This window comes from Nocardioides terrigena (assembly GCF_003047265.1).
GTDB classification, from domain to species: Bacteria; Actinomycetota; Actinomycetes; order Propionibacteriales; family Nocardioidaceae; genus Nocardioides; species Nocardioides terrigena.
Genome location: NZ_PZYY01000001.1, coordinates 623621 through 846486, shown reverse-complemented (window position 1 = coordinate 846486; position 222866 = coordinate 623621). Strand labels below are relative to the sequence as shown.

At 72.5% G+C, this 222866-nt stretch carries 212 protein-coding genes and 2 tRNA genes (1 of these 214 cut by a window edge); 105 read left to right on the top strand and 109 right to left on the bottom strand.

From position 1 onward, the window contains the following. Positions 1-114: 114 nt before the first annotated feature. Positions 115-1305: a DNA recombination protein RmuC gene (locus tag DAE25_RS03995; protein WP_107764871.1), complete on the top strand. Its 1191-nt coding sequence runs from the start codon at positions 115-117 to the stop codon at positions 1303-1305. A 10-nt stretch (positions 1306-1315) separates the two neighbouring features. On the opposite strand, the gene DAE25_RS03990 is transcribed toward DAE25_RS03995, so the two are convergent. After that, the gene (locus DAE25_RS03990) at positions 1316-1993 is read right to left on the bottom strand and encodes a hypothetical protein (protein WP_107764870.1); all 678 of its coding nucleotides are present in this window, start codon (positions 1991-1993) and stop codon (positions 1316-1318) included. Between the two features lie 75 nt (positions 1994-2068). On the opposite strand from DAE25_RS03990, the gene DAE25_RS23445 reads away from it, so the two are divergent. Genes DAE25_RS23445 through DAE25_RS03980 form a run of 3 tightly spaced genes read left to right on the top strand, consistent with a single transcriptional unit; the run spans position 2069 to position 4692 of the window. Then, positions 2069-2245 carry a hypothetical protein gene (locus DAE25_RS23445; RefSeq protein WP_199907404.1) on the top strand — a complete coding sequence of 59 codons (177 nt, stop codon included), beginning with the start codon at positions 2069-2071 and terminating at the stop codon, positions 2243-2245. A gap of 50 nt (positions 2246-2295) precedes the next feature. Continuing rightward, positions 2296-2724: a DUF6542 domain-containing protein gene (locus tag DAE25_RS03985; protein ID WP_107764869.1), complete on the top strand. Its 429-nt coding sequence runs from the start codon at positions 2296-2298 to the stop codon at positions 2722-2724. 36 nt (positions 2725-2760) lie between these two features. Then, positions 2761-4692 (top strand): penicillin-binding transpeptidase domain-containing protein, encoded by a 1932-nt coding sequence (locus DAE25_RS03980; RefSeq protein WP_107764969.1) that lies wholly within the window; start codon positions 2761-2763, stop codon positions 4690-4692. 40 nt (positions 4693-4732) lie between these two features. Here the strand turns inward: DAE25_RS03980 and DAE25_RS03975 are convergent, their stop codons facing one another. Both DAE25_RS03975 and DAE25_RS03970 read right to left on the bottom strand, forming a co-directional pair. Then, entirely contained in the window at positions 4733-5356 is a 624-nt protein-coding gene (locus tag DAE25_RS03975) for an L-threonylcarbamoyladenylate synthase (RefSeq protein ID WP_107764868.1), read from the bottom strand. 19 nt (positions 5357-5375) lie between these two features. Next, positions 5376-6377 (bottom strand): 4-hydroxy-3-methylbut-2-enyl diphosphate reductase, encoded by a 1002-nt coding sequence (locus DAE25_RS03970; RefSeq protein WP_107764867.1) that lies wholly within the window; start codon positions 6375-6377, stop codon positions 5376-5378. Between the two features lie 63 nt (positions 6378-6440). Between DAE25_RS03970 and xseA the strand changes: the two genes are divergently transcribed. Together xseA and DAE25_RS03960 are read left to right on the top strand one after the other, a co-directional pair. After that, entirely contained in the window at positions 6441-7757 is a 1317-nt protein-coding gene (gene xseA, locus DAE25_RS03965) for an exodeoxyribonuclease VII large subunit (protein WP_107764866.1), read from the top strand. Continuing rightward, positions 7750-7971, top strand: a complete 222-nt coding sequence (locus DAE25_RS03960) for an exodeoxyribonuclease VII small subunit (protein ID WP_107764865.1) — start codon at positions 7750-7752, stop codon at positions 7969-7971. Before xseA ends, DAE25_RS03960 begins: the two co-directional genes overlap by 8 nt. A gap of 6 nt (positions 7972-7977) precedes the next feature. Here the strand turns inward: DAE25_RS03960 and DAE25_RS03955 are convergent, their stop codons facing one another. After that, complete coding sequence (locus tag DAE25_RS03955; protein ID WP_159083560.1) at positions 7978-8613, bottom strand: DUF4245 domain-containing protein; 636 nt, start codon at positions 8611-8613, stop codon at positions 7978-7980. A gap of 86 nt (positions 8614-8699) precedes the next feature. On the opposite strand from DAE25_RS03955, the gene DAE25_RS03950 reads away from it, so the two are divergent. The 6 genes from DAE25_RS03950 to glpX are packed head-to-tail and all read left to right on the top strand — an operon-like array spanning position 8700 to position 13516. Next, positions 8700-9101 (top strand): TOBE domain-containing protein, encoded by a 402-nt coding sequence (locus tag DAE25_RS03950; protein ID WP_107764863.1) that lies wholly within the window; start codon positions 8700-8702, stop codon positions 9099-9101. Then, positions 9098-9883 carry a molybdate ABC transporter substrate-binding protein gene (gene modA / locus DAE25_RS03945; RefSeq protein ID WP_107764862.1) on the top strand — a complete coding sequence of 262 codons (786 nt, stop codon included), beginning with the start codon at positions 9098-9100 and terminating at the stop codon, positions 9881-9883. The genes DAE25_RS03950 and modA (DAE25_RS03945) overlap by 4 nt, the downstream gene beginning before the upstream one ends. A gap of 32 nt (positions 9884-9915) precedes the next feature. Further along, entirely contained in the window at positions 9916-10683 is a 768-nt protein-coding gene (gene modA, locus DAE25_RS03940; RefSeq protein ID WP_107764861.1) for a molybdate ABC transporter substrate-binding protein, read from the top strand. 53 nt (positions 10684-10736) lie between these two features. Then, positions 10737-11513, top strand: coding sequence for an ABC transporter permease (locus DAE25_RS03935; RefSeq protein WP_234410825.1), 777 nt, complete (start codon positions 10737-10739; stop codon positions 11511-11513). Further along, complete coding sequence (locus tag DAE25_RS03930; RefSeq protein ID WP_107764860.1) at positions 11510-12493, top strand: sulfate/molybdate ABC transporter ATP-binding protein; 984 nt, start codon at positions 11510-11512, stop codon at positions 12491-12493. The genes DAE25_RS03935 and DAE25_RS03930 overlap by 4 nt, the downstream gene beginning before the upstream one ends. Before the next feature lie 9 nt (positions 12494-12502). Continuing rightward, complete coding sequence (gene glpX / locus DAE25_RS03925) at positions 12503-13516, top strand: class II fructose-bisphosphatase (protein ID WP_107764859.1); 1014 nt, start codon at positions 12503-12505, stop codon at positions 13514-13516. Here the strand turns inward: glpX and DAE25_RS03920 are convergent. Beyond that, entirely contained in the window at positions 13481-14308 is an 828-nt protein-coding gene (locus DAE25_RS03920) for an alpha/beta fold hydrolase (protein WP_159083559.1), read from the bottom strand. The genes glpX and DAE25_RS03920 overlap by 36 nt on opposite strands. Positions 14309-14420: 112 nt before the next feature. Here DAE25_RS03920 and DAE25_RS03915 point away from each other — a divergent pair, with 112 nt between their 5' ends. The 5 genes from DAE25_RS03915 (at position 14421) to DAE25_RS03895 (ending at position 19828) form a co-directional block, all read left to right on the top strand. After that, positions 14421-15392 carry an alpha/beta fold hydrolase gene (locus DAE25_RS03915; protein WP_107764857.1) on the top strand — a complete coding sequence of 324 codons (972 nt, stop codon included), beginning with the start codon at positions 14421-14423 and terminating at the stop codon, positions 15390-15392. A 103-nt stretch (positions 15393-15495) separates the two neighbouring features. After that, complete coding sequence (locus DAE25_RS03910) at positions 15496-16785, top strand: extracellular solute-binding protein (RefSeq protein ID WP_107764856.1); 1290 nt, start codon at positions 15496-15498, stop codon at positions 16783-16785. Then, positions 16782-17729: a carbohydrate ABC transporter permease gene (locus DAE25_RS03905; protein WP_107764855.1), complete on the top strand. Its 948-nt coding sequence runs from the start codon at positions 16782-16784 to the stop codon at positions 17727-17729. The genes DAE25_RS03910 and DAE25_RS03905 overlap by 4 nt, the downstream gene beginning before the upstream one ends. Next, on the top strand, positions 17729-18562 hold the full coding sequence (locus DAE25_RS03900; protein ID WP_107764854.1) for a carbohydrate ABC transporter permease: 834 nt from the start codon (positions 17729-17731) through the stop codon (positions 18560-18562). Before DAE25_RS03905 ends, DAE25_RS03900 begins: the two co-directional genes overlap by 1 nt. A 6-nt stretch (positions 18563-18568) precedes the next feature. Next, entirely contained in the window at positions 18569-19828 is a 1260-nt protein-coding gene (locus tag DAE25_RS03895; RefSeq protein ID WP_107764853.1) for an ABC transporter ATP-binding protein, read from the top strand. Positions 19829-19897: 69 nt separating this feature from the next. Here the strand turns inward: DAE25_RS03895 and DAE25_RS03890 are convergent, their stop codons facing one another. After that, the gene (locus tag DAE25_RS03890) at positions 19898-20539 is read right to left on the bottom strand and encodes a DUF1707 SHOCT-like domain-containing protein (protein ID WP_107764852.1); all 642 of its coding nucleotides are present in this window, start codon (positions 20537-20539) and stop codon (positions 19898-19900) included. Between the two features lie 9 nt (positions 20540-20548). Next, complete coding sequence (locus DAE25_RS23025; RefSeq protein WP_159083558.1) at positions 20549-22249, bottom strand: CapA family protein; 1701 nt, start codon at positions 22247-22249, stop codon at positions 20549-20551. 182 nt (positions 22250-22431) lie between these two features. Here DAE25_RS23025 and DAE25_RS03870 point away from each other — a divergent pair, with 182 nt between their 5' ends. Further along, positions 22432-25347 carry an ATP-binding protein gene (locus tag DAE25_RS03870; RefSeq protein ID WP_159083557.1) on the top strand — a complete coding sequence of 972 codons (2916 nt, stop codon included), beginning with the start codon at positions 22432-22434 and terminating at the stop codon, positions 25345-25347. After that, the gene (locus DAE25_RS03865; RefSeq protein WP_107764849.1) at positions 25344-28250 is read left to right on the top strand and encodes an ATP-binding protein; all 2907 of its coding nucleotides are present in this window, start codon (positions 25344-25346) and stop codon (positions 28248-28250) included. The genes DAE25_RS03870 and DAE25_RS03865 overlap by 4 nt, the downstream gene beginning before the upstream one ends. Positions 28251-28274: 24 nt before the next feature. Here DAE25_RS03865 and DAE25_RS03860 read toward each other — a convergent pair whose 3' ends face one another. Next, on the bottom strand, positions 28275-28553 hold the full coding sequence (locus tag DAE25_RS03860) for a hypothetical protein (RefSeq protein WP_107764848.1): 279 nt from the start codon (positions 28551-28553) through the stop codon (positions 28275-28277). A 108-nt stretch (positions 28554-28661) separates the two neighbouring features. Continuing rightward, positions 28662-29747 carry an FAD-dependent oxidoreductase gene (locus DAE25_RS03855; protein WP_107764847.1) on the bottom strand — a complete coding sequence of 362 codons (1086 nt, stop codon included), beginning with the start codon at positions 29745-29747 and terminating at the stop codon, positions 28662-28664. A gap of 61 nt (positions 29748-29808) precedes the next feature. Here DAE25_RS03855 and DAE25_RS03850 point away from each other — a divergent pair, with 61 nt between their 5' ends. Both DAE25_RS03850 and DAE25_RS03845 read left to right on the top strand, forming a co-directional pair. Then, entirely contained in the window at positions 29809-31512 is a 1704-nt protein-coding gene (locus DAE25_RS03850; protein WP_107764846.1) for a fumarate hydratase, read from the top strand. 107 nt (positions 31513-31619) lie between these two features. Then, positions 31620-34550, top strand: coding sequence for an ATP-binding protein (locus DAE25_RS03845; protein ID WP_159083556.1), 2931 nt, complete (start codon positions 31620-31622; stop codon positions 34548-34550). A 6-nt stretch (positions 34551-34556) separates the two neighbouring features. On the opposite strand, the gene DAE25_RS03840 is transcribed toward DAE25_RS03845, so the two are convergent. Then, a complete protein-coding gene (locus DAE25_RS03840; protein WP_199907403.1) occupies positions 34557-37367 on the bottom strand; it encodes an FAD-dependent oxidoreductase in 2811 nt (936 codons plus the stop codon). A gap of 114 nt (positions 37368-37481) precedes the next feature. On the opposite strand from DAE25_RS03840, the gene DAE25_RS03835 reads away from it, so the two are divergent. The 5 genes from DAE25_RS03835 to DAE25_RS03815 all read left to right on the top strand — a co-directional run bounded on the left by DAE25_RS03835 (position 37482) and on the right by DAE25_RS03815 (position 41696). Continuing rightward, complete coding sequence (locus tag DAE25_RS03835; protein WP_199907402.1) at positions 37482-38189, top strand: spermidine synthase; 708 nt, start codon at positions 37482-37484, stop codon at positions 38187-38189. 41 nt (positions 38190-38230) lie between these two features. Next, the gene (locus DAE25_RS03830) at positions 38231-38740 is read left to right on the top strand and encodes a SigE family RNA polymerase sigma factor (protein WP_107764843.1); all 510 of its coding nucleotides are present in this window, start codon (positions 38231-38233) and stop codon (positions 38738-38740) included. Continuing rightward, on the top strand, positions 38737-39519 hold the full coding sequence (locus DAE25_RS03825; RefSeq protein ID WP_107764842.1) for a hypothetical protein: 783 nt from the start codon (positions 38737-38739) through the stop codon (positions 39517-39519). The genes DAE25_RS03830 and DAE25_RS03825 overlap by 4 nt, the downstream gene beginning before the upstream one ends. 93 nt (positions 39520-39612) lie before the next feature. Continuing rightward, entirely contained in the window at positions 39613-40995 is a 1383-nt protein-coding gene (locus DAE25_RS03820; protein WP_107764841.1) for a class II fumarate hydratase, read from the top strand. After that, positions 40992-41696 carry a class I SAM-dependent methyltransferase gene (locus DAE25_RS03815; RefSeq protein ID WP_159083555.1) on the top strand — a complete coding sequence of 235 codons (705 nt, stop codon included), beginning with the start codon at positions 40992-40994 and terminating at the stop codon, positions 41694-41696. Before DAE25_RS03820 ends, DAE25_RS03815 begins: the two co-directional genes overlap by 4 nt. Before the next feature lie 7 nt (positions 41697-41703). Here DAE25_RS03815 and DAE25_RS03810 read toward each other — a convergent pair whose 3' ends face one another. The 3 genes from DAE25_RS03810 to DAE25_RS03800 form a co-directional block, all read right to left on the bottom strand. After that, positions 41704-42396, bottom strand: coding sequence for an aggregation-promoting factor C-terminal-like domain-containing protein (locus DAE25_RS03810; protein ID WP_234410823.1), 693 nt, complete (start codon positions 42394-42396; stop codon positions 41704-41706). Between the two features lie 305 nt (positions 42397-42701). Beyond that, entirely contained in the window at positions 42702-44021 is a 1320-nt protein-coding gene (locus DAE25_RS03805; RefSeq protein WP_107764840.1) for a PhoH family protein, read from the bottom strand. 299 nt (positions 44022-44320) lie between these two features. Continuing rightward, positions 44321-45100 carry an isoprenyl transferase gene (locus DAE25_RS03800; protein ID WP_107764839.1) on the bottom strand — a complete coding sequence of 260 codons (780 nt, stop codon included), beginning with the start codon at positions 45098-45100 and terminating at the stop codon, positions 44321-44323. A gap of 34 nt (positions 45101-45134) precedes the next feature. On the opposite strand from DAE25_RS03800, the gene DAE25_RS03795 reads away from it, so the two are divergent. The 4 genes from DAE25_RS03795 (at position 45135) to DAE25_RS03780 (ending at position 47472) form a co-directional block, all read left to right on the top strand. Beyond that, a complete protein-coding gene (locus tag DAE25_RS03795; protein ID WP_159083554.1) occupies positions 45135-45689 on the top strand; it encodes a hypothetical protein in 555 nt (184 codons plus the stop codon). Further along, positions 45689-46174: a DUF421 domain-containing protein gene (locus DAE25_RS03790; RefSeq protein WP_107764837.1), complete on the top strand. Its 486-nt coding sequence runs from the start codon at positions 45689-45691 to the stop codon at positions 46172-46174. Before DAE25_RS03795 ends, DAE25_RS03790 begins: the two co-directional genes overlap by 1 nt. Before the next feature lie 70 nt (positions 46175-46244). Beyond that, positions 46245-46988: a PAQR family membrane homeostasis protein TrhA gene (trhA, locus tag DAE25_RS03785; RefSeq protein WP_056886418.1), complete on the top strand. Its 744-nt coding sequence runs from the start codon at positions 46245-46247 to the stop codon at positions 46986-46988. 106 nt (positions 46989-47094) lie between these two features. After that, complete coding sequence (locus DAE25_RS03780) at positions 47095-47472, top strand: hypothetical protein (RefSeq protein ID WP_107764836.1); 378 nt, start codon at positions 47095-47097, stop codon at positions 47470-47472. 26 nt (positions 47473-47498) lie between these two features. On the opposite strand, the gene DAE25_RS03775 is transcribed toward DAE25_RS03780, so the two are convergent. The 9 genes from DAE25_RS03775 to DAE25_RS03735 form a co-directional block, all read right to left on the bottom strand. Further along, positions 47499-48437, bottom strand: coding sequence for a DUF1353 domain-containing protein (locus tag DAE25_RS03775; RefSeq protein WP_107764835.1), 939 nt, complete (start codon positions 48435-48437; stop codon positions 47499-47501). Positions 48438-48582: 145 nt separating this feature from the next. After that, positions 48583-49842, bottom strand: coding sequence for an MFS transporter (locus tag DAE25_RS03770; RefSeq protein ID WP_107764834.1), 1260 nt, complete (start codon positions 49840-49842; stop codon positions 48583-48585). Between the two features lie 25 nt (positions 49843-49867). Next, positions 49868-50230 carry a thioredoxin gene (gene trxA / locus DAE25_RS03765; protein ID WP_107764833.1) on the bottom strand — a complete coding sequence of 121 codons (363 nt, stop codon included), beginning with the start codon at positions 50228-50230 and terminating at the stop codon, positions 49868-49870. A gap of 90 nt (positions 50231-50320) precedes the next feature. Continuing rightward, complete coding sequence (locus tag DAE25_RS03760) at positions 50321-51163, bottom strand: cytochrome c biogenesis CcdA family protein (RefSeq protein ID WP_107764832.1); 843 nt, start codon at positions 51161-51163, stop codon at positions 50321-50323. Beyond that, positions 51160-51834, bottom strand: a complete 675-nt coding sequence (locus tag DAE25_RS03755) for a DsbA family protein (protein ID WP_234410822.1) — start codon at positions 51832-51834, stop codon at positions 51160-51162. Before DAE25_RS03755 ends, DAE25_RS03760 begins: the two co-directional genes overlap by 4 nt. A gap of 37 nt (positions 51835-51871) precedes the next feature. Beyond that, positions 51872-52351 (bottom strand): hypothetical protein, encoded by a 480-nt coding sequence (locus DAE25_RS03750; RefSeq protein WP_199907401.1) that lies wholly within the window; start codon positions 52349-52351, stop codon positions 51872-51874. Continuing rightward, complete coding sequence (locus DAE25_RS03745) at positions 52348-52995, bottom strand: ArsR/SmtB family transcription factor (RefSeq protein WP_234410821.1); 648 nt, start codon at positions 52993-52995, stop codon at positions 52348-52350. Before DAE25_RS03745 ends, DAE25_RS03750 begins: the two co-directional genes overlap by 4 nt. A 94-nt stretch (positions 52996-53089) precedes the next feature. Beyond that, positions 53090-53353: a metal-sensitive transcriptional regulator gene (locus tag DAE25_RS03740; protein WP_056886412.1), complete on the bottom strand. Its 264-nt coding sequence runs from the start codon at positions 53351-53353 to the stop codon at positions 53090-53092. Then, complete coding sequence (locus DAE25_RS03735) at positions 53353-53751, bottom strand: DUF302 domain-containing protein (RefSeq protein ID WP_107764828.1); 399 nt, start codon at positions 53749-53751, stop codon at positions 53353-53355. Before DAE25_RS03735 ends, DAE25_RS03740 begins: the two co-directional genes overlap by 1 nt. Positions 53752-53884: 133 nt before the next feature. On the opposite strand from DAE25_RS03735, the gene DAE25_RS03730 reads away from it, so the two are divergent. From DAE25_RS03730 to DAE25_RS03700, 7 genes are all read left to right on the top strand, one after another. Next, positions 53885-54202, top strand: a complete 318-nt coding sequence (locus DAE25_RS03730) for a rhodanese-like domain-containing protein (RefSeq protein ID WP_107764827.1) — start codon at positions 53885-53887, stop codon at positions 54200-54202. After that, positions 54202-55581 carry an MBL fold metallo-hydrolase gene (locus DAE25_RS03725; protein WP_107764826.1) on the top strand — a complete coding sequence of 460 codons (1380 nt, stop codon included), beginning with the start codon at positions 54202-54204 and terminating at the stop codon, positions 55579-55581. The genes DAE25_RS03730 and DAE25_RS03725 overlap by 1 nt, the downstream gene beginning before the upstream one ends. Beyond that, on the top strand, positions 55578-56405 hold the full coding sequence (locus tag DAE25_RS03720) for a sulfite exporter TauE/SafE family protein (protein ID WP_107764825.1): 828 nt from the start codon (positions 55578-55580) through the stop codon (positions 56403-56405). Before DAE25_RS03725 ends, DAE25_RS03720 begins: the two co-directional genes overlap by 4 nt. A 70-nt stretch (positions 56406-56475) precedes the next feature. After that, on the top strand, positions 56476-58650 hold the full coding sequence (locus DAE25_RS03715; protein ID WP_107764824.1) for an MMPL family transporter: 2175 nt from the start codon (positions 56476-56478) through the stop codon (positions 58648-58650). Positions 58651-58726: 76 nt separating this feature from the next. Beyond that, entirely contained in the window at positions 58727-58909 is a 183-nt protein-coding gene (locus tag DAE25_RS03710; RefSeq protein ID WP_056886406.1) for a hypothetical protein, read from the top strand. A gap of 69 nt (positions 58910-58978) precedes the next feature. Further along, entirely contained in the window at positions 58979-59182 is a 204-nt protein-coding gene (locus DAE25_RS03705) for a YgaP family membrane protein (protein WP_056886405.1), read from the top strand. A 67-nt stretch (positions 59183-59249) separates the two neighbouring features. Continuing rightward, positions 59250-60365, top strand: coding sequence for an FUSC family protein (locus DAE25_RS03700; protein ID WP_159083553.1), 1116 nt, complete (start codon positions 59250-59252; stop codon positions 60363-60365). Positions 60366-60387: 22 nt separating this feature from the next. On the opposite strand, the gene DAE25_RS03695 is transcribed toward DAE25_RS03700, so the two are convergent. Genes DAE25_RS03695 through DAE25_RS03685 form a run of 3 tightly spaced genes read right to left on the bottom strand, consistent with a single transcriptional unit; the run spans position 60388 to position 63059 of the window. Continuing rightward, positions 60388-61164: an FAD:protein FMN transferase gene (locus DAE25_RS03695; protein WP_234410820.1), complete on the bottom strand. Its 777-nt coding sequence runs from the start codon at positions 61162-61164 to the stop codon at positions 60388-60390. Further along, positions 61161-61664, bottom strand: coding sequence for an FMN-binding protein (locus DAE25_RS03690; protein ID WP_107764822.1), 504 nt, complete (start codon positions 61662-61664; stop codon positions 61161-61163). The genes DAE25_RS03695 and DAE25_RS03690 overlap by 4 nt, the downstream gene beginning before the upstream one ends. Before the next feature lie 39 nt (positions 61665-61703). Then, positions 61704-63059 carry a ferredoxin reductase family protein gene (locus tag DAE25_RS03685; RefSeq protein ID WP_107764821.1) on the bottom strand — a complete coding sequence of 452 codons (1356 nt, stop codon included), beginning with the start codon at positions 63057-63059 and terminating at the stop codon, positions 61704-61706. Positions 63060-63163: 104 nt separating this feature from the next. Between DAE25_RS03685 and DAE25_RS03680 the strand changes: the two genes are divergently transcribed. Then, positions 63164-64156: a YihY/virulence factor BrkB family protein gene (locus DAE25_RS03680; protein ID WP_107764820.1), complete on the top strand. Its 993-nt coding sequence runs from the start codon at positions 63164-63166 to the stop codon at positions 64154-64156. Between the two features lie 4 nt (positions 64157-64160). On the opposite strand, the gene DAE25_RS03675 is transcribed toward DAE25_RS03680, so the two are convergent. Beyond that, positions 64161-64589: a rhodanese-like domain-containing protein gene (locus DAE25_RS03675; protein WP_107764819.1), complete on the bottom strand. Its 429-nt coding sequence runs from the start codon at positions 64587-64589 to the stop codon at positions 64161-64163. 49 nt (positions 64590-64638) lie between these two features. On the opposite strand from DAE25_RS03675, the gene DAE25_RS03670 reads away from it, so the two are divergent. Further along, complete coding sequence (locus DAE25_RS03670) at positions 64639-65256, top strand: class I SAM-dependent methyltransferase (protein ID WP_107764818.1); 618 nt, start codon at positions 64639-64641, stop codon at positions 65254-65256. Between the two features lie 52 nt (positions 65257-65308). Here the strand turns inward: DAE25_RS03670 and DAE25_RS03665 are convergent, their stop codons facing one another. The 3 genes from DAE25_RS03665 to mca all read right to left on the bottom strand — a co-directional run bounded on the left by DAE25_RS03665 (position 65309) and on the right by mca (position 68434). Then, positions 65309-67027 (bottom strand): lipase family protein, encoded by a 1719-nt coding sequence (locus tag DAE25_RS03665; protein WP_107764817.1) that lies wholly within the window; start codon positions 67025-67027, stop codon positions 65309-65311. A 228-nt stretch (positions 67028-67255) separates the two neighbouring features. Beyond that, positions 67256-67516 (bottom strand): hypothetical protein, encoded by a 261-nt coding sequence (locus DAE25_RS03660; protein WP_056886399.1) that lies wholly within the window; start codon positions 67514-67516, stop codon positions 67256-67258. 60 nt (positions 67517-67576) lie between these two features. Further along, positions 67577-68434, bottom strand: coding sequence for a mycothiol conjugate amidase Mca (gene mca, locus DAE25_RS03655; RefSeq protein WP_107764962.1), 858 nt, complete (start codon positions 68432-68434; stop codon positions 67577-67579). 152 nt (positions 68435-68586) lie between these two features. Between mca and DAE25_RS03650 the strand changes: the two genes are divergently transcribed. Further along, a complete protein-coding gene (locus DAE25_RS03650; RefSeq protein WP_107764816.1) occupies positions 68587-69015 on the top strand; it encodes a DUF4307 domain-containing protein in 429 nt (142 codons plus the stop codon). Between the two features lie 234 nt (positions 69016-69249). Continuing rightward, a complete protein-coding gene (greA, locus tag DAE25_RS03645; protein ID WP_056886397.1) occupies positions 69250-69747 on the top strand; it encodes a transcription elongation factor GreA in 498 nt (165 codons plus the stop codon). A 200-nt stretch (positions 69748-69947) separates the two neighbouring features. Here greA and ilvA read toward each other — a convergent pair whose 3' ends face one another. Genes ilvA through DAE25_RS03620 form a run of 5 tightly spaced genes read right to left on the bottom strand, consistent with a single transcriptional unit; the run spans position 69948 to position 75477 of the window. Continuing rightward, positions 69948-71168 carry a threonine ammonia-lyase gene (gene ilvA / locus DAE25_RS03640; protein ID WP_107764815.1) on the bottom strand — a complete coding sequence of 407 codons (1221 nt, stop codon included), beginning with the start codon at positions 71166-71168 and terminating at the stop codon, positions 69948-69950. Further along, positions 71165-72535 (bottom strand): AI-2E family transporter, encoded by a 1371-nt coding sequence (locus DAE25_RS03635; RefSeq protein WP_107764814.1) that lies wholly within the window; start codon positions 72533-72535, stop codon positions 71165-71167. Before DAE25_RS03635 ends, ilvA begins: the two co-directional genes overlap by 4 nt. 26 nt (positions 72536-72561) lie before the next feature. Beyond that, positions 72562-73971 carry a glutamate mutase L gene (locus DAE25_RS03630; protein ID WP_107764813.1) on the bottom strand — a complete coding sequence of 470 codons (1410 nt, stop codon included), beginning with the start codon at positions 73969-73971 and terminating at the stop codon, positions 72562-72564. Continuing rightward, entirely contained in the window at positions 73968-74288 is a 321-nt protein-coding gene (locus tag DAE25_RS03625) for a YidH family protein (protein ID WP_107764812.1), read from the bottom strand. The genes DAE25_RS03630 and DAE25_RS03625 overlap by 4 nt, the downstream gene beginning before the upstream one ends. Positions 74289-74301: 13 nt before the next feature. After that, positions 74302-75477: a cystathionine gamma-synthase gene (locus DAE25_RS03620; RefSeq protein WP_234410819.1), complete on the bottom strand. Its 1176-nt coding sequence runs from the start codon at positions 75475-75477 to the stop codon at positions 74302-74304. Between the two features lie 89 nt (positions 75478-75566). On the opposite strand from DAE25_RS03620, the gene DAE25_RS03615 reads away from it, so the two are divergent. Both DAE25_RS03615 and msrA read left to right on the top strand, forming a co-directional pair. Next, a complete protein-coding gene (locus DAE25_RS03615) occupies positions 75567-76646 on the top strand; it encodes a class I SAM-dependent methyltransferase (protein WP_107764810.1) in 1080 nt (359 codons plus the stop codon). 66 nt (positions 76647-76712) lie between these two features. Further along, positions 76713-77360, top strand: a complete 648-nt coding sequence (msrA, locus tag DAE25_RS03610) for a peptide-methionine (S)-S-oxide reductase MsrA (protein WP_107764809.1) — start codon at positions 76713-76715, stop codon at positions 77358-77360. Between the two features lie 22 nt (positions 77361-77382). Here msrA and DAE25_RS03605 read toward each other — a convergent pair whose 3' ends face one another. After that, positions 77383-78093 (bottom strand): class I SAM-dependent methyltransferase, encoded by a 711-nt coding sequence (locus DAE25_RS03605; protein WP_159083552.1) that lies wholly within the window; start codon positions 78091-78093, stop codon positions 77383-77385. Positions 78094-78320: 227 nt separating this feature from the next. On the opposite strand from DAE25_RS03605, the gene DAE25_RS03600 reads away from it, so the two are divergent. The 4 genes from DAE25_RS03600 to DAE25_RS03585 all read left to right on the top strand — a co-directional run bounded on the left by DAE25_RS03600 (position 78321) and on the right by DAE25_RS03585 (position 80094). Next, positions 78321-78743, top strand: coding sequence for an aromatic ring-opening dioxygenase LigA (locus DAE25_RS03600; protein WP_107764807.1), 423 nt, complete (start codon positions 78321-78323; stop codon positions 78741-78743). Positions 78744-78885: 142 nt separating this feature from the next. Next, positions 78886-79242 carry a YciI family protein gene (locus DAE25_RS03595; RefSeq protein ID WP_107764806.1) on the top strand — a complete coding sequence of 119 codons (357 nt, stop codon included), beginning with the start codon at positions 78886-78888 and terminating at the stop codon, positions 79240-79242. 70 nt (positions 79243-79312) lie between these two features. Beyond that, positions 79313-79657, top strand: coding sequence for an HIT domain-containing protein (locus DAE25_RS03590; RefSeq protein ID WP_107764805.1), 345 nt, complete (start codon positions 79313-79315; stop codon positions 79655-79657). Then, positions 79657-80094: a hypothetical protein gene (locus DAE25_RS03585; RefSeq protein WP_107764804.1), complete on the top strand. Its 438-nt coding sequence runs from the start codon at positions 79657-79659 to the stop codon at positions 80092-80094. Before DAE25_RS03590 ends, DAE25_RS03585 begins: the two co-directional genes overlap by 1 nt. Positions 80095-80113: 19 nt before the next feature. Here DAE25_RS03585 and DAE25_RS03580 read toward each other — a convergent pair whose 3' ends face one another. Further along, positions 80114-81358 (bottom strand): HNH endonuclease signature motif containing protein, encoded by a 1245-nt coding sequence (locus tag DAE25_RS03580; RefSeq protein ID WP_159083551.1) that lies wholly within the window; start codon positions 81356-81358, stop codon positions 80114-80116. A 332-nt stretch (positions 81359-81690) separates the two neighbouring features. On the opposite strand from DAE25_RS03580, the gene DAE25_RS03575 reads away from it, so the two are divergent. Continuing rightward, positions 81691-81906 carry a cold-shock protein gene (locus DAE25_RS03575; protein ID WP_107764961.1) on the top strand — a complete coding sequence of 72 codons (216 nt, stop codon included), beginning with the start codon at positions 81691-81693 and terminating at the stop codon, positions 81904-81906. A 60-nt stretch (positions 81907-81966) separates the two neighbouring features. Here DAE25_RS03575 and DAE25_RS03570 read toward each other — a convergent pair whose 3' ends face one another. Continuing rightward, complete coding sequence (locus tag DAE25_RS03570) at positions 81967-82605, bottom strand: response regulator transcription factor (RefSeq protein WP_199907400.1); 639 nt, start codon at positions 82603-82605, stop codon at positions 81967-81969. Next, a complete protein-coding gene (locus DAE25_RS03565; RefSeq protein ID WP_107764802.1) occupies positions 82602-84476 on the bottom strand; it encodes a sensor histidine kinase in 1875 nt (624 codons plus the stop codon). Before DAE25_RS03565 ends, DAE25_RS03570 begins: the two co-directional genes overlap by 4 nt. Before the next feature lie 174 nt (positions 84477-84650). Between DAE25_RS03565 and DAE25_RS03560 the strand changes: the two genes are divergently transcribed. After that, entirely contained in the window at positions 84651-85172 is a 522-nt protein-coding gene (locus DAE25_RS03560; RefSeq protein WP_159083550.1) for a hypothetical protein, read from the top strand. 56 nt (positions 85173-85228) lie between these two features. Here the strand turns inward: DAE25_RS03560 and DAE25_RS03555 are convergent, their stop codons facing one another. Further along, positions 85229-86164 (bottom strand): L-lactate dehydrogenase, encoded by a 936-nt coding sequence (locus DAE25_RS03555; protein WP_107764800.1) that lies wholly within the window; start codon positions 86162-86164, stop codon positions 85229-85231. Between the two features lie 119 nt (positions 86165-86283). On the opposite strand from DAE25_RS03555, the gene DAE25_RS03550 reads away from it, so the two are divergent. Then, positions 86284-87057, top strand: a complete 774-nt coding sequence (locus DAE25_RS03550; protein WP_234410818.1) for a CDP-alcohol phosphatidyltransferase family protein — start codon at positions 86284-86286, stop codon at positions 87055-87057. A gap of 24 nt (positions 87058-87081) precedes the next feature. On the opposite strand, the gene DAE25_RS03545 is transcribed toward DAE25_RS03550, so the two are convergent. Continuing rightward, positions 87082-87366: a DUF1905 domain-containing protein gene (locus DAE25_RS03545; protein WP_107764799.1), complete on the bottom strand. Its 285-nt coding sequence runs from the start codon at positions 87364-87366 to the stop codon at positions 87082-87084. A 54-nt stretch (positions 87367-87420) separates the two neighbouring features. On the opposite strand from DAE25_RS03545, the gene DAE25_RS03540 reads away from it, so the two are divergent. Beyond that, complete coding sequence (locus DAE25_RS03540; protein ID WP_107764798.1) at positions 87421-88152, top strand: class I SAM-dependent DNA methyltransferase; 732 nt, start codon at positions 87421-87423, stop codon at positions 88150-88152. On the opposite strand, the gene DAE25_RS03535 is transcribed toward DAE25_RS03540, so the two are convergent. Further along, positions 88134-89291, bottom strand: a complete 1158-nt coding sequence (locus tag DAE25_RS03535) for an MFS transporter (RefSeq protein ID WP_107764797.1) — start codon at positions 89289-89291, stop codon at positions 88134-88136. The two genes, DAE25_RS03540 and DAE25_RS03535, sit on opposite strands and share 19 nt — an antisense overlap. A 56-nt stretch (positions 89292-89347) precedes the next feature. Between DAE25_RS03535 and DAE25_RS03530 the strand changes: the two genes are divergently transcribed. Both DAE25_RS03530 and DAE25_RS03525 read left to right on the top strand, forming a co-directional pair. Then, positions 89348-90682 carry an ABC1 kinase family protein gene (locus DAE25_RS03530; protein ID WP_107764796.1) on the top strand — a complete coding sequence of 445 codons (1335 nt, stop codon included), beginning with the start codon at positions 89348-89350 and terminating at the stop codon, positions 90680-90682. A gap of 64 nt (positions 90683-90746) precedes the next feature. Then, entirely contained in the window at positions 90747-91151 is a 405-nt protein-coding gene (locus tag DAE25_RS03525; protein ID WP_107764795.1) for a nuclear transport factor 2 family protein, read from the top strand. Between the two features lie 6 nt (positions 91152-91157). Here DAE25_RS03525 and DAE25_RS03520 read toward each other — a convergent pair whose 3' ends face one another. The 3 genes from DAE25_RS03520 to DAE25_RS03510 are packed head-to-tail and all read right to left on the bottom strand — an operon-like array spanning position 91158 to position 95066. Next, entirely contained in the window at positions 91158-93164 is a 2007-nt protein-coding gene (locus DAE25_RS03520) for a vWA domain-containing protein (RefSeq protein ID WP_107764794.1), read from the bottom strand. Then, a complete protein-coding gene (locus DAE25_RS03515; RefSeq protein ID WP_107764793.1) occupies positions 93161-93673 on the bottom strand; it encodes a GNAT family N-acetyltransferase in 513 nt (170 codons plus the stop codon). Before DAE25_RS03515 ends, DAE25_RS03520 begins: the two co-directional genes overlap by 4 nt. After that, positions 93666-95066, bottom strand: a complete 1401-nt coding sequence (locus tag DAE25_RS03510; RefSeq protein WP_199907398.1) for a MoxR family ATPase — start codon at positions 95064-95066, stop codon at positions 93666-93668. Before DAE25_RS03510 ends, DAE25_RS03515 begins: the two co-directional genes overlap by 8 nt. Positions 95067-95231: 165 nt before the next feature. Between DAE25_RS03510 and DAE25_RS03505 the strand changes: the two genes are divergently transcribed. Together DAE25_RS03505 and DAE25_RS03500 are read left to right on the top strand one after the other, a co-directional pair. Next, a complete protein-coding gene (locus tag DAE25_RS03505) occupies positions 95232-95669 on the top strand; it encodes a pyridoxamine 5'-phosphate oxidase family protein (RefSeq protein ID WP_056886376.1) in 438 nt (145 codons plus the stop codon). A 73-nt stretch (positions 95670-95742) separates the two neighbouring features. Further along, on the top strand, positions 95743-97323 hold the full coding sequence (locus DAE25_RS03500) for a GAF domain-containing sensor histidine kinase (protein ID WP_107764791.1): 1581 nt from the start codon (positions 95743-95745) through the stop codon (positions 97321-97323). 103 nt (positions 97324-97426) lie between these two features. Here the strand turns inward: DAE25_RS03500 and DAE25_RS03495 are convergent, their stop codons facing one another. Both DAE25_RS03495 and DAE25_RS03490 read right to left on the bottom strand, forming a co-directional pair. Beyond that, positions 97427-98017: a hypothetical protein gene (locus tag DAE25_RS03495; RefSeq protein ID WP_082599971.1), complete on the bottom strand. Its 591-nt coding sequence runs from the start codon at positions 98015-98017 to the stop codon at positions 97427-97429. 128 nt (positions 98018-98145) lie between these two features. Continuing rightward, positions 98146-98802 carry a response regulator gene (locus tag DAE25_RS03490; RefSeq protein ID WP_107764789.1) on the bottom strand — a complete coding sequence of 219 codons (657 nt, stop codon included), beginning with the start codon at positions 98800-98802 and terminating at the stop codon, positions 98146-98148. Between the two features lie 153 nt (positions 98803-98955). Between DAE25_RS03490 and DAE25_RS03485 the strand changes: the two genes are divergently transcribed. Beyond that, positions 98956-99342, top strand: a complete 387-nt coding sequence (locus DAE25_RS03485; RefSeq protein WP_107764788.1) for a VOC family protein — start codon at positions 98956-98958, stop codon at positions 99340-99342. Positions 99343-99372: 30 nt separating this feature from the next. On the opposite strand, the gene DAE25_RS03480 is transcribed toward DAE25_RS03485, so the two are convergent. Then, positions 99373-99906, bottom strand: coding sequence for a DinB family protein (locus DAE25_RS03480; RefSeq protein ID WP_107764787.1), 534 nt, complete (start codon positions 99904-99906; stop codon positions 99373-99375). Between the two features lie 99 nt (positions 99907-100005). On the opposite strand from DAE25_RS03480, the gene DAE25_RS03475 reads away from it, so the two are divergent. Beyond that, a complete protein-coding gene (locus DAE25_RS03475) occupies positions 100006-100368 on the top strand; it encodes a YchJ family protein (RefSeq protein ID WP_107764786.1) in 363 nt (120 codons plus the stop codon). Between the two features lie 168 nt (positions 100369-100536). Here DAE25_RS03475 and DAE25_RS03470 read toward each other — a convergent pair whose 3' ends face one another. The 5 genes from DAE25_RS03470 to DAE25_RS03450 form a co-directional block, all read right to left on the bottom strand. Beyond that, the gene (locus tag DAE25_RS03470) at positions 100537-101259 is read right to left on the bottom strand and encodes a VOC family protein (RefSeq protein ID WP_107764785.1); all 723 of its coding nucleotides are present in this window, start codon (positions 101257-101259) and stop codon (positions 100537-100539) included. A gap of 38 nt (positions 101260-101297) precedes the next feature. Next, complete coding sequence (locus DAE25_RS03465) at positions 101298-101891, bottom strand: hypothetical protein (RefSeq protein WP_325050360.1); 594 nt, start codon at positions 101889-101891, stop codon at positions 101298-101300. An 82-nt stretch (positions 101892-101973) separates the two neighbouring features. Next, on the bottom strand, positions 101974-102585 hold the full coding sequence (locus tag DAE25_RS03460) for a YigZ family protein (RefSeq protein ID WP_107764784.1): 612 nt from the start codon (positions 102583-102585) through the stop codon (positions 101974-101976). Next, on the bottom strand, positions 102582-103628 hold the full coding sequence (locus DAE25_RS03455) for a YihY/virulence factor BrkB family protein (RefSeq protein WP_107764783.1): 1047 nt from the start codon (positions 103626-103628) through the stop codon (positions 102582-102584). The genes DAE25_RS03460 and DAE25_RS03455 overlap by 4 nt, the downstream gene beginning before the upstream one ends. 35 nt (positions 103629-103663) lie before the next feature. After that, a complete protein-coding gene (locus DAE25_RS03450; RefSeq protein WP_325050359.1) occupies positions 103664-104440 on the bottom strand; it encodes a sulfite exporter TauE/SafE family protein in 777 nt (258 codons plus the stop codon). A gap of 23 nt (positions 104441-104463) precedes the next feature. Between DAE25_RS03450 and DAE25_RS03445 the strand changes: the two genes are divergently transcribed. Further along, complete coding sequence (locus tag DAE25_RS03445) at positions 104464-105324, top strand: cobalamin-binding protein (protein ID WP_107764782.1); 861 nt, start codon at positions 104464-104466, stop codon at positions 105322-105324. Here DAE25_RS03445 and DAE25_RS03440 read toward each other — a convergent pair. Next, the gene (locus DAE25_RS03440) at positions 105311-105760 is read right to left on the bottom strand and encodes a hypothetical protein (RefSeq protein WP_107764781.1); all 450 of its coding nucleotides are present in this window, start codon (positions 105758-105760) and stop codon (positions 105311-105313) included. The two genes, DAE25_RS03445 and DAE25_RS03440, sit on opposite strands and share 14 nt — an antisense overlap. 5 nt (positions 105761-105765) lie before the next feature. Continuing rightward, positions 105766-107169 carry a cystathionine beta-synthase gene (locus DAE25_RS03435; protein ID WP_107764780.1) on the bottom strand — a complete coding sequence of 468 codons (1404 nt, stop codon included), beginning with the start codon at positions 107167-107169 and terminating at the stop codon, positions 105766-105768. Between the two features lie 40 nt (positions 107170-107209). Here DAE25_RS03435 and DAE25_RS03430 point away from each other — a divergent pair, with 40 nt between their 5' ends. Next, positions 107210-108325, top strand: a complete 1116-nt coding sequence (locus DAE25_RS03430) for an SGNH/GDSL hydrolase family protein (RefSeq protein WP_107764779.1) — start codon at positions 107210-107212, stop codon at positions 108323-108325. A 19-nt stretch (positions 108326-108344) separates the two neighbouring features. Here the strand turns inward: DAE25_RS03430 and DAE25_RS03425 are convergent, their stop codons facing one another. The 12 genes from DAE25_RS03425 to mfd all read right to left on the bottom strand — a co-directional run bounded on the left by DAE25_RS03425 (position 108345) and on the right by mfd (position 119772). Further along, the gene (locus DAE25_RS03425) at positions 108345-109247 is read right to left on the bottom strand and encodes a Bax inhibitor-1/YccA family protein (RefSeq protein ID WP_107764778.1); all 903 of its coding nucleotides are present in this window, start codon (positions 109245-109247) and stop codon (positions 108345-108347) included. A 173-nt stretch (positions 109248-109420) separates the two neighbouring features. Further along, a tRNA-Leu gene (locus DAE25_RS03420) sits at positions 109421-109497 on the bottom strand. Position 109498: 1 nt separating this feature from the next. Further along, entirely contained in the window at positions 109499-110038 is a 540-nt protein-coding gene (locus DAE25_RS03415; RefSeq protein ID WP_107764777.1) for a peptide deformylase, read from the bottom strand. Between the two features lie 14 nt (positions 110039-110052). Further along, complete coding sequence (locus DAE25_RS03410; protein ID WP_107764776.1) at positions 110053-110571, bottom strand: glycine cleavage system protein R; 519 nt, start codon at positions 110569-110571, stop codon at positions 110053-110055. Continuing rightward, complete coding sequence (locus DAE25_RS03405; protein ID WP_107764775.1) at positions 110568-111422, bottom strand: uracil-DNA glycosylase; 855 nt, start codon at positions 111420-111422, stop codon at positions 110568-110570. The genes DAE25_RS03410 and DAE25_RS03405 overlap by 4 nt, the downstream gene beginning before the upstream one ends. 12 nt (positions 111423-111434) lie before the next feature. Continuing rightward, positions 111435-112355, bottom strand: a complete 921-nt coding sequence (locus DAE25_RS03400; protein ID WP_107764774.1) for a Ppx/GppA phosphatase family protein — start codon at positions 112353-112355, stop codon at positions 111435-111437. After that, the gene (locus DAE25_RS03395) at positions 112348-112872 is read right to left on the bottom strand and encodes a DUF501 domain-containing protein (RefSeq protein WP_107764773.1); all 525 of its coding nucleotides are present in this window, start codon (positions 112870-112872) and stop codon (positions 112348-112350) included. Before DAE25_RS03395 ends, DAE25_RS03400 begins: the two co-directional genes overlap by 8 nt. After that, on the bottom strand, positions 112869-113462 hold the full coding sequence (locus DAE25_RS03390) for an FtsB family cell division protein (RefSeq protein WP_107764772.1): 594 nt from the start codon (positions 113460-113462) through the stop codon (positions 112869-112871). Before DAE25_RS03390 ends, DAE25_RS03395 begins: the two co-directional genes overlap by 4 nt. 19 nt (positions 113463-113481) lie before the next feature. Next, on the bottom strand, positions 113482-114759 hold the full coding sequence (eno, locus tag DAE25_RS03385) for a phosphopyruvate hydratase (RefSeq protein ID WP_107764771.1): 1278 nt from the start codon (positions 114757-114759) through the stop codon (positions 113482-113484). Between the two features lie 90 nt (positions 114760-114849). After that, positions 114850-115503, bottom strand: coding sequence for a MazG family protein (locus DAE25_RS03380; RefSeq protein WP_234410817.1), 654 nt, complete (start codon positions 115501-115503; stop codon positions 114850-114852). Between the two features lie 4 nt (positions 115504-115507). Then, positions 115508-116200 carry a hypothetical protein gene (locus tag DAE25_RS03375; protein WP_107764770.1) on the bottom strand — a complete coding sequence of 231 codons (693 nt, stop codon included), beginning with the start codon at positions 116198-116200 and terminating at the stop codon, positions 115508-115510. Then, on the bottom strand, positions 116197-119772 hold the full coding sequence (mfd, locus tag DAE25_RS03370) for a transcription-repair coupling factor (RefSeq protein WP_107764769.1): 3576 nt from the start codon (positions 119770-119772) through the stop codon (positions 116197-116199). The genes DAE25_RS03375 and mfd overlap by 4 nt, the downstream gene beginning before the upstream one ends. A 230-nt stretch (positions 119773-120002) precedes the next feature. Here mfd and DAE25_RS03365 point away from each other — a divergent pair, with 230 nt between their 5' ends. Next, on the top strand, positions 120003-120659 hold the full coding sequence (locus DAE25_RS03365) for a hypothetical protein (protein WP_107764768.1): 657 nt from the start codon (positions 120003-120005) through the stop codon (positions 120657-120659). An 82-nt stretch (positions 120660-120741) separates the two neighbouring features. Here the strand turns inward: DAE25_RS03365 and DAE25_RS03360 are convergent, their stop codons facing one another. Genes DAE25_RS03360 through DAE25_RS03350 form a run of 3 tightly spaced genes read right to left on the bottom strand, consistent with a single transcriptional unit; the run spans position 120742 to position 122766 of the window. After that, positions 120742-121152 carry a VOC family protein gene (locus tag DAE25_RS03360; RefSeq protein ID WP_107764767.1) on the bottom strand — a complete coding sequence of 137 codons (411 nt, stop codon included), beginning with the start codon at positions 121150-121152 and terminating at the stop codon, positions 120742-120744. Between the two features lie 51 nt (positions 121153-121203). Continuing rightward, a complete protein-coding gene (locus DAE25_RS03355) occupies positions 121204-121992 on the bottom strand; it encodes a 3'(2'),5'-bisphosphate nucleotidase CysQ (RefSeq protein WP_107764766.1) in 789 nt (262 codons plus the stop codon). 51 nt (positions 121993-122043) lie between these two features. After that, complete coding sequence (locus DAE25_RS03350; RefSeq protein WP_159083549.1) at positions 122044-122766, bottom strand: helix-turn-helix transcriptional regulator; 723 nt, start codon at positions 122764-122766, stop codon at positions 122044-122046. 389 nt (positions 122767-123155) lie between these two features. Here DAE25_RS03350 and DAE25_RS03345 point away from each other — a divergent pair, with 389 nt between their 5' ends. The 3 genes from DAE25_RS03345 (at position 123156) to DAE25_RS03335 (ending at position 126830) form a co-directional block, all read left to right on the top strand. Beyond that, positions 123156-124580, top strand: a complete 1425-nt coding sequence (locus DAE25_RS03345; protein WP_159083548.1) for a sensor histidine kinase — start codon at positions 123156-123158, stop codon at positions 124578-124580. A gap of 1 nt (position 124581) precedes the next feature. Beyond that, entirely contained in the window at positions 124582-125274 is a 693-nt protein-coding gene (locus DAE25_RS03340) for a LuxR C-terminal-related transcriptional regulator (RefSeq protein WP_107764763.1), read from the top strand. Positions 125275-125381: 107 nt separating this feature from the next. After that, a complete protein-coding gene (locus DAE25_RS03335) occupies positions 125382-126830 on the top strand; it encodes an exopolysaccharide biosynthesis polyprenyl glycosylphosphotransferase (RefSeq protein WP_107764762.1) in 1449 nt (482 codons plus the stop codon). Positions 126831-127101: 271 nt separating this feature from the next. On the opposite strand, the gene DAE25_RS03330 is transcribed toward DAE25_RS03335, so the two are convergent. From DAE25_RS03330 to DAE25_RS03310, 5 genes are all read right to left on the bottom strand, one after another. Then, positions 127102-127935 carry a sulfotransferase family protein gene (locus DAE25_RS03330; protein ID WP_107764761.1) on the bottom strand — a complete coding sequence of 278 codons (834 nt, stop codon included), beginning with the start codon at positions 127933-127935 and terminating at the stop codon, positions 127102-127104. Further along, positions 127932-128891, bottom strand: coding sequence for a glycosyltransferase family 2 protein (locus DAE25_RS03325; protein ID WP_159083547.1), 960 nt, complete (start codon positions 128889-128891; stop codon positions 127932-127934). Before DAE25_RS03325 ends, DAE25_RS03330 begins: the two co-directional genes overlap by 4 nt. Next, complete coding sequence (locus tag DAE25_RS03320; protein WP_159083546.1) at positions 128888-129871, bottom strand: sulfotransferase; 984 nt, start codon at positions 129869-129871, stop codon at positions 128888-128890. The genes DAE25_RS03325 and DAE25_RS03320 overlap by 4 nt, the downstream gene beginning before the upstream one ends. A gap of 143 nt (positions 129872-130014) precedes the next feature. Further along, positions 130015-130560, bottom strand: coding sequence for a glycosyltransferase (locus DAE25_RS03315; RefSeq protein WP_107764758.1), 546 nt, complete (start codon positions 130558-130560; stop codon positions 130015-130017). Beyond that, positions 130557-131012, bottom strand: a complete 456-nt coding sequence (locus tag DAE25_RS03310; RefSeq protein ID WP_107764757.1) for a glycosyltransferase family protein — start codon at positions 131010-131012, stop codon at positions 130557-130559. The genes DAE25_RS03315 and DAE25_RS03310 overlap by 4 nt, the downstream gene beginning before the upstream one ends. A 242-nt stretch (positions 131013-131254) precedes the next feature. Here DAE25_RS03310 and DAE25_RS03305 point away from each other — a divergent pair, with 242 nt between their 5' ends. After that, positions 131255-132256 carry a hypothetical protein gene (locus DAE25_RS03305; protein WP_107764756.1) on the top strand — a complete coding sequence of 334 codons (1002 nt, stop codon included), beginning with the start codon at positions 131255-131257 and terminating at the stop codon, positions 132254-132256. Positions 132257-132266: 10 nt separating this feature from the next. Here the strand turns inward: DAE25_RS03305 and DAE25_RS03300 are convergent, their stop codons facing one another. Next, positions 132267-133088 (bottom strand): LamG-like jellyroll fold domain-containing protein, encoded by an 822-nt coding sequence (locus DAE25_RS03300; protein WP_159083545.1) that lies wholly within the window; start codon positions 133086-133088, stop codon positions 132267-132269. A 165-nt stretch (positions 133089-133253) separates the two neighbouring features. On the opposite strand from DAE25_RS03300, the gene DAE25_RS03295 reads away from it, so the two are divergent. From DAE25_RS03295 to DAE25_RS03265, 7 genes are read left to right on the top strand one after another with little or no spacing between them, the layout of a single operon-like run. Beyond that, complete coding sequence (locus DAE25_RS03295; RefSeq protein WP_107764754.1) at positions 133254-134180, top strand: sulfotransferase; 927 nt, start codon at positions 133254-133256, stop codon at positions 134178-134180. Further along, the gene (locus DAE25_RS03290; RefSeq protein ID WP_107764753.1) at positions 134180-135541 is read left to right on the top strand and encodes a hypothetical protein; all 1362 of its coding nucleotides are present in this window, start codon (positions 134180-134182) and stop codon (positions 135539-135541) included. The genes DAE25_RS03295 and DAE25_RS03290 overlap by 1 nt, the downstream gene beginning before the upstream one ends. After that, complete coding sequence (locus tag DAE25_RS03285) at positions 135538-136779, top strand: hypothetical protein (RefSeq protein ID WP_107764752.1); 1242 nt, start codon at positions 135538-135540, stop codon at positions 136777-136779. The genes DAE25_RS03290 and DAE25_RS03285 overlap by 4 nt, the downstream gene beginning before the upstream one ends. Next, positions 136776-137645, top strand: a complete 870-nt coding sequence (locus DAE25_RS03280; protein ID WP_107764751.1) for a sulfotransferase family protein — start codon at positions 136776-136778, stop codon at positions 137643-137645. Before DAE25_RS03285 ends, DAE25_RS03280 begins: the two co-directional genes overlap by 4 nt. Beyond that, positions 137642-138496 carry a hypothetical protein gene (locus DAE25_RS03275; protein WP_159083544.1) on the top strand — a complete coding sequence of 285 codons (855 nt, stop codon included), beginning with the start codon at positions 137642-137644 and terminating at the stop codon, positions 138494-138496. The genes DAE25_RS03280 and DAE25_RS03275 overlap by 4 nt, the downstream gene beginning before the upstream one ends. Beyond that, positions 138486-140054, top strand: a complete 1569-nt coding sequence (locus tag DAE25_RS03270) for a hypothetical protein (protein ID WP_159083543.1) — start codon at positions 138486-138488, stop codon at positions 140052-140054. The genes DAE25_RS03275 and DAE25_RS03270 overlap by 11 nt, the downstream gene beginning before the upstream one ends. After that, on the top strand, positions 140051-141619 hold the full coding sequence (locus tag DAE25_RS03265; protein WP_159083542.1) for an MATE family efflux transporter: 1569 nt from the start codon (positions 140051-140053) through the stop codon (positions 141617-141619). The genes DAE25_RS03270 and DAE25_RS03265 overlap by 4 nt, the downstream gene beginning before the upstream one ends. Before the next feature lie 40 nt (positions 141620-141659). On the opposite strand, the gene DAE25_RS03260 is transcribed toward DAE25_RS03265, so the two are convergent. Beyond that, positions 141660-142826 (bottom strand): hypothetical protein, encoded by a 1167-nt coding sequence (locus tag DAE25_RS03260; protein ID WP_159083541.1) that lies wholly within the window; start codon positions 142824-142826, stop codon positions 141660-141662. Between the two features lie 379 nt (positions 142827-143205). On the opposite strand from DAE25_RS03260, the gene DAE25_RS03255 reads away from it, so the two are divergent. The 3 genes from DAE25_RS03255 to DAE25_RS03245 all read left to right on the top strand — a co-directional run bounded on the left by DAE25_RS03255 (position 143206) and on the right by DAE25_RS03245 (position 145868). After that, a complete protein-coding gene (locus DAE25_RS03255) occupies positions 143206-144069 on the top strand; it encodes a sulfotransferase (RefSeq protein WP_159083540.1) in 864 nt (287 codons plus the stop codon). 160 nt (positions 144070-144229) lie between these two features. Further along, positions 144230-144982, top strand: a complete 753-nt coding sequence (locus DAE25_RS03250) for a LamG-like jellyroll fold domain-containing protein (protein WP_107764745.1) — start codon at positions 144230-144232, stop codon at positions 144980-144982. A 181-nt stretch (positions 144983-145163) separates the two neighbouring features. Further along, positions 145164-145868: a laminin G domain-containing protein gene (locus tag DAE25_RS03245; RefSeq protein WP_159083539.1), complete on the top strand. Its 705-nt coding sequence runs from the start codon at positions 145164-145166 to the stop codon at positions 145866-145868. 31 nt (positions 145869-145899) lie between these two features. On the opposite strand, the gene DAE25_RS03240 is transcribed toward DAE25_RS03245, so the two are convergent. Beyond that, the gene (locus DAE25_RS03240) at positions 145900-147216 is read right to left on the bottom strand and encodes an FG-GAP repeat domain-containing protein (protein WP_159083538.1); all 1317 of its coding nucleotides are present in this window, start codon (positions 147214-147216) and stop codon (positions 145900-145902) included. Between the two features lie 259 nt (positions 147217-147475). Next, positions 147476-152983, bottom strand: a complete 5508-nt coding sequence (locus tag DAE25_RS03235) for a beta strand repeat-containing protein (RefSeq protein ID WP_107764742.1) — start codon at positions 152981-152983, stop codon at positions 147476-147478. Between the two features lie 304 nt (positions 152984-153287). Here DAE25_RS03235 and DAE25_RS03230 point away from each other — a divergent pair, with 304 nt between their 5' ends. The 3 genes from DAE25_RS03230 (at position 153288) to DAE25_RS03220 (ending at position 160514) form a co-directional block, all read left to right on the top strand. After that, positions 153288-154364, top strand: coding sequence for a sulfite exporter TauE/SafE family protein (locus DAE25_RS03230; protein ID WP_107764955.1), 1077 nt, complete (start codon positions 153288-153290; stop codon positions 154362-154364). A 60-nt stretch (positions 154365-154424) separates the two neighbouring features. Then, complete coding sequence (locus DAE25_RS03225) at positions 154425-159239, top strand: PKD domain-containing protein (RefSeq protein WP_107764741.1); 4815 nt, start codon at positions 154425-154427, stop codon at positions 159237-159239. A 96-nt stretch (positions 159240-159335) separates the two neighbouring features. Then, positions 159336-160514: an RCC1 domain-containing protein gene (locus DAE25_RS03220; RefSeq protein WP_159083537.1), complete on the top strand. Its 1179-nt coding sequence runs from the start codon at positions 159336-159338 to the stop codon at positions 160512-160514. A 12-nt stretch (positions 160515-160526) separates the two neighbouring features. On the opposite strand, the gene pth is transcribed toward DAE25_RS03220, so the two are convergent. From pth to glmU, 7 genes are all read right to left on the bottom strand, one after another. Further along, complete coding sequence (gene pth / locus DAE25_RS03215; protein WP_107764739.1) at positions 160527-161117, bottom strand: aminoacyl-tRNA hydrolase; 591 nt, start codon at positions 161115-161117, stop codon at positions 160527-160529. A 134-nt stretch (positions 161118-161251) separates the two neighbouring features. Further along, positions 161252-161935 carry a 50S ribosomal protein L25/general stress protein Ctc gene (locus tag DAE25_RS03210; protein ID WP_107764738.1) on the bottom strand — a complete coding sequence of 228 codons (684 nt, stop codon included), beginning with the start codon at positions 161933-161935 and terminating at the stop codon, positions 161252-161254. 178 nt (positions 161936-162113) lie between these two features. Then, complete coding sequence (locus tag DAE25_RS03205) at positions 162114-162899, bottom strand: ABC transporter permease (RefSeq protein WP_107764737.1); 786 nt, start codon at positions 162897-162899, stop codon at positions 162114-162116. A gap of 10 nt (positions 162900-162909) precedes the next feature. Continuing rightward, the gene (locus DAE25_RS03200) at positions 162910-163680 is read right to left on the bottom strand and encodes an ABC transporter permease (protein WP_107764736.1); all 771 of its coding nucleotides are present in this window, start codon (positions 163678-163680) and stop codon (positions 162910-162912) included. Continuing rightward, positions 163677-164666, bottom strand: coding sequence for an ABC transporter ATP-binding protein (locus DAE25_RS03195; RefSeq protein ID WP_234410816.1), 990 nt, complete (start codon positions 164664-164666; stop codon positions 163677-163679). Before DAE25_RS03195 ends, DAE25_RS03200 begins: the two co-directional genes overlap by 4 nt. Before the next feature lie 288 nt (positions 164667-164954). Then, entirely contained in the window at positions 164955-165935 is a 981-nt protein-coding gene (locus DAE25_RS03190; protein ID WP_056886588.1) for a ribose-phosphate diphosphokinase, read from the bottom strand. A 37-nt stretch (positions 165936-165972) separates the two neighbouring features. Then, entirely contained in the window at positions 165973-167466 is a 1494-nt protein-coding gene (glmU, locus tag DAE25_RS03185; protein WP_107764735.1) for a bifunctional UDP-N-acetylglucosamine diphosphorylase/glucosamine-1-phosphate N-acetyltransferase GlmU, read from the bottom strand. Positions 167467-167661: 195 nt separating this feature from the next. Between glmU and DAE25_RS23020 the strand changes: the two genes are divergently transcribed. After that, positions 167662-168492 carry a hypothetical protein gene (locus tag DAE25_RS23020; protein WP_159083536.1) on the top strand — a complete coding sequence of 277 codons (831 nt, stop codon included), beginning with the start codon at positions 167662-167664 and terminating at the stop codon, positions 168490-168492. 75 nt (positions 168493-168567) lie between these two features. Here DAE25_RS23020 and DAE25_RS03170 read toward each other — a convergent pair. Further along, positions 168568-168646: transfer RNA gene (locus tag DAE25_RS03170), tRNA-Gln, on the bottom strand. Positions 168647-168899: 253 nt separating this feature from the next. Between DAE25_RS03170 and DAE25_RS03165 the strand changes: the two genes are divergently transcribed. Genes DAE25_RS03165 through DAE25_RS03135 form a run of 7 tightly spaced genes read left to right on the top strand, consistent with a single transcriptional unit; the run spans position 168900 to position 176819 of the window. Then, positions 168900-169868, top strand: a complete 969-nt coding sequence (locus tag DAE25_RS03165; RefSeq protein WP_107764732.1) for an ABC transporter ATP-binding protein — start codon at positions 168900-168902, stop codon at positions 169866-169868. Beyond that, entirely contained in the window at positions 169861-170736 is an 876-nt protein-coding gene (locus DAE25_RS03160) for an ABC transporter permease (protein WP_159083535.1), read from the top strand. Before DAE25_RS03165 ends, DAE25_RS03160 begins: the two co-directional genes overlap by 8 nt. Beyond that, positions 170733-171659, top strand: coding sequence for an ABC transporter ATP-binding protein (locus DAE25_RS03155; RefSeq protein ID WP_107764730.1), 927 nt, complete (start codon positions 170733-170735; stop codon positions 171657-171659). The genes DAE25_RS03160 and DAE25_RS03155 overlap by 4 nt, the downstream gene beginning before the upstream one ends. Positions 171660-171666: 7 nt before the next feature. Then, a complete protein-coding gene (locus DAE25_RS03150) occupies positions 171667-172365 on the top strand; it encodes an ABC transporter permease (RefSeq protein WP_107764729.1) in 699 nt (232 codons plus the stop codon). Positions 172366-172374: 9 nt separating this feature from the next. Continuing rightward, positions 172375-173475 carry an ATP-dependent DNA ligase gene (locus tag DAE25_RS03145; RefSeq protein WP_107764728.1) on the top strand — a complete coding sequence of 367 codons (1101 nt, stop codon included), beginning with the start codon at positions 172375-172377 and terminating at the stop codon, positions 173473-173475. Then, the gene (locus DAE25_RS03140; RefSeq protein WP_234410815.1) at positions 173468-174076 is read left to right on the top strand and encodes a hypothetical protein; all 609 of its coding nucleotides are present in this window, start codon (positions 173468-173470) and stop codon (positions 174074-174076) included. Before DAE25_RS03145 ends, DAE25_RS03140 begins: the two co-directional genes overlap by 8 nt. A 25-nt stretch (positions 174077-174101) precedes the next feature. Continuing rightward, positions 174102-176819, top strand: a complete 2718-nt coding sequence (locus DAE25_RS03135) for a stealth conserved region 3 domain-containing protein (RefSeq protein ID WP_107764727.1) — start codon at positions 174102-174104, stop codon at positions 176817-176819. Positions 176820-176834: 15 nt separating this feature from the next. Here the strand turns inward: DAE25_RS03135 and DAE25_RS03130 are convergent, their stop codons facing one another. The 3 genes from DAE25_RS03130 to DAE25_RS03120 are packed head-to-tail and all read right to left on the bottom strand — an operon-like array spanning position 176835 to position 179489. Further along, positions 176835-177866, bottom strand: coding sequence for a sulfotransferase family protein (locus tag DAE25_RS03130; protein ID WP_107764726.1), 1032 nt, complete (start codon positions 177864-177866; stop codon positions 176835-176837). Between the two features lie 10 nt (positions 177867-177876). Further along, positions 177877-178407, bottom strand: coding sequence for a mycothiol transferase (locus tag DAE25_RS03125; RefSeq protein WP_234410814.1), 531 nt, complete (start codon positions 178405-178407; stop codon positions 177877-177879). Further along, a complete protein-coding gene (locus tag DAE25_RS03120; protein WP_107764725.1) occupies positions 178404-179489 on the bottom strand; it encodes a DNA polymerase domain-containing protein in 1086 nt (361 codons plus the stop codon). Before DAE25_RS03120 ends, DAE25_RS03125 begins: the two co-directional genes overlap by 4 nt. Positions 179490-179532: 43 nt before the next feature. Between DAE25_RS03120 and DAE25_RS03115 the strand changes: the two genes are divergently transcribed. Beyond that, positions 179533-180621 carry an ArsB/NhaD family transporter gene (locus DAE25_RS03115; RefSeq protein WP_199907397.1) on the top strand — a complete coding sequence of 363 codons (1089 nt, stop codon included), beginning with the start codon at positions 179533-179535 and terminating at the stop codon, positions 180619-180621. 40 nt (positions 180622-180661) lie between these two features. Here the strand turns inward: DAE25_RS03115 and DAE25_RS03110 are convergent, their stop codons facing one another. The 3 genes from DAE25_RS03110 to DAE25_RS03100 form a co-directional block, all read right to left on the bottom strand. Next, positions 180662-180973: a hypothetical protein gene (locus tag DAE25_RS03110; protein ID WP_159083534.1), complete on the bottom strand. Its 312-nt coding sequence runs from the start codon at positions 180971-180973 to the stop codon at positions 180662-180664. Further along, complete coding sequence (locus DAE25_RS03105; RefSeq protein WP_107764723.1) at positions 180970-182193, bottom strand: fatty acid desaturase family protein; 1224 nt, start codon at positions 182191-182193, stop codon at positions 180970-180972. The genes DAE25_RS03110 and DAE25_RS03105 overlap by 4 nt, the downstream gene beginning before the upstream one ends. Before the next feature lie 79 nt (positions 182194-182272). Then, positions 182273-183346, bottom strand: a complete 1074-nt coding sequence (locus tag DAE25_RS03100) for a ferredoxin reductase (RefSeq protein WP_107764722.1) — start codon at positions 183344-183346, stop codon at positions 182273-182275. 76 nt (positions 183347-183422) lie between these two features. On the opposite strand from DAE25_RS03100, the gene msrB reads away from it, so the two are divergent. After that, on the top strand, positions 183423-183827 hold the full coding sequence (gene msrB, locus DAE25_RS03095) for a peptide-methionine (R)-S-oxide reductase MsrB (protein WP_056886624.1): 405 nt from the start codon (positions 183423-183425) through the stop codon (positions 183825-183827). Positions 183828-183845: 18 nt separating this feature from the next. On the opposite strand, the gene DAE25_RS03085 is transcribed toward msrB, so the two are convergent. Then, positions 183846-184667 (bottom strand): patatin-like phospholipase family protein, encoded by an 822-nt coding sequence (locus tag DAE25_RS03085; protein WP_159083533.1) that lies wholly within the window; start codon positions 184665-184667, stop codon positions 183846-183848. A 427-nt stretch (positions 184668-185094) separates the two neighbouring features. Here DAE25_RS03085 and DAE25_RS03080 point away from each other — a divergent pair, with 427 nt between their 5' ends. Beyond that, positions 185095-185499, top strand: a complete 405-nt coding sequence (locus DAE25_RS03080) for a GNAT family N-acetyltransferase (RefSeq protein ID WP_107764721.1) — start codon at positions 185095-185097, stop codon at positions 185497-185499. Between the two features lie 4 nt (positions 185500-185503). On the opposite strand, the gene DAE25_RS03075 is transcribed toward DAE25_RS03080, so the two are convergent. Genes DAE25_RS03075 through hemG form a run of 3 tightly spaced genes read right to left on the bottom strand, consistent with a single transcriptional unit; the run spans position 185504 to position 188502 of the window. Further along, entirely contained in the window at positions 185504-186424 is a 921-nt protein-coding gene (locus DAE25_RS03075; protein ID WP_107764720.1) for a hypothetical protein, read from the bottom strand. Between the two features lie 37 nt (positions 186425-186461). Further along, positions 186462-187163 (bottom strand): hydrogen peroxide-dependent heme synthase, encoded by a 702-nt coding sequence (gene hemQ / locus DAE25_RS03070; RefSeq protein WP_107764719.1) that lies wholly within the window; start codon positions 187161-187163, stop codon positions 186462-186464. Between the two features lie 4 nt (positions 187164-187167). Continuing rightward, complete coding sequence (hemG, locus tag DAE25_RS03065; RefSeq protein ID WP_107764718.1) at positions 187168-188502, bottom strand: protoporphyrinogen oxidase; 1335 nt, start codon at positions 188500-188502, stop codon at positions 187168-187170. 96 nt (positions 188503-188598) lie between these two features. Here hemG and DAE25_RS03060 point away from each other — a divergent pair, with 96 nt between their 5' ends. Together DAE25_RS03060 and DAE25_RS03055 are read left to right on the top strand one after the other, a co-directional pair. Next, on the top strand, positions 188599-189606 hold the full coding sequence (locus tag DAE25_RS03060) for a DUF4349 domain-containing protein (protein ID WP_107764717.1): 1008 nt from the start codon (positions 188599-188601) through the stop codon (positions 189604-189606). A gap of 109 nt (positions 189607-189715) precedes the next feature. Next, entirely contained in the window at positions 189716-190783 is a 1068-nt protein-coding gene (locus tag DAE25_RS03055; protein ID WP_107764716.1) for an NYN domain-containing protein, read from the top strand. A gap of 12 nt (positions 190784-190795) precedes the next feature. Here the strand turns inward: DAE25_RS03055 and hemE are convergent, their stop codons facing one another. Further along, on the bottom strand, positions 190796-191833 hold the full coding sequence (gene hemE, locus DAE25_RS03050) for a uroporphyrinogen decarboxylase (RefSeq protein WP_107764715.1): 1038 nt from the start codon (positions 191831-191833) through the stop codon (positions 190796-190798). A 64-nt stretch (positions 191834-191897) separates the two neighbouring features. On the opposite strand from hemE, the gene DAE25_RS03045 reads away from it, so the two are divergent. Both DAE25_RS03045 and DAE25_RS03040 read left to right on the top strand, forming a co-directional pair. Next, on the top strand, positions 191898-192515 hold the full coding sequence (locus tag DAE25_RS03045; protein ID WP_056886612.1) for a DUF3000 domain-containing protein: 618 nt from the start codon (positions 191898-191900) through the stop codon (positions 192513-192515). A gap of 2 nt (positions 192516-192517) precedes the next feature. Further along, positions 192518-193909 (top strand): ribonuclease D, encoded by a 1392-nt coding sequence (locus tag DAE25_RS03040; protein ID WP_107764714.1) that lies wholly within the window; start codon positions 192518-192520, stop codon positions 193907-193909. A gap of 330 nt (positions 193910-194239) precedes the next feature. Here the strand turns inward: DAE25_RS03040 and DAE25_RS03035 are convergent, their stop codons facing one another. The 4 genes from DAE25_RS03035 to hrpA all read right to left on the bottom strand — a co-directional run bounded on the left by DAE25_RS03035 (position 194240) and on the right by hrpA (position 200889). Continuing rightward, positions 194240-195619: an ABC transporter substrate-binding protein gene (locus DAE25_RS03035; RefSeq protein ID WP_107764713.1), complete on the bottom strand. Its 1380-nt coding sequence runs from the start codon at positions 195617-195619 to the stop codon at positions 194240-194242. Positions 195620-195733: 114 nt separating this feature from the next. Next, positions 195734-196222, bottom strand: a complete 489-nt coding sequence (locus DAE25_RS03030; RefSeq protein WP_107764712.1) for a type II toxin-antitoxin system PemK/MazF family toxin — start codon at positions 196220-196222, stop codon at positions 195734-195736. A 149-nt stretch (positions 196223-196371) separates the two neighbouring features. Continuing rightward, complete coding sequence (locus DAE25_RS03025) at positions 196372-196971, bottom strand: hypothetical protein (protein WP_107764950.1); 600 nt, start codon at positions 196969-196971, stop codon at positions 196372-196374. Between the two features lie 36 nt (positions 196972-197007). Continuing rightward, the gene (gene hrpA / locus DAE25_RS03020; RefSeq protein ID WP_199907395.1) at positions 197008-200889 is read right to left on the bottom strand and encodes an ATP-dependent RNA helicase HrpA; all 3882 of its coding nucleotides are present in this window, start codon (positions 200887-200889) and stop codon (positions 197008-197010) included. 46 nt (positions 200890-200935) lie between these two features. On the opposite strand from hrpA, the gene DAE25_RS03015 reads away from it, so the two are divergent. The 3 genes from DAE25_RS03015 (at position 200936) to DAE25_RS03005 (ending at position 203822) form a co-directional block, all read left to right on the top strand. Then, a complete protein-coding gene (locus DAE25_RS03015; protein ID WP_107764710.1) occupies positions 200936-201520 on the top strand; it encodes a hypothetical protein in 585 nt (194 codons plus the stop codon). Between the two features lie 122 nt (positions 201521-201642). Continuing rightward, positions 201643-202401 carry a response regulator transcription factor gene (locus DAE25_RS03010; protein ID WP_107764948.1) on the top strand — a complete coding sequence of 253 codons (759 nt, stop codon included), beginning with the start codon at positions 201643-201645 and terminating at the stop codon, positions 202399-202401. Beyond that, positions 202398-203822, top strand: a complete 1425-nt coding sequence (locus DAE25_RS03005) for a sensor histidine kinase (RefSeq protein ID WP_234410813.1) — start codon at positions 202398-202400, stop codon at positions 203820-203822. The genes DAE25_RS03010 and DAE25_RS03005 overlap by 4 nt, the downstream gene beginning before the upstream one ends. A gap of 163 nt (positions 203823-203985) precedes the next feature. Here DAE25_RS03005 and DAE25_RS23015 read toward each other — a convergent pair whose 3' ends face one another. Further along, a complete protein-coding gene (locus DAE25_RS23015; protein ID WP_159083532.1) occupies positions 203986-204231 on the bottom strand; it encodes a hypothetical protein in 246 nt (81 codons plus the stop codon). A 101-nt stretch (positions 204232-204332) separates the two neighbouring features. Beyond that, the gene (locus DAE25_RS03000; RefSeq protein ID WP_107764709.1) at positions 204333-204938 is read right to left on the bottom strand and encodes a TetR/AcrR family transcriptional regulator; all 606 of its coding nucleotides are present in this window, start codon (positions 204936-204938) and stop codon (positions 204333-204335) included. 49 nt (positions 204939-204987) lie between these two features. On the opposite strand from DAE25_RS03000, the gene DAE25_RS02995 reads away from it, so the two are divergent. The 3 genes from DAE25_RS02995 to DAE25_RS02985 are packed head-to-tail and all read left to right on the top strand — an operon-like array spanning position 204988 to position 207930. Further along, the gene (locus DAE25_RS02995; RefSeq protein WP_107764708.1) at positions 204988-206484 is read left to right on the top strand and encodes a flavin-containing monooxygenase; all 1497 of its coding nucleotides are present in this window, start codon (positions 204988-204990) and stop codon (positions 206482-206484) included. After that, positions 206481-207341, top strand: coding sequence for an SDR family NAD(P)-dependent oxidoreductase (locus DAE25_RS02990; protein WP_107764707.1), 861 nt, complete (start codon positions 206481-206483; stop codon positions 207339-207341). Before DAE25_RS02995 ends, DAE25_RS02990 begins: the two co-directional genes overlap by 4 nt. 10 nt (positions 207342-207351) lie before the next feature. After that, entirely contained in the window at positions 207352-207930 is a 579-nt protein-coding gene (locus tag DAE25_RS02985) for a DUF402 domain-containing protein (RefSeq protein ID WP_107764706.1), read from the top strand. Positions 207931-207951: 21 nt separating this feature from the next. Here DAE25_RS02985 and DAE25_RS02980 read toward each other — a convergent pair whose 3' ends face one another. Beyond that, positions 207952-209472 (bottom strand): threonine/serine exporter family protein, encoded by a 1521-nt coding sequence (locus tag DAE25_RS02980; RefSeq protein WP_234410812.1) that lies wholly within the window; start codon positions 209470-209472, stop codon positions 207952-207954. A gap of 67 nt (positions 209473-209539) precedes the next feature. Between DAE25_RS02980 and DAE25_RS02975 the strand changes: the two genes are divergently transcribed. Continuing rightward, positions 209540-210673 carry a glutamate--cysteine ligase gene (locus tag DAE25_RS02975; RefSeq protein ID WP_107764705.1) on the top strand — a complete coding sequence of 378 codons (1134 nt, stop codon included), beginning with the start codon at positions 209540-209542 and terminating at the stop codon, positions 210671-210673. Between the two features lie 248 nt (positions 210674-210921). Here the strand turns inward: DAE25_RS02975 and DAE25_RS02970 are convergent, their stop codons facing one another. Beyond that, complete coding sequence (locus DAE25_RS02970) at positions 210922-212031, bottom strand: FUSC family protein (RefSeq protein ID WP_234410811.1); 1110 nt, start codon at positions 212029-212031, stop codon at positions 210922-210924. A 126-nt stretch (positions 212032-212157) separates the two neighbouring features. Between DAE25_RS02970 and DAE25_RS02965 the strand changes: the two genes are divergently transcribed. After that, complete coding sequence (locus DAE25_RS02965; RefSeq protein ID WP_107764704.1) at positions 212158-213567, top strand: WS/DGAT/MGAT family O-acyltransferase; 1410 nt, start codon at positions 212158-212160, stop codon at positions 213565-213567. Here the strand turns inward: DAE25_RS02965 and DAE25_RS02960 are convergent. Further along, positions 213533-214726 (bottom strand): site-specific DNA-methyltransferase, encoded by a 1194-nt coding sequence (locus DAE25_RS02960; protein WP_107764703.1) that lies wholly within the window; start codon positions 214724-214726, stop codon positions 213533-213535. The two genes, DAE25_RS02965 and DAE25_RS02960, sit on opposite strands and share 35 nt — an antisense overlap. A 67-nt stretch (positions 214727-214793) precedes the next feature. Between DAE25_RS02960 and DAE25_RS02955 the strand changes: the two genes are divergently transcribed. Both DAE25_RS02955 and DAE25_RS02950 read left to right on the top strand, forming a co-directional pair. After that, positions 214794-216377: an alpha/beta hydrolase family protein gene (locus DAE25_RS02955; RefSeq protein ID WP_107764702.1), complete on the top strand. Its 1584-nt coding sequence runs from the start codon at positions 214794-214796 to the stop codon at positions 216375-216377. Between the two features lie 19 nt (positions 216378-216396). After that, entirely contained in the window at positions 216397-217794 is a 1398-nt protein-coding gene (locus tag DAE25_RS02950; protein WP_107764701.1) for a phosphodiester glycosidase family protein, read from the top strand. Positions 217795-217884: 90 nt separating this feature from the next. Here DAE25_RS02950 and DAE25_RS02945 read toward each other — a convergent pair whose 3' ends face one another. Further along, on the bottom strand, positions 217885-218457 hold the full coding sequence (locus DAE25_RS02945; RefSeq protein ID WP_107764700.1) for a hypothetical protein: 573 nt from the start codon (positions 218455-218457) through the stop codon (positions 217885-217887). 145 nt (positions 218458-218602) lie between these two features. Between DAE25_RS02945 and DAE25_RS02940 the strand changes: the two genes are divergently transcribed. After that, positions 218603-219172 (top strand): mismatch-specific DNA-glycosylase, encoded by a 570-nt coding sequence (locus DAE25_RS02940; protein ID WP_107764699.1) that lies wholly within the window; start codon positions 218603-218605, stop codon positions 219170-219172. 15 nt (positions 219173-219187) lie between these two features. Here the strand turns inward: DAE25_RS02940 and DAE25_RS23750 are convergent, their stop codons facing one another. Next, positions 219188-219685, bottom strand: coding sequence for a hypothetical protein (locus DAE25_RS23750; RefSeq protein WP_234410810.1), 498 nt, complete (start codon positions 219683-219685; stop codon positions 219188-219190). A 248-nt stretch (positions 219686-219933) separates the two neighbouring features. On the opposite strand from DAE25_RS23750, the gene DAE25_RS23745 reads away from it, so the two are divergent. Both DAE25_RS23745 and DAE25_RS02930 read left to right on the top strand, forming a co-directional pair. Beyond that, complete coding sequence (locus DAE25_RS23745) at positions 219934-220962, top strand: GTP pyrophosphokinase (RefSeq protein ID WP_325050358.1); 1029 nt, start codon at positions 219934-219936, stop codon at positions 220960-220962. Between the two features lie 24 nt (positions 220963-220986). Next, the gene (locus DAE25_RS02930; protein WP_107764697.1) at positions 220987-222075 is read left to right on the top strand and encodes a calcium:proton antiporter; all 1089 of its coding nucleotides are present in this window, start codon (positions 220987-220989) and stop codon (positions 222073-222075) included. Positions 222076-222232: 157 nt separating this feature from the next. Here the strand turns inward: DAE25_RS02930 and DAE25_RS02925 are convergent, their stop codons facing one another. Then, a protein-coding gene (locus DAE25_RS02925) for a sugar phosphate isomerase/epimerase family protein (RefSeq protein WP_107764696.1) crosses the window boundary here: on the bottom strand, positions 222233-222866 show its 3' portion. It continues 365 nt past the right edge of the window; 634 of the gene's 999 nt are visible here — the last part of the coding sequence; the start codon falls outside the window, past its right edge; it ends in the stop codon at positions 222233-222235.

Sequence of the window (222866 nt, the reverse complement as noted above, 5' to 3'; positions counted from 1 at the left end):
CTGCGGGCGGCCCATTCAACGGTCAGGGATCACACCGTGTCCCGGTCGGTGGTTCGGACCGCCCGCTGACCTGCTGCCAACCTAAATGTCGGTGGCGTGGTCCATGCTCGCCCCATGGACCTCCTGACCACCTCCCTGACGCTGCTCGTGGGCCTCGTGCTCGGCGGCGTGATCGGCCTGCTCTGGGCGCGGTCGCGACCGCAGGACACCGGCCTCGTCGAGGCCCTGGCCGAGCGCGACCGCCGCGAGTCGACCGACCAGGCGCTCGTCCGTGAGGGCCTCATGCGGCTCCACGACCAGCTGCGAGACATCGACCAGTCCCGCGCATCGTGGCAGGGCCAGTTCAGCCAGCAGGTCGCCGACATGCGGCTCACCACCGAGTCCCTGCGCCGCGAGACCTCCTCACTCTCCACCGCACTGCGCAAGCCCCAGGTGCGGGGCCGCTGGGGCGAGATGCACCTGCGCCGGGCGGTGGAGCTCGCCGGGCTCGTGGACCGCTGCGACTTCACCGAGCAGGTGCAGCTCGCCGACGGGGTGCTGCGTCCCGACCTCGTGGTGCACCTGGCGGGCGGCAAGTCGGTCGTGGTCGACGCCAAGGTCCCCCTCGACGCCTTCCTCGACGCGAGCGCCTGCGACGACGACGAGGAGCGGGAGGCACACCTGCGCCGGCACGTGCGGCAGCTGCGCACCCACGTCGACCTGCTGGGCGCCAAGGCCTACTGGCGGTCGCTGGGCGAGACCCCCGAGTTCGTGGTGATGTTCGTCCCGGCCGAGGCCTTCCTCGCCGCCGCGCTCGAGACGCAGGGCGACCTCCTGGAGTACGCCGCCACCCGCCAGGTAGTGCTGGCGACCCCCACGACCCTGATCGCGCTGCTGCGCACCGTCGCCCACGGTTGGTCGCACGAGACGCTGGCCAGCCAGGCGGCGGAGGTGCAGCGACTCGGCCGCGAGCTGCACGAGCGGTTGGGCACCCTCGGCGGGCACCTCGACAAGGTCGGCCGGTCGCTCGGTGCAGCGGTCGCGTCCTACAACAGCGCCGTCGGCTCGCTGGAGGGACGCGTGCTCGTCACGGCCCGTCGCTTCGGTGAGATGGGCGTGACCAACGACGACCTCCCCGCGCCACGCCAGGTGGAGGACGGACCGCGGTCGCTGTCGGCCCCGGAGCTCGAGGTGCGGGACTTCGAGGCCCTGGGAGACGTCGCGCGCCCACGGGGTGTCGAGACCCTCTTCGACGGATCGTTCGGACCCGTCGAGGTGGGTGACGCGACCGACGACGGGCGCGAGGACCGCGCGCGGGGCGCCTGAGCCGGCTGCCTCAGCGCCAGCGGTGCCGGCTGCTCGGCGTCGGGTGGTCGTCGGCCACGTCGCCGACCTTCACCTCGACGCCGTACGACCACGGCTCGAGCAGCGGCAGGAAGCTCCCGCTCCAGAACGTGCCGGGGTCGAACCACTGGGCCCGCCGGTCGTCGGAGACGATCCCCATCTCCTGCATGGTCAGCGCGACCACCTCCGCGCAGAAGGCCGCCTCCGGGCGCACCTTCTCGCCGCGCTTGCGACGCGCGACGTAGGCGTCGCGACCCCGCAGCCAGCGCTTCGCAAGCTGGGTCGTCCGGGGGAAGGACACCCCGTCGAGGCGGGCGATGGCACGCAGCAGCGCGTCCTCCTCGGCGGCGCCGACCTCGGGGCTGATCTGCCGCAACCACGCCTGCTGGCCGTACTTCTCCTGCCACTGGCCGACGGCCGCCCGCAGGTCGTGGAGCTGGACGCCGCGGTGGTGGCCACCGGACCAGACGTCCGGGAGCGACTTGCCCAGCTCGGCGTGCCACATGAGGGGCGGCAGGTCGTCGATGACCACGGCCATGCCGACGTGGTTGACCGGCGCATTGGTGAGGGTCTGGATGGCCCGGTCGGCGGCCGTCCGCCCGCGGAAGAGCCACAGGTCCCCGGTCCGGGTCAGGTCGGCCGCCGCGTCGAGGGTGAGGTGCTCGGGCATGGGCGACAGTCTGGACCACGGCGCGGGCCCGGCGTCGGACCTCCACGAGGTGCGCCGGATCGCTAACCTGCTCCCATGGCACACGCGTGGTGGAAGTGGCTGGGGCTGGCCGGCGTCGTGGGGGTCGCCGTCAGCGGAGCGGCAGTGGCCCGGCAGGAGCGCGAGCGTCGCGCCTACACACCGGACGAGGTGCGCGACCGGCTGCACGCGCGTCATGCGGCTGCCGAACCGCCCGCCGAGGACGGGGCGTAGTCCCGGCGCGGCTACCCCGCGGGGCGACACGCCCGGCCTACGGTGGCCGCGTGAGCCAGACGAGGGCCCAGCCGGGCTCGTGGTGGACCGAGGGTGTCGAGCCGGGCCGGCAGGCCGTGGTGCTCGGCGTGGCCGTCGCGCTCACCGTCGTGGTCATCAACCTGCTGCTGGTGGGTGAGCTGAGCCTGTTCTTCGACCTGTGCTTCGTGGTGATCTGCCTCGGTCTGGCCGTGGTCGTGCAACCTCGCGACTTCTTCGCCGTCGGCGTACTGCCCCCACTGATCATGGTCGCGATCTTCACCCTGCTCGGCTCGGTCGCTCCGGCCACCGTGGCCGACGCCGGTGACGGTGTACCCCAGGCGGTGCTCTCCGGCCTGGCCCACCACAGCACCGCGCTCGTCGCCGGTTACGTCCTGTGCCTCGGCACCCTGGCCCTGCGTCGACGCACCCTCGCCCGCGACGCGCGGGTCGAGGACTGACCGGCCCGACGCCGCACCTTTGGCACGATCATGACCATGCGCCGACCACACCTGCGTCGACCGACCACGGCCCCCACGGCACGACGACCCACCACACCACGGGCCACCGCTCGACGACCCGAGCGCGGCGCCTTGCTAGCGGTCGCGTTGCTCCTCCTGCCGCTCGCCGCGTGCCAGGGGGGCGAGCCCGCCGACGGGACCTTCGACGCGCTCGCCACCGGACTCGCGGCCCGGGACCTGGGCGGCGTACCCCTCGACGACCCGACCGCGACCGATCAGCTCGCCGCCATCTGGGCCGTCGTTCCGGAGGACCAGGCCGTCACAGTGGACGCCGGCGAGGTGACCACCGAGGACGACACGGCGTCAGCGACCCTCACCTGGTCGTGGCAGCTCGACGGGGCGGAGTGGAGCTACGAGACGCCCGTCGAGGCGAGCTGGTTCGAGGACACCTGGCAGGTCTCCTGGACCCCCGCGCTGGTCGCCCCCGACCTCGCCGATGGCGAGGCACTCGTGATCGACAGCCTCACCCCTGAGCGCGGGCAGGTGCTCGGCGCCGGTGACGTCACGATCGTCGGCCCGCGCCCCGTCGTACGACTCGGGCTCGACAAGACGCAGGCCGAGCCCGGCGAGTGGACGGCGTCGGCACGCTCGATCGCCCGCGAGCTCGACCTCGGCGTCGCCGACTACGTCGCCCGGGTCGAGGCCGCCGGTGAGAAGGCCTTCGTGGAGGCACTCGTCCTGCGCGCGGAGGACGCGGCGACAACCCTGTCCCCCGCGTACGGCGACATCCCGGGCGCCGTCCGCCTCGACGACACGGTGCCGCTGGCGCCCACGCGCGAGTTCGCCGCGCCGATCCTCGGCACCGTCGGCGAGGCCACCCAGGAGGTCGTCGAGGGCTCGGACGGCGCGATCGTCCCCGGCGACGTTGTCGGCCTGTCCGGGCTCCAGGCCAGGTACGACGACCAGCTGCGCGGCACCCCCGGCGTCCGGGTCAGCGCCACCGGGGGCGAGGCCGACCGCACGCTCTTCGAGCAGGCGCCGACCGCGGGCCAGCCGCTGCGCCTCTCCCTCGACCCGGCTCTCCAGCAGAAGGCCGAGCAGGCCCTGGCCGGCACCGGGCCGGTGAGTGCCCTCGTCGCGATCCGTCCCTCCAGCGGCGACGTCCTCGCGGCGGCCAACGGGCCCGGCAACAACGGCCTCAACGCCGCGACCTTCGGGCAGTACGCCCCCGGATCGACCTTCAAGGTGGTGAGCTCGCTGGCACTCCTGCGGGCTGGGCTCACCCCCGAGTCACCGGTCGCGTGCGACGCGACCACCGTGGTCGACGGCAAGACCTTCAAGAACTACGACGACTACCCCGCCTCGGGCATCGGCCGGATCACCTTGCGGCAGGCCGTCGCCAACTCGTGCAACACCGCCTTCATCTCCGAGCGCGGGCGGCTCGAGGACGGCGACCTCGCCGAGGCGGCCGGGTCGCTGGGCCTCGGGATCGACCGCGACCTCGGCTTCCCGGCGTACTTCGGGCAGGTGCCCCCGCCCGAGAGCGAGACCGGCAAGGCCGCCGACCTGATCGGGCAGGGCACGGTGCTGGCCTCACCGATGGCCATGGCCGCCGTCGCCGCGTCCGTGCGCGCCGGCGCGACGGTCACCCCGCGCCTCGTGCTCGACCACGAGGTCCCGGCCGGCGCCGAACCGACTCCGCTCGCTCCCCGGGAGGCCGAGCAGCTCCGGGGGCTGATGCGGGCCGTGGTGACCGAGGGCTCGGGCAGCTTCCTGGCCGGACTGCCCGGCGAGGTCGGAGCCAAGACGGGCACCGCCGAGTACGGCACTCCGGACCCGTCGGGCTCGCTGCCGACGCACACCTGGATGATCGCGACGCAGGGCGACCTCGCCGTCGCGGTCTTCGTGGAGACCGGGGTCTCGGGTTCGCGGACGGCGGGGCCGCTGCTCGAGCAGTTCCTGCGCTGACGCCGCCCGCGCCGGTCGGGCGCCTAGTCCGACGCCCGGCTCAGACCTCGAAGCGGGTGGCGTCCCCGGCGCCGTGCCGGATGACCTCGGGCGCACCCTCGGACCAGTCGATCACGGTCGTGGGCTGCGCCGACGTCTCGCCGGCCTCGATCACGATGTCGACGACGTGGTCGAGGTCCTCCTTGATCTCCCAGCCCATGGTGCGCGCCTCCTCCTCGCCGGGGAGGATCAGCGTGCTGGTCAGGATCGGCTCGCCGAGCTCCTCGAGGATCGCGCAGACCAGCACGTGGTCGGGGATCCGGACGCCGACGGTGCGCTTCTTGGGGTGCATCAGCCGCTTGGGCACCTCGCCGGTGGCCGGCAGGATGAAGGTGTACGGGCCAGGCGTGGCCGCCTTGATCGCCCGGAACGCCGCGTTGTCGACGTGCACGAACTGACCGAGCTGGGCGAAGTCCTTGCACATCAGCGTGAAGTGGTGGCGCTCGTCGAGGTCGCGGATCCGCAGGATCCGGTCGCGTCCCTCCCGGTTGCCGAGCCTCGCACCGAGCGCGTAGCCGGAGTCGGTCGGATAGGCGATCAGCTGGTCGTCCCGCAGCGCCTCGACCACCTGAGTGACCAGGCGCGGCTGCGGGTTGTCGGGGTGGATGTCGAGGTAGCGCGCCACGTGCCCCAGCCCTTCCCCGTCAGCCCTGCGCCTGGGCCGCGCGCATGTCGCGGCGCAGCTCGGGCGGGAGGGCGAAGATGAGCGACTCCTCGGCCGTGTGGACGGCCCGGGCCGCGGGATAGCCACGCTCGGACAGGTACGCCAGCACACCGTCGACGAGCGCCTCGGGCACCGAGGCGCCGGAGGTCACCGAGACGGTGTCCACGCCCTCGAGCCAGGCCTCGTCGATCTCCGAGGCGTCGTCCACGCGGTAGGACGCCTTGGCACCGGCCTCGAGCGCGACCTCGACGAGCCGCACCGAGTTGGAGGAGTTGCCGGAGCCGACCACGATGAGCAGGTCCGCTTCCTGGGCGATCTCCTTGACCGCGAGCTGGCGGTTCTGGGTGGCGTAGCAGATGTCGTCGCTGGGCGGGTCGAGCAGCAGCGGGAACTTCTCCCGGATCGCGGCGACGGTCTCGAGGGTCTCGTCGACCGACAGCGTGGTCTGGGAGAGCCAGGCGACCTTGGCCGGGTCGCGCACCTCGATGTGGGCCACGTCCGCGGGCGACTGGACGAGCTGGATGTGCTCCGGCGCCTCGCCGGCCGTGCCCTCGACCTCCTCGTGGCCCTCGTGACCGATGAGGAGGATGTCGTAGTCGTCGCCGGCGAAGCGCTTGGCCTCGTGGTGGACCTTGGTCACCAGCGGGCACGTGGCGTCGATGGTCTTGAGCCCCCGCTCCTGCGCCTCGGCATGCACCGCCGGGGAGACGCCGTGGGCGGAGAACACCACGGTCCGACCCTCGGGGACCTCGGTGAGCTCCTCGACGAAGATCGCCCCGCGTGACTCCAGGTCGGCGACCACGTGCTTGTTGTGCACGATCTGCTTGCGGACGTAGACCGGGGCGCCGTACAGGTCCAGGGCCTTCTCCACGGTGATGACCGCGCGGTCGACGCCGGCGCAGTATCCGCGCGGCGCAGCCAGCAGGACGTTCTTGGCGGCCTCGGGGTCGAGGACCGGGGGCAGGCCGAGGTCGGTGCTCATGGCGCGAGTCTAGGAGCCGCGTGTGCAGGTCGCACTGTCGGCGCCGTCGCCTAGGGTCACTGCGTGGCCACCCTCCGCGACGCGACGCTCGAGTCACCGGCACCCGTGCGTGCCGTGGCCAACGCCGTCAGCCAGTGGATCGACCGCCTCGGGGCCGTCTGGGTGGAGGGACAGATCGCCCAGGTCAACCGCCGCCCGGGCGTCAACACGGTCTTCATGACCCTGCGCGATCCCATCGCCGACATCTCGGTGACGCTCACCTGCCAGCGCACCCTCTTCGACTCGCTCAACCCGCCGCTCGTCGAGGGCGCCGGCGTGGTCGTGCACGCGAGGCCGTCCTTCTACGCCAACCGCGGCAGCTTCTCGCTCTACGCGCGCGACATCCGGATGGTCGGCCTGGGCGAGCTGCTCGCCCGCATCGAGCGACGTCGCCAGCTGCTGGCCGCCGAGGGACTCTTCGCCCCCGAGCTCAAGCGGGACCTCCCCTTCCTGCCCGGCCGCGTCGGGCTGGTCACCGCCCCCGGCAGCGCCGCCGAGCGCGACGTCGTCGACAACGCCCGACGGCGGTGGGCGGCGGTCGACATCGTCACGGCGTACGCCGCGATGCAGGGCCCTCGGTCGGCGAGCGAGGTGATCGAGGCGCTGGAGCGTCTCGACGCCGACCCCAGCGTCGACGTGATCGTCATCGCCCGGGGCGGCGGCTCGGTCGAGGACCTGCTGCCGTTCTCCGACGAGGCCCTCCTGCGCGCGGTCCACCGCGCTCGCACCCCCGTCGTGTCGGCGATCGGCCACGAGCAGGACGCTCCCCTCCTCGACCTCGCCGCCGACGTGCGCGCCTCGACCCCCACCGACGCGGCCAAGCTGCTCGTCCCCGACATGGCCGAGGAGCTGGCCGGGGTCACCTGGGCCCGTGACCGCGTCCGCTCCGTCACGTCCCGGATCATCGACCGGGAGCAGGAGCGCCTCGACCAGCTCCGCTCGCGGCCCGTCATGGCCGACCCGCGCACGCTGCTCGGCGCCCGCGCCGACGAGGTCGACCAGCTCCTCGAGCGGGCCCGGCGCACCCTCGGGCACCGGCTCGACCGGGCGGCCGACGACATCGGGCACCAGCGCGCCCGGGCCCGGGCGCTCTCTCCGCTGGCCACCCTCCAGCGTGGGTACGCCGTGCTCCAGGACGCCGACGGCCACGTCGTCACCTCGGTCGCCGCGACCTCCGTCGGCGCGGCCGTGAGCATCCGCGTGGCGGACGGCCGGGTGCTGGCCACCACGACCGGGACCGAGCGCGACCCGCGCACCGCCGACAACAGCGCCGACACGAGCAGCGAGACCAGCGATGACGCGAGCACCGACACCAGCAGCGAAGGAACTCCCGATGACTGACTCCCCCGCCGAGCAGGACACCCCGACCTACGAGGCCGCCCGCGAGGAGCTCATCGAGGTCGTGCGCACGCTCGAGGCCGGCGGCACCACGCTCGAGGAGTCCCTGGCGCTGTGGGAGCGCGGCGAGCGGCTCGCCCAGGTGTGCCAGGCGTGGCTCGACGGTGCCCGCCAGCGCCTCGACGCGGTCATCGAGGGCAGCGACACGACCGCGTAGGCCGCGTCAGCGCTGCAGGAGCGCGATGACCTCTTCGAGGTCCTCGGCCGGGGCCGAGCCGTAGACGAGCACCGTCTCGTCACCGAGTTCCGCGGCGTACCCCGTGTCCCCGCCGTCGTCGCTCCACGTGGTCCAGGTGTCGGCCAGGTCGCTGGGCACGGTCACCTCGTCGCCCTCGACCGCGTCCTCGTCGAGCGCCACCACCACCATGTCGTCGGCCGACTCCTCCTCCTGCCGGATGCCCACGAAGCGGCCGTCGTCGGTCAGCATCCCCATGGTCCACTCGGGCGACTCGTCCCGGGTCAGGTCGACGCTGGTGGCGCGCCAGCCCGCGGGGAGCTCGCGCGGGTGGGCGAGGGCCAGCCCCGCGTCGGCGGCCGCGCCGACCGCGTCGAGGTAGTCGACCGGCGGGACCTCGGTCTCGACCTGGTCGCGCGTGAAGCCGCGCAGGGCCACGAAGCCGAGGATCACGAGCAGCGTGATGAGCATCGCCCCGATCATCCCGGCCATCGAGCGCTGGTGGCGCGACGGCGCACCCCCGGGCGGCGGGCCGCCCGCTGCGGAGTCACTGGCTCCGGGGGCACTGGGTCCGGGGGCGCTGGGTCCGGGGGCACTGGGTGGGTTGACGCCGGCTTCGCTCACCCCCCGATCCTCCCGCACGACCCCAGCGGCAGCGCATCCACCCGGTGGCGGTCGGCCCGCCGGGACCCATGGGAGACAATCCCCCCATGACGACCTACCGCCTCGCCGAGGCCGCCGAGGTGCTCGGCGTCAGCGACGACACCCTGCGCCGATGGGTCGACGCCGGCCGCCTGCCGGCCGTGCCCGGGGACGGTCGGACGCCGACCACGATCCGGGGCACCGACCTCGCCGCCCTGGCCGAGTCCCTGCTCGACGAGCCCGACCGTGAGCAGACCCGGGCCAGCTCCGTGAGCGCGCGCAACCGGCTCGGTGGCATCGTCACCCGGGTCAAGAAGGACCGGGTGATGGCGCAGGTGGAGATGGTCTGCGGTTCGCACCGGATGGTCTCGCTCATGAGCGCCGACGCCGCCGACGAGCTCGGCCTCGAGGCCGGCGTGCGCGCGGTCGCGTCCGTCAAGTCGACCAACGTCGTGGTGGAGGTCCCGTGAGGCGACCCTCCAGGGCCGTGCTCGTGGCCGGCCTGGCCGTCGCCCTCGTCGCCATCATCGTGACCGTCGTCGCCGTGGTGCGCTCGGTCTCCGGGCCGGAGAAGACGATCGAGGTGTACGCCGCCTCGTCGCTGCGGCACGCCTTCCCCGAGATCGCGGTCGCCTTCGAGGACGAGGAGGACGTCGCCGTGGACTTCACGTTCGGGTCCTCGAGCCCTTTGGTGGCCGAGCTCAGTGCGGGCGCAACCCCGGACGTCCTCGCCGTGGCAGACGGGGTCGCCCTCTCGTACGCGAGTCCGGTGCTGGTCGGCGAGCCATTGGTCTTCACACAGAACCGGTTGGTGCTCGTCGTGCCTGAGGGCAACCCCGCCGGCGTCCAGGGCGTCGAGGACCTCGACGGGGTCCGTGTCGCCATCTGTGACATCAATGCCCCCTGCGGTCGTCTCGCACAGGCAGCACTCCTGACGCGCGGACAGGAGGTTCAACCTGTGGTCGGCATCGACGCCGCGACCACACTGCAGCTGGTGCTCGACGGCTCGGCCGAGGCGGGGCTCGTGTACGCCACCGACGCACTGTCCGTCGAGGACGACGTCGACGTGGTCGAGCTGCCCGGCGCCGAGGACCGGGTCGGCTTCTACGGCATCTCCCTCCTCACCGGGGCCACCGCCCCCGAGGAGGGTCAGGCGTTCATCGACTTCGTGCTCAGCGAGGACGGGCAGGACATCCTGGAGGAGCACGGCTTCCTGAGTGCCGACAATCCGCACCTGCAGCCCGAGGACTGACGTCTCGCCCGCACATGCGGCACACTCGGCGCATGACGGTTCTCCGATCTGCGCCCCTGGTGGCAATCACCCTTGCCCTGGTCCTCGCCGCCTGTGGCGGTGAGGGCACGGCCAGGGGCGACGACGACCCGCAGCTCACCGTCCTCGCCGCGGCCTCGCTCACCGACGTCTTCACCGAGCTGGGCGAGGCCTTCGAGGCGGACCAGCAGGTCGAGGTGACCTTCAGCCTCGGCAGCAGCACCGACCTCGCGCAGCAGGCCGCCGACGGGGCCCCGGGGGACGTGCTGGCCACGGCCGACACCACCTCGATGGCGATCGCCGACGATGCCGGCGTCACCGGTGACGTGGTCGACTTCGCCGGCAACGTCCTGGTGATCGTGACCCGGCCCGGCAACCCGCAGGGCATCGAGTCGCTCGACGACCTCGAGGGCGTCACCTGGGTGCGCTGCGCCGACGAGGTTCCCTGCGGCCGTGTCGCGGTCGAGCTCCTCGACGCGGCGGGTGTGACCGCCGATCCCGTGAGCCTCGAGGACGACGTCCGCGCCACCCTCGACAAGGTCACCTCCGGCGAGGTCGACGCCGGCCTCGTCTACGCCACCGACGCGGTGGCAGCGGGTGACGAGGTCACGACGGTGGAGGTCCCCGAGGCCGCCGACGTGCCCACGACGTACGCCGTAACGTCCCTGGAGCAGAGCGTCGACGCCGAGCTGGCCCAGGCCTGGATCGACCTCCTGGTCTCCGACGACGGACGGCAGGCGCTCGAGGAGGCCGGGTTCACCGTCCCCGAGGAGTCGCAGTGAGGGGCCCGGGAAGGGGCTCAGGGCGGGGGGATCCGCTGGGACGCCCTCCGCTGGTGCTGGTGCTGCCCGCCGCGCTCGCGGTCCTCGTGCTCGTCGTGCCGCTCGTCGCGATGGTCGCGGAGACCGACTGGGCCACCCTGCCGTCCGAGCTGGCCTCCGAGCCCCTGCGCGACGCGCTGTGGCTCAGCATCGTCACGTCGACCGCCGCGATGCTCGTGTGCCTGGTGCTCGGCCTGCCCGTGGCGTGGATCCTCGCCCGCGTCACGTTCCGCGGCCGCGGCGTGCTCCGCGCCCTGGTCACAGTCCCGCTGGTGCTGCCACCGGTGGTGGCCGGCATCGCGCTGCGCAACGCCTTCGGTCGCACCGGTGTCGTGGGCGAGCCGCTCCTGGAGTTGACGGGCTTCGCCTTCCCCTTCACCACGTGGGGGGTCGTGCTGGCCCACGTCTTCGTGTCCCTGCCCTTCGTGGTGATCGCGATCGAGGGTGCCCTGCGCTCCGCCGATCCCGTGTACGACGCCGCTGCGGCCACCCTGGGCGCCACCCGGTGGACCGCCTTCCGGCGGGTGACCGTGCCGCTGGCGATGCCCGGCATCCTGGCCGGGATGGTGCTCGGCTGGTCCCGCTCGCTGGGCGAGTTCGGCGCCACGATCACCTTCAACGGCAACTACCCCGGCACCACCCAGACGATGCCGACGCTCATCTACGTCACCCGGCAGTCCGACCAGGACGCCGCCCAGGCGCTCAGCCTGGTCATGCTCGTGATGTCCATCGCCGTGCTGCTCCTGCTGCGCGACCGCTGGCTGGGCGAGCGATCGCTGGTGACGCCGTGAGCGCACCCACCGGTCTCGACGTCGACCTGGAGGTCCCGGGTCGGGTGCGAGCGGCCCTCACCGGTCGCCCCGGCCAGGTCATCGCCCTCATCGGCCCCAACGGAGCCGGCAAGAGCAGCCTGGTCCACGCCCTCGCCGGTCTCGCGCGCGCCGAGGGGCGCGCCGACCTCGACGGGGTCGACCTGCTGGCGCGGTCCGCGCGCGAGCGCGAGGTCGGGCTGGTGTTCCAGGACCGGGCACTCTTCCCCCACCTGAGCGCCCGCGACAACGTCGCCTTCGGCCCCCGGGCCCGCGGGGTGTCCCGCCGTGAGTCCCGCGAGCGCGCCGACCACTGGCTGGCGCGGATGGGACTGGCGGAGCTCGCCGACCGACGGCCCGGCCGGCTGTCCGGCGGCCAGGCGCAGCGCGTGGCCATCGCCCGGGCCCTGGCCACCGAGCCCCGGCTGCTGCTGCTGGACGAGCCGATGGCCGGGCTCGACGTCACCGTGGCGATGTCGCTGCGGGTGGAGCTGGCCCGCCACCTGCGCGACTACGACGGCGTGACGCTGCTGGTCACCCACGACGCCATCGACGCGCTCACGCTCGCCGACCACGTGGTCGTGCTCGACGAGGGCCGGGTCGCCCAGCAGGGCCGGCCCGAGGACGTGGCCGCGCACCCGCGCACCGCACACGTGGCCCGGCTCGTGGGGCTCAACGTGCTCCGGGAGGGCGACGAGTTCAGGTCGTTCCGTCCGCGCGACGTCACGGTCAGCCTGCGGCGGCCCGAGGGCTCGGCCCGCTTGGCGTGGTCGGGGCCGGTGTCCAGCGCACAGCAGCACGGCGACGCCGTACGCCTGCTCGTCGACACGACGCCGCCGCTCCTCGCGGACGTCACCCCCCAGGCGGCGACCGAGCTGGGGCTGGAGCCGGGCCGTGAGGTGTGGCTGTCGGTGAAGGCGACGGCCGTGAGCCGGTACGGCGACGTCGTCGCAGGCCGCTAGCATGCGCCCATGACCCCGAGCGAGACCGCCGTGCCGAAGCCCGACCGCAACCTCGCCCTCGAGCTGGTGCGGGTCACCGAGGCCGCCGCGATGGCGGCCGGCCGCTGGGTGGGACGCGGGGACAAGAACGACGCCGACGGTGTCGCCGTCAACGCGATGCGGGTGATGATCTCGACCATCGGCATGCGCGGGACCGTGGTGATCGGCGAGGGCGAGAAGGACAACGCCCCGATGCTCTACAACGGCGAGCAGGTCGGCGACGGCACCGGCCCCGAGTGCGACGTCGCGGTCGACCCGATCGACGGCACCACCCTGACGGCCAAGGGCATGAACAACGCGATCGCGGTGCTCGCGGTCGCGCCCCGCGGCACGATGTACGACCCCTCCGCCGTGTTCTACATGGAGAAGCTCGTCACCGGCCCCGAGGCCGCCGACGTGGTCGACATCCGCCTGCCCGTCGCCGAGAACATCAGCCGGGTGGCCAAGGCCAAGAACAGCTCCGTCCACGACGTCACTGTCGTGCTGCTCGACCGGCCCCGGCACGCCGGGCTCGTCGACGAGATCCGCCAGACCGGGGCCCGCATCAAGTTCATCGAGGACGGGGACGTCGCCGGCGCGATCATGGCCGCGCGTCCCGACACCGGCATCGACCTGCTGCTCGGCATCGGCGGCACCCCCGAGGGGATCATCGCGGCGTGCGCGATGAAGAGCCTCGGCGGCGTCATCCAGGGCCGGCTGTGGCCCCAGGACGACGACGAGCGGCAGAAGGCCCTCGACGCCGGCCACGACCTCGACCCCGACTTCGTGCTGAGCACCGACCAGCTGGTCACGGGCGACGACTGCTTCTTCGTCGCGACGGGCATCACCGACGGCGAGCTGATGCGCGGGGTCCGCTACCGGGCCGACGGCGCCACCACCGACTCGCTGGTGATGCGCTCGCGCAGCGGCACGATCCGTCGCATCACCTCCGAGCACCAGCTCGCGAAGCTACGCGATTTCTCCGCGATCGACTTCGACAACTGACGACCCGGGCCGCAGGCCCCGCACGACCTCCGCGAGGACGCGCGGGTCGATGGCCATGCCCACGTGCGACGCCCGCACCTCCACCGGCAGGGCCCCGGGGTCCAGGCAGGCGCGCCAGTCCACGATGCCGTCGCGCCGGCTGTAGATCGCGGTGAAGTCCACGCCCGCCGGCATCGGGGCGCGACCCTCGTCGAAGCTCCGCCGCGCGCACGCGCCGGCCACGCAGTCCTCGGACATCAGGCCCGGGACGCCCGCGCGGCTGAGCCGCACGAGCACGGCGACGCTGGCCGAGAGGCTCACGTGGTGGGCCCCGGGCGCCAGCACCGGGCTTCCCAGGGTGACCAGGCCGGACACGAGGTCGGGGCGCCGGGCTGCGACCCCGCGTGCGAGCATCCCGCCGAGGCTGTGCCCGACGATGCGCACCCGCGAGCCGCGCCGCTGGGCGATCGACTCGAGACGGGTCTCGAGCTGCGCGGCGGCGTCGAGGGTGCAGCCGACGTTGGCGTGGATCTGGGAGCGGTAGGCGCGGAAGCCCTGCTGCACCAGCGCGCGGCGCATCAGGACGAGGGTGCCGTCCCCGGCCATGAAGCCCGGCACCAGCAGCACCGGGTCGTCGACGCGCGGGACGGCGCGGGCCGAGTACGGCGGCGTACGACGACCCCGCTGGCCCACCGCGGCGAGCGCGTAGCGACCGGCCTCGCCGACGACCCGGCCCTCGCCGAGGACGGCCCGCACCAGGGGGCGGTCGAAGCCCTCCGGGCGCAGGAAGTCGGCGAGTGTGGTCGTGGTCACAATCAACAAACGTAGCGGTGGGGTCGCCCGAACCCGCGGATCTGGCACGCAATTCGCCCACCTGGGGGTGGACGGCCTCCCCTCGCGTCCCGCCCTCCTGTTGACTGGGGACATGTCCAGCGCACGCCCCTCCTCCCCGGGCCAGCCCTCCGGATCGTCCGACCAGCCCGCCGGCGAGGTCACCGTGTCCGACGAGCTCTTCGCGCCGGTGAGCCCGGGCATCGAGCTCTGCTACCAGACCTTCGGCTCCCCCGACGATGATCCGCTGCTGCTGGTGATGGGACTCGGGGGCCCGATGACGTGGTGGGACGCGGACCTGTGCCAGCGGCTCGCGCGGGCAGGCTTCTTCGTGATCCGCTACGACAACCGCGACACCGGCCGCTCGACGAAGGTCCGGGCCCGGGTGCGCCGCACCCAGCTCGTCCGCGCCTTCACCACCGGGCGGGCGCGGTCGCCGTACTCCCTCGACGACATGGCCCGCGACGGGCTCGCCCTCCTCGACCACCTGGGCATCGGGGCCGCGCACGTGGCCGGGGTGTCGATGGGCGGCATGATCGTCCAGACGATGGCCGTGCTCGCGCCGTCACGGGTGCTGTCGATGACGAGCATCATGTCCACGACCGGACGCCGCACGGTCGGCTGGCAGAGCCCGTCGCTGCTGCCGATGCTCGTCGCGCCCCGCAGGCCGGGTCGTGAGGCCTACGTCCAGTCGAGCGCCGCGATGTGGAAGGTGATCGGCTCCCCCGGCTTCCCCTCCGACGCCGAGACCCGGCGACGTCGCGCGGAGGAGACCTTCGACCGGGGCTTCTCGGCCAGCGGCGTGATGCGCCAGATGCTCGCCATCGTCACCCAGCCCAACCGCACCGTGCCGCTGCGTTCGCTGGGCATCCCCGCGATGGTCATCCACGGGCTCGCCGACAAGATGGTCCACGTCTCCGGTGGACGCGCGACCGCCTCGGCCGTCCCCGGCACCGAGCTGCTGCTGATCGACGGCATGGGCCACGACATGCCGGCCCAGCTCTTCGACACGTTCGTCGAGGCGATCCGGCGCACGGCCGATCGCGCGAGCGAGCAAAGCGACTGAATCCCCTACCACGTGGGGGATCCGCTCCCGACAGGTGTGGTCGCCTTGCCAAACGTCGCCACAAGGACTAGACGTGACCTACACCACAGACAGGGAGGAACGCATGAACCGGTCCTCACGACGCCGTACGAGGCGTCGGGCACCACGCAAGGCCGTGGCGGTCGCTGCTGCGATCGTCTGCACCGCATCCCTGGCCGCCTGCTCGGGCGACGACGACGGGACGCCGGAGCTCACCTGGTACATCAACCCCGACGCCGGCGGGCAGGACGCGGTCGCCGAGGCGTGCAGCACCGACGCCTACACGATCGCCACCGAGGTTCTGCCCCAGGACTCCAGCCAGCAACGGATCCAGCTGGCCCGTCGCCTCGCCGCCGGTGACCCGGCCATCGACCTGATGAGCGTGGACCCGCCCTTCACCGCCGAGTTCGCCAACGCCGGCTACCTGGCCGAGATCCCGCAGGACATGCAGGACGCGTTCCGTGAGCAGGCCTTCGAGAGCGCGGCCGCCGCGGCCACGTGGGAGGACCAGCTGGTCGTCGCGCCGTTCTGGTCCAACACGCAGGTGCTCTGGTACCGCAAGTCCTTCGTGGACCAGGCCGGCCTCGACATGGAGCAGCCGGTCACCTGGGACCAGATCATCGAGGCCGCCAGCGAGAACGGCGGCAAGATCGGGGTCCAGGCCAACAAGTACGAGGGCTACTCGGTGTGGGTCAACGCGCTGATCTCGGGGGCCGGAGGCGACATCGCCACCGAGACCGAGAGAGGAGTCGACGCCCAGATCGACATCGCCTCGGACGCCGGCCTGGAGGCCGCTCGGGTGATCGAGGAGCTGGCCGCGTCGGAGGCGGCGCCGCCCGACCTGTCGGTGTCCAACGAGGGCACCGCGGGTGCCACGTTCGGCAGCGACGAGGGTTCCTTCCTCGTCAACTGGACCTACATCTGGGGCAACTACGGCGACGACCGGCTCGGGGACGACATCGGTTTCACCCGCTACCCCCAGACCGTCGAGGGTGAGGAGTCGCGGCCGCCGTACGGCGGGATCGGGATCGGCGTGAGCTCGACGTCGGACAACGAGGAGGAGGCCATCGAGGCGCTCGAGTGCCTCACCAGCCCGGAGAACCAGGCCATCAACGCGGAGCTGACCGGCAACATGCCGTCCAGCGCGGCCGGCTACGACGACCAGAAGGTGAAGGACCTCTTCCCGCCCGAGCTCATCGCGCTCTTCCAGGAGTCCCTGGAGGCGGCCGCACCCCGCACGGTGTCGCCCTACTGGAGCGACATGTCGAGCGGCATCCAGAGCACCTGGCACCCACCGTCGGCGGTCGACCAGGAGACCCCGGAGCAGTCCAGGATCTTCATCGAGGAAATCCTGAAGGGAGAGTCGCTGCTATGAGCACCGCCGTCGCACCAGACTCCAAGAAGGCCACCGGGCGCGCCACCAAGGCTCCGACCAGCGATCGCTCGGTCGCCGAGAACCGGCTCGGCCTGAGGCTCGTCGCACCCGCGGTCATCATGATGCTCCTGGTGACCGCGTGGCCGATGATGCAGGCCCTGTACCTGTCACTCTTCCGCTACCGGCTCACCACGCCCGACGACCGGGAGTTCGTGGGGATCAGCAACTACACGACGGTCCTGACCGACCAGCTGTTCTGGCGCGACACGTGGAACACCGTGCTCATCATGGTGGTCACGGTGGCGGTCGAGCTGGTCATCGGCTTCGCCTTCGCCATGGTGATGCACAAGATCGTGTTCGCCCGTGGTGCGATCCGCACCTCGATCCTCATCCCCTACGGCATCATCACCGTGGTCTCGGCGTACGCCTGGCAGTTCGCGTTCTCGCTCAACAACGGCTTCGTCAACGGCTGGCTGCCGTTCGTCGCGGACGACTTCAACTGGTTCGGCTCCCACTGGCCGGCCATGTTCGCGATCATGGTCTCCGAGATCTGGAAGACGACGCCGTTCATGGCGCTGCTGCTGCTCGCCGGGCTCTCGCAGGTCTCCGAGGACATGCTGGAGGCCGCCCAGGTCGACGGTGCCACGTGGTGGCAACGGCTGTGGAAGGTGATCCTGCCCAACATGCGGGCGGCGATCATGGTCGCGGTGCTCTTCCGGGCCCTCGACGCCTACCGCATCTTCGACAACATCTACGTGATGACCCGAGGCGCCCAGGACACCGAGTCGATCTCCTTCCTGACGTATCGACAGGTGATCGAGCAGATGCAGCTCGGCATGGGCTCGGCCCTCTCGGTGCTGCTGTTCATCTCGGTGCTGCTCCTGGCATTCGGCATCGTCAAGCTCTTCAAGGTTGATCTGGCACAGGCGAGGGGTGAGGGCTGATGAACGAGACCCGGAACAAGATCGGCACCTGGGTGGGCTTCCTGTTCATCCTCGTCTGGTGCCTCCTGCCGGTCGTGTGGATCATCTCGATGTCCCTCAAGGGCCCGACCGAGACCGGGGCGGGGAGCCCGCAGTTCCTGCCCAAGGACCCGACGTTCGAGAACTACGGCGACATCCTGGACAACCCGGACTTCCGGGACTCGCTGATCAACTCGTTCGGCATCTCGATGATCGCCACCGTCCTGTCGGTGATCCTCGCGACGCTGGCGGCGTACGCCATCGCCCGCCTCGAGTTCAAGGGCAAGCGGGTCGTGCTCTCCCTCGCGCTCGCGATCGCGATGTTCCCGGTGGTGGCACTGGTGGGTCCGTTGTTCGACCTGTGGCGCACGATCGGCATCTTCGACACGTGGATCGGCCTGATCATCCCCTACATGTCGTTCACGCTGCCGCTGGCGATCTGGACCCTGTCGGCGTTCTTCCGCGAGATCCCGTGGGAGATGGAGCAGGCCGCCCAGGTGGACGGCGCCACCTCGTGGCAGGCGTTCCGCAAGGTGATCGTCCCGCTCGCGGCACCCGGTGTCTTCACCGCCGCGATCCTGACGTTCTTCTTCGCGTGGAACGAGTTCGTCCTGGCGATCTCGCTCACGTCGACCACCCAGTCCCGCACGGTCCCGGCGCAGCTGTCGTTCTTCGTGGGGCCCGACCCGTTCAACCCGCCGTACGGGCAACTGGCCACCGCCTCGGTGCTGGTCACGATCCCGATCATCATCATCGTCCTGCTGTTCCAGCGAAAGATCGTCGCCGGGCTCACTTCCGGCGCAGTGAAGGGTTGATCTCACATGGCTGCCATTGACATCAAGAACATCGTCAAGAAGTACGGCGACGGCTTCCCCGCCGTCAACGACATCAGCATCGACGTCCAGGACGGGGAGTTCATGATCCTCGTCGGCCCGTCGGGCTGCGGGAAGTCGACCCTGCTGCGGATGATCGTGGGCCTGGAGGACATCACCTCGGGCGACATGATGATCGGCGACAAGAGGGTCAACGACCTCGCTCCCCGCGACCGCAACCTGGCGATGGTGTTCCAGAACTACGCGCTCTACCCGCACCTCACCGTCTACGAGAACATCGCGTTCCCGCTGCGGCTGGCCGGCGCCTCGAACGACGAGGTGGACAAGAAGGTCCGCGACGCGTCCAAGACGCTGGAGCTCGACGAGCACCTCGAGCGCAAGCCCGGCAACCTGTCGGGTGGTCAGCGGCAGCGCGTCGCGATGGGCCGCGCGATCGTGCGCGACGCGGACGCGTTCCTCTTCGACGAGCCGCTCTCCAACCTCGACGCCAAGCTGCGTGGCCAGATGCGCACCGAGATCGCCCGGCTGCAGAAGCGGCTGGGGATCACCACGGTCTACGTCACCCACGACCAGACCGAGGCGATGACGCTGGGCGACCGGGTCGCGGTGCTCAAGCGAGGCGTGCTCCAGCAGCTCGCCACCCCGCGCGAGCTCTACACCAACCCGGGCAACCTGTTCGTGGCCGGCTTCATCGGCTCGCCGCCGATGAACTTCGTGCCCGCGGAGGTCGACGGCACCTCGGTCAAGATGCCCTTCGGCACGGTCGAGCTCCCGCCGGAGAAGACCGCCAACGCCCAGGGCAAGGGGCTGCTCATCGCCGGCATCCGGCCCGAGCACTTCGAGGACGCGTCGGTCAAGGACGACGCCCCCGCCGGCTCGACCTTCCGGGCCAAGGTGGACGTGGTCGAGTGGCTCGGCAACGAGGCGTACGCCTACATCCCCTTCGAGGCGCCGCCGGAGGTCCAGAAGCAGCTCACCGAGCTGGAGAGGGAGCTCGACGGCGACCAGATGCGCACCCAGCTCGTCGTGTCCCTCGACGGGGCCAGCCGCATCGCCGAGGGCGACGAGGCCGAGATCTGGGTGGACGCGAGCAAGATCCACCTCTTCGACCCGACCACCGGCGAGAACCTCACCGTCGACGAGTCGCGAGCGGGCCGGATCCCGGAGCGCGAGGACCCGAAGGCGAAGGAGAAGGCCGAGAAGATGGCCGACCAGGGCGAGCAGGTCCACTCCGCCGAGGAGGCCTGACCCACCCGAGGACGTACGACGACGAGGCCCGCCCCGACACCCCCGGGGCGGGCCTCGTCGCGTGCAGGGTCAGTAGGTGCCCATGATCCTGCGTGGCGTGCCGGGCGGCGGCAGCCGCACCACCTGCACCGAGCCCATCAGGGCCAGGCCCCGGACCCGGATGGTCGGCGAGTCGGGGCCGAGGTCGGCCGCCACCTTGTCCTTGCCCTGCCCGTAGTCGCCCATGATCGGGGTGCCATCGACGACGGCGTGCATGTGGGCGGGGATGATGATCTTGACGTCGCCCATGATCGCGCTGGCGTTGATGACCGTCTCGCGAGCCGACAGCACCGCCTGCCGCAGGTCGAGGGTGATGCTGCCCATCAGCGAGAACGCCGCGTGGTGCGCAGGGACCTGCCACACGCCGCGGCGCTTGCACTCACCCATGATCGCCGTCGACGACGCGTGCCCGACCGCGGGGACGCCGCCCGCGCGGGGCACCGGCGCGCTCGGGGCAGGGTGCGCGGCGTGCAGGTCGGCGGTGATCGGGACCAGGTCGGCGTAGGTCTTCGCGGCGAAGGTCAGCTCGAGGCGTTCGTCGAGCTCGTCGAGGTCGAGGCGTCCCTCCCCCGCGGCCTCGCGCAGCACCTCCGCCACCCGGTGTCGGTCGGCGTCCGAGATGCGCATCCGGCTCGGGTCCCCCGGGACGTTCGTCCCCTCCAGCTCGCCCATGACGGCACCCTACCGAGCGTCGGAGGCGGCGAAGTGCTGGTAGTCCTTGGACGACAGCCAGTAGCCACCCCACTGCCAGCCGATGCGGGCGAAGGCAGCGACCACGGGGTCCGACGCGTGGATCACGCCCGCCGCGACGGGGGCGCTGCCGGCGCGGTCGACGCGGGCGAAGCCCCGCCCCGACGGTGGGTCGATGGACCCGGGCCGCACGTAGGGGTTCTGGATCGGGTTGATGTCGATCGCGGCCCCGTAGGCGTGGTCGGACCAGGTGGTCTGCCCGGCGACCCGGCGGCAGTTGAAGCCCGAGGTGTTGTTGGCCGCCATCGAGCGGTCGTCGTCGCCGCCGTAGTCGTCCACCAGGCGCATGCGCCTGATCGGGAAGCCGACGTCGTACAGGCGACCGAAGGCGAGCGTCACGTCGCGGGCGTACCGGCGGTGCACGACCATCTCCCCGGTGCGAGCGACGCCGTCGAAGTCGCGGTGGGTCATCCGGAGGTAGCGCAGGTCGCGCAACGGCACCGGGCAGCCGGGGCCGTGGCTGGTGCTCATCCGCTCGGCCAGGGTCGCGCCGATGCGGCGCACCGAGGAGGTGTACGCCGGGTCGTCGGCCTGGGCGCCCCCGCGCTCGGCCGCCAGGCCGGTGCAGCGCTGCAGGTCCGCCCACCGGTTGACCGCGGCGCCCCGGGCCGGCCCGGCCAGCGGTCGCGGCCGCCCGCCGGCGGCGATCCGGGCAGGTGTCCAGGAGTCGTCGACGACGCCGTCACGGTCCACGCTCAGGGACAGCACCCCGGTGTCCGGCTGCCGGTTGTGGTACCAGACGAAGTTGCCCAACCCGTACCCGACGTAGGTGTCACCCGACCACCCCGCGCCGCCCAGGACGTGGGAGTGGCTTCCCACCACGACGTCGGCCCCGGCCTCGGCGAGCTGGCGGCCGAGGAGGCGCTGCTTCTGCGTGGGGCAGGACTGCCGCTCGCGGCCCCAGTGCAGGTAGACGACCACGACGTCGTCGACCTCGGCGGACTGCCTGACCGCGTCGAGCAGAGCCGCCGGCCGGGCCCGGCGCGCGGCCGCCAGGCCCGCACTGTCGGGGCCGGCCGCCCACACGTCGCTGCTGCCCTCCCGGAACACCGAGTCGGCGGCGAGGAAGGCCAGGTCGATCCCGTCCCTCGTGACGCGGTGGGGCGTGAGCGCCGCGGCCTCGTTGCGGCCGATGCCGATCACCTCCACGTCCGCGTCCCGGGCCGCGGCCAGGGTGTCGGCGAGGCCCACCGCGCCGTAGTCGCCGACGTGGTTGTTGGCAACGCTGACCACGTCGACCCCGGCAGCGGCGAGGACGTCCAGCGCCCGGGGCGACGTACGGAAGTGGTAGCGGTTGTCCGGGTCCTCGAGCTCCTTGGGGTCGCGGTCGCCCCGCACCGTGACGGCGCTCTCGAGGTTGAGCATCGCGAGGTCCGCCTCGCGCAGGGTGGCGGCGATCGGCCCCAGGGCACCCCGGGGCCGGTCGAGCAGTCGGGTGAGGTGCGCCTCGAAGTGCACGTCCCCGGCGAAGGCCAGGGTGACCACCCCGGACGCCTCCTCGAGGACTGCCGCCTCCTGCGCCGTCGGCTCCGGTGGCGGTGCCGATGAAGGCTCGGGCGTCGCCGCCGTGCAGGAGGTCAGGGCAAGGCCCAGCACCAGCAGCACCGCGGTCCCCGCCGTCCGTCCACCCACGTCCGCTCCCCGTCCGTCTCCCGTGCCGCCGATTGTTGCTCAGGGGTGGGAACGGCTCGTCGTGCCGAGTTGTTCAACGCGCGGGATCCGGTGCTCGTCCCTGTGGACAGCACGGTGGACAGCACGGGGGCCGCGGTGGAGTCTGGAGCCCGGGTCTCGGGTCCCCGGCGGACGGAGACGACGTGAGCGCACTTGCCCGGCCCGAGCTGGCGCCCGGACCCCACCGCGACCTCGTCGACGCCCTCCACGACCTCCACCACCGCGCCGGCTGGCCCTCCCTGCGCACCCTCGCCCGCGAGACCGGCGTCTCCCACACCACTGTCTCCCACGCCTTCTCCTCCCCCAGGATCGCGTCCTGGGGCACCCTCGAGCTCCTCGTCGAGGCCATGGACGGCGACACCGCCTCCTTCCACGACCTCTGGCTCGCCGCCACCACCCCCCACGACGACACCCGACCACCCACCCCCCGCATCGCCGGCCGAAGACCCGAGCTCACCGCCGTACGACGCCACCTCGACTCCGGCACCGGACTCCTCCTCGTCACCGGCGAAGCAGGCATCGGCAAGACCCGGCTCGTCAGCACCGCCGTCGAGTCGTCGGCCCCCGTCGTGCTGACCGGCCACTGCCTCCCGCTGTCCTCCGAGGTGCCGCTGCTGCCCGTGGTCGACGTGCTGCGCCAGGCCACCACGCACGGCGACGGAGGCTGGTGGCGCGACGCCATGGCCTCCGCCCCGGCGTACGTGCCCGAGGTCCTGGGTGCCCTCCTCCCCGAGCTGGATGCCACCCGCCCGCCGGACGACTCCGTCGGGCGGCACCTGCTCACCCCCGCCGTGGGCGCTGCCCTCACAGGGCTCGCGGCACGACGTCCGACGGCCGTCGTCCTGGAGGACCTGCACTGGGCCGACGCGGCGACCCTGGACCTGCTCACCCAGCTCCTGTCACGAGGCCCGGGCGTCCCGGTGGTCGGCACCTGGCGGACGCACGACCCGACGACGTCCCCCTCGGTCGCGCAGTGGTTCGGGCACGTACGGCGGGGCGCGGACGTCACCGTCCTCGACCTGCGCCCGCTGAGCGCGGACGAGACGGCCGAGCAGCTGCTGATGCTCGGCCTCGACCCGACGTCGCCCCGGGTCGCCGCGATCCACGCGCGCACCGCCGGCCAGCCGCTCTTCACCGAGCAGCTGGCGGCCCACCGCGACGACGGGACCGCCCTGCCCCGCTTCCTGACCGACCTCCTGGACCAGCGCTTCGCCGCCATCGCGGACGACGCGTGGCTCGTCGCCCGGGCACTGGGCACGGCGGACCGGTCGCTGCCCCCGGCGCACCTCGAGGTCGCCACCGGCCTCGACGGCGACCGGCTGGTGGGCGCCCTGCGTGAGCTGCGGCGACGACACCTGGTGCGCTCCGGCGTCGACCGCGCCCAGCTCCGGCACCCCCTCCTGGCCGAGGCCATCCGCCGCAGGCTCGTTCCGGGTGAGGCAGCAGGGGTCCACCGGGCCCTGGCCCTCGCCCTCGGGGCCGAGCCCGACGCCGCACCCGCCGAGGTGGCCAACCACTGGCAGGCAGCGGGCGACGGGCGCCAGGAGCTCACGTGGCGCATCCGGGCGGCCCGCGCGGCTCGGGAGCGCTTCTCGGTCCACGAGAGCGCCCGGCAGTGGGCCAGGGTCGTGGAGGCGTGGCCGCCCGGGACCTCGGAGGCAGGGGATCCGCCCCTGAGCCATGCCGAGGCACTGATCCGCGCCGTCGAGGCCTTGTCCATGGTCGACGTCGTGGCTGCCCACGACCTCTGCCCGCGCGCCCTCGAGGCGGTGCCCGGAGCCAGCCCGCTCGTCGCCGCGGAGATCCTCATCATCGTGGCCAACCTGCAGTTCGACGTCCGGGGTGTCAGTGACGAGAGCCTCGACATGGCGGCCCGCGCCGTGGAGATCCTGGAGCGCGCCGGTCCGAGCCTGGTGCTCGCGGACGCCCTGCTCCGCCGGGCCACGATGCTGTTCAACGCCGGACGGCTCGACGACGCCGCGCGGACCTCCGCCCGGGTGGTCGAGGTCTGCAGGCAGATCGACGAGCCCAGCTTCTTGATGCTCGCGCTCTCCCGACGCGGGTGGTACCACCTCGCGCTGGGCGACGTGGAGGCGTCGCGACGATGCTTCGAGGAGGCCCGCACCGTCGATCCGGAGCGCTGCGACCCCTACGACCTGGTCGAGCTGGCGACCAACCACACCGACCTGCTGCTGCAGACCGGCGCCGGCGCGGACGAGGTGGTGGCCGCGGCGGCGGAGGCGCTGCAGACCGCCGCCGAGTACGGCCTCGACACGTTCATCGTCGGCATGCTCATCGCGAACGTCGGCCAGGCGCTGCGCGAGGCCGGCCGGGTGGGCGAGGCGGCCAGGCTGGTCCTCCCGGCGTCGGAGGACGCGCCCGGGGCCGACCGGTGGCCGATCCACATCGAGCGGGTCAACGTGGAGTCCGCGCTCGGCAACGCGGACGCCGCGCTCGAGCGGGCGTCCCTGCTGAAGGAGCTCCGCGTCACCTCCGGCGCGCACCGCACGTACCTCTCCCGCTGCTACGCCGAGGCACACCTCTGGGCGGGTCAGCCGGGAGCGGCGCTGGCCGAGCTGCTGCCCACCCTGGAGCGTGCCGTCGCCCGCGAGGACTCGATGCTCTTCGCCCTGGCCCTGACGACCGCGGCGCGGGCCGGCGCCGACGAGGCCGCGGCCGGGCGCCGGCCCGTGGAGGCACCCGAGCGGCACGAGCTCGCCGCCCGGTTGCACCGACTGCACGGCGCCTGCTCGCGCGACCCGTTCGGTCCGCACCCGATGATCGGCCACGGCACCGCCGCACGCGCCCTGTGGTGTGCCGAGATCCGCAGGCTGGAGGGCCGGGAGTCCCTCGACCTGTGGACCGGTGCCGCCGCCGAGTGGGACCGGCTCGCCCGACCGCACGACGCGGCGTACTGCCGCTGGCGCGGCGCCCGGCTCGCCCTGAGGCAGGGGGACACCACCGCCGCTCGCGGGCTCCTCGAGCGTGCTGCCGTCGACGCCCGCGAGCACGTCCCCCTCCACCGCGCGATCGCGACCACCCGGGTGGGCCACCCATGAGCGCACTCCCCCGCCCCGAGCTGGCGCCCGGACCCCACCGCGACCTCGTCGACGCCCTCCACGACCTCCACCACCGCGCCGGCTGGCCCTCGCTACGCGCCCTCGCCCGCGAGACCGGCGTCTCCCACACCACCGTCTCCCACGCCCTCTCCTCCCCCAAGATCCCCACCTGGGGCACCCTCGAGCTCCTCGTCGAAGCCATGGACGGCGACACCACCACCTTCCACGACCTCTGGCTCACCGCCACCACCCCCACCGACCACGCCCGACCACCCACCCCCCGCATCGCCGGACGTAAACCCGAGCTCACCGCCGTACGACGCCACCTCGAGACCGGCACCGGACTCCTCCTCGTCACCGGCGAGGCCGGCATCGGCAAGACCACCCTCGTGAGAGCCGCAGCAGCCACCACCGACGCGTTCGTCGCCACCGGCCACTGCCTGCCGCTGTCGACCGAGGTGCCACTCATGCCGGTCATCGACGCGCTGGTCGCGATCCACGACGTCGACGACGGCCGCTGGTTCGACCGTGCCCTCGATGGCCTCCCGTCCTCCGTCCCACGGTCGCTGTCCCGGCTGGTGCCGCAGCTGACCGGTGAGATGCCGGACAAGGACGGGGAGTCCGGGGAGTTTGCCCGGCAGCACCTGTTCACCGCCCTGGAGATGGTGTTGGGGCGGCTCGCGGAGCAGCGTCGCCTGGCGCTCCTGCTCGAGGACCTGCACTGGGCCGACCCCACGACCCTCGATCTGCTCGACCGCCTCCTCCAGCACTCGCCCCCCGTCGCGGTCGTGGGGTCATGGCGGACCGAGGACGACTCGACTCCGCACTGGAGCAACGACTGGCACGCTCGGGTCGCGCGGCGTCCCGATGTCCACGTGCTCCCACTCGGCGCCCTCACCCGCGAGGAGACCGCGGACCAGCTCAGCCTTCTCGGTGCACCGGAGCTGCTCGACACCATCCATCCCCGCAGTCAGGGGCAGCCGCTGTTCACCGAGCAGCTCGCTGCGCACGTCGACGGCGAGGGCCGCCTGCCGGCTCTCCTCGCCGACCTGCTGGACCGTCGGCTCGAAGGACTCGACCAGCACGCCTGGGTCGTGCTCCGCACTCTCGGAGTCGCGGAGCGCCCACTCTCACCGGCGCAGCTCGCGGATGCCAGCGACCTGGCACCAGGGGACCTGGTGTCCCAGCTCCGTCGGCTCCGGAGCCGACGGCTCCTCGGTCCTTCGCTCGACGAGATGGTGAGGATCCGGCACCCGTTGCTGGCCGAGGCGACGCGGCGTCGGCTGGTGCCGGGCGAGCGGAATGTCATCCACCGGTCGCTGGCCGAGGCCCTGGGCAGGGACCCCGATGCCGCCGCCGCCGAAGTGGCGAACCACTGGCGGAGCGCCGGGGATCGTGAGCGCGAGCTGCCCTGGCGGGTGAAAGCGGCCCGGGACTCGGCGGCCGCTCTCGACTGGCGCCAGGAGGCGGACCACTGGCTCAGGGTCCTCGACCTGTGGCCGCCCCGGGCCGTGAGCGTGGGTGACCCGTCCGTCACGAGACCACTCGCCTACGTTGCGGCCATCGACGCCCTGAAGGAGTCACTCCAGTGGGGTCGCGCTGCCGCCATGAGCGACGCTGCCGAGGAGGTGCTGGGAGAGGTCGACGATGCAGCTCGCGTCGAGCTCCTGCTCCGGGCGGCCGACTTCCGAGGGGACCGCGACGGGATGGCGGTCGGGCTGGAGCTGGTCGACAGGGCGATCGAGATCTCCAGCCGACTCCCGGCCGACGCCACGTATCTCCACGTCCTCAACCGGAGACGGTGGCAGCTCAACTCGCTGGGCCGGTACGACGAGGCCGCCGCCGAGGCACGGGCCGCAGTCGGCGTGGCGGAGGCCCTCGACGAGCCCCATCTCCTGCGCCAGCAACTGATCGGTCTGGCCTGGCATGAGGGCCTGGAGGGCGACGTGTCCAACACCCTCGACCTCCTGGCCCGCGGCCGTGCGTTCCTCGCGGACGGCGACGATCCCCTCGGGGACATCAGGTCGGCCACGATCGCCACCGACGTCCTGCTGCTGCACGGCGGCGCACTCGACGACATCGAGGATGCGGCGCGCGCGGGCCTGGACGCCGCCCGTGACTGGGGCATCGACAACGAGAGCAGCATGGCGCTGCGTGCCAACCTGGCGCAGGCAAGGCTCCGCGCCGGCCAGGTCACCGCCGCCGGAGCCGTCGTCGGCGTCGCGGCGGAGGACCCACCGGACCCGGATCGGTGGATGACGCATTCGGTCCGTGCAGCCGTCGACGTCCGGTTGGGTCACGTGGACTCGGCCGCGCACCGCATCCACGTGCTCCTCAGCGACGTCCTGGTGCACGACGAGATCGACCTGGACATCCTCTGCATCGCCTCCGACGTCGACTTCTGGCGAGGATCGGGGCACGGGTGGTTGCGCCGTCTCCTGCGCGACCTCGACGCAACGGTGGACCGTGCACCGTCCCGCATCGTGTGCCCGGGCCTCGTCGCGGCCGCACGAGGCGTGGCCGACAGCGCGACGGCCGGCGGCGACCCGAGCAGTGCGGGGGTGCCCGTGGTGCAGTCCCTGCTGTCCCGTGCAGGCTTCGGACGGCGCGCCTCCGATGTCCCTGACCCGCACGTCGCTGCGCACATGACGACCGCGGCGGCCGAGCTGGCGAGGGCGTCCGGCGAGGACGCGGTGGAGGACTGGGTGAGGGCGGCCGCGCTGTGGGACCGGCTCACCCGCCCGCACGACGCGGCGTACTGCCGCTGGCGCGGAGCGCAGGCAGCGCTGCGCGACGGGCAGGCGACCGTCGCGCGACGACTCCTCGAGCGCGCGGCTGCCGACGCGCGCGAGCACGTCCCCCTACACCGGGCGATCAGCGCCACCGTCGCCGGCGGACACTGACCGTCCGGCCAGGGGACCCCCGCGTCACGGCATGAAGTCGCCGGTGAACGAGACGTTGCGCATCCGGTCGGGCAGCGGCTCGTCGTTGTCGTCCTGCATCTGCCACGTGGGCGTCGGGCAGGTCGGCTGGGGCCCGTCGTACCCCGTGTTCCAGTGCGACTGGATCATGAAGCAGGGCCGGTCCGTGGGGCCCTCCTCCGTGTCGGCGGCGCTGCTCGCGGTGGGCGCGAGAGCGGTGGTCATGGTGATGGTGGCCGCGGCCCCGATGACGGCGCAGCGGCGGCGGATCTGCCTGCTGTTCATGTCTTCTCCCCTGTGTGGACCCCCGCGGTTGCGGTGGTTGTCCATCCAGAGTTGAGCCGCTCGACCCCGGGTTGACGGGAGTTGACAGAAGTGGACAGCCGGGACGGCTCAGGCGCTGAGGTCGTCGTCCTCAGCCAGCACGCGCGCGACCGCGACCGCCGCGGCCCGACCGGCGCGGTTGGCGCCGATCGTGCTGGCCGACGGCCCGTAGCCGACGAGCTGCACCCGCGGGTCGCGGACGGCCGTCACCGCGCTCTGCACGGCCCCGCCCACGTCGAGCTGGATGCCACCCGCCGGCGTGCGGAGCCGGAGCGGGGCGAGGTGGCCGACGGCCGGACGGAAGCCGGTGGCCCAGAGGATCACGTCGACCCGCTCGAGCACCGCACCCGCGTCCCAGCGCACCCCGGTCGGCTCGATCCGGTCGAACATCGGCCGCCGTCGGTAGGCGCCGAGCCGCTCGGCCTCGCGCTCCTGGGGACGCAGGGCGAGTCCCGTCACGCCGACGACGCTCGTCGGCGGCAGCCCGCGGCGTACGCGATCGGCGACCAGCGTGACGGCGGCGAGGCCGGCCTCCGGGTCGAAGTCGTCGGTGCGCCACACCGGTGGGCGACGGGTCACCCACAGCGTGTCGGCCACGGGTGCCAGCTCGCCGAGGAACTGGACGGCGGAGGCACCGCCGCCGACCACGAGGACGCGGCGCCCGGCGAAGTGCTGCGGTCCGGGGTAGTCGACCGTGTGCAGCTGCTCGCCGGCGAACGTCTCGATGCCCGGGTAGTGGGGCACGAAGGGCTGCGTCCAGGTGCCGGTGGCGTTGACCAGGGTCCGAGTGCGCCAGGCCCGCTCGCCCGCCGTCACGGCCAGCAACCCACCCTCGCTGGACACCGAGTCGACGAGGACGGGCCGCACCACCGGCAGGTCGAAGCGCCGCTCGTAGTCCGAGAAGTACGCCGGTACGACGACGTTGGCGCGCCCGTCCGAGCGTCCCGGGGCGACCGCGTCGGGCAGGTCCGCGACGCCGTGCACGTCGGCCATGCGGAGCGAGTCCCAGCGGTGCTGCCACGCGCCTCCGGGACGCTCGTCGGCGTCGAGCACGACGTGGTCGATGCCGCGGCGCGCGAGGTGCCGGGACGCGGAGAGGCCGGCCTGGCCGGCGCCGATGACGAGCGAGTCGAGAATCTGGTCGTGGACGTGCACATCGGCCCAACGCCCGGGCAGCGTCCGCTATGCCCGACCCCGCGGCGTACCCTGAGCCCTCGTGAGCACTGCACCTGTTCAGAGCAGCGAGTTCCGTTACTCCGACCTCCTGCCGACCGGCCCGGACGAGACGCCGTACCGGCTGATCACCACCGAGGGCGTCTCCACCACCGAGGTGGACGGCCAGACCTTCCTGCGCGTGTCGCCGGAGGCGATCCAGCGGCTGACCGCCGAGGCGATGCACGACATCAGCCACTACCTGCGGCCCGCGCACCTCGCGCAGCTGCGCCGGATCATCGACGACCCGGAGGCGTCGGGCAACGACCGCTTCGTCGCGCTCGACCTGCTCAAGAACGTCAACATCTCCGCCGGCGGCGTGCTGCCGATGTGCCAGGACACCGGCACCGCGATCGTCATGGGCAAGAAGTCCGAGGGCGTGCTCACCGGCATCGACGACGGCGAGGCGATCAGCCGTGGCGTGTACGACGCGTACACCAAGCTCAACCTGCGCTACTCCCAGCTGGCGCCGCTGACGACGTTCGAGGAGAAGAACACCGGCACCAACCTCCCGGCGCAGATCGAGATCTACTCGACGCCGCAGACCTCCGGCAAGCCGGAGTACAAGTTCCTCTTCATGGCCAAGGGTGGCGGCTCGGCCAACAAGTCGTTCCTGTTCCAGGAGACCAAGGCGATCCTCAACCCCGAGCGCCTGCTGACCTACCTCGACGAGAAGATCCGCTCGCTCGGCACGGCCGCGTGCCCGCCCTACCACCTCGCCGTGGTCATCGGCGGCACGAGCGCGGAGTACGCCCTCAAGACCGCGAAGTACGCCTCGGCGCACTACCTCGACAACCTCCCGACCGAGGGCTCGATGAGCGCGCACGGCTTCCGCGACCTCGAGCTCGAGGAGGAGGTCTTCAAGCTGACCCAGTCCTTCGGGATCGGCGCGCAGTTCGGCGGGAAGTACTTCTGCCACGACGTCCGCGTCGTCCGGCTCCCCCGCCACGGAGCCTCGTGCCCGGTCGCCATCGCGGTCTCGTGCTCGGCCGACCGGCAGGCGCTGGGCAAGATCACCGCCGAGGGCGTGTTCCTCGAGCAGCTCGAGACCGACCCGGCGCACTACATGCCCGACGCCGGGGTCTCCGACGAGATCTCGTCGGGAGAGGTCGTGCAGATCGACCTGAACCTGCCGATGTCGGAGATCCTCGCCGAGCTCTCGCGCCACCCGGTCAAGACGCGGCTGTCGCTGACCGGGCCCCTCGTCGTCGCCCGCGACATCGCCCACGCCAAGATCAAGGAGCGCCTCGACGCCGGCGAGGAGATGCCGTCGTACCTGCGCGACCACCCGGTCTACTACGCCGGCCCCGCCAAGACCCCTGCCGGCATGGCGTCCGGGTCGTTCGGCCCCACGACGGCCGGTCGCATGGACTCGTACGTCGAGCAGTTCCAGGCCGCGGGCGGCTCGAAGGTGATGCTCGCCAAGGGCAACCGCTCGAAGGTCGTCACCGAGTCCTGCGACGCCCACGGCGGCTTCTACCTCGGCTCGATCGGCGGTCCGGCGGCCCGCCTCGCCCAGGACTGCATCACCTCGGTCTCGGTGCTGGAGTACGAGGAGCTGGGCATGGAGGCGGTCTGGAAGATCGAGGTCGAGGACTTCCCGGCGTTCATCGTGGTGGACGACAAGGGCAACGACTTCTTCACCGACCCCTCCGGTGCCGTCACCGTGCCCGTCTCCGGGATCCGGGTCCGCTCCGCCGAGAAGTGAGCCGAACTGGCACGGATGGGGCATGACACCGCCCTCCCGCGGCGCGATGCTGGAGTGACCACGTCGCTCGGGCGACACCACGACCAGCGGTCGACGAGGGAGTCGAGGTGGGAGGACTGCCGCGACCTGACCTCCCGCCGGGGCCCCAGCGGGAGCTGGTGGACGCCCTGCACGACCTCCACCTCCGCGCCGGCTGGCCCAGCCTGCGGACGCTGGCCCGGGAGGCCGGGTGCAGCCACACCACGGTCTCGCACGTCTTCTCCTCCGCCCGGCTGCCGGCGTGGGGCGTGCTCGAGCTGGTCGTCGAGGCACTGGGGGGTGACACGTCGGGGTTCCACGACCTCTGGCTCGCCGCCGGGCGGGACGAGGACGAGCCGGAGACCCGCGCGCGGCCGGCCATGGCCGGTCGGCGCGAGGAGCTCCTGGTCGTACGACGACACCTCGAGGCGGGCGACGGCCTGATGCTGCTCGTCGGCGAGGCAGGGATCGGGAAGACCCGCCTCGCCACGGTGGCGGCCGACAGCGCCGACGGTGTCGAGGTGCTCACGGGGCACTGCCTGCACCTGTCGGTCGACGTCCCCCTCCTGCCGACGGCGACGGTGCTGCGGGCCGCCCACCGGACCGGTGACGGGACGTGGCTGACGGAGGCGCTGGCCGCCTCGCCGGGATACGTCGAGGAGTCCCTCAAGCGGCTGCTGCCCGAGATGGAGCAGGACGGATCGTCGCCGGCACCCGAGGACGGCTGGTCCCGGCAACGGCTGATGTCGGCGATCCGAACCGTGCTCGAGGCCCTGAGCCGGGTCCGGAGGATGGCCGTCGTCCTGGAGGACCTGCACTGGGCCGACACCGCCACGCTGGCCGTGCTGGAGCACCTCGCCAACGCGGGCGCCGGGCCGCCGCTGCTCGGCACCTTCCGGCTCGACGAGCACACGACCCGGGCGGAGGCGACGGAGTGGTTCACCCGGATCCGGCGCGTCGCCGGGGTGACCACGCTGGAGCTGGAGCCGTTGACCCTTCCCGAGACGGCGCTCCAGGTCGAGCTGCTGGGCGTCTCCATGCCCCCCGGGGAGATCGACAGGCTGCACGCCCGCAGCCGCGGCCAGCCCCTCTTCACCGAGCAGCTGCTGGCCTTCTACGAGACCGGCGACCACTTGCCGGCACTGCTCCGCGACCTGCTGGACCAGCGCCTCGACGGGCTCCGACCCGGGTCCTGGCCGGTGGTCGTGGCGCTGGCGGTCGCGGGCCACCCGCTGAGCCTGGACGTCCTGCGTGCGGCGAGCGGGCTGGAGCAGGACCGGTTGCTCGACTGCCTGCACGAGCTGCGCGACCAGCACCTGCTCGCCGAGGCTGCCGAAGGACGGATCGAGCTGCAGCACCCGCTGCTGGCGGAGGCCATCCAGCGGCGACTCGTCCCCGGCGAGTCCGCGCCCTACCACCAGCGGCTCGCCGAGGCCCTCGAGGCCGCGCCCGCGTCGGTCCCGGCCTCCGCGGTGGCCGCACACTGGCAGGCCGCCGGGCGACCCGACCGCGAGGTCGTCTGCCGCGTCCGTGCCGCACGCGAGGCCGAGCTCCGCTTCGCGGCCCCCCAGGCGGCCACGCACTGGCTGCGGGCCATCCGGATCTGGCCGCCCGAGGCGCACCACGTCGGCGAGCCGCCGGTGGACCTCGTCGGGGCCTACTTCGCCGCGATGGACGCCTTCGAGCAGTCGTCGGAGCCCGAGCGGGCGTCCGCCCTCGCGCAGGAGGCCCTCTCCCTCGCGGCCGGGATGAACGACGAGCAGCTGGCCGGGCTCTACCGCCGGGCCGCGGACTACCTCGGCGAGGTGGACGAGGAGTCGGCACTCGTCCTCATCAACAAGGCCACGGCCTACCTGCACCACGTCCCCACGTCGATGAGCCACCTCGACACCCTGCGCCTGCGGGCCAGGACCCTCAGCGGGCTGGGTCGCCTGGCCGAGGGCCTGCGCGACGCGCGCCGGGTGGTCGAGATCAGCCGTGAGCTGGGTGACCCCGACGAGCTGCGCAGCTCGCTCATGCACGTCGCGTGGTACGAGGCGGTGACCGGCGACTCCGCGGACGCGGTCCAGCACGCCGTCGAGGCGGCGGCGCTCCCGACCCTGCGGGACGACCCGGTCCGCGAGGTCCAGTTCGGCATGCGCCACACCGACCTGCTCCTGATCACCGGGGGCAGCGCCGAGGCGATCGAGGCCGCCGGCGCAGCGGGTCTCGAGGCCGCCGACCGGTGGGGCATCGACACCCGTGAGTCGAGCTCGCTGCGCGCCAACGTCGCCGACGCGCTCCGCCGGTCCGGGCACACCCTCCGGGCGGCCGCCATCATCGACCCCCTGACCGAGGCCGACCTCGACCCCCACCGCTGGGCGCTGCACACCGAGCGGGCCACCCTGGACATGATGCGTGGACGCCGCGACGACGCGCTGCGCCGCTTCGAGGCCCTCGACGCCGTCGAGCTGCCGTCGCTGTGGAACCGCGCCGACGTCACGCAGTACGCCGCCCGCTCCGAGCTGTGGCTCGGCCGGCCGCAGGCCGCCTGGGACCGGCTCGTCGCGATGCTGGAGATGGCCGCCCGCTTCGACGCGATCTCCTCGCTCGGCATGCTGCTCGTGCTCGGGGCACGTGCAGCCGCGGACCTCGTCGAGACGACCCCGCCCGGGTCGGCGGCGCGACGCCGCCACGCCGACCGGCTGCGCGCCATCCGGTCGACCCCCGACCGCGACCCGCTGGCCGCGCCCACACCCGGGGCGGTCGCTGCCTCGTGGGCGGCCGAGACGGACCGGCTCGCCGGCGGGCACGACGTGCGCCCCTGGCTGGCCGCCGCGGCGGAGTGGGACGGCCTGGACCGCCCCCACGACGCGGCGTACGCACGATGGCGCGCCGCTCAGGCGAACATCGTGGCCGGACACGCCGGGCGCGCGCCGGCGCTGCTGCGCCGGGCCGCCCGGGACGCCCGGGAGCACGCCCCGCTCCTGGCCGCCATCCTGGCGACGCAGCCGGAAGGGACCGCCGATCCGTCCGGGTGACCCGCGTCAGACCGGGGCGACGACGAGGGAGCCCCGGCGATGGGCGTCGAGCGGCGAGGGGCGCCGGTCGAGGCGGGAGTCGAGGACCGCCAGGGCGGGCTCCGGCTGTCCCGAGCTGACGAGGGCGAAGAGGAGGGTCTCCTCAACGACCTCGCGCTGGGCGGCCGAGCCACCGACGCGCACGAGCGTGGGCAGGAGATCGGTGAGGATCTCCGCGGCCCGGGTCCACTGCTGCTGGCCGGCGGCGAGGAGCGCGTCGCAGAGTGCCGCGCCGGTCGCCCGGATCGCCGGGTCGGACGCCGACCGGCAGTGGTCGCGGAGCCGGGCCAGACGGGAGAGGTCGCCGGCGGCGGCCAGCGCGAGCGCCGAGTGCATCGCCACGAACGGTGTCTCGGGTCGGTCGATCAGGTCTGCCCCGGCCGCCTCGAGCACGCACTCCACCGGTGGCGGGGCGACCTCGTGGGGGAAGGCCTGCGAGCCCGCGGCGGCGTCCCAGTCGGCGGTGGTGATCCGCCAGCGCCAGAGCAGCGAGGCCGAGTCGATGAGCGAGCGGACCCCGGTGACCGCCGGCGGGGCGAGCTGGCTGTAGTAGCGCTGCCGGACCGCCTCGGTGTCGCCGATGGCCAGGTCGTGCAGCGCCGCGTGCCAGGAGAAGTGAGCCCGGTGCGAGGCCGAGCGACCGCACTCGGCCACCCAGTGGTCGAGCCACACCCGCCCGCCCTCGTGCTTGCCGGTCTCGTACATCACGTGCGTCTGCGCGTGCACCGCGTGGCCCGAGGAGGGCTCGCAGAACAGCGCGCTCTCCGCGAGCAGCCCGGCCTCGTCGAAGCGACCCTGGTCCTGCCGGGTGAAGGCGAGCAGCGAGATGTACCACCAGTGGTCGCCGTACGCCGGGGCGAGCCCGTCGACCAGGTCCCAGGCCTCCTGCTGGATGTCGGTGACCCCGGAGAACGCGATCGTCGGTACCGCCGCCGACACGGCCAGCACGTCGCGCGGGTGGTGGGCGATGTGGTTCATCAGCGCGGTCGCGCCCCCGTGGCGGGCGTCGTCGACCCGGCGGCCGATGACGTCCACCAGGCTGCGCTCGCGCTCGTCGCCCCGCTTCAGGACGGCACGACGGGCGGCCTGCAACGAGCCGGCCACGTCGGTCGACGCCCCGGCCTCGTGGCCGAGCATCGCCAGCGCGGCATGGGCCAGCGCGAAGTCGGGGTCGAGCGACGCCGCCTCGCGCAGCAGCTCCTCGCCGCCGGACTGGAGGCGCATCACCCGCTCCAGACCGGCGTTGTAGCGCGCCGCCGCCTCCGCCGTCGCCGACAGCGGCAGGCCGAGGGGGTCGCGAGGACGGGCGACGGGGTGGTGGCCGCTGACCAGCCGGCCGTCCTCGAGGCGGCGCGGCATCGGGGCGACTGCGTCGAGCACGTCGACCGCCAGGCCGAGCGCCTGGCTGCGGATCTCGGGGACCGCGGTCGACTCCCAGAGCTCCCCGCGCCGCAGCGCACCCAGTGTCCACACCGGTGCGTCCGCCCGACCGGTCGAGTCGAGAAGCCGTCCGTCGCGGGTCCGGAAGCCCATCCCGGCGGTGGCCGGCTGCGCCAGGGAGACGCCGCCGCGCACGGTGAGGAGGTCGTCGAGCACGGGGTTGCCGAGGCGTCGTACGTCGAGGGCGGGGCCGGTGCAGTTGACCACCCAGCCGACCTCGTGGGTCGAGTCGTCGGCGAGGGTCACCCGCAGCCCGCCACCGGTGAGCGGCGCCGCGTCGGCGACCGTGCCGGCGAGGTGGCGCAGCCGGTCGGCGGTCGCCAGCTCGCGGAGCACCGCAGCCGAGGTGGGCGGCATCCGGTGTCGGACCCGGTTCCAGTCGCCGGCGTCGGTGGCCAGGAACTCGGCACGATCCTCCTCGGACAGCCGCTGCCACAGCTCGCTGACCCGGAAGCGCAGCCCGTCCATCGCCGGTCGCCAGTCGCCGCCGGTGGCCCGCACCCGCTCCACGTGCTCGGCGACGCTGGCCCGCAGCCCGGCCAGCGTGGAGCCCCAGTCGTCGACGTCGGGGATCGCGGCCAGCTGGAGCTCGTCGGCGTGCCGCGCGGGCATCTCGCCGGTGCGCGACACGGCGAGCACGCGCCGGTCCTCACGGCCGCCGGGCCGGGTCAGGGAGAGGACGACGTCGACCATGGTGAGGCCGGCCCCGACGACCAGCACGTCACCGGCGCCGACGCGGTCGCGGCGTACGACGTCCAGCGCGCCGGGCGCCCACGGGTCCGGCACGAAGAACGGCGAGCCGGTGAGGCCCGGCGGCGCCCAGTCGTGACCCGCGGCCGGCAGGCCGGTGGCGACGACCACCGCATCGGCGGCCAGGTCGTGCCCGTCGTCCAGCAGCACGGTGGTCCCACCCGCGTGGCGTCGTACGCCGACGGCCCCGGCCCGGACGTGGCGCAGCGAGGCGGTGGCGGCCGCCAGGTCGAAGGCGTCGGTGAGCGTCTCGTCGAGGTAGCGGGCGTACTGACGACGTGGTGCGAAGGTCCCCGGCTCGACCCCGGTGGCGTGCTCCTGACGGGCCCGCCAGGCCACGAAGTGGCCGGGGTCCTGCGGCAGTGCGGTCATGCCCGCAGCCGGCACGTTGAGGAGGTGCGCGTCGTCGGTCGTGCCGAACGCGGTGCCCCGGCCGGGGCGGTCCGCGGGGTCCACGACCACCACGTCGACCCCGGTCCCGCGCTGGTGCGCGGTGCGCGCGAGGTGGAGCGCCACCAGCGCACCCGCGGCACCGCCGCCGATGACCACGACCTGGGGGCGACCCGACCCCGGAGAACCCAGCACCACGACATACCTCCTTAGACGATTGACTCACTCTACTTTCCACATCGCGGGATGGGCGAATGGACACGGCGAGGTCCCGCGACCGGATCGGCGGCCCGGGCAGGCAGGATGGTGCGCATGCCTGGAGACACCACCACCTCCGCCGAGATCGCCCGCGCCGAGTCCCCTCGCGGCGAGCTCGTGCTGCGCCGGCGCAGCAACCCCGGCGCTGCCGACGTCGTCGAGCTGCGCGTCAACGGGGTCTTCGTGATGGACACCCTCGAGACGAGCACCGAGATCGAGCTGGCGGGCGTGGCGCTCGACCTCGTCGACGACCCGCGCGACGTGGTGATCGGCGGGCTCGGCCTGGGCTTCACCCTCCAGCGCATCCTGGCCGACGTCCGCGTCGAGCGCGCCACGGTCGTCGAGATCGAGGAGTCGCTCGTCGGCTGGATGCGCGACGGCACGGTCCCGCACGGGCCGGCCCTGCTCGCCGACCAGCGGGTCAGGATCGTCAACGCCGACATCCTGATGGCGATCGCGGAGGCCCGCGACACCCACGACCTGCTGCTGCTCGACGTCGACAACGGCCCGGGCTACCTGGTCCACGACGGCAACGCGGACGTCTACGGCCGCGACTTCCTGGGCCGCTGCCGCGACGTCCTCCACGACCGGGGAGTCCTGGTGGTCTGGTCGGCGGCCCGCTCCCCCGAGCTCCTCGCCGCGCTGGAGGACGTCTTCGGTGCCGCCGAGGAGCGCGCGTACGACGTCCTGCTGCAGGACCGCCCCGAGCAGTACTTCCTCTACGTCGCCCGTCGCTCAACCCCGGAGGCCTCGCCCGCGTAGGGACGGGTGACGACGACGGGCAAGGGCACGAGGGGGACCGCATGGGTCGAGGAGACCGGGACCGCGAGTTCGAGGAGTTCGTGGCCGCCGCGTGGCCACGGCTGCGGCGGGCGGCCTACCTGCTCAGCCACGACTCCCACGAGGCGGAGGACCTGGTGCAGTCGGCGCTCGCCCGCTGCTACGCGGGCTGGGGGCGGATCCGCACCGAGTCGGCCTACTCCTACGTCCACCGGGCGCTGGTCAACGGCTACATCGACAGCACCCGGCGACGTACGCCGATCCCGGTCGACCACGCGGCACACGACGCCGACGACCGGGCGGCCGGACCCATCGACCGGGCCGACCAGCGCAGCGAGCTGACCGCCCTACTGGCGCCGTTGTCACCCCGCGAACGCTCCATCGTCGTGCTGCGCTACTACCTCGACACCTCCGAGCAGGAGGTCGCCCGCGAGCTGGGCGTCTCGGTCGGCACGGTGAAGAGCACGGCGTCCCGCGCCCTCGCCCGCCTGCGTTCGGCCCACGCCACGACGACCACCCAGGAGCACCGATGACCCGCACCGACGACGACCTCGCCCTGCTCGTGGCCCTCGAGCCGACCTCCACCCGCTCCCCCGACCTCGGTGCGATCCGGAGCGCCGGTCGGCGGCTGGAGCGCCGCCGCCGGGCCGTCCACGGCGTGGCCGCCCTGGCCGTCGTCGGAGCGCTGGGGGTGCCGGCGGCGCTCGTCGCCACCCACGGCGGTGCCGGCGTCACGCCCACGCCGGCCCCGGCTCCCGCGACCACCACGCCCTCGGTGACCGAGGACCGGACAGCGCCGGTCGACCAGCTCACCGACGCGGCCCCGGAGCTCATCGGGCGGGGCTGCGGCGTGCTCGGCTGCCCTCGCGACGCCGTCCCCGAGACCGGGGAGGTGGTGGGCGAGCCCTGGGCCGTCGCCGCCCTCGCCAACGGCACGGACGAGGTCTTCTACGCCGTGCGCCCGTCCCCCGGCTCCGAGGTCGTCGTCGCGACCGGCTTCGTCGTCGACGGCGACCTCCAGCGCCTGGCGCTCCCCCTGCGCCCGGGAGGGGAACCCCTCCAGCTCGTGGGCGGCGGGCGGCGTCAGGGGCCGGACGGCGCGTCGTACAGCATCGTGGGCCTCGCCGAGGACGCCACCGAGGTCTCGTGGCAGAGCCAGCCGGGCACCTGGTACGGCACCATCGAGAACCGCGACCTGGTCCCGGGGTGGACCGTCTTCCACGTCGCCGGGCAGTGGGACGCGTCCTGGCCCGCGGGTGGCGGGGCGCTGGTGTCACTGCGCATCGACGGCGAGGTCGTCCACGGCGGATGATCGACACCCTGCCGGGCGGTGCGCCCGGGCGGCGCCCCGGGTGGCCCCCCGGGGTGGGACGACCCACCCCGGCCCGGGGGTAGCGTCGGGGCCATGAGCCAGACACGCACCGAGCACGACTCCATGGGCGAGGTCGAGGTCCCGGCCGACGCCCTGTGGCGGGCCCAGACCCAGCGCGCGATCGACAACTTCCCGATCAGCGGGACCACCCTCGAGCGCCGCCACGTCCAGGCGCTCGCCCTCGTCAAGGGGGCGGCCGCGCGGGTCAACGGCGACCTCGGGGTCATCACCGCCGAGCAGGCGGGCGCGATCGCCGACGCCGCCGCCGCGGTGGCGACCGGGGAGCACGACGACCACTTCCCGCTCGACGTCTTCCAGACCGGGTCGGGCACCAGCTCCAACATGAACACCAACGAGGTGCTCGCCTCGCTCGCCGGGCGCGCCGGCGTCGAGGTCCACCCCAACGACCACGTCAACGCCTCGCAGAGCAGCAACGACACCTTCCCCACGTCGATCCACGTCGCGGCGACGCTGGCCGTGGTCGAGGACCTGCTCCCGGCGCTCGACGTGCTCGCCACCTCGTTCGAGGCCAAGGCCGACGAGTTCGCCAGGGTCGTGAAATCCGGCCGCACGCACCTGATGGACGCCACCCCGGTGATGCTCGGCCAGGAGATGGGCGGGTACGCCGCGACCGTGCGCTACGCCGCCGAGCGCCTCGAGGCGGTCCTCCCCCGCGTCCGAGAGCTCCCCCTCGGCGGCACCGCGGTGGGCACCGGCATCAACACCCCGCCCGGCTTCGCCGCCGCGGTCATCGACCGGCTCTCGGCCGACACCGGGCAGGACTTCACCGAGGCGCGCAACCACTTCGAGGCGCAGGGGACCCGCGACTCGCTCGTCGAGCTCAGCGGTGCGCTGCGCACCTACGCCGTCGGCCTCACCAAGATCTGCAACGACCTGCGGTGGATGTCGTCGGGCCCCACGACCGGCCTCGCCGAGATCCACCTCCCCGACCTGCAGCCCGGGTCGAGCATCATGCCCGGCAAGGTCAACCCGGTCCTGCCCGAGGCCACGCTGATGGTCTGCGCGCAGGTGGTCGGCAACGACGCGACCGTCGCCTGGGCCGGCGCCGCCGGCAGCTTCGAGCTCAACGTGATGATGCCCGTGATGGCGCGCAACCTCCTCGAGTCGATCCGCCTCCTGTCGACCTCCTCGACCGTCCTGGCGCAGCGCTGTGTCGACGGGATCACCGCCGACGTCGACCGGATGCGGGCGTACGCCGAGTCGTCGCCGTCCGTCGTCACGCCGCTCAACAAGCACGTCGGCTACGAGCAGGCGGCGAAGATCGCCAAGCAGGCGATGAAGGACGGCACCACCATCCGCGAGACTGTGCTCTCGATGGGGTACGTCGACCGCGGCGACCTCACCGAGCAGCAGCTCGACGACGCCCTCGACGTGGATCGGATGACCCGCCCGTGAACCAGCTCGACGACCCGGACCACGTCCGCACCCAGTACGCCACCGAGGACCACCTCGAGACCCGCCGGTCCGTGTGGCAGCCCACCGCCGACGGCCTCGACCCCGAGACCGAGGCGCTGCGCGCCATCGACCGCGCCCTGGTCGGCGACGCCCGCGTCCTCGAGGTGGGCTGCGGCACGGGCGTGATGGCCGAGCGGATCCACGGCCTCCCCGGGGTCACCCTGGTGGCGACCGACTTCTCGCCTCGGTTCGTCGACCTCACCGCGGCCCGTGGCGTCGACGCCCGGCAGGCCGACATCTGCTACCTGCCGTTCGAGGACGCCTCCTTCGACGTGGTCTACGCGGGCTGGATGCTCTACCACGTGCGCGACCTCGAGCGGGCGCTCAACGAGGTCCGCCGGGTGCTGCGCCCGGGCGGCACGTTCGTCTCCGTCACCAACGGCCAGGACCACCTCGCCGACCTGCACAAGGACGCCGGCGGCCGGGTGGCGGGCAGCCAGTTCAGCAGCGAGACCGGCGAGTCCGTGCTGCGGCGCCGCTTCGCCGACGTACGCCGCCACGACCTCGAGACGCGCGCGGTCTTCCCCGACCACGCCAGCGCCCAGGCCTACCTCGACTCGACCGGCGACGGCCTCGTGCTGCCGGAGTTCGAGGGTGGGCGCGAGTACGCCGGGGCGGTCACGGTCTTCGAGGCCCGCTGACGCCCGGTCAGTACCAGTTGTTGCCGGCCTTGAAGGACCAGGCGTTGCACGGCGTGCCGTAGGTGTCCTGGATGTAGCCGAGGCCCCAGCGGATCTGCGACTCGGCCGACGTCATGTAGTCCGACGGCAGGTCGTGCAGCTCGGTGAGCGCTTGCGGGATGCCGTAGGCCGAGGAGGTCGGGTTGTCGGCGGTGGTGCTCCAGCCGGACTCGCTCATGTAGAGGGAGTCGAGGCAGCTGAACTGCGAGGAGTCGAAGCCGAACTCCGGCAGCAGCGCCCGGGCGATGTCGCGCGGGTCGGCGCTCGAGAGGTCCTCGGTGCGGGTGACGGCCGGCCCCTCGGCCACCGACAACGCCGCGCGCTTGGTCGCGTCGGTCGCACCCCGGCGGTCCGAGCGGGACACGGGTACGACGGACTCGCGGCGCTCGAGGGCGCTCGGGTCGGAGTCCGCGGAGGCCACCGTGACGCCACCGACGGCCGCCGAGGCCAGGTCGGCCGCGGCGGTGCCGGCCGGGGAGCCGAGGACGCCGCCGGACACGCTGACGCCGGTCACGGCGGCCGCGACGCCGGTGAGCACCACGGAGGTGCGCACCATCCGGGCAGGCAGCGAACGGGTCGCCTTGTGCTTGCCGGGGGCGCGGTGTCGGGGGACGTACTTCTCGGGCTTCGACGCGGGTGTCAGGGGCACAGGGGAGCTCACGGGGTAGAGGTCAGGACGATGTCGCGCCCGTCAGGAATCAGGGGGGAACGGGCTGCGACAGGGTGTGAAGATCACGAAACGATCACGGGCCACCATGCAGGAGTGCGGAGGCCCATGCAAACCGAACGACGAAACTCGTGGCATTTTCCACCACATCCCCCGCCACAGGAGTCACGGGGGTCACACGAGCCACGCCGGCCACACCGGAAAGGCTGGCAGGTGAGGGATGCCACGGAGCACGACGACCCGGCTCGCGCCCGGGACGTGGGCGCCAGCCGGGTCGGCGTACCCGACCTCGACGGGGGTCAGAGGACGACGTTCTCCAGCATCTCGGTGACCAGCGCTGCGATGGGCGACCGCTCGGACCGGGTCAGGGTCACGTGCGCGAAGAGCGGGTGGCCCTTGAGCTTGTCGATCACCGCCACGATGCCGTCGTGGCGTCCGACGCGCAGGTTGTCGCGCTGCGCGACGTCGTGGGTCAGCACCACCTTGGAGTTGGCCCCGATCCGCGACAGCACCGTCAGGAGCACGTTGCGCTCCAGCGACTGGGCCTCGTCGACGATGACGAACGCGTCGTGGAGGGAGCGGCCGCGGATGTGCGTGAGCGGCAGCACCTCGAGCATCCCGCGGTCCATCACCTCGTCGATGACGTCGGGCGTGGTGAGGGCGCCGAGGGTGTCGAACACCGCCTGGCCCCAGGGCGACATCTTCTCCGACTCCGACCCCGGCAGGTAGCCGAGCTCCTGTCCGCCGACGGCGAAGAGCGGCCGGAAGACGACGACCTTCTTGTGCTGGCCGCGCTCGAGGGTGGCCTCCAGTCCGGCGCACAGCGCGAGGGCGGACTTGCCGGTGCCGGCCCGGCCGCCCAGCGAGACGATCCCGACCTCCGGGTCGAGGAGCATCTCGAGGGCGATGCGCTGCTCGGCGGAGCGACCGTGGATGCCGAAGGCCTCGCGGTCGCCGCGGACCAGGTGCACCTGCTTGTCGGGACCGACGCGACCCAGCGCGGTGCCCCGGTCGGAGAGGAGAACGAGGCCGTTGTGGCACGGCAGGTCGCGCGCCTCGGCGAGGTCGATGACCCCGTCGTCGTACAGCTCGTCGAGCTCGGTGGAGGTCACCTCGAGCTCGGCCATGCCGGTGTAGCCGGTGTCGGAGTCGCTGATCGCCTCCGCGCGGTACTCCTCGGCGTCGAGCCCGACCGCCGAGGCCTTGATGCGCAGCGGCAGGTCCTTGGAGACCAGCGTGACCTGGTGCCCCTCGTTGGCGAGGTTGCGGGCCACCGCGAGGATCCGGGTGTCGTTGTCGCCGAGGCGGAAGCCCGACGGCAGCGAGGCCGGGTCGGTGTGGTTGAGCTCGACACGCACGCTGCCGCCCTCGTCCCCGACCGGCACGGGCTCGTCGAGCCGGCCGTGCTGGATGCGCAGCTCGTCGAGGCTCCGCAACGCGGTGCGTGCGAAGAACCCGAGCTCCGGGTGGTGGCGCTTGCCCTCGAGCTCGGTGATGACGACCACCGGGAGGACCACCTCGTGCTCCGCGAAGCGGCGCAGGGCGCCGGGATCGGCCAGCAGGACGCTGGTGTCGAGGACATACGTGCGGTTCTGGCTGACCTGCTTGTTCGAGCTCACGGAGTGCCTACCCCTATCGGACCGGCGCGACGCACCACACCCGGTCCAGTTCAACTCATGGACCGGACGGCTCCTCGAAGTGGTGCGTGACTCCCACAGCTGCCTCCCGATTCAGCAGGCTTCCCCACCTGCCGATGAGGCCGAAAGTACGCCCGGCCAAGGCCGAATTCGGGCGACACGCCCGAACGCGGGATGAACGCTGTGTTACCGCGCCCAGGACCCGCCCTTCGAGGCTCGGAGCTCCGCTCCTCGCACCTCAGGAACCACCCTTCGAGGCTCGGAGCTCCGCTCCTCGCGCCTCAGGAACCGAAGCGGCGCTCGCGCTCGGCGTACGCGCGGATGGCCCGCAGGAAGTCGACGCGGCGGAAGTCGGGCCACAGCGCCTCGCAGAAGTAGAACTCCGAGTGCGCCGACTGCCACAGCAGGAAGCCGCCGAGGCGCTGCTCCCCCGACGTGCGGATCACGAGGTCGGGGTCGGGCTGGCCCTTGGTGTAGAGGTGGTCGGAGATGTGCTCGACGTCGATGACGTCGGCCAGCTCCTCCAGGGAGGTGCCGCGCGCGGCGTGTTCGTGGAGCAGGGAGCGCACGGCGTCCGCGATCTCGCGCCGCCCGCCGTAGCCGACCGCGATGTTGACCAGGATCCCGTCGACGTCGCGGGTGGCCTCCTCGGCGTCCTTGAGCTTCTGCGCGGTGCTGGCCGGGAGCAGGTCGAGGGCGCCCACCGGGTGGATGCGCCAGCGGCCGGTGGCCGCGAGCGACTCGACCGCCCCCTCGATGATCTGGAGGAGGCCGGCCATCTGCTCGGGCGGGCGGTTGGTGAGGTTGTCGCTGGAGAGCAGCCACAGCGTCACGACCTTGACGCCCACCTCCTCGCACCAGCCGAGCAGCGGGAAGATGTTGTCGGCGCCGGCCTGGTAGCCGCCCGCAGTGTCGAGGCCGACGGCCTTGGCCCAGCGCCGGTTGCCGTCGAGCATGAGGCCGACGTGCTGGGGGATGCGGTCAGCCGGGAGGAACTTCACGACCCGGTGCTCGTAGGCCGGGTAGAGCACCCGACGCACCGCGTCCTTCAACTTCGCCACGTGACCGATGGTAACCGGGCCCTAGGGTGTCGCCGTGCCTGATGCTTCCGACACCGACGTGTCCCTGGTCGGGATCGACGAGACCACCGCCGGCCTGCGCGACACCCCACCTCGCCGTCGGGGCCGCTGGTTCCGACGCGCAGGCGTGGCGCTGCTGGTGCTCGTCGTCTTGCTCTCCGCCTTCGACCTCCTCGGCCCGCGCCAGGGCGACGTCACCGCGCAGAACGGCGGTTACACCCTCGCGGTGGAGTATCCGCAGGTCACCCGGGCCGGGCAGCCCGCACCCCTGCACGTGACCGTGGACGCCAGCATGGGCTTCGGCGACACCGTGCAGGTGCGGTTCTGCGACGAGTTCTTCAACGACCTCGACTTCCAGAACTGGTATCCCAACCCCGCGGCCGAGACGACCGTGCCGCCCTGGATCATCTACGAGTTCGACCCGCCGCCGACCGGCACCACGATCGAGATCAGCCTCGACGCCCGCGTGTCGCCGGGGCAGTTCGGCGAGACCGACGACTGCCAGGTCAGCGTGCTCGTCGAGGACGAGGCGGTCATCTCGACCTCCTTCACGAGCTGGAGGATGCCCTGATGGACATCCTGATCAGGTCCCTCGCGATCTTCCTGTTCCTGTGGCTCATCGTCCGTGTCGGCGGCAAGCGCGAGGTCGCGCAGCTGTCCGCGTTCGACATGATCCTGCTCATCACCGTCGGCGACCTGGTGAGCCAGGGCATCCTCCAGGAGGACTACTCGGTGACCGCCGCGGTCATCGCCGTGGCCACCTTCGCGGTGGCGGGCATGGTCCTCAACTCGCTGGCCTTCCGCTATCCGGGCTTCCGTCCGTGGCTCGCCGGCCGTGCACGCATCGTCGTACGCGACGGGGAGCCGTTGCTCGAGACCCTGTCCGGGGAGCGGATGACGATCCAGGACGTCCACGAGGCCGCTCGCCAGCAGGGCATCCGCCGCCTCAGCGACATCGAGCTCTGCGTGCTCGAGACCGACGGCTCGTTCTCCTTCTTCACCCGGGGCGAGGAGGACCAGCGGGACGGCTCGCCGGACGACCACGAGATCGCCTGAGGAGGCCCCCTGGGGGTGACCTCGGTCCCGTGACCGTGACTCTCGAGGTGCCTACGGGTAGTTTCGTGACATGAACGACCTACTCCGCCACCGGCTCGACGGGCTCCACGAGCGCGTCGACGGCGCGACGGAGGCGATCCACGAGGCGCTCGCCGAGGCCAAGCCGCACCTGCGTGGCTGGCTCCACCTCGCCACCGCTCCCCTCGCGCTCGCTGCAGGCATCGTCCTGATCGCGCTCTCCCCCGACGCCACCACCCGGATCGGGTCGGCCGTCTTCGCGGCCTCCGCGCTGGTCCTCTTCACCGTCTCCGCGGTCTACCACCGCGGCACCTGGTCGCCGGGCACCCACTCGATGCTCAAGCGCTTCGACCACTCCAACATCTTCGTGCTCATCGCCGGCTCCTGCACGCCCTTCGCGCTGCTGCTGCTGGAGGGCCGCGACATGTGGACGATGCTCGGCGTGGTGTGGGGCGGTGCGCTGGCCGGCGTCCTGATGAAGGTCTTCTGGAAGGGCGCTCCCCGCGCCCTCTCCGCGCCGATCTACATCGCCCTCGGCTGGGCCCCTGTCTTCTTCTTCGGCGACTTCGTGAGCGGCGCCATGGACCGGTACGGCGCCAGCACCGGCACCGCCGTCATGGTGCTGGTGGCGGTCGGTGGCGCCCTCTACACGATCGGCGGGGTCGTCTACGGCACCAAGCGGCCCAACCCGTGGCCCCAGTGGTTCGGCTTCCACGAGGTGTTCCACACCTTCACGATCCTCGCGTTCGTCACGCACTACGTCGGCGTCTCGGTCGCCACCTACTCGCTGCGCTGACGCCCCCAGACGCAGTGTGCACGGGTGAGTCCGCTCACGTCCGGGAACACGACGCCCTCGCAGGGCGTCGTACGGGGGAAGACCCGTCCCCGACCCGGCTGATGTGATGACCGAACCCACCCAGAAGCACTCCCTCGACCTCTCCCTCCCCCAGGTGGTCGCCGGCGCCGTGGCGGCCGCCGCGGCGACCGTGCTCAGCTCCCGCCTCGGGCTGGTCGGGACCGTGCTCGGCGCGGTCTTCGCGAGCATCGTCTCGGCCGTGGTCACCGCGTCCGTCAGCGGCTGGTGGCACCGGGCGCACGAGGCCTCCCGCACCGCCCGTGACTGGGTGCCGCAGCGGGTCCGTGGACTCGTGGTGGGTGCAGGCGCGCTGGGGCTGCTGGTCGTGGCGTTCCACACCGGGGTCGAGCTGGTGACCCAGGACCTGCCGCGGGGCACCTTCGCCGCCCGCTGGCTCGCCGAGGTCGGCCTCACCGCGCGGTAGGTCCTGCCGACCACGCCCGCGCGCAGTCAGGAGACCGTGAGCGCGAAGACGACGACCGCCGCGAGGACGACCGCCACCGCGAGCGCGATGGCGAGCCGCGGCGCACGGGAGGCCAGTCGCTCGAGCAGCTGGTAGGCCGCCAGCACCGCGGCCAGCCCCAGCGTCACGTGCAGCAGCACCGCCAGCATCACCCCGGCGATCGCGCCGGCGATCCGGAAGCGGCCCCAGAGCAGGCCGAGCACCAGCGGGAGGACGATCGCGCCGGACACCCCGCCGAGGAGCTCGAGCCACCACGCCCCCTCCCCCATCCACGGCACCTCCCGCGCGAGCGGCCAGCTCCGGTCGACCAGGTCGGCGGTGGACCAGTAGCCGAGGAGGAGGATCGCCGCGATCGACGTCCCGGCGCCGACGCGGTGCGCCCACCGCACCGCGGGTGACCACCCCGACGAGCGGGGCAGCCCCCCGGGGACGAAGATCGTCGCGGCAGTCACCGCGGTCCACACGATCCACCGCCGGACGACGCCCGTGCCGGTGTCGGCCATGGCGTCGCGGAAGACGCGGTCCGCGTCCACCCGGTCGATGGTGTGACCCTCGGTCGAGTCGTAGGACGGCTCGCCGCCGCCCGCGACGAGGGCGTCGTGGACCAACGCGGCCGGCAGGTGCGCCCCGGTCTTGGGCACCAGCCAGGTGAAGAGCACCGGGGTCGAGGTCAGGTCGGTGCGGAAGTCGGTGGTGGCCGGCACCAGGATCTCGCCGAGGTGGCGGTCGTCGTAGGCGATGCGCCGCTCGAGGCTGAAGACCTCGAGACCGTCCTCGAGGTGGCGCTCGAGCACGATCCGCGGGTCGTGCGCGGGGTCGGGCGGCAGCCCGATCCGGTCACCGACCGGCAGCACCCCGCCGTCGTAGAAGCGGCGGGGCTGCGGGCGCACCTGCTCCCCCGTGGTGACGGGCCGGCTCTCGGACATGGGTCCACTCTGGCACCGACCACCGACGTAGACACGCGGACACAACTGCCCCGGCGGTCCGGCCGCACACGGGGCCGGGCGGTCACCCCCGGGGTTGTGTCCGCGTGTCTACGCGCCCGGCGGGCGTGGCGACGCTGCTCGCCGGTCAGGCCACGTGGGTCTCGTACATCCGCACCGCGACCAGACCACCGGAGAGGGCGGTGAGGACGGCGACCGTCCACACGGCCGCGTCGATCTCCCAGGCGTCGGCGACGAGGCCGGCGGTGAGGGCACCCACGGCGAAGCCGCCGTCGCGCCACAGGCGGTAGATGCCGACCGCCCGGCCGCGCCAGGCCGGGTGCGCCACGTCGCCGATGGCGGCGAGGAGCGTCGGGTAGACCATCGCCGTGCCGGCCCCGAGGAGGGCGGCCGCGACCGCCCAGGCGGCGAAGGACCCGCCGGCCGCCATCAGTCCGAGGGCGAGGGCCTGGACCCACATCCCGCCCGCGATCATCCACTTGCGACCGACCCGGTCCGACAGCGCGCCGGTCACCAGCTGGCCGATCCCCCACACCGCCGGGTAGAGGGCGGCGAGCACGCCGATGCGATCGACGGTGAGCCCGGCGGCGGCGAACATCACCGGGAAGAGCCCCCAGGCGAGTCCGTCGTTGAGGTTGTTGACCAGCCCGGCCTGGCTCGCGGAGGAGAGCGCCGGCTCGCGGAAGCTCGTCTGCACGAAGACCTGCCGGTCGGTCAGCTCGTCGTGCAGGTGGTCGTGCCGGCCGTCCCCGCGGGCCACGTGGGTCGCCGTCTCGAGGCGGACGTGCTCCCTGGTCTCGCGGACCGCCAGCGTCGACAACCCCAGGCCCAGGGCGGCGAAGGCGGCACCGAGGAGGAACGGCGCCGGCCGCAGGCCGTAGGCCTCGGCGAGGTAGCCGGTGGCCAGCGCGGTGACCGCGACCGCGCCGTAGCCGGCCGCCTCGTTGAGCCCCATCGCGAAGCCGCGCCGCTGCGGGCCGACGAGGTCGATCTTCATCACCACGGTCGTCGACCACGTGAGTCCCTGCGAGAGGCCGAGCAGCACGTTGGCCGCGACCACCCAGCCCCAGCTCGGGGCCCAGATGAGCAGCAGCGGGACGGGCACGGCGATGAGCCAGCCCGCCACCAGGACGGGCTTGCGCCCGTACCGGTCCCCCCAGGTGCCCGCCAGGTAGTTGGCGACCGCCTTGGAGAGGCCGAAGACGAGGATGAAGGTGAGCCCGGCGGTGTAACCGGTGAGCCCGAACTCCTCCGCGCCGAGCAGTGGTACGACGGTGCGTTCCTGCCCGAGCATGCCCCCGACCAGCGCGTTGACCACGACCAGCAGGGTGAACTGGGCGGCGTTCTGGCGCAGGCCGAGGGTGGGCGGCGCGTCCGTGGCCCTCACGGACGGGTGAGGTGGCGGGGCTCCATCAGGCGCTCTGCGGAGCGCCGTCGGCGGCCAGCTGGGCCATGTCCAGGCCCCGGATGCCCTCGATGAGCTGCTCGAGGGCGGCCGCAGGCAGCGCGCCCGGCTGGGAGAAGACGAGCTTGCCGTCCTTGAAGGCCATCAACGTCGGGATGGAGCTGATCTGGGCAGCAGCGGACAGGGCCTGCTCGGCCTCGGTGTCGACCTTGCCGAACACCAGGTCCGGGTGGGCCTCGGAGGCCGCCTCGAACACGGGCGCGAAGTTGCGGCACGGGCCGCACCACGATGCCCAGAAGTCGACGATGACCATGTCGTGCGAGGTGATGGTGGCCTCGAAGTTGTCGGCGCCGAGAGCGATGGTTGCCAAGGGGTCCTCCTTCGGTCGGCCGGGGTGGATGTCGGATGTGGCACCCGACCCCGGGGGTTTCTTCAAGACTAGATACCCCCGGGGGTATTTTCAAGCTGGCGTTCGCGGGGTGCGGCGGCGCCAGGCCACCACACCGGCGACGAGCGCCACGGCCAGGGGGAGGACCCAGGAAGGGAGGTACGCCGCCCACTCGGTGACGGCCTGTTGCGCGGCGTACTCGACATCGGTGAGGTCGCCCATTCCCAGCGAACCCGTCAGCCCTGCCGTGCCGTCGTAGCGGAGGAACACGACTCCGACAGCGATGAAGAGCAGGCCGGCCACCAGCGACGTGGTGTGCACGCGGAGGGCGCCGACTGCCAGCGTGCGACCACGCAACCAGCGGCGACTGCCGAGGTCGAAGCGGTCCCAGGCCGCCGCCAGGAGCAGTAGCGGGGCCGCCATGCCGAGGGCGTACACCGCCAGCAGCGCGCCGCCCTGCCACGGGGACTCCTGGGTGGCCGCCACGGTCAGGATCGCACCCAGGACCGGACCCGAGCAGAATCCGGCGAGTCCGTAGACGGCGCCGAGGAGCAGCGTGGAGAGCCATCCGTCGTCCCCGCGCGAGGCGACGAGGGACTGGAGCCGCCGGGCACCCGGCACCGCGAAACCTCGACCGAGCAGCTGCAGCACACCGAGGGCGATGATCGCCCACCCCGCGATCGCGATGAGCAGCGGACGGTGGCCGTAGAAGAGGGATGACGCCGCACTGGCTCCCGTGCCGAGCGGCACCAGGGTCACCAGCAGGCCGACGTAGAAGACGAAGGTACGCGCGACCAGCGCGCGGCCACTGGCGAAGGCATAGGCGAAGAACGAGGGCAGCAGCAGCGCGCTGCACGGTGACAGCAGCGCCAGGATCCCGGCCGCGAAGGCGGCCAGCACTCCCACCTCGCTCACGATCCCGCGTCCTCGGCCGCCTTCTCGATCGTCTGCTCGAAGACCTCGGTGGGCTGCGCGCCGATCACCGGGACTCCGTTGACCACGAACGCCGGCGTGCCGGTCACCCCGATGGCCTGGCCCTCCGCGAAGTCCTCCTCGACGGCCCTCTCGACGTCTGGGGAGGCGAGGTCCTCACGGAACCTGTCGACGTCGAGACCGATCTTCTCGGCGACCGAGACGAGGTGGCCCTCGTCCAGCCTGCCGCTGTTGGGGGGCAGCTGGTCGGCGTACATGGCCTCCTCGAACTCCCAGAACCGGTCCTGCGCGGCGGCGGCACGACCACCCTGCGCAGCCAGGGACGACTCCGGGCCGAGGTAGGGGAAGTCGCGCCACTCGATGCGCAGCGTCCCGTCCTCGACGTACTTCTCCACCAGTGCGGGCTCGGTGTCGCGGGCGAACTTGCCGCAGAACGGGCACTGGAACTCGGAGTAGGCGATCATCACGACCGGCGCGTCCACGTCACCGAGCGCCATCGGGTCGTCGGGGTCCCTGCGCACGAGCTGCTCCCATGTCTCGGGTGGCGCCGTCGACGTGGACGCGGGCGCCGAACCGGTGGCGGCGCCCTCCTTCGCGGCCTCCTCATCACCTCCCCGGACGAGGACCACGGCCAGCGCGACCGCGGCGATCACGGCGATGACGAGAGGGACAACGGGACTCTTGCGGCGATCAGGCACGGGCGAGGACTCCGGACTCGGTGGTGGGACAGGACAGCTCTCCGAGCAGCCGGCTGCGCAGCGCCCAGAGCAGGACCAGGACGGCAACGCCCTGGAGAACGGGCTGGAACGGCTCGAACCACGTGATCGCACCGGCGCTGCCGAGGGCAAGGAGGACGAGCTTGTTGCACACCGGACAGCCCACGGCGAAGTAGGTGAGCAGGCCACCGACCCACCCACCGCGGCGGCTCGAGGCGCGGTCGGGCTGGGACGGGGCTCGCACGTACGTCGCGGTGAGGAGTCCCCCGAGCAGCGAGGACACCAGCAGCGCCGGCCACGCCCACCACGTCGGTGGGATCTCGCGCCCGAACACCGGGGTGTCGACCAGGTCGGTCGGCACCGCCACGAGCAGGACGAAGACCGCGGTCGCGGCCAGCGCGACCAGCCAGCGGCGGGCGGGCCAGGCGACCAGGACGCCCATCACCGCCCTCACGCGACACCCTCCAGGACGGGGAGTCCGGCCGAGCGCCACTCGAGCATGCCGTCCTCGAGTCGCCGCGCCTCGACCCCCTCGCCACCGAGGAGGCGGACAGCGTCGTGCGCCATCACGCAGAAGCTGCCGCGACAGTAGGCGACGACCGACGGCGCCCCGCGCAGGCCACCCGCCTCGTCGGCGAGGGTCCCCAGCGGCACACTCCGGGCGCCGGGGATGTGCCCAGCGAGGAACTCCTCGCGAGGACGCACGTCCAGCAGCGTGATCGCGCCCGACCCCAGCAGCCCCTGGAGCTCGTCGCGGCCGACCAGCCCGACCTCGTCGGAGCCGGGGATGTTCAGGTAGGCGTCCAGGGCGCGACCGACGTCGGCGGAACGCTCCCGGGCCACGGCACGCATCGCGGCGTACAGCCGGGCCACGTCGTCGCCGGCCAGGCGGTAGTGGACCTTGGTCCCCTCACGCCGGGTGGCGACCAGGTTGGCCAGCTTGAGCACCTGCAGGTGCGCCGATGCGGTGCTGACGCCCATGTCGGCAGCGCGCGCCAGCGCTTCGACGGTGCGTTCACCCTGAGCGAGCAGCTCGACGAGCTCGAGTCGCTTGGCGCTGCCGAAGGCCTTGCCCACGACGGCCAGCTCGTCGAACACGCGGGACCTGCGATCGTCTCTGTCCACCATTCCTCCAAAGATCTTTGGAGGATCGTAGGACATGGGTGGCCGGACCCGGCCGACCACCCCTCCCTCAGGCGAGGGACAGGAAGAGCTTCTCCATCTTCTTGACGTCCACGCCGTCGATGCCGTCGCCGGCCGTCAGGCACTGCTGGAGTCCGCTGGCCACGATGGCGAAGCCGGCCCGGTCCAGCGCCTTGGACACGGCGGCGAGCTGGGTGACGACGTCCTCGCAGTCGCGCCCCTCCTCGAGCAGGCGCAGCACGCCGGCCAGCTGGCCCTGGGCCCGCTTGATGCGGTTGATGACGGGGGTCATCTCGGTGGGGTCGAGCTCCATCAGTCCTCCTGGGTGAGCGCGGCGAGTGCCGCGGTGATGCGCTGGCGGGCGTCCGTGGCAACGCGACCGAGGGCGGGCTGGTCGGACATCCCCATCATGACGGCCGGGTCGAAGGCCTCCACGACCGTGGTGCCCTCGTCTATCGACCGGACCACCACGTTGCAGGGCAGCACGGCGGCGATCGAGGGGTCGACCTGGATCGCTTCGTAGGCGAGGGGCGGGCGGCACGCGCCCAGGATCACCTGGGCCGGCAGCTCCACGTCGAGCTTGGCCTTCATGGTGGCCGCCAGGTCGATCTCCGTGAGGATGCCGAATCCCTGGTCGGCCAGCGCCTCCCTCGTCGCGGCGACCGCGTCGTCGTACGGCAGGGCCAGTGTCGTGCTCAGCGTGTAGTCCATCCGCCGATCATCTCCTCGATCCGTCGATTCCCCTAGGACGGTGGAATACCCCCGGGGGTGTTTTGCATTCATCGTACATACCCCCTAGGGTATTTCTCAACAGCCCGAGAACCGCACCGCAGAGAGGAACCGCATGTCCGACCAGACTCCCGAGATCTCGCTCGAGGCGTACGCCGCCGAGCGCGATTCCGGCGTGACCATCGACGTCCGCGAGCGGGCGGAGTACGCCCAGGCCCACGTGCCCGGTGCGGTCCTCCTGCCCATGGGCCAGCTGGCCTCCCGCCTCGACGAGATCGACCGGTCCGCCCGCGTCCACGTCATCTGCGCCTCGGGCAACCGCTCGAAGGCCATGACCGACCTCCTCGTCGCCTCCGGCTTCGACGCCGTGTCGGTGGCGGGCGGCACCCGCGGCTGGATCGAGTCCGGCCGCTCGGTGGGGGTGGGTCTGTGATGGCCGACCTCACCATCGTCCCGATCGAGACGCCCACGCTCGGCGACCGCAGCTACCTCGTGCACGACGGCGAGGTCGCGTTCGTGGTCGACCCGCAGCGCGACATCGACCGCGTCCTCGCCCTGCTCGACGAGCACGGCGTGCGCCTCACCCACGTCTTCGAGACCCACATCCACAACGACTACGTCACCGGCGGCTTCGCCCTCGCGGAGCGCACCGGTGCCCAGTACCTCGTCAACGGCGAGGACGACGTGTCCTTCATCCGCACCCCCCTGGCGGACGGACAGGTCGTCGAGGTGGGTGGACGTATGCGCGTCACCGCGCTGGCGACCCCCGGCCACACGTTCACCCACCTCTCCTACGCCCTGACGGACACCGGCGCAGGACTCGACCAGTCGGTCGGCGTCTTCTCCGGCGGCTCCCTGCTGTACGGCGCGACCGGTCGCCCGGACCTCCTCGGTCCCGACCACACCCACGACCTGGTCCGCCACCAGCACGCGTCCGCCCACCGGCTGGCCGAGCTGCTGCCCGACGACGCGGAGGTCTTCCCGACGCACGGCTTCGGCTCGTTCTGCTCGGCCACCCAGTCGGACGCGAGCTCCTCGACCATCGGCCGGGAGAAGCAGGCCAACCCCGTCCTGACCCAGGACGAGCAGACCTACGTCGACGAGCTGCTGGCCGGCCTCGGCCCGTGGCCGGCCTACTACGCCCACATGGCCCCGGCCAACGCCGCCGGGCCCTCCGAGCCCGACCTCTCCGCCCCGGCGGTCGCCGACGCGGCCGAGCTGCGGCGGCGCATCGAGGCCGGCGAGTGGGTGGTGGACCTGCGCAGCCGTACGGCGTTCGCCGCGGGCCACGCACCCGGCACGCTCAACTTCGGGCTGGACGGCGGCTTCGCGACGTACCTCGGCTGGCTGGTCGCCTGGGGCACCCCGATCACCCTCCTCGGCGAGACCGCCGAGGACGTGGCCGAGGCACAGCGCGAGCTGGTCCGGATCGGCATCGACCGACCGGCCGCCCACGCGACCGGCAAGCCCGAGGACTGGAGCGACCGCGAGCTGAGCTCGTTCGCCACGGCGACCTTCGCCGACCTCGCCCAGGTGCGGCACCACCGCGAGGTGGTCGTCCTGGACGTGCGCCGGGCGGACGAGCACGACGCCGCGCGCATCGACGGGGCGGTCAACATCCCGCTCCACGAGCTCTGGGACCGCCTCGCCGACGTGCCCGCGGGCGAGGTGTGGGTGCACTGCGCCGGGGGCTACCGCGCCTCCGTCGCGGCCTCGATGCTCGACGCGGCCGGCCGTTCGCTGGTCGCCATCGACGACTCCTTCGACAACGCCGAGCAGGTCGGGCTGCACCTGGTGGGGCCCGAGGCGTGACCCTGCTCCTCGCCGTCGTCGCCGGCGCGCTCATCGGGCTCAGCCTGGGCGCGCTCGGCGGGGGCGGCTCCATCCTGGCGGTCCCGGTGCTGGTCTACGCCCTCGAACAGAGCCCAGCCCAGGCCACCACCGGGTCGCTGGTGGTGGTCGGGGTGACGTCGCTCGTCGGGGCCGTCGCGGCGTACCGCGCGGGCAACGTCCTGCTCGCCCGCGGAGTGGCCTTCGGCCTCGTCGCGACCGGCGGCGCGATCGCCGGGGCACGGGCCTCGGCCGCCGTCCCCGAGGCGGTGCTGCTCGGCGCCTTCGCGGTGCTGATGCTCGCCGTCGGCACCCTCCTCGCCGTGCGCCAGTGGCGCGGCCGGCACGCCGACCCCGCCGACCGGACCGCCCGGCGACCGGTCCTCGACGACCCGATCATCACCTTCAGCCCGACCTTCGCCTGCCAGTGCCCGCGGGCCCTCAAGGTGCTCGTCACTGCGACGGCCGTCGGCCTGCTGACCGGCTTCCTGGGCGTGGGCGGCGGGTTCCTCGTCGTCCCGGCGCTGCTCGTGGCCCTCAGCCTGCCGATGGAGTACGCCGCCGGCACGTCGCTCGTCGTCATCACCCTGACCAGCGGCGTCGCGCTGCTGGCCCGCGCCGGCAGCGGCGTGGCCCCCGACTGGTGGCCGGTCGTCGCACTCACCGCGGCCGCGGCCGTGGCCGCCGTCGTCGGCGCCCGGATCGCCGACCGGGCGGACACCCGTCGCCTGTCGGCCGCCTTCACCGGGCTCGTCCTGGCCGTCGCGGCGTACACCGCCGTCCAGGCCCTGCCCGCCCTCGTCTGACCCCCGATCCAGCACGACCCCGTTCCCGCACGACCTGAACCCACGATCCTCGAGCAGAGAGAGCCTTCCCATGACGTCGACGGCCACCCGCCGCCACGCTGCCCTTCCCTCCCCCGACCCCGACGGCCTCGGCTACCGCCCCGGCCCCCTCGGCCGCCTCGGTGTGTGGGTCACCCACCACCGCCGGATCACCGCCGGCGTGTGGCTGCTGCTCATCGTCGGCCTCGGCGCCTTCGCGCCCAAGGTCGAGGCCAACCTGTCCGGCGCCGGCTGGCAGGCCGACGGCTCGGAGTCCGTCGCCGTGCGCGAGCTGGCCCAGGAGAGCTTCGGCGGCAACGCCAGCTCGGCCATCCAGGTCGTCGTGCACAGCGCCGACGGCCCGGTGACCGAGGGTCGCGGCCAGGACGTGCTGGCCGAGGCGACCGCCCTGCTCGAGGACGAGCCGCGCATCGCGGACGTCATCGCGCCGCAGCCGGGAGCCTCCCTCAGCCAGGACGGCGAGACCGCCGTGATCCTGGCCGGCGCGGGTGCCGACCCCAACGAGATGGTGCGCGTCGCCGACGACATCAAGGGCGAGCTCGAAGCCCTCTCCGGTGACGGCATCGAGGTCAACCCGACCGGCGCCTCCCTGCTCTGGTCGGACTTCAACGAGGCCAACCTCGACGCGATGCTCAAGTCCGAGATGATCTCCTGGCCGGTGACCATGGCGATCCTCGTGCTCGCCTTCGGCGCCCTCGTCGCCGCCGGCCTGCCCCTCATCCTGACCCTCGCCGGCCTCGTCGCCTCGGCCGGCTCCCTGGTGCTCATCAACGAGCTCGTGCCCGTCTCGATCTGGGCGATGAACTTCGCGATGATGTTCGCCCTCGCGCTCGGCATCGACTACGCGCTCTTCCTGGTGGTGCGCTTCCGGGCGGCCCGGATGGGCCACCACGAGACCCCGCGGCAGGCGATCGCGGAGACGATGGACACCGCCGGCAAGGCCGTCCTGCTGTCCGGCATCACCGTGCTCGTCTCGCTGTCGGCCGTGATGCTCGTGCCCTCGCCCGCCTTCCGGTCGATGGCCGGCGGCATCATGCTCGCGGTCACCTTCGTGCTGGCCGCCACGCTGACGCTGCTCCCGCTCGTGCTCTTCAAGCTCGACCACCGGATCAACAAGCTGGCCCTGAAGTGGGTCCACACCGGTGAGCACCGCTCGCCGCGGTTCGCGGCCTGGGGCGAGCGCCTCTGGAAGCGTCCGGTGGCCTTCGGCCTGGCCTCGCTCATCGTCCTGCTCGCCCTGGCCGCCCCGGTCCTCGGCCTCCGGACGGCCATGCCCTCCATCCAGGTGCTGCCCGAGGAGGCCAGCGCGCGCGTCGGCTACGACCAGGTCAAGGACGCCTTCGGTGACGGCGCTCCCGGCACCCTCCAGGTGGTCGCGAACCGCTCCGAGGCGGACGCCACGAGCGAGGCACTGGCCGCGGACCCCGGCATCGCCGGCGCCATGCCCGCCCAGCCCGCGGCCGACGACAGTGACCTGGTGCTCATCCAGGCCGTGCCGACCGTCGACCCCTCGGACCCCGAGCTCGGCGCGACCGTCGACCGGCTGCGCGACGACCTGCCGGAGTCGGCCCTGGTCGGCGGCGCCGCGGTGGAGAACCTCGACCTCAAGACCCAGCTCGATGAGTCCACCCCCCTCGTCATCGGCGTCGTCCTGGCCCTCGGCTTCCTGCTCCTGCTGGTCGCCCTCCAGGCCCCGCTGATCTCGCTGCTCGGGACCCTGGCCAGCCTGCTGTCCACGGCCGCGGCCTTCGGTGTCGCCCGTCTGGTCTTCCAGGAGGGGTACGGCGCGGACCTGCTCGGGTTCGAGTCCCAGGGCTTCCTCGACGCCTGGGCCCCGGTGTTCTTCTTCGCGATGATCTTCGCCATCGCGATGGACTACACGGTCTTCCTGCTGGCGTCGGCCAAGGAGCACTACGAGCGCTCGGGAGACCCCCGCGAGGCGATGGTGGGCTCGCTGGCCCACTCGGGCCGGGTGATCTTCGCCGCCGGCGCGGTGATGGTCGCGGTGTTCTTCACCTTCGCCCTGTCCGGCCCGCTGCCGCCCAAGGAGATGGGCATCGTGCTGGGCGTCGCCGTCCTGCTCGACGCCTTCCTCGTCCGGCTGGTGCTGCTGCCCGTCATGCTGCGCCTCACCGGCAAGGCCGCCTGGTGGAGCCCGCGCTGGCTCACCCGGGTGCTGCCGAAGATCACCTTCTCGCACGGCTGACCCCGCAGCACCGCACCTGCCACACCCCACCCGTCACACCCCGCACAGATCCCCCTCACAGGAATGGAGCACCACCATGTGCCGAGCAACCCGATGCAAGACCTGCGGCAAGACCACCTGGGCCGGTTGCGGCCAGCACGTCGGCCAGGTCAAGGCGGGCGTCCCCGCCAAGGACTGGTGCAACGGCCAGCACACGCCGGCCGAGAAGGCGGCCGCCGGGTCCGGCGGCGGCTTCCTCTCGAAGATCTTCGGCCGCTGACCCCCTGACCGGGTGGGGGGATGCCCTCCCCCGAGCGTCCCCCCACCCACCCCCCGATCGGAGACCCCCATGAACGTCGACCGCGCCGTCCTCTCCCTGGCCGGCACCGTCATCCTCGTGAGCGTGCTGCTGAGCGCCCTCGTCTCGACGTGGTGGCTGCTGCTCACCGCGTTCGTCGGCCTCAACCTGCTCCAGTCCAGCGTCACCGGCGTGTGCCCGGCCGCGACGATCTTCCGCCGGCTCGGCCTCTCGACCGGCTGCGCCTTCCGTTGACCCGTCCGTCACCCATCCGGATCGGACGAATCGGGAGATGCCCGATGCGATCCGTATGGTCGCTCGGATGAGCATGAACCTGAGGGAGAGGATCGACGCCCGGCTGGGCGACCCGATCTGGTGGAACGACGTCCTGCAGCTCCTCAAGACGGTCCTGGCCGCCGTCACCGCGTGGGTGCTGGCCGCCAGCGTGCTGGACCTGCCGCAGCCCTTCCTGGCCCCCTGGGCCGCCCTGCTGGTCGTGCACGCGACCGTCTACCGGACGTTCTCCAAGGGCACCCAGCAGGTCGCGGCCACGGTGGTCGCGGTCCTGCTGGCGACGGTCGTGGGCGAGCTGATGGGCCTGAGCACCTGGGCCGTGGCCGCGCTGCTCGTCGTGGCCCTCGTGCTCGGCGTGGTCCCGTGGCTGGGCGCCGAGGCCACCACCATCGCCGCCACCGGCCTCGTGGTGCTCACCACCGGGTTCGAGAGCGACGTGCTCCTCATCTCGCGGCTGCTCGACACGGCGATCGGGGTCGCGGTCGGGCTGTTGGTCAACGTGATCGTGTGGCCGCCGCTGCGGCGTCGTACGGCGGCCGAGGCGATGGACCGGATCGACGACAACATCGGCGTGCTGCTCGTCGACATGGCCGGCGGTCTCGGCGACGGCTGCCAGGACGAGGACGTCGACGCGTGGATCGACCGCAGCCGGGACCTCGACGGCGACCTCGACCAGGCGTGGTCGCTGGTGCGCCAGGCCCAGGAGAGCGCCCGGATGAACCCCCGCCGCTCCGCACGGCCGATGAAGGACCCGCAGCAGTGGCACGGCCTGCTCCGGCGCATGGAGCAGTCCGTCGCCGAGACCCGCAGCCTGGCCCGCACCCTGGGCAGCCAGTCGGCGCACAAGGAGACGTGGGGCGACGACTTCGCCCTCCCGTGGATCGACATGCTCGGCGACACGGGACGGGCCGCGAGTGCTGCCGACCCGGACGCGATGCGCGCGGTGCGCGAGCGGCTCGAGGCGTTCAGCGAGAGCATGCGTACGACCGAGCGATCGGCCGAGTGGCCGGTCTACGGCGCCCTGATCATCAACCTGCGCAACATCATCGACGCCATGGACGTGGTCGCCGAGGCCAACCCGATCGGTGGGCGACGGTTGCCGGTGCGTCTCCCGGGCGGGCCGGACGTGGCGTCTGCGTCCTGACGCCCGCGGCGTACGCGACGGGTCAGACCACGTCGACCCGGCCGTCGGCCCAGACGACCAGCCCACCCCGGTCCGGGCGCGCGCGCAGCCAGGACAGGGCACCCGGGCCGTGGGCGTACGCCGCAGTGGCGTCGATGTCGGCCGCCGTCAGGTCGGCGGCGACGACCGTGACGGACGCGACGTCGGTCGGCGGCCGGCCGCTGCGCGCGTCCACGACGTGCTGGCCGCGGTGCGCCGCGCCGGAGGTCGCCACGGCGCCCCGGCGGCAGGGGACGTGGGCCACCAGCGAGGCGGGGTCGTGCGGGTGCTCGATGCCGATCAGCCAGGGCTCCCCGCCGGGGTCGGCGGTCCAGCACGCGACGTCACCTCCCCCACCGAGGCAGGAGTCGGTCCCCGGGAGCTCCACGAGGTGCCGGGAGGCGCGGTGCACCGCCCACCCCTTGACCACCCCGTCCGTGTCGAGCAGCGTGCGCCCGTCCGGGCCGGGTCGCCAGACGTCGAAGGCCCCTTCCGAGGCCGTGCGCGCCTCCTCAGCGAGGGCGAGCACCTCGCGCACCTCGCGCGGCGCGTCGGCGAGGTCGGCACGCCCGGCGTTGTGGCGACTCACCCAGGAGTCGTCGCGGTAGCGGCTGAACACCGCGTCGACCTCGCGCAGGTCTGCCTGCACCTGCGCCCAGGCGGCGCGGGCCACGTCGTCACCGGCGTGCCGGCCGCGCAGGGCCACGCTGACGGGCAGCCCCATCACGTGGACGACGTCGCGCCACGTGGCCGCCCGGGACGTCGTACGGGCGGCGCTCACAGCCCCGCCCGGTCCAGGGCACTCTGCAGGGACTGCTGGTAGCCGACGCTCGTGTACGTCGCCCCGCTCACCATGTCGATGTCCGCACCCTGGGCCGTCATGGTGGCGTCGACGAGGATCGGCAGCGCGTAGTCGTTGATCCGGACGTCCTCGGGGTTGTCGTCGGGGTACTGCAGCACCGAGACGCCCGTGATCCGCGAGCCCGCGACACCCACCTCGACCTGGACCGGACCCCAGCGGGTCTGCACGGTGTCGCCGGTCACGGTGGTGCTGGCCGCGGTGCCGTCGGTGGAGCCGGACCCCGCGCTCCCGGAGGTCGTGCCGCTACCCGCCGCCGGTGCGGTGGACGGCCCGGAGGTGGCGGGATCGGCCAGGACACCGGTGCTGTAGACCGACGTCGTGCTGGTCACGGCCAGCGGGCCGGCGAAGGAGGTGTGGTAGCCGGCGAGCAGCATCAGCACGGCGACCGTGCTGGCGAACCACAGGGCGATCCGTCTCATCTCGTCACCAGTCCCATCTCGTCACACGTCCTCATCTCGTCACCAGCCGAAGGCTTCGACATGGATGTGGGTCTCGGGCACCCCGGCCCGGCGCAGGTCGGCCACGACCAGGTCCGCCCAGGGCGTCGGACCGCAGACGTAGACGTCGCGTCCGGCGATGTCGGGCACCCAGTGCCGCAGGGCGACCAGGTCGCTGTAGCGGCCGGCGTGGGCGTCGCCCAGCCACGAGTGGGGGCCGCGCCGACGACCGGGCAGGTGCAGGACACGCACGCCCCGCGCGGCCAGGCGCTCGAGGTCGGCGGTGAAGGCACCGGGCCCGCTCGAGCGGTGCAGCACCACGACGTCACCGGCCGGGGCGAGCTCCTCGGCCAGGGCCACCAGCGGCGCCGAGCCGACGCCCGCTCCGATCAGCGCGACCTTGTCGCCGTGCCTGCTGCGGGGGCTGAGCCGGCCGTAGGGACCCTCGACGAGCACCCGGGTGCCGCGGGACAGCGTGGCGGTCGAGCCACTGCCGTCACCGACCGACTGGACGGTGATCCGCAGCCGACGACCGTCGGGGGCGGCGGAGAGCGAGTAGGGGTTGGCCCGGGTCCAGCCGTCGCGTCCCAGGAAGCGCCAGCTCATCCATTGGCCGCCCTGCACCGGGAGCCGGTCCAGCCGGCGACCGGTCACGACGACCGACACCACCCCGGGCGCCTCCTCGACGACCTCCTCGACGCGCAGCCGGTGGCGCAGGTTGCGGCTCACCGGCAGCGCCACCCTCCAGACGAGCACGGCGCCCGTCGCCGCGCCCCACGCGGTCCACCAGAAGACCGCGCGCCCGGTCGAGGACACGAGCTCCTGCCCCGTCCAGAGCTGGTGGGGCAGCGCGAGGCCGGCCCCGAGGTAGGCGTAGAGGTGCATGAGGTGCCACGACTCGTAGCGCAGCCGTCGCCGGGCCGCCCGGACGCTGGTGACGACGACGAGCACGAGGGCCACGAAGCCGGCGTCCGCGAGGAGCATCGCCGGGTAGGTGCGGGTGAGGTCCCACAGCTCGGCGGGCCACCGCAGCAGCGACCCCGCGGCGTACCCCCAGGTGATGAGGACGACGTGCGCGAGCATCAGGTTGAACGACGTGAAGCCGACGGTCCGGTGGACGTGGGCGAGCCGGTCCTGGCCGAACGCCCGCTCGAGCACCGGCACCCGGGCCATCAGCAGGACCTGCGCGAGCAGGAGCACCGACGCGACCAGCCCGGTCCAGCGACCGAGCGACGTCAGGGCCGACGTCCAGCCGGCCAGGTCGCCGAGCCCGCCCCCGTCGATCCACCACCAGGTCACCAGGGCCAGCGAACCCCCGAGCACGGTCGCTGCCGCGCGGCGTACGGCCAGGTCGAGGGTGGCACGGCTCGGGGTCATGGGCTCAGGCTGGTGCGCGTTGCTGGCACCCCCATGGGGTGGACCTGTGAGGAGGCTGTGGGTCCGCCGCCGGCCCGCCCGGCGCCGATCCATAGGGTGCGTCCATGACGACCGCCCGCACCGTCCCCGTCACCACCGAGATGGACGGTGACGAGCTCGACGCGATGGATGCCTGGCACCTCGCCCGCCAGCACGGGCTGAGGAAGATCGCGGTCGAGTCCTTCGTCCGGTTCCGGTACGGCGACGGCTTCACCAACTCGCGCGCCCTCGCCCTCCAGGCCTGCCTCGCGGTCGTGCCGTTCCTGCTGGCCCTGACCGGGCTGGCCGCCGACCTCGACGAGGAGCGGCCCGCCCAGGTCGTGGCCCACGTGGTCGACTCGCTGTCGCCCGGGGCGGGCAGCAGCGACGCCCTGACCTCGGCGGTGGAGAAGTCCGACGAGTCCGAGCGCGCCGGCGAGGTGGCCCTCGTCTTCGGCCTCGGCTTCGCACTGGTCTCGATGACCACCGCGATGGCGCAGGTGGAGCGCGGCGCCAACCGCATCTACGGCATCCGCCGCGACCGCGCGGCGCGGGCCAAGTACGGCCGGGCGGCGGTGCTCACCGGGGTGCTCGCCGGCCCCGTCGGCATCGGCTTCCTGATGATCGTCGGCGGTGGCGCCTTCGGGGACGCGATGGCCGACAACTACGGCTGGTCGGAGACGACGCTGCAGTGGTGGAACGTGCTGCGCTGGCCGATCGGGCTCACCCTGCTGGTCTTCACCATCGCAGTGCTGCTCGACCACGCGCCGCGCCGGCGGCAGCCGGCACTGTCGTGGCTGGCGCTGGGGTCGGGCATCGCCGTCGTGCTCAGCGCGCTGGCCACCGTCGGGCTCGCGCTCTACGTGTCGCTGAGCGGCTCGTTCGGCAGCGTGTACGGCCCGCTCGCCGGCGTCTTCGCCCTGCTGCTGTGGGCCCTGCTGTCCTCGATCGCCTTCTTCTTCGGCACCGCGGTGTGCGCCCAGCTCGAGGCGTTGCGCGCCGGTCAGGTCGACCCGGCGCTCGCCGATCCCGGGCGCCCGCACGCGCGCACGGTCGGCGACCACCCCGACCTGGACTGACGGATCAGTCGTCGGTGACGACCGGACCCACGACGTCGGCCACGTCCTCGAGGCCACCCGCGTTGTGGACGTCGGTGAAGCCCAGCTCGGTCATCCGCGCCAGGGCCTCGCCGGCCCGGCGGCCGGAGGCGCAGTAGAGGACGTACGTCGCGTCGCGGTCCAGCGGCTCGACCGCGGCGTCGAAGTCGCCGGACTCCCACGGGATCGACTCCGCCCCCTCGACGTGGCCGGCGGCGTACTCGTCGGGGTTGCGCACGTCGACCAGGGTCGCGCCTGAGGCGACGAGGGCGCTGGCCTCGTCGGCGGTCATGACCTCGGCGCCGGCCGTCGACGACTCCGACGTCGTCGCCGCCTCCGGCTCGGGGTCGCTGTCGCTCGCGCAGCCCGTGAGGACGGCGAGCAGGGCCAGGGAGGTCAGGAGGGTGCGGATCACCTCGCCATCATGGCAAGCCGACCCACGACCACGGGGCTAGCGTGGCTCCATGGACGCAGCCGAGTGGGACGCCAGGTATGCCGACACCGAGCTCGTGTGGTCGCGGGGGCCCAACGCCTTCGTCGAGGCCGAGTGCTCCGACCTGCCGCCGGGTCGCGCCGTCGACCTGGCCTGCGGCGAGGGACGCAACGCGATCTGGCTCGCCTCGCGCGGCTGGGACGTGACCGCGGTCGACTTCTCTCAGGTCGCGCTGGACAAGGGTCGGCAGCTCGCGGGTGACCCCGGTGCCGGCGGTGCCGTGGACTGGGTGTGTGCCGACGCGACCTCGTGGCGGGGCGAGGGGTACGACCTCGCGGTCGTCGCCTACTTCCAGGTGCCGGCGACCGATCGGTGTGCGGCGGTGCGACACGTCGTGGAGTCGCTGCGACCCGGTGGCACGCTGGTGTGGGTCGGCCACGACAGCACCAACCTCGCGGAGGGCACCGGCGGACCCCAGGACCCGCGCGTGCTGATGACCGCCGAGGACCTGCTCGCCGACCTCGAGGGCATCGCGGTGGACGTCGAGCGCGCGGAGCGGGTCGCCCGGGTCGTCACCACCCCAGACGGACACGGCGCCGAGGCCGAGCGGACTGCGTGGGACTGCTTCCTCCGGCTCCGCCGGGCGTGACGCGCCGCCGGCCCTGACCGGCTGGTCCGCCGCGTCAGCGGGCGCCCAGACCTCAGCAGGTGGAGCGCGCCGGCTTGCCGTCGAGTCGGTCCTGCGTCCAGGCCACGAGGTCGTCGATGTACGGCGAGTCCGCCTCCACGAGCGGGACATGGTCCTTGCCCGGGTAGGTGCGATACTCCACCTGCCCACCGTCGGCGCAGCGCTCCTCGACGTACTCGGCCTGCGCAGTGGGCAGCACGAGCTGGTCGTCCTCCCCCTGCGCCACCAGCAACGGCACCTCGATCGGGCCGCGCGCGATGTTCTCGTCCAACCGCTCGCCGAAGGGCCCCTCGGTCAGCGGGCGGTCGAACACCGAGCGATCGAACAACAGCGACTCCACCACCGAGATCATGGTCCCCGGCTCCTCGAGGCAGCGCGCGGCGAGCTCCTCGACGGGGATGCGGGCGCTGGGCCGGACGTAGTCGGCGGCGTCGACGTCGTCGTAGGTCTCGGTGTAACCCTCGACGACGTAGGAAGCGAACAGGGCGCCCCCCGGGATCTCCTCGAGGTTGCCCACGAGCCCGGTGAGATTGCTGGCCGGCGCCGCGGCGGCGACACCGATGACGGACGCGTCGGGGGCGTACTCGGGGGCCAGGATGCCCGTCCACAGCGCCGCGTGACCGCCTTGGGAGTGGCCCCAGACCACGGTCTGGTCGGTGGAGAGGTCCACCCCGTCCAGCTCACGCGCGGCACGGACGGCATCGAGCACCGAGCGACCTTCGGGCTCACCGATGAGGTACGGGTGCGGCCCCTCCGTGCCCAGTCCGACGTAGTCGGTCGCCACCAGGGCCCAGCCGTTGGCGAGCACACGGTCCAGGGCGAAGAAGGCGCCCGACTCCAGGCCGGAGCCGACGATCGTGGGCGCACAACCCTCGGCAGCACCGGTGGTGCCGTGCGCCCACGCGATCACCGGCAGGGGCGCGTCCGGGGTCGTCTCCGGCACCACGACCAGTGCGCTGGCCACCGCGGCCCGCCCTTCGTCCCGAGTGGTCGTGTAGAGGGTCCGCCAGGCGCGCGCCCTCTCGGGCATCGTGCGCTCGAACGGCTCCGCCCGCAGGAGCCGGCCCGCCTCGGAGGGCGCCTCGGCCGGGGCCTCGTAGAAGGCGTCGGGCGTCGGCGCAGCGGCCGACAGGGTGGCGCTCACGCCGAGCAGCGCGAGTGCGACGAGGAGCCCGACACCTGAGGCCACCAGAGCGGCGCTGCGGCGGAGCCATCCCCGCGATCCCCCGCCCTCCTCCACGGTCGTCGGGGCCCGGCGGCTGACGAAGATCGCATCCCATGCCAAGGTCACGCCGAACCACACCACGCGCAGCCCGAAGACGATGGCCACGACGACCACGGTCACGTCCGGCCAGGACAGGGCCAGGACGCCGAGAAGGATCGCGCTCGCCCCACGCATGATCGCGGCAGCGCGCCCGTCCACCACTCCCCGGATGCCGGCCACGAGCGTGGTGACGCCCTCGACGACGAGGGTGGCACCGACGATGATCGCGACCGCCCGGACCGACATGTCGGGCCACGCCAGGATCGCCAGTGCGGCGGCCCACCAGGCTCCCGCGGTGAGCAAGGTGGATCGACGCCACGGACGAGACTCCCCCGCGAGCTCGCCCACGCCGAGGAGCACCAGGGCGGCCACGATGAGGAGGACCAGGACACCCAACGAGGCGAAGGGTCGCATCACCAGCGTCGCGCCCAGAGCTACCGCGAGGATGCCGACAACGATGCCGACCACACGAGGACCCACAGCTGACGACGACAACGGCGCCTCCTGCCAGACGACTGCCCACCACGGTAGCGCCCGGACAGGGCGGGCTTCCAGACCGTTCCGGTCCCGCACGCAGCCCGGCGAACCGTCCCCGGCTCAGCCGCCGACCTGCGCGCGCAGCACCCCCGCCGTGCGCGCCAGCGCGAGGAGGTCGTCGCGCGGACGGGTGGACGGGCGCTGCTGCCAGCCCGCTGATCAGCGGGTGGGCTCGTCCCGCTCGGCCGCGTCCATCTCGGCCCGGGCCCGCGCCTCGGCCTCCCGGTCGACCGGCTCGTCGCCGTAGAGGCCCAGGTCCTTGGCCGACTGCGCCTTGCGCAGCTGGCGGACCAGGCTCCAGCCGAGCCCGGCGACCGCCAGGGCCAGCAGCAGGAAGATGATCAGCGCCGTCCAACCGGCCTTGACGTCCTCCGGCTCGGGAGTCTTGTCGGTGAGCGTGATCAGCAGCAGGTCCAGCATGGCTCCAGTATCCGTCAGGCCCCCACACGCAGCGTCATCAGGGCCGCGATCAGACAGCGATCACGACTGCGGGTCGGGGGTGATGCCGGCGAAGAGGTCGTCCTCGGGGGTGGGCGAGTCGACGTGGCTGACCACCAGCTCGTAGTCCTCGGTGGGCCACGTCGACTGCTGGATCTCGCGCGGGATGGCGAACCAGAAGCCGTCCGGGTCGATCTGGGTGGCGTGGGCGAGCAGGGCCTGGTCGCGCACCCCGAAGTAGTCACCACAGGGCACCCGGGTGGTGATCCGGTTGTCCCAGTCGTGGTCGCGCTCCCAGTTCTCCAGACGCTCCGTGTAGGGCGACTCGAGGTCGTGGGCCAGCATCGCCTCGTGGAGGGCGTTGATCTTCGCCCAGCTCCAGCCGTGGTGGTAGTAGAGCTTGAGGGGCTGCCAGGGCTCCCCCGCGTCGGTGTAGCGCTCGGGATCGCCCGCGGCCTCGAAGGCCGCCACGCTCACCAGGTGGCACTGGATGTGGTCGGGGTGCGGGTAGCCACCGTTCTCGTCGTACGTCGTGACGACGTGCGGGCGGAAGGAGCGGATCAGCGCGACCAGCCGCTCGGCGGCCTCCTCGACCGGCACCAGCCCGAAGCAGCCCTCGGGCAGCGGGGGCTTGGGGTCGCCCTCGGGCCAGCCCGAGTCGACGAAGCCCAGCCAGTCCTGGCGCACGCCGAGGATGTCGCGGGCCCGCTCCATCTCCTGGCGCCGGATCTCGGTGATGTTCTCGAGGATGTCGGGCCGCTCCATCTTGGGGTTGAGGATCGACCCCCGCTCCCCTCCGGTGCACGTCGCGACGTGGACGTCGACACCCTCCGCGACGTACTTGGCCGTCGACGCTGCCCCCTTGCTCGACTCGTCGTCGGGGTGGGCGTGCACGTGCATCAGGCGCAGGCCGGCGCGCGGCCCGCGGCCGGCCGGGGACCCGCTCGCGTCCTCCGCCCTGGGGAGGACGGGGCTGCCGTCGAACGTGGACCGGGCGGTGCTGGTGGGGGTCTCCTGCGGCATGGTTGGAGCCTAGTTCCTAGGCTGGGGACGTGAACGCACCACCGCCGACCACCCCGCCGGCCCCGACGTCGACCACCGACCTGGCCGAGCGGTACGGCGCGCCCGCACCGTGGCGGCGTACGGCGCTCGTCGCGGGGGTCGCGGTCCTCGCCCTGGTCTTCGTCGGCTGGGTGGCCTGGGCGGCGTGGTTCCACGGCACCCCGGCGGTCGAGTCCGAGCTCACCGCCTACGACGTCGCGGGCGAGCACGCCGCCACCGCCGTGGTGGAGGTGGACCTCGGCGAGGGCGCCGACGCGAGCTGCCGGGTGCGCGCGCTGGCCGAGGACCACAGCACCGTCGGGGAGCTCGCGTTCACGCCCACCGACGGGCGCAACGAGGTCGAGGTCCGCACCGAGCGCCGGGCCACCAGCGTCGAGCTGGTCGGGTGCACGACCCCCGACCAGCAGCGCCCGCGCTGACCCGCGGCCCCCTCCCACACCCCCGCCCACACCCCCGCCCACACCCCTCGGGACGGCTGTGGACCTGCGCAGGCAGCCTTCAGTTGCTAATGTGGCAGACCTGCCCGACCGGCAGCGCCGGCCCGTCGTCGGCCGCGAGCGCACCGCACGTACGCAGACAAGCACCACCACCACCCACGCTGGGTGCGGATCGTCGCATCCACGCAGCTCTCCGATCCACGTAGGAGTACACCCATGACGCAGGACGCCGGCACCATCTGGCTCACGCAGGACGCCTTCGACAAGCTCCAGGCCGAGCTCGAGGACCTCAAGGGTCCCCGCCGCCAGGAGATCATCGAGAAGATCTCCGCCGCGCGCGACGAGGGCGACCTCAAGGAGAACAGCGGCTACCACGCCGCCAAGGACGAGCAGGGCAAGCAGGAGGCCCGCATCCGTCAGCTCGAGGACATGCTGCGTCGTGCCGAGGTCGGCGAGACGCCGGCCAACGACGGCATCGTCGAGCCCGGCATGGTCGTCACCGTCCGCCTCACCGACTTCGAGGAGGAGGAGAAGTTCCTCCTCGGTGCCCGCGAGAACCTCGCCGAGGGCGACAAGCTCGACGTCTACTCCCCGCAGTCGGCCATGGGTGCCGCGATCAACGGCAAGTCCAAGGGCGAGACCGTCACCTACGAGGCCCCCAACGGCAAGGCCGTGACAGTCGAGATCCTCGACGCGGAGCCCTACCACTCCTGATCCACCGCTACGCGCCTCCCCGCGAGGTCGTCGTACCCCAGCAGTGACCGCCACGAGGCCGGTCGGGCCCGGCCCGACCGGCCTCGTGCTTGCTCAGGCGGGCGCGCTGGCAGCCCGGAGCGCGTCGGGTGTGCGTGGAAGCACGGTCCCGGCGGCCGGGACGGTGCATCCACGCACAGTCGCGGACGCGGTGAGCCGGGTCAGGCGTAGACGCGGTAGCCACGCTCGCGCAGCCGGTTCATCACGGTCTGGGCGTGCTCGGACCCCCGGGTCTCGAGCTGGATCAGCACCTCGACCTCGGTGAGGGCCAGGGTCGGCGAGATCCGCTCGTGCGCGACCTCGAGCACGTTGGCACCGGCGTCGCCGACCTCGTGCAGCAGGCCGGCCAGGCCACCGGGCAGGTCGGGGATCACGACCCGGAGGTAGAGGTAGCGGCCCGCGGCGACGAGCCCGTGGCGGATCACCTTGCTCAGCAGCAGCGGGTCGATGTTGCCGCCCGACAGGACGGCCACGGCCGGCGTCTCGAAGGCGGTCGGGTCGTCCAGCACCGCGGCGACGGCCGCCGCCCCGGCCGGCTCCACGACCATCTTGGCCCGCTCGACCAGGGCCAGCAGCGCGCGCGAGAGGGACTCCTCGGAGACGGTGATGATGTCGTCGCAGTGCTCCTGGACCGCGGCGAACGTGATGTCGCCGGGCCGGCCGACCGCGATGCCGTCGGCCATCGTGGTCATCGACTGCAGCGGCACCGGGCTGCCGACCCGCAGCGACTCCGGGAACGCAGCGGCGCCCTCCGCCTGCACACCGACGACGCGTACGTCCGGTCGCGCGGCCTTGATGGCGATGGCCATGCCGGCCAGCAGTCCCCCGCCGCCGGTCGGCACCAGCACGGTGCGGACCTCGGGCTCCTGCTCGAGCACCTCGAGTCCGGCGGTGCCCTGCCCCGCCACGATGTCGCGGTGGTCGAAGGGGTGGATCAGCACGGCGCCTGTCTCCTCGGCGAACCGACGGGCCTCGACGAGCGCGTCCTCCAGGTAGCGACCGTGGAAGCGCACGTCCGCGCCGTACCCTCGGGTCGCCTTCTCCTTGGGGATCGGCGCGCCCTCGGGCATGAAGACGGTCGACCTGATCCCCAGCGTGCTCGCGGCGAGCGCGACGCCCTGGGCGTGGTTGCCCGCGCTGGCGGCGACGACACCGTGCTTGCGCTCCTCGGCCGAGAGCCGGGAGATGCGCACGTAGGCGCCGCGGATCTTGAAGGACCCGGTGCGCTGGAGGTTCTCGCACTTGAGGCTGACCGGTCCCCCGGCCAGCGCGGAGAGCCAGCGCGACTCCTCCATCGGGGTCCGCACCGCGATGTCGGCGAGCACCTCGCGCGCCTCCTCGATGTCGGCGAGCGTCACGGGTCCGGTGGGCTGGTCAGTCACTGCTGTGTTCCTCGTCGTCCTGATGGGTCGTCCTGCGCGTCACGGTCGAGGCCCTCCTCGACCTCCTGCTCCTCCTCGTCGGTGGTCACCGGCGACTCGTAGTCCTCCGGTTCCTGCTCGCGGGCCAGGTGGTTGACCACGGCGTTGCCGGCGGCGGCCAGGGGCACGGCGATGAGCGCGCCCGCGATGCCCGCCACGAGCACGCCGCAGCCGATGGCCACGATGACTCCGAGCGGGTGCAGGGAGACGAAGCGGCCCATGAGGAACGGCTGGAGGATGTGGCCCTCGATCTGCTGCACCAGGATCACCCCGCCGAGCATCAGCAGGGCCGTGATGGGTCCCTGGTCGACGAGCGCGACGAGGACCGCGACGGTGCCGGCGACGGTGGCGCCCACCATCGGGACGAACGCCCCGAGGAAGACCAGCACGCCGATCGCGAGCACGAAGGGCACGCCCAGGATGGCGGCGACGATGGTGATGCCGATGGCGTCGGCCATCGCCACGAGCACGGTGGCCCGCACGAACTGGGTGAGCGAGATCCACGCGACGCGCCCCGACCCGTCGACGTGCTCACGAGCGGCCCGCGGCGCCAGGTGCACCAGCCACGCCCAGATGCGGCCGCCGTCGGCGAGGAAGAAGTAGGTCGCGAAGAGGATGATGAAGAAGCCGGCCACCACGTGCCCGACGACGGTCCCGACCTCGGTGACCCGGGTGACGGCCCCGCCCTCCCCGGTCGACTCCGTGATCGCCCGCTGGGTCGACTCGATCCAGCCGTCGAGCTGGCTGTCGCTGAGGTTGAGCGGACCCGACAGGAGCCACTCGCGGACCTGGCCCAGCCCCTCGACCACCGAGGCGGCGAGGTCCTGCGCACCCCGGGCGACCTGTTGGCCCACGTAGGTCAGCAGCAGCCCCACGACCGCGATGCCCACGATCATCACCAGTCCCGTCGCCAGGGACCGGGGCACGCGGACCGCCTCCAGGCGGTCGACGGCCGGACCAACGAGCGCGGCGATCAGCAGCGCGATCGCCAGGGGCAGCGTGATCACGGCGAAGTAGGCGAGCACCCAGGCGGCACCGAGCGCCGCCGCGGCGATGATGATGAGGCGCCACGACCAGGCCGCGGCGAGGTCGAGCCCCCACGGGACCTGGGCGCGGCTGAAGTTGCTGGTCCCGGTGGTGATGGGGGCCGGCTCGGGGCGGCGCTCGGCCCGGAGCAGCGCCCACTGCTGCAGGAGCTGCGAGGTCAGCCGCTCGCGACGGGAGTCCTCGTCACCGTCGTAGACTCCCCCGCCGGGCGCGCCAACACCGGTGGCACTGCTGGTGGCACTGCCGCCCGGTCCTGCGCGGCCCACGTCCTCCGGGCTCACCGGTTCGTCTCCCTCACGGATGCAGGCTACTCACCGGCTCCGCTCGCCAGTCGCTGCACCAGCCGGTGCGCCGCGGCGGGGTGCTCGGCGACCAGCAGGCCGGCGGCGGCGAGCACGTAGTCGCGGTCCACGACGACCCGGGGTGCGCGCGGCAGCTGCCACCCGCCCTCGACGTGCTCGCCCGTGCTGGGCGCGAGCACGCGTCGTACGACGCCGTCGGCGCCGTGCCGCAGCACGCCGCCCGACCCGACCAGCAGGTCGACCTCGCGCAGGTCCTTGCCGGTGCGCTCCACCACCCGCCCCTCGGGGCTGACGACGACCTTGCTGCGACCGGCGTGCCGCTTGAGGGCGAGGTCGACCGCGGCCCGGGCGATGGCCTCGTCCACCTCGCGCTCGGTCTCCTCGTGACGCGGGTCGTCGGCGGGCAGGAAGCCGGGATCCGTACGACGCCGCGCGGCCGCCGCGGCCAGGTGGTCGAGGCCGGCCTCCTCGACCGTGCTGACCGCCGACCAGCGCATGCCGAGGTCGCCCTCGACGGTGCGGGTGACCGGGGTCAGGGCGACGACGTCGCGGGCGAGGCCGGCGTCCTCGGGGTCGAGCTCGACGACGCTGTGGACGTCGGTGGTGGCGCCGCCGATGTCGACGACGACGACGTCACCCGCCCCCGGTTGCTCGGGCCCGAGCCCGCGGGACAGCAGCTCGACGCCGGTGAGGACGACGTCGGGTGTGGCACCCCGCACCATCGCGGTGAAGTCGTCCCCCCGCGAGCTCAGGTGCTTGCCGCCGATGACGTGCGAGAGGAACATCTCCCGGATCGCGGCGCGGGCGCTGTCGGGGGCGAGGACCCCGATGCGGGGCACGACGTTGTCGGCCAGTACGACGGGCAGCCCGGCGAGCACGGCGGCCACCTCGGTCTGGGCCTCCGCGTTGCCGGCGACCACGACGGGTCCCCGCCAGCCACCGTCGACGATCCCGCGCGCGGCGGCCAGCAGCGGCTCGGCGTTGCCGCCGTCGGTGCCGCCGGTGAGCAGCACGACGTCGGGCTCGGCGAGGTCGCCGAGGTCGTCCTCGCGGCTGATCGCCCGGACGGCCACGACCTTGCCGCCGCTGGACAGGGCCACCCGACGACCGGCCTCGGCGGTGACGAGCTCTTCGTTGCCGACGACGGCGATCCTCAGTCCCCCGCCGGCGCTGGAGCACGCCAGCACCGCGGCGTCCGTGGCGCGGGCGTCCCGGCCGGCCAGCGACGCCAGGCACGCGTCGTACCCGTCGAGCACGTCACCGACGCCGTGGGCGTCCGGCAGCGTGGTCGGGTGGCTCGCGGCGGCCACGATCGCGCCCTGCTGGACGTCGACCAGCGCCGCCTTGGTGAACGTGGAGCCGAAGTCGACGCAGACGACGGTGCCTGCCGGGGCGGCTGCGCCGGGGCCGCTCATCCGACGAACACGCTGGCGGTGCCCGCCACGACAGCGAGGAGGACGCCCGCGGTCATCACGGCGAGGGTCAGGATGTGGGTCGGCAGCGGCTCATCACGACGGATGGCCCGGTCGGCCGCGCGGAAGTGCGAGAAGCCGGCGATGCCCGAGAGCGCCGCCGACGCGAGGAGGATCAGGGACAGCGTCGTGGTCGCCACCGACTCGTCGAAGAGGTGGAAGACCGCCACCCCGGCCGCGACCAGCCCGATGGCGGTCCGCACCCACGCGAGGAAGGTGCGCTCGTTGGCGAGGGTGAAGCGGATGTCGGGCTCGGCCATGGCAGTGCTCCCGTCAGCTCGCGCTGGTGCCCAGCGCACGGTCGAGGTCGGCCAGCAGGTCCTCGGCGGTCTCGATCCCGACGCTCAGGCGGACCAGGTCGTCGGGCACCTCGAGGTCCGTGCCGGCGACGCTCGCGTGGGTCATCCGGCCGGGGTGCTCGATAAGCGACTCGACGCCGCCGAGCGACTCCCCGAGGGTGAAGACCGCGGTGGACTCGCACACCCGCAGGGCCTGCTCGACGCCGCCGGTGACGCGGAAGGAGACCATCCCGCCGAAGCGCTTCATCTGCTTCGCGGCCACCGCGTGGCCGGGGTGGGACTCCAGGCCGGGGTAGATGACCTCGCTGACGGCTGCGTGCGAGGCGAGGAAGTCGACGACCTTCTCCGCGTTGTCGCAGTGTCGGTCCATCCGCACCCCGAGGGTCTTGAGCCCGCGGTGGGTCAGGAAGCAGTCGAAGGGACCCGCGACGGCGCCCATGGCGTTCTGGTGGAACGTGATCGCCTCGGCCAGCTCGTGGTCGCGGACGACGAGCGCGCCACCGACGACGTCGCTGTGCCCCCCGACGTACTTGGTCGTGGAGTGGACGACCACGTCGGCGCCGAGGGTGAGCGGCTGCTGGAGGTAGGGCGAGGCGAAGGTGTTGTCGACGACCAGCAGCGCGCCGGCGTCGTGGGCGACCGAGGCGAGGGCCTCGATGTCGCCGATGGTGAGCATCGGGTTGGTGGGCGTCTCGACCCAGACCAGCTTGGTGCGACCCGGCTGGACGGCGGCGCGGACGGCATCGACGTCGCTCACCGGGGCCGGGCTGTGGTCGAGGCCCCAGACCTTCTCGACCTTGTCGAAGAGGCGGAAGGTGCCGCCGTACGCGTCGTCGGGGATGACGGCGTGGTCGCCGGGACGGGTGAGGGCGCGGACCAGGGTGTCCTCGGCGGCCAGCCCGCTGGCGAAGGCGAAGCCGCGCTCCCCCATCTCGACGGCCGCCAGAGCACCCTCCAGCGCGGTGCGCGTGGGGTTGGCCGAGCGGCTGTACTCGTAGCCGCCGCGCAGGCCGCCGACACCGTCCTGCTTGTAGGTGCTGGTGGCGTAGATGGGCGGGATCACCGCTCCGGTCATCTCGTCCGGCTCGTAGCCCGCGTGGATCGCCCGCGTCTCGAATCCGGCCTTGCTCGCGTGTTCGTGGGAGGTCACGGGATCGAGGGTAGACCCGGCCTCCGTCGGCCCCGAACCTCGTCGGGCAAATGCCTTTCCACCCGTCCGCGGCAGCGGGACCATCGAGGATGACCACCTCCACCGACACCCCCACCGACAGCCCCGCCGAGGCCGCCGCCGAGCGCGTCTTCGGCGCGATCCTCGGCGCGGTCGACCTGCTCTCGATGTACCTCGGGGACCGGCTCGGCTACTACCGCAGCCTGGCCGACGAGGGCCCCGCGACCGCCACCGAGCTCGCCGGGCGCACCGGCACCGATCCCCGCTACACGCGCGAGTGGCTGGAGCAGCAGGCCGTCACGTCGCTCCTCACCGTCGAGCAGTCCCCCGATCCCGTCTTCGCCCTGCCGGACGGGATGCGCGAGGTGCTGACCGACGCGTCCAGCCTCGACTATCTCGCCCCCGTCGCGCGCCTCATAGCGTCCGTCGGGCCGGTCCTCCCGCACCTGCTCCGGGCCTATCGCGACGGCAGCGGGGTGAGCTGGGACGACCTCGGCGACGACGCGAGGATGGGACAGGCCGACGCCAACCGGCCCTGGTACGAGCACCGGCTCGCCGAGGCACTGGCGTCCGTCCCCGACCTCCACGAGCGGCTCTCCGTCCCCGGAGCGAGGGTCCTCGACGTGGGCTTCGGCGGCGGCTGGTCGACGATCGCGCTGGCCCGGGCCTACCCGTCGGCCACCTTCACCGGGGTCGACATCGACGAGCCGTCCGTCGCGATGGCACGCGCCAACGCGACCGCCGCCGGGGTGGCCGACCGGATCACGTTCACGCTCGGCGACGCGGGAGGCCTGGAGGGCGAGGGGTACGACGCGGCGTTCGCCTTCGAGTGCGTCCACGACATGCCCCGCCCGGTCGAGGTGCTCGCGGCCGTCCACCGCGCGCTGGCCCCGGGCGCACCGCTGGTGGTGATGGACGAGGCGGTCGCCGACGAGTTCGCGCCGGACGGCGACGAGCTGGAGCGGCTGATGTACGGCTTCAGCCTCTTCGTCTGCCTGCCCGACGGCCTCTCCTCGCCACCGAGCGTCGGCACCGGGACCGTGATGCGGCCCTCGACCCTCGCGGCGTACGGGCGCGATGCGGGCTTCTCCACGTGCGAGACGCTGCCGATCGAGGACTTCGGGTTCTGGCGGTTCTACCGCCTGGAGTGAGCCGCCCGGATCGGCCGCCCCGAGGCTCTCCCGTCCCGCCCTTGTCCGCCCGGGGAGAATGGGGCCATGTTCGGATTCGGCAAGCCCTCCACCCTCCCCTCCCCCGACGAGGCCCTCCCGGGGCGCGACTCCTCCCCGTGGACGCTCGGCGAGCACGTCGTCCTCAAGACCCCGGTCGTCACCGACGACGTTCCGGACGGCCACGAGGTCGCGATCTTCGGCCTCGGCTGCTTCTGGGGCGCCGAGGAGATCTACTGGCAGGTCCCCGGCGTCTGGTCGACGTCGGTCGGCTACGCAGGCGGCCACACCGCGCACCCGTCGTACGACGAGGTCTGCTCGGGCCGCACCGGCCACACCGAGGCCGTGCGCATCGTCTTCGACCCGTCCGTGGTGTCGTACGCCGACCTGGTCAAGCGGTTCTTCGAGATCCACGACCCGACGCAGGGCATGCGCCAGGGCAACGACGTGGGCACGCAGTACCGCTCGGCCCTCTACGTCACCACGCCGGCGCAGGAGGAGACCGCGCGTGAGCTGACGAAGGTGTACGGCGACGAGCTCGCCCGCCGCAGGCTCGGGTCGATCACCACCGAGATCCGGCCGGCGTCCGAGGCGGGCTACTACTACGCCGAGGACCAGCACCAGCAGTACCTCGCGAAGAACCCGTTCGGCTACCGCTGCCACGCCAACACCGGGGTCAGGTTCCCGGGCAGCTGACCGACCCCCACCGACCGGGCCGTCAGTTGCCCAGCACCGCCTTGAAGCTGAGGTGCCCCATCAGGTTGGGGCGCCCGAGTCGGTAGGCGCTGCGGCTCCACACCGTCGCAAGCCCCGTCAGCCTCTCGGGGAGGTAGGGCTCGTACGCGCGCGGAAGGTCCCACATCCGGAACTCCACCTCGGAGAACCCGGCGTGCTCGAGATGGCGACTGATGGAGCGGATGCTGTTGATCCGATACTCCGTGTGGACGTGGTACTCGCCGACCTCCTCGGGGTTGCGCACTCGTCGGAGCAGCCACTCGTCGAGACCGAGACGGGAGGTGGCCCAGGTCGCGAGCCCGAAGTAGTGCCACTGGTTGATCGTGAGGGCCATGAACACGCCTCCCGGCTTGAGCACCCGGGCCGCGGCTTCGGTGAACTCGACCGGATCGGCGACGTGCTCCATCACGAAGACCGCGAAGGCGACGTCGAAGCGATTCGCGTGCGCGAGGGAGAAGACCTCCAACGGCAGCTGAAAGCGCTCGTCCGCCTCGCTGTTGGCCTCCACCCGTGCGCTGGGGTCCACGACGACGAGGGACGCAGCGCGACGTCTGATGCGCGGGAAGTCACCTGAGGCGTTGCAGCCGCCGCCGACATTGAGGACCGCGGCACCACGTGGGGTCGAGTCGGCGACCCAGCCGGCGAAATGGCGAACGGGACCTTGCGGGGGCGCGACCACGGTGACCGTCGTCATCCTCCTCCGGCGCGCATGCGTTGACCTCGAAGTCACCACCTCAGCATTGTGCGCCGTCATGGCGGTTCGCGGCCATGGGAATGGTGGGCCACTGATGGCGTACGGGCTTTCACCCGCACCGGGGGAGGCGGGCCCTCCGCGGCCTCGACACCATCGTTGCCTCGGCTGCGTGCGCTCGGTGCACGTCAGCGCCGATCGAGCAGGGCCGGATGAAAGGCACACGGGGCATGCGCAAGGTAGCGGCAATCACGGCCATCGCGGTCGGCATCGTCATGAGCATCGCCGGGGTCATCGCCTGGGTGGTCATCTCCACCACCCTGGAGGACCAGAGGATCACCGTCTCCGACGACGCGAACTGCGCAGCAGGCGACGGCGTGAACGGGCCCATCTCGGCGTTCTGCCAGGCGGACATCATCGATCAGCACACCCAGGAGATCACGGGCGGGAAGACGTACGCCGAGCTGGAGCAGGACGACCCGGTGCGTGCGACCGCGATGGACTCCGCGTTCCTGCAGGCCTCGCTCTTCACCTCGGTCGTCGCCTTCGGCGTTGCGGCCATGGCGTTCGTGCTGGGCATCGTCCTGGCCCTGATCGGCCTGGCGTTGCGTGCACCGGCACCCGTCGCCTCCTCGACGACGACCTCGACGTGATGGCACGTCCGACCACGTCGCTCGCTGCGGTGCGAGCTCCTCAGTAGGGTCGGATTCTCCTGGCGGGGTGTCGATTCCGGTCGCGCTCGCCCGTCACACCGGTGGAGGGGGCCGCAGGGGCCGCCCGGGCGAAGGAGCGCGCATGACTCAGTACCTCATCTACTTCAACCAGCAGTGGGTCGGCGACCATACGCCGGAGTGGTTCCAGAGCCGCGTCCGGCCTTCCATGGCCGTCATCGCCGAGATGCAGGCCGCCGGCGTGCTGGTCTTCGCCGGCGGGCTCGAGGAGGGCGCGGAACCCTTCAACGCCGACGCGACCAGCGGCACGGTGGTCATCACCGATGGCCCCTACGTCGAGACCACCGAGTTCCTGGGCGGCCTCACCATCGTCGACGTCGAGGACGAGACGGCCGCCCGGATGTGGGCGGGCAAGATCGCGGAGGGCTGCGGCTGGCCCCAGGAGGTACGCCGGTTCGGAGCGGTGCCCGACATCTCGTAGCGGTCGCGCCGCCGACCGTCTCTGGACCCGGGATCGGACACCCGGCGGGCAGCCCGTGTCAGGATCGAGCATGGCCTCGGGCGACTACTCCGGTGACGACTTCTACTGCGACGTCGCACTGGCCGACCCCTCTTCGCTCGACGTCGTCCACGACGGGGTGGCCGTGCTCGCGTACCACCACACCCGGCCGTACTGGCCCGTGCACGTCGTCGTCGTGCCGAAGGTGCACGTGCCCTCGTCCACCGACCTGACGGGAGCGGACGAGGACGTGCTGCGCGAGCTGCTGGGGGTCGTGCAGCTGGTGGCGAGGCAGATGGAGCTCGAGCACGGGGAGGCCCGGGTGCTCACCAACCTGGGTCGCTACCAGGACTCCAAGCACCTGCACGTCCACGTCGCCAGTGGCGAGCACCACTGATGCCCTTCGTCGCGGTCGCCCGTACCGGCGCGATCGTCGTCGCACTCCTGCTGCAGATGAGTGCCTGCGGCGCTGACAGACCAGTACCGGAGTCCGCGGACTCCTCCGACGGACCGGTGATCACACCGGCCGAGCAGTGGGAGTCGTACCCGCTGGCCGAGGTGGGTGGCGACCTCGTCCTGCTCGAGGGATGCCTCCTGCTCGGCGACGAGCTGGTCTTCTGGCCGCACGGCACGACCTTCGACGAGGCAGCCGGCTCGGTGGTCTTCGCGGACGGCCCACCCGCGGTGGTGGGCGCTTCCTTCACGGGCGGAGGCGGGCACTACCCCGCGGCGACCGACTTCACGGCGTTGCTGGGTGCCGAGACCGGCGAAGCCATCTCGGCGTGCCAGCAGTCGACGGGTGTCTCAGGGGTGGTCTTCGCCTATCCGGCGTGATCCTGCGTCGACCGTCGACCTATCTGCGGCGATGGAACCGGAGGTCTCCGTTGGGGAGGCGGTCGTGGAGGTACCGGTCGTCGTGGGCCCGATGGTGGTGATGGGAGCAGAGGAGGATTCCGTCGGCGAGGTCGGTCTTGCCGCCCTTGAGCCACGGGATCAGATGGTGCGCCTCGCACCACGCCGCGGGGATGTCACACCCCTCCGCCCGGCAGTGCTGGTCTCGCAGGTCCATCGCCCGCCGCTGGCCCAACTTGTAGAGCCGTTGACCCCGGCCGAGGTCCAGGGGCTCGGACTTCCCGCCCAGGACCGCGGGGATGACGTGCGAGGTGCACATCAACCGTCGTGCTTCGGAGGCACTGATCCGGCCGCCGGTGTTGGTGGTCGCTACCCCGAGGCCGCTGATCATCGTGTCGTAGTCCATCGTCACGACCACGGACGTCGCGGTCCCGCCGTGGCGGGGGAGCTTGTTGGGGTCCAGGTGCTCGAGGAGGGCGCAGAACGCATGACCCAGGCGGGTCGGGTACGACACCTTCGTCCCGGCACCCGTGCCGGCCGTCCCGGCCGGCTTGCCGTCGTGCTTGCGGGGGTTGGTCCACGCGTGCAGGTAGGTCAGCAACCGGTCCGCGGTCGCGTCGGGGACCCGGATCCGGATCGTCGTCGACCCATCACCGTGAGAACGGGTCGTGAGGCTGGTGGTCTTGCGGGCCTTCCGTTCCTCACCCTCGAGCCGCTTGCGTTCCTGCTCCTCCCCCACCTCCGGGGCGACGATGTCGAGGATCCGACTCCCGAGCCGGCGGAGCTCCTTCGGCGCGAACGTCGCCGCGTACTCCACCAGCACCCGCTCCGCCTCCGCCCGGATGTCCGAAGGGGTGTCGTCGGGGAGGTCGTCCAACGCCCGGGCGATCACGTCGGCCTGCGCGGTCGACACCTCCCCCACCCGGTGTCCCTGGGCCAACACGTGCCACCGGTGCTCCAGCGCCCCGGCCAGCGTCATGTCGCGGCGGGCGGCACCCCGGTCGACGAGGAGCTCACGCTGGCACCACGCCGCAACGTCGCGATCACCCTTCTCCTCGGTCACCTCGTCCGCGACCGCCATCAACCGCAACCGGGTGGCAGCCACCCGGGACTCCAGACGCGCCAGCTGGACCAACGCCGACGCCTTGTCCGCCGGTGAGAGGTAGAGCAGCTCGACCGCGTCCGCCTTGTCCAGGGCCGCAGCGATCGCCTCGCCGCACTCCTGGACCAGGTGTCCGGTCGTCATCTCAGCCCCCCGCTGATCGGCTCCTGAGCGCCCCCACGAGCGGGGACCTTCTCCGTGGCACCATGCTACTCGAACATGTGTTCGAATCATGGCAGGAATCGGTCAAGAGTTCGTCAATCCACTACGCACCGGGCGACCACGTGCAGGCGCGCGCCGTCGTACTCCCAGCACTCCCATAGCGGGGAAACTCTGACCGCCCACAGCCGGAGGATGTTCCACGCTGTCACGACTCATGACGTGGACGTCGTGACCGCGGGTCCCCCCGATGACTGATGGGGGCGGCCGGCGTTCCGTCCCAGACGTGGCCCTCGCTGCAGGGCTACGCTCCCGGCATGGTTGCGGCGGTGGTGCGGCAGTGGGACAACGAGGAGGGGTGGGGCGTCCTCGATGCTCCGGAGACTCCCGGTGGCTGCTGGACGCACTTCAGCCACGTCGAGATGGAGGGATACCGCTCCCTCGCGCCGGGCCAACGGGTCGACCTCGTCTGGGAGTCACCCGGCCAGGACGGCTACGACTTCCGGGCCGTGCGCGTCCTGCCACGACCCTGAATCCGAGTGTGTGGCGTCGCGCGCTCGCGGCACGGTGCGGGACCCGCCAGACCTGGCCGGTCAGCCGAGCCCGGACGCCCTCGCGAGGTCGACGGCCTCCTCGCGGGTGGTGACACCCAGCTTGGTGAGCATGGCGGAGATCCTGTTGCGGATCGTCTTGGGTGCGAGGAACACCCGGTTCGCCACCTGGCTGGTGGTGAGGCCCTGGGCCAGGAGGTCGAGGATCTCGCGGTCGCGGGCGTCGAGCGAGGCAAGGGGCCCGGTGTCCGGGACCGCGGCGGTGGCGGCCACCACGGGCGCGCTGGCGCCGCGACCGAGCACGGTGGCCCCGGTGGCGACGGAGTGGATGGCCGCCAGGAGCTCGTGGGGGTCGGAGTCCTTGAGCAGGTAGCCGTCGAGCCCGGTGCCGAGGGACCGGACCACGGCACCCGGGTCGGCGCTCATGGTGAGCACCACGACCCGGGTGCCCGGCCAGCGACGCTTGGCCAGCGCTCCGAGGTCGATGCCGTCGCCGTCGGGGAGCTGGAGGTCGAGCACGCACACGTCCGGGTCCAGGTCGTCCGCGAGGGCGACCACCTCGGCCACCGTGCGGGCGGCGGCGCAGACCTCGAGGCCGGGGTCGGCGGCGACCATGGCAGTGAGGCCCGCGAGCACGACCGGATGGTCGTCGACGACCAGCACCCTCAGCGGGCCCGTCACCGGTGAGCTTCCGGGAGGGTGAGGGTGAGGAGGGTGCCGGCCGGCGGTGTCCGGGACACGTCGAGCGTGCCTCCGAGGTCCCGTGCGCGACTGCGCAGCGAGGTCAGTCCGACACCGGGTACGACGACGCCTCCTCGTCCGTCGTCGGCCACCGAGACGGTGAGCGTCCCTGCGTCGGCGTGCACGTGGTGCTCGATGCGCACGGTGACGTGGGAGGGGTCGGCGTGCCGGAGCGCATTGGTGACGGCCTCCGCGACGGTGCGGTAGACGGCGATCGTGGACTCAGGCCCGAGGTCCGCGGGGACCCCGCCGACCAGCTCGATGTCCGGTCCGGTGTCGGTCCGGAAGGAGTCGACGAGCCGCGTGATGGCCACCTCGGCCCCCTGGCCGGCGAGGGCGCTGGGGGTGAGCCCGGCGACGATGCGGCGCAGGTCGGAGCGGGCGGCCGCGAGGTCCTCGGCCAGGGCTGCCAGCGCGGGGGTGGGCGAGAGCTGCTGCGCAGCGCCGACGCGCATGCTCATCCCGGCGAGCATCGGACCCAGGTCGTCGTGCAGGTCCGCGAGGATGCGGTTGCGCTCGGCCTCCCGCTCGTAGGACAGGTCGCTGCGGGCGTGCTCGGCCTCGACAGCGAGGGCGACCGCCCGCGCGACGAGTGCCACCGTCGGGGCGAGCTGGGCGACCACGCGTTCCTGCCGGGCCTCGAGCCCGTCGTCGGTCGCCGCCCGCACGGACAGGACACCGACGGACTCCTCGCCCACCAGCAACGGGAAGTCCCGCCACGGAGTCCCCGCGACGGTGCCCCCGTTGTCACCCCCGGCGTCGCCCCCGTCGTCACGATCGTCGTCCGGGTCGGCGAGGGTGATGCGGGCATCCGTGGTGCCGCTGGTGGCGGTGACCATGGTGGCGGCCTTGGCGAGCAGCTGGCGGGGATCCCCGTCGCGGCGGAGGTCGGCGGTGATGGCGGCGACGTCGTCGGGCGCGAGGACGCCCGGTCCGTAGCGACGGGTCAGCGCCTCGCGGCGTACCCAGACGGCGGCGGGCGTGGCAAGGATGAGGGACATGGCTCCGGCGAACGCCGCCACCACGTCGGCGGCGAAGATGCGCTCGTGGACGGCGAACCACCGCACCCCCCACCACGCGGCCGCGCCGGTGGCCAGGACGCCGAGGACGAGTGCCGCGTCGAGGAGGGGCTCGTCGACCGGACGGGGCTGGTCGACGAAGCCGGAGACGGCCACCACGCACGCCACCGCCATCAGTCCGAGGGTGGCGGTGACGCCGTACGCCTGCGGGGTCCCCACCTGCCACACGACCGCGGCAGCGGCGAGCGTGGCCACCGGCGCGGCGACCAGCCAGACCTGCCACCGTCGCTCGGCCCGTCCGCCGGGGCGGGCCGCGGACACCGCGGCGGCCGCGACCAGCAGGACGGGCAGCAACCACGCCGGTCCCGACGCGATGTCGGTCGTGAGGCCGTCGAGGTCGCGGTCCACGTCGCCGTCAGCAGCGACGACCGTCCACGCGAGGACCCACGTGGGCGTGGTGGCCGCCACGACCGCCGCCCAGCCCACGGCGGGGGCTCGCCGGTCCAGGGCGACGACGCCGGCGATGCCGACGGGGAGCCACCCCAGCATCGGCAACGTGGCGTCGACCGCCACCCGGTCGTGCGGGAGCGCGAACAGCAGCGGGAGGACCCCGGCGGCGAGGACCAGTGCTCCCAGCAGGGCCTGCCCGGACAGTGGTGGCGGCTGCTGGTCCATGGGTTCGGGACCGTCCACGGCACGGGAGGCCGACGGGGAGCGGGACCCCTCGAAGGCGGTGCTGCCGTGGCTCCGGTGCGTGGATCCCGACGCAGCGACGGTGGAGTGCGTACCCATCGCCCCATCATCGACCGTGGGACGGACGGTGGACAGGGTGCTCGGCGACCGCGGGACAGGACGGGACGGGTGCGGGACGCCTCGGGACGCCGGAGTGCTGGTCACGGGCGACCGGACGTCGCAACCTTGAGGACATGCCCCCGGAGCGACCGGGGGAACGGCAGAGGAGTCAGCATGTCCCAACCCTCAGTGACCCAGGGGTCCCGGCAGGTCGATCCCGGCGGCAGGGCGCGGACGTGGGTGCCGTCGTACCGGACGTTGGTCGGCATCGCGTACGGCGTGTGCGTCGTCGGGATGAGCCTGAGCATCTTTGCGGAGATGCAGAGCGGGTACGTCGGTCGCGGCGAGCAGCCGCGGAGCCTGGAGGAGCAGCTGCTCGGCGTCGTCGGCTTCGGGACGGCCGGACTGCTGCTGTCGATCGGCTCGGTCAGGTTCTTCGGGACGTCGCCGCAGCGGGCGAAGACCGGTGCCGTGCTGCTCGGCATCCTGTCCGTGCCGGCGCTGGCGTTCTTCTGGTGCGGCATGCCGGCCCTGCTGGGGGCCGCAGCGGCACGTCTGGCCGGTCTGACGCGGGACGGCCAGCCGGTGTCGGGGGCGCCGCGCGTGTTCGGCATCGTGGGGCTGGTGTTCGCGCTGCTGAACCCCGTGGCGAACTTCCTGGCGGTCTCGATCTCCTGGATCACCAGCTCGCTCTGACGATCGGGTCGCAGCGGAGCACGACCCCGCTCGAGCTCGCAGCCCGCAGGCCGCGCCTACAGCCCCAGGCTGCGTGCCGCGGCCCGCACGGTCTCCGCGGAGGCGGCGAGCTGCTGCTCCTCCTCGGCGCTGAGCGGCGTCGCCAGCACGCTCTCGACGCCGGCCCGCCCGACGACTGACGGCATCGACAGGCAGACGTCCGAGAGCCCGTGGACCCCGTCGAGCCGGGAGGTCACCGGCAGGACTCGGTGCTCGTCGTTGAGGATCGCCTCCAGGATCCGCGAGACGGCGAGCCCGACGGCGAGGCTGGTCGCCCCCTTGCCCGCGATGATCTCGTACGCCGCGGTGACGACGCGCTCGTGGATCCTTGCTCGCCCCTCGGCGTCGAGCCGCGAGCCGTCCGACTCCCAGTCCTGGACCGGTACGCCGCCGATCGTGGCCGTGGACCAGAGCGGCACCTCGGAGTCGCCGTGCTCGCCGGCGATGTAGGCGTGCACGTTCTGCACCGCCACGCCCGTGTGCTCGGCGATCAGGAAGCGCAGGCGGGAGGAGTCCAGGACCGTGCCCGACCCGAAGACCCTGCTGGCAGGGAGGCCGGAGAGCTCCAGCGCGGCGTACGTCACGACGTCCACGGGGTTGGTGACGACCAGCAGCAGCGCGTCGGGCGCCAGGGCGACCAGCGCGGGCACGAGCTGGCGGCACATCTCGACGTTGGCGGCCGCGAGGTCGAGGCGGGTCTGGCCCGGCTTCTGCTTGGCGCCGGCGGTGATCACGACGACGTCGGCACCGGCGCACACCGCGAGGTCGTCGCTGCCGGTGATCCGGGCCATCGGCGTGAACTGCATGCCGTGGTTGAGGTCGAGCACCTCCGCCCGCACCTTGTCGGCGTTGAGGTCGAAGAGCGCCAGCTCGCGACACACCCCGCGGATCTGCGCCGCATAGGCGATGGCGGTGCCCACGGCACCCGCTCCGACGATCGCAACCTTGGACATGCGCCACTGTGGCACGCCGGGACGGGTTGCGCGACGGGCTCCCGCGCTCGATGACATGATCTCCCCACGATCCGGGACGCATCGGGTCCCCGCGCACAGCACGGTGAGCAGAGGAAACAGTGCCCCAGCAGCAGGTCCCGTCCGACACCGAGGCCGGTCCACGGACCTCGGGCGCCGCGACGTTCGCCGCGTGGATGGTCCACCTCTACACCGCAACGGGCGTCGCCGTGGCCTTCCTGACCGTGGTCGCGGTGATCGAGGGCGACACGGTCGAGGCGCTGTGGCTGGGCCTGGTGGCCATGGTGGTGGACGGCACCGACGGCATGCTGGCCCGCCACCTTCAGGTCAAGAAGCGGGTCCCGTGGTTCGACGGGGCCCTCCTGGACAACATCGTCGACTACCTCACCTACGCCTTCACCCCGATGGTCCTGCTCTGGAGCGCCGGCTACCTCGGCGAGGGCACGTCCGCGACGGTGCTGGCCGTGATCCCGCTGCTCGCGTCCGCCTACCAGTTCTGCCGGGTCGACGCGAAGACCGACGACCACCTCTTCCTCGGCTTCCCCAGCTACTGGAACATCGCCGCCTTCTACGTCGTCGTCCTCGACCTCCAGCCGGTCAGCGTCGCGGTCGTGCTGCTCGTCTGCGCGGTCCTGGTGTTCGTCCCGATCGGCTACGTCTACCCCTCGCGCACCGACCTGCTGCGCCGGACCACCCTCGTCCTGACCACCATCTGGCTCGCGAGCTACGCAGTGCTCCTGGTCCAGCTCCCGGACCCCGGCCCGGTCTGGCTGGCGATCTCGCTCGCCTACGTCGTCTACTACGTGGCCCTCAGCCTCTACCTGACGGCCCAGCGCTCGCGCGCGACCGCCCGACCCGTCCCTGACTCCACCTGACCCGCACCGGGCAGGGGCGCGCCCTCAGCGTCCGACGGACAGCCGGACGTCGACCACGTCCCCGAGCGCGACGCCCTCGGCGCGGCGTACGGCGTCCTTGAGCGGCAGGAACCACGTCCCCTCGCGGGGGAACATCGACGTCGTGAAGGACGTCTCCCCCAGCCACGCACTGACCGGCACGACGCCCCAGTAGGCCACCTCGGCCTTCACCTCGTCGACCATCTCGGCCTCGTCCGGCGGCAGCGGCACGAAGTGGTAGGGCGCCGGGCCGCGCCACTCGACGACCTCACCGGTGAACTCCAGCTCCATGCCCGCACCCTAAATGCGCTGGCGCACGAGACGACGCGCCCCGAGGGTGGACCCATGGACGGATTCGACCCGATGAACAGCTTCGGCCCCGAGGTCGCGGCGGAGTACGACGACCACCCGCGCGGCGACGAGGACGCGGCCGCCGACTTCCTCGCCGCCCTCGCCGGGGACGGGCGGGCGCTGGAGCTGGCGATCGGCACCGGGCGGATCGCCGTACCGCTCATGGACCGGGGCGTCGAGGTCGACGGCATCGAGCAGTCGCAGGCGATGACCGACCGGCTGCTGGCCAAGCGACCGGAGACCCGGGTCACGATCGGCGACATGGCGGGCGCCGACGCACCGCGCCGCGACTACCGCCTGGCCTTCCTCGTCTTCAACACCATCGGCAACCTGCTCACCCAGGACGACCAGGTGCGCTGCTTCGAGAACGCCGCCCGCCACCTGACCGACGACGGCGCATTCGTCGTGGAGAACCTCGTCCCCACCGCCCACCTCACCAGCCGCGGGCAGTTCGTCGACGCCGAGCGGGTGACCGCCGACGAGGTGGTGCTCGACGTCAACCGCTACGACCCGGTGACCCAGCTGCTGGAGGAGAACCACGTCAGCATCTCCGCCGGGGGCATCCGGATGGGGCCGATCGCGCAACGGCTGACCTTCCCGGGCGAGCTGGACCTGATGGCCCGGATCGCCGGGCTGCGGCTCTCCGAGCGGTGGGTCGGCTTCGGCCGGGAGCCGTTCACGGGTCGCAGCGAGCGGCACGTGAGCGTCTACACCCGCGCCTCCTGAGGCACCGCGGAGAGCAGCACGCACCCGGCCGCGACGAGGGCGACGGCACCCATCACGGGCCAGAGCAGCGCGGGAGCCACGGCATAGATCGCGGTCCCGATCGGCCCTGCCAGCATCATGCCGCTCGTCGACGCCCCGGCGTAGAGCCCCTGGTACTGCCCCACGAGGTGGTCGGGCGCGGCGTCGAGCACGTGGGCCGTCGCGGTCGTCTTGTAGAGGATCTCGCCGGCGGTCAGCACCACCATGGCGAGCATCACCGACACCACCGTCACCGGCAGCTGGAACAGGAACGTCCCCACCCCGACCAGCGCATAACCCGCCGCGATGACCGGGTACGCCGAGCGGCCGCGCAGGCGCTTTGTCACCGGCAGCTCGAGCACCAGGATGAGCCCCGAACCGACCGCGATCACCGCGGCGTACAGGCCCACCGGGGCCCCGGAGTCGCGCAGGTGCAGCGGCAGCGTCGTGTAGAGCTGGCGGTAGACGACGTCGACGAGGACCACGCCGACGAGCAGCACCACCAGCGACCGGTCACCGAGGACCACGCGCAGCATCCCCGGACCGGGAGTCGTGGGTGCCGCGGGCGGCTCCACCGGCAGCGCCCGGCTCAGCACCACCCGGATCAGCAGCACCGCCAGGCCGTCCAGGACGAAGAGCGCCTCCCAGCTCCACGTCACGACGAGGGCACCGAGCAGGGGGCCGATCACGAAGCCGGCGTTCGACGCGGCACGACCGAGCGCGACCGCCGTACGCCGGTCCCCGCGCGGCATCGCGAGCGCCGTGAGCGCACCGGTCGAGACCTGCCCGACTGCGCTGAGGTAGGCCGCGACGGGCAGCGCGAGGACCATCGCCCACACCGGCAGCCACGGCACCGACATCAGCACCACGGCGCCGACCGAGGACGCGACCAGCAGCACCCGCCGGTGCCCGTGGCGGTCTCCCCAGCGGCCGCCCGTGAAGTTCCCGACGAGCAATGCGACGCCGACGACGCCGGCGACCAGACCGGCCCGCGGAGCGCTCAGGTCACGCGGTCCGGTGAGGTAGAGGGTGAGGAAGAGGAACACGAACGCGGTCGCCGACCCGACGAAGCGGGAGGCCGCCAGCACCCACACCACCCGCGGCAGCTCCCGGAGATCCACGCGCCCACCCCATCACATGCGACCTCCGTCACCACCGATCGGCGACACTGGGGCCCATGACCGAGCTCCCGCGCAAGGCCTTCTCCCGCAGCGCCCGCCTCGCCGCCCTGCCGCTGGGCTACGCAGGGCGTACGGCGGTGGGCTTCGGGCGCCGGTTGGGCGGCGCGCAGGCCGACACGGTGCTCACCGACGTGCAGCAGCGCACGGCCGAGCAGCTGTTCAAGACGCTCGGCGAGCTCAAGGGCGGGGCGATGAAGTTCGGCCAGGCCCTGAGCGTCTTCGAGGCCGCCCTGCCCGACGAGCTGGTGGCGCCCTACCGGGAGAACCTCACCCGCCTCCAGGACGACGCGCCGCCGATGCCGACCCAGACGGTGCGCGACCAGCTCACCACCCACCTCGGGCCCGACTGGGCCGACGACCTGGTCTGGCTCGACGGCGGCCCGACCGCCGCGGCCAGCATCGGCCAGGTCCACAAGGGGCGGTGGAAGGACGGTCGCGATGTCGCCGTCAAGGTGCAGTACCCCGGCGCCGGCGAGGCGCTGATGGGAGACCTGCGCCAGATCGCCCGGGTCGCCCGCAGCATCGCCCCGGTCTTCCCCGGGATCGACATCAAGCCCCTGGTCGCCGAGCTCCAGGCCCGGGCGGCCGAGGAGCTCGACTACACGCTGGAGGCCGAGGCCCAGCGGTCCTTCGCCGCGGCCTTCCTCGACGATCCCGACTTCGTCATCCCCGACGTCGTCGCCGTGGGCGGCGAGGCCCTGGTGACGGAGTGGCTCGAGTCGCCGTACTCACTGGCACACGTCATCCGCGAGGGCACGCAGGAGGAGCGTGACCACTACGGCGAGCTGCTCGCCCGCTTCCTCTTCGTCGGTCCGGCGCGTGCCGGGATGCTCCACGCCGACCCGCACCCGGGCAACTTCCGACCGATCCCCGGACCCGACGGCGAACCCGGCCGGCTGGGCATCCTCGACTTCGGGGCGGTCGCCCGGCTCCCGCAGGGGCAGCTGCCGGAGGCGATGGGCCGGCTGATCCGGGTGGCCGTGGACGCCGACCCCGACTCCCTGGTCGCCGGGCTGCGCGAGGAGGGCTTCATCAAGGACAAGGTGCAGGTCGACCCGCAGCTGGTCCTGGACTACCTCTCCCCCTTCATCGAGCCCGCGCGGGTGGAGACGTTCCGCTTCAGCCGCGAGTGGATGCGCGCCCAGTTCGAGCGGATCAACAACCCCCGCGACCCGGCCTTCACGCTGGCGACCAAGCTCAACCTGCCGACGTCCTACCTCCTCATCCACCGCGCGTGGCTGGGCGGCCTCGGCCTGCTCAGCCAGCTCGAGGCCGAGGCACCGTTCCGGCAGATCCTGGTCGACCACCTGCCGGGCTTCGACACCGACTGAGACCGCTGCCCCCTCGACGGGCCGAGGCACGACGCGGTCCGGCGCGCCGTGCCACGATGCCCCCATGGACCCCGCCGCCGCCCTGGCCCGCTGGCACGCCGTCGTGGAGAGCCGTGACGCGGCTGGGCTGCCCGCCCTGATGGCCGAGGACGCGGTCTTCCGCAGCCCCGCGGTGCACACGCCGCAGCAGGGCCGCGACACCGTCGTCGGCTACCTGACGGCCGCGTTCACGGTGCTGGGCCCGCAGCTCGCCTACGACCGCGAGTGGCTGGGCGAGGACAGCGCCGTGCTGGAGTTCCGCACGGAGGTCGGCGGGCTCCAGGTGCACGGCATCGACATGATCACCTGGGACGCGCAGGGGCTGATCACCGACTTCACCGTCATGGTCCGTCCGGCGAAGGCCCTCCAGGTCGTCGTAGAAAACATGGGCGCCGAGCTGATGCGGATGCTCGAGGCGTCCGCCGACTGACCCGCGTCAGTCGCCGACCCAGAAGCCGCGACCGCCGCCCATCCAGTCGCCGAAGTGGTCGCGGTAGGACGAGCGCGAGCCGAGGTAGGACCCCACCACCGCCGCCCCGAGGTCGTCGAGCTCGGGGCTGACCATCTGCCCGTCCACCCGCCTGGCCATCGACTCGATGAAGCGCGCCAGCCCGGGGTCCTCCCCCAGCCGGAAGAACGTCGCCTGGGCGCCGAGGCGCTGCGCGTTGTCGAGCTCGCGGACCGCGTTGGCGATGGTCACCGGGTGCGGCGGGTAGTCGAAGAACACCTCGCCGTCGGCCTCGAGGTGCGCGGTGGGCTCACCGTCGGTCACGACGAGGAGCACCGGCTGGGCGCTGGGGTGCTTGCGGAAGTGACGGTTGGCCAGCAGCAGCCCGTGGTGCAGGTTGGTGCCCTTCTCCCACTGGGCGTCCAGCGCGGTCAGCTGCTCGATCTCCATCACCCGGGCGTGCCGACCGAAGGCGATCAGCTGGAGCGCGTCGCCGCGGAACCGCGAGCTGACCAGCTGGTGCAGGGCCAGGGCGGTGCGCTTCATCGGCACCCAGCGACCGTCCATGGCCATCGAGAACGACGTGTCCACCAGCAGCGCGACCGCAGCCTGGGTGCGCGCCTCGGTCTCCTGCACCTCGACGTCCTGGACCTGCAGGCGCACGGGCAGGGTCGGCCCGCCCTCGCCCGAGGACCGCACGATCGCGTTGGTGATGGACCGGGTCACGTCCCACGGCTCGGTGTCGCCGAACTCCCAGGCCCGCGTCGCACCGGACAGGTCCCCCGCCGCCCCGGCGTGCCGGGTCTCGCGCTGGCCCTGCCGCCCGCTCATCCGGGTGGCGACGTCGCGCAGCAGCGCCTTGCCGAGCTGGCGCATCGCCTTGGGCGAGAGCCGCAGCTCGCCGTCGGAACCGCGCTGGAGGTAACCGGTGTCGCGCAGCGCGCGCTCGAGCTCGCTCAGCGTCCGGGCGTCCACGGCCGCCTGGTCGCCGAGCTGGCGGGCCAGGGCGTCGAGGTCGACGTCGTCCATCCGCGCGCCGCCGTACGACTGTGAGAGCTGGTCGGCGAGCTGGTCGAGCTCGGCGAGGTCCTGGAGCGCGCCGGTGCCGTCGCCGAGGCCGAGGCCCTGCTCGCCCTCGAACCGCTCGGACCCGCCCCAGTCCTCACCGGGGCGCAGCGCCTGCAGGTTGGCGTCCATCCGGGCCAGCTGCTCGCCGAGCTCGGGCGAGCCGAAGGCCTGCTGCGAGAGCTCCATCAGCTCGGCCCGCTGCTCGGGCGTCATCGAGGCCATCATCCGCTGCGCCGCGGCCGCGCGCTGGGCCAGCGAGTCGAGCAGCTCGTCGATGTTGTCGGGCTGCTCGGGGAAGAAGTCGCCGTGCTTGTCCATGAAGTCACGGAAGTCCTGCTCGGTGCCCTCGCCCCTCGCGTGCTTCTCCAGCAGCTCGTTGAGGTCGCCGAGCATCTCGTTGACGGCGGCCCGGTCCTCGTCGGTGGCGCCCTCGAGCGCCTGCTTCATGCCGGCGAAGCGCTGGTCGAGCAGCTCACGGCCCAGGAGGTCCTTGATCTCCTCGTAGGCCTCGCGCGCCTCGCTGCTCTGCCAGTCGTACGACGACAGCTCGCTCACCGCGGCCGCCGTCGAGGAGGGCAGCTGGTCGAGCTGCATCTCGCGGAAGGTGCGGTCGTCGTCGTCCATCACCACGTCGCGGGCCAGCTGCCCGCGCTCGGCGAGCACCGCCTTGTCGAGCAGCTCGCGCACCTGCTGCATCGTGCCGTCGAGGTTGTTGCGGCGCAGGATGTCGCGCCGCCGCTCGGCGACCTGGCGGGCGAGGTCGTCGAGCCCACGCTGGTCCTGGCCGCCCCGGCGCAGGAACTCGCGCATCGCCCGCTCCGGCGAGTAGCCGGCCATCACGTCCTGGCCGATGTGGTCGAGCGCCTCGGCGAGGTCGACGGGGGCCGCCAGCGGGTCGCCGCCGTCGTACCGGCGGTAGCGGCTCATCGCAGCACCTTGCGCATCCACACGTCGTCGGGCCACGGGTCGCCCTCGACCCGCTCGACGACCTCGAAGCCGTGCGCCCGGTAGAAGCCGAAGGCCTGCTCGTTGCCGTCGACGACCTCCAGCCACAGCTCGTCCCCCTCGACGAGGGCCTCGACCTCGCACAGCAGCCGCCGACCGATGCCCAGGCCCTGGTGACCGGGGTGGACGTAGAGCTTCCACATCACCTCACGGTCCCCGGTGACGTGGGGGAAGTCCCGGTAGGAGGCACGGAGCCGGCCGATGTTGGCCATCGCCACCACCTGCCCGTCGAGCTCGGCGAGCACGTGGGCGTTGCGCGCGAGCGAGGCGGCGAAGACCTCCGGGGTCCACCACTCGTCGAGCATGCGCTGCGCGTACGCCGCGTCGATGGGGCCGTAGGTCGGTGGCACGACCGCCTCGCCGAGGGCCCGCAGCGCGGGGATGTCGGCGAGGTCCGCGGGACGGAGGGTGACGGAGACGGTCTCAGCCATAGACGGTCTCCCGGCCGCCGGTCTCCTTGCCCACCTTGCGGGCGAGGTAGAGCCCCTCGAGGGCGAGCTCGATCGCCGAGGCGCGCTCGCCGTCGTCGGTGGCGCCGAGCCGGTCGGTGACCTGGTCGTAGAGGTCGGACTCGCCGAGCACGGGCAGCCCGGCCAGGAAGTCCCGGGCGCTGACCTGCTCACCGGTGGTGACCATGGACCCGGCCTCGATCGCGTCGACGAGCAGCGCCAGGTCGATGCCGCGCAGGTGCTGGCGGACCGTCTCGGCGATCGCCGTGCGCAGCAGGTGGGTGAGGATCTCGCCCTCGCGCCCCTCCTCCCCCGACTCGAACTCGACCTTGCCGCCCAGCACGTCGACGGCCGTCTCGAGGTCGACGACCCGGGCCACCGGACGGTCCTCGCCCTGGACGGTCGCTCGGTGCAGGGCGGCGGCCGCGATGGTCTCGGCACCGGCGATGGCGAAGCGGGCGCTGACGCCCGAGCGCTGGTCGACGCTGCCGGAGTCGCGCAGGTTGCGGGTGAAGCGGGCCAGGATCTCCACGATGTGGTCGGGCACGTGGGCCTGGAGGACGGCCTCCTGCCGGATCACCCGGATCTCCGCGTCCAGCTCGGTCGGGTAGTGGGTGCGGATCTCGGCACCGAAGCGGTCCTTGAGCGGGGTGATGATGCGCCCGCGGTTGGTGTAGTCCTCCGGGTTGGCGCTGGCCACCACGAGGACGTCGAGCGGCAGCCGCAGGACGTAGCCACGGATCTGGATGTCGCGCTCCTCCATCACGTTGAGCATCGCCACCTGGATGCGCTCGGCGAGGTCGGGCAGCTCGTTGATGGCCACGATGCCGCGGTGGCTGCGCGGGATGAGCCCGAAGTGGATCGTCTCCGGGTCGCCCAGCGAGCGACCCTCGGCGACCTTCATCGGGTCGACGTCGCCGATCAGGTCGGCGACGGACGTGTCCGGGGTCGCCAGCTTCTCGGCGTACCGCTCGTCGCGGTGACGCCACGAGACCCGCAGGTCGTCGCCGTACGTCGCCGCGGCCTGCCGCGACTGGACCGTGATCGGCTCGTAGGGGTGCTCCCCGAGCTCGGAGCCGGAGATCACCGGCGACCACTCGTCGAGCAGCCCGACCAGGGTCCGCAGCAGGCGGGTCTTGCCCTGGCCACGCTCGCCGAGGAGCACGACGTCGTGGCCGGCGATGAGGGCCCGCTCGAGCTGCGGGATGACGGTGTCCTCGAAGCCGTGCAGGCCCGGCCACGGGTCGGTCCCGTCGCGCAGCCGGGCGAGCAGGTTGTCGCGGAGCTCGTGCCGCAGGGTCTTGAGCTCGTGCCCGGAGGCACGGAGCTCGCCGACGGTGGCCGGCAGCTGGGTGGACAGTGAAGTCTCGGTCACCCCCTCAACGCTAGTCCGGCGCACAAGGCCGGATCCGGGAGCAACGGTCCCACCGGTCGGGACCAACGGCCCTGCTGGGGAGGGACCTGACGACCGACCATGGAGACTAGGCCCTGCGCGGACGTCGCCGGCAGGGGCACGGAGACGACGACTCGGAGATGTGCCATGGGCGAGCTGATGGAGCTGAGCCGCAGCGAGTGCGAGACCCTGCTCCGACGGGGCGTGATCGGACGGGTCGCGATCGCCACCCCGACCGGGCCGCACGTCATGCCGCTGAACTACTCGGTCAGCGGCAGCTCCGTGGTCGTCTGCACCACGCCCTACAGCATGCTCGGCACCTACGGGCGCGACAGCATGCTGGCCTTCGAGATCGACCATTTCGAGCACCCGCGGCAGCGCGGCTGGAGCGTCGTCGTCCGCGGCCGCGCCGAGGCCGTCGAGGACCAGGACGAGCTGCGCACCCTCGTCCGCGTGCTGCCGCGACCGTGGGCCGCCGGACGGCGCTCGCTCTACCTCCGCATCCCCCTCACCGAGGTGACGGGGCGTCGTCTGGGCGACGGCTGGGACCTCGAGGAGACCCTGCCGGTGCGCCGGGTCCTCTGATGCAGGTCCCGACGACCGAGGCCTCCTCGCCCGACGGGATGACGCCACGCGCCGACCACGCCACACTGGCCGGATGACGACGCCCGCAGACCCCAGCGGACACCCCGCCCTGACCGGACCCGCCCAGGCACTGCTCGACGCGGTGACCGCGATCTCCAGCGACCTCGACCTCGCCAGCGTGCTCACCCGGATCGTGACGGCGGCGACCCAGCTGACCGACGCGCAGTACGGCGCGCTCGGCGTGCTCGGCTCCGACGGCCGGCTGGTCGAGTTCCTCACCACCGGGCTGGACGACGAGACCCGGGCGCTCATCGGCGACCTTCCGCAGGGCGACGGCATCCTCGGCGTCATCATCTCCGAGCCCGAGGGCCTGCGCCTGGTCGACCTGGCGGCCCACCCGAGGTCGGTCGGCTTCCCGCCCCACCACCCGCCGATGACGACGTTCCTCGGCATGCCGGTGCGCATCCGGGGCACCGTCTTCGGCAACCTCTACCTGACCGAGAAGCGCGGCGGCCGGCAGTTCACCGCGGAGGACGAGCAGCTGGTCGAGGCGCTCGCCCGCACCGCCGGCCTCGTCATCGACAACGCGCGCGCCTACGGCCTGAGCGAGCGGCGCCGGCGCTGGCTCGAGGCCACCGCCGAGATCGGGGCCGACCTCCAGCCCCCGGTCCAGCTGGAGAGCGCGCTGGGCAAGATCGTGCGCACGGCCCGCATCGTGTCGGGTGCCCGCGCGACGGTGCTGCTCGCCGCCGACTCGCCCGACGACGACACCGTGTCGGCCGATGCCGGGGACCACGCCCTCGTGCACGCGCTGACCGAGCAGGTCCGCAGCGGTCCGCCCCTCGACGTGACCGCTCCACCGCTGCTGCTCAAGGTCGGCTGCCTCGACGCGGTGGTGATCCCGGTCCGTGCCCACCTGGCGCCGGTGACCGCGCTGGCCGCCGTCTTCGACCGCACGTCCCCGCTCCACGAGGCCAACGAGCGGGAGATGCTGGCGACCTTCGCCGACCAGGCCGCGCTGGCCCTCGACCGGGGACAGGCCGTGACCGACCGCCAGGAGCTCGCCCTCCTCTCCGACCGGGAGCGCATCGCCCGCGACCTGCACGACGTGGTCATCCAACGGCTCTTCGCCACCGGGCTGCAGCTCCAGGGGGTCGCGTCCATGGCGTCGTCACCCGAGGTCGCGCGCCGGCTGGACGAGACGGTCTCCACGCTCGACGACACCATCAAGGCGATCCGGGGCACGATCTTCGAGCTCGAGAACAAGCAGCAGTCCTCGTTGCGGGCGGAGATCCGCAACCTGGTGCGCGAGTACGTCCCCGTGCTCGGCTACACCCCGGCGGTGCGCACCTCCGGTCCCATCGACACGGCGGTCCCCGCGGCCGTCGCCGACCAGCTGCTGCCGGTGCTCCGCGAGGCCATCTCCAACGTCGCCCGGCACGCCCTCGCGGAGCGGGCGGAGGTCGACGTCCAGGTGACCGCCCAGGAGCTGGTGCTGACGGTCTCCGACGACGGGTCCGGACTCCCCGACGCACCCCACGAGAGCGGCCTTCGCAACGCGCGACGCCGGGCCGCCGACCTGGGCGGCTCACTGGAGCTCTCGCCGGGGTCCCCCCGCGGTACGACGCTCGTCTGGCGCGTCCCGCTCGACTGAGGGTTTCGAGGCTCGCTGCGCTCGCACCTCAACCACCGAGGGGCCCGGACATGACAAGACCCGCCCGGTCTCCCGGGCGGGTCTGTAGGGGGGTCCTGTCAGGTCACTTCAGGACGGGGTACTTCTGCACCAGGCTGGTCTTGCGCCACTGGCGACCGAGGCCCCAGGTGGCACCCGCTGCGGCGAAGAAGAGCACGGCCATCGAGATGACACCGATGAGGTGGTCGTCGACGATCGGGTTGTTCTCCAGCGGCAGCACCGCGAGGTACATGAACGCGTACATCAGGGCACCGGCTGCCGTGCCGATCCGCATGCCCACCCCGAGGAGGAGGGTCACGCCGATGCCGAGGAGACCGAGCATGAAGAGCCAGTCGACCCAGGCCTGTCCGGCCATCGAGTTGAACATCTCCTTGAACGGGTTGTCCGCCGGCACGCCGAAGGAGAGGAACCCCTCGGTCGGGCTGCCGCCGTTGATCCAGGCCGCGTCGCCGAAGTAGTCGACGGCTCCGGTCTCGTCCTTGCCGGTGGCGAAGCCGAGGGCGAAGGTCTTGTCGAGGAACGCCCAGAGGAACGTGAAGCCGAAGGCGATCCGCAGCGCGGCGATCGCACGGTCCAGGCCGGTGGCCGTCTCCGCGGTCTCCGACGTGGTGACGCCCTCGGTGGTGAGGTGGTGGTGACGATGGATGACGGCCATGACGAGCCCCTTCACAGGTAGGTGGTGCCGGTTGTCCTTGCACCTCCACTCTCGCGCCGGGACCGGGGTCGGGGGCAGGGGACGAGGTCCCCACCGCGACGCCGAAGGTCCCCCCGGCCGGGGGCCCCCTAGGTCCCGGGACCCAGCAGCTTGGAGGCCAGGACCGCCGCCTGCGTACGCCGCTCGAGGCCGAGCTTGGCGAGGATGCTCGACACGTAGTTCTTGACCGTCTTCTCGGCGAGGAACATCCGCTCGCCGATCTGGCGGTTGGTGAGTCCCTCCGCGATCAGGCCGAGCAGCTTGAGCTCCTGCTCGGTGAGCTCCGCGAGCTCAGGGGCGGTCGCCGGACCGTTGCGCACCCGCTCCAGCACCCGGGCGGTCAGCGCCGGGTCGATGAGCGAGTTGCCGGCCGCGACCTGGCGCACCGCCGTGACGAGGTCGCTGCTGCGGATCTCCTTGAGGACGTAGCCGGAGGCGCCGGCCATGATCGCCGCGAAGAGCGCCTCGTCGTCGTCGTACGACGTGAGGATCAGGGCGCGGATCGTCGGGTCGACCGCACGCACCGCCCGGCACACCTCGATCCCCGAGCCGTCCGGGAGGCGGCCGTCGAGCACGGCGACGTCGGGACGCAGCGCCGGGATCCGGGCCGTGGCCTCGACCGCGGAGGCCGAGTCGCCCACCACCTCGATGTCGTCCTGGCGCTCGAGGAGGAACCGCAGTCCCTCGCGTACGACGTCGTGGTCGTCGAGCAGGTACACGCGGATCGGCTGGGTCACGGGGCCCATTCCAGCAGATCCGCGCGTCCGGCGTGCGGCGCTCGACGTACGCCGCGTGGCGCCACGACCCGCACAGGCCCCCGTGCGGCCGCACTGGCCCTGTTGGGTCATGGCGTCCCGCAGGGGCGGGGCGGACGATGGTGGGAACGAAGGAGGCGCAGCATGTCACTCGCCCACAGCGGGGTCGCGTTGATGCTCCCGGTCACCGACGTGGACCGCGCCACCCGGTTCTACCAGCAGTCGCTCGGGCTCGAGTTCACCGGAACCAACGACGAGGGCAGTGCGATGTTCGCCGTGGGGAGCGACGCTCAGCTCGTGCTCCTGCCCCGTCCCGAGAGCAAGCCGTCCGAGAGCACGGCGATGAGCTTCGAGGTCGACGACGTCACCGCGGAGATCCGCACCCTGGAGGGTCGCGGGGTCGTCTTCGAGGACTACGACCTGCCCGACCTGAAGACCGTGGACCACGTCTGCGAGTTCGGCGACGAGAAGGCCGCGTGGTTCAAGGACCCGGACGGCAACGTCCTGTGCCTGCACGAGGACCTGACCTGACACGGCCCTGACACGGCCCTGACGGGTGCCTCAGAGGTCGACCGCGCCGTCCACGGACTCGCGGATCAGGTCCGCGTGCCCGGCGTGCCGGGCGTACTCCTCGACCATGTGCACGAGGATCCAGCGCAGCGTCGCCACGGAGCCGTCGCTGCGAGCCCGCCTGCCCGGCTGGTCGAGACCACCGGCGGCCAGCGCCTCGTCGAGCGCCGCGTCGGACCTGGCCACCTCCGCGTCGTACATCGCCCGCAGCTCCTCGGGGCTGTCGTGCCGTGCCGAGCTCCAGTCCCAGTCCTCGTCGGCCTCCCAGTCGACGTCGGCCCAGAAGCCCACCGGTGGCCGGTCGTGCAGCGCGATGGTGAACCACCACTGCTCCACGAAGGCGAGGTGCTTGACCATCCCGCCCAGCGTCATCACGGCCGGGTGGCCGGGGATCGTCGCGGCCAGCTGCGCGGCGTCGAGTCCCGCAGTCTGGGTGCGGATCGTGTCCCGGTAGTAGTCGATCCAGCTCCGGAGCATGGTGACCTCGTCGGCGGCGAACGGCGGGTTGCGCGGATAGCTCGACATGGCGGGCACGCTAGCGGGGCGGAGCGGCCACGGCACCCGGGTTTCGGTCCGTCGGTATCGGTCCCGCGGTATCGGTCCCGCGGTCGTAGGGTCGACCGGGTGAACCTCACCCGTCCCTGCCCGTGCGGCTCGGGCGCGGCGTACGACGCGTGCTGCGGCCCGCTGCACCGCGGCACCGCCCTCGCCTCGACCCCCGAGCAGCTGATGCGGTCGCGCTACTCGGCGTACGCGCTCGGCGAGCTCGACCACGTCTTCCGCACCTGGCACCCGCGCACCCGCCCGGACGACGTGACGCCGGCGCCCGGGCTCACGTGGACCCGGCTCGAGGTGCTCGACGCGACCGGTGACGAGGTGGAGTTCCGCGCGCACCACCTCACGCCGGACGGCCCGGGGGTGCTGCACGAGCGCAGCGTCTTCGAGCTGCGCGGCGGGCGCTGGGTGTACGTCGCCGCCGTCGGCTGACAAGGCGGTGTTGCGCAGGTGCGCAGCTCTGGGGCGGCCTCGACAGGCCTTCCCTGCGCACCCGCGCAGGGAACCCGCCCAGGCCACCCGACATACCTGCGCACGTGCGCAGGTGACCGCGCCCGATCGGCGACGCCGAGGTGCAGCGTCAGCCCGCGGCGGCTCCCGTCACTGCGGCGACCGGTCGGTGAGGCAGTAGGAGAGCCCCGCCGGGTCGGCCATCACGGTCCACGCCTCGTGCTCGGCGACCAGCCGCGCGCCGAGCGAGGCGTGCCGGACGACCTCGCGGTCGCGCGAGCTGCACGCCACGTCGAGGTGGGCCCGCGCAGCGCCGGCCTCGTCGTCGAGACGCTGGAGCAGGATCCGCAGGGCCTGTCCGTCGGGCCGGGCGAGGCGCTCGAACTCACGGAACGACGAGCCCGTCCGCTGCCAGCCCAGCAGCTCCTGCCAGAAGCCGGTCTCCGCGTCGTACGACGATGCGGGCACGTCGAGGCAGACCTGGTCGACCAGGCTCCTGGACAGGTCCGGCCAGCGGGCGGGCGGCGCCGGCCGGGAGGCCGGGTGGGTGACGAGGCAGAAGGTCAGCCCGCCGGGCGACTCGAGGACGACGTACCCCTGGTCCACGACCTCGGTGGCGCCCAGCACCACCGCACGGTCGGCCTCGGCGCGCGGGTCGTCCACGTGCACGTCGAGGTGGATCCGGGCCTCCCCGGTCGCGAGCCGCTGCATGCGCAGGTGGTCGTCGGCGTCGTCGCCCGGGTCGAGGGTGAGGAACTCGTCGTCCGCGCCGCGGCGCGGGGACGTCGACCACCCGGTGACGGCGGACCAGAAGGACACCGTCTCCTCGAAGCGGTCCGCGGGCACGTCGATGAAGGCGCTCAACCAGAACACGTGCCGACCCTAGACACCCGGGGCCGGCACGTCACTGGTCACAGGGTGGGTCCCTGACCCCGCAGCTTGTCGACCTCGGACATCGCGTCGCGCAGCTGGCCGAGCCACTCGTCGGCGTGCTCGCCGACCAGGCGGACCGACCACGCCAGCGCGTCGGAGCGCGACCGGGCGACACCGGCGTCGACGAGGGTGTCGAGCACCTGCCGCTCCGGCTGGCGCAGCCGCGTCATGACCGGGGCGGCCACGTGGGTGAAGAGCGCCGTGGTGCCGCCGAGGCTGGCGCCCCACGAGACCTTGCGCTGGTAGCGGGACTCGGCCTCGAGCGCGATCTCGATCCGCTGCTCGCGGGTCTCGGACCGGAAGCGACCGATCCGTCCCTCGGCCTCGGCGGGCGAGAGGTCCCCCTCGGCGGCCAGCGTGCCGATGACCACGATCTCCTCGCGGTCCACGCTGACCTCCACGCCGTCGAACCAGCCGTCGGGCAGCCGCCCGGCGAACCAGTCCTGGGCGTCGTCGGCATCCGGCAGGTCCGCGACCTGCCAGCCCCCGCGGCGCCCGCGGCCTTCGCCGCGTCCGCGGCCCTCGCCGCGGCGTCCGCGGCCTCGTCCGGTGTTGTCATCGGTGGCGTTCATCCTGATCTCCTTGCTGTCATTACATGATTACATCGTAACAACATACGAGACCGCGAAACATTCCCGACCGCGGCAGGGGATCTCAGACCCAGCGCTCCCCGACGCGTTCGACCGTGCCCGTGCCGGAGGTCAGCGCCGCCACGTGTGCCTCCACCACCGTCGGGTCGGTCGACCCGAGCAGCAGCCGCACCGTGGCGGCGTACTCCACGTCCAGCACCTCCACGCCCCGTGTCCTCAGCTCGCTCTCGATCCGCCCCGCGTCGGTGTGGCCGACCACCAGGGCGAGCTCGGTGAGCAGGACCCGGCGCCGGGTACCCGCCTCCACGAGCGCGCCCCGGACCGCGTCGCCGTACGCCCGCACGAGGCCGCCGGCGCCGAGCAGGGTGCCGCCGAACCACCGGGTGACCACCGCCGCGACGTCCGAGACGCCGGCGCCGCGGAGCACCTCCAGCATCGGGGCCCCGGCCGTGCCGGCGGGCTCCCCGTCGTCGCTCGAGCGCTGCAGCTCCGAGCGCGGGCCGATGACGAACGCCGAGCAGTGGTGCCGGGCGTCCCAGTGCTGCGCGCGGAGCTCGGCGACCACGGCACGCGCCGCGTCCTCGTCGTCCACCCGGCGCAGGGTGCACAGGAAGCGGGAGCGCTTCACCTCGACCTCGGCGGTCGCGTCCCGCGCCAGGGTGAGGTACGACGTCACGGAGCGGGGTCCGCGAGCCGCTCCTGCTCGGGCACGGCCGCGGGCTCGGGCTCGGGGTCGGGCTCGGCCACGACGGCGGGCGCGGGCTCCTCCCACGACACCGACACCTTCTCGAAACCCTTGTGACGCTGCATCCGGGCGTACGAAGCGTAGGCGCGGCGGTCCGCCGGCGTGAGGTCGACCGCGTCCGTGAACGGGGTGAGCAGGGCCCGGGGGTAGAGCTCGCGGGCGATGACGACGTTGATCTCCATGGCCAGCACCGCCATCACCGCGCCGATGAAGAGGAAGCCGACGAGACCGAGCACGAGTCCGAAGGTCTTGGTCATCGCCGTCGTGCCGACCAGGACCTCGGAGACGTAGAGCGCGCCACCGAGCTGGAGCAGCTGGAACATGACCGCGAGGGAGAAGCCGCCGGGTGCGGCCCGGCGGAAGCTGTGCTGCCCGGTCGCGGCGAAGCGGAAGAGCACCGTCAGCCCGACGCCGACGACGAGCACCGTCACCAGCTGCAGCAGCCAGCGCTCCCCCTGCTCGAAGAACGTCGTCGTGGTGCTCGCGACCGTCGACAGGACCGAGACCCCGAGCAGCGCGAAGCCCGCGGTGAGGAGCAGGAGGAGGCTCTTGAGCCGGGAGTAGAAGGGATTCGGCCGGGAGTTGCGCGGCACGGACCAGGCCACGTGCATGGCGTTCTGCAGCGACTGGGCCAAGCCCAGCGCGCCGTACAGGGCGGCCAGGGTTCCGAAGGCCACGCCGGCCGCCGATCCGCGCAGGCCCTCGGGACGGCCGAGCTGGTCGCCGATGATCGGGAACTGAGCGAGGGCGGAGTCGAGGATCTCCTCCTGCCACTCCGGCTTGGCCCCGAGCACGAAGCCGAGGATCGAGGTGCCCAGCAGCATCAGGGGGAAGATCGCGACGAACGCGTAGTAGGTCAGCATCGCGGCCAGGTAGTTGCCCTGGTCGTCGAAGAACTTGTAGACGACCGCGAGCGGGAACCCGACCACCGGGTGCCTCCGCTGGAAGCCGTCGGCCTTGTCCACCACGCTCACGGCAGCACGCTACCGGGGCGGGTGCAGCATCCGGGTCACCAGACGCCGAGCAGGTCCCCTCCGAGTCGGACGACGAAGCCCGCGACCACGACGAGGAAGAAGATCCGCACGAACCTCGCACCCCGGGCGACGGCCACGCGGGCCCCGACGTACCCGCCCACGATGTTGGCCGCGGCCATGGCCAGGCCGAGCTTCCACATCACCGCCCCCATCGGGATGAAGACGACGAGCGCGGCCAGGTTGGTGGCCCAGTTGGCGAGCTTGGCCTTGGCCGACGCCTCGAGGAAGTTGTAGCCGAGCAGTCCCACGAGCGCGAAGACGAAGAACGACCCGGTGCCGGGCCCGATCGCCCCGTCGTAGAAGCCGATCGCGAGACCGGTGACGGCGACCGCCGAGACGTGGGTCCCGCCGCTGAAGCGCAGGTTGGTCAGCGTGCCCACCGACGGCTTGAACCAGACGTAGGCGCCGACGAGGACGAGGACCACCAGGATGATCGGGTCGAAGGCGCTGCGGGGCAGCATCGAGGCCACGAAGGCCCCGCCCAACGACCCGGCGAAGGCCGCCAGCATCAGGGGCAGGAAGGTCCGGGGGTCGGGCCGGACCCGGCGGTAGTACGTCGCCGCGCTGATCGAGGTGCCGCAGAAGGACGCGAGCTTGTTGGTCGCCGCGATCTGCACCACCGAGGCGCCGGGGAGGCCGATGAGCAGGGCCGGGAGCTGGATGAGGCCGCCGCCACCGACCACCGCGTCCACGAAGCCGGCGGCCAGGGCCGCGAGCATCAGGAGGAGCACGGTCTCGGTCGTCGGCTCCACACCGTCACCCTAGGCTGGAGCGCGTGCGCATCGTCTCCCTGCTCCCCTCGACCACCGAGATCCTCTTCGCGATCGGGGCGGGTGATGACGTCGTCGGAGTGACCTTCGAGTGCGACCACCCCGCCGAGGCCCGCGGGCGCACGATCGTGTCCACGAGCGCGATGCCGGAGGGGCTGACCCCGCGCGAGATCGACGACTTCGTGGCCGCCGCGATGGAGCGTGGCGACGACCTCTACCACCTCGACGAGGGCGCCCTCGCCGGCCTGGACGCCGAGCTGGTGGTCACCCAGGACCTGTGCGCGGTGTGCGCGGTCGACGTGTCCGTGGTCGACGACGCGCTGGCCCACCTCGGCTGCACCGCCGAGGTCCTGACGATCGACCCCCACACCCTCGCCGAGGTGCTGGAGTCGGTCCGGGTGCTCGGCCGGGCCACCGGCCGCGAGGTCGAGGCCGACGCCCTCGTGCAGGAGACGCACCGGCGTCTCGCGGACGTCGTACGACGCGTGGGCACCCGCCCGCGGCCCCGCGTCGTGCTGCTGGAGTGGACCGACCCACCGTTCGCGCCCGGCCACTGGATCCCCGAGATGGTCGACCTCGCCGGCGGGGACCCGGTGCTCGGCACCGCCGGCGAGAAGAGCGTGCGCATCACGTGGGAGGACGTCCACGCCGCGCGCCCCGACGTCGTCGTGGTGGCGCCGTGCGGCTACGACCGCGAGGGGTCGCAGGCGCTCGCCGACGAGCTGGTCGCGTCGGGCGTGCTCCCCGAGGGGGTGCCCGTGCACGCCGTCGACGCCAACGCCTCGTGGGCGCGCCCCGGCACCCGCCTCATAGACGGGATCGAGGAGCTCGCCGAGGAGCTCTCGTCGGTCGTCAGGACCGCGTGACCGGCTGCACCACGACGGTGTCGTAGCCCTCCGGCACCGGCTCGCCGTAGCCCGGGCAGAAGAGGTCGCCCTCCTGCTCGGGGGCCAGCTCCTCGGTGGAGTTGCACCGGACCGTGGCCAGCGCCTCACCCTCGGCGACGAAGACGAACTCGAAGAGCGCGGAGCGCGCCTCGTCGCCGTCGTTGACGACGCGGGCCCGCACCAGCGGGTGCGTCTGCTCCTCGAGCGCGACGGTCTCGGTGATCGTGTCGTACTCCCAGCCGGCGGGGACGGTGAAGCCGTTCCAGGAGAACTTCTCGCCCACCTCCACGTCGACGGGGGCCTCGGGGTCGACCGGCTCGTCCTCGCTGCAGGCGACGGCGGACAGCGCGAGCACCGGGGCGAGGAGCAGCGCGGCGGCGCGCGTGCGGGCGCGGCGGGTCACGTGGGAACGCATCCGCCTCAGCCCTTCGCCAGCTGGGCCAGCAGGTCCTGCCGGGTGATGACCCCGACGGGCTTGCCGTCCTCGTGGACGAGCGCCGCGTCGGCCTTCTCCAGCAGGTGCACGGCCTCGCGGGCCGGGGACGTGGAGCCGATCGACGGCAACGGCGCCGACATGTGGTCCTCGACCGGGTCGGTCAGCTTGGCCGTCCCGGCGAAGAGCGCGTCGAGCAGCGCCCGCTCGGAGACCGAGCCGGCCACCTCCGCCGCCACGATCGGCGGCTCGGCGCGGACCACGGGCATCTGCGAGACGCCGTACTCCTGGAGGATGTGGACCGCCTCGGCGATCGTCTCCGAGGGGTGCGTGTGCACCAGGTCGGGCAGCCGCCCGGACTTGCCGCGCAGCACCTCCCCCACCGTGCGCGAGTCGGAGTCACCCTCGGTGGCGAAGCCGTACTGGCCCAGCCACGCGTCGTTGAAGACCTTGGTGAGGTAGCCGCGGCCGGAGTCGGGCAGCAGGACGACGATCACCGCGTCGTCGCGGCCCTCGGCCGCGAGCTCGTGGGCGAGCTGGCGCGCGGCGTACGCCGCCATCCCGGACGAGCCGCCGACCAGCATGGCCTCCTCGCGGGCGAGGCGGCGGGTGAAGGCGAAGGAGTCGGCGTCGGAGACCTCGATGATGCGGTCGGCGATCGACCTGTCGTAGGTCTCCGGCCAGAAGTCCTCGCCCACGCCCTCGACGAGGTAGGGGCGCCCGCTGCCACCGGAGTAGACCGATCCGGCCGGGTCGGCACCGATCACCTGGATGTCGGGGTTCTGCTCCTTGAGGTAGCGACCGATGCCGCTGATCGTGCCGCCGGTGCCGACGCCCGCCACGAAGTGGGTGATCCTGCCGTCGGTCTGCTCCCAGATCTCCGGACCGGTGGTCTCGTAGTGGGAGCGCGGGTTGTGCGGGTTGGAGTACTGGTCGGGCTTCCAGGCGCCGGGCTGCGAGGCGAGGCGGTCGGAGACGTTGTAGTAGGAGTCCGGGTGCTCGGGCGCGACCGCCGTCGGGCAGACGACGACCTCGGCGCCGTACGCCTTGAGCACGTTGCGCTTGTCCTCGCTGACCTTGTCGGGGCACACGAAGATGCACTTGTAGCCCTTCTGCTGGGCCACCATCGCCAGCCCGACACCGGTGTTGCCGGAGGTCGGCTCCACGATCGTCCCGCCGGGCTGCAGGGCGCCGGAGGCCTCGGCGGCCTCGATCATGCGCGTCGCGATGCGGTCCTTCACGGACCCGCCGGGGTTGAGGTACTCCACCTTGGCGAGCAGCAGGGGTCCCGATCGGGGGCCGTCTGCGGGGGTGGGCAGGTCCAGGGAGCGGTCGAGCCGCACCAGCGGGGTGTCGCCGATGAGGTCGAGCAGGGAATTCGCGTACTTCACCCTGCCAATCTAGCCAGATACCGGCCCGTAACATGAAGTCGTGGGAACCGCAGCCGCCGCTCGCAAGCTCGCCTCCGCCGCCGCCTTCGGTGGCGGAGGCCTCTCGGTGCTGGGTGCCGGCCTGTACGGCGTGCTGGTCGCCGAGGCCAAGCTCGCCCGCCGGACGATCGGCATCATCACCGAGGAGCCGCCGCCCGACGCGACCGGCTGGTACGGCCGAGGCCGGCCCGGCCCGGCGATCCGGATCGCCCTGCTCGGTGACTCGAGTGCCGCCGGCTACGGCGTGGAGCGCGTCGAGGACACGCCCGGTGCCCACCTGGCCAGCGGGGTCGCGGCGCAGGCCCACCGGCGCGTGCACCTGCGCGAGCACGCGGTGGTCGGCGCCCAGTCCAGCCACCTGGCGAGCCAGGTCGACGCGGCGCTCGCGACCCACCCCGACGTCGCCGTCATCCTCATCGGTGCCAACGACGTGACCCACACCGTCACCCCGTCGCAGTCCGTGCGGCACCTCTCCGAGGGCGTACGCCGCCTCCGCGAGGCCGAGATCGCGGTCCTGGTCGGCACCTGCCCGGACCTCGGCACCATCAAGCCGATCGCACCCCCGCTCAAGCAGGTGGCCCGCTCGTGGTCGCGCCGGCTGGCCGCCGCGCAGACGATCGCCGTCGTGGAGGCCGGCGGGCGCACCGTCTCGATCGGGTCGGTGCTGGGCCCCGAGTTCGCCGCCGCACCGGCCCTGCTCTTCGGCCCCGACCAGTTCCACCCCAGCGCCGACGGCTACCGCCAGCTCGCGGCAGTGCTCATCCCCTCCACGCTGGCCGCGCTCGGGCTCGGCCCCGACGACGAGGCGCTGCCCGAGGCCTTCCGCGGGGAGGGCGTCATGCCCGTGGCCGCCGCGGCCGCCCGGGCAGTCGAGAACCCCGGCACCGAGCTCGACGGCACCGAGGTGTCCGGGTCGCAGCGCGGGCTGCGCGGCCGGTGGGTCGAGCTGCGCCGTCGTCGCCGCCGTCCCGGCGGGGAGACCGAGTCGCCGGAGACCTCGGAGGGCGAGGCCCCCCAGGAGGCTCCCCAGGACGCCCGGGCGGACGGCGTACCCGACCCCGGACAGCATGACGCCGGCCCCTCGTCCGAGGACGAGAGGCCGGCGGAGATGCGGTGACCCGGTCCGGGTCGATCGATCAGTCCTGCGAGAAGATCGCGAGGATCCGGAGCAGGTTGGTGTAGATCCAGACGAGGCTGACGGTCAGCGCGAACGCCGCACGCCACGACTCGCTCTCGGGGAGGCCGGCGGCCACGCCCTTCTCGACGAAGTCGAAGTCGAGGATCAGCATGAACACACCGAGCACCAGGCCGCCGACGGCGAAGAGCAGGCCCATGCCGCCGAAGCCGAAGAAGCCGATCTGGTTGCCGAAGAAGCCGAGCACCATCTCGAGCAGGCCGAGCGCCAGCATGCCGAACATGGCAGCGACGACGAACGTGCGGAACCGGGTGCCGACCTGGATGTTGAAGAACTTGTAGGTCGCCAGGGTGCCGGCGAAGGCGGCGAAGGTGCCGATCACGGCCTGCACCACGATGTCGTAGCTGACACCGGCCACCAGCGGGAGGAACTTGGAGAACGCGCCGAGGAAGACACCCTCGAGCGCGGCGAACGCGATCACCAGCGCGGGGCTGATGACCCGCTTGAACGAGTTGACCAGCGACAGCGCGAACGCGCCGAACGAGCCGACCATGAGCGCGAGGTAGAGCTTGTTGATCGCGTCGGGGTTTTCCGTCCCGGCCTCGGTGATCGAGTCACCGGTCCAGAACCAGGTCGCGGCCGCGGCGAGGACCACCACGAACAGCGTGACGGCGGTCTTCTGCACGACGCTGTCGACGGTCATCCGACCGCCGTCGACCTCGGGGGTCGTCGGCGTGCCGGTGCCCCACTGGGACGGGTCGGTCTGGCCGTAGCCGGACTGGGGCGCCTGGGCGTAGCCCTGCTGGGTCTGGCCGCCGCCGGCGTAGGTCTGGTTGCCGTAGGCGTTGGAGCCCGTGCCGTTGAACTGCTCGGACCGGGCGAAGATGGGGTTGTTGCTCTTCATGTGGTCTCTCCTTGGAGGCCGGTGTGGATGCACCCACCTTACTCAGGTGCACGTCATTCCAAACGCGCGAGCGCACCCCGGTGTTCCCACGGGTCACACGCACAACCCGGAAGATCCGACGGCCCACGGCCGTCGGATCTTCCAGGGTGTGTCGCGGGCGGCGTACGACGTGGTGGTGCCCCGACTGGGACTCGAACCCAGACTGCGCGGTTTTTAAGACCGCTTCCTCTGCCGATTGGGATACCGGGGCGCTACAGGTAGGTCTGGCGAGCGTAGATCGCGTGGGCTCCCGCCGCGCGGTCGAGGAACAACAGGCCGTCGCAGTGGTCGATCTCGTGCTGGAGGGCGCGGGCCTCGAAGGCGTTGGCCTCGAGCACGACCTCCTCCCCCGTCCCCGGGAGCTGGCCGCGGACGACCACCCGGCTCGGGCGCTTCACGTCGCCGGTGAGGTCGGGGACGCTCATGCAGCCCTCGCGGGCCTTCTCGTTGCGGCTCGACTCCACGACCTCGGCGTTGCAGAGCACGAAGGTGCCGTGGTGGTCGCGGGTCTTCGGGTGCGCGGAGACGTCGACGCAGAAGACCTTGACCCCCTCCCCCACCTGCGGGGCGGCGAGGCCGACGCATCCCGGCGAGACCCGCATGGTGGCGACGAGGTCGGCGGCGAGCTGCACGACCTCGGGCGCGGTCGGGTCGACCCGGCCGCCGTCGGTCGACAGCACCCGGGCCGGAGCGCGTACGACGTCGCGGACGCGCCCGACGACGTCGAGGTCGGCCTCGGACCAGGCCGCCACTCGTGGGTGGGTGGTCACAGCTCGTCGGACTCCGCGGGCCGCAGGGTCACGCCGACGCCGAGCTGGTCGGCCACCGACCGGAGTGCCACCGCGAGGGCGTCGGTGTCGACCGACGCCGGGAGGTCCAGCTCGGCGATGAGCAGGTAGAGCTCGCCGGCCAGGCGGGTGGTCAAGTCGGTGACGTTGCCGCCCACCTCGGCCACCTCGCCGATGACGGCCGACACGATGCCGGGCCGGTCACCGCCGTGCACGGTGAGCACCCACTGGGTGCCGACCAGTCCCTGGGGTTGCTGGTCGGGCAGCTCGCGGACCGTGACGGTCAGGCTGCCGTCGGCGGCCAGCGGAGCCAGCGCCTCCTCGACCTCGGTGGCGCTCGCACCGCCCGCGCACACCAGTGTCATGGCGAAGTGACCCCGCAGCAGCGTCATCGTCGAGTCCTCGAGGTTGAGGCCGAGCCCGGCGATCCGGTCGGTCGTCCCGGCGATGATCCCCGGACGGTCGTGGCCGAGGACGGTGATGGCGAGGAGGGTCACCGAGGCATTGTGTCAGCGCCCGCCGGCCCTGCCGCCAGCGCCTGCGCCCGGCGGAACACCCCGTCGAGCATGTCCGGCGCCAACCGGCCGGTGAAGGTGTTGTGCTGCGACGGGTGGTAGCTCCCGAGCAGGGTCACGCCGCCGATGCCCACCTCGGCGGCGTGCCCGAAGCGCGGCCGCGGCCGCGGCACGTCGAGGCCCAGCCCGGCCAGCCCGGTGAGCGCTCCCGCCCACCCGTAGGCGCCGAGGGCGACGACCACGCGGACGTACGGCGCGAGCAGCCGCAGCTCGGTGTGCAGCCAGGGGGCGCAGGTGTCGCGCTCCTCCGGCGTCGGCTTGTTGTCCGGGGGCGCGCACCGCACCGTGGCGACCATCCGGGTGTCGAGGAGGCGCTGCCCGTCACCCGCGTGCGTGCTGGTCGCCATGGTCGCGAGCCCGACCCGGTGCAGGCTGGCGAAGAGCCAGTCGCCGCTGGAGTCGCCCGTGAAGACCCGGCCGGTGCGGTTGCCGCCGTTGGCCGCGGGCGCGAGCCCGACGACCAGGATCCGGGCCCGGGGGTCACCCCACCCGGGGATGGGGCGGCCCCAGTAGGGCTGGTCGGCGAACGACGCCCGCTTGTCGCGGGCCACGTCCTCGCGCCAGCGCACCAGCCGCGGGCAGGCCGAGCAGACGCTGACGCGCGCCTCGAGCTCGGCGAGGTCGTCGGTCGCCGCGAGGCGTCGTACGCCGCCGGCGGAGCGCGCCGCCCGTGTGCCTGGAGCCGCGGGGTCCTCGGGCCAGCCGGTGCCCGGCGGCACCGGGGAGGGGAACGCCTGCCCGGTGAGCGGGTGCGGGAGGTCGACGGCACCCACGAGCGGCCTCGCTCAGGACCCGGTCGACGAGCCGATGGAGGCCGCGATGCCGTGCAGGATGTCCGCCTCGGAGACGCGGTAGGTCGGCACCGTGGCACGCGCCAGGATGCCGGTCCAGACGAGGGCCCCGGCCGCGACCACGTCGGCGCGCCCCGGGTGCATGTAGGGCAGCGCACGGCGCTCGGCGACGCTCATCGCCACCAGCCGGTCGCAGTAGTCGAGCGTGTCCGCGATGGAGAGCTCGGCGCCGTCGAAGGCGTCGCGGTCGTAGGCCGGCAGGTCCAGGACGCCGCACGCGATCGTCTTGATCGTCCCCGAGGTGCCGATGACCGTCCGGGCGAGCTCGACCTCGAGGCCGGACCCGTCGAGGTGGCGCACGACGTCGGCGACGCACTCGGTGACCTGCTCGACGGTCGGCGGGTCGGAGTGCAGGTGCCGCTCGTGCAGGCGCACCGACCCGATGTCCATCGACGTCGACTCCTGCGGTCCGTCCTCGCCCATTACCAGCTCGGTCGAGCCACCGCCGATGTCGACGACCAGCACCGGCTCGGGCGGCATCGGGGACAGCGCGCCGATCGCGCCGGCGTACACCAGGGCGGCCTCCTCGGGCCCGGACAGCACCTGCGGGGTGACGCCGAGGCGGGCGCGGACCCCCTCGACGAAGACGGCGGCGTTGCGGGCGTCGCGAGTGGCCGAGGTGGCGCAGAACCGGGTGCGCTCCGGCGGCACGCCGTGCTCGCGCAGCACCCCGGCGAACTCGTCGACGGCGGAGAAGGTACGGGCCAGCGCCTCGGCGGCCAGCTCGCCGGTGGTGTCGACGCCCTGGCCGAGCCGCACCACCCGGGAGTCGCGCAGCACGACGTCGGGCGGGGTGCCGATGAGCAGCTTGATGGAGTTGGTGCCGCAGTCGATCGCGCCGACGAGCTCAGTCATCCGAGCCGGGCCGCTCGACGCAGGGGCCGCCGGCCCACCACTCGCCCAGCAGGTCGAGGACCTCGTCGCCGAGCGGGTTGACCCCGCGGCCCTGGGCCAGGGACTGGCCGGCGAGGACGTGCAGGCACTTGACCCGGTCGGGCATCCCGCCGGCGCTGATCCCCTCGATCTCGGGGACCTCCTGCCCGGCACCTGCGCCGAGCTCGTCACGCACCGCGAGGTAGGCCTCGTGGGCGGCACGGTAGGCGGCCGCGAGCTCGGGGTCCTGGCCGAGGCGGTCCTGCATCTCCTTCATCAGGCCGGAGCCCTCGAGGGTGCCGATGCGCGAGGCCGCGCGCGGGCAGGTGAGGTAGTAGGTCGTGGGGAACGGCGTGCCGTTCGGCAGCCGCGGCAGCGTGGTCACGACATCCGGGTTGCCGCACGGGCACCGGTGCCCGATCTCGTGGATGGCGCGGGGCTCCCGGCCGAGCTGGGCCGCGACCGCGGCGACGTCGGCGGGGTCTGCTGGAGGGGTCACTGCTGTCCGGACTTGTCGAGCTTGACGCCGTCGATGACCGACGGGGTCTCGGGCTGGGGCGCGGGCGGGGTGCCCGCGAGCTCCACGGAGTCCCAGGCCGGCGACCACCAGGCGGTCGGCTCGATCCGGAGCACGTCGTCGGGGTCGTTGAGGGTGGCCTGCTGCTCGAGCGGCTGGCCGTTCTCGTCGAGCACCTGGAAGCCGGTCTCCCCGGGCATCAGGTAGCCGAAGCGGGCACGGGCCTGGGCCTTGACGTAGGCCGGGTCCTCCCAGCGCTGCTTCTCGCGCTCGAGGTCGTTGATGCTCGCCTCGCGCTCGGCGATCGCCGTCTTGAGGTCGGAGATGTGCGAGCGCTGCTGGATGTAGGCCCGCAGCGACGAGGCGTACGACACCGTCAGCACCGCCAGGACGAGCACCAGCACCGCGGCGCGCCCGGTGAGCCGGGGGCGACGCGACCTGGCGTCGGCGCCGGGGCGTGCCTCCGCCGGGGTGGTCGGTCGGGACACGGCGGACCGGCCGCGCTGCGTGCGCGAGCCGGGCCCCGTGGTCCCGCCGGGTCCACCCCGGGGAGTACGACGCTGTGGAGCCATGGGGAGCAGTCTGCCCCGATCAGCCCTTGAAACGGGGGAACGCGCCCGCGCCGGCGTAGCGAGCCGCGTCACCCAGCTCGTCCTCGATGCGCAGCAGCTGGTTGTACTTGGCCACCCGCTCGGAGCGGGCCGGCGCGCCGGTCTTGATCTGGCCGCAGTTGGTGGCGACGGCGAGGTCGGCGATGGTCGTGTCCTCGGTCTCGCCCGAGCGGTGGCTCATCATGCAGCGGAAGCCGTTGCGGTGCGCGAGGTCCACGGAGTCGAGGGTCTCGGTGAGGGAGCCGATCTGGTTGACCTTGACCAGCAGCGCGTTGGCGGACTGCTCCGCGATGCCGCGACCGAGGCGCTCCACGTTGGTGACGAACAGGTCGTCGCCGACGATCTGGGTCTTGTCGCCGAGCTGGGCGGTGAGCGTCTGCCATCCCGACCAGTCGTCCTCGTCCAGCGGGTCCTCGATGGAGACGATCGGGTAGGCCGCGACGAGCTCGGCGTAGTAGGCGATCATCTCGTCCGAGGACTTCTTCGCGCCCTCGAAGGCGTACTTCTTCTTGTCGTGGAACTCGCTGGCCGCGACGTCGAGGGCGAGCCCGAAGTCCTTGCCGAGCTTGAAGCCGGCGGACTTGATCGCCTCCGCGATCAGGTCGAGCGCGGCACGGTTGGAGGAGAGGTCGGGAGCGAAGCCGCCCTCGTCGCCGAGGCCGGTGGCGAGGCCCTTCTTCTTCAGCACGGCCTTGAGCGCGTGGTAGACCTCGGCGCCCTGCTGGAGCGCCTCGGCGAAGGTCGCGGCGCCGATCGGGGCGATCATGAACTCCTGGATGTCCACGTTGGAGTCCGCGTGGGACCCGCCGTTGAGGATGTTCATCATCGGCACCGGCAGCAGGTGCGCGTTGGGGCCGCCGACGTAGCGGAACAGCGGGAGGCCGGCCGACTCGGACGCCGCCCGGGCGGTCGCGAGCGAGGCGCCGAGGATGGCGTTGGCGCCGAGATTGGCCTTGTTGGGCGTCGCGTCGAGGTCGAGCATCACCTGGTCGACGAGGCGCTGGTCGTCGGCCTCGAGGCCCACGATCACCCCCGCGATGTCCTCGGTGACGCCCTTGACGGCCTTCTGCACGCCCTTGCCGAGGTAGCGCTTGCCGCCGTCTCGCAGCTCGACGGCCTCGAAGGCGCCGGTGGAGGCACCGCTGGGCACGGCGGCGCGACCGAACGCGCCGTCGTCGAGGAGGACCTCCACCTCGACGGTGGGGTTGCCTCGGGAGTCGAGGATCTCGCGGGCGCCGACAGCTGCGATGGATGCCACAGGTTGCTCCTGGGAAGTCGTGGGTGGGGTCACGTGCGACCTCAGCCTAGACCCGCCGCCACCCGTGCCGGCGGGGCCGTTCGGGGGCCGTCACTCCTCGGCGTCGGCGACCGTGCGGCGTACGGCGTGGCGCAGCGCCTGCTCGGGGTCGACGCCGGCGGCGCGCGACTCGGCGACCAGCGCCAGCAGCCGGTCGCCGACCTCGTCGGACGTCATGGGAGCCGGTCGCGCCGGCAACCGGTCCTCATGACGTCCCGCCCGCTCGAGGCGGTCCAGCACCTTGTCGGCCATCAGCAGCGCGGGCAGACCGGGCGGGAGCCCCTCGGTGACCGACGTCCGGTGGGACTTCTCCTGCGCCTTGCGGCGCTCCCACTCCACGTTGACCTCCTCGGCGGTGAGGGTCTCCCCGGTGGGCTCGCCGAAGACGTGGGGGTTGCGGCGGCGCAGCTTGGCCACGATGTCGGCGGCGACGTCGTCGATGGTCCACCCGCCGCGCTCCTCGGCGATCGCGGCGTGGAAGTAGACCTGGAGCAGCAGGTCTCCGAGCTCCTCGCGCAGGTGGTCCCAGTCGCCGGACAGCTCGCCCGCGTCGATCGCCTCGAGGGTCTCGTGCGCCTCCTCGAGGAGGTAGCGCGCCAGCGAGCCGTGCGTCTGCGCGGCCTTCCACGGGCACTCGGCCCGCAGCCTTCGCATCACCGCGACGAAGTCGACCAGGGACTCCCCCGACGCGGGCTCCGGTCCCACGGCGTCAGCCGCAGCGGTGGATCTCGGGCAGCGTGTTGGCGTAGGCGGCGTCCGGCTCGGTCGCCAGGCCCGCCAGTGCCGTCTCGCCGACCGCGACCGAGAGGTTGGTGTCGGACGGGGTGAGCGAGCCGTCGACCATCTCCACGCCGTAGCGCGGGTCGATGGTCACCCCGTTGGCGTCCGGCCACGAGGTGAAGATGTCGGTGCCCGCCTGGGTGATCTGGTCGACGGTCGGCTCCTCGAAGCCCTCCGCGACGAGCTGGGCACGGCCCACCTGCTCGAGGATGTCGGTGGCCAGCGCGTTGGCGGTCATCACCTCGACGTAGTCCTCACGGACCTCCTCGGGGAATGCCTCGGCGGCGCGACGACGGGAGGCGAGGTCGCGCTCGTACGTCGCGCCCGGCTCCACGCCGTACTCGTCGGCGATCTGCTCGGCCGTCGACGACAGCGTCATCAGCTGCACGACGCCCTGGCGGACGAAGCCCATCGGCACCACGGTGCCGTTGGCGCTGAACTCGTCGCCGAGCGCGGTGCACACGTGGCCCGAGGCGCGGTCGACGGTGCGGGTGGAGATCGTCTCGTCGCCGACCTCGATCGCCACGCCGGGCTGGGCGCTGCCGCAGCCGGTGAGGACCAGGCCGGAGAGGGCGGCGGCCCCCGCCGTCCGCAGGACGGTTGTCAGACGGGTCTTGCTCACGCGTCACTCCTCGACGACTGGTGCGGCTGCCCGGACTGCCTCGCCTCGGGCGGGTCGATGATGGTGTCGATCACACCACGGGCCCATTCAAGCAGGGCGATGCCCGTGATCGGCCTGCCCCCGACCACGGCGGTCTGCGGGCGCGGCACCAGGATCGTGCTCACCGGCGCCTTGACGATCGACCGGGGGTAGATCCGGTTGAGGCGTACGACGCGCGACTCGGGCAGGTCGACGGGTGCGAACCGCACGTTCTTGCCCGCGAGGGTGATCTCCGAGACCCCGGCCGCCCGGGCCCGGGCGCGGAACCGCGCGACGACCATCAGCGACTCCACGACGGCCGGCGGCTCGCCGTAGCGGTCGACGAGCTCCTCGCGCAGCCCGTCGACGTCCTCGTCGGAGCGCACCTCCGCGAGACGCTTGTAGATCTCGAGCCGCAGCCGCTCGGAGGGGATGTAGTCGTGGGGCAGGTGCGCGTCGACCGGGAGCTCGATGCGGACCTCGTTGACCTCGGGCTCGGCATCGCCCTTGAAGTCCTGCACGGCCTCCCCCACCAGGCGCACGTAGAGGTCGAAGCCGACGTCGGCGATGTGGCCGGACTGCTCGCCACCGAGCAGGTTGCCGGCGCCGCGGATCTCGAGGTCCTTCATGGCGATCGCCATGCCGCCGCCGAGGTCGGAGTGCTGGGCCAGCGTCGCGAGCCGCTCGTGGGCGGTCTCGGTGAGCGGCTTCTCCGCCGGGTAGAGGAAGTAGGCGTAGGCGCGCTCGCGGGATCGGCCGACCCGACCGCGCAGCTGGTGCAGCTGGGACAGGCCGAGGGTGTCGGAGCGCTCGATGATCATCGTGTTGGCGTTGGAGACGTCGAGGCCGGACTCCACGATCGTCGTGCAGACGAGCACGTCGAAGCGCTTCTCCCAGAAGTCGAGCATCACCCGCTCGAGCTGGTGCTCCCCCATCTGGCCGTGCGCCGTCGCCACCCGCGCCTCGGGGACGAGCTCGCGGATGTGCGCCGCGGCCTTCTCGATGGAGTTGACCCGGTTGTGGATGAAGAAGACCTGTCCCTCGCGCAGCAGCTCGCGGCGCACGGCGGCGACGACCTGGCGGTCCTCGTAGGCACCGACGTAGGTGAGCACCGGGTGGCGCTCCTCCGGCGGCGTGGTGATCGTGGACATCTCGCGGATGCCGGTGACCGCCATCTCGAGGGTGCGCGGGATCGGGGTCGCGCTCATGGAGAGCACGTCGACCGAGGTGCGCAGCCGCTTCATCTGCTCCTTGTGCTCGACACCGAAGCGCTGCTCCTCGTCGACGATGATCAGGCCGAGGTCCTTCATCCGGATGTCGGGGTTGAGCAGCCGGTGGGTGCCCACGACGACGTCGACCTCACCGGTGGCGAGCTGGTCGATGACCTCCTTGGCCTCCTTGTCGGTCTGGAAGCGCGAGAGCCCCTTGAGCACGACCGGGAAGCCGCTCATCCGCTCGGCGAAGGTGCTCAGGTGCTGGGTCACGAGCAGCGTCGTCGGCACCAGCACGGCCACCTGCTTGCCGTCCTGCACCGCCTTGAACGCCGCCCGCACCGCGATCTCGGTCTTGCCGTAGCCCACGTCGCCGCACACCAGCCGGTCCATCGGCACGGTGCGCTGCATGTCGGCCTTGACCTCGTCGACGGTGCTCAGCTGGTCGGGGGTCTCGTTGAAGGGGAAGGCGTCCTCGAGCTCGCGCTGCCACGGGGTGTCCGGGCCGAAGGCGTGGCCCTGGGTCGCCTGCCGCGCGGCGTACAGCTTGATCAGCTCGGCCGCGATCTCGCGGACCGCCTTGCGGGCACGGTTCTTGCGCTTGGTCCAGTCGCCGCCGCCGAGCCGGTCGAGGCTGGGCTGCTCCCCGCCGACGTAGCGGGTGACCTGGTCGAGGGTGTCGGCCGGCACGAAGAGCCGGTCCGGCGGAGCGCCCCGCTTGGACGCGCCGTACTCCAGGACGAGGTACTCGCGGGTCGCACCGGCCATCTCGCGCTGCATCATCTCGACGAAGCGGCCGACGCCGTGCTGCTCGTGGACGACGTAGTCGCCGGCCTTGAGCTCGAGCGGGTCGATCTGCTTCTTGCGGCGGGCCGGCATCTTGCGCATGTCGCGCGTGGAGGCCTTCTGCCCGCTCAGGTCCTCGCCGGTGACCAGGGCGACCCGCACGGACGGGTCGACGAGGCCCTGGGTGATGCAGCCGGTGGTGACGGTGACGACGCCGTCGCCGACCGCGTCCAGGCCCGCCGGGACGTCGTGCTCCCCGAGCACCTCGACCATCCGCTCCGCAGGGCCGTGGCCGGGGTGGACGACCGTGACGCGGTAGCCGTCGGCGAGCCAGCCGCGGATGTCGGCGACCGCCCGCTCGAGGTCGCCGCGGTAGGCCTCGGCCGGCTGGGCCTCCAGGGCCCGCGACCGGACGGCGCCGACCATGACGTCGAGGTCGACACCGGCGTCCTCGGGCGTCTCGATGCCGAAGGGGCTCACGCTCCACCAGGCCAGCCGGCGGTCGATGACGTGCTCGCGGACGTCGGCGACCTCGCGGTACGACGCGGTGGACAGGTCGATCGGCGACTGGCCGCCGCTCGCCGCGGCCGCCCAGCTCGCACCGAGGAACTCCTCGCTGGTCGCGACCAGGTCGTGGGCCCGGCTGCGGGCGCGCTCGGGGTCGAGCACCAGCACCGTGGTGTCGTCGGGCATCAGGTCGACCAGCAGCTCCATCTCGTCGACGAGCGCGGGCGCCAGCGACTCCATGCCCTCCACGGCGATGCCGGCCGAGATCTTGTCGGTCAGCTCGAGCAGCTGCGGGTGCGCCCGGCCCAGCTCGGCGGCGCGGCGGCGTACGTCCTCGGTGAGCAGCAGCTCGCGGCACGGCGGCGCCCACAGGCGCTCGACGGCGCCCATGGTGCGCTGGTCGGCGACCGCGAAGGCGCGGATCTCCTCGACGTCGTCACCCCAGAACTCCACCCGCAGCGGGTGCTCCTCGGTGGGCGGGAAGACGTCGACGATGCCGCCGCGGACGGCGAACTCGCCGCGCTTCTCGACCATGTCGACCCGCGTGTACGCCGCGTCGGCGAGACCGCGGACGACGTCCTCGAGGGCGGTGGTCTGGCCGGGGACGAGCTCGACGGGCTCCAGGTCCGCCAGCCCCTTGACCTGCGGCTGGAGGATCGACCGGATCGGCGCGACGACCACCGAGAGCGGCCCGTTGGTCGCGTCGGTGCCGGGGTGGCGCAGCCGCCGCAGCACGGCCAGCCGCCGGCCGACGGTGTCGCTGCGGGGGCTCAGCCGCTCGTGGGGCAGCGTCTCCCAGCTCGGGTAGTGGGCGACGCGCGCCGGGTCGACGAGGTCGACCAGCTCCTCGACGAGGTCCTCGGCCTCGCGCGCGGTCGCGGTGACGGCCAGCACGGTGCGACCCGCCTCCACCAGTCCTCGGATGACGAAGGGACGCACGGCGGCGGGGCCGGTCAGGTCGAGGGTGGCGACGTCGCGGGCGTCGGCCATCGCCTCGGCCAGCACGGGTCCGGCCAGCAGGTCGTCGGCCACACGGGTGAGCGTGGTCATCGGGTCCTCTCATCGGGTCGGCACGACCCGTGGGGGCACGCCGTAGGGCCCCCGTCCAGCGCTGGACGGGGGTGCTGTCGTCCAGTCTACGAAAGCACCGGGGGCCGGGCCGGTTCCGGTGGGTTTGGCCGCCCTCCAGCCGGGGTAGCGTCGCGCCAGCGGGCCACGGGGCCCGCTTCTGTCATCGCGGGCGTCCACGGGCGCCTCTCGAGAAGGGGATACGGGGAAACATGCGCTTCACTCGACTCATCGCCGGCCTGACCACGGCCGGCCTGCTCGGACTGGCACCGGTGGCGATCAGCTCGCCGGCCGACGCCGCCACCACCTACACCACCACCAGCTCGATCGCCGCCAGCGCGCCCGAGGTGACGTACGGCGACGACAGCCTTTCCATCAACGGCGCGGTCACCACGCCAGACGGTGGCAGCGTCTACACGGGCTCGGTGGCCCTTCAGGTCTACTCGGCGAAGAACCCCGTGTGGACGACAATCCAGACCGACGACAGCGCCGGTAGCTACTACTTCTTCGACATCAAGCCCGACTCCAACTCGCTGTACAAGGTCGTCTACAGCGGCATCACCGAGACCAACGGTGATGTGTACACCCCCAGCGAGTCCGCCCCGCTGGCGGTCGGCGTGAAGCGCAAGGCCGTCTTCAAGACCCCCGGCCTCTTCCTGGTCGGCAAGATCAAGCCCGACTTCAAGCGCAAGAAGGTCGTCCTCAAGCGCAAGAAGGGCAAGAAGTACGTCGCGTGGAAGAAGGTCCGCACCAACAAGAAGGGCGTCTTCCGCGTGAAGGCCCCCAACAAGCGCGGCTTCAAGTTCTCGGTGACCATCCCGGCCGACAAGAAGTACTCGGGCTTCACCGACTACTACCAGGTCTACTGAGTCCCGGCTCGACCACCGCACCATCCAGCACCAGCACTCGGCCCCGGAGCAGCGCTCCGGGGCCGAGTCGCGTCCTGGCAGCTCACTGCTCGACCGGAGCAGCCCCGTCGTCCTCGGCCTGCGAGCGGAGGATGCAGAACTCGTTGCCCTCGGGATCGGCCATCACGACCCAGCCGGTGCCCGGGCCCCACTGACCGCGGTGGTCGGCCACCTCGGTCGCCCCGAGCGCGCGCACCCGCTCGACCTCGTCGTCGCGCGAGCCCGAGCGGGGCCGCAGGTCGAGGTGGAGTCGGTTCTTGACCGCCTTGCGTTCCGGCACCTCGATGAAGAGGATCCGGTGCCCCGACCCGGGGTCGAGGATCATGCACTCCTCGTGGCCGGGCAGGTTGGGGTCGCCGTCGACGTCCACGTAGCCGAGCAGCAGCTTCCACCACTCGGAGAGCTCGTAGGCGTGGGTGCAGTCGACGGTGGTGTGCGAGACGAAGGAGGTCATGCCCCCACGGTCGCAGGGAGCACCGACGTCGCCAACCGGGTTGACGAGGGGTCAGTCCGTGCCGTGGGCGCGGACGAACGCGATGATCTCCTCGGCCAGCTCGGGGCGGCAGACGATCAGGTCGGGCAGCGAGGTGTCGGACTCGTTGTAGACCAGGGGCGAGCCGTCGACCCGCGAGCAGTGGAGGCCGGCGGCGCGGGCGACCGCGACCGGGGCGGCGTTGTCCCACTGGTACTGCCCGCCGGCGTGGACGTAGGCGTCGGCGAGGTCGCGCACCACGCTCATGACCTTGACCCCGGCCGAGCCCATGGGCACCAGCTCGGCGTCGATCTCCGCGGCCAGGGCCTCCACGAACGCCGGCGGGCGGGTGCGGCTGACCGCGATCCGCGGCCGGTCGGCCGTGCGGGCCGGCACCTGGCGCGGCGTACCGGTGTTGAACGTCTCGCCCAGCGCGGGCTGGGCCACGGCGCCGGCGACGAGGTCGCCGTCCTGCCAGAGCGCGACATGCACGGCCCAGTCGTCGCGGGGCGGCTCGGAGAACTCGCGGGTGCCGTCGAGCGGGTCGATGATCCAGACGCGGGAGGCCTCGAGACGGACCTTGTCGTCGGTCGCCTCCTCGCTCAGCACCGCGTCGTCGGGGCGGTGCTCGCCCAGCACCCGCGCCAGGACCTCCTGCGCGGCGGCGTCGCCGGCGTCCTTGAGGGCCTTGCCCTCGAGGCCGCGCTCGTCGGCCGCGGCACGCACCTCGAGGAGGACGGCACCGGCCTGTTCGGCCGCCCAGACGGCGAAGGCGTGGTCATCGAGCTGGCTCGGGTCGGTGCCCTGGAAGGTCTCAGTCACGCGGGAAGCCTATCGGTGCCGACCCGGTGCCCACGCGGTGCCGACCTGCAATCACGTCTTGCCGCCGGTGGCGACCGGAGCGACGCCCTCGATGTCGGGACGGCGCCGCAGGATGGCCGCCGCCGCGAGCTGCGAGCTGACGCCCAGCTTGTTGCGCCCCGCCTTGATGTGGCTGCGGACCGTCGTCAGTGCGACGCCCAGGCTGTCGGCGATCTCCGCCGCCGACTCACCGTGGGACACCCGCTCGAGGACGTCGAGCTCGCGCGGGGACAACCGGGACAACCGTCCGGCCATCTCCTCGAACTGACTGGTGATGTCCTCCCACTCCTGGACCATCGACGCGCGCCGCTGCGGGTCGACGACCTCGTCGCCGGCCAGGACGTGCTCGATCGTCTCGACGAGGTCGTCGAGCGAGATCTGGGCGGACAGGACCGCCTCGGCACCGCTGGACATCAGCGCGACCCAGACCATCCCGGTCGGGGCCGAGGTGAGCACGATGCAGCGAGCCGGGCAGGTCGCCACCCGCTCGCGGGCACGACGCAGGTCACCCGGCCCGTCGACGTCGTCGAGCAGGAGCACGAGGTCGTCGGGTCGGACCAGCGAGCGGGCCCACGGGACCCCCTCGTCGGGCAGCCGCAGGCACAGTGCCGGCAGGTCCCGCCCGTGCAGCGCGGCCTGCACGGTCTGCCCCAGCAGGGCGAGCCGGGCAGCCACGTGGATGGTGGGGCGACCGCGATGGGCGGTGCCCCGGGACGGGGGGTGGGTGTGCGACACGTGTCGTCCTCCCGGCATCGGTTGCGCCGGTGTGTCATGGCTGCACACCGGCGTGGTGTGCTTCACACTGTGGTGGTCCTGGAGCGGTCCGCCACCTCGTCATCATGGATCTGGCTCGAATTGGGGACGCCCTATCTGTCTAGCCCATACCACAATTGGGGTAGGGGTTAGAAAATTTTCCTGTACGTCAGCGCGTCGCAGCCCTAAGTTGTGTCTCGCAACACCATGCGAAGTTCGAACGTGATCCGGGGGCCGGGGGGCTGATCGATCGAGTCGGACATCGCATCCACGAACGCCCGCACAGTGGTGGCCTTGGGGGGTCCATCTGCGCGTCTCCCCGGTAAGCACTGATCTCGGGGGAAGGTTCGAATCAGGTGACGATGCCTTGGTTGAGCCGTCAGACGCTGGGCGGCCCGCTGTACATCGCGGCAGCAACAGCAGCAGCAACGGCGGCAGTAGTGGTGAGCATGACCCGGGACGACTGGGTCGTCCCGCCGACGCTTCTCGTGGGGACGGCGGCCACGGTCCTGGCCCTCGCGGCCTCGATCCTCTTCTACGTCACGTGGCGGGTCGCGCCGACGGTGACCCACGGGTGGTGGGCCTGCGCCGCACTCTTCGGGTGCACCCAGGCCCTCGCCGTGCCGAGGGCCGGGGTCGTCGACCCCGGCGAGCTCGCCTCGCGACCCGGCTGGCTGATCCTCGCCAACCTGGTCTCGGCGCTGTTGATCCTCGGGCTCGTGATCGCCGGGACCCGGGCCACCCGCGTCCCGGACCCGCTGGTCCTCGGACTCTCGCTGGGCGTCGCCATGGCGGTCGGGCGCATCGCCGTCACCGACCTGCCGGCACTCGACGGCCCACCGTGGGTGCTGGACGTGATGACCGCAGCGGTCACCTCCCTCCACGTGCTGGTGGTCGTCGTGCTGCTGCGCCACCCCGTGGCCCGCGGCTGGACGACACCACGCGTCCTCACGCTCTTCCTCCTGCTGGGCTCGGCCAACCTGGCGCAGGCGCCCGTCGTCCACGGCCCCTGGGTCGAGGGTGCGGTGGCGGTCGCCCAGCTGGTCGGCGCCTGCCTGTTCCTCAGCGTCTCCTTCGCACTGCTCCGTGACTTCCTCCTGCAGCAGGAGCTGGCGACCTCCGACCTCCACCACCGCCTCGAGGAGGCGGAGGCCGTGGGACGTGACGGCAAGGAGCGCCTGCACGAGATCCGCAGCACCGTGGCCGGCATCAGCAACGCCTCCCGCCTGCTCCACGAGGGCAAGGTGGCACCGGCGACCCGTCGACGGCTCGACGACAACATGCGCACGGAGATGTCACGTCTCGAGCGGCTGCTCGACAACCGGCAGCCCACGCTGCCCGAGCCGGTCGACCTCGACGCCACCATCGACCCGTTGCTCGAGCTGCACCGGGCCCGGGGCCGCCGCATCATCTGGCAGCCCACGGGCCTCACCGTCCGCGGCCGTCGTGACGACATCGCCGAGGTCATCAACATCCTCCTCGAGAACGCCGCCACGCACGCGGCCGACACCGAGAGTCGCATCGACGTCACCCGCGACGAGGACAACGTGGCGATCCGGGTCGCCGACAGCGGCCCCGGCATCCCGCCCGAGGTCCGCGACGGCATCTTCGAGTGGGGCGTCCGCGGCGACAGCTCGGCGGGACAGGGCATCGGCCTCAACGTGGGCCGTCGTCTGCTGTCCGAGCAGGGTGGGTCCCTGACCCTCGCCGATCCCCTCGAGCCCGGCGCCACCGTGCGCTCGCCCACCGGGGCGACGTTCGTCATCCGACTGCCCGCCGCACGGAAGGGTGACTGACATGGCCGACCCGACGGCCTCGGCCAAGTCCCGCAGCCGGGTCCTCATCATCGAGGACCACACCCTCTTCGCCGAGTCGCTCGAGGTGGCGCTGTCCCTCGAGGGGTACGACGTGCGGCGGCTGCCGTTGCCCGAGGAGGGGGGCTCGCTGGCGACCCTGCGGTCGACGGCCCTGCGCATCAACCCGCGCATCGTGCTCCTCGACCTCGACCTGGGCCGCTTCGGGGACGGGTCCGCGCTCATCGCTCCCCTCTCCCGCGCCGGCGCCAACGTGGTCGTGGTGACCTCGTCGACCGACCAGGCCCGCTGGGGCGGGTGCGTGCGCAGCGGCGCCCGCAAGGTGCTCTCCAAGAGCGGTCCCCTGCAGGAGACGCTGGCAACGGTCCGCCGGCTCCACCAGGGCCTCCCGGTGATGACCTCCGACGAGCTCGAGCGGCTCCTCGACGCGTGGCGCAACGAGCGCATGGCCACCGATGTCATGCGCCGTCGCCTCGAGCTGCTCACGCCACGCGAGAGGCAGGTCCTGGGGGCCCTGATCGAGGGGCACAACGTCCGTGACATCGCGCGCAAGAGCGTGGTGTCGGAGGCGACCGTGCGGACCCAGGTGAAGTCGATCCTGGGCAAGCTCGAGGTCTCCTCGCAGCTCGCGGCGGTCGGCCTCGCGCACCACGTCGGCTGGCACCACCCGCTCTGAATCCCCCATTCCAGCAGGGCTTTGCCGCATTTGCGGCATGCCACCCCGGCCGGGCTTCCATAGGCTCGAACCAACGCATCGTGCACGGTCGGGGAAGGGTTGGGCGGATGGCGGAAGTTTCTGTGCCCCCAGTGGGCGAGCTGGTCAGCGGGTTGCCGCTGCCACCCTCGCCACGGGTCGCCCACCACGACGCGGTCGTCCTCGCGGACGTCCCCCGAATCGCCTCCACCGCGCGGTGGTTGCGACCGGCCGTCGACATCGCGTCGGGACTGCTCGCCCTCGCCGTGGTCAGCCGGGTCGGTCCCACCGTCCAGCCCGCGGTCCTGGCCGCGGTGGCGCTCGCGTGGCCGCTGCTCCTCGCGGGCAACGGCTTCTACGTCAGGCGTCCGCTCGGTGATCCGTGGGGCACCCGCCTCGGACGCGTCCTGCGCGCCGGCGCCACCCTCGGGATCGCGTGCTGGCTGGCTGGTCTCGTTGCCGGGGCGGCGGTCGACCCCGAGGTCATGGTCCCGGTCGTGGCGACCCTCACGCTCGCCGCGCTGGTCAGTGGACTCGTCCCGCTGCCCGGTGAGACGACGACCCGGATCGTGCTCGCCGGACACCCCGAGGACGTCCGCTCGGCGATGACCGAGCTCGCCTCCTCGCGTCGCTACGTCGTCGCGGCCGCCTGCGTCTCGGCCAGTCCGGCGCAACCCCTGGGAGCCCTGCCGGTCCAGGTGGGGGTGGCCGCGGCCGCCGACGTCGCGGCGCGGTCGGGCAGCGATGCCCTCCTGGTCCTCCCCGGACCCGAGCTGACCCCCGCCACGCTGCGCCGGCTCGAGTGGGGAGCCCACAGCTCCGGGGTCCCGCTGTACGTCGGCACCGGGCTGCTCGACGTCTCCCCCACCCGCGTCTCGGTCGTCCAGGGCGCAGGACTCGACGTCATGCAGGTGCGCGCCGCCCCCGCCCGTGGGCCCCGTCGGCTCCTCAAGGGTGCCGTCGAGCGAGTGCTCGCCCTCCTCGCGCTGGTCGTCCTGTCCCCCGTCCTGCTGCTGGTCTGGGCGCTCGTCCGCGCCGAGACGACGGGCCCCGGACTCTTCCGCCAGACCCGCGTGGGACGCGGCGGCACCGAGTTCACCATGGTCAAGTTCCGCACGATGACGACGACCGCGACCGATGACCTGGCCGAGCTGACCGAGCTCAACCAGGTCGAGGGCGGTGTCCTCTTCAAGATCCGGAGCGACCCGCGGATCACCCGGCTCGGAGCGATCCTGCGTCGCTACTCGATCGACGAGCTCCCACAGCTGTGGAACGTCGTGACAGGCCAGATGTCCCTCGTGGGGCCACGTCCGGCCCTGCCCCAGGAGGTCGAGCGCTACGACTTCGACCCGCGACGTCGACTCGCCGTCAAGCCGGGCATCACCGGCCTGTGGCAGGTGTCCGGCCGATCCGACCTGAGCTGGGCGGAGTCGGTGCGGCTCGACCTGCGCTACGTCGACAACTGGTCGCTCGCCCTCGACGTGGCGATCCTTTGCCGGACCATCCGCGCCGTGATGGGCCACCGCGGGGCCTACTGACTTCCCTCACCCCCCGGACCGGAACCCCCGCTCGAGCCCAGCCGTCGCTCGCGTGGGGGTTTCGTCCGTGGGCACGACCCGGGCGCCGCGCCGGGCCGCGGCCCAGGGCTCGCTCCGACGCGGTCCCGCGCTCGCCACCGACACCTCAGGCACCGGCACCGGCACCGGCGTCAGCACCAGCACCCGGGCCCGCCGGTACGGCAACAGGCCCGCCGATCGCGTGGAGACGCGGTCGGCGGGCCTGCCGTGGTCGAGCGGGTCCTGCTGCCAGCTACCAGCCCCAGGCCTCGCCGAGCCGCAGCCCGAGCGTGCGCTCCAGCGAGGCGATCTCCGGTGCCAGGGCGTTGCGCACCGTGGTGACGTCGGCCGGGTCCGGCCGCACCGCGGCACGGTCGATGGGACGGTAGAGCGTCCGGTGGACGAGCGGCGAGCGCTTGACCGCTCCCACCAGCTTGGCGCCGTCGTGCTCGCGCACCCAGTCGGCGCTGCGACGAGCCAGCGATGCGAGGTGGACCGACCGGGCCTTCGCGGCCGGCAGGCGCGCCTCGAGGTCCTTGCTCGACAGCGGCATCCGCTCGATCTCCAGGAAGCCCGTTACGGAGTCGAGGAAGGCCTGCGGGTCGGCCGCCAGGTCGTCGAAGAGGGCGACGTGCACCATCTCGCGGGGCAGGTGCCGCAGGAAGCGGTCGAGGCCGGTCGCGTAGCGACCGTGCTCGAGGAGCTCGGGACGACTGCGCAGGGCCTCGCCGAACGTGTCCGGACCGATCCCGTGCTTGCGCATGTAGAGGTACGACGACCAGGCGCGCTCGACGGGGTCGCGCAGCGACACCATGATCCGTACCGGGCCGAGGGTCTCGTGGATGCGGTCCGCCGCATCGGGGTGGAACAGGTAGTCCTGGCAGACCTCGCCCACGACCGCCTCGTCGCGCGCGTCGCGGAACTGCGCGGCGTACCACGACAGGCCGCGGTCGTAGTAGCGGTCGAAGTAGTAGAGGTCCTTGGCCGGAGTCAGGTAGACGTCCGGGTGGCCGAGCAGGATCTCGTGCAGCCAGGACGAGCCGGCCTTGTCGGGTCCGACGTACAGGAAGTTGGGCAGCCGGCTCATGACAGTCCCCGTCCGAGGCGACGCGACATGGACAGCATGTGACGGGGCTCGATGCCCGGCCCGGCGACCGCGAGGGCGAGCCAGGCGTGCGGCGCCGCGGGGTAGCGGCACAGGGCACGACCGGCGATGCGCGCCCCCCGCCGCCGCTCACCGGCGGCGGCGCGGGCGTAGGCGATCTGGCCGAGCATCCGGGCGTGGCCGCGCCTGCGGTCCGCGAAGTCCGGGTGCTTCTCGAGGAGGTACTCCAGCGCGGTGGCGGTGTTGAGCCACTTGTCGCGGAACCAGGACGGGACGTCCTTGCGGATGTCGGCCAGGATCTCCTGGACCGCACCCACCCGGCCCGCCCGGCTCGCGCGCAGCAGCCAGTCGTAGTCCTCGCCGTGCCCGAAGGGCAGCTCCTCGTCGTACAGGCCGGCGACGTCGAAGGCGGAGCGGCGCATCATCAGCGTCGAGCTGTGGAGCTCCTTCACGCGGTTCTCGAGCAGCCGCTCGTGCGTGACGAGGGGTTCGCGGGCCGGCCACTCGACGTCGCCGCGCTCGCCCATCAGCAGCCGGATCCCTGAGCCCACGGCCAGCAGGCCAGGGTCGGCGAGGAGGCGCTCGACCTGGAGGCGCACCTTGGCGGGGTACCAGAGGTCGTCGTCGTCGCAGCTGGCGACGAAGTCGGCCTCCGACAGCAGGACCCCGGTGTTGCGGGCACCGCACAGGCCGCCGGTGCGGGTGTTGACCATAGGGACGATCCGACGTCCTGGCCGCGACAGGTCGGCCAGGCTCTGGTCGGCCTCCTCGCGGTCGTGGACGACGAAGACCTCGAGCGGGCCGGCGTAGTCCTGGGCCACGATGGCGGCCAGGGTCTCCAGCAGCAGGGCCGGACGGCCGCGGGTCGGGATCACGACGGTGACCAGCGCGGCGTGCTCCGCCCCCTGGTCGCCGCTCGTCGATGTCGGCTCGTTCACCGTGTGCTCCTTGCTTCGTGTGGATCGCTGGTGGTGGTCGCGGCGGTGGCGCGCGTGGTCGCGGAGTAGCCGTAGGCCGCCAGGAGGGGCAGCGTGAGGGCGGTGACGACGGCCCGGTCCCGCGTCGGCATCTGGGTGGTCCACCGGTCGTCGCGGCGGAGCTCGACGGAGCCGGAGCTGAACCTCCCGGGATTGCCCGACAGCCCGTGGCTCGGCCCGAGGACGGTCCGCCCCGCCTCGACGACCGGGAGGTCGGCGGCGGTGAGCGGGACACCGAGCGCCCCGGTCGCGGCGACCAGGGCGGCGGTCGGGTCGGCGACGAAGTCCTCGTAGCGCAACCGGGCGGACGGGACGCGACCCAGGGTCGCGATGGCCGTCATCTCCAGCTGGAGTGCGCTCCACTGCGCGGCCGAGCGGTGGGCCGCGATGCGCCACATCTCCTCGGTGCCGCCGGTGGCGTGCGGTCGCTCGACGTGGCGCTGCCACGACCAGGCCACGGCCCGGGGGTCACGCACCACGTTGAGCACGCGCAGGTCCACACCGGGCGCCCCGGCGAGGGCCATGCCCAGGGCCGGCCCCTTGGAGGCGTCGACGACGACGGAGGCGCCCGAGACCTCGGCGGCGGCCCGGTAGATGCGCGCGTAGTCGGCGCGCAGCTCGGCGAGGGGCCCCGACGGGCTCCGCCCGGCCAGGAGCCCCGGCAGGTGCCGCTGACGGGCGGCGGCGCGCTGTCCGCCGCTCAGCCGGGCGAGCACCTGGGGGGTCCACCCGCCGAAAGCGGTCTCCCCCACGGCCGTCCAGAAGGGGCAGGACGAGAACGCCTGCCCGCACCCGCACCGCTCGTCGGCGGGGGCGACCGAGCGAGCCAGGTCGACCAGCTCGCCGATGTTGACCCATCCCGTCGCAGCCCCCAGCATCCGCTCGACGAGCGTCGATCCGGAGCGGCCGAAGCCCCCCAGGTACACGGTGGTGACGCGCACGTTCTCTTCCTCTCGGCCCTGCACTGCCCCCCGGCGGCCGCGCTGTGCGCCCAGACTGGTGGTTGCCGGACGCCGGTTCGGTACCCCCCAGCGGAAGTCCCCCATTCGGGGTACGACCGCGCCAGCCGGTCCAGCGCGGTCCCTCAGCCGGCGGCGCGGAACAGGCGCCCGTGGCGCCACCGGTGCGTGTCCACCAGGCTGTCGAGCTCGGCCGCGGCACGTGCCCGGGCGATGTCCCGGTCCTCCGTGGCCGACCGCACGGACCGCAGCAGCGGCTCCGGCACGAGGCCGCTCTCCAGCTCTGCGTGGAAGGTCTCGGGCGAGGACACGAGGCGTACGACGCCCGATCCACCGGCGAGCGAGGCGAAGCGCTGCTGGTGCCCGTCGACGTGCTCGCCCAGGAGCGGGTCGCGCGGGATGCAGAGTGGCACGTGCCCCGCCTCGCGGGCGTCCATGATGGTGCCCGGCCCGCCGTGGCAGATGACCAGCGCGGCCTCCTCGAGGAGCGCGACGAGCCGGTCATGGGAGAGGAAGTCGTAGCCCTCGGCGACCCGCGGCGGGCGGGTGGACCCGTGCTGGATCACGAACCGTACGTCGCCGCGGCGCTCGGCCGCGGCGTCGACCCACTGCACCATCCGCTCGAACGGGTGGTGGTCGGTGCCGGTGAGGGCGATCACGAGGGACGTCACAGCAACGGCCCCACGAGGCGCGCGTCCGGGTAGAACTCCAGCTGGCTCTGCCACTGGACGATGCGACGCGTGGTGAAGGGGCCGCAGAGGCGCCCCGTCATCGTCGGGCTGTCGAACCGGTCGTAGACCTCGATGAAGACGGTGGGGATGTCGAGCGCCCAGGCCGCGACGAAGAAGGGGACGGCCACCCCGGCGCCGGCGCTGACGACGAGCGAGGGGCGCTCCTCGCGCAGCAACCGCATGGCGAGGACCGCGTTGCGGGCCAGGTTGGGCACGTTGCGGGTCGTAGGTGAGTGCGAGTGCACCACGCGCTCACCGTCCAGGCGGTCCACGACGTCGGGGGTGTCGGGACACACCCAGAGGCGGTCACGCCCCTCCCACCACGAGCGCAGTGCGAGCAGGTGCGCGAGGTGGCCACCCTGGGTGCTCACCAGGAGCACGGGGCCGGTCATCGTGCCGCTCGTCGAGCAGGGGCGCTGCCGCGCCCTCCGACCTGGCACACGTGAGTTGTCTTCATGGTCGTGTCATCTTGATGACGAGCGACCGCCGCGACGACGTACGATCCCGGATTCCTCGATTTTGGGGGCAGTGCCCGCGCCGCCGGTCTGCGCCCCCTCCGGGCCGCCGTCCCCAGTTTGGGGGACCTGCCCCGGATGCCCCGGTACGGCGGGACCGCGGCGCCTAGGTTCGACCCATGGTGATCGCCCGTCGCGACCTTCTGCGCCTGGGCGCGGCCGCTGCGACCTCCGTCGCCCTGTCGTCCTGCTCAGGCGCCCGACCGGACAGTGCGCCGGTCGCCACGCGGGCGCCTCGTCCCACCACGACGACATCGGTCGCGCCGGCGCCGGTGGCGACCGGGCCGGCCCACCTCCCGCCGGGCAACCTCTACTTCGGGGCCTCGCTCCCCTACAACCGCTCGCTCGACGCGTGGGAGCAGGACCTCGGTACGACCCTGGCGCTCAACCGCACCTACTTCCACCCCGAGCGCAACGACTCGGCCAACCTGGTGCGCCGTTGTCGCGACGACGTCTCGCGCGGTCGCCTGCCGCATGTCTCGACGAAGGCCCCCACCACCTGGCGGGGGGTCGCCGACGGCGAGGTCGACGACTGGCTGACCAGCATGCTCCGCCCCCTGGGCGAGGTGGGAGGCGGCGTCATCTTCACGCTGCACCACGAGCCCGAGAACGACGCCGGGGCGCCGGGCATGCTTCCCGTCGACTACGTGGCGATGCAGCGCCGAGCGATCGCGCTGGCCGCCGCTCTGGCGCCGGATGTCACCGTCGTACCCGTGCTCGGGCACTGGACCTTCGACCCGGTCCGCGACGACGCCGACCCGATGGCGTGGATCGTGCCCGAGGCGGCCGTGATGGGCCTGGACATCTACAACCCCTGGTCGCCCACCAACGGCAAGCCCTGGCGTAGCTTCGGGAGCAAGGCGGACGAAGCGCTGGCGTGGCTGGGCGACACGGCGATCGCCATCGGGGAGTACGGCTGCCGCGACGACCCGGACAACCCCGGCCTCGCGGCCGAGTGGCTGCGCGACGCGGCACAGTACGCCCAGGAGCACAACATCGTGTCGATGTCCTACTTCAACTCCCACATGAACGCCCCCGACGGCACCTGGGAGCTGCGGGGCAGCGCCGAGGACGCCTTCGCCGAGCTGCTGGCCTCCGACTGGGTGGCCCGCCTCGCCTGACTGTGACGTCTCACGCGGAGGGTGCGATCCTCAGGTAGACGTCGTCGATCCGACCGTGGAACTGGTCGTCCTGCTCGCCCAGCCCCGGGCTCCCGATCCTGATCGGCCACTCGCTGTCCACCGAGCCGGTCTCCCCGTCCTCCCGGTCGACCACGCCGTCGACCTCGATCTCGACACCGCTCCCGTCACGGCGGCACACCACCCGGTGCCACGCTGAGTCGGCGACCGACACCGCCGACCTCACGAGGACCTGGTCGTCACCCGACCGCACGACGCAGCTCGGCCGCCCCTCGAGGCTGTCGACCTGGAGCTTCCACAACCCGCCCTCGGTGTCGAACCGGCCCCGTTGCACGATGTTGGACCCGGTGGTGGTCTGGTCTGGCGCCACCCACACGGCGGCACCGAACTCGAAGTCGGCGGTCCCGGCGTCGAGTGCGGGATCGGGCGGGACCTCGAGCATGGCGCGCGGGCAACCGGTCGTCGGTTCGCACTTCTCGGGGAACGCCACGGCGTCACCGCGCCCGTCCGCACCCGCGACGACCTCGACGGTCCCGTCGTTGGCCGTCACGACCAGGGCCGCGAACCCTCCGCCGACGGCGTCCGGGAACTCCGTCTCGCCCCGGAAGGTGAGCCGCTGCTCCTCGAAGGAGAGCCACATCGTGGCGTCGGAGAGGTCGGAGGTCGGCGCGGTCGTCGGTGCCGGATCCGCACCCCCGCCACCGTCGTCGCCGGGGCCGCAGCCGCTCGTGGTACACGCCAGCAGCGCCACGACGGCCGCCACCGATGCCCTTCCCCGGATGCAGTGCCGGGTCCCCCGTCGTGCAGATGACACGTGCCCTCTTCTCGTTCGTACCCCCAAATTGGGGATGGATCCTGCAGTTGCCACCACGGTCCCCCCGCGCGATTAGCGTCTGGTCCGCAGCCCGTTCGACGGCGAACGGAATCGGGGTGCTCACTAGGTCCGGGGGAAGTCTTGAAGGTGCTCTACATCGTAGGCGTGGGCCGATCCGGCAGCACGCTGCTCGAGCGAATGCTCGGCGCCGTGGACGGATCCGTCAATGCCGGTGAGCTCAACGCGATCTTCTCGCGGGTCGCGACGCAGGACCAGCGGTGCGGATGCGGCGAGCCCTTTTCCCTGTGCCCCTTCTGGACCGAGGTCGGCGAGCACGCCTTCGGCGGGTGGTCCGACGTCACCCGGAGGATGGCCCACCTCCAGCCCCGGGTGGTCCGGCACCGTCACGTCCTCCGCATGCTCACGGGCGCGACGGCGTCCTTCCAGCGCGAGCTCGACGAGTACGTCGACGTCCACGAGCGGCTCTACCGGTCGGTCGCGGCCGTCTCCGGTGCCGAGGTCGTCGTCGACGCGAGCAAGTCGACGGCCCAGCTGTTCGCCCTGCGCCGCATCGAGGGGCTCGACCTGCGTGTCGTCAACCTGGTCCGCGACTCGCGCGGCGTGGCCAACTCCTGGGGCAAGACGGGGATCCGCAAGCCCCAGTCCACCGACGGCGACATGATGGGCACCTACTCCGCGCAGCGGGTCGCCGTGCTGTGGACCGCCCTGCAGCTGGAGTCCAGCCTCCTCGGTGCGGCCGCGCCGTATGCCGCCCGGGTGCGCTACGAGGACCTGGTGAGCCGACCCCGGCCCACCCTCGAGCAGGCACTGCGCAGCGTCGGCCTGCCGCCGGCGCCGGGCGACCTCGACCACGTGGGCGAGCGCAGCGTCACCCTCGGCCCGAGCCACGGCGTCGCCGGCAGCCGGACCCGCTTCACCGCCGGCCAGGTCGACCTGCGGGTCGACGATGCCTGGCGCAGCGCGCTGCCGACCGGCGCGCGGGCCGTCGTCACGGCCGTGACGCTGCCCCAGCTGCTGCGCTACGGCTACGTCGGCCCGGGGTCGCGGACGGCGCCCGCCAGGACCGCATGATGTCGTCGAGCGCCCTGGGGCTGTCCGTGCGCCCCGTCGCACCCGCCGCGCCCCGCTTCTTCAAGCCCGGATGGCCACTGGCCGTGCTCTACCTGGGCTTCCCGCTGTGGTGGGCGCTCGGCCTGGCCCAGCTCATCTTCTTCGCGATGGCGGCGGCCATGGCCGTGATCCTGCATCGGCAGCGCCCGCTGCGCGTGCCGCACGGCTTCGCGCTGTGGGTGCTGTTCCTGATGTGGATGCTGGCCGGCGCGTTCCTCGTGCGGGCGGAGGCACCCGGGACCATGCCGGGGGGTGGGCTGGGTCGTCTCGCCGGGTTCACGGTGAGAGCAGGCTGGTACCTCGCGATCACGATCGTGATGCTCTACGTGGCCAACACGGCGCGGGTCGTGTCGACCCAACGGATCGTTCGCCTCCTGGGCTGGATGTTCGTTGTCACTGCGGCGTTCGGCATGCTGGCGGTGCTGGCCCCGACGCTGGAGTTCCGTTCGGCGGTGGAGCTCCTGTTGCCCCGACGGATGACGTCGAGCAACTTCATCAGTGCCCTGGTGCACCCGTCGCTGGCCACGTCCAGCGACTTCCTCGGCTACGTCCAGCCTCGCCCCACGGCCCCGTTCCCCTATTCCAACGCCTGGGGCAACAACATCGCGCTCTACCTGCCCTTCTTCGTCCTGGGCTGGTTCGGCAGGGACGCCGGGTGGCGGCGCAAGGTGGGTCCACTGGTGCTGCTGGCGGCGATCGTCCCCATCACCTTCTCGCTCAATCGGGGGCTCTGGCTCTCGCTCGCCCTCGCGGCCGCCTACGCCGCCTTCCGCCTCGCGGTCAACGGCCGCGGGCGCGCACTGCAGATCCTGGTCGTCGCCCTCGTGATCGGCGGGATCGGCTTCGCCTCCTCCCCCCTCTACGACACGTTGGCACTTCGGGTGGAGACCCCGCACAGCAACGACCGGCGGGCCGGGACCGCCGAGACGGTCGTCTCGGTCACCGCCCAGGGATCTCCGGTCGTGGGCTACGGCACCACGCGCACGATGCAGGGGAGCTTCAGCTCGCTGGCCGGGGGCGGGACGGCGCAGTGTCGACAGTGTGCCCCGCCACCGTTGGGCACCCAGGGCTTCATGTGGCGCCTGGTCCTGACCACCGGCTTCATCGGCACCCTGCTGTGCCTGTCGTTCTTCGCGCTGCAGTTCCTGCGACGGGCCCGAGGACCGGCACCGCTGGACGTCACGACGTGCACGGTGCTCCTCGTGTCGGTGCTCTGCTTCTTCGTGTACGACTCCCTCGGCTCGGCGATGTTCACGTCGATGATCGCGATCGGACTGATGGCCCGCAGCGACCAGGCGGACGCCGAGGGGGTGGCCGCATGAGCTTCTCGTCGACGGACTCGTCCGCGTCGTACGCCGCGGAGGTCGCGCGACTGCTGTGGCCCGAGCCGTGGGAGGCGCCCCACGTGACGCGCACCCGGCACCGCGGCGACCAGCCGCACCGCGACGCCTACCTGTTCCCCAGCGAGCGCCGACCGCGACTGCTGGTCCCCGCCGACGTGCCCGGCTCGTCGAGCATGCTCCAGCGGCTCGGCAGCGGACGCGGCCGTGCCGCGCGCCCGCTGCGGGGACTCCTCGAACGCTCGGTCGGGACACGGGCCTTCGCCCTGGCCCGGTGGCCCATGCTGCGTGTCCCCGGGGACGACCTCGGCGCCGACTCGATCGAGACGCATCTCGCCGAGTGCTTCGGCACGCCGGTGCGGGTCGGCATCATGCTGGGCACCCGACGGGTCAACCAGAAGCCTGTCCTGCAGGTCTTCGACCTCACCGGACGACTCCTCGGCTACACGAAGGTCGGACACAACGAGCTGACGGCTGCCCTCGTACGCCGCGAGGCCGACGCGCTCACCACGGTCGGCGACCTCGGACCGACGTCCTTCCGGGTGCCACAGCTGCTGCACCACGGCCGGTGGAACGGTCTCGAGGTGCTGGCCATCTCACCGCTCGCGACCGACGCGCGCAACCCGGTGCTGCCGTCCTCGCGCCACGCCGCCATGCGAGAGCTCGCCGAGCTGACAGGTCTGTCGGGGATGTCCCTGGCCGCCAGCAGCTTCTGGGACCGGATGCGCGACGTGGCCGACGAGCTGGCCCGCGAGCCGCTGGGTCAGCGACTGTGGCCGGTCGTCGACGACATCGAGTTCCGCCACGGCGACGCGCTCGTCCGGATGGGCGGCTGGCACGGTGACTGGGGCCACTGGAACATGGGCATGGGCGAAGGGGTCCTGCAGGTGTGGGACTGGGAGCGCTACGACCCGACCGTGCCGATGGGCTTCGACGCCCTCCATTTCGCCGCACAGGTCATCCACCCGGGCGAGCGAGACGCGCGTCGTCGCGAGGATGCCTTCCTGCGGTCGGTCCCCGAGCTCCTTGAGCAGGCGGGGGTCGATCCTCGCGTGCACGCGCTCACGCTGCGGCTCTACCTGCTCGAGATCTCAGCGCGCTACGTGGAGGCGCTGAGGCACGGAGCCACCCCTGCACTGCAGCGACGTACCGCCTGGGCACTCGCACTGCTGGAGCGCACCACGAACGAACATCCCGCACCGTCGAGAGGACGATCATGAGCATCCGCACCGTCGCACCCCACCGTGTCAAGGCGCTGGGACGAGTTGTCTCCGTCCGGGTGGGCTCCGCCACCGCGGGCCACCGCCAGCTCCCTTCGTTCGTGCTCGTCGGGGCCCAGCGCGCGGGAACCACCTCGTTCTTCCGCGCACTCCAGTCCCACCCCCTCGTCCACTCCGCCAACTACCACAAGGGCGTCAACTACTTCGACGTCAACTACGACAAGGGCTTCGCGTGGTACCAGGGGCACTTCCCGACCACGTCTTACCTCCAGCGCCGCACGCACGCCAATGCCGGCGAGCCGATGACGTTCGAGGCCAGCGGCTACTACATGTTCCACCCGCGCGCGGCGGAGCGGATCGCGCGGGACCTCCCGGACGTCCGCATCCTGATGATGCTGCGCGACCCGGTCGAGCGGGCCTACTCCGCGTGGAAGCACGAGCACGCGCGCGGGTTCGAGACCGAGTCGTTCGAGCGTGCCCTCGAGCTCGAGGAGCAGCGACTCGACGGCGAGGTGGAGCGCATGTGTCTCGACGACAGCTACCAGAGCGCGCGCCACCGCCACCAGGCCTACCGGCTGCGCGGTGAGTACGCCGACCAGCTCCTGCGGATGCGCGACTTCATCCCGCACGACCGCATCCACGTGATCGAGAGCGAGTCGTTCTTCGAGCACCCGGAGGCGACGTACGGCGGCGTCCTCGAGTTCCTAGGACTTCCCCAGGTCATGCCAGACCGGTTCGACCGGTGGAACGGACGCCCCAGCTCGCCCATGCTGGACACCACCAGGGCCCAGCTGCACAAACACTTCGAGCCCCACGACCGCGCGCTCGCACGGCTCCTCGAACGGGAGCCCGCATGGCTGTCATGAGCCGACGGGCGGAGCTGCCGCTCTGGTCCGACCACACCGCATTCGTCCGTCGGCACCGGCTCCGGATCGGCGGTCTCACGGTGCTCGGCCTGCTGGTCGGTCTCGTGCTGTCGGTGACCCAGTCGAGCACCTGGACCTCGACCACGTCGCTGTCGCTCACGCCCGTCCCCAAGTACGTCCTGCCCACCGGTACGGGTCTGGTGCCTCCGGAGGTCACCATCGACACCGACGCCCAGCTGCTCGGCAGCCCGGAGGTGCTCGGTGCCGTCGCCGGCGTCCTCGGCGTCGACACGGACGAGGCCCGCGACAGCCTGTCCGTGACGGCCTCGCCCAACAGCCACGTGCTCCACGTGAGTGTGACGGCGACGTCGGCGCCCGTCGCCGCCGAAGCAGCTGATGCCGCCGCCGCCGCACTGGTCCGCGTCCGGCGCAACGCCCTCGGCTCGCTCCGTCCCGACCAGCTGCGTCTCCTGCGCCTGTGGGTCGCCGGACAGGAGGACGCACTGGCGCAGGAGCAGCGGCGCGGGCTCGTGATCCCTGCACTCGACGAGCAGTTCGCCTACCTCGTAGACCTCCGCGCCGGACTCCAGGAGCTCGAGGAGGCGAGGCTCGCACCGGCCGAGGTCGTCAGCCCGGCGGTCCTTGCTGCCAAGCCGGACTACTCCAACCGCGAGGTCCCGCTGGCATCGGGAGCGATGCTCGGCATGCTCGCCGGTTGCCTCCTCGGTGCCCTGCGCGACCGCAGGCGCCCACACCTGCATGTGTCCTCTGCAACAGGTCCTCACCCATTGTCCGCCGGCTACCTGCCGGATGTCCGCACTCGTCCAGAGGATGCCCACCATGTCGTCTGACATCACTCCGCCCGCACCCCGGCCTCTGCTCCTCCGGGCCGTCCGGCACCACGTGCTCGTGGTCGTCTGGTGCCTGGTCAACGGCCTTCTGATCGGCTGGCTGCTCGCCTCGTCCCAGCAGGTGACGTACGCGAGCACGGCGCACGTCCTGGTGAACCCCACCGTGGGCAACCCGTTCGCGCCGGCGCCGTCATCGGTGCGCCAGGACGAGGTGACGAGCCTCGAGACCGAGGCGCAGGTGGCGCGTTCGGCGGAGGTGTTGAGCGACGTCGCGGCCGACAACCCCCAGCTGACCCTGCGCGAGCTCCAGCGGGCCACGACCATCTCCCTGCCCCCCAACTCGCAGGTCCTCGAGATGACCTACACCGCATCCGACGCGGCTACGGCCCAGCAGCTGGCGGATGCATGGTCGGTCGCCTACCTGGCCAACCGTGACCGGCGCGCACTCGAGGTCAACGCCGAGAGGATGGCGCGGGTGGAGTCGCAGACCCAGGACGTGGTGGACGACCTCCGGGCTGCCACCGCGGCCGCGCAGCGTGGCGGCGAGGCCGAGCGACTCTTCCAGACGGAGCTGGCCAGCGCACTGCGCAACGAGCTCGTCAGCCTCCGGGCCCAGCGCTCCTACCTGGAGAACAGCGAGGCCCCGGCCGGTTCGGTCATCTCCCCGGCCTCGCCCGGCTCGAGCACGGCCGGCCTGACGCCGCTCGTGCTGATGCTCGGAGGCGCCTTCGCCGGGCTCGTGCTCGGGTGCCTGATCGCCGTCGCGCTCGAGCGGTTCGCCGGGGTGGTCCGGTCCGCCCCCGAGGTGGAGGAAGCCGGGCTGCCGGTCATCGCGGCCGTCCCGGCCCGCGGATGGGGAGACCGGTTGCGACGCACCCCGCCGACCGAGGGCGTCGACGCGACCATCCGGAGACTGCGGGCCAAGATCCTCGACCTCGACCCGAGCCCGGAGATCATCGCCGTGGCCCCACCGGGAGCCCGTGGGACCGACGCGGTCGCGGCGGAGACCGTGGCGCAGTCCTTCGCACAGGCCGGCCACCGCGTCGTCCTCGTCCGGGCCGACGGCCCCCCCACCAGCAGCGGCCTGGAGGTGGAGCAACGAGGTCTGGCCGAAGCGCTCCTCCACGAACGCCTCAACGTGCACGAGATGCTCCAGCCCAGCGTCGAGCCCTTGCTGTGCCTGCTGCCGTGGGGCCTCGGCACCGCAAGCACCGAGCTCTTCGTCGCCGACCGGCTACGCACGGTCCTGCGCCCCCTGGTCGAGGCCGGACACCTGGTGATCATCCAGGCGCCGAGCATCGACAGCGCCGAGGGTGAGGCCGTCGTCGGCGCCGCCGACCTGGGCCTCGTCGTCGTCACGGTCGGCCGCACACGCGCCCGCGACGTCGCCCAGCTGGCGAGCGACAGGACCTCGACGTCGACTGCCCTCGGCGCCCTGGTGGTCGGGGCCCGCAGCATGAAGATGCACGGGCGGGGCGTCGGCGACGCCTCCCGCGCAGCAGAGCAGGAGCCGGCCGCGTCGCTCGCGCGAGACCCAGCCGCCGAGGCGAAGCGATGACGGCCGTAGCTCCAGCGGCAGCGGTGACCCACGGGGGGCAGCTGGAGAAGCTCGCCCGCAGGGGGACGGCCAGCGTCCTGGGCGCGGCCTGCAGTGCGCTGTTCGGCATCCTTCTCGTGGTCGTCGTCACCAACGGCTTCTCCCCCACGGTCGCCGGCACGCTGTTCGCCGCGACGGCGGCCTTCCTCATCCTGGAGTCGATCGCGCTCCTGGGCACGGACACCGGGGTGGTCCGGTTGCTCCCGGCTCATCTCGCGTCCGGACGCTCGGCCGACGTGCGGCGCACGATGGCCGTAGCGGCAGCGCCTGTCGTGGCCTTCTCCCTTACTGCAGCCGCGGGGCTCTACGTCCTCGCGCCGACGGTGTCGCCGTACATGGTCGGCAACGAGGCCGCGAGCACGATGTCGGAGATGCTGCGCACCTTGGCGCTGGTCCTGCCCTTCGCGGCGCTCCACAGCCTGGCGCTGGCCGCGACGAGGGGCATGGGCACCATGAGGGCCACCGTGATGATCGAGAACATCGGTCGCCTCGGCCTCCAGTCCCTGGCCGTGCTCGCGGCCTACCTGGCCGGCGCGGGTGCTCCCGCGCTGGCCCTGGCGTGGTCCCTGCCGTACGTCGTGGGGCTGGCTTTCTCCCTGGTGTCCTTGCGAGACCTGGTGGCCCAACGGGCAACGACCGCCCAGGCGCCGAGGCCATGGGGCCAGCTCGCCCGGGAGTTCTGGTCCTACACCGCGCCGCGGGCCATCGCACGAGTCACCCAGACGGCACTGAAGCGTTCCGACATCGTGCTGGTGGCTGCGCTGGCGTCCCCGGCCGACGCGGCGCTGTACACCGCCGCGACACGGTTCATCGTCTTCGGGCAGCTGTTCGTCCAGTCGGTCCAACAGGCGTTGTCACCCCAGCTGAGCGCGCTGTTCACGCGCGGGGAGACCGGCGCCGCCAACTCGACGTTCCAGGCCGCCACCTTGTGGAGCATGATCGCCGCGTGGCCGCTCTACCTCGTCACCGCGACCTGGGCACCCATCCTGATGGCCGTCTTCGGCGACGGGTACGAGGTCGCCTCGGACGTCGTGCTGATCCTGTCCCTGACCATGCTCCTCGCCACTGCATGCGGACCGGTGGACTCCGTGCTGCTCATGGCGGGGCACAGCTGGCTGAGTCTCGTGAACAGCGTGGTGACCCTCGTGGTCAACGTGGGCCTGAACCTCGTGCTGATACCTCTCTACGGCATCCGCGGCGCAGCCATCTCCTGGTCGGTCGCGATCGCCGTGCGCAACCTGCTGCCGCTCATCCAGGTCCATCGGCACCTGGGCCTGTTCCCACTCACCCGACCGTCCCTGTACGTCGGCCTGGGCGCTGTTGGCTGCTTCGGGCTGGTGGGCCTCGTACCCGTCGCGCTCGACTGGTCGACACCGGCCCGGGTGGCCGTGCTCGCCCTCAGCACGATGGTCTACCTGGCCGCGATCTGGTCCTGGCGCGAGAGCCTCGGCCTCAATGCCTTCCGTTCGGCGCTCAGCAGGCGTCGCTCGGCCGGGCGCCGCATCAACCCGCCGTCCGGGGCCTGACGCGTGCGCCAGGTCCCGGGACGGAGGTGGAGGTCGCTGCTCAGCTGACGCTGGCGGCCCGCGGGTCGTTCACGGTGGCCCGGAAAGCAGCGAGCCGGTCGCCCGACAGCGTCCAGTCGCGCACGTCGTTGGCGTTCCACAGGCACCCGAACCAGACATTGGGGGTGCTGAGGAGTGCCTCACCGGCGGCGGTGATCGTCTCGGCCGAGAACCCGTTGTACTCGCCGACGCCCAGGGGCAGGTCGTAGCCACGCGCCTTCACGTACGCCGAGAGCGCGAGGATCCGCTCCGCGGGCTTCCGGGCGCCGGGAGCCGTCACGGTGCCCCCCTCGTACGTGTCGATGCCCACGTAGTCCCAGCTGCCCATGAGGTCGTCGGGGAGGAAGGTGTCGAACTCGGGGACCTGGTTGTCGAGCAGCCACCCGTTGAGGATCGGCCCCACCTTCAGCTCACCGCGCTGGAAGGCGGGCAGGACCTGCCGGCTCCCGGCGGCGAACTGCGCACCCGTCATGTCGCCACACGGCTCGTGCCAGAAGGTGACCGCCGTCGGGCGGCCGTACGACTCCAGCTTTGCGGCGGCCTGCTCGGCCACGCCGTTGTACGCCCCGGCGATGGCGCCCGCAAGATCGCCACCGACCTTGTACGAGACAACCGGCATCATCCCGGCGGCGTGGGCTTCCTCGATCGCCCGGATCTGGCTGTTGGGACCCGCGGCCAGGTCGGCGAAGATCCGGCGGGCACCCAGACCGGCTCCGACCTCGGCCACACGCTGGTCCCAGACGTCGGACGGCGCGCTCATCCCGATCAGCGGTCCGCCGCTGGGCACGGTCTTGTCGGGCGTCGTGCTGGTCACCTCGTACGGCACCTCGTCCCGGAAGACCTTGCCGTCGGCGCGGGTCGTGATGACCGTGACCGTGCCGGATCCGGTCGCGCTCGCCGTCGCCTTCCAAACCTTCGAGGTGCGGGTCTTGGAGTGCAGCTCCCAGCCGAGACCGTTGCTGTCCTTGACGCGGATGGAGCGAGCCTGCGTCAGCTCCTCCACGTAACGGAGGGTCAGCTGCTCGCCGGGCTGGACGACGCTGCGGTCGAGCCAGGCCCGGACCCTGGACGAGGCGTGGGCGGGAACGAGCAGTCCGCCCATGACGCCGGTGGTGCCGGCGGCACCGGCGGCGAGGCGGAGCATGGAGCGACGTGAAAGTGAATGCATCTGTTGACCCTTCGGGGGATGGTCACATGACAACGAGGGACGCCAGGTCCGTCGGAGCGCTCACCCGCTCACACCCGCGCAGGACAGCACGGGCTGGACCAGACCTGGTTCCTTGAACTCGAAGGACCGTACGGGACGGGTCACTCAGGAACACAAACTTGACCCCGCCGTTTCGGGGATTACCCCAATATTGAGGATGCCGTCGGCGACTTCACGTGTGTGCGTCCCTCACGGAGAACCGGGCGGTGACGCGTCCCCGAATTCGGGGAATCGGGCCCCCGTGTCACGAAATCGCAGGTCGCTGAGCGGGCGGCCCCACTACTGTCGGCGTGGGTGCCAGTCCATGACAGGGCTCGTCGGCACGGTGAGGAGACCGAAGGTGAAGCCCATCCTGGTGACCGGAGTGCCTCGTTCAGGCACCACGTGGGCAGCCCGGCTGCTCGCGAAGTCCCCCGGCACGGCGCTCGCCGGGCGGGAGCCGATGAATCCGCGCGGCCGTCAGTACGCCCTGGGGGGGACTCTCCACGGCTGGTCACGGGTCACCGAGTTCACGCCCCGACAGCGATTCCTCCTGCGGGCGGCCTACCACGGCTGGAATCCCATGGTCTACAGCCGTTTCGGCTCCCGCCAGTGGGCCGGCCCGCTTCCGAGCACCCGTCTGGTGGTCAAGGACCCGTACGCCCTGCTGTCGATGCCTGCCGTGGCGCGAGCGACGGGCGCGACACCTGTTTTGGTCTACCGCCACCCCGGGGCAATCCTGACCAGCTATCGACGCGTCGACTGGCGACCGCGACTGGACGAGCTGTCCCTGATCGCACAGGAGGCTCGGGTGAGGGGTGGCAACGTCGACCTTCCTGAAATCCCCGACTCCGGTGACGCCTCCTCGGCCGAGGAGATGGGTGCGTTCTGGTCGGTGCTGCACGAGCTCGCCCTGCGCGACGCCGCCGCCTGCGGAGCCCTGATCGTCTCGCACGCCGAGCTCGCCTCCGGAGGTGTCTCGGCAGCGCGGCGTCTCGCGGCGATCCTGGAGCTGACGTGGTCTGCCGCGATGGGCGAGGAGTTCGGCGACAAGTCAACAGCCGTAGTGGCGGACCCCGCAAAGCTGCACAACTTCGATCGCTCCCCTGCCAGCGTGGCCGACGAGTGGCGCTCCAAGCTCGCGGACGATGACGTGCGGGCCATCGAGCGGGTCGGCGGGGACACGCTGTCGAAGGTCGAAGAAGCCCGAACACGACTCCTCTGACCACATCATGCTGCTGGCGCGCGTCCCCAACTTGGGGGTGATGAGTGCGTCAGCCTCTTCACTGGTCCCCTCGGCGTGTGGAATTGGCCCGAAAGCGCGACGTCGGGTCGCGTGACCCGACGTCGGCCGCGGCGCGGGTGGACACAGGGAGTCGACACACATGAACCGATCTCGCGGGACGTCACGGCTTCGGGCCACCACCACGCTGGGCACGATGGTGCTGGCGTTGGCCGCCTCTACCTCGATCGTCACGACCGCGGACGCCGCGATGGCCGCGAAGGCCGTCGAGGTGGAGGCGAGCTGGGAGATGAACGAGCCCGCTGGGGCGACCACGATGGTCGACAGCGGGCCGAACGGCTTCGACACGCCTGTCAACCAGGCCGGGATCGACACGGGCTTCAGCTTCGACGGCGCCACTGCCTACAGCTGGCCACGGCGTCCCCCGAACCTCGCGCCCGCGAGTCCGGAGCGGGTGATCCAGATCCCTGACAATCCCAACCTCGACCCTATGAACGACACCTTCACGATCGAGATCCGCTACCGGACGCAGGAGAACTTCGGCAACATCGCGCAGAAGGGTCAGGCCACCTCGAGCGGAGGACAGTGGAAGATCCAGAACCCTCAGGGACGTCCGTCCTGCCTGTACAAGGGGTCGATCGCGCGCGGAGCCACCCGGGCCAAGGTGGCCCTCAACGACAACGCGTGGCACGTCCTTCGCTGCGTCAAGACCCCCACCGCGGTCGAGCTGTGGGTCGACGGCATCAGGGTCGGCAGGAAGGCTGGTGCCGTGGGCACCATCGACAACCGCATCCCGATGACCATCGGGGGCAAGATCAACTGCGACCAGATCCGGGTGACCTGCGACTACTTCTCGGGTCAGATCGACTACGTCCGGGTGCACCGGGGCAGCTGAGGGCGCACGATCCGGCAGGCGCACCCCGGCTGAGGACCCGTGTCGGGTCCTCAATGCTGGGTAACCGCGCCCGATGATCCGGAGGGCCTCGACTTCGCCTCCCGGATCCTGCGATCGTGGTCCCGTGCCGGGACGACGGTCCGGCGCTCGATGCTCACCCCTGGAGGCCCAGGTGATCGGTGTGCGAGGAGGACTCGCCGCAGCCGGCACGGTGATGCTGTGTCTTTCACACCCCGCGCCCGCACCCGCCGCGTCGACCACCGTGCTAGCCCTGGAGCTGAACGAGGGGCCGGGCGCCTCGACCGCCGTCGACTCGAGCGGGCTCGGCCACCACGGTGCGATCGGCTCGCACCTGATGATGGACGGGGCCGTCGCCTCCTTCGACCGCCACAGCCCCACCGAGGGCGTCGCCTACCGCAACGAGCACCTCATCGTCGTACCGGACGCCGCTGACGCATCGCTGGACCCCGGTCGAGGCAACTTCTCCGTCGAGGTCCGGTTCGCCTCCTCGGTGGGCGGATCCTCCGGTGAGACGCCCAACCTCCTGCAGAAGGGGTACTCGAACACGTCGGGTGGCCAGGTGAAGCTCCAGTTCAACCGCGGCCGCATCCGGTGCACGTTCGCGACGTCGCAGGGCACCGCAGCGGTGACGTCGCCGAGATCCGTCTCCGACGGAGAGTGGCATGTCGTGCGCTGCGCCAGGACGCCGACCTCGGTCACCCTCCACGTCGACGGCGCAGTGGCGGACAGGCGAACCGCCGCCACCGGCACCCTCAACAACAACAAGCCGTGGACGGTCGGCGGCAAGCAGCAGTGTGACGCCGTGCGTGTGGACTGCGACTACTTCTCGGGATCCGTCGACTACGTCCGTCTCACCAAGGGGTGAGCGGGGCCGTCCTCATGGCGGATGACGCCAGTCACGGTCCCGACCAGGCGATGAGCTGGACGGGTCCCGGGGTCTCTCCCTCGTCGTTGCCACCGTTGAGGACGACGAACTGGCTCCGTCCGTTGACGATCACCGGGATGACGTCATTGGCGTCGCCGCCGGCAGATGGCACCTCGTGGCGTTGCCAGGTTGTCGGAGCGGTGCTCACGAAGACGTAGTCCGCCGGGTTGCCCGTGTTGTTGGCAGACGCGACCAGCCCGTAGACGTCGAGCCGCCCGTCCCCGTTGACGTCACCCACGGCAGCACCCCACCCCACTCCACCCGAGGGGACCGTCCCGATGCGCACCGTGGTGCCGCTGATGCCCGTCGCCGTGCCTGTGCCGGCGCGGTAGGCGAACCCCGTATCGTCGGCGTAGACCAGGTCGAGGATCCCGTCACCCGTGAGATCGGCGAGGGATGCACGGTTGAAAAGGGGCAGCCGTACCGTGCCCGACCTGGCCACCTCCTGGAATCCCGTGCCGGTGTTGCGGTAGAGGAACGCGGCCTTCATCGCGTAGGTGGAGGTGAGCAGGTCCATCCGTCCGTCACGGTTGTAGTCCCAGGGCAGGGCGAGGCGGTTGCCGGTGTTGGCCTGGCTGACGTTCCACTCCCGGCCGAACCTGAAGCCCTGCCAGACGCCCTGGGCGTTGTCGCCTTGGTTGATGAAGACCTTGGACTGCTCGTTGTACGGAGCGAGGGCCTCGGTGTTGCAGCGGTCGGAGGCAACGTTGCGAGGCGCCTGAGCACCTAGGAAGAGGTCCTGCCACCCGTCGTTGTTGAGGTCGAGTGCAGCCACGTGCCGACCTCGTGTGCACGGCTCACCGACGCCGGAGGCGGTGGCAGCGTCCCTGAAGACACCCACCGAGGTCTGGAGGAACAGCTCGTTGTTGATGCTCTCGTCCTTGTACCGGTTGCTCGCGTAGCGGCCGGCCGCGCAGTACGCGTCCTGCAAGCCGTCCGGATCGTGGTCGAAATCGGCCCACGTACAGGAGTGCCGGTCGACGAGGCCACCCTGGGGGTTGGGCCTGGGCATGATGGTGGTCGCGGGGTTCCCGGTAGCGACACGGGTGAACGTCCCATTGCCGTTGTTGCGGCGCAGCTCCCCCGCGTTCCTCATGTGCAGGGACATCGAGAAGTCGGTGTCACCGTCGTTGTCGTAGTCGACGACAGACAGGTCCCACGAGGGCGTGGACGGCCAGTTGATGCCGGCCGCGACTGCGCGGTCGACGAGGTTGACCGACGGTGCGAGGGTCGCGAGGGGCCCGGCGGACGCTTGTTGGGTCGATACGGCACCCAGAAGAGCGCTCATGGCAACGAGACCGGCGCCGAGCGCCGTTGCACGTCCTGGCTTGACCGACATCTGCACTCCCGGCCCCCGCGCACCGATCGGCGACCGTCGCGGGCGATGTCGAGGTGAATCCATGGAAGCATGCGCACGCTCGCGGTGGCCATGGCCAAACTGGGGGAAACACCTCGAGTGGCCCCAGGCGCCTCGGCGACACGGACTGCGCGACACGAAGCGCCCGCCCCGATCGCTCGGGACGGGCGCCGCGTGTCGAGCGGGGCGGTCAGGTGATCGTCACCGTCCTGGTGACCGTGGTGGTCCTCCCCCAGTTGTCGGTCGCGACCAGCCTGATCACGTAGGTGCCGGCCGCCGCGTAGACGTGGCTCTGGGTGTTGGTGGACGTCGTCACCGTGTCCGGCGTCCCGTCGGCCCAGGTCCAGGTGTAGCTGCGGATGCCCCCGACCGCGTCCGTGGTCCCGGCGCTGCTCACCGCACATGTCCGACCCGTGCACACGGGCTGGTTGAAGGTCACCACCGGCCCGGCGTTGCCAGCCGGCTCGGCCGCGGTGCTCACCGAGGTGGTGACCGGAGCGCTCGCCCTGCCCCACTTGTCCAGCACCCGCAGCGTGACCACGTAGGTCCCGGGCGTCGGGAACACGTGCGACTGGCCCGCCGACGTGCCGGTCGTGTCCGGGGTGCCGTCACCCCAGCTCCAGACGTAGTTGCGGATGGCGTCGCCGCTTGCGGTGTCGGGGTCGCTGCTCCCCGTGGCGGTGAGCGTGCACGTGGTGTTGGTCGTCGTGCACGAGCCTGCGACGGTCCCGGCGGTCGGCGCGGTGTTGCCGGCCGGCTCCGTGATCGTCACCGTCCGGGTGGCCGTGCCCACCTTGCCCCACACGTCCGTGACGCTCAGCACGATGGTGTAGGTGCCCGTGCTGGTGTAGGTCTTGGTCGGGTTGGCCGTCGTGCTCGGCGTGCTGGCGTCACCCCAGTTCCAAGAGTACCTCAGCGCGTCGCCCTGGGCGTCCTGGGTGCCGGAGCTGTTGGTGGTGCACTGCGTGAACGACGTGCAGGCGACGGTGAAGGCGGCGGTCGGCGCCGTGTTGCCGGCCGGCTCGGACAGGCTCACGTTGCGGGTGGTCGAGGCGGTCCTGCCCCAGCCGTCCGTGGTGGTGAGCGTGATCGTGTAGTTGCCGGCCGCCGCGTAGACGTGGGCGGCGGGCGAGGCACCCGTGCTGACCGCCGTGCCGTCACCCCAGTTCCACGAGTAGGAGACGACATCGCCCGTGTTGGGGTCGGCGGTGCCCGCACTACTCACCGCACAGGTCAGGCCCTGGCAGCTCTGCGTGAAGGTCGGGACGGGGGCGGAGTTGCCCGTCGGCTCGGCGATCACGACGTTCACCGGGAGCGTGGTGTGGGTCAGCGTCCACTCGTCGCGGACCGTCAGGGTCACCGGGAACGTGCCCGGCGCGGTGAAGGTCCTGGTGGGCAGCGGGCCCGTGGCCGTCCCCTGGGTGCCGAAGTTCCACGAGTACGTCAGCGAGGCGGTGTTCTCGTCCGTGGACCCGCGACCGTCGAAGGTGCAGACGTTCTGGGTGCAGCTGTAGGTGAAGCTGGCCACCGGCGGGTTGTTGGCCGGCTGGCTCACCGTCACCCCCGTCGAGGCCCGCGGCTGGTCACCCACGGTGACCGGGTCGCTGTCACTGAGCTGGTCGTGGACGTCGACGGACTGCACGAGCACGGTGTAGGTGCCGGCCGGGATGACCGGTGTCGTGAACGAGTAGTTCGACCCCGCGCTGCCGGGACTGTTCAGGAACGCCGTGCGGAAGCTGGCCGTCGTGCTGGTGAAGGTGCCGGTCGAGCCCATGTACTGGCCCGCGGCGTTGACCACGCCGATGCGCACCGACGCGATCCCGGCGGAGGCGTCGGGGGCGTCCTCGGCGCGACCGGTGACCACGATCTTGCCGTCGGTGAACGCCGTGCCGCTCACCGGCTGTCCCAGGGTCTCGCTCAGGGTGGGGGGTCCGTCCCCCGGGTAGAAGCGGTAGTTGCCCTGGGCCGGGGTCGGGTCCTGCTGGCCGCGGGAGTCGAAGGTGATCGCGGTGAACCTCCAGTTGCCTCCCGACGGCAGGGTGATGGCAGGCAGGCTCCAGCTCGCGGCGGTGCCGGTCGCCGGAGTGAGCGTCGCGTTGCGGAACGCGATCGCCGCGGCCATGGTGCCGTTGGCCTGGAGGTAGCGTCCGGTGTCCCGGTCCTGCAGGGAGACCCGCACGCTCTCCAGCCCGACGTCGTCGGTGGCGGTGCCCGCCAGGTTGACGATCAGCGACTTGTCGGTCGGCGCCGTGAAGGCCATCGTCCCGTCAGGTGCCAGGTCGCCGGCGTACTGGGCGTTGACGGTGAGCGAGCCGCGGTTGGCCGACGACGTCGTGAGGTCCTCGTCGTCGGTGGCGCGCACGGTGAAGGTGTAGGTGCCGGGTGACATGTTGGCGGGAGTCGTCCAGGACCAGTTGTACGTCGACCCGGCGATGTCCACCGCCGACACCCGGCAGGCGCCAGCGCTGATGCCGAGCCCCCAGCTGCAGTCGTTGCCGAGGTTCTCACCGGTGGAGGAGTTCCGGAAGGTGACCTCGACGTTCTTGAGGCCCTCGTCGTCGGTCGCCGTGCCGGAGAAGGTCATCCGCCCGCCGGGCTCGACCGTGAGGGCCGGGACCGTGAACGGCGGGGTCATCGAGACCGGGGCCGCGATGGTCACCGTCGGGGAGACGGCCGTGGAGTCGACCGTCCAGTCGCGAGTGGCGCTGCGGAGGTCGGCCTGACCGATGGTGTCGGTCGCGGTGGCGCTGCCGCGCCACACGCCCTCGTGGGGAAGCGTGACCTCGTAGGACCACGTGGCCGCCGTCGCGCCGATGACGTCGGGGGTGCCACGGAAGGTGTTGAAGATGTCGTCCACCGTCCCGTCGGCCTGCAGGTAGCGGTTCTGCTCGTCGCGGAACCAGAAGCTCAGCGAGTTGACGCCCTTGTCGTCGTTGGCGGTGCCGGTCACCGTGAAGGTGGTCGAGGTCTGGATGCCGCTCGGGCCGGAGATCCCGGTGGTCGGCGTCTGGTCGTCCAGGCCGAACGACTCGATCTTCTTCGTCGCCTGGGTGGAGTCCCCGGTGCCGCCGACGGCAGCCGTGAATGCCTGCGCGGAGATCAGCAGGTTGCGGTTGGTCGTCACGACCCGGTTGCCGAGGGTCCACGACCGGGTCGTGGTGCCGGCGCCGAGGGTGGCGTTCACCGACGTCGCGGTGCTCGTCCACGTGTTGCCGGACGTGAGGAACTGGCCGCTGTCGCGGTCCTGGACCCGCACCTGCACCCGTCCGACGCTGCCGGTGGCGACGCGCGCCGTGCCGGTGACCTCGAACGGCGTGTTGGTGGCGACCACGCGACCCTCGATGGGTGTGGTGATGGTGGTGTCGGGCAGGGCGGGCGGGTTGGTCACGGAGTTGAAGTCGAAGAACCCGACCCGGCCGGTGCGTACGCCTCCCTTGAACATGCCGTCCCCACCGATGAACAGGCCCCGGGGCGTGGCCTCCATGGCCTTGTCGCCCTCGAACGAGTTGGACCCGCCGTTCGGGTTCCACTCGAGCGCCTTGCCCGTGGTGGTGCTGAGGGCAGCGATGTGGTCGCGCCGGACCACCTGGTCGCCGAGGCCGTAGCCGGCCAGGCCCTGGCCCGTGCCGTAGCCGACGTTGTCCAGGCCGGGCCACGGGTCGTCGGACGACGGCGACTCGATGAAGCCGAAGTGCCCACCGACGTACACCGCGACCTCGGTGATGGCCACCGAGTAGATGCTGTCGAAGTGTCGTGAGATCCAGGCCGGCTGCACGTCGGAGTCCTGGAGCGCCGCAGCGGTGAGCGGGTAGCGGATCGCGGTGTCGCTGATCGGCGGGGCGTCGCCGCCCGAGCCGCTCGTCACGACGAAGTAGGAGTCGTCGGGGGCGATGTCCGCACCGTAGATGCGGGTGACGCCACCGACGCGGGCGAGGTTCTCGTCCCACAGCTGGCTGCGCCAGGGCAGCAGCTCCTTGGTGGCGGTGTCGATGATGCCCATGCCGAGCCGGTCCTGGCCGTCGATCTGGCGACCGGTGTGCACCACGAGCAGCTTGGACTCGTCGTGGGTGAGCTTGAGCTGCGGGACGCCGAGCTGGCCGTTGACGCCGATCCCACCCGCGAGCTGGTTGTCGAAGGCCATGTCGACGACACCAGAGGCGGCGTTGACCGCGGCCAGGCCGGTGCGGAGCTGCCCGTTGATCCGGGTGTAGCGGCCACCGACATAGAGCGTGCTGTTGGTGGCGGCGAGCGACTGCACCTGGTTGTTGGTGCTGTTGGTGAAGCCGAAGGTGCTCAGCGGGGCCCCGGTGGTGAGGTTGAGGCTGGCGACCTTCTGCTTGGCGACGCCGTTGACGGTGTTGAAGGAGCCACCCACGAAGAGCTTGGTGCCGTCCGGCGTCACTTCGACGGCGGACACACCGCCGTTGAAGGTCGGGCGGAAGCTCGTGTCGATCAGACCGGTCTGGTAGTTGTAGCTCGCCAGGCCGGCCTGGTTGATGGTCGTCGTGGGACTGATGGTGTTGGCGAGCGACGTGAAGTTGCCGGCGATGAAGACGCGGTTGAGCGCCGGCACGACCTCGATGTCCCAGATCTCACCGTTGCTGATCCGCGGCGTGTTGGTGCGCGGGCGGTCCGGGACGAGGCGGTTGTGGTTGGGCTGGCCGCTGGACGGGACCGTCGTCACGGTCGGGTTCGCCGTGCGGGTCGCCGGCGCCGAGACCAGGCCCTGGTTGTCGGTCACCCGCAGCGTGATGGTCTTCGCACCGCCGGTGGCGTAAGTGTGCGTGGTGGACACGCCGGTGCCGGTGGTGCCGTCGCCGAAGTCCCAGGCGTAGGAGCTCACGGTGCCCGGAGCGGTGTCGGTCGATCCGGACGCATCGACGGTGCAGGTCGCCTGCGGGCAGCTCACGGTGAAGGAGGCCACCGGCGCGACGTTGGGCGCGACGGTCTGGTCGGCCTGCAGGACCACGGTCCACATGGTGGCCTTGGCCGTGGAGACGGCGCCGGTGGCGGTGCGGGCCGTGGTGGGGCCGACGCCCGACGGGGCGTTGGAGTCGGATGCCACGGAGGTGATCCGCCCGGCGCCGGTGCCGAGCGCGATGCTGCGCTGGGTCTGGCCGGCCGGGAGGGTCCATCCGGTGGTGAGCGAGGCGGACTTGTCGGCCCAGTAGGAGACGACGAGCGAGCCGGCGGTCCCGACCTGGGCGACGGGTGTCGTGTGCGTCGCCCGGTTGACCGTCTCGGCGGCGGACGCGAACGCGGACACCGGGTCGGCCGCGGTGCCGTCGTAGGCGAGGAGGGTGATCGTCGACTTCGTCGTCGCCGAGAACGTGACGGCCGCGTTGCGACCGGCGTCGTTGGCGACCGCGACCTTGCTGTAGAGGAAGGTCTGCGTGTCGGTGCTGGCCGTCACCTGACCCTCGAGCGCCCATCCAGCGGGCGGAACCGTCACCGTCGCCGCGGCGTTGTTCTTGGTGACGAAGAGCAGCATGCCGTCGGTCTCGCGGACGGCCGCCGGGATCGTCACCCGCGCGGTCGGCTGGTTGTACGTCGCCTCGGCCCCGGCGCGGAAGGTGATGACGTCCGCGGCGGACGCTGGACTCGCGGTCAGGCCGACCGCCGCGAGGACGGTGGCCACCATCGAGACCACCGCCGCGACTGCGACGTGACGCCGCGTGCCTGTGTGAAGAAGGTTCATCCTGCACTCCTAGTGAGGGCGCAGTCCCCTGCCGCACTGCCGCCTGCCCGGGAACGTAGGACCGGCGGCGGGGCGCGACTGGCCCATCCGGGCTCCTATCACCCAAATCGGGGAGAGTGGCCACGGTCACCCCCGGAAGCGGTCTGTTCCACCCGGTTCCGGGACCCCACGTCCCCAACTTGTGGGGGATTCCGGACCGCGACCGGGGCCCGGGCCGGGGCGCCGTATGTGATGCACCTTCATCGACTTCATCGACGCGACGTCGTGCCCGCACGCGGCGCGTCCGCAGACCGACAGGGTGATCATGGGCGACCTCGTGACGACCGCTTTCCTCTCCATCCTCGTGGCCGGCTTCCTCGTCGGCGTCGTGGTCGGCCTGACCGGCATGGGCGGTGGAGCGCTGATGACACCGGCCCTCATCTTCCTCGGCGTCGGGGACGCGGCCACCGTCGTCACCGCCGACCTGACGGCCGCGGCGGTATACAAGACCGGCGGCGCGATCGTGCACAAGCGCGAGGGCTCCCCCCACATGCGGCTCGCCACCTGGCTCGTGATCGGCTCGGTGCCGACGGCCCTGCTCGGGCCCTACCTCATCAACTGGCTGGCTCCCCCCGGCGGCCTCGACCGCACCCTCAAGCTGTGCATCGGCTTCGCACTGCTCTTCGCAGCGGCCACCTACGCCCTGCGGCTCTACATCAACCTGCGGCGGATGCGCACCGGCAGCCACTCCGACGACACGGACCCGGTCGTCCGCCCCCTCCCGACGCTGCTGATCGGCGCCCTCGGCGGCCTCCTCGTCGGCATCACCAGCGTCGGCTCCGGGTCGGTCATCATGATCGCGCTGCTGATGCTCTACCCCGGCCTCAGCGCGGTGAAGCTGGTCGGCACCGACCTCGTCCAGGCCGTGCCCCTCGTGATGGCCGCGGCGATCTCCAACATCGCGCTCCACGGGCTCGACTGGGCCATCCTCGTCCCGCTCGTCCTCGGGTCGGTGCCCGGGACGATCATCGGCAGCATGGTGGCGCCGCGCGTGCCGCAGTCGATCATCCGGCGCGGGATCGTCGTCGTGCTCACCATGTCGGGCGTGGCGCTGCTCGACAAGGCCGGCTGGGCGCCGCTGGGCGCGGGTGAGCACGAGACCCACCCGGGGCTGATCGCCCTCGTCGGGCTGGTCACCCTCCTGCTGCTGCCCGTGGTGTGGGGCGTCCTGCGCCACACCACCGGGCTGCCGATGTTCGGCGCACCCACCCTCGCGCAGGTCGAGGACCCGACGTACCGGCCGGGCGGGTTCCGCGCGCCGAAGCCGGAGCCGCCGACCTCACCCATTGTGGGCAAGTCCGCGGCGGCCGCCACCTCGACGTCCTCCTCGGCCGCAGATTGATCCGCGGACCCTCCTGCTGCGTGCGGGAGGGTCCGTCACTCGAACATCTGGAGACACATCGTGCGGTCACGACAGCTGCTCGCCCTGGTGGCGGGCCTCGCGCTCACCCTGTCCCTCTGCGCCCAGGCACCCGCGGCGCAGGCGGCCGCTCCTCTGGTGACCGCGGCGGCGGACGCCGCACCCGCCGCCGACCGGATGCCCGGGGACGTCCCCTCCAAGAAGACGCCCTGGGTGCTCGACGGTGGGGTCAACAAGATCGTCCAGGTCGGCGGCACGATGGTCGCGGGCGGACTTTTCACCCAGGTTGCGGACCCGATGAACGGCACGCCCCTCGCCCGGCAGAACCTCGTCGCCTTCGACGCGACCACGGGCGTGGTGAGCCGGACCTTCAACCCGACCGTCGACGGGGAGGTGCAGCAGCTGCTGCCGGGCCCCACGCCCGACACCGTCTACGTCGCCGGTGACTTCACCAAGATCAACAACAAGGGCCCCAACCACCTCCAGCTGCTCGACATCGACACCGGGCTGGCCGTCCCCTCGTTCAAGGCGCCCAGCACGTCGGGGAGCATCCAGACGATGGAGCTGCTGCCGAACAACCGGCTGTTCATCGGCGGCTTCTTCAAGAAGCTCGGCGGCGTCGACTCCGGGCAGTTCGCCACGCTCAACGCCACCACCGGCGCTCGTGACCCGTTCCTGAATCTCGTCGCCGCCGGCAACCACAACACCGGCACCGGCGCCAAGGCGCCGATCGGACCGCGCGAGGCGGCCCTGACGCCGGCCGGGGACCGCCTGGTCGTCGTGGGCAACTACCGCACCGTCGGCGGGGTCGCACGCGACCAGATCGTGATGATCGACCTCACCGGCCCGACCGCGACCGTGTTGCCCACCTGGTACACCACGCAGTACACGCCGATCTGCTCCCCCGGCGCGTTCGACAGCTACATGCGCGACGTCGAGATGTCGCCCGACGGGTCGTTCTTCGTCGTGGCCACCACCGGCGGCCCGCACAGCGGCACGCTGTGCGACACCGCCGCGCGCTTCGAGACCTACGCCACCGGCACCTCGCTGACCGCGACCTGGGTGGCCAACTCCGGCGGCGACACCCTCTGGGGCGTCGAGATCACCCGCGCGGCGGTCTACGTCGGCGGCCACAACCGCTGGATGAACAACCCCAGCGGGTCCGACCGCGCCGGCCAGGGAGCCGTGCCCCGGCCCGGCCTGTCGGCCCTCGACCCGCAGAGCGGTGTCCCCCTGAAGTGGAACCCCGGCCGCAACCCGCGCGGTGAGGCGGCGTACGAGATCTACGAGACCGACGCCGGCGTGTGGGTCGTGAGCGACACCGACTGGGTCGGCAACCGCCGCTACCAGCGCCCCCGCATCGCCTTCTTCCCGTACGCCGAGGGCTCCAACACCGCGTCGAAGTCGACCGGGTCGCTGCCCGGCAACGTCTACGTGGGCGCGCCGCTCGCGGCCACGGACGTGCTGTACCGCGTCAACGCCGGCGGCGCCGCGGTCGCCTCGGTGGACAACGGTCCCGACTGGGTCGCCGACAACGGCACGTCCAGCACCCTGCACAACACGGGCAGCGCCGTCGCCACGAGGAGCGCGCTCACCTCGACCAGCCTGACCGGCGTCCCGGCCTCCACCCCGCTGGGCATCTGGACGTCCGAGCGCTACGACCCCAGCGGCGGCACGGACATGCAGTGGACGTTCCCGGTCCCGGCCGGCACGACCACCCAGGTGCGCCTCTACTTCGCCAGCCGGTCAACGTCCACCCGGCGCTTCAACGTCCTCGTCGACGGAGTCACCAGGCTGTCCAGCTACGACCCCAACGCCGACCCGGGCGTCAACCGCGGCACGATGAAGTCCTTCGACGTCACCAGCGACGGCATCGTCAACATCGACTTCACCCGCGTCAGCGGCGACCCGCTGGTCAACGCCGTGGAGATCGTCGACACCGCGGTCGGTTCCAACGCCCGGTCCGCGAGCGTCGTCGCGTTCGACGGCTCGAGCGTCGGCTCGCAGGGCACCGTGAGCACCGGGACGTTCGACTGGACCGCCGTCCGCGGCGCGGTGATGATCGGCCGGACCCTGTTCTACGGCCAGACCGACGGCTACCTCTACCGCCGCTCGTTCGACGGCGTCGCGTTCGGGGAGCCGGTGCAGGTCAACCCCTACCTCGACCCGCTGTGGAGCACCGTCCTGACCGGCAGCGGCACCACCGGTCAGACCTACGCCGGGGTGCTGCCCACCTGGTACGGCCAGCTGGGCTCGGTCACCGGCATGTTCTACGCCGACGGGCGCATCTACTACACCCGCAGCGGCCAGACCTCGCTCTACTGGCGCTGGTTCTCCCCCGACAGCGGCGTCATCGGCGGTGTCGAGTACACCGCGGCCGGCGGCAACATCGCGTGGGCCAGCACCCGGGGCATGTTCCTCGACGGCTCCACGCTGTACGTCGTCAGCTCGACCACCGGGCAGCTGCTACGGATCGGGTTCACCGGCGGCGCCCCGACGGGCACCTCGACGGTCGCCGACGCGACGCGGGACTGGCGGGGGCGCGCGGTCTTCCTCGCCTCCGTGCTGCCCAACGTCGCACCGTCGGCGTCCTTCACCTCGGACTGCACCGGCACCTCGTGCACCTTCGACGGCGGGACGTCGACCGACAGCGACGGGGCCGTCCAGTCCTGGGAGTGGACGTTCAGCGACGGCGAGGAGGCCGGCGGCCCCACGCCGCAGAAGGACTTCGCGGAGTCCGGCGACTACGACGTGACACTCACCGTCACCGACGACGGCGGGCTCACCTCCTCGACCACCCAGCGGGTGTCGGTCGTCCGGCCCAACGTCGCCCCCACCGCGGGCTTCGACGTCGACTGCACCTTCCTCGCCTGCGAGTTCGACGCCACGGCGTCGACCGACGGCGACGGCAGCGTGTCCGACCACGCGTGGGACTTCGGCGACGGCACGACCGCCACCGGGAGCACGCCCAGCCACGAGTACGCCCAGCCGGGCACCTACACGACCACCCTGGTGGTCACCGACGACGACGGCGCCACGGACGAGACCACCGTGACGCGGGCGGTCGTCGCCGCGCCCACGGCGAGCACCGTGTCGTACGTCGGCGGGGCGGTCAACCAGGGCAACGTCAGCACGCCCAACGTCACGACCCCGTCCACCGTCTCGGCGGGAGACCGCCTCGTCATGGTGCTGTCGCTCAACGCCGCCAACCGCGTGCTGTCCTCGCCGACCGGGGTCACCGGGTGGACGCTGCTGGACACGACGACGTCGGGCACCATGCAGACGCGGGTCTGGACGAAGGTCGCCACCGCCGCCGACGCCAACCGTCGGGCGACGATCACCCTCGATGCAGCCGCCAAGTACACGCTGACCGTGGCCGCGTACTCAGGGGTGCGGAGCGGGTCGCTCGTCCACGCCGACCTCGCGGAGACCGTCAGCCGCACCGGCCACGCCACGCCGACGGTGGACGCCCCGGCCGGGTCGTGGGTGGTGTCCTACTGGGCCGACAAGACCAGCACGACCACCGGATTCACGCTCCCGTCGCAGGCCACCGGGCGGCACGCGCTCTGCAGCACCGGCACCGGCCGCATCTGCAGCTCGCTCGCCGACTCCGGCGCAGCGGTCCCCACCGGGCAGTACGGCGGGCTGGTCGCCACGGCCGACGGCGCCAGCGCGACCGCGACGACCTGGTCGATCGTGCTCCGCACCGTCGAGCCCAACCAGGCCCCGACGGCGTCCTTCACGGTGCAGTGCGACAGCACCGACTGCGACTTCGACGGCTCCGGGTCGAGTGACGCCGACGGCGCGGTCGCGTCGTACACCTGGGACTTCGGCGACGGCAGCACCGGCACCGGCGCGACCACCGGACACGACTTCGGGACGTCCGGGACCCGCGAGGTCACCCTGACCGTGACCGACGACGAGGGCACCCAGGGGTCGCTCGTCGTCCCCGTGGCGGTGTCGCGCACCAACGCCGCCCCGACGGCGGCCTTCACCGTGAGCTGCTCGTTCCTCGAGTGCACCTTCGACGCCGCCGGGTCCGGTGACGGCGACGGCACCGTCGCGTCGTACGCCTGGGACTTCGGCGACGGTGCGACCGACACGACGACCGGCTCCTCCGCCAGCCACGCCTACGCCACGGGCGGCGCCCGCACCGTGACCCTGACGGTGACCGACAACGACGGCGGCACCGGGACCACCGCCCGCACCGCCGACCCGGTCGGGGTGCGCCCCATCGCGCTGGTCGGCAGCAGTGCGAACCAGGGCAACGTGTCCACGCCCAACACCCTCGTCCCCACGGGCACGGCGGCGGGTGACCGGCTGCTGATGGTGCTGAGCCTCAACGACACCATGCGGGTCGTCGGCTCGACGACCGGCGTGACCGGGTGGACGCTGGTCGACACCGCGACCTCCGGGTCGATGCAGACCCTCGTCTGGTCCAAGGTCGCGGTGGCCGGCGACGCCGGTCGAGTGGTGCGGTTCGCGATGGACGCGCCCGCCAAGTACACCCTCACGGTGGCGGCCTACTCGGGCGACATGCTCGCGCCGGTGGTCGCCAAGGCGTCGGAGTCGGTGCTCCGCTCCGGACACACCACGCCGACCGTGGCGGCCGGGGCGGGTGACTGGGCGGTCTCCTACTGGGCCGACAAGTCGTCGGCGACGACGGGGTTCACGTTGCCGGCGGGAGTCACCGGACGCCAGGCCACCTGCAGCGCGAACGCCGGACGCGTCTGCAGCGTCCTCGCGGACTCCGGTGCCCCGGTGTCCGCCGGACCGTACGGCGGCCTCACCGCCACCGCCAACGCCTCGTCCTCCAACGCGACCATGTGGACGATCCTGCTGCGCCGCGCAGGCTGATGACCGTGCTCGACAACGTGAGGACCCCCGATTTCGATGGTGCGCACCGCCCGACCGGTGCCTAGCGTCGAGCCACACCCGAAGGAAGGCTGCGCCGTGACGCACCATGGACTGACACGCCGGGGAGTCGGCTACGCCGCGACCCTCGTGATGCTCGGGCTCGTCGCCCCCGGACCGGCCGGGGCTCGGGCGGCCGCCGCCGCGGCGATCGACCCCGGCGGGGTCCCGTGGACCTGGGGCGGCAACTCGTTCGGCCAGCTCGGCAACGGCACCACGACGGCCCGGCGTACGCCGGGCCCGGTGACGGGGCTCGCCGACGTGGTCGACCTGCACGGCGGCCGCGAGCACGTCGCGGCGCTGCGCGCCGACGGCACGGTCTGGGTCTGGGGCAGCAACCAGCAGGGCCAGCTCGGCTTCAACGACAGGACCAACCGTCCGAGGCCGACGCAGGTGCCGGGGCTGGCCGGCGTCACCGCCGTCGAGACGGGACACAACCACTCGCTGGCGCTCCTCGCCAACGGCACCGTGCGCACGTGGGGGCTCAACGCCGACGGACAGCTCGGGGACGGCTCGACCACGCTGCGGCGCACGCCCGTCACGGTGGTGGGGCTGACGAACGCCGTTGCCATCGCCGCCGGCCGCAACATGAGCTACGCCCTGCGCGCCGACGGGACCGTCGTCGCCTGGGGACGCAACGACGAGGGCCAGCTCGGCGACGCCACGGCCACGCGGCGTACGACGCCCGTCCGGGTGGGTGCCCTGACCGGCGTCACGGGCATCGCCGGCGGTCGCGACCACGGCCTCGCGCTGCGCGACGACGGCACGGTCTGGGCCTGGGGCTCCAACGACTACGGGCAGGTCGGCGACGGCACCAAGACAGACCGGAGGTCACCCGTCCAGGTCACCACCGGCGTCCAGCAGGTCATCGCCGGGGCCCACCACTCCTACGCCCTGCGCACCAACGGCACCGTCGCCTCCTGGGGACGCAACTACCGCGCCAACCTCGGCGACGGCACCACGACGACCAGGACGCGTCCGGTCGCCGTCCGCAACCTCACCTCGGTCGTCTCGATCGGGTCCGGCCGCGACACCGGCATGGCCGTGCTCGAGGACGGCCGGGTGATGGGCTGGGGCTCCAACGGTGCCGGTCAGGTCGGCGACGGCACGACGGTCAACCGCTCCTCCCCGGTGCTCGTCCCCGGCGTCTCGGGTGCGGCCCTCGCCGGTGGCGGTGGCCAGGAGTACGCCGTGGTGGTGGTCCGACCCGCCGGGTGAGCGCGCGGAAGGTCAGGAGTTGAAGCGCTGCTGGGTCTTCTCGAGCCCGTCGGTGACCAGCGACTCGACGGCGTCCGCGGCGTCCATCACCTGGAAGGGCAGGTCCTTGCGCTCCGCGGCGGAGTAGTTGGAGAGCACGAAGTCGGCGACGTCCTGGCGTCCCGGCGGACGGCCGATCCCGCAACGCACGCGGTAGAAGTCCCCGGTGCCCAGGCTCGAGCGCATCGAGCGCAACCCGTTGTGCCCGTTGTCGCCACCGCCCAGCTTGGTCCGCAGGGTGCCGAAGGCGATGTCGAGCTCGTCGTGGACGGCGACCACCCGGTCGACCGGGACCTTGTAGAACGTGGCGAGCGCCTTGACCGGCCCGCCGGTCTCGTTCATGTAGCACCGGGGCCGGGCCAGGACCACGCGGGGACCGGGGGCGCCGGGCGGCGTGAGCCGACCCTCGACCACGTCGGCGCGACCGCTCTTGTGGGCCCGGAAGGGCGAGCCCATCCGGTCGGCGAGCTCGTCGGTGACGAGGTAGCCGACGTTGTGGCGGTGGCCCGCGTAGGTCGGTCCCGGGTTGCCCAGGCCGACCACCAGCCACACGTCGTCACTCATGTGCTCATCCTCCCAGCCGCCCTCGGGCCGCCGTGAGCGGGACCACCTGACGCGCCACCGGCGGACGGCATCACCCGCAATGGCGAACGCCGCACCGGGGAACCCGGTGCGGCGCGGCCAGTGGATCGGTGAGGTCACTCGGCGGAGTCGGCCTCGACCGCAGCGTCCTCGGCCGCGGCCTCGGTCTGGGCCTCGGCGATCTCGGCGTCCGAGACGTCGTGCTCGATGCCCAGGTCGTCCTCGGCCTCGGCCAGCTCGGCCTCCAGCGCCTCCGCGGAGATCTGCTGGGTGACGTTGACGATGAGGAGCTCACCGTCGGCGAGCAGCGTGGTGCCCGACGGGAGGGTGATCTCGCTGGCGTGGATCTGGGTGCCGACGGGGGCGCCCTCGACCGAGACCTCGAAGAACTCGGGGATGTGGGTCGCCTCGGCCTCGACGGAGATGACCGAGTTCTCGGTGACGACCAGGGTGTCGGGGGCGGCGTCGCCGACGACGTGGATCGGGACGTCGACGGTGACCTTCTCGCCGCGGCGGACGGCCACGAAGTCGATGTGCTCGATGACCCGGCGGATCGGGTCGACCTGGACCTCCTTGGCCAGCGCGAGCTGGTTGGAGCCCTCGACGTCGAGCTCGAGCAGCGCGTTGGAGCCGCCGTGCTTGAGCGCCATCATCGTCTGGTGGCCCGGCAGGGTCACGTGGACGGGCTCGTTGCCGTGGCCGTAGATGACGGCGGGGATCTTGTCGTCGCGGCGGATGCGACGGGCGGCACCCTTGCCGAACTCGGTGCGGGTCTCTGCGGTGATCTTCTCGGCAGCCATGTTCTTCTCCTCAGTGCAACGGAACTCGTGGGGGACCCCGGGAGACGAAGAACGCCGCGCTCCCGACAGGAGACGCGGCGCGAGCCAGCATCTGCCCTGTCGATCACGGAGTCGAGCTCCCTCGCCGAGGCAACTTCCCAAGCCTACGGCCGGGGTGCGCCGCAGGTCGAATCGTGGCTCAGATCCGGTCCAGGGTGGCGCCGCTGCGGCTCAGCCGCTCGAGCACCCGGATCGAGGACAGCCCCACGACGACGTACGCGAGGCCGATCAGCAGCTCGGTGGCGACCAGTCCCCGGACCGCGCCCCAGGTCGCACCGTCGCCCAGCATCCGGGTGGCCTCGATGGCATGGGTCAGCGGCAGGCAGCGACCGACGGCGGCCATCCAGCCGGGCAGGTCGTCGAGGGCGACGTTGGTGCCGGTGAAGATCAGCAGCACCAGGAAGAGGACGTTGCCCAGCGTCGCGCCCTCGCGGTAGACGAGGTTGATCGCGCCCATCACCAGGCCCAGGCCGGTGGAGGACAGCGAGCCGACCGCGACCACCAGCGCGATCAGGGGCCAGGCGCTGGTGGGGATGTCGGTGTCGAGCAGGAGCGACCCCACCACCACGCCGAACATCGCGACGCCCCAGCCGTTGGCGATCACCGGCAGGGCGCGGCCGAGGAACAGCGGCACCCGGCGCGCGGGCGTGGCGATCACCAGCCCCAGCGTCTGCGAGAACCGCTCCCCCGCGATCGTCGACGCCATCGCGAACAGGCACGGGATCGCGGCGTAGTTGAGCGCGTTGCCGATGACGTAGAACTCGTCGTCCCCGACGCCGGCGCTGCGCCCGATGAAGGCGAAGAGCAGGATCTGGCAGATCGGCGAGACCAGCAGCGCGGGGACGAAGATCCACGGGTTCATCCAGCCGAACATCGCCCGGTAGCTCATCAGGCCGCCGATGAAGAAGATGCGCAGGCTCACCATGCGTGCCCCCTCACGTCAGGGCCAGCGTCGCGTCGCGGCGGGCGGAGTCGATGAGGCGTACGCCGAGATACGCGGCCAGGGCGGCGTACCCCAGGCCGACGAGCCCGCAGATCGCGAGGTCGAGCCACGGGCTCTCCCCGGCGGCCGAGGCGCGCATGCCCTCCACGGCCCAGGTCGGGGCCAGGATCCACGACAACGGCAGCACCGCGGCGGGCAGCAGGTCGAGGGGGACGACGAAGCCGCACAGCAGCCACCCCGGGTACTCGAGCGCGGCCCCCAGCGCCCACGACGTGCGGTAGCGGACGGCGGTGACAGACAGCAGGAAGCCGAAGAGCGCGATGGTGACGGTGGCCATCAGGATGCTGAGGACGAAGAGCGGCCAGTTCTCGACCTGGAGCCGGACGTCGAAGAGCCACCAGTTCCACAGGATCGTGGCGACCACGCTGTAGAGGCCGATGGTGGCCATCGCGAACGTGATCGGCAGCAGCACCAGCGAGAAGCGGGTCGGTGCGGCGACCACGAGCTCGAGGGTGCCGGCCCAGCGCTCGCGCTGGACCAGGGTGCTGGCGCTCACGGTCTGGGACGTCCAGATGCCCATCGCCGCGGCCCCGATGGCGGCGTACAAGATCGCCTCCGGGTCGCCGCCGACCTCGTAGACGAGCATCGCGGCGGTGGCGAACATCAGTGGGAAGACCACCGCGAGGAATCCCTCGAAGGGCGAGAACAGCAGGATCTTGAGCTGCAGCCAGTAGCAGACGGCCAGCTGGCGGAGCCGGATCATGCGCCCGTCCGGGTGACCAGCTCGACGTAGGCGTCCTCGAGCGTCGGGTCGCGGTGGCTGACCCGACCGACGCGGGTCTCGTCCAGCCCGCCCAGCACCGGCTGGGTGACCTCGGCCCCGGGCTCGGAGGCCACGACGAGCACCTGGAGCTGGCCGCGCTCCTCGACGACGACGGAGCGGACCCCGGGCACGACCCGCAGCCGGTCGAGGACGTGGTCGTGGACGCCGTACGTCTCGACCTCGAGGACCCGGCCGGCGCTCACCAGCTCCTTGAGCTCGTCGGGCGTGCCCTCGGCGACGATCTCCCCGGAGCGGATCACCGCGATCCGGTCGCAGAGCTCGTCGGCCTCGAACATGTAGTGGGTGGTGAGCAGCACCGTCTTGCCCTGGTCGCGCAGCCCGGCAATCGTCGCGCGCAGCTCGCGGGCGCCGACGGGGTCGATGCCGATGGACGGCTCGTCGAGGAAGAACACGTCCGGGTCGTGCAGCAGCCCGCGCGCGATGTGCAGCCGCTGGCGCATGCCGCGGGAGTAGCCCTCGACCTTCTCGCCCTCGCGGCCGGTCAGCCCGACGAGCTCGAGGAGCGAGCCGATGCGGGCCCGCTGCTCGCGTGGCGGGACGCCGTACAGCTCGGAGAAGTAGCGCAGGTTGTCCAGCCCGGTGAGGCGCTCGTAGAGGCCGCGGTCGCCGCCGAAGACGTAGCCGATGCGGCTGCGCACCTCGCGCACGTCGGTCACGACGTCGCGACCGAGCACCGACGCGCTGCCCGAGGTCGGGATCAGGAGCGTGATCAGCATCTTGATCGTGGTGGTCTTGCCCGCCCCGTTGGGGCCCAGCAGTCCGAAGAGCTCCCCCGGCGCGATCTCGAAGCTGACCCCCTTGACCGCCTCGACCTCGCTGCGGGTCTGGCGCCAGATGCCGGAGCGGCTGCGGAAGGTGCGGCGCAGGTCGCGCGCCTGGACGGCAGGGGTGTCGGTCAGGGGCACCCGCGCGACGGTACGCCCGGGGTCGCGCGACGGCACGCCATTTGTACGGCGCGTTCGCCCTCGGCGTACTGGCTGCCCGGGCCGTCGGCCCGAGCGCGGCCCCTGTGGTCCACCCGGTGGACCTGTGGGGCCGCCATCACGGTCCACGCTCTCCACGTCCGGGCCAGCGCCGTCCGGGGCGTGCCCCCCACCGCGGATTTCGACACGCCCGTCGCGACCTCGCGGGCTCGGTCGCGGGGCTGCTCGATCTCCCGCCTGACGGACCCCTGCTCGTTCCTCGCAGGGCTCCTACGCGTGACCGTCGAACATGGAGGTAACGGAGCCGTCCTCGAAGACCTCCTTGATCGCCCGCGAGATGAGCGGTGCGATCGAGAGGGTGGTCAGCTTGTCGAACTGCTTGTCGGCGGCGACCGGGAGCGTGTTGGTGACCACGATCTCGGCGGCGGAGCAGTTCTTGAGGCGGTCGACGGCGGGGTCGGAGAGGATCGCGTGGGTGGCGGCGATGATGACGCCCGCGGCGCCCTCCTCGATGCACGCCTCGGCGGCCTTCACGATGGTGCCGCCGGTGTCGATCATGTCGTCGGTCAGGACGCAGATGCGGCCCTTGACGTCACCCACGACGCGGTTGGCGACGACCTCGTTGGCCACGTCGGTGCGACGGGTCTTGTGGATGAAGGCCAGCGGGGCACCGCCGAGGCGGGCCGACCAGCGCTCGGCGACCTTGATCCGGCCGGCGTCGGGCGAGACGACGGCGAGCGGCTGGTCGCCGTACTTGTCGCGGACGTAGTCGGCCAGGATCGGCAGCGCCATCAGGTGGTCGACGGGGCCGTCGAAGAAGCCCTGGATCTGGTCGGCGTGCAGGTCGACGGTGATGAGCCGATCGGCGCCCGCGGTCTTGAAGAGGTCGGCGATCAGGCGGGCCGAGATCGGCTCGCGGCCGCGGTGCTTCTTGTCCTGGCGGCCGTAGCCGTAGAACGGCATGACCACGGTGATCCGCTTGGCCGACGCCCGCTTGAGCGCGTCGACCATGAGCAGGTGCTCCATGATCCACTCGTTGATCGGCGAGGTGTGGCTCTGGATGACGAACGCGTCGCACCCGCGCACCGACTCCTCGTAGCGGACGTAGATCTCGCCGTTGGCGAACTCGTACGCCGACTGCGGCACCAGCGCCGTGTCGAGCGTCGTGGCCACCTCGGCGGCCAGCGTGGGGTGGGCCCGGCCGCTGAAGACCATCAGGTTCTTCTCGGTCGTCTTCTTGAGTCCGGTCACCGGCTGCGACTCCTCATTCGGGGGTGGAGTGTCGACGTCAGGATTGTGACTCACTCCGGCCGTCTGGCCCAACCCCGGGGTCCACCTGCTGTTCACCTGTGACGGACGCCTCCCCGGCCGACGCCGCGGCCTGCGCCTGGGCGGTCCCGGGACGACGTGATGCGACCCACCCCTCGATGTTGCGCTGGGGGCCGCTGCTGACCGCCAGCGCGCCCGGCGGGACGTCGCGGCGTACGACGGTGCCGCCCGCGGTGCCCGCTCCGTCACCGATCGTGACGGGGGCGACGAAGGTGTTGTTGGAGCCGGTCCTCGCCTGCCGCCCGACGACCGTGCGGTGCTTGGCGACGCCGTCGTAGTTGGCGAAGATCGTGCCGGCGCCGATGTTGGTGCCGTCACCGATCTCGGCGTCCCCGACGTAGGAGAGGTGCGGCACCTTGGCGCCGTCGCCGATCCGGGAGTTCTTGGTCTCGACGAAGGTGCCGATCTTGCCCCCGATCCCGAGCTGGGTGCCGGGGCGCAGGTAGGCGAAGGGTCCGACCGTCGCCCGGTCGCCGACGACGGCGAGCTCGCCGTGCGTGCGTACGACGCGGGCCCCCGCGCCGATCTCGCAGTTCTTGAGCGTGGTGTCCGGGCCGATCACGGCGTCCTCGGCCACCACGGTGGCGCCGAGCAGCTGGGTGCCGGGCAGGATCGTGACGTCCTGGGCGAGCTGGACGTCGGCCTCGATCCACGTGGTGGCCGGGTCCATGACGGTGACGCCGTCCTTCATCCACTGGGTGACGATGCGGCGGTTGAGCTCGCGGCCGAGCTCGGCGAGCTGGGCGCGGTCGTTGGCGCCCTCGGTCTGCATGACGTCGTCGATGGTGTGCGCGCCGACGGTCAGGCCGGCCTCGCGGGCGATCTGGACGGTGTCGGTGAGGTAGTACTCGCCCTTGTGGTTGTCGTTGGTGATCCGGCCCAGCGCGTCTAGGAGGAACTCGGCGTCGAAGGCGAGGATGCCGGAGTTGATCTCGGCGATCTCGCGCTGCTCGGGGCTGGCGTCCTTCTCCTCGACGATGGCCTCGACGTCGCCCTCGTCGTTGCGGATGATCCGGCCGTAGCCGAACGGGTCGGCGACGATCCCCGACAGGATGCTCACCGCCCGCTGGGCCGCCTCGTGCTCGTGCGCGAAGGCCTGCAGGCTCTCCCCGCGCAGCAGCGGGGTGTCCCCGGCCGCGACGATCACCGTCCCGCTCGTGGGACCGTCCTCGCCCAGGGCCTCCATGGCCATCCGGACCGCGTGGCCGGTGCCGTCCTGGGTCTCCTGCACCGCGAGCACGGCGTCGGGCACCAGCTCGTGGATGTGCGGCCCGACCTGCTCGCGCTGGTGGCCGACGACCGCGACGATGCGCTCCGGCTCGACGGCCTGCACCGCCCGCAGGACGTGCCCGATCATGCTGCGTCCGCCGATGGGGTGCAGGACCTTCATCGTCTTGGACTTCATGCGGGTGCCGCCGCCGGCAGCGAGGACGATCACGGTGAGGTTGTCCATGCCCGCAGTCTGCCAGCGACGCCTCTCCGTGGTTCCGCGCGGGCGGTCCCACGGTCGCGCGCACAGAGAAGGCAGTTCGTCGCGCCTCGCCCGCTCGCAGGCGTGACCCGGGCGGCGCGACCGGCGAACTGCCTGCGTCGTGCTCGTCCGGCAGATCTCCGGACACGCGCCCCGGGCCGCGGGCAGGATGGGGCGATGGACGACGCGGCGTACGTGGGCGAGCTGGTGGCGATCCTGACCAACCCGTCTCCCACGGGGATCGACCCGGACGACCCCTACGGGCAGGCCGACGACGGCATCGACCGGTACGACGGCTTCGGGCGCGACGTGCGCGTCACCTCCGCCCGGCTCGTGCCCGGGGAGCACGCGCACATGCTGGAGGTCTCCTTCGTCCTGGACCTGCCCGAAGACCCCGAGCTGGACGGCGTACCGACCGAGGGTTCGTTCCTCCTCCCCGTCGACGCCGAGTGGCGCAGGCTGAGCGGGTACGACGACCCCGCGGCGTACGCGCCGGTGGTGGCGCACCGCGTCGAGAGCGCCGCCCACACGCTGGTCGCACAGCACCGGTCCGGGGCGCGCCCGCGGTCGATCGAGGACCTGCCCGACGCAGCAGAGCGATGGCAGGTGCTGCTCGACGGCCTGGCCGGTGAGGGCGCGGTTCGCGAGGTGGCGCCCGGTCGGCTCGAGCTCGCTCTCGACTGGGGCGACGGAGAGCAGTGGACCGTCACCGTCCTGGTGTCGCCCCACGAGTGGGACCGGGTGCTGCTCCGCCACCACCTCGAGCTCGCGCCGCAGGACTACTTCACCGACCTGCTCGGGCCGCTGGACCCGGAACACCAGCCCTTCATCGTGTTCTGGGAGGACGACCTGGTGGCCTCGTCGCGGGCGGAGCTCCCTCCGGTGGACCCGCCCGTCGAGACCCCCTTCGTGCCCGGGGGTGCGTGGTTCGCGTACGGCCCGGACGGGTCGCGGCACTCGATGGACGAGTTCCCGCCCGACCCGCCCGGCTCACCGCCCGGGCGGTGAGCAGGCCACAATTCCCGCGCCGTCGAGGTGGCTGGCTCACCGCTCGCCGGGGAGGCAGGAGCGGGGGGGACCGAGCTCCCCGGGTAGGAGTCGAACCTACGTCGCTAGTCCTGATTCAAAGTCAGGCGGGCCCTGCCGGCAGACCAACCGGGGATAGGCGACAAAGCCTAGAGCCCGGCGGGCCGCGGGCCGCACAGGCCCACCGCCACGTTCGCGGACCGGCACGAGTGTGCGTTGGAAGCACCACCCGCGGGCCCGGACGGTGCTTCCACGCACACTCGCCGCGCCGACGGGCCGCGCATGGCACAGAGTCCGGGGTCCACCCGGGACGACCTTCACAGAACCCGCACACGCCTCAGGGGCATTCCTGATGCGCGGTGTCGGCGGACCCCGCTAGCGTCGGGGGCATGACGGGGGACAGTGGGCAGGTCATCGAGACCACCGGGCTCACCAAGCACTACGGGCAGGTCCATGCCCTGACCGACCTCGACATCGAGGTCGGCGACGGGGTGACCGGCCTCGTCGGTGCCAACGGGGCCGGCAAGTCCACGCTGATCAAGATCCTGCTGGGCCTCCTCGAGCCGACCTCCGGCGGCGCCCGGGTGCTGGGCCACGACATCGCCACCGAGGGCCAGGAGATCCGCCGGCTGGTGGGCTACATGCCCGAGCACGACTGCCTGCCGCCCGACGTGAGCGCGAGCGAGTTCGTCGTGCACATGGCCCGCATGTCCGGTCTCGGGGCGTCCGCGGCGCGGGAGCGGTCGGCCGACGTGCTGCGCCACGTCGGCCTCGACGAGGAGCGCTACCGGCCGATGGGGGGCTACTCCACCGGCATGAAGCAGCGCGCCAAGCTCGCCCAGGCCCTCGTCCACGACCCGCGGTTGGTGTTCCTCGACGAGCCGACCAACGGCCTCGACCCCGCCGCGCGCACCGACATGCTCGGGCTCGTCCGCCGCATCGGCAGCGACTTCGGCATCGCCGTCCTGGTCACGTCCCACCTGCTCGGCGAGCTCGAGCAGGTCAGCGACCACGTCGTCGTGCTCGACGCCGGCCACCTCCTCCGCTCGAGTGCGACCGGCGACTTCCTGGAGCAGACGGGCAGCCTGCTGGTCGAGGTGGTGGGCGGCACCACCGAGCGCGACCGCTTCGGCGAGGCGCTCGCCGCGGCCGGGCTCACCTGCCGCCCCCGCGGCACGGCCATCGCCGTCGAGCCGGCACCCGCCGGGGTCTCGGTCCACGACCTGGTCCGCGACACCGCCGCCGACCTGGGGCTGGGGCTGATGCGCCTGCAGCCCGACCGGCGTCACCTCGAGGACGTGTTCCACGACGACGTCCCGCTCGGCGACCCGATCCCGGGAGGTGGTCCGCGTGGCTGACCGCGCCGGAGTCATCCACGACCTGGGCTATCGCCACTACGACGGCCCCCGCGACGGTGTCGCGACCATCGCCCGCACCCTCTTCGTCACCGGCCTGCGCCACGCCTTCGGCCTCGGCCGGTCGGGCAAGTCCAAGATCCTGCCCTTCCTGCTTCTGGGGCTCTCCACGCTGCCGGCCGCCATCGTCGTCGGCGTCGTCACCCTCGTCGGCCTCTCGGACCTGCCGCTCACCTACGCCGGCTACACCAACCAGACCCAGCTGCTGGTCAGCCTCTTCGCCGCCGCCCAGGCGCCGGTCTTGTTCTCCCGCGACCTGCGTTACCGCTCGATCGTGCTCTACCTCGCGCGGCCACTCCCGGCGTACGTCGTCGCACTCACCCGCTGGGCGTCGCTCACGACCGCGCTGCTGGTCTTCACCGTGCTGCCCGTGCTCGTCCTGTACGCCGGGGGCCTCCTCGCCGGGCTCGACGTCAGCGACCAGACCACCGACCTCCTCAAGGCCGTCGCGCTGCTGCTGCTGGTGTCGTCGATGCTGGCCGGGATCACCGGCTTCATCTCGTCGGTGTCGCTGCGGCGCGGCTTCGCGGTGGTCGGCTCGATCGTGGCGCTCGTCGTCGTGCCGGGCGTGGTCACCGCGGTCCAGGCCATCGCGTCCGAGGAGGGCGCCGAGCAGGTGGGCGTCGCCGCCGGGCTGGCGTCCCCCTGGTCCCTCACCAACGGCCTCGCCTCCGCCTGGGACGCGGGTGTCGAGGTCTTCACGCCGCCCGAGGGCGGGTGGGTCGTGGCCTACCTGGCCGTCGCGGTGCTGATCGCGGGGGTCGGGCTCGCTGCCATCGTCGCCCGCTTCCTCAAGGTGGGGTCCCAGTGAGCGGCCCGGAGAGCACGCTGGTGCTCGAGTCGGTCTCGCGCTGGTTCGGCAACGTCGTCGCCGTCAACGACGTCTCGCTCACCATCGGCCCCGGCGTGACCGGGCTGCTCGGCCCCAACGGCGCCGGCAAGACGACCCTGATGGCGATGATGACCGGCTTCCTGGCCCCGTCGGCCGGCACCGTCACCCTCGACGGCGAGCCCGTGTGGCGACACACCGAGGCCTACCGCCGGATCGGCCTGGTCCCCGAGCGCGAGCTGAGCTTCGGCTACCTCACCGGGCGCCAGTTCGTGCGGGCCAACGCCGACCTGCACCGGCTGCCCGACGCGTCCGCCGCCACCGAGCGGATCCTCGGGGTCGTCGACATGGTCGAGCCCGCCGGTCGCCGCATGGACACCTACTCCAAGGGCATGCGGCAGCGGATCAAGATCGCCGCCGCACTGGTCCACGACCCGGCGGTGCTGATGCTCGACGAGCCCTTCAACGGGGTCGACCCACGCCAGCGGATGCACCTCATGGACCTGCTCCGACGCCTCGGAGACGAGGGCCGCACGGTGCTCTTCAGCTCGCACATCCTCGAGGAGGTCGAGCGCCTCGCCCGCCACATCGAGGTGGTCGTCTCCGGGCGGCACGCCGCCTCCGGCGACTTCGGGGCGATCCGGCGGCTGATGACCGATCGGCCGGTCAAGTACGCCATCACCTCCAGCGACGACCGGGCGCTCGCCGCCCTGCTGATCGCCCAGCCGTCCGTGCGCGCCGTACGCCTGCGACCAGACGGCGGCCTCGACGTCCAGGTCGACGACCTCGGCAGCTTCGCCGTCGGGCTCCCCCGGTGGGCGCGGACGGCCGACCTCAGCCTCTACGACCTCTCCCCCAGCGACGAGTCGCTGGAGAGCGTCTTCGCCTACCTGGTGGCGAGGTGAGGACCCGATGAACTCCACGATCATCAAGCTGGCCGCACAGGCGCTGCTCGGTCGGCGCCGGTTCTGGCTGCTGCTGGCGTTCCCCGTGCTGCTCATCGCCCTGACGGTCACCGTCGCCGCGCTCACCGACGCCGAGGCAGCGTGGCCGCTGCTGCCGGGCCTGGGCTACCCGGTCGTGCTGCCGCTCGTGGCCGTGCTCGCTGCCTCGTCGGTCCTGGGGCCGGAGGTGGACGACGGGTCGATCGTCTACCTGCTCTCCAAGCCGGTCAGCAGGCACTCGGTGGCGCTCAGCAAGTGGGTCGTCGCCTGGGCCGCGACCATGCTTGCTGGAGCGCTCCCCCTCTACGTCTCGGCCCTCGTCGCGGGCGGCGGTGACCGCGCGCTCGCCGCCGGGCTCGCGGCGGTCGTCGCCGGCACGACGTACTCCGCACTCTTCCTCGCCGTCTCCGCCGTCACCCGGCACGCGGTGATCGTCTCGCTGCTCTTCGTGCTCATCTGGGAGGGACTGCTCGGCAACCTCCTCAGCGGCGTCGCGTGGCTGAGCGTCGCCCAGTGGGGGCTGCGGATCGGGCACGAGATCTCCACCGAGCTGCCCGACCCCACCAACCTCCCGTGGGCGATCGCCGCCAGCCTGGTCGTGACCGTCGGCGGGGTGTGGTTCGCCGGCGACCGGTTGCGGTCGTTCACCCTCCGTGGCGAGGACTAGGGTCGCGGCGTGGACCTGCCCGTGATGCCACCCGTCCAGCCGATGCTCGCCAAGGCGGTCAAGGGGATCCCCGACCCGGCCAGGCACGGGGGCCTCAGCTTCGAGCCCAAGTGGGACGGCTTCCGCTGCATCGTGTTCCGCGACGGCGACGAGGTCGAGCTCACCAGCCGCAACACCAAGCCCCTCACCCGCTACTTCCCCGAGCTGGTCGCCGCCATCAAGGAGCAGCTCCCGGAGCGGATCGTGCTCGACGGAGAGCTGTTCGTGGCCGTCGGCGAGCGGCTGGAGTTCGAGGTCCTCCAGGAGCGCATCCACCCGGCCAAGTCGCGCGTCGACATGCTCAGCGAGAAGACACCCGCCGGGTTCGTGGCCTTCGACCTGCTCGCGCTGGGCGACACGTCGTACGTCGACCGGCCGCTCGCCGAGCGCCGCGCCGCCCTCGAGCAGGCGCTCGCCCATCTCGACGGCGGCCCGTGCTTCCTGACCCGCACCACCACCGACCCGGTCGAGGCCGGGCAGTGGTTCGAGGAGTTCGAGGGCGCCGGGCTCGACGGGGTGATCGCCAAGCCGCTCGACGCGCCGTACGTCCAGAACGGTCGCACCATGATGAAGGTCAAGCACGAGCGCACGGCCGACGTCGTGGTCGCGGGCTACCGCGAGCACAAGACGTCGACCCCGGAGGCGCCGCTGCTCGGCAGCCTGCTGCTCGGCCTGTACGCCGACGGCGAGCTGCAGCACATCGGCGTCAGCGCGTCCTTCACCGCCGCGCGCCGCGCCGAGCTGATCGAGGAGCTGCAGCCGCTCGTGTGCCCGATCGAGGAGCACCCGTGGGGCAAGTGGAACGAGTTCCTCACCGCCAACCCAGACCGGATCCCCGGCACCCAGAGCCGCTGGAGCGCCGGCAAGGACCTCGGGTTCACCCCGCTGCGACCCGAGCGGGTGCTCGAGGTGAAGTACGACCACATGGAGGGCCGCCGTTTCCGGCACACTGCGCAGTTCAAGCGGTGGCGACCGGACCGTGACCCGGAGTCCTGCGGCTACGACCAGCTGGAGGAGCCGGTGAGCTATGACCTGGCTAGAATTTTGAGTGGAGGCGATCACCATGAGTGAGACCAACAGCAACGAGCCCCTCGACGGCACCAGCGGTGCCGACGGGGACATCAACGACGGGCAGGGCACCTACGACGTGGTGCTGCTCGTGGAGCAGGCCCTGAGCCGGCAGGACGCCGAGCAGGTCCGCTCGCTGCACAACGAGATCGCCGACCAGGTCGTCTACCACGTGCTGGTCCCCCTCGAGGACGCCGCGGCCCGCGTCGAGGCGTCGGTCGGCATGCTCGGCGCCGGTGACGTCATGTCGTCGCCCGCGCTGGCGATGACCGAGGAGGAGCTCGCCGCGGTCCGTGAGGAGTGCCGCACCCGCTCCGACCACGACCTCGCCACCACGCTGTCCGCCCTCACGGCGGCCGGCGCCACGGCCCGGGGCGCCGTCACCGGGCAGCCGCCCGTCGACGCCCTGACGGACAAGGTCACCGAGGTGGGTGCCCGTGAGGCGATCATCCTGACCCGTCCGCACGTCGTGGCCGAGTTCTTCCACGTCGACTGGACCTCGCGGGCCCGCCGCAAGCTCGGCGTACCCGTCCTGCACCTGCTCGAGCACGAGAACTTCGACGAGCAGGCCGGCGGCACCGGTGAGGGCATCACCGGGCTCTGAGGCCCGCACGCCCTAGGGTGGCGGCGTGAAGATCGCGCCCCGCCTGAGCCGCTCCGGCCCGCGTCGGTCCGACCGACTCCGGGTCGCGTTCCTCGTCTTCAACCTCGACGGGATGGGCGGCACCTCCCGCTCCGCGATCACCCAGGCCAACGCGCTCGCCCGGCGCGGCAACCTCGACGTCCGGATGCTGTCGGTGACCCGGTCGGCGGACTCACCCCACTACGCGATCGACCCCACGGTCACCGTCGAGCACCTCGTCGACGTCCGGGGGGACGACCCACGCCACCGCGCCCCGTCGCGGCTCGTCCCGAAGCGGTGGGACGCCCAGTTCTCCGCGCTCACCGACGTCGGGCTCGAGGCCGCGCTGCCCGACCTCGACGTCGACGTCCTGGTCACCGTCACACCCGCCCTGATGGCCGCCGCGATCATGCTCGTCGGCCGCGAGGTCGCGGTCGTCCACCAGGAGCACCGCTCGTCCGCCGACCGGGTCGGCGGGATGGAGCCGCTGCTCGCCTTCGCACCCCGGGCGGCCGCCGTGGCGCTGCTGACGGAGTCGGCGGCGTCCTGGCTGGGTGCCGAGCTCGGAGCCACGGCGCCGGAGCTGCTGGTGATGCCCAACCCGCTGCCCATCGCCGCGCAGCCGCGGTCGCCGCTGGACTCGCGCACCATCGTGAGCGCCGGGCGGATCGTCCCGGAGAAGCAGTTCATCCACCTCCTCCGTGCCTTCGAGCAGGTCGCGGACGAGGCCACCGGCTGGCGGCTGCGCATCCTCGGCGACGGTCCGCTGCGCGAGGAGCTCCTCGCCCACGCGGCCAAGGCCGGCCTCGCCGATCGGGTGGAGCTGCCCGGTGCCGTGCCCGACATGGCGCCCGAGTGGGCCCGCGCCTCCGTGTGCGCGATGTCGTCGAGGACCGAGGGCTTCCCGCTCGTCGCCCAGGAGGCGATGTCGGCCGGGGTGCCGGTCGTGACCTACGACTGCCCGTCCGGACCGCGCGAGCTCGTCGAGGACGAGGTCTCCGGGCTGCTCGTCGGGGCCGGGGCCAAGGCCGGGCTCGCCGCCGCGCTGCGTCGCGTCACCTCCGACGACGCCCTGCTCGCCCGCCTCGGCGCGGGCGCGTTCGAAGCATCGCGGCAGTACGACGCCGACGTGATCGCCGCCCGCTGGGAGGCGGTCTTCGCCCGCGTCGGCGCTCCTTCCGGGGTAGTCCGTGACGATCGGACCCCCGACACGCCGCTATCCGGGGTCCGTTCGTCACGGACTACCCCAACTACCCCGTTCACCCGGGAGGGGATGCCCGTCGACATCCCGCTCGTCACCCCCGTCGAGGCCCGGGCCGAGGCGCTGCGGCTGGTCGTGGCCGCCGCCGAGCAGAGCGCCGGGTCCTCGGAGCGCGGATGGTTCGTCATCCCCGCACACGACGGACCGGCGCCCGTGGTCGTCGTACCGACCGCGCAGCGGCGTGCCCTGCTCGACCACCTGCGTACGGCGCCCGCGCACCTCGCGCTCCGCGACCCCGGCGACCGGGGCTGGCCCGAGCGCCGCCTCCAGGTCGGCGAGCTGGTCGACGCGCTGGGCAACGCCGCCCCCAACCGGCTGGTCCTCGAGCCGTGGCCGCGCGCGCACGGGCGGCGTACCCACCTCGCCGACGACGCCGGCGTCGAGATCGAGTTCTGGGACCGGCTCCCCGACGGCACCCTCGTCGCGCCCCGCCCCAACCGGTGGACGCCCGAGGTGCCCGCCGGTGCCGCGACCGCGACCGTCGAGGTCGCCGGCATCCGGGTGCCGACGCTGCCCCTGATGGCGCTGCCGACCGTGTACGACGCGACGTTCCCGATCGACGTCGTCTACACGTGGGTGGATGGCGACGACCCGGAGTGGAATGCGGCGCGACAGGCCCGCGGCGGCGACGACCTCCGCCCGGAGGCGGGCGGACAGGCCCGCTTCCGCAGCCGCGACGAGCTGCTGCACTCGATGCGGTCGGTGCACCTCTTCGCCCCGTGGGTGCGCACCATCCACCTCGTCACCGCCGGCCAGCGCCCGGCGTGGCTCGTCGATCACCCGCAGGTGCGCGTCGTCGACCACCGCGAGATCCTGCCGCCCGACGCGTTGCCGACCTTCAACTCGCAGGCCATCGAGACCGCGCTGCACCGGGTGCCCGGGCTGGCCGAGCACTTCGTCTACCTCAACGACGACGTCTTCCTCGGCCGCGCGACCCGGCCCGAGCTGTTCTTCAGCCCCGGCGGCGACGTCGCGGCGTTCGTCGGCGACGGGGTGGTCGGGCTGCCGGGCACGGCCGACAAGCCGTTCCTGCACGCCGCGGGGACCAACCGGGGGCTCATCGAGGAGGCCTTCGGCGTCGCGATCACCCAGGTGATGGCCCACTCGCCCCACCCCCACCGGGTGTCGGTGCTGGCCGAGGTCGAGGCCCGCTTCGCCGAGGCCGTGGGGCGCACCGCGCACTCGCCGTTCCGCGCCGACACCGACGTCTCGATGCTCTCCTCGCTGGCCCAGCACTACGGGCTGGTGACCGGCACGTCGTACGTCGCCGCGGCCGAGCACGCGTTCGTCGACCTCAGCAACGCGCGGATCGAGCGGCAGCTGCGTCAGCTCCGCGCCCGCGACCGGGACTTCTTCTGCATCGGCGACCACCACGAGTACGCCGTCGACGCCGACGCCGTGGACGCGATGCTGTCGGAGTTCCTCGGCGAGTACTTCCCCGTCAAGGCTCCCTGGGAGCGCTGAGGGGTTCGGTCGGAGTCAGCGGCGGAAGAGGCCGGCGAGCCCGGAGGGCCGGGAGCGCAGCTCTGCGACCTCGGCGCGCGCGGCGTCGAGCTCGGCACGGAGCTCGTCGAGCTGCGCGTCCTTCTTGCGACGTACGTCGCGCCGGCCGGCGGCGACCCGGGCGGTCGTCGCGTCCATGGCGATCGCCTCGGAGAAGTCGAACAGCTCGCCGTACTCCTCCTGCAACCCGGCCAGCTCGTCGATCGCGGCCGCGTCGGAGGGCGAGGAGACCAGGACGTTCATGACCTGCCAGGTGCGCTCGGCGAGGTCGCGGAGGGCGGGCGGGACGGCGATGTCGTCCCAGGTGATGGCCGAGCGGTTGAGCGTGGCGTCGATGAAGTCGTCCACGGGGTGCGGCGTGACGGACGGCTCCGGAGTGAAGGTCAGCCCGAGCTGCTCGCCCGCCCGCGACATCGCGGTGCGCCAGTCGGCGAGCAGGTCGTCGTACCGGACGAACGCCCGCGCCAGGGTGCGGGTCGCGGCCTCGGTGGCGAAGGCCGCGTTGACCCAGGCGGCGACGTTGGCGGTCTCGCGCTGGCGGCGGAAGGTGGGGGTCTGCTCGGTCAGGTAGGCCGAGTCGCGCGAGCGCACCACCTCGGTGGGGTGGCGCAGCATCGTCAGCGTGCAGACGTCGGCGCCGAGCTCCCCGGCGACCCGGGTCCAGGCGGGGAGGATCCAGAAGGCGCGCGGGTCCTTGATGAGCACCTGGGGCTCGTCGAGCTCGCCGCTGAGCCAGTCCCGGAGCTCCGCCTCCACCGCGGGAGTGATCGCCCCGTCGGCCACGGCAGCGGCGTCCGGGCGGGTGTCGATGGTGCGCACCGGCACCGGGTTGAGCACCCGTTTGTGGAACTCGGTCACCCACACCGGCTCGTAGTAGCCGCGCGGGTTCTTGTCGTCGGCGGGCACCTCCGGCTGGGGCACGTGGAGGCCGAGGCGCTTGAGGGTGCCGGCCACGCTCGAGGTGCCGGAGCGGCCGGAACCGGTGACGAGGACGAGGCGGGGATTCACCCGGTCGAGGCTAGTCCCTGGCCTGCTCGGCCACGATGTCGAGGTGCCCCGCGTGCCGGGCGTACTCGGCGAGCACGTGGAAGCAGATCCACTCCAGCGTCGGCGGGTCGTCGTCGAACCGGCCGCCCGTCGAGGCCGTGGCGTCGAGCGGGTGGTCCCGCAGCACCCCGCGGGTGCGGACCGCGACGGCCTCCAGCCGCGCGGCGAGCTCCTCCGCCGTCACGTCGGATGGCACGGCCCACCGGGCGCCGGGCTCGGTGTCGTCCGAGGCGTCCGACGTGAACGGCTCCGGCATCGCCCAGTCACCCCACGGATCGGCGACCGGCTCGGCGAGGAAGCCCCACACGAACCACCGCTGCTCCATGTGGAGCACGTGGTGGAGGAGCTCGAGCGGCGTCCACCCCGACGGCACCCGCGACGTCCGCTGGTCGTCGTACGACAGCGCGAGGACGCCGCGCGCCATCTCGGCGCGCATCCAGTCGAGGTAGTCCGCCCACCGCTGCGCGCCGCCGGCGCCCGACCGCGAGGGCTCGTCGCTCACGTGCCCTCGACCCGGTTGCCGTCCTCGTCCCAGTGCGAGGCCACCTTCTTGGACGGCTGCACCCGCGGCGGCTCGCCGGGCATCTTGGGGTGGTCGGGCGGGTAGTTGAGCTCCACCGGGTGTGCCTCCCACAGGTCGAGCAGTGGCTGCAGCGAGTGGTGGACGTCGTCGATCGTCGCCCACGGGTCGCCGTCGGAGGCGAGCCGCTCGGGGACGGTGAAGAGGTTGAGGCCGGCCGGCGAGGACAGCGTGGCCAGCTCCTCCCACGCCACCGGCGTCGAGACCGGGGCACCGGGGAGAGGGCGCAGCGAGTACGCCGAGGCGATGGTCCGGTCGCGCGTGTTCTGGTTGAAGTCGACGAAGATCCGCTCCCCCCGCTCCTCCTTCCACCAGGCCGTGGTGACGCCGTCGTCGCGCTTCTCCAGCTCGCGGCCGAAGGCGATCGCCGCGTGCCGCACGTCGGCGAACTCCCACTCCGGCGCGATCCGCACGTAGATGTGCACCCCCCGGTTGCCCGACGTCTTGGCGAAGCCGGTCATGCCGAGGTCGGCGAGCAGCTCGCGGGCGACCCCGGCGACGCGCACCGCGTCCGCGAACGACGTACCGGGCTGGGGGTCGAGGTCGATGCGCAGCTCGTCGGGGTGGTCGACGTCCGCACGGCGGACCGGCCACGGGTGGAAAGTCAGCGTCCCCATGTGGGCGCACCAGACGGGCACGGCGATCTCGGTCGGGCAGATCTCCTCGGCCGTGCGACCGGAGGGGAACGTGATCTCGACGGCCTCGAGGTAGTCGGGAGCGCCCTTCGGCACGCGCTTCTGGTAGAACGCGTCGGCATTGCGGTCCTGCGGCCCGGTGGCCAGCTTCATGCCGGGGCGTACACCGCTCGTCCACCGCTCCAGCGCGGTCGGCCGGTCGCGCAGCGCCCGCATCAGGCCGTCCTCGACCGAGACGAAGTACTCCGCCACCATCACCTTGGTGACCTCGGGCGTCGTGTCCGTCGCCTCGTAGATCACCCGGTCCGGGGAGGAGACCCTGACCTCGCGCCCCCCGGCGACGACCATCGCTGCCTTCGCTGCTGCCATGCCGACACGGTAGTGGTTGGGATGCGTGCGTAGCCTGCTCCGCGTGGCCGACCTGGTGGCGCGGATCGGACCGATCCTCCTGTTCCTCGTGTTCGCGACCGTGCTCGCCGAGCTGTGCGCCGGCCTGGGGCTCTTCGACCTCGTCGCCGACGCCGTCGTGCACGCCGCGCACGGATCGGTACGCCGCGTCTGGGCGGGGCTCGTCGCGGTCGCCGTCGCGAGCACCGCCCTGCTCTCCCTCGACACCACCGCCGTGCTGCTGACCCCCGTCGTGCTGGCCGTGGCGGTGCGGCTGCGGATCAACCCGGTCCTCTTCGCGATGACCACGGTGCTGCTCGCCAACACCGCCTCGCTCTTCCTGCCGGTCTCCAACCTCACCAACCTGCTCGCGCTGAGCCACCTCGACCTGAGCGTCGCAGAGTACGCCGCGCTGATGGCGCTGCCGGGCCTGGTCGCCGTGCTCGTCACGGTCGCCGTCCTCGCGGTCCTGCACCGCCGGACGCTCGCCCTCCCCCGCCGGGAGTACGACGAGCCGGCGCCGCTCGAGGGGCCCCGGGCGCCCGTGGTCGTCGCCGCCCTCGCCTGCGTGGCCCTCGGCCCGGCCCTGACGATCACCGGCCGGGTGACCGTGGTGTCCGGGCTCGCCTGCGGGGCGGTCGTGCTGGCGTGCCTGGTGTGGCGACGCGACCTGCTCCACCTCCGGCTGGTGCCGTGGCTGCTGGTGCTGGTCGTCGGGCTGCTGTTCTTCCTGGTCCAGCTGGCCCACGAGCACGGCCTCGGCGAGCTCGCCGGCCGGCTGACCGGCACCGGGGAGGGGCCGCTGGCCCTGCTCCGGCTGGCCTGGGTGGCCGCCGGAGCAGCCAACGTGCTCGACAACCTGCCGGCCTACCTCGCGCTCGAGCCCGTCACCGTGGGCAGCCCCGAGCGCCTGGGGGCGCTGCTGGTCGGAGTGGGGGTCGGGCCGCTCATCACCCCGTGGGCCAGCCTCGCCACCCTGCTCTGGGCGCAGCGCTGCCACGCGGCGGGGCTGGCGATCCACTGGGGTCGCTTCGCCCTCACCGGGGTGCTGGTCGCCTTCCCGGCCGTCACGCTGGCGACGCTGACGCTCAGCGCGGTGACCGCCGCGCGGTGACCTCAGTGCGGTGACCGCCAGGGGCTGAGGCAGCCGGGGTTCAGAGCCGGGAGCTCGGCTCGAACCGCGGGGACCGGTCCGGGTCGTCGCGGTCGGGCCGGACGAACTCGAAGGCCGCGGTCGTCACGACCACCTCGTCGCCCGACCGCACCGACTCCGCGCACGCGACGTGCATCGGTGGCTGGTGGAACTGGTTACGGGCGTCCTCGCGCGGCGTACCGACGAAGGCGACCGGTCGCGCGAGCGCGCCCTCGCACAACCCGCAGATCCGCGACAGTGCGCACTGGGTCACCCACGCCCGGGTCGGCTCCCGCAGCCGGGTCGAGCCGTCGCGCAGGTCCTCACGCATCACGCCGTGCCCCGCACGGAGGTGCCCCGGGAGGACCAGCCGCCGGTCTGCGAGCTGCGGCCGGGGCGCTCGGCGTCGGAGGGCCGGCCCCGCCCGACCTCCCGGTGCTCCTCGACCGAGTGCTGGTCGGAGGAGGTGAAGCGGTTGGGCAGCGACAGCTTGAGGATGGTGCGCAGCGCCTGGCCGTACTGTCGGTGCAGCGGCCCGGTCGTGTAGGGCAGGTCGTACTTGGCGGCGAGCTCGCGCACCCGCACCGACATCTCGGCGTACCGGTTGGACGGCAGGTCCGGGAAGAGGTGGTGCTCGATCTGGTAGCCGAGCTGGCCGCTCATCACGTGCAGCAGCCGGCCGCCCTCGAAGTTGGCCGAGCCGAGCATCTGGCGCAGGTACCACTCCGCGCGCGTCTCGTCCTCGAGCTCCTCCTCGGTGAAGTGCAGAGCCCCGTCGGGGAAGTGCCCGCAGAAGATGATCATGTAGGACCACACGTTGCGCGCCAGGTTGGCCGTCACGTTGGCGGTGATCGTCGGGACGACGTTGGCCGGGCCCGTCGCGGCGGTCAGCAGCGGGAAGAACACGTAGTCCTTGCCGATCTGGCGGCTGATCTTGCGCTTGATCTGGCGCAGCTGCTTGGCCAGCACCTTCGGGTCCTTCTCCCGCTTGCGGATGGCCTCGAGGTCGAGGTCGTGCAGCGCGACGCCCCACTGGAACAGCGTCGCCAGCAGCGCGTTGTAGACCGGCTGGCCGAGGTTGGCCGGGTGCCACTTCTGCTCGCGTGCCATCCGCAGGATGCCGTAGCCGACGTCGTTGTCGTGCCCGAGCACGTTGGTGAACTGGTGGTGGATGTAGTTGTGGCTGTGCTTCCACTGCTCGGCCGGCTGCGCGGTGTCCCACTCCCACGTCGACGAGTGGATCTCCGGGTCGTTCATCCAGTCCCACTGGCCGTGCATGACGTTGTGGCCGATCTCCATGTTCTCCAAGATCTTGGCCACGCCGAGCATGGCCGCACCCGCGACCCACGCCGGCTTCCAGCGCGACGCGAAGAGCGTGACCCGGCCCGCCACGGCGAGGCTGCGCTGGATGGTGATGATCCGGTTGATGTACGCCGCGTCGGCGGCACCGCGGGACTCCTCGACCTCCGCGCGCAGGGCGTCGAGCTCGCGCCCGAGCTGATCGATCTCCTCGTCGGTGAGGTGGGTGTACTCCTGGACGTCGCTGATGGCCATCGTGCTGGTTTCCTTTCGTCTCACGGGGTTTCGAGACGGTCGCTGCGCGACCTCCTCAACCTCCTCGCTCCGCTCGGATCTAGATCGCGAGGGTGCAGTCGCCGACCGGGACGGTCACGCAGGTCTGCACCCGGTCGTTGCTGTCGTCGTGCTCGTCGCCGGTGCGCAGGTCGCGCACCGTGCCGCTGACGAGCGTGAGCGTGCAGGTGTGGCAGATGCCGACCCGGCAGCCGTAGGGCATCCCAACGCCGGCCTGCTCCCCGGCCTCGAGGACGGTGGTCGCCCCGTCGACCTCGATCTCCTTGCCGGAGTTCTGGAAGTGCAGCGTCCCGCCCTCCCCGCCGTCCCCGTCGCGCTGGACGGTGAAGCGCTCGAGGTGCAGGGACTCCTCCAGGCCCGCGCTCTCCCAGTGCCCCTCGACGGCGTCGAGCATCGGCGCCGGGCCGCAGGCCCACGTCTCGCGCTCGCGCCAGTCGGGGACGATCGAGTCGAGGTCGGCCAGGTCGAGCATGCCGTCGTCGTCGGTGTGCAACCGGTGCAGGGTGAGGCCCTCGTGCCGGTCGGCGAGCTCCCGGACCTCGTCGCGGAAGATCATCCGCTCCTCGGTGGTCGAGGAGTAGTGCACGACGACGTCGGGCATCGTGCCGCGACGGTCGAGGGTGCGCAGCATCGACATCACCGGGGTGATCCCGGAGCCGCCGACGAGCATCAGCATCCGCGCCGGGGGCGGGTCGGGCAGCACGAACTCCCCGGCCGGCAGCGCGAGTCGCACGATGGTGCCGGGCTCGAGGCCGCCGACCAGGTGCTGGGAGAGGAACCCCTCGGGCATCGCCCGCACGGTGATCGCGATGGTGCGACCGTCGCGCTTCGGGGGGGAGCTCACGGAGTACGAGCGCCAGTGGAACTTCCCGCCGACCTGGACGCCGATCCCGACGTACTGGCCGGGCTTGTGGTCGTAGCGCCACCCCCAGCCGGGGCGGATGACGACGGTGGCGGCGTCCTCGGTCTCGGGGACGACCCGCTCGATGCGCCCACGCAGCTCCCGTGCGGTCCACAACGGGTTGACCAGCGAGAGGTAGTCGTCGGGGTGCAGCGGGGTCGTCAGCCGGGCGCCCGCGGTGCGGGCCCAGGACAGTCGGTCGATCACGGCCATGGTCGTTGAGTGAACACTCGTTCACTCGATTCGTCAAGGGCGTCCACCCGACCAGGTGAGCAGTAGCGTGGGCGCCATGGCCTACGACGTGGAGAAGACCGACGAGGAGTGGCGCGCCCAGCTGTCCCCCGAGGAGTACGCCGTGCTCCGCCAGGCCGGGACCGAGCGCGCCTTCGTCGGCGAGTACACCGACACCGAGACGGAGGGCACCTACTCCTGCAAGGCGTGCGGCTCCGAGCTGTTCACCAGCACGACCAAGTTCCACTCCGGTTGTGGCTGGCCCAGCTTCTACCAGCCGATCACGGACACCATCGAGTACATCGAGGACGTCTCGCACGGGATGAAGCGCGTCGAGGTGCGCTGCGCGACCTGCGGCTCGCACCTCGGGCACGTGTTCCCCGACGGCTACGGCACGCCGACGGGCGATCGCTACTGCATCAACTCGATCAGCATCGACCTCAAGCCGGCCTCGACCGACTGAGTCCTCGCGGGCCCGCTGCTAGGCCGCCGGGTCGGCGTCGTCCTGCGCGCTCGACAGCGCCTGCCCGACACGCAGGCCCTGGTCGAGAGCGAGCGGGTAGACGTCGTGGGCCCGCTCGTCGTCGAACAGGGCGAGGGGGCGGTGTCCCGCGATCCGCGCCATGGCGCGGTCCGGAGTGACCAGGGTGATCGTGCTCTCGGGGTGCCGCTCACGCCACCGTCGCAGCTCGCGCCCCAGCAGGAGTCCTGCGGTCTGCCCCACGGGGCCCAGCACCGGACCGGCCAGGGGCGCCACGACGATGACATGGTCGGCCTCGGCGGCCGCGTCGACCGAGGTCGCCGACCACATCCCACCGTCGACGTACAACCGGCCGTCGATGCGATGGGGCGGGAGCAGCCCGGGCACGGCGGACGAGGCCGCGACCAGGTCGGCCAGCGGGTACCGGCCGCCGTCCAGGATGTGTCGACGTCGGGTCCGGACACAGACGGCCGACGCGGCGACCAGGGGGTGACGCTGCTCGCCGAACAGCTCGCGTGCCAGGTCGGACAGCACCCCGGCGCGCCGGGTGGGGACCCGCGGCGAGCTGACGGCCGCGAAGTCGTCGTAGGTCAGGCCCAGGGCCAGCGCCGCCGCGGTCCAGGAGCCGGCGGAGGTGCCCAGGGAGGGCGCGTCCGCCACGGGCACATCCGCCGCGGCCAGGCCGGCAGCGACCCCGCCCGTGTAGGCGATGCCGAAGACACCGCCCCCTCCGTAGACCATCGCCAACGGGTGGCGGGCGGCCACCAGCGCCGGGTGACCGTCGAGCTCGACGGCCCCGCTCCGACTGTGTTGGCGTGCCATGCGTCCGCTCCAGGCTGGGGTTCCACCACCATCATCCGGTGGGCGGACGACCGGCCAGTAGTGCTGTTGGACCCGCCGGCACGGGACCTGTACCCCACGGAGCGGGTCCGGGCAGCCGGGGGCCGGACGGGTCGGGACCTTCGGCCCTGAGCGCGCGCGGACCGGGGCGGCACGCTGGAGGCATGCACAGCGACGACAGGACCGCCGGGGCGGAGGAGCCGCGCGACGGCGGTCGCACGGCACCGCGCGGCAGCCGACCGCGGAGCGCGTCCTGATCACCGAGGTCCGGCTCGACGACGGCACTCCCGCGCAGATCTGGGCCCTGCTGCCGGGTGATCGCGAGCTGCTCCGCGAGTCCTACGAGCACCTCTCCCCCCTCAGTCGGCGTCGCCGCTTCCTCGCGGCGGTCCCGCACCTGACCGACGCGATGCTGGAGCACCTGGTCGACGAGGTGGACGGGATCGACCACGTCGCGCTGGTCCTGGTCGTGATCGGCGAGGACCACGTGGGAGTACCGGTCGGCCTGGCCCGGATGATCCGCTACGACCACGAGCCGACCGAGGCCGACGTCGCGGTGACGGTGGTCGACGAGTGGCAGGGCCGCGGCGTCGCCACGGCGCTGCTCGCCGAGCTGGTGCAGGAGCGGCCGCGAGGCGTCACCCGCGTCGTCACGACGGTGGCGGCCGACAACCGGGCGTCGCTGGCCATGCTGGCCCGGCTGGGGCCGATGACGTCGACCTCGAGCGAGGACAACCGGATCGACGTCCGGGTCGACCTTCCCCCGACCGCCGGGAACGACCCGGACCCGGCGGCGGCCTCGCGGCAGGAGTGAGGGCTCAGCCCTCGACCGGCTGGAGCGCCGAGGTGATCTCGACGCGCCCCTCGCCGTACTCCTCGTCGGCCCATGCCTGCAGCGACCCGTCGTCGTGGAGCACCTCGGCCTGCACCACGTCGGCGGCGCCCGAGGTGGTGAGCACGCCGGGCAGCGATTGGAGCTCCATCGAGATCTCGTTGAGCTCGGCCTCGGTGTAGCGGGCCGGGCTCACGCACAGCGCCCCGCCCCAGGTGTCGCGCAGGGTCGCCTCGGCACCCTCGACGTCCTCGGTGACGGCGACGTTGATGATCACCTTCGTGGGGTCGTTGGTGGCGCTGGGGTCCTGCGACTGGTCCATCCAGGTCCCGGCGAAGCCGGGCAACCGGGCGGCCTCGGTGAAGGTCGCGTCCATCGCCTCCGGGGTGGCCTTGGCCGCGTCCACGACCGCCCACCCGCCGGCGGGGGGCTCGCACGGCGTGCCCGGCAGCGGCTCGGGCTCCTCGTTGAGCGCGTCGTACAGCGCGGCCGGGATGGCGTCGGTGACCGTGAAGGTCGTGCCGTCGAAGGTGCCGGTGAGGGCGAAGTCCCCCCACTTCACCCCGGACTCGTCCTCGTGCTCGGGGTGGTCGGCCCACGTCCAGCCGGCCATCGGCACGCCCGAGCACTGCGGGGGGAAGGACTCGGCCACCGCGTGGCACAGCTCCGGCCCCTCGCCGTCGTCGAGCACCGTGACCAGCCCGCCCGTCGAGACCTCGCCCTCGGCGGCGGGCAGCGCGGTCGGCATCGCGCCGCCCGAGGACGTGGACGTGCCCGTGTCGGTGTCGGACTGCCCGGCCGGGTCGACCGCGCGCATCTGCTCCTCGGTCGAGCAGGCGCCGAGGACGAGCAGGACGGCGGTGGCGGTCACGACAGCACCGAGGGTCTTCATCGCGGGGGTCTTCATGGCGGTACGACGAGGCGCGGTCACGGTGGGTTCCCGGTCAGGGCAGGCGGGTGAGCATCTCGGCCGGCGAGAGCCGCGAGCCGGTGTAGAACGGCACCTCCTCGCGCACGTGGCGGCGCGCGTCGGAGGCCCGCAGGTGGCGCATCAGGTCGACGATCCGGTGCAGCTCGTCGGCCTCGAAGGCCAGCATCCACTCGTAGTCGCCGAGCGCGAACGAGGCCACGGTGTTGGCCCGCACGTCGACGTAGTCGCGCGCCATCTGGCCGTGCTCGGCCAGCATCCGGCGACGCTCGGAGTCGTCGAGGAGGTACCACTCGTAGGAGCGGACGAAGGGGTAGACGCAGATGTGCTTGCGGGCCTCCTCGTCGGCGAGGAAGGCCGGGATGTGGGACTTGTTGAACTCCGCCGGGCGGTGGAGGGCCATCTGCGACCAGACGGGCTCGAGGCGGCGGCCGAACGCCGTACGACGGAACACGTTGTAGGCGACCTGGAGCTGCTCGGAGTCGGCGGCGTGCCACCAGACCATGACGTCGGCGTCGGCGCGCAGGCCGGAGACGTCGTAGAGGCCGCGGACCACCACGTCGTCCTCGGCCAGCACCTCGATGAACGCCTCGAGGTCGGCCGCCTCCGCCTCCCGGTCGGCGTCCCCGATCACGTCGCGGAGCTTGAAGACCGACCACATCGTGTAGCGGATGGTGTCGTTGAGCTCACGGGTCCGGGCTGCGTTGCTGTTGGCCATGCCCTCATTCTGCCCGGGCGAGCTCAACCGCCGCCCGGTGGGCGGACCCGATGACGGCCGGGATCCCGACCCCGTCGTACGCCGCCCCGCAGACCACGATCCCGGGCGGCAGCGCGGCACGGACCCGGGCCACGAGGTCGACGTGTCCGACGGCGTACTGCGGGAGTCCCCCGCCCCACCGCTGCACGTGCGTGCCCACCGGCTCCGCGGTGATCCCCGCGAGGGCTGCGAGCTCGGCCAGCGACGTCTGCACCAGCGCCTCGTCCGGCGCCCGGAGGGTGGCCTCCTCGCCGTGCCGGCCCAGCGAGGTGCGCAGCAGGGCCAGCCCGTCGCCGGCCTCGCGGACCCAGTCCCACTTGGCGAATGAGAAGGTGCTCGCCTTGATCCCGCGACCCTCCAGCGGGGGCACGAGGAAGCCGGAGCGGTCGGCCAGCGCCTCGACGGCGGCCGCCTCGAAGGCCAGCGTCACCACCGCCACACTGGCAGCCTCGACCGTGGCGAGATCGCGGGCGGCGCCGGGAGCGACGCCGTCGAGGAGCCGGGCGGTCGGGGCAGCGGGGGTGGCCAGCACGACCGAGCGGGCCAGGATCGTCTCCGGCGCGGCGGCCGAGCCGACGGTGAGCCGCCAGCCGTCGGCAGCCCGGACCACCGAGCGCACGGTCGCCGACGTGCGCACCTCGAGCCCGGCGGCGAGGACCTCGGTGAGCTGGCCCATCCCGCCTGCGATGCCGGCGAAGACCGGGGCGTCCGAGGGGACGATGGTGGAGGCCTGCTCGAGCAGGGACCCGCGCCGGGCCATGGCGAGCAGCTGGGGCACCGCGGCGGCCGTGGAGATGCGCCGCGCGCTGCCGGCGTACACGCCACCGAGCAGCGGCTCGACGAGCCGCTCGACGACCTCGTCACCCAGCCGCTCGGCGACCAGGTCGCCGACGGAGACGTCGTGGGTCGGGGCGGCGCCGATGCGCTCGACGCCGGCCCGGGCCAGGCCCTCCGGGGAGAGGACGCCGCTCGAGGCGAGGTCCTCGAGGTCGAACGGAACCCCCATGAGGCTGCGCGGCAGGCGGCGCAGGGCGCCGCGCGACCACACCTGCGACGCGGCGGACGTCGGGTGCACGACCTCGATCCCGAGCTCCGCGGCGAGCGCGACCCCCTCGGGGCGGCGGGCCAGCATCGCCTCGGCGCCGACGTCGACGACGACGCCGGCCACCGACGCCCGACGGAGCTTGCCGCCGACCTCGGGCGACCCCTCCAGGACGAGCACGTCCCGGCCGGCCCGGACCAGGTCACGGGCGGCGGTCAGGCCGCCCACCCCGGCCCCCACCACCACGACGTCTCGCACCGGGTCACCCTCCCACGCGGCGAGGATCGGGCAACGATCCGGTCACGGCGTACGACGCGGGGGAACCGTCGCCGCCGACTGCAGCGTCGGACCGCCATGACCACTCACGCGCAGCCCACCCGCCACCCCGGACGGCGCACCCGCCGGCTGCTGGGCCTGGCGGCCGCGATCTCGATGACGGCCGTGCTGGCCGCCTGCTCCTCATCCGGCGGCGGCCAGGACGCGTCGGATGGCTCGGCCGGCTCGTCCGACGAGTCGTCGTCCGCGTCGCGGGCCCCGGGCGAGGACGGTGGCGGGTCCGGGGGCACGGCCGGCAGCGGGTCGGACGGCGCGGCCGCCCAGGACCGGAGCTCCGGCGCCACCACGTCGTCCACGGGCGCCGCCCGGGCGCCCGTCGCGGTCGAGCGGCACGTCATCTCCCACGGCACCGTGTCGCTCACCAGCGACGACGTGCGCGACGCCCGGCGTGACGTGCAGCGGGTCGTCGACGCCAGCGGTGGGGACATCACCGAGGAGCAGACGGACACCGACGAGGACGGCGACACCGTCTACGCGCGACTGGTGGTGCGGGTGCCGGCGGGCAGCTTCGGCGACGCGATGACCGCCCTCGAGGGCGTGGCCGACCTGCGCGGCTCGGACCGGACCTCGGAGGACGTCAGCACCCAGGTCATCGACACCGACGTGCGCGTCCGCGCCCAGGAGGCGAGCCTCCAGCGCGTCGAGCAGCTCCTGGCCCGGGCGCAGGGGCTGAAGGACATCATCTGGATCGAGTCCCAGCTCACCACCCGGCAGGCGGAGCTCGACTCGCTCAAGGGCCAGCAGGCGTGGCTGGCCGACCAGACCCGCGACTCGACGATCGTCGTCGACATCAGCCGCACTCCCGACGAGGAGCCGCCGGAGGACGAGGAGGCGTCGGGCTTCCTGGCCGGCTTCACCGGCGGCATGAAGGCCCTCGGCGCGGTCGCCGTCGGGCTGGCCACCATCGCGGGCGCCCTGCTGCCCTTCGTCGCGGTGCTGGCCCTGCTCGGGACCCCGGTGTGGCTCGTCGTACGCCGCTCGGTGCGCCGCCGTCGCCCGCCGGCGACGCCTCCCGCGGCCGCCTGATCGCAACGTCATGGGGGCCGGTCGCCCCAGCGATCGGTCCCCATGACGTTCCCGCAAGCACCACGGGCCGGCGACCACCGCCCCCGCACCTCGTCAGTAAGGTGCGTGGGTGGACAACGACCTCAGCACCAACGTCCGGATCGCCGTGCTCATCGACGCCGACAACACCTCGCCCAAGTACGCCGAGGCGTTGTTGGAGGAGCTCGCCAAGTACGGCACCCCGACGATCAAGCGCGCGTACGGCGACTTCTCGTCGCAGCGCCTCAGCGGTTGGACGCGCGAGCTCAACGCCCGCGCCATCCGCGCGATCCACCAGACCGCCTTCACCACCGGCAAGAACTCCACCGACTCCGCGCTCATCATCGACGCCATGGACCTGCTGTACGCCGGCAACGTCGAGGCCTTCGCCCTCGTGAGCAGCGACTCCGACTTCACCGGCCTGGCCCTGCGCCTGCGCGAGTCCGGCAAGGTCGTCTACGGCCTCGGCCGCCAGCGCACCCCCCAGTCCCTGCAGAACGCCTGCGACCGCTTCATCGCCCTCGAGGTGCTGGGCGAGCAGGCCTCCGAGCCCTCCGGCCGGTCCGCTCCGGCCGACGAGGCGGACGACGCGGACGCTCCCGACGTGCTCGACGACGCCGACGCGGCTCCCCGCCTCAACCTCGAGGGCGCCCTGACGCGGGCGGTCAACGCGACCGCCGACGACGAGGGCTGGAGCAGCGTCTCGGCGATCGGCAACCACCTGAGCCGCACCCAGGCGAGCTTCGACCCTCGCAACTTCGGGCACGCCAAGCTCTCGTCACTCGTGGCCGCGCAGCCCTACCTCGAGTCGCTCACCGAGGGTCGCCAGATCCTGGTGCGGCTCAAGGGCACCCCGGCCAAGGCCGCCACCAGCAAGGCACCCGCGGACAAGGCCGACAAGGCTGCTCCGCAGAAGACGGCGCCGCAGGAGGCGGCCCCCGCCAAGGCGGCAGCGACGAAGAAGGCGCCGGCGGACAAGGCCGAGACGGCGCCGAAGAAGACCGCCACCAGGAAGACGACCGCCCGCAAGACGGCGGCCAAGAAGACCCAGCCCCCGGCGGCCCCGGAGCCGGAGGAGCCCGCGTCGGTCACCGGGTCGGCGACGACCAAGCCGACCGTGACCAGGACGGTGCGCCGGACCACCGCCAAGAAGGCCTGAGCCCTCCCCCGGTCAGCGGGGGTAGGACTGCACGAACTCCGTCAGCCGCTTGAGCTGGTCGGGGTCGGTGCTGGGGATGACCCCGTGGCCGAGGTTGAAGATGTGACCCTTGGCGGCCCGGCCGGCCTCGATGATCTCGGCGGCGCGGGCGGTCATCACGTCGGTGGGCGCGAAGACCAGCGTCGGGTCGAGGTTGCCCTGGACGACCTTGTCGCCCACGAGCGGGATGGCGTTCTCCAGGGGCGTGCGCCAGTCGACGCCCACCACGTCGGCGCCCGCCTGGCCCATCGGGCCGAGCAGGTTGGTGGTGCCCACGCCGAAGTGGATGCGGGGCACGCCGAGCTCACCGGCCGCGGCCAGCACGCGCGACGAGTGCGGCATGACGTGCTCGCGGTAGTCGGCCGGCGTGAGCGCACCCGCCCACGAGTCGAAGAGCTGCACGGCACTCGCGCCCGCCTCGACCTGGATGCGGAGGTACGTCGCGGCGATGCCCGCGATCTTGGTCATCAGCGCGTCCCAGACCTCGGGGGCGCCGAACATCATCGCCTTGGTCTTCGCGTGCTCCTTGGAGGGACCACCCTCGACGAGGTACGACGCGACGGTGAAGGGGGCGCCCGCGAAGCCGATCAGCGGGGTGCCACCGAGCTCACCCACGAGGCCGCGGACCGCCTGGGTGATGAAGGGGACGTGGTCGGCGGTGAGGTCGTCGATCGCCTCCACGTCGGCCAGGGTGCGCACGGGCTGGGCCACGACCGGCCCGACGCCGGGCTTGATGTCGAGGTCGACACCGACGGCCTTGAGCGGCAGCACGATGTCGGAGAAGAAGATGGCCGCGTCCACGCCGTACCGCCGGACCGGCTGGAGGGTGATCTCGACGACCATGTCGGGGTCCATGCAGGCGTCGAGCATCGCGGTGCCCTCGCGCAGCGCGAGGTACTCCGGCAGCGAGCGGCCGGCCTGGCGCATGTACCAGACCGGAGTGTGGCTGGGCTCCTCCCCGCGGGCGGCACGGAGGAACGGGCTGTCGGCAAGGCTGGTCACGGGGCGAATCCTCGCAGGTCAGGCGGCGTGGCGACACATCGCCGTGGGCCGGTCCTGACCTACTGTGGCTTCCATGGTGGCCCGTCAGGAGTCGCACCCGCCCACGGGTGCCGTCGGCCCCGCGGAGTTCCGCGCGGCGGCAGAGAAGATGCGTGCGGCTGCGGTCCGTCCCGAAGTGTTCTGCGAGGAGATGCCGGCCCCGCAGCGCATCGCCCCGTGGTCGACCGCACTGTCGGCCGACGTCACGGTCGACGAGGTCGACCTCGGCACCGGCCGGATCATCCTGCTCCACGACCCCGCCGGCAACGACGCGTGGGAGGGCACCTTCCGCTGCGTGGCCTACGCCCGCGCCGAGATCGACCCCGAGCTCGTCAGCGACCCGATGCTGGCCGCAGTCGGCTGGACCTGGCTGACCGAGGCCCTCGAGGCCCACAGCGCGACCTACCTCGCCGCCTCCGGCACCGTGACGAGCGTGGCCACGGAGAGCTTCGGCGGGATGGCCGACGAGGACGGCACCGCCCAGCTGGAGGTCCGCGCGTCCTGGACGCCGGTCACCGACGAGCAGGGCGTCCCGGACATGAAGGCGCACGTCGAGGCGTGGGCCGAGCTGCTCTGCACCGCGGTCGGCCTTCCCCCCGTGCCCGAGGGCGTGACCGCCATCCCGAGCCGACGTGGGCAGCGCGGCTCCTGACGATGTCCCGACGCAAGACCACCTCCGAGCCCGACACGACCCAGGTCGACGGGCAGGTCGAGGGGCACGACGGTGAGGCGGAGGCCCCCGAGGTCCCGCTCCTGGTGCTCCGCGACGGCCTCCCCGGCATCACCGACACCGAGGCGGGCCTCGCCGACGCCTGCGAGGCCCTTGCCGCGGCGACCGGGCCGGTCGCCATCGACGCCGAGCGCGCCTCCGGCTACCGCTACTCGGCCCGCGCCTACCTGATCCAGCTGCGCCGCGAGGGCGCCGGCACCTGGCTCGTGGACCCGATCGCCTTCGAGTCGCTGGCTCCTCTCCAGGAGGCGCTGTCCGGCACCGAGTGGATCCTGCACGCCGCCACCCAGGACCTCCCCTGCCTCCGCGAGGTCGGCCTGCAGCCGGCGTCGCTCTTCGACACCGAGCTGGCCGGGCGCCTGCTCGGCTATCCGCGGGTCGGGCTCGCCACCCTCGTCGAGACCCTGCTGGGCCAGCGGATGCGCAAGGAGCACTCCGCGGCCGACTGGTCGACGCGCCCCCTGCCGGAGGCGTGGCTCGAGTACGCCGCCCTCGACGTCGAGGTCCTCCTCGAGCTGCGCGAGCTGATGGCCGCCGAGCTCGAGGAGACCGGCAAGCACGTCTGGGCCCGCCAGGAGTTCGACCACCTGCTCGGCTTCGAGCCTGCCGTGCGCCAGGAGGCGTGGCGCCGGGTCTCGGGGGTGCACAAGCTGCGGGGGCGTCGCTCCGTCGGTGCGGCCCGCGCGCTGTGGGAGGCGCGCGACGAGATCGCGTCGCGCCGCGACGTCACGCCCGGCCGGGTCATCCCCGACGGGGCGATCGTGGCCGCGGCCGCCGCCCTGCCGACCGATCGTTCGTCCCTTCTCGGCACGCAGGGCTTCCACGGCCGCGGCGCCGAGCGCTACGCCAACACATGGGTCCGGACCCTCCAGGCCGTGCTCGAGATGCCCGAGGACGAGCTCCCGACCCGCGCCCCGCGCCAGGACGGTCCCCCGCACCCGCGCCTGTGGGCCGACCGCGACCCGGTCGCCGACCGCCGCTTCAAGGCGGCTCGCGCGGCCATGCTGACTCTTTCCGAGGAGCTCGGCCTGCCGGTCGAGAACCTCCTCACCCCCGACTTCGTACGCCGCACCATGTGGACTCCGCCCGAGACCCGCGAGCCCGCCGACCTCGCCGACGCCCTGCGCCGGCAGCTGCGCGACCTCGGCGCCCGACCGTGGCAGGTCGAGCTGGTGACCGGTGCGCTCACCGGCGCCGTGCTCATCGGTGACGTCGAGCCGCCGGCGGCCACGGAGGACGAGCTGCTCGACGACGGAGCCGACGCCGGACCCGACGTGGTGCTCGAGGCCGAGCCCGAGGCTGACCAGCCCGACTGAGGGCCGTGGCTCGGCACCTGGGCACCTGGGCACCTGCGCACCTGCGCACCTGCGCACCTGCGCACCTGCGCAGCCATGGACGCACACCCAAGACGCTTTCCTGCGCACCCGCGCAACCATGGATGCACACCCAGGACGCTTCCCTGCGCACCTGCGCAGGGAACGAGGCCTCACACCCCGCCAGAGCTGCGCACGTGCGCAGGTAAGTGGTCCAACCGCCTCTCCAGAGCTGCACACCTGCACAGGGAACGAGCCCGGACACCCTTCCGAAGCTGCGCACCTGCGCAACTGCTGCTGAGTCGGCGGTCGACCGAGCAGACCGGGCGAGCCTCACTCGGAGGGCGACTCGCTCGGCTCCTCCTCGGGGCTGAGCACGCCGCGCGAGGCTTCGTCGATCTCCTCGGTGGCCAGCTCGAGATCGAGCACGCCGGGGTCGGTGACCAGGTCGTCGATCATCGGCCCCACGGCCTCGACGAGCTCCTCGCCGTTGTCCAGCAGGGGCGGGACGACCATGCCGCGGATCGCGGTGTTGAAGACCTTGGAGGTCGCCGGCTGCCGGCCCGGGCCGATGAAGACCTCGGAGCCCGCGACCTCGGTGTTGGCCGGGACGATGTAGCCGGTGCGGGTGACCGTCTCGATGGCCGAGTCGGAGACGGCGTACGCGAGGAAGTCGGCGGCCTCGTTGACGTGCTCGGTGTCGGCGGAGATGCACAGCCCGTCGATGTCCCCGACGGTCGCGGCCTCCTCGAGGATGGGCATCGCGATGGTGTCGAAGGACAGCTCGGAGCGCTGGCGCAGGTCGGGCACGAGGTCGCGGAAGCCGGCGATCATGCCCAGCCGGCCCTGGCGGAAGCGCTGCAGGGCCGAGCTCTCCTCGAGGTCGCTGGGGCTGGGAGTCAGGGCGGAGTCGCGCAGCACGGCCAGGGTCCGGTCGAGCGCGTCGACGGTGGCGTCGTCGGACAGGGCCAGCGACGTCGGCTCGCCCGTGTCGTCGAAGATCTTGCCGCCGCCGGAGTAGATGAAGGGGGCGAGGCCCTGGAGGGTGGGCTCGATCCACACGCCGTCGGCCCGGCCGCCGCGGGTGGCGAACTGGGCGGCGGCGGCGAACTCGTCGAGGTTCCAGCGGGTGCGGACGTCCTCGGTGCCCGTCTCGACGCTGGGCACGTCGAGGCCACGGCGCTCCATGCGCTCGAAGTCGATGAGCTCGTCGTTGTAGTAGATGACCATCGGCGAGACGGAGTAGGCCATGCACTGCAGGTCGTCCTCGACCCCGAACGCGTCGACGGCGTCGCGGGAGTAGCGGTCGCCGAAGTCGACGCCGCGCTCGTCGAGGAGCAGGCTCACCGGCTGGGTCGCCTCGGCCTCGGTGAGCTGGCCCAGGTCGCGTCGCGACGCCATGAACACGTCGGGGGCGTCACCGGCCAGCACGGCCTCCAGGGCGGCGTCGTGGTCGGGCCAGGTGACCAGCTCGACCTCACGCGTCGTGGAGCCGACGTTGAAGGCGTCGACCACGCGCTGGAAGGCCTCGAGCTCGTCGACGCTGCCGTAGGCGCCGAAGGTGAGCCGGGTGACCTCGGTCGGCGAGGCCGTGGGCGTGTCGGTGGTCGCGCTGCCCTGCGGGGTCTCGGGGGTGTCCCCGTCGCCGCTGCACGCGGCCAGGCCCACGCACAGGGTCATCGCGGTCGCTGCCGCCGCCCACCGCCGAAGCATCCCTGCAGTCCTCCTCGTGATCCCGAGCCCGGAGCCGTCGAACGCCGTGGCGTGGGCTCATCGCCACAGCGGTCGCAACCCTAGTGGGCGGCTGGGAACAGGGCCCATCGACGACTAGCGGTGCTCGGCCGCCGCGGCCACCACGGCGGCGAACAGCTGCGGGTCGAGGGCGGCACCCTCGCGGCGTACGGCGTCGCGCTCCAGCCGGATGCGCCGGTCCAGCCGGACCTCGCTCGGGCGGCGCTGCGAGTCCCAGCCGCCGGTGCCCACGTCCATCCAGTACCGCCCCCACCGCGCCTCGTCGGCGGCGTCCCGGTCGTGGTCCTGGCTGCTCAGCATCAGTCCCGTCCAGCCGCCGTCGCGCTCCTCGAGCACCAGCACCGGCCGGTCCTTGCCCTGGCTCGGGTCGTCCTCGTAGGGCACCCAGGCCCAGACGACCTCGCCCGGATCGGGCTCGCCGTCGACCTCGGGCGCGTACGCCGTCCCGGCCGAGGCAGCGGCCGACGCGCGGGTCGGCGTCGGAGCAGGCACTGTCCCGACCGACCGCGCGGAACGCGATCCCGGGGTGAGGAGACGGACGAGTCGGTCACGCAACGAAGCCATGGCCCGAGGATAGGCGGGCGCCTCGCGGAGAAGATTTCATGGAGTGCGCCGGACCGGGAGCGCCTCACGGCGCATGGCCGCTCGTAGCGGCTTAATTTGGGACCCGGGGCTGCCACAGCCCGACGCACTCCGTGACCGAGTGTAGGTCGTCAATCCAGCGCGTGACGCATTTCGAGATGTCCCGCGGACTCGAGCTGCTCGGAGAGCGTGAGCATCCTCACGGTCTCGTCGTGGCTGGTCCCCTGCGTGCCCGCCCGGCCGGTCGCGACCACGCGGGCGAAGGCCGCCGCCCGGAGCAGGGTGACCGCGAAGTCGCCGCCGGCGATGCCGCGCAGCGTCTCGTCGACCATCGCCTTCAGCTCCTCGGGACCGGGCGGGTCGGCGACGCCCGCGACGACCCGGGCCACCTGCGCACGGGCCCGTCCGGCGTCGTACTCGCGGGCCACCGCCGTGGGCGACGCATGGACCCAGGCGCGCAGGACGTAGAGGCGCCACAGGCTGCCCGCCAGGGTGTCGGGCGGGGCACCGGCCCAGACCTGGGCAAGGGTCTCGAGGCCCTCGGTCTCGGCCAGGTGGAGCACCCGGTCGGCGATGGCGGGGTCGTCGGTCTCGCGGGCCCCGCGCACGAGCAGGCTGGCGGCCAGGTCGCCCGCCTCGCGCAGCAGCGCCGGGTCGGCCCCTCCCCCGAGGTCCTCGAAGAAGGCCGCGCCGGGGGTGGACGGCTTGTGGTGGCGGGGCTGGTCGGGCACGTCCTCCACCCTAGGCGTCGGGCCGTCCGCCGCCCATCAGGCGAGGGCCTTGCGGATGCGCTGGTCGCTCACGGCGTGCCGGGTGCCGAGGTGCTGGGCCCACAGCGAGACGCGGTACTCCTCCAGCATCCAGCGCACGGCCCGCTGCGACGCGCTCGGCGGACGACCCTCGGGAAGCGCGGCCATCTGGTGCAGCCACGCGTCCTGCAGGTCCGCGATCTGGTCCATCAGCTGGCGGTCCCGTGCAACCTGGGTGTCGAGCCGGTCGCGGCGGTACTGCACGGCGGCGAGGTAGCGCGGGATCTCCCGCAGCTGCGAGGCTCCCGCCTCGCCGACGAAGCCCGGCGCGATGAGCCTCCCCACCTGGGCCCGCATGTCGGTGAGGGCCGGGAGGGTGGCCAGCTCGGCCCGCCCGGACAGTGCCTTGTCGGTGGCGCGCCAGGCGTCGAGCACCCGGATGAGGTCGTGCACGCCGGCCTGCAGCGCGGCGTCGTGGTCACGACGCGCCTCGGCCAGCAGGGCGTCGTACGACGCCTCGTCGCGCACCGTCGGCCGGGTGTCGACGAGGTCCCCGACGATCGCCGCGCGGAGGTCCTCGACGAGGTCGGCGATGGAGGGGTACGGCGAGCCGACGAGCCCGAGCTTGGCCCGCTGGTCGAGCCCGAGCCGGTCCACCGACGGCGCCGGGCCGAGGGCGAGCAGCAGCAGGCGGCGTACGCCGAGCCGGTGCCGCGCCGCGGCCTCCTCGGCCGAGCCGACGACCTGCAGGCCGACCGTCGTCCCCTCGTCGACGAGCGTGGGGTGGCCCCGCACCTCGTGGCCCGCCCGGCGCTGCACGAAGGACTCCTCGATCGTGCCGAAGGTCCAGGACGTCTGGCCGGTGGCGCTGACGCCCGAGTCCGCCGCCACGTCGGCGATGGCCTGGGCGAGCGAGGGACGCAGCGGCTCCTTGAGGGACTCGAGGTCCTTGCCGCGCGCTGCCTCGGCGCCGTCGTCGCCGACGACCCGGAAGGTCGGCTGGAGGTGCGCCGGCACGCGGGACCAGTCCCACGCCTCGCGGGGGACGACCACGCCGGTGGTGGAGCGGAAGTAGCGCTCGAGGGCGTCGAGGATCGGCTCCTCACCCGGCGGTGTCGCGGCGAGGAACTCGCGCGCCCGGTTGGGCGCGGGGACGAAGTTGACCCGCAGGTGCTTGGGCAGGCTGCGGATCAGCTCGGTGACCAGCTCCTCGCGCAGCCCGGGCACCAGCCAGGAGAAGTCACCGGCGTCGACCCGGTTGAGGGTGCTCACGGGCACCTCGATGGTGAGGCCGTCCTCGGCCGAGCCCGGCTCGAAGTGGTAGCTGATCGGGAAGGTCAGCCCCTCCTCGTCGCTGTCGTGCCAGCTGGTCGGGAAGTCCGCCTGCCGGATCTCCTCGGCGGTGGCGTGCGTGAGCATCTCGGGGTCGAAGGTCAGCAGGTCGGGACGCTTCTGCCGCTCGCGCTTCCACCACTGGTCGAAGTGGGTACCGCTGACGACGTCGGCCCCGACCCGGGCGTCGTAGAAGTCGAAGAGGGTGTGCTCGTCGACCACGATGTCGCGGCGGCGGGCCCGGTGCTCGAGCTCCTCGGCCTCCTCGAGCAGCCGCGCGTTGTCGGCGGCGAAGCGGTGCCGGGTGCGCCACTCGCCGTAGACGAGGGCGTGCCGGATGAAGAGCTCGCGAGCCAGGGCGGGGTCGACCTTGCCGTACATGACGAGGCGGTCGGCGACCAGCGGGACGCCGTACAGGGTGACCTTCTCGTGGGCCATGACGGCGGCACGCTTGGCGGACCAGTGCGGCTCGGAGTAGCTGCGCTTGACGAGGTGGGCGCCGAGGCGCTCGGCCCACTCGGGCTTGATGGCGGCGTTCTGGCGTGCCCACAGCCGGGAGGTCTCGACGAGCTCGCCGGCCATCAGGAACTGCGGGTTGCGGCCCTTGAGGACGCTGCCGGGGAAGACCGCGAACCGGGCACCGCGCGCGCCGACGTACTCGCGCATCGGGCGTCGCTCGCCCGCCCGCGGCTTGTCGCGCTCCTCCAGCGCACCGACGTGGCTGAGCAGCCCGGACAGCAGGGCCTGGTGGATGCCGTCGGCGTCCGGCGTGTCCGCCGGCAGTCCTACCTCGACCTTCATCTCCTTGCAGACCTGGCGGAGCTGGGACTCGAAGTCCTGCCACTCCCGGACGCGGAGGTAGTTGAGGTGCTCGCGCTTGCACATCCGGCGGAAGGCGCTGGAGCTCAGCTCGCGCTGCTGCTGCTTGACGTGGCGCCACAGGTTGAGCCAGGTGAGGAAGTCGGACGTCTCGTCCTTGAAGCGGGCGTGCTGCTGGTCGGCCTGCGCCTGCTGCTCGGCCGGGCGCTCGCGCGGGTCCTGGAGGCTCAGTGCGGCGGCGATGACGACCACCTCGCGCACGCAGCCGAGGCGCTCGGCCTCGAGGATCATCCGGCCCAGGCGCGGGTCGATCGGCAGCCGGGCCAGCCGACGGCCGAGCTGGGTGAGGCGGGGGCCGTCCTGCTGCCGCCCGCGACGGCCCCGGTCGCCCTGCGGAGGCCGGGGAGGCTGCGGTCGGGCCTCGGCGCCACCCGGCTCCAGCGCCCCGAGCTCCTCGAGGAGGTCGACGCCGGCGCGGACGTTGCGCTTGTCGGGCGGCTCGACGAACGGGAAGCGGGAGATGTCGCCGAGGCCCAGCGAGGTCATCTGGAGGATCACGCTGGCGAGGTTGGTGCGCAGGATCTCGGGGTCGGTGAACTCGGGGCGTCCCTCGAAGTCCTCCTCGCTGTAGAGCCGGATCGCGATGCCCTCGGCGACGCGACCGCAGCGACCCGAGCGCTGGTTGGCGCTGGCCTGGCTGATCGGCTCGATGGGCAGCCGTTGCACCTTGGTGCGCAGCGAGTAGCGGGAGATGCGCGCGACGCCGGTGTCCACGACGTACCGGATGCCGGGGACGGTCAGCGAGGTCTCGGCGACGTTGGTGGCCAGCACGACGCGCCGGATCGTCGAGGGGTGCGAGCTGAAGACGCGGTGCTGCTCGGCCGCGGAGAGCCGCGAGTAGAGGGGCACGACCTCGAGCCGGTCGGACTGGAGGGCCGCCAGCGCGTCGGCGGTGTCGCGGATCTCGCGCTCCCCGGGGAGGAAGACGAGCACGTCGCCCGGACCCTCCTGCGAGAGCTCACGGACCGCGTCGAGGATCGCCTCGGTCTGGTCGCGCTGGACCGGCTCCCCCTCGTCGTCGGCCTCGGGGAGCTCGAGGAGCGGGCGGTAGCGGACCTCGACGGGGTAGGTCCGGCCGGACACCTCGACGACGGGTGCCTTGAAGTGCGCGGCGAAGCGGTCGACGTCGATGGTCGCGCTGGTGATGATCACCTTGAGGTCCGGCCGCCGCGGCAGCAGGCGCCGGAGGTAGCCGAGCAGGAAGTCGATGTTGAGCGACCGCTCGTGCGCCTCGTCGATGATGATCGTGTCGTACTTCTTGAGCTGGCGGTCGCGCTGGAGCTCGGCGAGCAGGATGCCGTCGGTCATCAGCTTGACCCGGCTCGCGCGCGACGTGCGGTCGGTGAAGCGCACCTGGTAGCCGACCAGGTCGCCCAGCTCGGTGCCCAGCTCGTCGGCGATCCGCTCGGCCACCGAGCGCGCCGCGATCCGGCGGGGCTGGGTGTGGCCGATCAGCCGGCCGTCCGCCCCGCGGCCCAGCTCCAGGCAGATCTTGGGGAGCTGGGTGGTCTTCCCCGACCCGGTCTCGCCGGCGACGATGACGACCTGGTGGTCACGGATGGCCGCAGCGATGTCCTCGCGGCGTGCGGAGACCGGGAGCTCGGCGGGGTAGGAGATCTGCACAACCCCTCCATTCTTCCGTACGACGGCAACCGGTTTCGCAGCGACCGGCTCTCTGGGCGCAGTCATCGCCGCCGCACAGGTCGCGCACAGGTCCGGGGCGGACGCTCGCACCATGAGCGACAAGAACCCTCCCTCCGACGAGACCGCCCCGATCGCCGGTCAGCGCCCGCCCTCCGGGTCCGCCCCGGACTCGGGGTCCGCGCCAGCTCCCGACCCGGCCCCCGCGCCGGCCGCCTCGCCCGACCCCGCTCCGGGGTCCGACGCCGCTGCGGATCCCGCTGCGGGTCCGACGCCCGCCGACCCGCCGCCCGCCGCGGCGTACGACGTCCCGCCCACCGCGGCGTACGACGACCCGGCCGCAAGGCGCTCGTGGCGCGAACGCCTCCGCCGCGGCACGGCGGACGGCGGCAGTCGCGCATTCGGCATCGGCGCCCTCATCGCCGGGACCCTCGCGGGGCTGATCATCGGCGGGCTCGGCGGGGCCGCCATCGGTGCGGCCGTGTCGGGCGACGACGACCGCGGCGACCGCTTCGGCCACATGGAGCGCGGCTTCCCCGGCGACACGGACGGCGACGCCGACCGCGGCGACCGTCCGGGCTTCGGACCGGCTCCCGGCGTCCCCGCGCTCCCCCCGGGGACCGACGACGACGGCGACGACAGCGGTGACGACCTGGACGACGACTCCAGCTCGTCCTGACCGGGACAGGCGGCGGGCCGGGCGACCACTCCCCCGTGGGTCCCCGGTCCGCCGCCACACACCTTCCCGCGACACAGACGACGCACAGCAGGCTCACAGCAAACGAGGGCACGATGGCCGACATGGAGTTCACCAGGCCCGACGGCACCCCGGTCCGCGTGCTCGTCGTCGACGACGAGGTCAACATCGCCGAGCTGCTGGCGATGGCGCTGCGCTACGAGGGCTGGGAGGTCCGGATGGCGCACACCGGCCGCGGCGCCGTCAGCGAGGCGGCCGACCTGCGACCCGACGCGGTCGTGCTCGACATCATGCTGCCGGACTTCGACGGCCTCGAGGTGCTGCGCCGGCTGCGCGCGACGCAGCCCGACGTGCCCGTGCTCTTCCTCACCGCCCGCGACGCCGTCGAGGACCGGGTGGCCGGCCTCACCGCGGGCGGGGACGACTACGTCACCAAGCCGTTCTCGCTGGAGGAGGTCGTCGCCCGGCTGCGCGCGCTGATGCGCCGATCGGGGGCCCAGCAGGCGGTGGGCAACGTGCTGGCGGTGGGCGACCTGACCCTCGACGAGGACAGCCACGAGGTGACCCGCGGCGGGGTCGAGATCGGCCTGACGGCCACCGAGTTCGAGCTGCTGCGCTTCTTCATGCGCAACCCGCGCCGGGTGCTGAGCAAGGCGCAGATCCTCGACCGGGTGTGGCAGTACGACTTCGGCGGGCAGGCCAACGTGGTCGAGCTCTACGTGTCCTACCTCCGCAAGAAGATCGACGCCGGCCGGGTGCCGATGATCCACACCATGCGCGGCGCGGGCTACGTCCTCAAGCCGGCCTCCCCGGCACCGGCCGCGGGATCCGCCGCGGGATCCGCCGCGGGATCGACACCGTGAGGACGCTCACCCAGCGACTGGTGCTGACCGCGGTCGCCCTGGTCGCGATCGTGTCGGTGCTCATCGCGCTCGCCACCACGCTGGCGATGCGCTCCTACCTCGACGACCGTCTCGACGCCGACGTGCGGGCCTCGCTCAACCTGGCGTACGGCGCGCCGCCGCCGCGCTTCGACGACGACCGCGACGAGCGGGACGACGACTCGCGGGGTCGGGGGGAAGACCGCCCGGGCAGCATCGGCCAGGGGGTCGGCACCGTGAGCGCCGTCATCGACGGGACCACCGGCGCCGGGTGGCTCACCGACAGCGGGAGCGGCGGGTTCGGGGCGCAGGAGCCCCTCGACCCGGACGTCATCGAGGTGCTGGCGACGGTCCCCGCCGACGGCGACACCCACGACGTCGACCTGCCCGGTCTCGGGGAGTACCGCGTCATCGCCGAGGACCGCGGTCTCACCGCCGTGGCCGGCCTGCCCGCCAGCGACGCCGGCGAGATCCTGGAGTCGCTCGTGCGTTGGGAGGCGCTGCTCACCCTGCTCGGCATCGCGACGGCCGCGGTGGTCGGCACGATCGTCGTACGCCGCCAGCTCGCGCCGCTGCGCGAGGTCGCCTCCACCGCCCACCGCGTCTCCGAGAAGCCGCTCTCCGAGGGCGAGATCGACCTCTCCGACCGGGTGCCGGAGCGACTGACCGACGAGCGCAACGAGGTGGGCCAGGTGGGCGCCGCGCTCAACACCCTGCTCGACCACGTCGAGTCGAGCCTCGCGGTCCGGCACCGCAGCGAGCAGCAGGTGCGCCAGTTCGTCGCCGACGCCAGCCACGAGCTGCGGACCCCGCTGGCGACCATCGCGGGCTACACCGAGCTCGCCCGGCGCCGGCCTGACTCGCAGGCCACCGCCCTGGACAAGGTGGAGGGCGAGGCGGCGCGGATGACCGGGCTGGTCGAGGACTTGCTGCTGCTCGCCCGGCTCGACGCAGGCCGGCCCCTCGTCCGCGAGCCCGTCGACCTGTCGCTGCTGCTGATGGAGGCGGTCAACGACGCCCGGGTCGTCGCGCCCGACCACACGTGGCGGCTCGCGCTGCCCGACGAGCCCGTCGAGCTCGTCGGCGACGAGCAGCGGCTGCACCAGGTGGTCACCAACCTGCTCACCAACGCCCGCAAGTACACCCCGCCCGGCACCACCGTCACCGTGACCGCCCGTCCCGACGGCTTCGCCGTGCACGACGACGGGCCCGGCTTCGCCCCCGAGGTGGCCGAGCACGCCTTCGAGCGCTTCGTGCGCGGCGACGCGGCCCGGCACCGCGAGGGTGGCGCCGGCCTCGGGCTCGCGCTCGTCCGGGCGATCGTCGGGGCCCACGGGGGCACGGTGGAGCTGGACAGCCGGCCGGGTGACACGACGATCTCGGTCGCGCTGCCGATGCGCTGATCCACCCCGCCGACCTCCGCCGGCCGTCGCGGCCGGCCTGACGGCGGCGGCGCGACAGCTGGCGGCGTACGACGACCCGGGTGGCGGCGTCGGCGCTTCAACTGGCGGCGTACGACAACCCGGGTGCCGGCGTCGCGACAGCTGGCGGCGTACGACACATGGATCACCCGGCCCGGATGTCGTCCCCCGCCAGTCCCGAGGGCCGCATGTCCTCCCCCGCCAGTCCCCAGAGCGGCACGTCGTCCCCCGCCAGTTGCCGCTCGACCGACCACCGCGGCGACGAGGCCGACCCAGGCGACGGCGCCTGGGCAACTGGCGGCGTACGACGACCCGGGTGCCGGCGGCACTTCAACTGGCGGCGTACGACAACCCGGGTGCCGGCGTCGCGACAGCTGGCGGCGTACGACACATGGATCACCCGACCGCATGTCGTCCCCCGCCAGTCACGAGGGCCGGATGTCGTCCCCCGCCACCTACCGGCGCGCCGAGCCGCCCGGTGATCCCACCAGATCAGCCCCGCCGATCGCCCGAGACCACCCCGGTGAGCGCCGGCAGCGCGCCGACCAGCGTGTCGACGAGCGCTTCCCGCGACATGACGGCGGGGTCCGCCGCCCAGGTGAGCACCATCTCCTCGACCAGCGCCGACCAGCCCCGGATCACCAGCCGGGTCGCGGGATCGTCGGCGAGGTGGTCCCCCATTGAGTCCTCGCGGAAGATCCGGTCGGTCAGGGCCGACCGGGCCTCCTCGTAGATCGCCCGCAGGTCCTCGCTGCCCCCGGCCGCGGCCCGCACCAGCGAGCGGTAGCCGGTGAGGTTGGCGATCACGTAGTCCACGTAGACCCCGACCGACGTAGCCAGCCGCTCGAGAGGATCGCCCGTGGCCGGCGGTGCGGTCTGCTCGACGAGGTCCTCGACCGCGTGCCGGATGACGGCCTCGCGGAAGTCCTGCTTGCCGCCGAAGTAGTGGTAGAGCAACCCGCGCGAGACGCCGGCCTCCTCGGCCAGGACGTCGATCGAGATCTCCTCGACGGGTCGGGTGGCAAACAGCCGGGCCCCGAGGTCGAGGAGCTGGAGGCGACGCTCCTCCGGGGAGAGGCGCACACGGGAGGTGCTCATGACCCCACCTTATTGACGCATATTCAATAGCGCCAGTACGTTGGCCGCCATGCAGACCCTCCCGACCGCGGTCACCCACCTCGTCGTCGGCGCCGGCTTCGCCGGGCTCGGCATGGCCATCAAGCTCGACGAGGCGGGCGAGACCGACTTCCTCGTCATCGAGAAGGACTCCGACGTCGGCGGCACCTGGCGCGCCAACACCTACCCCGGCGCCGCCTGTGACGTCCCCAGCCAGCTCTACTCCTTCTCCTTCGCACCCAACCCCGACTGGTCGCGCTCCTTCTCCCCCCAGCCCGAGATCCACGCCTACCTCCGCCGCGTCGCCCGCGAGTCCGGCGTGCTCGACCGCGTCGCGTTCGACACCACGCTCGAGGAGGCGCGGTACGACGAGCAGGCGCAGCGCTGGGTGGTGCGCACCAACCGGGGCGAGGTCTCCGCGACCACGCTGATCAGCGGGTCCGGCGGGCTCTCCGAGCCCAGGCTGCCCGAGATCGACGGCATCGAGGGCTTCCAGGGCGAGCTCTTCCACTCCGCCCGCTGGGACCACGACGTCGACCTCACCGGCAAGCGGGTCGCCGTCATCGGCACCGGAGCGTCGAGCATCCAGCTCGTCCCCGAGGTCGCGAAGGTGGCCGGCCACGTCGACGTCTACCAGCGCACCGCGCCGTACGTCATCCCGCGCAACGACCGCCGCTACACCCGTCTCGAGCGGCGGCTCTTCCGCCACGTCCCGGCCGTGCAGAAGGTCTACCGGACGGCGACCTACTGGGCGCGCGAGTCCTACGTCCCCGCCTTCACCTGGCAGCCCCGGCTCGCGACCCCGGCGAGGCGGGCCGCGCTGCTCAACATCGCCCGCGGCATCCCCGACCCCGTGCTGCGGGACCGGGTCACCCCGGACTACGCGATCGGCTGCAAGCGCATCCTGATCAGCAACAGCTACTACCCGGCGCTCGCCCGGGACCACGTCGACCTCGTCACCGACCGGATCGCCAAGGTGACCGGCGACGCGGTCGTGACCGTCGACGGTGTCGAGCGACCGGTCGACGTGCTGATCGTCGCGACCGGCTTCCACACCACCGAGCAGCCGATCGCCGAGCGCATCCACGGCCGCGGTGGGCGCTCGCTGTCGCAGGTGTGGGCCGACACCGGGATGGCGTCGTACAAGGGCACGACCACCCACGGCTTCCCCAACCTCTTCCAGCTCGTCGGCGCCAACACCGGGCTGGGGCACTCCTCGATGGTGTTCATGATCGAGAGCCAGATCGCCTACGTCCTCGACGCGATCGCGTCGATGGGGATCAACCGGTACGCCGCGATCGAGCCGCGCCGCGACGCGCAGGACGCCTGGAACCGCGACCTCCAGCGCCGCATGCGGCGCACCGTGTGGTCGACCGGTGGCTGCTCCAGCTGGTACCTCGACGAGCACGGCCGCAACACCACCCTGTGGCCGCGCACCACCTACACCTTCCGCTCCCTGCTCTCCCGCTTCGACGTCGACGCGTACGACGTCGAGGCCGCCCGCTCCGACGAGAGGATCCCCTCATGAGGAACCCCCTGACCCGCACCCCCGGCACGCTCCGCGACAAGGTCGTCGTCATCACCGGCGCCGGCGGCGGCATGGGCCGCGAGATGGCCCTCCAGGCCGCCGAGCAGGGCGCCCTGCTCGCCCTGTCCGACTGGGACCTCGACGGCCTCGCCGCCACCGTCGACCTCGTCAAGGCGGTCGGCGCCGAGGTCCGCAGCGACGTCGTGGACGTGTCCGACCGGGCCGCCGTGGCGCAGTGGGCCACCGACGTGGTCGGCCAGCTCGGCCGGGTCAACGTGCTGGTCAACAACGCCGGCGTCTCGATGTCGGGCGACTTCGCGGACATGTCCTACGAGGAGTTCGACTGGATCGTCGGGGTCAACCTCAACGGCGTCGTCAACGGCACCAAGGAGTTCCTCCCCCACCTCCTCGCGTCGGGCGACGGCACCCTGGTCAACATCTCGTCGCTCTTCGGGCTGATCTCGATGCCCGGCCAGACGGCCTACAACGCCACCAAGTACGCCGTGCGCGGCTTCACCGAGGCGCTGCGCGAGGAGATGCTCATCAGCGGCCACCCGGTCAGCGTCACCTGCGTGCACCCCGGCGGGATCAAGACGGGGATCGTGCGCAACGGCCGCACCACAGCGGGCGAGGACCACGCGCGACTCACGGCCGTCTTCGACACCAAGCTGGCCAAGATGCCGGCCGACCGGGCGGCGCGGATCATCCTCGAGGGCGCCCTCGCCGGCAAGGCGCGCGTGCTCGTCGGCGCCGACGCCCACCTGATGCACCACTTCGCCAAGCTCACCGGCTCCCGATACCAGGACGTCGTGGCGCGGGTCGCACCGCGCGTCACGGGTCCGCGCCGCTCCGTGTAGAAACGGGTCCATGACCCACGCACCCGGCACCCGTGTCCGCTGCGAGATGAGCAAGTGGGGCGGACTGCCGCACTGGGAGTACGACGCGGTCGTGCTCGGCGAAGACGAGCACGGCCTGTGGCTGGGCTTCGCCGCGGGCACCGTCTACACCCGCCCCGACAAGGTCTTCGTCGGCCGGCACGACCACGTCGGGCTCGTGCCGCCGGACGGGGCGTGGCACCTCGCGGCCTTCCACAGCGCGGCCGGCAACGCGTGGCCCACGCTCGGCATGTCGGGTGTCGAGGTGTACGTCGACATGACCACGCCGCCCGAGTGGGACGGGCTCACGCTGCGCGCGGTCGACCTCGACCTCGACGTCGTCCGCGGCTTCAACGGCACCGTGATCGTCGACGACGAGGACGAGTTCGCGGAGCACCAGGTGGCCTACGGCTACCCCGACCACGTGATCGCCGGGGCGCGGGCGAGCTGCGAGGCGGTCCTGGCGGCCGTCCGCGGCGGCCACGCGCCGTACGACGGGAGCAGCGCGCGCTGGCTCGAGGTCCTGCGGGACGTCATGGGACCCGGTCGTCCCGACCACCGGACCTCATGACGTAAGCGCGGGACCGCGGCCTCAGGTGATGCGGTCGGCCCGGGTCTCGCCGCGCGACCGGGCCCGGAAGGGGCCGACCAGTCGCGGGCCCGACAGCCGGTCCTCGAGCCGGCGCGACTCGCGCTTGAGCGGCTGGGCGAGGTACTCGCCGAGGATGACGCCGGCCGCGAGCGCCACCGCGACGGAGGCGGCGGTCATCATCGCGACGATGCCGTACGACGTCCCCGAGCCACCGGCCGCGAGCAGCGAGAGTCCGCGGTAGATCGACAGGCCGGGCAGCAGCGGCACGATCGCCGACACCGCGACGACCAGCGGCGGCACCCGGAAGCGATCGGCGACGGCGTACGCCACCAGGCCGATGGTGAAGGCGCCGACGGCCGCGGCCCAGGTGCGGCCGAAGCCGGACCCGTCCACGACCGTGTAGAGCATGGTCGCGAGGCCGGAGGTGACGGCGATGGGCAGCAGCACCCGCGGCGGGGCGTACGACGCGAACGCGAACGCCGCCGCACAGACGGCCGCCCCGACGACCCCCACCAGCACGTGGTTGCCCAGCGCCCGGCCGGGCACGAGCTGACCGATGTCGACCCCGATGACGTCGGCGAAGGACAACCCGCCGCTCACGCCCGCGATGATGCCCGCGGTGGCGAGCAGCGCCTCGATGACCCGGGCGCCGCTGGTGACGTAGAAGCCGGTCAGGGCGTCCTGGATGGCACCCATGAAGCCGATGCCGGCCAGGAGCATGACGATGTTGGCGGTCACGACCAGGGACAGGTCGGTGTCGACCGGGGTGGCGGCGAGGCCCACGGCCCACAGGGTGGCGACCGCACCCCCGGCGACCTGGAGGTAGAACGTCGGCAGCCGGCGGCGGGAGAGCACCAGCTGCAGCCGGTCGATGCTGACCGCGGAGGCGGCCGCGATCAGCGCGACCAGCCAGTCGCCGCCGAGGAAGACCGCGACGCTCGCGCACATGGCGCCCCAGCCCAGGGTGACCGCCCAGCGCGGCCACGGGTGGCCGGTGGACATGATCGTCGCCATCCGGGTGCGGGCCAGGTAGAGGTCGAGGCGGCCGGCGAGGATCTCGTGGACGAGGTGGTCGACCTGGGTCAGGTCCTCGTAGTCGATGTCGCGGTGCTTGACGTTGCGGATCATGATCACCGGGGGCTCGGCCGGGTCGCGGTGGTAGCTCATCGACAGCGACGTGAAGGTGACGTCGATCTCGGGGTGCCGCAGGCCGAGGTGGTGGGCGACGGACTGCATCGTGGCGGTCACGTCCGCCGCGCCGGCACCCGAGGAGAGCAGCACCTCGCCGATGCGCAGGCACAGGTCGAGGCTGAGGTTGAGCTCGCGGGCGGCCTCCGCGGCCTCCTCGGCCGCCTCCGCCTCCACGACGGCCGCCGCCTCGACGACCGCCTCGACCGCGGCCTCCGCGGCCGGTCCGGCGGCTGCCTCGGCGGCCTCGAGGGCCGCCGCCTCGACCGCGGCCTCGACGGCCGGCTCGAGCTGGCTGCCGTCCTGGGCGGTGCTCCTGCTGTCCTCCTCCACGGCGTCATGGTGGCATCCGGCTCGTCAGGGTGAGGCCGGGGCCTCCCCCCGTCCCTAGCATGGTGTCGTGCACATCGACTTCCACGCCTCGCCCTCCCCCACGCTGGGCGTGGAGTGGGAGTTCGCGCTCGTCGACCAGACCAGCCGCGACCTCTCCAACACCGCCGCCGACCTCTTCGCCGCGGCCAGCCCGCGCCTTTCGGACCCGAGCCGGTTGCACAAGGAGCTGCTGCGCAACACGGTCGAGATCGTCACCGGCATCTGCGGCTCCGTCGGCGAGGCGATGACCGACCTGCGCGAGACGCTCGCGGTGGTGATGCCGGCGGCCGACGAGCTCGGCGTCGACCTCTTCGGGGCCGGGGCACACCCCTTCGCCGACTGGTCCCACCAGCAGCTGACCGAGGGCCACCGCTACGCGGAGCTCATCAACCGCACCCAGTGGTGGGGACGCCAGATGCTCATCTGGGGCGTGCACGTGCACGTGGGGATGCCCGAGCGCGACCGGGTCATGCCGGTGATGTCGGCCCTCCTCGACACCTACCCGCACCTGCTCGCGCTGAGCGCCAGCTCGCCGGTCTGGGCCGGGCAGGACACCGGCTACGCCTCCAGCCGGGCGCTGATGTTCCAGCAGCTGCCGACCGCGGGGCTGCCCTTCCAGTTCCGGGAGTGGTCGGAGTTCGAGGCGTGCATCGGCGACCAGATGACCACCGGGGTGATCGACTCGATGTCCGACGTCCGCTGGGACGTGCGGCCCGCCCCGCACCTGGGCACCATCGAGAACCGCGTCTGCGACGGCATGTCCGACATCGACGAGCTGGCCGCGGTGACCGCCCTGATGCACTGCCTGGTCGTCGACCTCGACACCCGGGCCGCCGCCGGTGAGGAGCTCCCGTCCATGCCGCCGTGGCACGTGCAGGAGAACAAGTGGCGCGCCGCCCGCTACGGGCTCGACGCCATCGTGATCCTCGACGCCGGCTCCCGCGAGCGCCTCGTCACCGACGACCTCGACGACCTGCTCGAGCGGCTCACCCCCGTCGCCCGCCGCCTGGAGTGCGAGACCGAGCTGCGGTCGGTCGCCGACATCGCGCGTCGCGGGGCGTCGTACCAGCGCCAGCGCGCCGTCGCGAAGGAGGCCGGCGGCGACCTGACCGCCGTCGTCGACGCCGTGGTGGCCGAGCTGCGCGACTCGCTCGCCCGCTGAGGCCGCCCGCTCCCCCGGGCGTAGTTGGGGGCGACCTGGTGGGTGATCCGGCCGGGAGACCTACGGCATCGTCCCCAACTACGCGGCCTCGCTGGGGTAGTACCGGACGTTCGGGTGGGCGACACGCCGGGATCCACTCCCGAACGTCCGGTACTACCCCGGGTCGCCGGGGTAGTCCGTGACGAAGGGACCCCGGGATCGGCGTCCCGGGGGTCCGTTCGTCACGGACTACCCCAGGAAGGCGGAGCTCACCGCGGGGGCGGGAGCGCGTCGGTCGACTCGAGCTGCCCCATCCCGGTCAGCATGAGCAGGTCGGCGACGACCGCCCGGAGCTGCGCGAGCACCACCTCGACCGAGAGCGCGTCGCTGCGCTCGACCTGTGCGGTGGCCATGCCGACGGCGAGCAGCGCGGGCTGGGCCGCGACGGCCATCCGGTCGGCCTGCAGCTCGTCGGCCACGAGGTCGACGGCCGCGGCCAGCTCGCGAGTCACCAGGGGGTACGACGAGGGGAAGGCGCGCTTCTTGTACGCCGACACGGCGACGTGACGCACGAGCACACGGGTGCTGCGCAGGGACCGGTCGAGCGGGTCCACCAGCTCGACCATGCGTCTCAGCCCGCCCTTGTGCCGCACCCGGAACGGGCTCGAGGCCACCACGTCCAGGCCCTCGTCGGCCGCCGACCGGAGCTCCTGGATGAGGTAGTCGGTCTGGCGGGCGTCGGCGAGCACCTCGAGCGCGTGGTCGACCTCCCCGTCGACCATCACGTCGGCGGCCGCGCGCAGCAGCGCGGCGACCTTGCGCAGCACCTCGGAGGCCTGCTCCCGGGGCCGGCGCAGCGGGGCAGCGGGGACCACGGTCGCCGCGACCAGGGCGACGCAGCCGCCGATGAGGGCGTCGGTCCAGCGCGTGAAGGCAGCACCCGGGTCGGCGATGAGGGTGGTGATGACGATCGACTGCACGGCGGCCTGGGTCACCAGCAGCTGTCCGCCGTCGAGCAGGAAGGCCAGCGACATCGCCAGGGCCACCACCAGCGACACCTGCCACCAGCCGGACCCGAGCCAGAAGACCAGCAGGTCACCGAGCAGCACCCCGACCGCGACCCCGATGGTCACCTCGGCGACCCGCCGGAGGCGCTGCCCGTACGACGTGCCGAGGCTGACGACCGCGGCGATCGGCGCGAAGAACGGGGTCTGGTGGCCGAGCAGGTCGGCGGCGATGAACCATGCGATGCCGGCGGCGAGGGCGCACTGGGCGATGGCGAACGATTTCGAGCGCAGCCGGGCCACCCGGACGCGCAGCGACGTACGACCGCGGCTCCACATCCGGTCGAGCGGCCCGTCGGCGGGTGCGGCCATCATCCGGCCATCCTCGCACCGTCCCACGCCGGAGCCGGGCCCGAACCCGCCCGCGGACAGGTGGACGACCCCGCGCTTGTGAAGGTCGGCACAACGCGCGAGGATCGCCCCCACCCCAGGAGGTGACGAGTGGTCAACCCCATCGACCCGACGTCGGCGGCGTTCCTCTACGCCGAGAGCCGCACCCAGCCGATGCACGTCGGCGGGCTGCAGCTCTTCGAGAAGCCCGAGGGGGCGGGGCGTGACTACGCCCGCCAGATGTACACCCAGGTGAGCGCCACCGAGGAGATCGCGCCGCTGTTCCTCAAGCGGCCGCACCGCTCGCTCAGCACGGCCGGCCAGCTGGTGTGGGTGGAGGACGAGCACTTCGACATCGAGCACCACGTCCGGCACAGCGCGCTCCCCCGACCCGGTCGGGTGCGCGAGCTGCTCGACCTCTCGTCGCGGCTGCACAGCCAGCGGCTCGCCTGGGAGCGGCCGCTGTGGGAGGCGCACGTCGTGGAGGGGCTGCGCGACGGCCGGGTCGCGATGTACACCAAGACCCACCACGCGCTCGTCGACGGCGTCTCGGCGATGAGGCTGCTGGCCAGCGTGCTCTCCACCGACCCCGACAAGCGCAACATGCCGGCCCCCTGGGCGGCCCGACCGGCCAGCGCCAAGGCGCAGCGCACCCGGGAGACCGCCGAGTCGTCGCTGGCGGAGCTGCCGATGACCGCACTGCGTACGGCGTTCGGCATCTCCGCCGAGGCGGCCGGGATGCCGTCGGCGCTCCTCAAGACGATCACCCGCGGCGTCCGCAACGAGACGTCGGCCGTCTCGCTCTACGCGCCGCGGACGATGTTCAACCAGAGCATCACCGGGTCCCGCCGCTTCGCCGCGCAGGACTGGCCGATCGAGCGGATGCGGGCCATCGGTGCCGCGACGGGGAGCACCATCAACGACGTGGTGCTGGCCATGTGCAGCGGCGCCCTGCGCGCCTACCTCCTCGACCACGACGCCCTGCCCGACACCGGGCTGGTGGCGATGGTGCCGGTGGGCCTCAACGCCAAGCAGTCGCAGGTGGCCTCGGCGGACGGCGGCAACGCGGTCGGCTCGGTGATGGTGCAGCTGGCCACCGACCTCGACGACCCGGCCGCCCGGCTGGTCGCGATCCACCGGTCGATGCGCGACGGCAAGCAGGCGCTCTCGTCGATGACCCCGACGCAGATCCTGGCCATGAGCGCGATCGGCATGGCGCCGTCGATCCTCACGCCGATGCTGCGGATGCAGGGGGTCGTCCGGCCGCCCTTCAACGTCATCATCAGCAACGTGCCCGGGCCGCGCACCACGCACTACTTCAACGGCGCGCGACTGGTCGGCACCTACCCGTTGTCGATCCCCATCAACGGGATGGCCCTCAACATCACGTGCACGTCGTACGACGGCAAGATGGGCTTCGGTCTCACCGGCTGTCGGCGGACGGTCCCGCACCTGCAGCGGCTGCTCGGACACCTCGACGACGAGCTCACGGCGCTGGAGAGTGCGGCGGGAGCTCGCTGAAGCCGCCCCCGAGTCGGGCGTCGACGGCGGCCAGCCGGGCCCGGGTGATGGCTGCGACGGTTGGCAGCCCGGCCAGGTCGGCGTTGGACCCGGGTCGCGTCGGCTCGGGCCAGTTGATGCTCAGGCAGTGCCGGGTGCCGCCGTCCTCGGCGTTGGCCAGCGCGACCGCGTGACCCGTCGTACCGCTCCCCGCGAAGGGGTCGACCACGGTGACGTCCGCCGGCATGGTGCCGAGGATCCGGCGCACCAGCCCGGTCGGCTTGGGTGACTCGAAGACGTGGCCCACGAGGTCCTTGAGCTCGGCGACCGCGGTGTCGGTCGAGCCGATCTCCTCGCTGGGCCAGATGGTGCGCAGCTTCTTGCGGCGTCCGCCGTCGCGGTGCAGCCAGTCCCGCTGGAAGACGTCGACCCGCTCGCCCAGCTTGCCCTGGATGGTCCGGCACACCAGGTCGTCGGGGCGCTCGTCCACCAGCGGGGCCGACCAGCGCCACACGGCCGGGCGGCCGTCGCCGAAGACGGGCAGCACCTCGACGGCCCCGTCGAAGGCCGCGCTCGCCACCCGCCCGCTGACCGGGTCGCCGTACAACGGGAAGTGCAGGGTGCGTGCGGTCACGGGGTTGAACTTCTTGTTCGTGTTGCGCAGCGGCAGGTGGCGGAAGCGCCGTCCGTCCGGCGCGGTCAGCGGGAAGTCGTCCTCGTCGACGTGCTCGGCGCTGCTCGCGTCGACGGCGCACCGGCGCGGGTCGCGGGCGTAGACCAGGACGTACTCGTGGCTGGTGGCGAAACCGTTCCCCAGCTGGCGCCCCTTGGGGTTGAGGTTGACCACGACCTGGGCGAGGAAGCACTGCTCCCCGAAGACCTCGTCGAGCAGCAGCCTCAGCCGCGCCGCCTCGTTGTCGTCGATGCTGATGAAGAGCGCCCCCCGGTCGGACAGGACGTCGCGGACCGCCTCCAGCCGCGGTCGCATCATCTCCACCCACGCCCCGTGCCGGCCCGCCCGGGCGCCGTCGGCGGCGCGGAAGCGGTCGGCGTACGCGAAGTCGTTGCCCGTGTTGTAGGGCGGGTCGGTGTAGACGAGGTCGACGCTGCCCGGGGCCAGCGACCGCAGCACGTCGAGGTTGTCCCCCTCGACGAAGGTGTTGCACGGGCGGTCGGTCACGTCGGCACCCTACGAGTCCGCGGCGCCCCGCGGCGTGACCTGCCGCGACCCGGGCAGTTGTCAGGTCATGAGGAAGCTCGCCGCACTCGCGCTCGTCGTCCCCCTGCTCGCCGCCTCGCCCCCCGCGACCACCCCGTCGTACGCCGCGCCGGCAGCCGCATCGTCCGCCGCCACGTCTGCCGCGTCGTCGGCCGCGGACGGCGTCAAGGTCGTCGAGGACTGCGTCACCTCGGCCCCGGATCCGGGCTCGAGCACGCCGGTGCAGATCTGCTACTCGCTCTTCAAGCCGGCCGGGGCCTCGCGCCGGCGCCCGGTGCCGATGATCTGGCACAGCCACGGCTGGGGCGGCTCGCGGACGAAGGACCCCGCGGCGTTCGCGACGTTCCTCGACAGCAGGTACGGCGTGCTGTCCTTCGACCAGCGCGGCTTCGGCGAGTCCGGTGGTCACGCGTACGTCGAGAACCCGGACGTCGAGGGCAAGGACGTGGCCCGGCTCGTCCGCCGGATGAGCCGCCTGCCCTGGGTGCGGCAGGACGGGCCGGGCGACCCGCGACTCGGTGCCGTCGGCGGGTCCTACGGCGGCGGCTACCAGTTCCTCGCGGCGTTCACGAGCCTGGAGCGTCGGGGCGTGCCGGTGCTCGACGCGATGGCTCCGGAGATCACGTGGCACGACCTCAACGAGAGCCTGGCGCCCGAGGGCGTCGTCCGCACCGAGTGGGCACTGGCCCTGTCGGCGGCCTCGCTGCCGACCGACGCCCTGCCGCCGCGGGTCTACAAGGCGCTGGTCGAGGGCGCCGCGACGGGCACCTGGCCGGACGGGTCGATCCCGGGGACCGAGGACATGCCGGAGTTCTTCGGCCGCAACGGCCCGGCCTTCCATGTCGCACAGGGTCGTCGTCTCGACATCCCGGTCCTCCTCGGCCAGGGCACGACCGACAGCCTCTTCCCCCTCCAACAGGGCCTGGCCAACTGGCGGTCCGCGATCACCCGCCGGGCACGTCGCGACAGCATCTTCGTGGCCTACAACGGCGGTCACGTGCTGCCCGGCGTGCTGCCGCGCGGGATCTCGGTGACCTCCGACCCGTGCTCGGAGAGGCTCGCGGGCGGGGACTTCGAGGCGCTGAGCATGCGGTTCTTCGACGAGCAGCTCAAGGGGCGTCGCACCGGGCTGGGGGGCTACGGCCGGCTCCACCTCGCCACCCCTGCCTCGACGTGCACGACCGTCCGCTCCCCCGCCCCGACCGCCACGCTGCCGGTCGGGACGGTGGCCAGCCCCACAGCCGCGGGCGTGCCGCTGGCCTACGAGATCGCGCCCGGACCGCTGCGGCTCGCCGGCACCCCGCACCTGACCGGCACCGTGACCGCACTCGGCGTCCGCAACCGCGCGTTCTACGGCCTGGCCGTGGGCACCAGCCCGGCCGACGCGACACTGGTGCAGAACAACGTGCTGCCCCTCGACGAGCCGTCCCCCGTGGTCGGCGAACCGCGGCGGATCGCGCTGCCCTCCGTGGCGGTCGACGTGCCGGCCGGGCAGCGGCTCTACCTGCTCGTCTCGGCGCTCAGCGACACCTTCGCGGGCATGAGCAGCCGTACGCCGGGACTGGTCACGATCGAGGACACTCGAGCACACCTGCCCCTCCTGTCACCCTGATCCCTTTACTGTGGAGCGCGTGCCTGCCTCGAACCGACTGACCGCGGCCGCCACGGCCGGTGCCCTCACGTGCGCGCTCGTCGTGGCCGCCACGCCGACCAGCGCCGACCCCGGGTCCGGCCCGGTGGCCGGCTCGCAGTCCCGGTCCGATGCCCGCGCCGATGACGGGACGGGTCTCACGCGCGCCCAGCGCCGCGCCCTGGCCGACCCCGGCCGCGTGCAGCGGACTCCCGGCCAGACCTCCGACGGCGTGCCCGGCGACATCGCCGAGCCGTGGCCGGCCGGACGACGCGGCAAGGCCACCGTGACCACCGACGTCACCTACGACATCGCCCCCGGCATCCAGATCCGCGAGTGGGACCAGGTCGACGCGCGGGGACCGATCCGCGCCAACCTGCTCACCGTGGACCTCAACGCCACCAACATCTCCGTCGACCACCTCGGCCCCAAGTACGTCGTACGCCGCAAGACGGTGAGCCAGCTCGGCGCGAGGGACGGGGCGATCGGCGCCGTCAACGGCGACTTCTTCGACATCTCCGACACCGGCGTCGCCCTCGGTCCGGCCGTGGACCGCGAGCGCGGCATCATCAACGGTCCGGCGACGGGCTGGATCCCGGAGAACGCCTCCTTCTACCTCGACTCGACCGGCTACCACGTCGGCGCGATGGTGACGAAGACCAAGCTCCGCCAGCGCCCGCGCTGGCCGGTCTCCGGCCTCAACGCCGCGACCGTCGCGGACAACACCCTCGGCCTCTACACCTCCGACTGGGGGTGGACGAAGGGCTACTCGGTCACCGACGGCGACAAGGACACCCGCGAGGTGGTCATCGTCAACGGTCGGATCAAGTCGAACAAGAAGGTCCTGTCCAAGGGTCGCAAGGTCAGGGGCCAGGTCCTCGTCGGCCGCGGCTCGGCGGCCAAGCTGCTCAAGCAGCTCAAGGTCGGGCGCAAGGCGACCTTCAAGTACAAGACCAAGCCCGGCGCCACCATGGCCGTCTCCGGGGACCGGTCGATCCTCCTCGACGGCGTCCGGACCGTCATCAACGACCGGCTGATGCACCCCCGCACGGCCGTGGGCATCGACACCGACGGGCACAAGCTGCTCTTCCTCGTCATCGACGGTCGGTCCGCCTCCAGCCGGGGCTACACGATGGTCGAGCTGGCCAACATGATGCTCGCCCTCGGCGCGGACAACGCCCTCAACCTCGACGGCGGCGGCTCCTCCACGCTCTACTCCCGCAAGGTGACCGGCGAGATGGGGGTCATCAACGAGCCCTCCGACGGCGGCGAGCGCAAGGTGGCCAACGGGCTCGGCATCTTCTACGACGGGGGGTTCCCGCCGATCGTGCCGCCCGTCACCCCGCCGCCGGTTCCCGCCCCGGTTCCCGCACCGCCGCCGACGACGCCCGTCCCGTGACCGTCGGCCGGCCCACCGCGACGGCCGGCTGATCGTCGGTGACGGTCGGCTGATCCTGTCGGCGTGGGTCCTGCGCCGGCAGGAGTCGGGTCAGGGGGTCTCGACCAGGAAGAGCGCGACCGAGGTCACCGCGACGATGCACTGCACCCCCGACTTGGGGACGATGCCCGTCACCTCGTAGCCGTCGAAGGTCTGGACGAGCCTGATGCCGGTCGGCTTGTCGCAGCCCACGGCCACCACGGCGCCCATCAGGGTCTGCCCCGGCGGCACGTCGGTCTCCTGCACGGCGTCCTCCACCTGGGGGCCGAGGTCGGCGCCGAAGCCGGAGACGAAGTCATCCAGTGCCGCCTGGTCCTCCAGCGGCACGGGTCGCTCGCTGACCTCGCCGTCGGCGTTGGAGACGCTGATGATGCGCGTCGTCGTCGTGGTGGCGGTGTCGCCGGCCACGAGCACGGCGCCGCCGCCGGTCGACGTCGCTCCCTCACCGCCGGTCGCGCTGGCGGAGTCACCGGGCTCGGGCATCGACTCCTCGCTCGTCGGGGCGCTGGACGTGGGCTCGGTCGCACTGTCGGCCCCGTCCCCGTCGGACTGGCCGCAGGCCGAGAGCGTGAGGGTGGCGAGGGTGGCCGCCAGGACGATCCGGACCGGTGCGCTGCGCGTCATGTGCCTCATGGTGACTGGGACGATAGCGACGCCCCGGCCGTTCCCCACGCGAGCGCGCCCGCGCCTCCGCCGGAGCCCGTCCCGCCCTCGGGCCGAGGCCCCTCCGACCGGAAGCGGACCCGCGGCCGGCCCCTAGGCTCGTCCCATGCCCCGCTTCAGCCGCGCCGAGCTCGAGTCCTTCCGTGGCGCGGAGGTGCCCGACCTGCTCGGCCCCGGGCTCCGGCTGCTGTTCGTGGGGATCAACCCGGGCTTGTGGACGGCCGCGACGAGCACGCACTTCGCGCACCCGGTCAACCGCTTCTACCCGGCGCTCCTCGAGGCGGGCGTCATCGATCGCCGCATCGACCCCGCCGCCGGGATGACCGAGGAGGACCGGGACTACCTGCGGGCGCGGGGCATCGGCATCACCAACCTCGTGCGCCGTGCGACCGCCCGCGCCGACGAGCTCACCCGCGACGAGCTGCGCGAGGGGGCCACGGCACTCACCGGGCTGGTCGAGGCCCAGCACCCCCGCGTCGTCGCCGTCGCCGGGATCACGGCCTACCGGCAGGCCTTCGCGCTGCCACGGGCCGTGGTCGGCGAGCAGCCCGACCTCCTGGCGGGAGCACGCCTGTGGGTGGTGCCCAACCCCAGTGGCCTCAACGCGCACCACACCGTGGCGACGCTGGCCGAGGCGTACGCCGAGCCGGCGCGCGCCGCGGGGGTGCTCGGCTGATCCGGGGCGGGCTGCTCATCCCGACCACGGCTCCTGGTCGTGGCGTCCACCACCGCCGGGGTCGTCCAGCTCGCCCTCGAACACGTCGGCACGGTCGACGATGAGCACCGCCCGCCGGCGCCCCGGTCCGGGCACCTCGACGGTGCCGGACAGCTCGTGGGTCGCGTCGAGGAACTCCGCGAGCAGGAACCGCAGCCACGCCCCCGCCGCGGCGACGCCGGTCCTCCCGGCCAGGTGGAGGCAGCACCCCTCTGCGCACGGGACCCAGGGACAGGGCCCCACGGGCTGCCCGGGCCAGATCCGCGCCATCCGCCGGGGCATCGCCCGCGCCCGGCCACGGTGGTCGTGCACCGGGTGCCGGCCGAAGCCCGCGAGGAACACCACGTCGTCCGGTGGCAGGGCCGGCGCCACGACCAGCCGCTCGCGGCGGGGCGCCGTGGGGTGGCCTGCGCGGAGATCGCCGGTCTGGTCGCTGGGGTGGTCACTGGAGAGATCGCGGGGGTGGTCAGCCATGGGGACTCCTCGGGGTGGGTGGTCGAGGGCAGCGTGCCCCGGCGCCCCGGTGGCCCAATCGCGGAGATCGGCATCTGTGGAAGGTCACGCCCCAGACGCTCGCGAGGACCACCGACAACGCCGGCCCGGCGGCGTACGGCTGTGGAGGGCGGCACGCCCGCGTCGTCCTGTGGACGACCACCGGCCCGGCGAGGACCGCCCTGTGGGTCGCGCGTGCACGCCCGGGCGGGACAGGGCAGGCTGGGCGCGTGGCCCCGCCCGAAGACCAGACCGCCCAGCCGCTCGACGACCAGCCGGTCCGCGAGGCGGTGCGGGAGTATGCCGCCCTGCAGCCCGGCCTGGTGCCCATCACCGCGCGCTTCGTGGAGCTGACCCGGACCCTGCTCGACGACGCGGGGATCAACTACCTGAGCGTCGACGGCCGCACCAAGAGCGTCGCCTCCTTCGCCGCCAAGGCCGCGCGCACCGTCGAGGGCCGGCTGCTCTACCCCGACCCGCTGCGCCAGATCACCGACCAGGTCGGCGTCCGCGTCATCACCTACGTCCACGCCGACGTGGCCGCGGTCGCCGGACTGCTCGATGACGAGCTCAGCATGCTCGACGACCGCGACCTCGGCCTGGAGACCGCGCGCGAGGGCCGCTTCGGCTACGCCAGCCGGCACCTGCTCGTGACGCCGGACGCCCCCGCCCCCGCGTCGTACGACGACCTCGCCGGACACCGCGCCAGCATCCAGGTCCGCACGGTCCTGCAGCACGCGTGGGCGGAGTTCGAGCACGACATCCGCTACAAGGGCACGGTGCCGGCCGAGCACGCCCTCGACCTCGACCGTCGCTTCACCCTCGCCGCCGGGCTGCTCGAGCTCGCGGACCAGGAGTTCTCCGCGATCCGCGAGCGGCTCCAGGCCGCCGCACCGCACCAGCCGCACGAGGAGGACCCGAGCGACCCGCGGATCAGCGGGCAGGAGCTCGCGACCTTCCTGGCCGCGCAGTACGCCGACGCCGGCTGGTCGCACACCGACCACTACGGCTGGATCGCCGGACTCCTCCTCGAGCTCGGGGTCACGTCGCTCGACGAGCTCGCCGCGCTGCTCACCTCGGTCGACCCCGACGCCATCATCCGACGGATGGGCTACCGCTACCCAGCGGGCGCCGTACGACGCCTCGACGACGCGCTGCTCGCGATCTTCGGGCGCCAGTACGTCGACCTCACCGGCAACGCACACCGGGTGCCCCTGCTCACCGCGCGACTCGAAAAGCTGAGCACGCCCGGCACCTGACCGCCCCTCAAATAGGGTGAGCGCATGCGCCTGCCGAGCTGGACCACGTACACCCCGATCCTGGCGGCGGTGATGCTGGTGCTGACCTGGGGGCGCTACCCCGGGCCGGTCGTCCTGGTCCTGGTCGCCATCCTCCTCATGGGGGCCGTGGTCAGCGCCGTCCACCACGCCGAGGTGGTGGCGCACAAGGTCGGCGAACCCTTCGGCTCGCTGCTGCTCGCGGTGGCGGTCACGATCATCGAGGTCGGGCTGATCGTCACCTTGATGGTGACGAGCACGGGCGACACGTCAGGGCTCGCGCGCGACACCGTCTTCGCCGCGGTGATGATCACCATCAACGGGATCATGGGCCTGTCGCTGCTGGTGAGTGCGCGCCGGCACCGGATGGCCGTCTTCAACCCCGAGGGCACCGCGTCCGCGCTGACCACCGTGATCATCCTGGCCACGATCTGCCTGGTGCTGCCGACCTTCACCACCTCCGAGAGCGGCCCGGAGTACTCCGGCACCCAGCTGGCCTTCGTGGCCGTCGCGTCGCTGGTGCTCTACGGCATGTTCGTGGTGACGCAGACCGGGGAGTACCGCGACTTCTTCCTCCCGGTCGGTCGTGACGGCGCCACGCTCGACCAGGACGGCGACGGTCACGCCGACCCGCCGACCCGGCGTACGACCCTCACCAGCCTGGCCCTGCTGGTCGTGTCCCTCGTCTCCGTGGTGGGCCTGGCCAAGGTGGAGTCCCCCTCGATCGAGGACGCGGTCGACGCCGTCGGCTTCCCCAACGCCGTGGTCGGCGTGGTGATCGCCCTGCTGGTCCTGGCCCCCGAGTCGATCGCCGCCGTGCGGGCCGCTGCGCGCGAGCGGGTGCAGGTCAGCCTCAACCTGGCGCTCGGCTCCGCGATGGCGTCGATCGGCCTCACCATCCCGGCCATCGCGATCGCCTCGATCTGGCTCGACGGGCCGCTGGCGCTCGGTCTCGACAGCGTCCAGATCGTGATGCTCTTCATGACCGTGATCGTCAGCATCCTGACGGTGCTGCCGGGCCGCTCCAAGCCGCTGCAGGGCGGGGTGCACCTCGTGCTGCTCGCGGCCTTCGTGTTCCTGACGATCGCCCCCTGACGCGTCGTACGACGCCCTACCCGGTGTCGGCGCCCGCCGGCGCGGCGTACGGGCGAGGACGCCCCCGGTGACTGGCGGCGTGCGACACCCCGGACCGTCGTCGACCTGTCGGCGCCCGCCAGTTGCAGCCAGGACCCGGCGCGCCGGGAAGACAGCCCTACTGCGAGAACGCCGCGTCGAACGAGGCGGTGGGCGGCTCGAAGTCGAAGCCCCGGAGGAACTCCAGCGCCTCGGGGGCGCCGCGGAGCCGGTCCATCCCGGCGTCCTCCCACTCCACGGAGATCGGGCCGTCGTAGCCGATCGACCGCAGCGCGCGGAAGCAGTCCTCCCACGGCACGTCCCCGCGACCGGCGGACACGAAGTCCCACCCACGGTGCTGGTCGCCCCACGGCAGGTGCGAGGACAGCACGCCGTTGCGCCCGCCCCCGAGCCGCATCCGGGTGTCCTTGCAGTCCACGTGGTAGATCCGGTCGGCGAAGTCGGTGATGAAGGCGACCGGGTCGAGGTCCTGCCACATCATGTGGCTCGGGTCCCAGTTGAGCCCGAACGCGGGACGGTGGCCGATCGCCTCGAGGGTGCGCACCGTCGACCAGTAGTCGTAGGCGATCTCGGACGGGTGCACCTCGTGGGCGAAGCGCACGCCGCACTCGTCGAAGACGTCGAGGATGGGGTTCCAGCGGTCCGCGAAGTCCTGGTAGCCGGCCTCGATCCGCGCGGCGGGCACGGGCGGGAACATCGCGACGTACTGCCAGACGGCGGAGCCGGTGAAGCCCACGACCGTCTTGACGCCG

Excerpts from the sequence above, each read along its gene's own strand:
- glmU (WP_107764735.1), bottom strand. The coding sequence starts at position 167,466 with ATGGACAACCTCACCGTGATCGTCCTCGCTGCCGGCGGCGGCACCCGC.
- greA (WP_056886397.1), top strand. The coding sequence starts at position 69,250 with ATGACGCAGGACGCCGGCACCATCTGGCTCACGCAGGACGCCTTCGAC.
- DAE25_RS03085 (WP_159083533.1), bottom strand. The coding sequence starts at position 184,667 with ATGGCACGCCAACACAGTCGGAGCGGGGCCGTCGAGCTCGACGGTCAC.
- DAE25_RS03525 (WP_107764795.1), top strand. The coding sequence starts at position 90,747 with ATGGACCCCGCCGCCGCCCTGGCCCGCTGGCACGCCGTCGTGGAGAGC.
- DAE25_RS03400 (WP_107764774.1), bottom strand. The coding sequence starts at position 112,355 with ATGACTGAGCTCGTCGGCGCGATCGACTGCGGCACCAACTCCATCAAG.
- DAE25_RS03980 (WP_107764969.1), top strand. The coding sequence starts at position 2,761 with ATGCGCCGACCACACCTGCGTCGACCGACCACGGCCCCCACGGCACGA.
- trhA (WP_056886418.1), top strand. The coding sequence starts at position 46,245 with ATGAACGACCTACTCCGCCACCGGCTCGACGGGCTCCACGAGCGCGTC.
- DAE25_RS03915 (WP_107764857.1), top strand. The coding sequence starts at position 14,421 with ATGTCCAGCGCACGCCCCTCCTCCCCGGGCCAGCCCTCCGGATCGTCC.
- DAE25_RS03260 (WP_159083541.1), bottom strand. The coding sequence starts at position 142,826 with ATGCATTCACTTTCACGTCGCTCCATGCTCCGCCTCGCCGCCGGTGCC.
- DAE25_RS03105 (WP_107764723.1), bottom strand. The coding sequence starts at position 182,193 with ATGGCCATCAGCGACGTCCAGGAGTACACCCACCTCACCGACGAGGAG.
- DAE25_RS03490 (WP_107764789.1), bottom strand. The coding sequence starts at position 98,802 with ATGGGCCCCGTGACCCAGCCGATCCGCGTGTACCTGCTCGACGACCAC.
- DAE25_RS03140 (WP_234410815.1), top strand. The coding sequence starts at position 173,468 with ATGAGTGAGACCAACAGCAACGAGCCCCTCGACGGCACCAGCGGTGCC.
- DAE25_RS03680 (WP_107764820.1), top strand. The coding sequence starts at position 63,164 with ATGACGACCGCCCGCACCGTCCCCGTCACCACCGAGATGGACGGTGAC.
- DAE25_RS03230 (WP_107764955.1), top strand. The coding sequence starts at position 153,288 with ATGGGCGACCTCGTGACGACCGCTTTCCTCTCCATCCTCGTGGCCGGC.
- DAE25_RS03360 (WP_107764767.1), bottom strand. The coding sequence starts at position 121,152 with ATGACCTCCTTCGTCTCGCACACCACCGTCGACTGCACCCACGCCTAC.
- DAE25_RS03705 (WP_056886405.1), top strand. The coding sequence starts at position 58,979 with ATGAACGTCGACCGCGCCGTCCTCTCCCTGGCCGGCACCGTCATCCTC.
- DAE25_RS03275 (WP_159083544.1), top strand. The coding sequence starts at position 137,642 with ATGAGCCGACGGGCGGAGCTGCCGCTCTGGTCCGACCACACCGCATTC.
- DAE25_RS02995 (WP_107764708.1), top strand. The coding sequence starts at position 204,988 with ATGCAGACCCTCCCGACCGCGGTCACCCACCTCGTCGTCGGCGCCGGC.
- DAE25_RS02955 (WP_107764702.1), top strand. The coding sequence starts at position 214,794 with ATGAGGAAGCTCGCCGCACTCGCGCTCGTCGTCCCCCTGCTCGCCGCC.
- DAE25_RS03240 (WP_159083538.1), bottom strand. The coding sequence starts at position 147,216 with ATGAGCGCTCTTCTGGGTGCCGTATCGACCCAACAAGCGTCCGCCGGG.
- glpX (WP_107764859.1), top strand. The coding sequence starts at position 12,503 with ATGACCCCGAGCGAGACCGCCGTGCCGAAGCCCGACCGCAACCTCGCC.
- hrpA (WP_199907395.1), bottom strand. The coding sequence starts at position 200,889 with ATGACTGCGCCCAGAGAGCCGGTCGCTGCGAAACCGGTTGCCGTCGTA.
- DAE25_RS03730 (WP_107764827.1), top strand. The coding sequence starts at position 53,885 with ATGTCCGACCAGACTCCCGAGATCTCGCTCGAGGCGTACGCCGCCGAG.
- DAE25_RS23020 (WP_159083536.1), top strand. The coding sequence starts at position 167,662 with ATGGACGACGCGGCGTACGTGGGCGAGCTGGTGGCGATCCTGACCAAC.
- DAE25_RS02970 (WP_234410811.1), bottom strand. The coding sequence starts at position 212,031 with ATGATGGCCGCACCCGCCGACGGGCCGCTCGACCGGATGTGGAGCCGC.
- DAE25_RS03045 (WP_056886612.1), top strand. The coding sequence starts at position 191,898 with ATGGTGGCCCGTCAGGAGTCGCACCCGCCCACGGGTGCCGTCGGCCCC.
- DAE25_RS03165 (WP_107764732.1), top strand. The coding sequence starts at position 168,900 with ATGACGGGGGACAGTGGGCAGGTCATCGAGACCACCGGGCTCACCAAG.
- DAE25_RS23445 (WP_199907404.1), top strand. The coding sequence starts at position 2,069 with ATGGCACACGCGTGGTGGAAGTGGCTGGGGCTGGCCGGCGTCGTGGGG.
- DAE25_RS03700 (WP_159083553.1), top strand. The coding sequence starts at position 59,250 with ATGAGCATGAACCTGAGGGAGAGGATCGACGCCCGGCTGGGCGACCCG.
- DAE25_RS03780 (WP_107764836.1), top strand. The coding sequence starts at position 47,095 with ATGACCGAACCCACCCAGAAGCACTCCCTCGACCTCTCCCTCCCCCAG.
- DAE25_RS03520 (WP_107764794.1), bottom strand. The coding sequence starts at position 93,164 with ATGAGCCGCTACCGCCGGTACGACGGCGGCGACCCGCTGGCGGCCCCC.
- DAE25_RS03100 (WP_107764722.1), bottom strand. The coding sequence starts at position 183,346 with ATGGCCGTGATCGACCGACTGTCCTGGGCCCGCACCGCGGGCGCCCGG.
- DAE25_RS03265 (WP_159083542.1), top strand. The coding sequence starts at position 140,051 with ATGACGGCCGTAGCTCCAGCGGCAGCGGTGACCCACGGGGGGCAGCTG.
- DAE25_RS23750 (WP_234410810.1), bottom strand. The coding sequence starts at position 219,685 with ATGGCTGACCACCCCCGCGATCTCTCCAGTGACCACCCCAGCGACCAG.
- DAE25_RS03270 (WP_159083543.1), top strand. The coding sequence starts at position 138,486 with ATGTCGTCTGACATCACTCCGCCCGCACCCCGGCCTCTGCTCCTCCGG.
- DAE25_RS03825 (WP_107764842.1), top strand. The coding sequence starts at position 38,737 with ATGACCCGCACCGACGACGACCTCGCCCTGCTCGTGGCCCTCGAGCCG.
- DAE25_RS03200 (WP_107764736.1), bottom strand. The coding sequence starts at position 163,680 with ATGATCCGGCTCCGCCAGCTGGCCGTCTGCTACTGGCTGCAGCTCAAG.
- DAE25_RS03425 (WP_107764778.1), bottom strand. The coding sequence starts at position 109,247 with ATGAAGAGCAACAACCCCATCTTCGCCCGGTCCGAGCAGTTCAACGGC.
- DAE25_RS03615 (WP_107764810.1), top strand. The coding sequence starts at position 75,567 with ATGACCACCTCCACCGACACCCCCACCGACAGCCCCGCCGAGGCCGCC.
- DAE25_RS03575 (WP_107764961.1), top strand. The coding sequence starts at position 81,691 with ATGGTTGCGGCGGTGGTGCGGCAGTGGGACAACGAGGAGGGGTGGGGC.
- DAE25_RS03280 (WP_107764751.1), top strand. The coding sequence starts at position 136,776 with ATGAGCATCCGCACCGTCGCACCCCACCGTGTCAAGGCGCTGGGACGA.
- DAE25_RS03725 (WP_107764826.1), top strand. The coding sequence starts at position 54,202 with ATGGCCGACCTCACCATCGTCCCGATCGAGACGCCCACGCTCGGCGAC.
- DAE25_RS03235 (WP_107764742.1), bottom strand. The coding sequence starts at position 152,983 with ATGAACCTTCTTCACACAGGCACGCGGCGTCACGTCGCAGTCGCGGCG.
- DAE25_RS03895 (WP_107764853.1), top strand. The coding sequence starts at position 18,569 with ATGGCTGCCATTGACATCAAGAACATCGTCAAGAAGTACGGCGACGGC.
- DAE25_RS03340 (WP_107764763.1), top strand. The coding sequence starts at position 124,582 with ATGGCCGACCCGACGGCCTCGGCCAAGTCCCGCAGCCGGGTCCTCATC.
- DAE25_RS03585 (WP_107764804.1), top strand. The coding sequence starts at position 79,657 with ATGCCCTTCGTCGCGGTCGCCCGTACCGGCGCGATCGTCGTCGCACTC.
- DAE25_RS03595 (WP_107764806.1), top strand. The coding sequence starts at position 78,886 with ATGACTCAGTACCTCATCTACTTCAACCAGCAGTGGGTCGGCGACCAT.
- DAE25_RS03250 (WP_107764745.1), top strand. The coding sequence starts at position 144,230 with ATGAACCGATCTCGCGGGACGTCACGGCTTCGGGCCACCACCACGCTG.
- DAE25_RS03515 (WP_107764793.1), bottom strand. The coding sequence starts at position 93,673 with ATGGCTGAGACCGTCTCCGTCACCCTCCGTCCCGCGGACCTCGCCGAC.
- DAE25_RS03530 (WP_107764796.1), top strand. The coding sequence starts at position 89,348 with ATGACCGAGCTCCCGCGCAAGGCCTTCTCCCGCAGCGCCCGCCTCGCC.
- DAE25_RS03480 (WP_107764787.1), bottom strand. The coding sequence starts at position 99,906 with ATGTCGAGCTATCCGCGCAACCCGCCGTTCGCCGCCGACGAGGTCACC.
- DAE25_RS03685 (WP_107764821.1), bottom strand. The coding sequence starts at position 63,059 with ATGACCCCGAGCCGTGCCACCCTCGACCTGGCCGTACGCCGCGCGGCA.
- DAE25_RS03990 (WP_107764870.1), bottom strand. The coding sequence starts at position 1,993 with ATGCCCGAGCACCTCACCCTCGACGCGGCGGCCGACCTGACCCGGACC.
- DAE25_RS02930 (WP_107764697.1), top strand. The coding sequence starts at position 220,987 with ATGCGCCTGCCGAGCTGGACCACGTACACCCCGATCCTGGCGGCGGTG.
- DAE25_RS03545 (WP_107764799.1), bottom strand. The coding sequence starts at position 87,366 with ATGGAGCTGGAGTTCACCGGTGAGGTCGTCGAGTGGCGCGGCCCGGCG.
- DAE25_RS03970 (WP_107764867.1), bottom strand. The coding sequence starts at position 6,377 with ATGAGCACCGACCTCGGCCTGCCCCCGGTCCTCGACCCCGAGGCCGCC.
- DAE25_RS03030 (WP_107764712.1), bottom strand. The coding sequence starts at position 196,222 with ATGGCTTCGTTGCGTGACCGACTCGTCCGTCTCCTCACCCCGGGATCG.
- DAE25_RS03310 (WP_107764757.1), bottom strand. The coding sequence starts at position 131,012 with ATGACCGGCCCCGTGCTCCTGGTGAGCACCCAGGGTGGCCACCTCGCG.
- DAE25_RS03555 (WP_107764800.1), bottom strand. The coding sequence starts at position 86,164 with ATGTCCAAGGTTGCGATCGTCGGAGCGGGTGCCGTGGGCACCGCCATC.
- DAE25_RS02990 (WP_107764707.1), top strand. The coding sequence starts at position 206,481 with ATGAGGAACCCCCTGACCCGCACCCCCGGCACGCTCCGCGACAAGGTC.
- DAE25_RS03015 (WP_107764710.1), top strand. The coding sequence starts at position 200,936 with ATGAGCGACAAGAACCCTCCCTCCGACGAGACCGCCCCGATCGCCGGT.
- DAE25_RS03565 (WP_107764802.1), bottom strand. The coding sequence starts at position 84,476 with ATGGGTACGCACTCCACCGTCGCTGCGTCGGGATCCACGCACCGGAGC.
- DAE25_RS03590 (WP_107764805.1), top strand. The coding sequence starts at position 79,313 with ATGGCCTCGGGCGACTACTCCGGTGACGACTTCTACTGCGACGTCGCA.
- DAE25_RS03960 (WP_107764865.1), top strand. The coding sequence starts at position 7,750 with ATGACTGACTCCCCCGCCGAGCAGGACACCCCGACCTACGAGGCCGCC.
- DAE25_RS03660 (WP_056886399.1), bottom strand. The coding sequence starts at position 67,516 with ATGCTGGACCTGCTGCTGATCACGCTCACCGACAAGACTCCCGAGCCG.
- DAE25_RS03690 (WP_107764822.1), bottom strand. The coding sequence starts at position 61,664 with ATGAGACGGATCGCCCTGTGGTTCGCCAGCACGGTCGCCGTGCTGATG.
- DAE25_RS03835 (WP_199907402.1), top strand. The coding sequence starts at position 37,482 with ATGCCTGGAGACACCACCACCTCCGCCGAGATCGCCCGCGCCGAGTCC.
- DAE25_RS03600 (WP_107764807.1), top strand. The coding sequence starts at position 78,321 with ATGCGCAAGGTAGCGGCAATCACGGCCATCGCGGTCGGCATCGTCATG.
- DAE25_RS03890 (WP_107764852.1), bottom strand. The coding sequence starts at position 20,539 with ATGGGCGAGCTGGAGGGGACGAACGTCCCGGGGGACCCGAGCCGGATG.
- DAE25_RS03995 (WP_107764871.1), top strand. The coding sequence starts at position 115 with ATGGACCTCCTGACCACCTCCCTGACGCTGCTCGTGGGCCTCGTGCTC.
- DAE25_RS03330 (WP_107764761.1), bottom strand. The coding sequence starts at position 127,935 with ATGAGCCGGCTGCCCAACTTCCTGTACGTCGGACCCGACAAGGCCGGC.
- DAE25_RS03740 (WP_056886412.1), bottom strand. The coding sequence starts at position 53,353 with ATGGAGCTCGACCCCACCGAGATGACCCCCGTCATCAACCGCATCAAG.
- DAE25_RS03670 (WP_107764818.1), top strand. The coding sequence starts at position 64,639 with ATGGACGCAGCCGAGTGGGACGCCAGGTATGCCGACACCGAGCTCGTG.
- DAE25_RS02940 (WP_107764699.1), top strand. The coding sequence starts at position 218,603 with ATGCCCCGCTTCAGCCGCGCCGAGCTCGAGTCCTTCCGTGGCGCGGAG.
- msrB (WP_056886624.1), top strand. The coding sequence starts at position 183,423 with ATGGCCTACGACGTGGAGAAGACCGACGAGGAGTGGCGCGCCCAGCTG.
- msrA (WP_107764809.1), top strand. The coding sequence starts at position 76,713 with ATGTTCGGATTCGGCAAGCCCTCCACCCTCCCCTCCCCCGACGAGGCC.
- mfd (WP_107764769.1), bottom strand. The coding sequence starts at position 119,772 with ATGACCACGCTCACCCGTGTGGCCGACGACCTGCTGGCCGGACCCGTG.
- DAE25_RS03120 (WP_107764725.1), bottom strand. The coding sequence starts at position 179,489 with ATGGCAGCAGCGAAGGCAGCGATGGTCGTCGCCGGGGGGCGCGAGGTC.
- DAE25_RS03860 (WP_107764848.1), bottom strand. The coding sequence starts at position 28,553 with ATGAACAGCAGGCAGATCCGCCGCCGCTGCGCCGTCATCGGGGCCGCG.
- DAE25_RS02985 (WP_107764706.1), top strand. The coding sequence starts at position 207,352 with ATGACCCACGCACCCGGCACCCGTGTCCGCTGCGAGATGAGCAAGTGG.
- DAE25_RS03605 (WP_159083552.1), bottom strand. The coding sequence starts at position 78,093 with ATGACGACGGTCACCGTGGTCGCGCCCCCGCAAGGTCCCGTTCGCCAT.
- DAE25_RS03305 (WP_107764756.1), top strand. The coding sequence starts at position 131,255 with ATGGTGATCGCCCGTCGCGACCTTCTGCGCCTGGGCGCGGCCGCTGCG.
- DAE25_RS03775 (WP_107764835.1), bottom strand. The coding sequence starts at position 48,437 with ATGTCCGAGAGCCGGCCCGTCACCACGGGGGAGCAGGTGCGCCCGCAG.
- DAE25_RS03080 (WP_107764721.1), top strand. The coding sequence starts at position 185,095 with ATGCTGGAGCACCTGGTCGACGAGGTGGACGGGATCGACCACGTCGCG.
- DAE25_RS03010 (WP_107764948.1), top strand. The coding sequence starts at position 201,643 with ATGGAGTTCACCAGGCCCGACGGCACCCCGGTCCGCGTGCTCGTCGTC.
- DAE25_RS03560 (WP_159083550.1), top strand. The coding sequence starts at position 84,651 with ATGTCCCAACCCTCAGTGACCCAGGGGTCCCGGCAGGTCGATCCCGGC.
- DAE25_RS03950 (WP_107764863.1), top strand. The coding sequence starts at position 8,700 with ATGACGACCTACCGCCTCGCCGAGGCCGCCGAGGTGCTCGGCGTCAGC.
- DAE25_RS03040 (WP_107764714.1), top strand. The coding sequence starts at position 192,518 with ATGTCCCGACGCAAGACCACCTCCGAGCCCGACACGACCCAGGTCGAC.
- DAE25_RS02945 (WP_107764700.1), bottom strand. The coding sequence starts at position 218,457 with ATGACGCGCAGCGCACCGGTCCGGATCGTCCTGGCGGCCACCCTCGCC.
- DAE25_RS03580 (WP_159083551.1), bottom strand. The coding sequence starts at position 81,358 with ATGACGACCGGACACCTGGTCCAGGAGTGCGGCGAGGCGATCGCTGCG.
- DAE25_RS03710 (WP_056886406.1), top strand. The coding sequence starts at position 58,727 with ATGTGCCGAGCAACCCGATGCAAGACCTGCGGCAAGACCACCTGGGCC.
- DAE25_RS03500 (WP_107764791.1), top strand. The coding sequence starts at position 95,743 with ATGACGACGCCCGCAGACCCCAGCGGACACCCCGCCCTGACCGGACCC.
- DAE25_RS03505 (WP_056886376.1), top strand. The coding sequence starts at position 95,232 with ATGGGCGAGCTGATGGAGCTGAGCCGCAGCGAGTGCGAGACCCTGCTC.
- DAE25_RS03390 (WP_107764772.1), bottom strand. The coding sequence starts at position 113,462 with ATGGCTCCACAGCGTCGTACTCCCCGGGGTGGACCCGGCGGGACCACG.
- DAE25_RS03790 (WP_107764837.1), top strand. The coding sequence starts at position 45,689 with ATGGACATCCTGATCAGGTCCCTCGCGATCTTCCTGTTCCTGTGGCTC.
- DAE25_RS03290 (WP_107764753.1), top strand. The coding sequence starts at position 134,180 with ATGTCGTCGAGCGCCCTGGGGCTGTCCGTGCGCCCCGTCGCACCCGCC.
- DAE25_RS03910 (WP_107764856.1), top strand. The coding sequence starts at position 15,496 with ATGAACCGGTCCTCACGACGCCGTACGAGGCGTCGGGCACCACGCAAG.
- DAE25_RS03485 (WP_107764788.1), top strand. The coding sequence starts at position 98,956 with ATGTCACTCGCCCACAGCGGGGTCGCGTTGATGCTCCCGGTCACCGAC.
- DAE25_RS03905 (WP_107764855.1), top strand. The coding sequence starts at position 16,782 with ATGAGCACCGCCGTCGCACCAGACTCCAAGAAGGCCACCGGGCGCGCC.
- hemQ (WP_107764719.1), bottom strand. The coding sequence starts at position 187,163 with ATGGCCAACAGCAACGCAGCCCGGACCCGTGAGCTCAACGACACCATC.
- DAE25_RS03495 (WP_082599971.1), bottom strand. The coding sequence starts at position 98,017 with ATGGCCGTCATCCATCGTCACCACCACCTCACCACCGAGGGCGTCACC.
- DAE25_RS03075 (WP_107764720.1), bottom strand. The coding sequence starts at position 186,424 with ATGAAGACCCCCGCGATGAAGACCCTCGGTGCTGTCGTGACCGCCACC.
- DAE25_RS03205 (WP_107764737.1), bottom strand. The coding sequence starts at position 162,899 with ATGGTGAGCCTGCGCATCTTCTTCATCGGCGGCCTGATGAGCTACCGG.
- DAE25_RS03150 (WP_107764729.1), top strand. The coding sequence starts at position 171,667 with ATGAACTCCACGATCATCAAGCTGGCCGCACAGGCGCTGCTCGGTCGG.
- modA (WP_107764861.1), top strand. The coding sequence starts at position 9,916 with ATGACGGTTCTCCGATCTGCGCCCCTGGTGGCAATCACCCTTGCCCTG.
- DAE25_RS03440 (WP_107764781.1), bottom strand. The coding sequence starts at position 105,760 with ATGCGTTCCCACGTGACCCGCCGCGCCCGCACGCGCGCCGCCGCGCTG.
- mca (WP_107764962.1), bottom strand. The coding sequence starts at position 68,434 with ATGCACGTGCACGCCCACCCCGACGACGAGTCGAGCAAGGGGGCAGCG.
- DAE25_RS03900 (WP_107764854.1), top strand. The coding sequence starts at position 17,729 with ATGAACGAGACCCGGAACAAGATCGGCACCTGGGTGGGCTTCCTGTTC.
- pth (WP_107764739.1), bottom strand. The coding sequence starts at position 161,117 with ATGAGTGACGACGTGTGGCTGGTGGTCGGCCTGGGCAACCCGGGACCG.
- DAE25_RS03285 (WP_107764752.1), top strand. The coding sequence starts at position 135,538 with ATGAGCTTCTCGTCGACGGACTCGTCCGCGTCGTACGCCGCGGAGGTC.
- DAE25_RS03830 (WP_107764843.1), top strand. The coding sequence starts at position 38,231 with ATGGGTCGAGGAGACCGGGACCGCGAGTTCGAGGAGTTCGTGGCCGCC.
- DAE25_RS03335 (WP_107764762.1), top strand. The coding sequence starts at position 125,382 with ATGGCGGAAGTTTCTGTGCCCCCAGTGGGCGAGCTGGTCAGCGGGTTG.
- DAE25_RS03465 (WP_325050360.1), bottom strand. The coding sequence starts at position 101,891 with ATGAACGCCACCGATGACAACACCGGACGAGGCCGCGGACGCCGCGGC.
- DAE25_RS03000 (WP_107764709.1), bottom strand. The coding sequence starts at position 204,938 with ATGAGCACCTCCCGTGTGCGCCTCTCCCCGGAGGAGCGTCGCCTCCAG.
- DAE25_RS03820 (WP_107764841.1), top strand. The coding sequence starts at position 39,613 with ATGAGCCAGACACGCACCGAGCACGACTCCATGGGCGAGGTCGAGGTC.
- DAE25_RS03540 (WP_107764798.1), top strand. The coding sequence starts at position 87,421 with ATGGACGGATTCGACCCGATGAACAGCTTCGGCCCCGAGGTCGCGGCG.
- DAE25_RS03060 (WP_107764717.1), top strand. The coding sequence starts at position 188,599 with ATGACCACTCACGCGCAGCCCACCCGCCACCCCGGACGGCGCACCCGC.
- DAE25_RS03735 (WP_107764828.1), bottom strand. The coding sequence starts at position 53,751 with ATGGACTACACGCTGAGCACGACACTGGCCCTGCCGTACGACGACGCG.
- DAE25_RS03035 (WP_107764713.1), bottom strand. The coding sequence starts at position 195,619 with ATGCTTCGGCGGTGGGCGGCGGCAGCGACCGCGATGACCCTGTGCGTG.
- DAE25_RS03630 (WP_107764813.1), bottom strand. The coding sequence starts at position 73,971 with ATGAGCGGCCCCGGCGCAGCCGCCCCGGCAGGCACCGTCGTCTGCGTC.
- DAE25_RS03210 (WP_107764738.1), bottom strand. The coding sequence starts at position 161,935 with ATGGCTGCCGAGAAGATCACCGCAGAGACCCGCACCGAGTTCGGCAAG.
- DAE25_RS03365 (WP_107764768.1), top strand. The coding sequence starts at position 120,003 with ATGCGCTTCACTCGACTCATCGCCGGCCTGACCACGGCCGGCCTGCTC.
- DAE25_RS03715 (WP_107764824.1), top strand. The coding sequence starts at position 56,476 with ATGACGTCGACGGCCACCCGCCGCCACGCTGCCCTTCCCTCCCCCGAC.
- DAE25_RS03865 (WP_107764849.1), top strand. The coding sequence starts at position 25,344 with ATGAGCGCACTCCCCCGCCCCGAGCTGGCGCCCGGACCCCACCGCGAC.
- DAE25_RS03625 (WP_107764812.1), bottom strand. The coding sequence starts at position 74,288 with ATGGCCGAGCCCGACATCCGCTTCACCCTCGCCAACGAGCGCACCTTC.